The 230686-nt window shown below is 44.3% G+C and carries 185 protein-coding genes, 9 tRNA genes, 9 rRNA genes and 1 pseudogene (2 of these 204 only partly in view); 117 read left to right on the top strand and 87 right to left on the bottom strand.

All coding sequences use genetic code 11. From position 1 onward, the window contains the following. On the bottom strand, positions 1-728 hold the beginning of the coding sequence (gene thrS / locus AB8P72_RS13025) for a threonine--tRNA ligase (protein ID WP_191692435.1). 1207 nt of this gene lie to the left of the window's left edge; only the first 728 of its 1935 coding nucleotides appear in the window; its start codon is at positions 726-728; its stop codon lies off the left edge, out of view. Positions 729-1777: 1049 nt separating this feature from the next. Between thrS and AB8P72_RS13020 the strand changes: the two genes are divergently transcribed. The 12 genes from AB8P72_RS13020 to nrdD all read left to right on the top strand — a co-directional run bounded on the left by AB8P72_RS13020 (position 1778) and on the right by nrdD (position 15863). Then, positions 1778-3316 (top strand): 16S ribosomal RNA (locus tag AB8P72_RS13020). A gap of 76 nt (positions 3317-3392) precedes the next feature. Continuing rightward, positions 3393-3469 (top strand) — tRNA-Ile (locus tag AB8P72_RS13015). A 9-nt stretch (positions 3470-3478) separates the two neighbouring features. After that, positions 3479-3554 (top strand) — tRNA-Ala (locus AB8P72_RS13010). A 355-nt stretch (positions 3555-3909) separates the two neighbouring features. Then, positions 3910-6771, top strand: a 23S ribosomal RNA gene (locus tag AB8P72_RS13005). A gap of 119 nt (positions 6772-6890) precedes the next feature. Further along, positions 6891-7005: ribosomal RNA gene (rrf, locus tag AB8P72_RS13000) — 5S ribosomal RNA — on the top strand. 939 nt (positions 7006-7944) lie between these two features. Continuing rightward, a 16S ribosomal RNA gene (locus AB8P72_RS12995) occupies positions 7945-9483 on the top strand. 76 nt (positions 9484-9559) lie between these two features. Next, positions 9560-9636, top strand: a tRNA-Ile gene (locus tag AB8P72_RS12990). 9 nt (positions 9637-9645) lie between these two features. Next, positions 9646-9721 (top strand) — tRNA-Ala (locus AB8P72_RS12985). A 355-nt stretch (positions 9722-10076) separates the two neighbouring features. Continuing rightward, positions 10077-12938, top strand: a 23S ribosomal RNA gene (locus tag AB8P72_RS12980). 119 nt (positions 12939-13057) lie between these two features. Next, positions 13058-13172: ribosomal RNA gene (gene rrf / locus AB8P72_RS12975) — 5S ribosomal RNA — on the top strand. Together the 16S, 23S and 5S rRNA genes with 4 tRNA genes alongside form the textbook arrangement of a ribosomal RNA operon. Before the next feature lie 446 nt (positions 13173-13618). Beyond that, a complete protein-coding gene (gene nrdG / locus AB8P72_RS12970) occupies positions 13619-14077 on the top strand; it encodes an anaerobic ribonucleoside-triphosphate reductase activating protein (RefSeq protein WP_288726159.1) in 459 nt (152 codons plus the stop codon). Continuing rightward, positions 14070-15863 carry an anaerobic ribonucleoside-triphosphate reductase gene (nrdD, locus tag AB8P72_RS12965; protein WP_369957855.1) on the top strand — a complete coding sequence of 598 codons (1794 nt, stop codon included), beginning with the start codon at positions 14070-14072 and terminating at the stop codon, positions 15861-15863. Before nrdG ends, nrdD begins: the two co-directional genes overlap by 8 nt. Positions 15864-16055: 192 nt before the next feature. On the opposite strand, the gene AB8P72_RS12960 is transcribed toward nrdD, so the two are convergent. Further along, positions 16056-16949, bottom strand: coding sequence for a pirin family protein (locus tag AB8P72_RS12960; RefSeq protein ID WP_201591857.1), 894 nt, complete (start codon positions 16947-16949; stop codon positions 16056-16058). Positions 16950-17093: 144 nt separating this feature from the next. Next, positions 17094-17354: a DUF1289 domain-containing protein gene (locus tag AB8P72_RS12955; RefSeq protein ID WP_369957854.1), complete on the bottom strand. Its 261-nt coding sequence runs from the start codon at positions 17352-17354 to the stop codon at positions 17094-17096. Between the two features lie 197 nt (positions 17355-17551). Here AB8P72_RS12955 and AB8P72_RS12950 point away from each other — a divergent pair, with 197 nt between their 5' ends. The 3 genes from AB8P72_RS12950 (at position 17552) to AB8P72_RS12940 (ending at position 21062) form a co-directional block, all read left to right on the top strand. Next, on the top strand, positions 17552-18217 hold the full coding sequence (locus AB8P72_RS12950) for a YqiA/YcfP family alpha/beta fold hydrolase (RefSeq protein ID WP_369957853.1): 666 nt from the start codon (positions 17552-17554) through the stop codon (positions 18215-18217). Positions 18218-18327: 110 nt separating this feature from the next. Further along, positions 18328-20211 carry a DNA topoisomerase IV subunit B gene (gene parE, locus AB8P72_RS12945; RefSeq protein WP_369957852.1) on the top strand — a complete coding sequence of 628 codons (1884 nt, stop codon included), beginning with the start codon at positions 18328-18330 and terminating at the stop codon, positions 20209-20211. Between the two features lie 155 nt (positions 20212-20366). Then, positions 20367-21062 carry a lysophospholipid acyltransferase family protein gene (locus AB8P72_RS12940; protein WP_193030906.1) on the top strand — a complete coding sequence of 232 codons (696 nt, stop codon included), beginning with the start codon at positions 20367-20369 and terminating at the stop codon, positions 21060-21062. A gap of 121 nt (positions 21063-21183) precedes the next feature. Here the strand turns inward: AB8P72_RS12940 and AB8P72_RS12935 are convergent, their stop codons facing one another. Next, complete coding sequence (locus AB8P72_RS12935; RefSeq protein WP_191692316.1) at positions 21184-21966, bottom strand: SDR family NAD(P)-dependent oxidoreductase; 783 nt, start codon at positions 21964-21966, stop codon at positions 21184-21186. 243 nt (positions 21967-22209) lie between these two features. Here AB8P72_RS12935 and AB8P72_RS12930 point away from each other — a divergent pair, with 243 nt between their 5' ends. Next, complete coding sequence (locus AB8P72_RS12930; protein ID WP_193030904.1) at positions 22210-23505, top strand: hypothetical protein; 1296 nt, start codon at positions 22210-22212, stop codon at positions 23503-23505. Between the two features lie 257 nt (positions 23506-23762). Here AB8P72_RS12930 and AB8P72_RS12925 read toward each other — a convergent pair whose 3' ends face one another. Beyond that, the gene (locus tag AB8P72_RS12925; RefSeq protein WP_144298018.1) at positions 23763-25514 is read right to left on the bottom strand and encodes a mechanosensitive ion channel; all 1752 of its coding nucleotides are present in this window, start codon (positions 25512-25514) and stop codon (positions 23763-23765) included. A 416-nt stretch (positions 25515-25930) separates the two neighbouring features. On the opposite strand from AB8P72_RS12925, the gene AB8P72_RS12920 reads away from it, so the two are divergent. Continuing rightward, positions 25931-26662, top strand: coding sequence for an FKBP-type peptidyl-prolyl cis-trans isomerase (locus AB8P72_RS12920; protein ID WP_193030902.1), 732 nt, complete (start codon positions 25931-25933; stop codon positions 26660-26662). 140 nt (positions 26663-26802) lie between these two features. On the opposite strand, the gene argA is transcribed toward AB8P72_RS12920, so the two are convergent. After that, positions 26803-28125 carry an amino-acid N-acetyltransferase gene (gene argA / locus AB8P72_RS12915; RefSeq protein WP_193030900.1) on the bottom strand — a complete coding sequence of 441 codons (1323 nt, stop codon included), beginning with the start codon at positions 28123-28125 and terminating at the stop codon, positions 26803-26805. 329 nt (positions 28126-28454) lie between these two features. On the opposite strand from argA, the gene AB8P72_RS12910 reads away from it, so the two are divergent. Continuing rightward, a complete protein-coding gene (locus AB8P72_RS12910; RefSeq protein WP_193030898.1) occupies positions 28455-29042 on the top strand; it encodes a hypothetical protein in 588 nt (195 codons plus the stop codon). A gap of 143 nt (positions 29043-29185) precedes the next feature. Here AB8P72_RS12910 and AB8P72_RS12905 read toward each other — a convergent pair whose 3' ends face one another. Next, entirely contained in the window at positions 29186-30229 is a 1044-nt protein-coding gene (locus AB8P72_RS12905; protein WP_369957851.1) for a patatin-like phospholipase family protein, read from the bottom strand. 218 nt (positions 30230-30447) lie between these two features. Here AB8P72_RS12905 and recG point away from each other — a divergent pair, with 218 nt between their 5' ends. From recG to AB8P72_RS12855, 10 genes are all read left to right on the top strand, one after another. Next, complete coding sequence (gene recG / locus AB8P72_RS12900) at positions 30448-32763, top strand: ATP-dependent DNA helicase RecG (protein ID WP_068406118.1); 2316 nt, start codon at positions 30448-30450, stop codon at positions 32761-32763. 451 nt (positions 32764-33214) lie between these two features. After that, positions 33215-34309 carry an OmpW family protein gene (locus AB8P72_RS12895; RefSeq protein ID WP_068406115.1) on the top strand — a complete coding sequence of 365 codons (1095 nt, stop codon included), beginning with the start codon at positions 33215-33217 and terminating at the stop codon, positions 34307-34309. Positions 34310-34670: 361 nt separating this feature from the next. After that, a complete protein-coding gene (locus AB8P72_RS12890; RefSeq protein ID WP_068406112.1) occupies positions 34671-35978 on the top strand; it encodes an efflux RND transporter periplasmic adaptor subunit in 1308 nt (435 codons plus the stop codon). Further along, the gene (locus AB8P72_RS12885) at positions 35975-39073 is read left to right on the top strand and encodes an efflux RND transporter permease subunit (RefSeq protein WP_068406109.1); all 3099 of its coding nucleotides are present in this window, start codon (positions 35975-35977) and stop codon (positions 39071-39073) included. The genes AB8P72_RS12890 and AB8P72_RS12885 overlap by 4 nt, the downstream gene beginning before the upstream one ends. Before the next feature lie 517 nt (positions 39074-39590). Beyond that, positions 39591-40613, top strand: a complete 1023-nt coding sequence (locus AB8P72_RS12880; protein ID WP_369957850.1) for a DUF1852 domain-containing protein — start codon at positions 39591-39593, stop codon at positions 40611-40613. A gap of 98 nt (positions 40614-40711) precedes the next feature. Next, complete coding sequence (locus AB8P72_RS12875; RefSeq protein ID WP_193030221.1) at positions 40712-41758, top strand: methionine synthase; 1047 nt, start codon at positions 40712-40714, stop codon at positions 41756-41758. Between the two features lie 104 nt (positions 41759-41862). After that, entirely contained in the window at positions 41863-42354 is a 492-nt protein-coding gene (locus AB8P72_RS12870; RefSeq protein WP_068406101.1) for a flavin reductase, read from the top strand. Positions 42355-42415: 61 nt separating this feature from the next. Then, positions 42416-43258, top strand: a complete 843-nt coding sequence (locus tag AB8P72_RS12865; RefSeq protein WP_193030223.1) for a sulfite exporter TauE/SafE family protein — start codon at positions 42416-42418, stop codon at positions 43256-43258. A 94-nt stretch (positions 43259-43352) separates the two neighbouring features. Further along, positions 43353-43835, top strand: coding sequence for a hypothetical protein (locus AB8P72_RS12860; protein ID WP_193030225.1), 483 nt, complete (start codon positions 43353-43355; stop codon positions 43833-43835). Positions 43836-43962: 127 nt separating this feature from the next. Next, positions 43963-45177, top strand: a complete 1215-nt coding sequence (locus tag AB8P72_RS12855) for an IS256 family transposase (protein WP_369957849.1) — start codon at positions 43963-43965, stop codon at positions 45175-45177. A 145-nt stretch (positions 45178-45322) separates the two neighbouring features. Here AB8P72_RS12855 and glmS read toward each other — a convergent pair whose 3' ends face one another. The 7 genes from glmS to hisF all read right to left on the bottom strand — a co-directional run bounded on the left by glmS (position 45323) and on the right by hisF (position 53358). Beyond that, positions 45323-47167: a glutamine--fructose-6-phosphate transaminase (isomerizing) gene (gene glmS, locus AB8P72_RS12850; RefSeq protein ID WP_068407978.1), complete on the bottom strand. Its 1845-nt coding sequence runs from the start codon at positions 47165-47167 to the stop codon at positions 45323-45325. A 165-nt stretch (positions 47168-47332) separates the two neighbouring features. Beyond that, positions 47333-48709 carry a bifunctional UDP-N-acetylglucosamine diphosphorylase/glucosamine-1-phosphate N-acetyltransferase GlmU gene (gene glmU / locus AB8P72_RS12845; RefSeq protein ID WP_068407979.1) on the bottom strand — a complete coding sequence of 459 codons (1377 nt, stop codon included), beginning with the start codon at positions 48707-48709 and terminating at the stop codon, positions 47333-47335. Between the two features lie 253 nt (positions 48710-48962). Next, on the bottom strand, positions 48963-49553 hold the full coding sequence (locus AB8P72_RS12840; RefSeq protein WP_068407981.1) for a phosphatidylglycerophosphatase A: 591 nt from the start codon (positions 49551-49553) through the stop codon (positions 48963-48965). A 3-nt stretch (positions 49554-49556) separates the two neighbouring features. Beyond that, a complete protein-coding gene (gene thiL / locus AB8P72_RS12835; protein WP_068407983.1) occupies positions 49557-50597 on the bottom strand; it encodes a thiamine-phosphate kinase in 1041 nt (346 codons plus the stop codon). A gap of 2 nt (positions 50598-50599) precedes the next feature. After that, complete coding sequence (gene nusB / locus AB8P72_RS12830; RefSeq protein WP_369957848.1) at positions 50600-51619, bottom strand: transcription antitermination factor NusB; 1020 nt, start codon at positions 51617-51619, stop codon at positions 50600-50602. Between the two features lie 279 nt (positions 51620-51898). Beyond that, a complete protein-coding gene (gene ribE / locus AB8P72_RS12825; RefSeq protein ID WP_369957847.1) occupies positions 51899-52429 on the bottom strand; it encodes a 6,7-dimethyl-8-ribityllumazine synthase in 531 nt (176 codons plus the stop codon). A gap of 146 nt (positions 52430-52575) precedes the next feature. Then, positions 52576-53358 carry an imidazole glycerol phosphate synthase subunit HisF gene (gene hisF, locus AB8P72_RS12820; protein ID WP_068407994.1) on the bottom strand — a complete coding sequence of 261 codons (783 nt, stop codon included), beginning with the start codon at positions 53356-53358 and terminating at the stop codon, positions 52576-52578. 187 nt (positions 53359-53545) lie between these two features. On the opposite strand from hisF, the gene AB8P72_RS12815 reads away from it, so the two are divergent. From AB8P72_RS12815 to AB8P72_RS12805, 3 genes are read left to right on the top strand one after another with little or no spacing between them, the layout of a single operon-like run. Further along, on the top strand, positions 53546-54733 hold the full coding sequence (locus AB8P72_RS12815) for a homoserine kinase (protein WP_068407996.1): 1188 nt from the start codon (positions 53546-53548) through the stop codon (positions 54731-54733). 49 nt (positions 54734-54782) lie between these two features. After that, positions 54783-55091, top strand: coding sequence for a hypothetical protein (locus tag AB8P72_RS12810; RefSeq protein WP_369957846.1), 309 nt, complete (start codon positions 54783-54785; stop codon positions 55089-55091). After that, positions 55092-56000 carry a class II glutamine amidotransferase gene (locus AB8P72_RS12805; RefSeq protein WP_068407998.1) on the top strand — a complete coding sequence of 303 codons (909 nt, stop codon included), beginning with the start codon at positions 55092-55094 and terminating at the stop codon, positions 55998-56000. A gap of 34 nt (positions 56001-56034) precedes the next feature. Here AB8P72_RS12805 and AB8P72_RS12800 read toward each other — a convergent pair whose 3' ends face one another. Then, entirely contained in the window at positions 56035-56598 is a 564-nt protein-coding gene (locus AB8P72_RS12800) for a YchJ family protein (RefSeq protein WP_068407999.1), read from the bottom strand. A gap of 43 nt (positions 56599-56641) precedes the next feature. Then, positions 56642-57358, bottom strand: a complete 717-nt coding sequence (locus tag AB8P72_RS12795) for a metal-dependent hydrolase (RefSeq protein WP_068408001.1) — start codon at positions 57356-57358, stop codon at positions 56642-56644. A gap of 114 nt (positions 57359-57472) precedes the next feature. Here AB8P72_RS12795 and AB8P72_RS12790 point away from each other — a divergent pair, with 114 nt between their 5' ends. Beyond that, the gene (locus AB8P72_RS12790; protein WP_369957845.1) at positions 57473-58486 is read left to right on the top strand and encodes a DUF3025 domain-containing protein; all 1014 of its coding nucleotides are present in this window, start codon (positions 57473-57475) and stop codon (positions 58484-58486) included. Positions 58487-58914: 428 nt separating this feature from the next. Continuing rightward, entirely contained in the window at positions 58915-61701 is a 2787-nt protein-coding gene (gene acnA, locus AB8P72_RS12785) for an aconitate hydratase AcnA (protein WP_068408004.1), read from the top strand. An 88-nt stretch (positions 61702-61789) separates the two neighbouring features. On the opposite strand, the gene AB8P72_RS12780 is transcribed toward acnA, so the two are convergent. The 5 genes from AB8P72_RS12780 to gltX form a co-directional block, all read right to left on the bottom strand. After that, entirely contained in the window at positions 61790-62443 is a 654-nt protein-coding gene (locus AB8P72_RS12780; protein WP_305935829.1) for a LysE family translocator, read from the bottom strand. Positions 62444-62691: 248 nt separating this feature from the next. Continuing rightward, complete coding sequence (locus AB8P72_RS12775; RefSeq protein ID WP_068404312.1) at positions 62692-63732, bottom strand: hypothetical protein; 1041 nt, start codon at positions 63730-63732, stop codon at positions 62692-62694. Between the two features lie 449 nt (positions 63733-64181). Further along, positions 64182-64257 (bottom strand) — tRNA-Glu (locus AB8P72_RS12770). A 164-nt stretch (positions 64258-64421) separates the two neighbouring features. Beyond that, positions 64422-64497: transfer RNA gene (locus AB8P72_RS12765), tRNA-Ala, on the bottom strand. 229 nt (positions 64498-64726) lie between these two features. Then, positions 64727-66262: a glutamate--tRNA ligase gene (gene gltX, locus AB8P72_RS12760; protein WP_068404310.1), complete on the bottom strand. Its 1536-nt coding sequence runs from the start codon at positions 66260-66262 to the stop codon at positions 64727-64729. Between the two features lie 426 nt (positions 66263-66688). On the opposite strand from gltX, the gene rsmH reads away from it, so the two are divergent. The 7 genes from rsmH (at position 66689) to AB8P72_RS12725 (ending at position 76142) form a co-directional block, all read left to right on the top strand. Further along, positions 66689-67702 (top strand): 16S rRNA (cytosine(1402)-N(4))-methyltransferase RsmH, encoded by a 1014-nt coding sequence (rsmH, locus tag AB8P72_RS12755; protein WP_227514924.1) that lies wholly within the window; start codon positions 66689-66691, stop codon positions 67700-67702. A 247-nt stretch (positions 67703-67949) separates the two neighbouring features. Further along, the gene (locus AB8P72_RS12750) at positions 67950-68420 is read left to right on the top strand and encodes a cell division protein FtsL (protein ID WP_068404308.1); all 471 of its coding nucleotides are present in this window, start codon (positions 67950-67952) and stop codon (positions 68418-68420) included. Then, positions 68417-70522, top strand: coding sequence for a penicillin-binding protein 2 (locus AB8P72_RS12745; protein ID WP_198328238.1), 2106 nt, complete (start codon positions 68417-68419; stop codon positions 70520-70522). Before AB8P72_RS12750 ends, AB8P72_RS12745 begins: the two co-directional genes overlap by 4 nt. A gap of 119 nt (positions 70523-70641) precedes the next feature. Beyond that, complete coding sequence (locus AB8P72_RS12740) at positions 70642-72351, top strand: UDP-N-acetylmuramoyl-L-alanyl-D-glutamate--2,6-diaminopimelate ligase (RefSeq protein WP_068404305.1); 1710 nt, start codon at positions 70642-70644, stop codon at positions 72349-72351. A 107-nt stretch (positions 72352-72458) separates the two neighbouring features. After that, positions 72459-73907, top strand: coding sequence for a UDP-N-acetylmuramoyl-tripeptide--D-alanyl-D-alanine ligase (murF, locus tag AB8P72_RS12735; RefSeq protein WP_068404303.1), 1449 nt, complete (start codon positions 72459-72461; stop codon positions 73905-73907). A 3-nt stretch (positions 73908-73910) separates the two neighbouring features. Then, positions 73911-75029, top strand: a complete 1119-nt coding sequence (gene mraY / locus AB8P72_RS12730; protein WP_068404301.1) for a phospho-N-acetylmuramoyl-pentapeptide-transferase — start codon at positions 73911-73913, stop codon at positions 75027-75029. 168 nt (positions 75030-75197) lie between these two features. Beyond that, positions 75198-76142 carry a putative RNA methyltransferase gene (locus AB8P72_RS12725; protein ID WP_369957843.1) on the top strand — a complete coding sequence of 315 codons (945 nt, stop codon included), beginning with the start codon at positions 75198-75200 and terminating at the stop codon, positions 76140-76142. A gap of 25 nt (positions 76143-76167) precedes the next feature. Here the strand turns inward: AB8P72_RS12725 and cls are convergent, their stop codons facing one another. Continuing rightward, a complete protein-coding gene (gene cls / locus AB8P72_RS12720) occupies positions 76168-77619 on the bottom strand; it encodes a cardiolipin synthase (RefSeq protein ID WP_369957842.1) in 1452 nt (483 codons plus the stop codon). A 102-nt stretch (positions 77620-77721) separates the two neighbouring features. Beyond that, the gene (locus AB8P72_RS12715) at positions 77722-78516 is read right to left on the bottom strand and encodes a YdcF family protein (protein WP_369957841.1); all 795 of its coding nucleotides are present in this window, start codon (positions 78514-78516) and stop codon (positions 77722-77724) included. A 164-nt stretch (positions 78517-78680) separates the two neighbouring features. Between AB8P72_RS12715 and arsC the strand changes: the two genes are divergently transcribed. From arsC to AB8P72_RS12690, 5 genes are all read left to right on the top strand, one after another. After that, a complete protein-coding gene (gene arsC, locus AB8P72_RS12710) occupies positions 78681-79088 on the top strand; it encodes an arsenate reductase (glutaredoxin) (protein WP_286796657.1) in 408 nt (135 codons plus the stop codon). Further along, complete coding sequence (arsH, locus tag AB8P72_RS12705) at positions 79075-79887, top strand: arsenical resistance protein ArsH (RefSeq protein WP_369957840.1); 813 nt, start codon at positions 79075-79077, stop codon at positions 79885-79887. Before arsC ends, arsH begins: the two co-directional genes overlap by 14 nt. 66 nt (positions 79888-79953) lie before the next feature. Next, on the top strand, positions 79954-81264 hold the full coding sequence (locus AB8P72_RS12700; RefSeq protein ID WP_144297481.1) for an arsenic transporter: 1311 nt from the start codon (positions 79954-79956) through the stop codon (positions 81262-81264). A gap of 848 nt (positions 81265-82112) precedes the next feature. Next, positions 82113-82526, top strand: a complete 414-nt coding sequence (locus AB8P72_RS12695) for a PaaI family thioesterase (RefSeq protein ID WP_369957839.1) — start codon at positions 82113-82115, stop codon at positions 82524-82526. Between the two features lie 294 nt (positions 82527-82820). Then, on the top strand, positions 82821-83675 hold the full coding sequence (locus AB8P72_RS12690; RefSeq protein WP_369957838.1) for a patatin family protein: 855 nt from the start codon (positions 82821-82823) through the stop codon (positions 83673-83675). A gap of 150 nt (positions 83676-83825) precedes the next feature. On the opposite strand, the gene AB8P72_RS12685 is transcribed toward AB8P72_RS12690, so the two are convergent. After that, positions 83826-85613: a potassium/proton antiporter gene (locus AB8P72_RS12685; protein ID WP_369957837.1), complete on the bottom strand. Its 1788-nt coding sequence runs from the start codon at positions 85611-85613 to the stop codon at positions 83826-83828. Between the two features lie 695 nt (positions 85614-86308). After that, positions 86309-86782, bottom strand: coding sequence for a helix-turn-helix domain-containing protein (locus AB8P72_RS12680; protein ID WP_201591971.1), 474 nt, complete (start codon positions 86780-86782; stop codon positions 86309-86311). Positions 86783-86884: 102 nt separating this feature from the next. On the opposite strand from AB8P72_RS12680, the gene AB8P72_RS12675 reads away from it, so the two are divergent. The 6 genes and pseudogenes from AB8P72_RS12675 to AB8P72_RS12650 all read left to right on the top strand — a co-directional run bounded on the left by AB8P72_RS12675 (position 86885) and on the right by AB8P72_RS12650 (position 90772). Continuing rightward, positions 86885-87613, top strand: coding sequence for an SDR family oxidoreductase (locus AB8P72_RS12675; RefSeq protein ID WP_369957836.1), 729 nt, complete (start codon positions 86885-86887; stop codon positions 87611-87613). Positions 87614-87649: 36 nt separating this feature from the next. After that, complete coding sequence (locus tag AB8P72_RS12670; protein WP_369957835.1) at positions 87650-88243, top strand: 2-hydroxychromene-2-carboxylate isomerase; 594 nt, start codon at positions 87650-87652, stop codon at positions 88241-88243. Between the two features lie 193 nt (positions 88244-88436). Continuing rightward, positions 88437-88799: a hypothetical protein gene (locus AB8P72_RS12665; protein ID WP_201591977.1), complete on the top strand. Its 363-nt coding sequence runs from the start codon at positions 88437-88439 to the stop codon at positions 88797-88799. A gap of 134 nt (positions 88800-88933) precedes the next feature. Then, positions 88934-89371 (top strand): MgtC/SapB family protein, encoded by a 438-nt coding sequence (locus AB8P72_RS12660; RefSeq protein ID WP_201591980.1) that lies wholly within the window; start codon positions 88934-88936, stop codon positions 89369-89371. 255 nt (positions 89372-89626) lie between these two features. Then, a pseudogene (locus AB8P72_RS12655) lies at positions 89627-89887 on the top strand (helix-turn-helix domain-containing protein); the annotation flags it as partial. Between the two features lie 315 nt (positions 89888-90202). Next, positions 90203-90772, top strand: coding sequence for a PepSY domain-containing protein (locus tag AB8P72_RS12650; RefSeq protein ID WP_369957834.1), 570 nt, complete (start codon positions 90203-90205; stop codon positions 90770-90772). 376 nt (positions 90773-91148) lie between these two features. Here the strand turns inward: AB8P72_RS12650 and AB8P72_RS12645 are convergent, their stop codons facing one another. The 5 genes from AB8P72_RS12645 to AB8P72_RS12625 form a co-directional block, all read right to left on the bottom strand. Beyond that, a complete protein-coding gene (locus AB8P72_RS12645) occupies positions 91149-91475 on the bottom strand; it encodes a cytochrome b (protein WP_369957833.1) in 327 nt (108 codons plus the stop codon). Between the two features lie 229 nt (positions 91476-91704). Then, entirely contained in the window at positions 91705-91977 is a 273-nt protein-coding gene (locus tag AB8P72_RS12640) for a DUF2218 domain-containing protein (RefSeq protein WP_227671249.1), read from the bottom strand. A 49-nt stretch (positions 91978-92026) separates the two neighbouring features. Continuing rightward, on the bottom strand, positions 92027-92830 hold the full coding sequence (locus AB8P72_RS12635; RefSeq protein ID WP_369957832.1) for an SDR family NAD(P)-dependent oxidoreductase: 804 nt from the start codon (positions 92828-92830) through the stop codon (positions 92027-92029). A gap of 97 nt (positions 92831-92927) precedes the next feature. Further along, the gene (locus AB8P72_RS12630; protein WP_201591985.1) at positions 92928-93746 is read right to left on the bottom strand and encodes a class III extradiol ring-cleavage dioxygenase; all 819 of its coding nucleotides are present in this window, start codon (positions 93744-93746) and stop codon (positions 92928-92930) included. A 21-nt stretch (positions 93747-93767) separates the two neighbouring features. Further along, positions 93768-94715 (bottom strand): glutathione S-transferase family protein, encoded by a 948-nt coding sequence (locus tag AB8P72_RS12625; protein WP_045452401.1) that lies wholly within the window; start codon positions 94713-94715, stop codon positions 93768-93770. 162 nt (positions 94716-94877) lie between these two features. Between AB8P72_RS12625 and AB8P72_RS12620 the strand changes: the two genes are divergently transcribed. Then, a complete protein-coding gene (locus tag AB8P72_RS12620; protein WP_288726060.1) occupies positions 94878-95825 on the top strand; it encodes a LysR family transcriptional regulator in 948 nt (315 codons plus the stop codon). Between the two features lie 259 nt (positions 95826-96084). After that, entirely contained in the window at positions 96085-96513 is a 429-nt protein-coding gene (locus AB8P72_RS12615) for a hypothetical protein (RefSeq protein WP_201591989.1), read from the top strand. A 79-nt stretch (positions 96514-96592) separates the two neighbouring features. Here AB8P72_RS12615 and AB8P72_RS12610 read toward each other — a convergent pair whose 3' ends face one another. The 7 genes from AB8P72_RS12610 to AB8P72_RS12580 all read right to left on the bottom strand — a co-directional run bounded on the left by AB8P72_RS12610 (position 96593) and on the right by AB8P72_RS12580 (position 101755). After that, positions 96593-96853, bottom strand: coding sequence for an AlpA family transcriptional regulator (locus tag AB8P72_RS12610; RefSeq protein ID WP_201599710.1), 261 nt, complete (start codon positions 96851-96853; stop codon positions 96593-96595). A gap of 168 nt (positions 96854-97021) precedes the next feature. Continuing rightward, positions 97022-97933 carry a hydrolase or metal-binding protein gene (locus AB8P72_RS12605; protein ID WP_369957831.1) on the bottom strand — a complete coding sequence of 304 codons (912 nt, stop codon included), beginning with the start codon at positions 97931-97933 and terminating at the stop codon, positions 97022-97024. 123 nt (positions 97934-98056) lie between these two features. After that, positions 98057-99202 (bottom strand): YqaJ viral recombinase family protein, encoded by a 1146-nt coding sequence (locus AB8P72_RS12600; protein ID WP_369957830.1) that lies wholly within the window; start codon positions 99200-99202, stop codon positions 98057-98059. A 103-nt stretch (positions 99203-99305) separates the two neighbouring features. Continuing rightward, positions 99306-100301, bottom strand: a complete 996-nt coding sequence (locus AB8P72_RS12595) for a DUF932 domain-containing protein (protein WP_369957829.1) — start codon at positions 100299-100301, stop codon at positions 99306-99308. Between the two features lie 95 nt (positions 100302-100396). Beyond that, on the bottom strand, positions 100397-100684 hold the full coding sequence (locus tag AB8P72_RS12590; RefSeq protein WP_369957828.1) for a hypothetical protein: 288 nt from the start codon (positions 100682-100684) through the stop codon (positions 100397-100399). A gap of 181 nt (positions 100685-100865) precedes the next feature. Beyond that, positions 100866-101357, bottom strand: coding sequence for a hypothetical protein (locus tag AB8P72_RS12585; protein WP_369958299.1), 492 nt, complete (start codon positions 101355-101357; stop codon positions 100866-100868). A gap of 53 nt (positions 101358-101410) precedes the next feature. Then, the gene (locus tag AB8P72_RS12580; protein ID WP_369957827.1) at positions 101411-101755 is read right to left on the bottom strand and encodes a hypothetical protein; all 345 of its coding nucleotides are present in this window, start codon (positions 101753-101755) and stop codon (positions 101411-101413) included. A 413-nt stretch (positions 101756-102168) separates the two neighbouring features. Here AB8P72_RS12580 and AB8P72_RS12575 point away from each other — a divergent pair, with 413 nt between their 5' ends. After that, positions 102169-103650: a hypothetical protein gene (locus tag AB8P72_RS12575; protein ID WP_369957826.1), complete on the top strand. Its 1482-nt coding sequence runs from the start codon at positions 102169-102171 to the stop codon at positions 103648-103650. A 36-nt stretch (positions 103651-103686) separates the two neighbouring features. Here the strand turns inward: AB8P72_RS12575 and AB8P72_RS12570 are convergent, their stop codons facing one another. Together AB8P72_RS12570 and AB8P72_RS12565 are read right to left on the bottom strand one after the other, a co-directional pair. Further along, complete coding sequence (locus AB8P72_RS12570; RefSeq protein ID WP_369957825.1) at positions 103687-105048, bottom strand: tyrosine-type recombinase/integrase; 1362 nt, start codon at positions 105046-105048, stop codon at positions 103687-103689. A gap of 283 nt (positions 105049-105331) precedes the next feature. After that, positions 105332-105422 (bottom strand) — tRNA-Ser (locus AB8P72_RS12565). 146 nt (positions 105423-105568) lie between these two features. Between AB8P72_RS12565 and AB8P72_RS12560 the strand changes: the two genes are divergently transcribed. The 3 genes from AB8P72_RS12560 to AB8P72_RS12550 all read left to right on the top strand — a co-directional run bounded on the left by AB8P72_RS12560 (position 105569) and on the right by AB8P72_RS12550 (position 107467). Further along, positions 105569-106462 (top strand): DNA/RNA non-specific endonuclease, encoded by an 894-nt coding sequence (locus AB8P72_RS12560; protein ID WP_369957824.1) that lies wholly within the window; start codon positions 105569-105571, stop codon positions 106460-106462. A 74-nt stretch (positions 106463-106536) separates the two neighbouring features. Then, entirely contained in the window at positions 106537-106800 is a 264-nt protein-coding gene (locus AB8P72_RS12555; RefSeq protein WP_369957823.1) for a hypothetical protein, read from the top strand. A gap of 283 nt (positions 106801-107083) precedes the next feature. Then, complete coding sequence (locus tag AB8P72_RS12550; protein ID WP_068404286.1) at positions 107084-107467, top strand: DUF2147 domain-containing protein; 384 nt, start codon at positions 107084-107086, stop codon at positions 107465-107467. 200 nt (positions 107468-107667) lie between these two features. Here the strand turns inward: AB8P72_RS12550 and AB8P72_RS12545 are convergent, their stop codons facing one another. The 4 genes from AB8P72_RS12545 to AB8P72_RS12530 form a co-directional block, all read right to left on the bottom strand. After that, on the bottom strand, positions 107668-108930 hold the full coding sequence (locus AB8P72_RS12545) for an ammonium transporter (RefSeq protein WP_369957822.1): 1263 nt from the start codon (positions 108928-108930) through the stop codon (positions 107668-107670). A gap of 93 nt (positions 108931-109023) precedes the next feature. Further along, positions 109024-109362 (bottom strand): P-II family nitrogen regulator, encoded by a 339-nt coding sequence (locus AB8P72_RS12540; RefSeq protein ID WP_011514651.1) that lies wholly within the window; start codon positions 109360-109362, stop codon positions 109024-109026. Positions 109363-109811: 449 nt separating this feature from the next. Beyond that, complete coding sequence (locus AB8P72_RS12535) at positions 109812-110666, bottom strand: universal stress protein (protein WP_191690682.1); 855 nt, start codon at positions 110664-110666, stop codon at positions 109812-109814. A 147-nt stretch (positions 110667-110813) separates the two neighbouring features. Beyond that, positions 110814-112313, bottom strand: a complete 1500-nt coding sequence (locus AB8P72_RS12530) for a SulP family inorganic anion transporter (protein ID WP_369957821.1) — start codon at positions 112311-112313, stop codon at positions 110814-110816. A gap of 674 nt (positions 112314-112987) precedes the next feature. Here AB8P72_RS12530 and murD point away from each other — a divergent pair. Together murD and AB8P72_RS12520 are read left to right on the top strand one after the other, a co-directional pair. Beyond that, entirely contained in the window at positions 112988-114406 is a 1419-nt protein-coding gene (gene murD, locus AB8P72_RS12525; RefSeq protein ID WP_369957820.1) for a UDP-N-acetylmuramoyl-L-alanine--D-glutamate ligase, read from the top strand. Positions 114407-114836: 430 nt separating this feature from the next. Continuing rightward, the gene (locus tag AB8P72_RS12520) at positions 114837-115961 is read left to right on the top strand and encodes an FtsW/RodA/SpoVE family cell cycle protein (RefSeq protein WP_068404278.1); all 1125 of its coding nucleotides are present in this window, start codon (positions 114837-114839) and stop codon (positions 115959-115961) included. Positions 115962-116062: 101 nt separating this feature from the next. Here AB8P72_RS12520 and gluQRS read toward each other — a convergent pair whose 3' ends face one another. From gluQRS to AB8P72_RS12490, 6 genes are all read right to left on the bottom strand, one after another. Continuing rightward, on the bottom strand, positions 116063-117022 hold the full coding sequence (gene gluQRS / locus AB8P72_RS12515; RefSeq protein ID WP_201541545.1) for a tRNA glutamyl-Q(34) synthetase GluQRS: 960 nt from the start codon (positions 117020-117022) through the stop codon (positions 116063-116065). Between the two features lie 227 nt (positions 117023-117249). Beyond that, a complete protein-coding gene (dksA, locus tag AB8P72_RS12510) occupies positions 117250-117693 on the bottom strand; it encodes an RNA polymerase-binding protein DksA (protein WP_068404274.1) in 444 nt (147 codons plus the stop codon). 512 nt (positions 117694-118205) lie between these two features. Next, positions 118206-119045, bottom strand: coding sequence for a metallophosphoesterase (locus AB8P72_RS12505; RefSeq protein ID WP_193030957.1), 840 nt, complete (start codon positions 119043-119045; stop codon positions 118206-118208). Positions 119046-119329: 284 nt separating this feature from the next. Beyond that, positions 119330-120175: a metal ABC transporter permease gene (locus AB8P72_RS12500; protein ID WP_068404270.1), complete on the bottom strand. Its 846-nt coding sequence runs from the start codon at positions 120173-120175 to the stop codon at positions 119330-119332. A 66-nt stretch (positions 120176-120241) separates the two neighbouring features. Then, complete coding sequence (locus AB8P72_RS12495) at positions 120242-120979, bottom strand: metal ABC transporter ATP-binding protein (protein WP_369958298.1); 738 nt, start codon at positions 120977-120979, stop codon at positions 120242-120244. 163 nt (positions 120980-121142) lie between these two features. After that, complete coding sequence (locus tag AB8P72_RS12490) at positions 121143-121691, bottom strand: transcriptional repressor (protein ID WP_306495334.1); 549 nt, start codon at positions 121689-121691, stop codon at positions 121143-121145. Positions 121692-121914: 223 nt separating this feature from the next. Between AB8P72_RS12490 and AB8P72_RS12485 the strand changes: the two genes are divergently transcribed. The 13 genes from AB8P72_RS12485 (at position 121915) to AB8P72_RS12425 (ending at position 135215) form a co-directional block, all read left to right on the top strand. Continuing rightward, entirely contained in the window at positions 121915-122799 is an 885-nt protein-coding gene (locus AB8P72_RS12485) for a metal ABC transporter substrate-binding protein (RefSeq protein ID WP_201541042.1), read from the top strand. A 325-nt stretch (positions 122800-123124) separates the two neighbouring features. Then, positions 123125-123532, top strand: coding sequence for an ATP synthase subunit I (locus AB8P72_RS12480; protein WP_068404263.1), 408 nt, complete (start codon positions 123125-123127; stop codon positions 123530-123532). A gap of 731 nt (positions 123533-124263) precedes the next feature. Continuing rightward, positions 124264-125130 (top strand): F0F1 ATP synthase subunit A, encoded by an 867-nt coding sequence (atpB, locus tag AB8P72_RS12475; RefSeq protein ID WP_068404261.1) that lies wholly within the window; start codon positions 124264-124266, stop codon positions 125128-125130. Between the two features lie 33 nt (positions 125131-125163). Continuing rightward, positions 125164-125412, top strand: coding sequence for a F0F1 ATP synthase subunit C (atpE, locus tag AB8P72_RS12470; protein ID WP_025651437.1), 249 nt, complete (start codon positions 125164-125166; stop codon positions 125410-125412). Positions 125413-125529: 117 nt separating this feature from the next. Then, on the top strand, positions 125530-126000 hold the full coding sequence (locus tag AB8P72_RS12465) for a F0F1 ATP synthase subunit B (protein WP_025651436.1): 471 nt from the start codon (positions 125530-125532) through the stop codon (positions 125998-126000). Positions 126001-126013: 13 nt separating this feature from the next. Then, positions 126014-126637, top strand: a complete 624-nt coding sequence (locus tag AB8P72_RS12460) for a F0F1 ATP synthase subunit delta (RefSeq protein WP_201582810.1) — start codon at positions 126014-126016, stop codon at positions 126635-126637. 91 nt (positions 126638-126728) lie between these two features. After that, complete coding sequence (gene atpA / locus AB8P72_RS12455; RefSeq protein WP_068404258.1) at positions 126729-128273, top strand: F0F1 ATP synthase subunit alpha; 1545 nt, start codon at positions 126729-126731, stop codon at positions 128271-128273. Between the two features lie 246 nt (positions 128274-128519). Continuing rightward, on the top strand, positions 128520-129401 hold the full coding sequence (gene atpG / locus AB8P72_RS12450) for a F0F1 ATP synthase subunit gamma (protein WP_068404256.1): 882 nt from the start codon (positions 128520-128522) through the stop codon (positions 129399-129401). 50 nt (positions 129402-129451) lie between these two features. Beyond that, positions 129452-130885 (top strand): F0F1 ATP synthase subunit beta, encoded by a 1434-nt coding sequence (gene atpD, locus AB8P72_RS12445; RefSeq protein ID WP_068404254.1) that lies wholly within the window; start codon positions 129452-129454, stop codon positions 130883-130885. Between the two features lie 115 nt (positions 130886-131000). Continuing rightward, the gene (locus tag AB8P72_RS12440) at positions 131001-131417 is read left to right on the top strand and encodes a F0F1 ATP synthase subunit epsilon (protein ID WP_068404252.1); all 417 of its coding nucleotides are present in this window, start codon (positions 131001-131003) and stop codon (positions 131415-131417) included. Between the two features lie 768 nt (positions 131418-132185). Beyond that, positions 132186-132902: a response regulator gene (locus tag AB8P72_RS12435; protein WP_021812806.1), complete on the top strand. Its 717-nt coding sequence runs from the start codon at positions 132186-132188 to the stop codon at positions 132900-132902. 366 nt (positions 132903-133268) lie between these two features. Beyond that, entirely contained in the window at positions 133269-134954 is a 1686-nt protein-coding gene (locus AB8P72_RS12430; protein WP_068404250.1) for an ATP-binding protein, read from the top strand. An 81-nt stretch (positions 134955-135035) separates the two neighbouring features. Continuing rightward, positions 135036-135215 (top strand): hypothetical protein, encoded by a 180-nt coding sequence (locus tag AB8P72_RS12425; RefSeq protein ID WP_068404248.1) that lies wholly within the window; start codon positions 135036-135038, stop codon positions 135213-135215. An 85-nt stretch (positions 135216-135300) separates the two neighbouring features. Here AB8P72_RS12425 and AB8P72_RS12420 read toward each other — a convergent pair whose 3' ends face one another. Further along, the gene (locus AB8P72_RS12420) at positions 135301-136773 is read right to left on the bottom strand and encodes an ATP-binding protein (RefSeq protein WP_068404246.1); all 1473 of its coding nucleotides are present in this window, start codon (positions 136771-136773) and stop codon (positions 135301-135303) included. A 427-nt stretch (positions 136774-137200) separates the two neighbouring features. Here AB8P72_RS12420 and rpsP point away from each other — a divergent pair, with 427 nt between their 5' ends. From rpsP to rplS, 4 genes are all read left to right on the top strand, one after another. Beyond that, entirely contained in the window at positions 137201-137470 is a 270-nt protein-coding gene (gene rpsP / locus AB8P72_RS12415) for a 30S ribosomal protein S16 (RefSeq protein ID WP_068403757.1), read from the top strand. Between the two features lie 212 nt (positions 137471-137682). After that, positions 137683-138216 carry a ribosome maturation factor RimM gene (rimM, locus tag AB8P72_RS12410; RefSeq protein ID WP_068403756.1) on the top strand — a complete coding sequence of 178 codons (534 nt, stop codon included), beginning with the start codon at positions 137683-137685 and terminating at the stop codon, positions 138214-138216. 62 nt (positions 138217-138278) lie between these two features. Next, on the top strand, positions 138279-139043 hold the full coding sequence (gene trmD, locus AB8P72_RS12405; RefSeq protein WP_068403754.1) for a tRNA (guanosine(37)-N1)-methyltransferase TrmD: 765 nt from the start codon (positions 138279-138281) through the stop codon (positions 139041-139043). A 205-nt stretch (positions 139044-139248) separates the two neighbouring features. Then, complete coding sequence (gene rplS / locus AB8P72_RS12400; protein ID WP_068403752.1) at positions 139249-139671, top strand: 50S ribosomal protein L19; 423 nt, start codon at positions 139249-139251, stop codon at positions 139669-139671. 248 nt (positions 139672-139919) lie between these two features. Here rplS and AB8P72_RS12395 read toward each other — a convergent pair whose 3' ends face one another. Beyond that, positions 139920-140477 carry a DUF4442 domain-containing protein gene (locus AB8P72_RS12395; protein WP_369957819.1) on the bottom strand — a complete coding sequence of 186 codons (558 nt, stop codon included), beginning with the start codon at positions 140475-140477 and terminating at the stop codon, positions 139920-139922. 425 nt (positions 140478-140902) lie between these two features. Here AB8P72_RS12395 and AB8P72_RS12390 point away from each other — a divergent pair, with 425 nt between their 5' ends. Both AB8P72_RS12390 and uvrC read left to right on the top strand, forming a co-directional pair. Next, entirely contained in the window at positions 140903-142426 is a 1524-nt protein-coding gene (locus AB8P72_RS12390) for a DUF3360 family protein (protein ID WP_193030975.1), read from the top strand. Between the two features lie 202 nt (positions 142427-142628). Then, a complete protein-coding gene (uvrC, locus tag AB8P72_RS12385) occupies positions 142629-144473 on the top strand; it encodes an excinuclease ABC subunit UvrC (RefSeq protein ID WP_369957818.1) in 1845 nt (614 codons plus the stop codon). A 109-nt stretch (positions 144474-144582) separates the two neighbouring features. On the opposite strand, the gene AB8P72_RS12380 is transcribed toward uvrC, so the two are convergent. The 3 genes from AB8P72_RS12380 to lgt all read right to left on the bottom strand — a co-directional run bounded on the left by AB8P72_RS12380 (position 144583) and on the right by lgt (position 147035). Then, positions 144583-145155 (bottom strand): dihydrofolate reductase, encoded by a 573-nt coding sequence (locus AB8P72_RS12380; RefSeq protein ID WP_369957817.1) that lies wholly within the window; start codon positions 145153-145155, stop codon positions 144583-144585. 43 nt (positions 145156-145198) lie between these two features. Then, positions 145199-146071 (bottom strand): thymidylate synthase, encoded by an 873-nt coding sequence (locus AB8P72_RS12375; RefSeq protein ID WP_193030980.1) that lies wholly within the window; start codon positions 146069-146071, stop codon positions 145199-145201. 79 nt (positions 146072-146150) lie between these two features. Then, positions 146151-147035, bottom strand: coding sequence for a prolipoprotein diacylglyceryl transferase (gene lgt, locus AB8P72_RS12370; protein ID WP_193030982.1), 885 nt, complete (start codon positions 147033-147035; stop codon positions 146151-146153). Between the two features lie 180 nt (positions 147036-147215). On the opposite strand from lgt, the gene AB8P72_RS12365 reads away from it, so the two are divergent. Next, complete coding sequence (locus AB8P72_RS12365) at positions 147216-148826, top strand: DUF4139 domain-containing protein (protein WP_238059921.1); 1611 nt, start codon at positions 147216-147218, stop codon at positions 148824-148826. Between the two features lie 35 nt (positions 148827-148861). Next, positions 148862-149680, top strand: a complete 819-nt coding sequence (locus tag AB8P72_RS12360) for an NRDE family protein (protein WP_369957816.1) — start codon at positions 148862-148864, stop codon at positions 149678-149680. A 63-nt stretch (positions 149681-149743) separates the two neighbouring features. On the opposite strand, the gene AB8P72_RS12355 is transcribed toward AB8P72_RS12360, so the two are convergent. After that, on the bottom strand, positions 149744-150265 hold the full coding sequence (locus AB8P72_RS12355) for an RNA pyrophosphohydrolase (RefSeq protein ID WP_068403735.1): 522 nt from the start codon (positions 150263-150265) through the stop codon (positions 149744-149746). 549 nt (positions 150266-150814) lie between these two features. Here AB8P72_RS12355 and AB8P72_RS12350 point away from each other — a divergent pair. Then, the gene (locus tag AB8P72_RS12350; protein WP_193030986.1) at positions 150815-151228 is read left to right on the top strand and encodes an OsmC family protein; all 414 of its coding nucleotides are present in this window, start codon (positions 150815-150817) and stop codon (positions 151226-151228) included. 14 nt (positions 151229-151242) lie between these two features. Continuing rightward, the gene (locus AB8P72_RS12345; RefSeq protein ID WP_193030988.1) at positions 151243-151668 is read left to right on the top strand and encodes an MAPEG family protein; all 426 of its coding nucleotides are present in this window, start codon (positions 151243-151245) and stop codon (positions 151666-151668) included. A 73-nt stretch (positions 151669-151741) separates the two neighbouring features. Here AB8P72_RS12345 and AB8P72_RS12340 read toward each other — a convergent pair whose 3' ends face one another. The 6 genes from AB8P72_RS12340 to hisIE all read right to left on the bottom strand — a co-directional run bounded on the left by AB8P72_RS12340 (position 151742) and on the right by hisIE (position 157445). Beyond that, positions 151742-152761, bottom strand: a complete 1020-nt coding sequence (locus AB8P72_RS12340; RefSeq protein ID WP_369957815.1) for a tRNA dihydrouridine synthase — start codon at positions 152759-152761, stop codon at positions 151742-151744. Between the two features lie 66 nt (positions 152762-152827). Further along, positions 152828-154327: a UvrD-helicase domain-containing protein gene (locus AB8P72_RS12335; RefSeq protein WP_191690735.1), complete on the bottom strand. Its 1500-nt coding sequence runs from the start codon at positions 154325-154327 to the stop codon at positions 152828-152830. Positions 154328-154551: 224 nt separating this feature from the next. After that, a complete protein-coding gene (tatC, locus tag AB8P72_RS12330) occupies positions 154552-155430 on the bottom strand; it encodes a twin-arginine translocase subunit TatC (RefSeq protein WP_193030992.1) in 879 nt (292 codons plus the stop codon). Next, positions 155430-156143 carry a Sec-independent protein translocase protein TatB gene (gene tatB, locus AB8P72_RS12325; RefSeq protein ID WP_193030994.1) on the bottom strand — a complete coding sequence of 238 codons (714 nt, stop codon included), beginning with the start codon at positions 156141-156143 and terminating at the stop codon, positions 155430-155432. Before tatB ends, tatC begins: the two co-directional genes overlap by 1 nt. A 25-nt stretch (positions 156144-156168) precedes the next feature. Continuing rightward, positions 156169-156408 carry a Sec-independent protein translocase subunit TatA gene (tatA, locus tag AB8P72_RS12320; protein WP_144297674.1) on the bottom strand — a complete coding sequence of 80 codons (240 nt, stop codon included), beginning with the start codon at positions 156406-156408 and terminating at the stop codon, positions 156169-156171. 188 nt (positions 156409-156596) lie between these two features. Next, a complete protein-coding gene (gene hisIE, locus AB8P72_RS12315) occupies positions 156597-157445 on the bottom strand; it encodes a bifunctional phosphoribosyl-AMP cyclohydrolase/phosphoribosyl-ATP diphosphatase HisIE (protein ID WP_369958297.1) in 849 nt (282 codons plus the stop codon). A gap of 357 nt (positions 157446-157802) precedes the next feature. Here hisIE and rpmI point away from each other — a divergent pair, with 357 nt between their 5' ends. The 5 genes from rpmI (at position 157803) to AB8P72_RS12290 (ending at position 162904) form a co-directional block, all read left to right on the top strand. Next, a complete protein-coding gene (rpmI, locus tag AB8P72_RS12310) occupies positions 157803-158000 on the top strand; it encodes a 50S ribosomal protein L35 (protein ID WP_011281253.1) in 198 nt (65 codons plus the stop codon). A gap of 131 nt (positions 158001-158131) precedes the next feature. Continuing rightward, a complete protein-coding gene (gene rplT, locus AB8P72_RS12305) occupies positions 158132-158488 on the top strand; it encodes a 50S ribosomal protein L20 (protein WP_058369591.1) in 357 nt (118 codons plus the stop codon). Positions 158489-158817: 329 nt separating this feature from the next. Next, entirely contained in the window at positions 158818-159873 is a 1056-nt protein-coding gene (pheS, locus tag AB8P72_RS12300; RefSeq protein WP_068403765.1) for a phenylalanine--tRNA ligase subunit alpha, read from the top strand. A 68-nt stretch (positions 159874-159941) separates the two neighbouring features. Then, on the top strand, positions 159942-162356 hold the full coding sequence (gene pheT / locus AB8P72_RS12295) for a phenylalanine--tRNA ligase subunit beta (protein ID WP_369957814.1): 2415 nt from the start codon (positions 159942-159944) through the stop codon (positions 162354-162356). Positions 162357-162604: 248 nt separating this feature from the next. Then, positions 162605-162904, top strand: coding sequence for an integration host factor subunit alpha (locus AB8P72_RS12290; protein WP_011281249.1), 300 nt, complete (start codon positions 162605-162607; stop codon positions 162902-162904). A gap of 187 nt (positions 162905-163091) precedes the next feature. On the opposite strand, the gene AB8P72_RS12285 is transcribed toward AB8P72_RS12290, so the two are convergent. After that, positions 163092-163448: a hypothetical protein gene (locus AB8P72_RS12285; RefSeq protein WP_198328953.1), complete on the bottom strand. Its 357-nt coding sequence runs from the start codon at positions 163446-163448 to the stop codon at positions 163092-163094. A gap of 495 nt (positions 163449-163943) precedes the next feature. Between AB8P72_RS12285 and AB8P72_RS12280 the strand changes: the two genes are divergently transcribed. Further along, complete coding sequence (locus tag AB8P72_RS12280; RefSeq protein WP_144297669.1) at positions 163944-164828, top strand: neutral zinc metallopeptidase; 885 nt, start codon at positions 163944-163946, stop codon at positions 164826-164828. A gap of 202 nt (positions 164829-165030) precedes the next feature. Here the strand turns inward: AB8P72_RS12280 and AB8P72_RS12275 are convergent, their stop codons facing one another. The 3 genes from AB8P72_RS12275 to trxA form a co-directional block, all read right to left on the bottom strand. Then, a complete protein-coding gene (locus AB8P72_RS12275; RefSeq protein WP_068403710.1) occupies positions 165031-165276 on the bottom strand; it encodes a hypothetical protein in 246 nt (81 codons plus the stop codon). 293 nt (positions 165277-165569) lie between these two features. Then, positions 165570-166838 (bottom strand): transcription termination factor Rho, encoded by a 1269-nt coding sequence (rho, locus tag AB8P72_RS12270; RefSeq protein WP_068403707.1) that lies wholly within the window; start codon positions 166836-166838, stop codon positions 165570-165572. Positions 166839-167411: 573 nt separating this feature from the next. Further along, positions 167412-167738 carry a thioredoxin gene (trxA, locus tag AB8P72_RS12265; RefSeq protein ID WP_068403703.1) on the bottom strand — a complete coding sequence of 109 codons (327 nt, stop codon included), beginning with the start codon at positions 167736-167738 and terminating at the stop codon, positions 167412-167414. 371 nt (positions 167739-168109) lie between these two features. Between trxA and AB8P72_RS12260 the strand changes: the two genes are divergently transcribed. Both AB8P72_RS12260 and AB8P72_RS12255 read left to right on the top strand, forming a co-directional pair. Continuing rightward, on the top strand, positions 168110-168823 hold the full coding sequence (locus AB8P72_RS12260) for an RluA family pseudouridine synthase (protein WP_198328954.1): 714 nt from the start codon (positions 168110-168112) through the stop codon (positions 168821-168823). A 207-nt stretch (positions 168824-169030) separates the two neighbouring features. Beyond that, entirely contained in the window at positions 169031-170533 is a 1503-nt protein-coding gene (locus tag AB8P72_RS12255; RefSeq protein ID WP_369958296.1) for a flavin-containing monooxygenase, read from the top strand. A gap of 20 nt (positions 170534-170553) precedes the next feature. Here AB8P72_RS12255 and AB8P72_RS12250 read toward each other — a convergent pair whose 3' ends face one another. The 4 genes from AB8P72_RS12250 to AB8P72_RS12235 all read right to left on the bottom strand — a co-directional run bounded on the left by AB8P72_RS12250 (position 170554) and on the right by AB8P72_RS12235 (position 175947). Further along, positions 170554-171489, bottom strand: a complete 936-nt coding sequence (locus AB8P72_RS12250) for a D-2-hydroxyacid dehydrogenase (RefSeq protein WP_369957813.1) — start codon at positions 171487-171489, stop codon at positions 170554-170556. A gap of 54 nt (positions 171490-171543) precedes the next feature. Further along, positions 171544-172245 (bottom strand): IS1 family transposase, encoded by a 702-nt coding sequence (locus AB8P72_RS12245; RefSeq protein WP_369957812.1) that lies wholly within the window; start codon positions 172243-172245, stop codon positions 171544-171546. A 330-nt stretch (positions 172246-172575) separates the two neighbouring features. Then, positions 172576-173538 (bottom strand): response regulator, encoded by a 963-nt coding sequence (locus AB8P72_RS12240; RefSeq protein WP_198329208.1) that lies wholly within the window; start codon positions 173536-173538, stop codon positions 172576-172578. Positions 173539-173634: 96 nt separating this feature from the next. Continuing rightward, the gene (locus AB8P72_RS12235) at positions 173635-175947 is read right to left on the bottom strand and encodes an ATP-binding protein (protein ID WP_369957811.1); all 2313 of its coding nucleotides are present in this window, start codon (positions 175945-175947) and stop codon (positions 173635-173637) included. Between the two features lie 503 nt (positions 175948-176450). Here AB8P72_RS12235 and AB8P72_RS12230 point away from each other — a divergent pair. The 3 genes from AB8P72_RS12230 to AB8P72_RS12220 all read left to right on the top strand — a co-directional run bounded on the left by AB8P72_RS12230 (position 176451) and on the right by AB8P72_RS12220 (position 182303). Continuing rightward, positions 176451-177665 (top strand): IS256 family transposase, encoded by a 1215-nt coding sequence (locus tag AB8P72_RS12230; protein WP_369957810.1) that lies wholly within the window; start codon positions 176451-176453, stop codon positions 177663-177665. Between the two features lie 399 nt (positions 177666-178064). Next, positions 178065-180953, top strand: coding sequence for an RNA polymerase-associated protein RapA (gene rapA, locus AB8P72_RS12225; RefSeq protein ID WP_198328996.1), 2889 nt, complete (start codon positions 178065-178067; stop codon positions 180951-180953). A gap of 447 nt (positions 180954-181400) precedes the next feature. After that, complete coding sequence (locus AB8P72_RS12220; protein WP_369957809.1) at positions 181401-182303, top strand: acyl-CoA thioesterase; 903 nt, start codon at positions 181401-181403, stop codon at positions 182301-182303. Positions 182304-182388: 85 nt separating this feature from the next. On the opposite strand, the gene mutY is transcribed toward AB8P72_RS12220, so the two are convergent. The 5 genes from mutY to AB8P72_RS12195 all read right to left on the bottom strand — a co-directional run bounded on the left by mutY (position 182389) and on the right by AB8P72_RS12195 (position 189578). Further along, on the bottom strand, positions 182389-183654 hold the full coding sequence (gene mutY, locus AB8P72_RS12215; protein WP_369957808.1) for an A/G-specific adenine glycosylase: 1266 nt from the start codon (positions 183652-183654) through the stop codon (positions 182389-182391). Between the two features lie 265 nt (positions 183655-183919). Then, on the bottom strand, positions 183920-184093 hold the full coding sequence (locus AB8P72_RS12210) for a CCGSCS motif protein (RefSeq protein WP_198328993.1): 174 nt from the start codon (positions 184091-184093) through the stop codon (positions 183920-183922). Positions 184094-184443: 350 nt separating this feature from the next. Further along, positions 184444-185400 (bottom strand): ribosome biogenesis GTPase YlqF, encoded by a 957-nt coding sequence (gene ylqF, locus AB8P72_RS12205; protein ID WP_369957807.1) that lies wholly within the window; start codon positions 185398-185400, stop codon positions 184444-184446. Positions 185401-185557: 157 nt separating this feature from the next. Continuing rightward, complete coding sequence (locus AB8P72_RS12200; RefSeq protein ID WP_369957806.1) at positions 185558-188518, bottom strand: DUF2339 domain-containing protein; 2961 nt, start codon at positions 188516-188518, stop codon at positions 185558-185560. A 319-nt stretch (positions 188519-188837) separates the two neighbouring features. Beyond that, on the bottom strand, positions 188838-189578 hold the full coding sequence (locus AB8P72_RS12195) for a dienelactone hydrolase family protein (RefSeq protein ID WP_198328990.1): 741 nt from the start codon (positions 189576-189578) through the stop codon (positions 188838-188840). 204 nt (positions 189579-189782) lie between these two features. Here AB8P72_RS12195 and AB8P72_RS12190 point away from each other — a divergent pair, with 204 nt between their 5' ends. Further along, a complete protein-coding gene (locus AB8P72_RS12190) occupies positions 189783-190403 on the top strand; it encodes a YcgN family cysteine cluster protein (protein WP_198328989.1) in 621 nt (206 codons plus the stop codon). A gap of 108 nt (positions 190404-190511) precedes the next feature. Here the strand turns inward: AB8P72_RS12190 and AB8P72_RS12185 are convergent, their stop codons facing one another. Further along, the gene (locus AB8P72_RS12185; RefSeq protein WP_198328988.1) at positions 190512-191804 is read right to left on the bottom strand and encodes a DUF4105 domain-containing protein; all 1293 of its coding nucleotides are present in this window, start codon (positions 191802-191804) and stop codon (positions 190512-190514) included. A gap of 341 nt (positions 191805-192145) precedes the next feature. Between AB8P72_RS12185 and AB8P72_RS12180 the strand changes: the two genes are divergently transcribed. From AB8P72_RS12180 to AB8P72_RS12160, 5 genes are all read left to right on the top strand, one after another. After that, on the top strand, positions 192146-193045 hold the full coding sequence (locus AB8P72_RS12180; protein ID WP_068403676.1) for an HlyC/CorC family transporter: 900 nt from the start codon (positions 192146-192148) through the stop codon (positions 193043-193045). A 281-nt stretch (positions 193046-193326) separates the two neighbouring features. Then, entirely contained in the window at positions 193327-194901 is a 1575-nt protein-coding gene (gene lnt, locus AB8P72_RS12175; protein WP_144297657.1) for an apolipoprotein N-acyltransferase, read from the top strand. Positions 194902-195035: 134 nt separating this feature from the next. Further along, complete coding sequence (locus tag AB8P72_RS12170; protein WP_068403673.1) at positions 195036-195491, top strand: hypothetical protein; 456 nt, start codon at positions 195036-195038, stop codon at positions 195489-195491. A 306-nt stretch (positions 195492-195797) separates the two neighbouring features. Beyond that, complete coding sequence (locus AB8P72_RS12165) at positions 195798-197363, top strand: peptide MFS transporter (protein ID WP_068403671.1); 1566 nt, start codon at positions 195798-195800, stop codon at positions 197361-197363. A gap of 434 nt (positions 197364-197797) precedes the next feature. After that, positions 197798-199615: an aminopeptidase P family protein gene (locus AB8P72_RS12160; protein WP_369957805.1), complete on the top strand. Its 1818-nt coding sequence runs from the start codon at positions 197798-197800 to the stop codon at positions 199613-199615. 115 nt (positions 199616-199730) lie between these two features. On the opposite strand, the gene AB8P72_RS12155 is transcribed toward AB8P72_RS12160, so the two are convergent. From AB8P72_RS12155 to AB8P72_RS12145, 3 genes are all read right to left on the bottom strand, one after another. After that, positions 199731-200597, bottom strand: coding sequence for a hypothetical protein (locus tag AB8P72_RS12155; RefSeq protein WP_369957804.1), 867 nt, complete (start codon positions 200595-200597; stop codon positions 199731-199733). A gap of 150 nt (positions 200598-200747) precedes the next feature. After that, positions 200748-202133 (bottom strand): beta-ketoacyl-ACP synthase II, encoded by a 1386-nt coding sequence (gene fabF, locus AB8P72_RS12150; protein WP_369957803.1) that lies wholly within the window; start codon positions 202131-202133, stop codon positions 200748-200750. A gap of 106 nt (positions 202134-202239) precedes the next feature. After that, on the bottom strand, positions 202240-203610 hold the full coding sequence (locus AB8P72_RS12145; RefSeq protein ID WP_198328985.1) for an anhydro-N-acetylmuramic acid kinase: 1371 nt from the start codon (positions 203608-203610) through the stop codon (positions 202240-202242). A gap of 119 nt (positions 203611-203729) precedes the next feature. Here AB8P72_RS12145 and tyrS point away from each other — a divergent pair, with 119 nt between their 5' ends. The 3 genes from tyrS (at position 203730) to AB8P72_RS12130 (ending at position 206168) form a co-directional block, all read left to right on the top strand. Further along, positions 203730-204941, top strand: a complete 1212-nt coding sequence (gene tyrS, locus AB8P72_RS12140; protein ID WP_068403761.1) for a tyrosine--tRNA ligase — start codon at positions 203730-203732, stop codon at positions 204939-204941. 136 nt (positions 204942-205077) lie between these two features. Further along, a complete protein-coding gene (locus tag AB8P72_RS12135; protein ID WP_068403663.1) occupies positions 205078-205308 on the top strand; it encodes a DUF1653 domain-containing protein in 231 nt (76 codons plus the stop codon). A gap of 203 nt (positions 205309-205511) precedes the next feature. After that, positions 205512-206168 carry a hypothetical protein gene (locus AB8P72_RS12130; RefSeq protein WP_068403661.1) on the top strand — a complete coding sequence of 219 codons (657 nt, stop codon included), beginning with the start codon at positions 205512-205514 and terminating at the stop codon, positions 206166-206168. A gap of 24 nt (positions 206169-206192) precedes the next feature. On the opposite strand, the gene AB8P72_RS12125 is transcribed toward AB8P72_RS12130, so the two are convergent. Next, complete coding sequence (locus AB8P72_RS12125) at positions 206193-206945, bottom strand: SDR family NAD(P)-dependent oxidoreductase (RefSeq protein ID WP_068403658.1); 753 nt, start codon at positions 206943-206945, stop codon at positions 206193-206195. Between the two features lie 76 nt (positions 206946-207021). Next, positions 207022-207669 (bottom strand): uracil phosphoribosyltransferase, encoded by a 648-nt coding sequence (gene upp / locus AB8P72_RS12120; protein WP_068403656.1) that lies wholly within the window; start codon positions 207667-207669, stop codon positions 207022-207024. A 270-nt stretch (positions 207670-207939) separates the two neighbouring features. On the opposite strand from upp, the gene AB8P72_RS12115 reads away from it, so the two are divergent. The 10 genes from AB8P72_RS12115 (at position 207940) to AB8P72_RS12070 (ending at position 217713) form a co-directional block, all read left to right on the top strand. Continuing rightward, a complete protein-coding gene (locus AB8P72_RS12115) occupies positions 207940-208638 on the top strand; it encodes a DNA glycosylase (RefSeq protein WP_068403759.1) in 699 nt (232 codons plus the stop codon). A gap of 809 nt (positions 208639-209447) precedes the next feature. Continuing rightward, positions 209448-210986, top strand: a 16S ribosomal RNA gene (locus AB8P72_RS12110). 76 nt (positions 210987-211062) lie between these two features. Next, positions 211063-211139 (top strand) — tRNA-Ile (locus tag AB8P72_RS12105). 9 nt (positions 211140-211148) lie between these two features. Beyond that, a tRNA-Ala gene (locus AB8P72_RS12100) sits at positions 211149-211224 on the top strand. Positions 211225-211579: 355 nt separating this feature from the next. After that, a 23S ribosomal RNA gene (locus tag AB8P72_RS12095) occupies positions 211580-214441 on the top strand. Positions 214442-214559: 118 nt separating this feature from the next. Beyond that, positions 214560-214674, top strand: a 5S ribosomal RNA gene (gene rrf / locus AB8P72_RS12090). 96 nt (positions 214675-214770) lie between these two features. Continuing rightward, complete coding sequence (locus AB8P72_RS12085; RefSeq protein ID WP_369957802.1) at positions 214771-215262, top strand: winged helix-turn-helix domain-containing protein; 492 nt, start codon at positions 214771-214773, stop codon at positions 215260-215262. A 29-nt stretch (positions 215263-215291) separates the two neighbouring features. Then, the gene (locus tag AB8P72_RS12080) at positions 215292-215813 is read left to right on the top strand and encodes an IS630 family transposase (RefSeq protein WP_369957700.1); all 522 of its coding nucleotides are present in this window, start codon (positions 215292-215294) and stop codon (positions 215811-215813) included. Positions 215814-216010: 197 nt separating this feature from the next. Then, complete coding sequence (locus tag AB8P72_RS12075) at positions 216011-217066, top strand: 5'-nucleotidase (protein WP_068406945.1); 1056 nt, start codon at positions 216011-216013, stop codon at positions 217064-217066. Positions 217067-217107: 41 nt separating this feature from the next. Continuing rightward, a complete protein-coding gene (locus tag AB8P72_RS12070; RefSeq protein WP_068406948.1) occupies positions 217108-217713 on the top strand; it encodes a rhomboid family intramembrane serine protease in 606 nt (201 codons plus the stop codon). Here AB8P72_RS12070 and AB8P72_RS12065 read toward each other — a convergent pair. The 3 genes from AB8P72_RS12065 to AB8P72_RS12055 form a co-directional block, all read right to left on the bottom strand. After that, positions 217710-218255, bottom strand: a complete 546-nt coding sequence (locus tag AB8P72_RS12065) for a hypothetical protein (RefSeq protein WP_068406951.1) — start codon at positions 218253-218255, stop codon at positions 217710-217712. The genes AB8P72_RS12070 and AB8P72_RS12065 overlap by 4 nt on opposite strands. A gap of 126 nt (positions 218256-218381) precedes the next feature. Continuing rightward, on the bottom strand, positions 218382-220250 hold the full coding sequence (locus AB8P72_RS12060) for a sodium:solute symporter family protein (protein WP_068406954.1): 1869 nt from the start codon (positions 220248-220250) through the stop codon (positions 218382-218384). A gap of 4 nt (positions 220251-220254) precedes the next feature. Beyond that, a complete protein-coding gene (locus AB8P72_RS12055) occupies positions 220255-220515 on the bottom strand; it encodes a DUF4212 domain-containing protein (protein ID WP_068406957.1) in 261 nt (86 codons plus the stop codon). A 794-nt stretch (positions 220516-221309) separates the two neighbouring features. Here AB8P72_RS12055 and AB8P72_RS12050 point away from each other — a divergent pair. Then, positions 221310-222806, top strand: a complete 1497-nt coding sequence (locus AB8P72_RS12050) for a sodium:alanine symporter family protein (protein ID WP_198329193.1) — start codon at positions 221310-221312, stop codon at positions 222804-222806. Between the two features lie 232 nt (positions 222807-223038). On the opposite strand, the gene AB8P72_RS12045 is transcribed toward AB8P72_RS12050, so the two are convergent. The 3 genes from AB8P72_RS12045 to AB8P72_RS12035 all read right to left on the bottom strand — a co-directional run bounded on the left by AB8P72_RS12045 (position 223039) and on the right by AB8P72_RS12035 (position 226117). Then, entirely contained in the window at positions 223039-223920 is an 882-nt protein-coding gene (locus AB8P72_RS12045) for an IS3 family transposase (RefSeq protein WP_369957801.1), read from the bottom strand. Continuing rightward, positions 223872-224387, bottom strand: a complete 516-nt coding sequence (locus AB8P72_RS12040) for a helix-turn-helix domain-containing protein (protein WP_198329227.1) — start codon at positions 224385-224387, stop codon at positions 223872-223874. The genes AB8P72_RS12045 and AB8P72_RS12040 overlap by 49 nt, the downstream gene beginning before the upstream one ends. Positions 224388-224479: 92 nt before the next feature. Then, a complete protein-coding gene (locus tag AB8P72_RS12035) occupies positions 224480-226117 on the bottom strand; it encodes an electron transfer flavoprotein-ubiquinone oxidoreductase (protein ID WP_198328639.1) in 1638 nt (545 codons plus the stop codon). A 677-nt stretch (positions 226118-226794) separates the two neighbouring features. Between AB8P72_RS12035 and AB8P72_RS12030 the strand changes: the two genes are divergently transcribed. From AB8P72_RS12030 to AB8P72_RS12015, 4 genes are all read left to right on the top strand, one after another. Further along, positions 226795-227529 carry a DUF1285 domain-containing protein gene (locus AB8P72_RS12030; RefSeq protein WP_369957800.1) on the top strand — a complete coding sequence of 245 codons (735 nt, stop codon included), beginning with the start codon at positions 226795-226797 and terminating at the stop codon, positions 227527-227529. 44 nt (positions 227530-227573) lie between these two features. Further along, positions 227574-228587 (top strand): glutamate racemase, encoded by a 1014-nt coding sequence (murI, locus tag AB8P72_RS12025; protein WP_198328542.1) that lies wholly within the window; start codon positions 227574-227576, stop codon positions 228585-228587. 227 nt (positions 228588-228814) lie between these two features. Next, complete coding sequence (locus AB8P72_RS12020) at positions 228815-229735, top strand: DUF4062 domain-containing protein (RefSeq protein ID WP_369957799.1); 921 nt, start codon at positions 228815-228817, stop codon at positions 229733-229735. Positions 229736-229920: 185 nt separating this feature from the next. Beyond that, entirely contained in the window at positions 229921-230217 is a 297-nt protein-coding gene (locus AB8P72_RS12015) for a hypothetical protein (RefSeq protein WP_198328552.1), read from the top strand. Between the two features lie 155 nt (positions 230218-230372). On the opposite strand, the gene AB8P72_RS12010 is transcribed toward AB8P72_RS12015, so the two are convergent. Then, on the bottom strand, positions 230373-230686 hold the final stretch of the coding sequence (locus tag AB8P72_RS12010) for a lytic murein transglycosylase (protein ID WP_068406970.1). The gene runs 1180 nt beyond the window's last position; 314 of the gene's 1494 nt are visible here — the last part of the coding sequence; its start codon lies off the right edge, out of view; it ends in the stop codon at positions 230373-230375.

Genomic DNA, 230686 nt, shown 5'->3' with positions numbered 1-230686 from the left:
TGATCACGTTTTTCCGCTTCTTCGATACGTTGGATATATGCTTTTAAATCTTTTTTATCTGCCCACGCCGTACCATAAATACGTTGCAGCTGCTCGTTTTTGGCATCACCGCGCCAATAAGCGCCTGACATTTTGGTCAGTTTAAACACTTTTAAGAAGCGCGTATTTGGCACGTGTGGACCACGGCACATATCGACATATTCTTGATGATGATACAGACCAAAGGCTTCTTCGCCAGGCATGTCATTGATCAATTTCAGCTTATAATCTTCGCCGCGCTCTTCAAAAATCTTGATGACTTCATCGCGAGGGGTCATTTTTTTGATGACATCATAATCTTGCTTAATCAGCTCCATCATGCGTTTTTCAATTTTTTCCATGTGCTCAGGGGTAAATGGCGTCTCACTATAGATGTCATAATAAAAGCCATCTTCGATAACAGGACCGATGACCATTTTTACGTCAGGATAAAGCTGTTTTACCGCATGACCTAACAAGTGGGCACATGAGTGGCGAATGATATCGACGCCATCAGCGTCTTTTGGCGTCACGATTTCAACTTTTGCATCGGCAACGATAGGGTCGTGTGCATCTACTAAGTGACCATCAACGCGTCCCGCGACCGTCGCCTTCGCCAAGCCCGCTCCAATACTTTGCGCCACTTCCATGACCGTTGTATTGCCTTCAAAGTTTTTTACGCTACCATCGGGTAAAGTAATCGCTACCATAATCTATTCACCTTTTTGGGTCCGTTGGCAGTGATGATTGCAACCATCAATCATATAACCGTAAGACCACGTCAATTATATCTAACCGCTATAATATGTTGAAGAAATGGGCATTAACCACAAACACTGCGCTAAAATTTATCTTATATATTATGCTAATTAAGTAGCTATCTAATAACTGATCATCAAATCGCTATAATATAGAATAAGTTGCTTGTTAATAAGAGTAAGTAGAAGTGCCATGCAGTAATGTCATAAAAGCCGCTATTATAGCAAACGCTGTCTATTAACACTAGACAGCCGCGACGAAGTCAGCTTCCCTATATAGGTACGCTTAATGTCAATATCAATAGTGACGAATATATCTATAGATACATCTGCTATAACAAAAAAATCTAGGGTTTATAAATGTCCAATTGAGCTTACTAATAAGCTTCGTAGCAAATAATAATTAAACATTAAGGCATGTCTAGAGAATAATCCTCTTTGGTTTAATATCTGATTTTTACTAAGCTATTGAAAAATATGGTTTGTTTACCGTCTTCTAAAATAAATTAAGAAATCTATCGAAAATCGGTTGACACCCAGTTCAAACCGTCTATAATACGCACCTCATTAGGGAGAACCGGAACAACTTATATGTCAATTACATATAACAAACCTGGCTAACCCATTGAAACAAATTATAAAAAAGCTTGACAAACCAAATCATTATGATATGATAGTCGGCTCGCTAGATAGGATAAGTTCTTAGCTTAAACTGACTAGCAAAGAGAAAAACCCTATATATCAGTTACTGGACGACAGTAACTTGACACTATTTAAAAGCATAACTAAAGAACAACTTGTGTGGATTTTTGCTGATTCAGAATGCTAAAAAATAAAGTTGACTATCTTTTCTTTTCGGAAAGATTATTAACTATAAAAATTATCATTTAAGACAGCAAGAAAACTCAAAGTTAATTCATTATATGAAACATACGAGAGCGTAATTGCCAGATTAAATGAGCCAAGTTTCGGAGTCTCTTTAAAGGACTTCATGCAAGATTAAACTGAAGAGTTTGATCATGGCTCAGATTGAACGCTGGCGGCAGGCTTAACACATGCAAGTCGAGCGGTAACAGGAGAAGCTTGCTTCTCGCTGACGAGCGGCGGACGGGTGAGTAATACTTAGGAATCTACCTAGTAGTGGGGGATAGCTCGGGGAAACTCGAATTAATACCGCATACGACCTACGGGAGAAAGGGGGCAACTTGTTGCTCTCGCTATTAGATGAGCCTAAGTCGGATTAGCTAGATGGTGGGGTAAAGGCCTACCATGGCGACGATCTGTAGCTGGTCTGAGAGGATGATCAGCCACACCGGGACTGAGACACGGCCCGGACTCCTACGGGAGGCAGCAGTGGGGAATATTGGACAATGGGGGCAACCCTGATCCAGCCATGCCGCGTGTGTGAAGAAGGCCTTTTGGTTGTAAAGCACTTTAAGCAGTGAAGAAGACTCCATGGTTAATACCCATGGACGATGACATTAGCTGCAGAATAAGCACCGGCTAACTCTGTGCCAGCAGCCGCGGTAATACAGAGGGTGCAAGCGTTAATCGGAATTACTGGGCGTAAAGCGAGCGTAGGTGGCTTGATAAGTCAGATGTGAAAGCCCCGGGCTTAACCTGGGAACGGCATCTGATACTGTTAGGCTAGAGTAGGTGAGAGGAAGGTAGAATTCCAGGTGTAGCGGTGAAATGCGTAGAGATCTGGAGGAATACCGATGGCGAAGGCAGCCTTCTGGCATCATACTGACACTGAGGTTCGAAAGCGTGGGTAGCAAACAGGATTAGATACCCTGGTAGTCCACGCCGTAAACGATGTCTACTAGTCGTTGGGTCCCTTGAGGACTTAGTGACGCAGCTAACGCAATAAGTAGACCGCCTGGGGAGTACGGCCGCAAGGTTAAAACTCAAATGAATTGACGGGGGCCCGCACAAGCGGTGGAGCATGTGGTTTAATTCGATGCAACGCGAAGAACCTTACCTGGTCTTGACATATCTAGAATCCTGCAGAGATGCGGGAGTGCCTTCGGGAATTAGAATACAGGTGCTGCATGGCTGTCGTCAGCTCGTGTCGTGAGATGTTGGGTTAAGTCCCGCAACGAGCGCAACCCTTGTCCTTAGTTACCAGCGGTTTGGCCGGGAACTCTAAGGATACTGCCAGTGACAAACTGGAGGAAGGCGGGGACGACGTCAAGTCATCATGGCCCTTACGACCAGGGCTACACACGTGCTACAATGGTAGGTACAGAGGGCAGCTACACAGCGATGTGATGCGAATCTCAAAAAGCCTATCGTAGTCCAGATTGGAGTCTGCAACTCGACTCCATGAAGTAGGAATCGCTAGTAATCGCGGATCAGAATGCCGCGGTGAATACGTTCCCGGGCCTTGTACACACCGCCCGTCACACCATGGGAGTTGATTGCACCAGAAGTGGGTAGCCTAACCTTTTAGGATGGCGCTCACCACGGTGTGGTTGATGACTGGGGTGAAGTCGTAACAAGGTAGCCGTAGGGGAACCTGCGGCTGGATCACCTCCTTATAGACAGCATTCGGTCAGCAAGAATTCACAACAAGTTGTTCTTTAGTTTAAGCTTACGTTTATACAAGCGTAATTTGGGTCTGTAGCTCAGCTGGTTAGAGCACCGTGTTGATAACGCGGGGGTCAGTGGTTCAAGTCCACTTAGACCCACCATTTATATATGGGGCCATAGCTCAGTTGGTAGAGCGCCTGCCTTGCACGCAGGAGGTCAACGGTTCGACTCCGTTTGGCTCCACCACTATAAACGCAGTAAGCTTTGAATGCTAATAAATAAAATAGGTATCAAACAGAAACAAGTGATTCCAATATAGCAATATATTATCTGATTACTTCTTTCTGTTTTATACGGAAACTTACTACTCGACGAGAGAGTAAGAACTATTTAAAAACATAGATATGAGTCTGGGTTAGAGTGGCGTGTTCACGCGACACTCTAACCTTAAGAAATCCTCTTTTAACGACATTGTTTGTTATCCCAAAGAGGATTTCTTAAAAAAATAAAGAGAACTGAATCAAGCGTAAACATAGGTGATATCGTTATCATAATTAGATTGTATGACACTTTGAAGTCGAAAGACTACTTGGGGTTGTATGGTCAAGTAATGAAGCGCACATGGTGGATGCCTTGGCAGTCAGAGGCGATGAAAGACGTGACAGCCTGCGATAAGCTTCGGGGAGGCGGCAATATCCTGTGATCCGGAGATTTCTGAATGGGGAAACCCAGCTAGCATAAGCTAGCTATCTTATATTTATATAAGAGGCGAACGAGGGGAAGTGAAACATCTCAGTACCCTTAGGAATAGACATCAATTGAGATTCCCCTAGTAGCGGCGAGCGAACGGGGAGAAGCCGATTAATGCTAATGTAGAAGAACAGCGTGGGAAAGCTGACCGTAGTAGGTGATAGTCCTGTATTCGAAACATTAGCGTTAACATATTAAGTAGAGCGGGGCACGAGAAATCCTGTTTGAAGATGGGGGGACCATCCTCCAAGGCTAAATACTCCTGACTGACCGATAGTGAACCAGTACCGTGAGGGAAAGGCGAAAAGAACCCCTGTGAGGGGAGTGAAATAGAACCTGAAACCGTGTGCGTACAAGCAGTGGGAGCCTTAATTTATTAGGGTGACCGCGTACCTTTTGTATAATGGGTCAGCGACTTATATTCTGTAGCAAGGTTAACCGTTTAGGGGAGCCGTAGGGAAACCGAGTCTTAATAGGGCGATTAGTTGCAGGGTATAGACCCGAAACCGAGTGATCTATCCATGAGCAGGTTGAAAGTGCCGTAACAGGCACCGGAGGACCGAACCCACTGTCGTTGAAAAGCCAGGGGATGACTTGTGGATAGGGGTGAAAGGCTAATCAAACTCGGTGATAGCTGGTTCTCCCCGAAAGCTATTTAGGTAGCGCCTCGGACGAACACCATTGGGGGTAGAGCACTGTTTCGGCTAGGGGGTCATACCGACTTACCAAACCGATGCAAACTCCGAATACCGATGAGTGATATCCGGGAGACACACAGTGGGTGCTAACGTCCATTGTGGAGAGGGAAACAACCCAGACCGCCAGCTAAGGCCCCAAATTCCTAGTTAAGTGGGAAACGAGGTGGGAAGGCATAGACAGCTAGGAGGTTGGCTTAGAAGCAGCCATCCTTTAAAGAAAGCGTAATAGCTCACTAGTCGAGTCGGCCCGCGCGGAAGATGTAACGGGGCTCAAACTAGGAGCCGAAGCTGCGGATTTGAATTTGTTTTCAAGTGGTAGGGGAGCGTTGTGTAAGCCTGTGAAGGTGTGTTGTAAAGCATGCTGGAGGTATCACAAGAGCGAATGCTGACGTGAGTAACGATAATGCGAGTGAAAAGCTCGCACGCCGGAAGATCAAGGGTTCCAGTCCAACGTTAATCGGGGCTGGGTGAGTCGACCCCTAAGGCGAGGCCGAAAGGCGTAGTCGATGGGAAATCGGTTAATATTCCGATACTTGTTTATAATGCGATGGAGGGACGGAGTAGGTTATGTCAGCCTGGCGTTGGTTGTCCAGGTGAAAGGATGTAGGCTTACAGTTTAGGCAAATCCGGACTGTAATACGGCTGAGATCTGATAGCAAGCGGTACTTGTACCGTGAAGTGGCAAATACCATGCTTCCAGGAAAAGCTTCTAAGCAATAGTTATAAACGAATCGTACCCTAAACCGACACAGGTGATCAGGTAGAGAATACCAAGGCGCTTGAGAGAACTCTGCTGAAGGAACTAGGCAAAATGGTACCGTAACTTCGGGAGAAGGTACGCTGCCGATGGTGATAGGACTTGCTCCTTGAGCTGTTGGCAGTCGCAGATACCAGGCTGCTGCAACTGTTTATTAAAAACACAGCACTCTGCAAACACGAAAGTGGACGTATAGGGTGTGATGTCTGCCCGGTGCTGGAAGGTTAATTGATGGGGTTAGCGTAAGCGAAGCTCTTGATCGAAGCCCCAGTAAACGGCGGCCGTAACTATAACGGTCCTAAGGTAGCGAAATTCCTTGTCGGGTAAGTTCCGACCTGCACGAATGACATAATGATGGCAGCGCTGTCTCCAGCAGAGACTCAGTGAAATCGAAATCGCAGTGAAGATGCTGTGTACCCGCGGCTAGACGGAAAGACCCCGTGAACCTTTACTACAGCTTTACATTGAACTTTGACCTGACTTGTGCAGGATAGGTGGGAGGCTTTGAAGCCGAGACGCTAGTCTTGGTGGAGCCATCCTTGAAATACCACCCTGGTCATGTCGGGGTTCTAACTCAGGTATAACAATACCGAGGACAATGTATGGTGGGTAGTTTGACTGGGGCGGTCTCCTCCTAAAGAGTAACGGAGGAGTACGAAGGTGCGCTCAGAACGGTCGGAAATCGTTCATAGAGTATAAAGGCAAAAGCGCGCTTAACTGCGAGACCCACAAGTCGAGCAGGTACGAAAGTAGGTCTTAGTGATCCGGTGGTTCTGTATGGAAGGGCCATCGCTCAACGGATAAAAGGTACTCTGGGGATAACAGGCTGATACCGCCCAAGAGTTCATATCGACGGCGGTGTTTGGCACCTCGATGTCGGCTCATCTCATCCTAGGGCTGAAGCAGGTCCTAAGGGTATGGCTGTTCGCCATTTAAAGAGGTACGCGAGCTGGGTTTAGAACGTCGTGAGACAGTTCGGTCCCTATCTACCGTGGGCGTTGGAAATTTGAGAGGATCTGCTCCTAGTACGAGAGGACCAGAGTGGACGAACCACTGGTGTTCGGGTTGTCATGCCAATGGCATTGCCCGGTAGCTACGTTCGGATGGGATAACCGCTGAAAGCATCTAAGCGGGAAGCCCACCTCAAGATTAGATTTCCCTAAAGAGCCGTTCAAGACTAGGACGTTGATAGGCAGGGTGTGGAAGCACAGCGATGTGTGTAGCTAACCTGTACTAATTGCTCGTTTGGCTTGACCATACAACACCCAAGTGGTTTGTATCAAGTCTAATTATTTCGATATCACCTTAATCCTTGATTCAGTTGGATTAAGATGACACTAGTCATTTAAACACACAGACTCATATCTAACCCCCTTTGCTGACGACAATAGCATGATGGTACCACCTGATCCCTTCCCGAACTCAGAAGTGAAACATCATCGCGCCAATGGTAGTGTGGCTCCGGCCATGTGAGAGTAGGTCATCGTCAGCTCTCTATTCCGATTACCCCCTTACGTGAATGCGTAAGGGGGTTTTCTTTGTCTGCGGGGTTTATATAAAAAAATATCGCTTGCCTACTCTAATCAATGCTTACTTTTCCTCAATAGACGTTTTTTCCTTAATAATGGAAATCCTGTTAACTATTCTCATTTATGTTATCTGCTTGATAATTCTATATCCTAATAAAACGATATCCTTATGAGATTTTGCTATAGTAATAGTGCTTTCTTCAACTTATTTAAAATAATGATGTATTTCAATAAGTTGTAATATATATAAAATAAAAATGGATATTAGCTTGACCCCCTACTAAAAGCGCGTATAATGCCACCCAGTCGAAAGGGAAGGGCGTTTACAAAGAGCTTTGGCACTGAATAAACACCTATGAGCGAGAAAGAACACATCAAACCACTTTTACGTAGACTGATAGAAACTTTCAAACTAAATAAAAATAACTTCTTGACTAATTAAAATAAGCGTCTATAATACGCACCTCATTAGGGAGAACCGGAACAACTTATATGTCAATTACATATAACAAACCTGGCTAACCCATTGAAACAAATTATAAAAAAGCTTGACAAACCAAATCATTATGATATGATAGTCGGCTCGCTAGATAGGATAAGTTCTTAACTTAAACGAACTAGCAAAGAGAAATACCCTATATATCAGTTACTGGACGACAGTAACTTGACACTATTTAAAAGCATAACTAAAGAACAACTTGTGTGGATTTTTGCTGATTCAGAATGCTAAAAAATAAAGTTGGTTTTACTCTCTTTTCGGGAGTCATTCTAACTATAAAAATTATCATTTAAGACAGCAAGAAAACTCAAAGTTAATTCATTATATGAAACATACGAGAGCGTAATTGCCAGATTAAATGAGCCAAGTTTCGAAGTCTCTTTAAAGGACTTCATGCAAGATTAAACTGAAGAGTTTGATCATGGCTCAGATTGAACGCTGGCGGCAGGCTTAACACATGCAAGTCGAGCGGTAACAGGAGAAGCTTGCTTCTCGCTGACGAGCGGCGGACGGGTGAGTAATACTTAGGAATCTACCTAGTAGTGGGGGATAGCTCGGGGAAACTCGAATTAATACCGCATACGACCTACGGGAGAAAGGGGGCAACTTGTTGCTCTCGCTATTAGATGAGCCTAAGTCGGATTAGCTAGATGGTGGGGTAAAGGCCTACCATGGCGACGATCTGTAGCTGGTCTGAGAGGATGATCAGCCACACCGGGACTGAGACACGGCCCGGACTCCTACGGGAGGCAGCAGTGGGGAATATTGGACAATGGGGGCAACCCTGATCCAGCCATGCCGCGTGTGTGAAGAAGGCCTTTTGGTTGTAAAGCACTTTAAGCAGTGAAGAAGACTCTATGGTTAATACCCATAGACGATGACATTAGCTGCAGAATAAGCACCGGCTAACTCTGTGCCAGCAGCCGCGGTAATACAGAGGGTGCAAGCGTTAATCGGAATTACTGGGCGTAAAGCGAGCGTAGGTGGCTTGATAAGTCAGATGTGAAAGCCCCGGGCTTAACCTGGGAACGGCATCTGATACTGTTAGGCTAGAGTAGGTGAGAGGAAGGTAGAATTCCAGGTGTAGCGGTGAAATGCGTAGAGATCTGGAGGAATACCGATGGCGAAGGCAGCCTTCTGGCATCATACTGACACTGAGGTTCGAAAGCGTGGGTAGCAAACAGGATTAGATACCCTGGTAGTCCACGCCGTAAACGATGTCTACTAGTCGTTGGGTCCCTTGAGGACTTAGTGACGCAGCTAACGCAATAAGTAGACCGCCTGGGGAGTACGGCCGCAAGGTTAAAACTCAAATGAATTGACGGGGGCCCGCACAAGCGGTGGAGCATGTGGTTTAATTCGATGCAACGCGAAGAACCTTACCTGGTCTTGACATATCTAGAATCCTGCAGAGATGCGGGAGTGCCTTCGGGAATTAGAATACAGGTGCTGCATGGCTGTCGTCAGCTCGTGTCGTGAGATGTTGGGTTAAGTCCCGCAACGAGCGCAACCCTTGTCCTTAGTTACCAGCGGTTTGGCCGGGAACTCTAAGGATACTGCCAGTGACAAACTGGAGGAAGGCGGGGACGACGTCAAGTCATCATGGCCCTTACGACCAGGGCTACACACGTGCTACAATGGTAGGTACAGAGGGCAGCTACACAGCGATGTGATGCGAATCTCAAAAAGCCTATCGTAGTCCAGATTGGAGTCTGCAACTCGACTCCATGAAGTAGGAATCGCTAGTAATCGCGGATCAGAATGCCGCGGTGAATACGTTCCCGGGCCTTGTACACACCGCCCGTCACACCATGGGAGTTGATTGCACCAGAAGTGGGTAGCCTAACCTTTTAGGATGGCGCTCACCACGGTGTGGTTGATGACTGGGGTGAAGTCGTAACAAGGTAGCCGTAGGGGAACCTGCGGCTGGATCACCTCCTTATAGACAGCATTCGGTCAGCAAGAATTCACAACAAGTTGTTCTTTAGTTTAAGCTTACGTTTATACAAGCGTAATTTGGGTCTGTAGCTCAGCTGGTTAGAGCACCGTGTTGATAACGCGGGGGTCAGTGGTTCAAGTCCACTTAGACCCACCATTTATATATGGGGCCATAGCTCAGTTGGTAGAGCGCCTGCCTTGCACGCAGGAGGTCAACGGTTCGACTCCGTTTGGCTCCACCACTATAAACGCAGTAAGCTTTGAATGCTAATAAATAAAATAGGTATCAAACAGAAACAAGTGATTCCAATATAGCAATATATTATCTGATTACTTCTTTCTGTTTTATACGGAAACTTACTACTCGACGAGAGAGTAAGAACTATTTAAAAACATAGATATGAGTCTGGGTTAGAGTGGCGTGTTCACGCGACACTCTAACCTTAAGAAATCCTCTTTTAACGACATTGTTTGTTATCCCAAAGAGGATTTCTTAAAAAAATAAAGAGAACTGAATCAAGCGTAAACATAGGTGATATCGTTATCATAATTAGATTGTATGACACTTTGAAGTCGAAAGACTACTTGGGGTTGTATGGTCAAGTAATGAAGCGCACATGGTGGATGCCTTGGCAGTCAGAGGCGATGAAAGACGTGACAGCCTGCGATAAGCTTCGGGGAGGCGGCAATATCCTGTGATCCGGAGATTTCTGAATGGGGAAACCCAGCTAGCATAAGCTAGCTATCTTATATTTATATAAGAGGCGAACGAGGGGAAGTGAAACATCTCAGTACCCTTAGGAATAGACATCAATTGAGATTCCCCTAGTAGCGGCGAGCGAACGGGGAGAAGCCGATTAATGCTAATGTAGAAGAACAGCGTGGGAAAGCTGACCGTAGTAGGTGATAGTCCTGTATTCGAAACATTAGCGTTAACATATTAAGTAGAGCGGGGCACGAGAAATCCTGTTTGAAGATGGGGGGACCATCCTCCAAGGCTAAATACTCCTGACTGACCGATAGTGAACCAGTACCGTGAGGGAAAGGCGAAAAGAACCCCTGTGAGGGGAGTGAAATAGAACCTGAAACCGTGTGCGTACAAGCAGTGGGAGCCTTAATTTATTAGGGTGACCGCGTACCTTTTGTATAATGGGTCAGCGACTTATATTCTGTAGCAAGGTTAACCGTTTAGGGGAGCCGTAGGGAAACCGAGTCTTAATAGGGCGATTAGTTGCAGGGTATAGACCCGAAACCGAGTGATCTATCCATGAGCAGGTTGAAAGTGCCGTAACAGGCACCGGAGGACCGAACCCACTGTCGTTGAAAAGCCAGGGGATGACTTGTGGATAGGGGTGAAAGGCTAATCAAACTCGGTGATAGCTGGTTCTCCCCGAAAGCTATTTAGGTAGCGCCTCGGACGAACACCATTGGGGGTAGAGCACTGTTTCGGCTAGGGGGTCATACCGACTTACCAAACCGATGCAAACTCCGAATACCGATGAGTGATATCCGGGAGACACACAGTGGGTGCTAACGTCCATTGTGGAGAGGGAAACAACCCAGACCGCCAGCTAAGGCCCCAAATTCCTAGTTAAGTGGGAAACGAGGTGGGAAGGCATAGACAGCTAGGAGGTTGGCTTAGAAGCAGCCATCCTTTAAAGAAAGCGTAATAGCTCACTAGTCGAGTCGGCCCGCGCGGAAGATGTAACGGGGCTCAAACTAGGAGCCGAAGCTGCGGATTTGAATTTGTTTTCAAGTGGTAGGGGAGCGTTGTGTAAGCCTGTGAAGGTGTGTTGTAAAGCATGCTGGAGGTATCACAAGAGCGAATGCTGACGTGAGTAACGATAATGCGAGTGAAAAGCTCGCACGCCGGAAGATCAAGGGTTCCAGTCCAACGTTAATCGGGGCTGGGTGAGTCGACCCCTAAGGCGAGGCCGAAAGGCGTAGTCGATGGGAAATCGGTTAATATTCCGATACTTGTTTATAATGCGATGGAGGGACGGAGTAGGTTATGTCAGCCTGGCGTTGGTTGTCCAGGTGAAAGGATGTAGGCTTACAGTTTAGGCAAATCCGGACTGTAATACGGCTGAGATCTGATAGCAAGCGGTACTTGTACCGTGAAGTGGCAAATACCATGCTTCCAGGAAAAGCTTCTAAGCAATAGTTATAAACGAATCGTACCCTAAACCGACACAGGTGATCAGGTAGAGAATACCAAGGCGCTTGAGAGAACTCTGCTGAAGGAACTAGGCAAAATGGTACCGTAACTTCGGGAGAAGGTACGCTGCCGATGGTGATAGGACTTGCTCCTTGAGCTGTTGGCAGTCGCAGATACCAGGCTGCTGCAACTGTTTATTAAAAACACAGCACTCTGCAAACACGAAAGTGGACGTATAGGGTGTGATGTCTGCCCGGTGCTGGAAGGTTAATTGATGGGGTTAGCGTAAGCGAAGCTCTTGATCGAAGCCCCAGTAAACGGCGGCCGTAACTATAACGGTCCTAAGGTAGCGAAATTCCTTGTCGGGTAAGTTCCGACCTGCACGAATGACATAATGATGGCAGCGCTGTCTCCAGCAGAGACTCAGTGAAATCGAAATCGCAGTGAAGATGCTGTGTACCCGCGGCTAGACGGAAAGACCCCGTGAACCTTTACTACAGCTTTACATTGAACTTTGACCTGACTTGTGCAGGATAGGTGGGAGGCTTTGAAGCCGAGACGCTAGTCTTGGTGGAGCCATCCTTGAAATACCACCCTGGTCATGTCGGGGTTCTAACTCAGGTATAACAATACCGAGGACAATGTATGGTGGGTAGTTTGACTGGGGCGGTCTCCTCCTAAAGAGTAACGGAGGAGTACGAAGGTGCGCTCAGAACGGTCGGAAATCGTTCATAGAGTATAAAGGCAAAAGCGCGCTTAACTGCGAGACCCACAAGTCGAGCAGGTACGAAAGTAGGTCTTAGTGATCCGGTGGTTCTGTATGGAAGGGCCATCGCTCAACGGATAAAAGGTACTCTGGGGATAACAGGCTGATACCGCCCAAGAGTTCATATCGACGGCGGTGTTTGGCACCTCGATGTCGGCTCATCTCATCCTAGGGCTGAAGCAGGTCCTAAGGGTATGGCTGTTCGCCATTTAAAGAGGTACGCGAGCTGGGTTTAGAACGTCGTGAGACAGTTCGGTCCCTATCTACCGTGGGCGTTGGAAATTTGAGAGGATCTGCTCCTAGTACGAGAGGACCAGAGTGGACGAACCACTGGTGTTCGGGTTGTCATGCCAATGGCATTGCCCGGTAGCTACGTTCGGATGGGATAACCGCTGAAAGCATCTAAGCGGGAAGCCCACCTCAAGATTAGATTTCCCTAAAGAGCCGTTCAAGACTAGGACGTTGATAGGCAGGGTGTGGAAGCACAGCGATGTGTGTAGCTAACCTGTACTAATTGCTCGTTTGGCTTGACCATACAACACCCAAGTGGTTTGTATCAAGTCTAATTATTTCGATATCACCTTAATCCTTGATTCAGTTGGATTAAGATGACACTAGTCATTTAAACACACAGACTCATATCTAACCCCCTTTGCTGACGACAATAGCATGATGGTACCACCTGATCCCTTCCCGAACTCAGAAGTGAAACATCATCGCGCCAATGGTAGTGTGGCTCCGGCCATGTGAGAGTAGGTCATCGTCAGCTCTCTATTCCGATTACCCCCTTACGTGAATGCGTAAGGGGGTTTTCTTTGTCTGCGGGGTTTATATAAAAAAATATCGCTTGCCTACTCTAATCAATGCTTACTTTACTTATCTGAAGTTATTATCAATTTTTTCTAGCCCTTTCATATATCGTTATGAAAGGGCTTTTCTTTATTCAAGGAATATTCCTCAATAGCTTTGTCTTTCATTTCATGACTTCGAATTCTCTTAAATTTATCTTTAAAAATTATTTCTTTCTACATAATTCATCAGACTTTCTTAAAAAAACCTGTTAAATACTAGATTTTTAGTGTGTTTCTTATAGCTAAATGATTGATTTAGATGTGGTTACTGAGCAGTATTTAAATTAAATATCCCACATATTGTGTTATTTATAATGTCTATATACTATATATAGGTCTTCACGATTTGGTTTAAAGGGTAGTGATGTTGAATATTGTTGAATATGACATTGTTTTTCAAGAAGTACCAACAGAGGTTAGCTTAGCGTTGACCGTTGCTGGCTGCCCTTTAATGTGCCGAGGTTGTAGTCGTGCTGACACGTGGAAAAAAGAGAAAGGTACGCCTTTAACTGATGACTTTTTAGCGGGGTTATTGGAAAGCTATAAAGGTCTCATCAGCTGTGTGCTGTTTATGGGTGGTGAATGGCAACCGTCCGCCTTGTTGTCTGCGCTCAAGCAGGTTCGACACTCCGGATTGAAAACAGCACTGTACACAGGCTTGGATGCCATACCGTCCAGTTTGCAAGCAGAGCTAACTTATCTAAAAACAGGACCATGGATTATGGAGCTTGGAGGTTTAGACACTCCAACCACTAATCAAAGGTTTATCGATTGTACTAACGGTGAAGTATTAAATCATTTGTTTTGGAGGAATTATGAGTAAGTTGAATTCAGAGCAGTTGGGCGATAAATTATTTTTTATCAAAGATTATATGCAAGCCAATAATGCAGCAGATGGCTCCCATGTAGACGCCAATGCCAACGTGACGGTCAAGAATATCGCCACGTTAGAAAGCGAAATTATGAAAGATTACTTTATTCAGGTTAATCGCAGTCAAGTACAACATCAGATTCGCGCATGTTTTGATAGTGATTTGGCAGATGAGTATTTGCGCCAAATCGAAGCTCATGAAATTTATGTACATGACGAGACTAGCCTAAAACCTTACTGCGTCTCAGTATCATTATATCCATTTTTGCTGGATGGCCTAAAGAAATTGGGCGGCGAGGCAGGTCCGCCGCAGCACTTAGCGTCGTTTTGTGGCTCTTTCATTAACTTGATATTTGCCATTAGTTCGCAATTTGCGGGCGCAGTGGCGACGGTCGAGTTTCTTGCCTATTTCGATTACTTCGCTCGTAAAGACCATGGCAGTGATTATTTAACCACGCATAAATCATTGATTGAAAACTGTTTCCAGCAAGTGGTTTATTCCATTAACCAACCTGCTGCGGCGCGTGGTTATCAAAGCGCGTTTTGGAATATCTCTTTATACGACGAATATTATTTTGATGCCATGTTTGCCAACTTTGTCTTTCCTGATGGTGAAAGACCGTGCTGGGAAACGATTAAACAGCTACAGGCGTATTTTTTAACCTGGTTTAATGAAGAGCGTAAACGTGCAATCTTAACTTTCCCAGTCGTTACCTGCGCCATGCTAACCGAAAACGGTAAATGTAAAGATGAAGAATATGCCGATATGCTAGCGACCGAGTTGGCAGAAAAAAACAGCTTCTTTATTTATCAAAGCGACAATCCGGATTCTTTAGCCTCTTGTTGTCGTCTGCGCAATGAAATCACTGATCACAGTTTCTCTTATACTTTAGGCGCAGGTGGCGTGGCTACTGGCTCAATCAATGTTATTACCCTTAATCTGAATCGTATGATTCAAAATGGACAAGATTTGGCTGCAGAGGTACAAAAAATTCATAAGTATCAGGTCAGTTATCGTAAGCTGATGGAACGATATCAAGCATCTGGCATGTTGCCCGTTTACGATGCAGGGTTTATTCAACTAGATAAGCAGTTTTTGACGCTCGGTATCAATGGCATGGCAGAAGCTGCGGAGAGTCAAGGCATAGTAGTTGGTAATAATCAGCAATATCATACCTTCGTTAATAATATCCTAAAAACCATTTATGATGAAAATCGTAAAGCCAGTATCCAGTATGGTTTGAAATTTAATACTGAGTTTGTACCCGCAGAAAACTTAGGCGTTAAAAATGCCAAATGGGACAAACGAGACGGCTATGAGGTGCAGCGAGAGTGTTATAACTCTTATCTGTATCTGGTAGAGGATGAAACAACCAATACCTTGGATAAGTTTATGCTGCATGGACGTGAGCTTACGCAGTGGCTAGATGGCGGCTCGGCCTTACATTTGAATTTGGACGAAACTCTCGATAAGCAGCAGTATCGTAAATTATTAGATATTGCGGCAACCACAGGGTGTCAGTACTTTTGTATTAACGTGCGTATTACCATTTGCAATGCATGTCAGCATATTGATAAGCGCACCCTTTATCACTGTGAGGCTTGTGGCTCAAACGATGTTGATCATGCTACGCGTATCATTGGCTATTTAAAGCGGGTATCCGCTTTTAGTGAGGGTCGGCGCTTAGAACATCAGTTACGTCACTATCGCCGTGAACGCCAAGTTGATGTGGTTTAAGTTTGCCAATAAATCATTCTAGGTGATGAGAGCGGTTACTCCGTGCAACTAGATAGTTTAAGTTCGTGGTGAAAGCAGCAGATTTGCTTTTCTTATCATAAAAAAAGCCCGTATTAGCGAACTAATACGGGCTTTGACATTCAAGAGAGTATTTTAAATAATCAAGGCTAAAGCTTAGCTAATAGCTAAGCTTTAAGCGCCTTCACCAAATTTACCACTTTGAAAATCAGTAACCGCTTGCATGATTTCTTGCTGATTGTTCATCACAAAGGGGCCATATTGCACAATCGGTTCGCCTAGTGGGCGACCAGTGATTAAAATCACTTTGGTATCCTCACTACTATCGGCTGTAATGGTAACGCCATCAGTATCCGCGTTATTTTCAAGAATAGCCATGGTTTTAGTTGGTACCGTTTCGCCTGCAATCTCTATGGTACCGCGATAGACAAAAACAAAAGCATTATGGTCAGCCGGAATCGCCTGACTAAAACTCGTTCCTGCTGGTAGATGGATATCCAAATAACTCGGCTCAGTGATGTCGCGTGTGACCGCGCCTTCAATACCATGCGATTGACCCGCAATTACCGTGACGTCTACGCCATCTTCCGTGCTATATTTTGGCAAATCGTCACTTTGGAAATCTTTATACCAAGGGTCATTCATTTTATCTTTAGCAGGTAGGTTAAGCCAAAGCTGAAAACCTTCCATTGCGCCGTTTTCTTGTTCAGGCAATTCTGAATGAATCACACCGCTCGCCGCCGTCATCCATTGGACGCCGCCATTTTGTAATAGCCCTTCGTTACCGGCGCTGTCGCGGTGGCGCATACGACCAGTAATCATATAGGTAATGGTTTCAAAACCACGATGCGGATGATTGGGGAAACCGGCAACATAGTCGTCTGGATTATCGCTTTTAAAGTTGTCTAACATCAAATACGGGTCAAGACGCTCTTGTAGCTGCTGGGTCAGTACCCGTGTCAGCTTAACCCCAGCACCGTCTTGGGTATCGACTCCAGCGTAAAGGTATTCAATTTGGCGCGAATTTTTCACTGTGTCTTTTATATCAGACCTGACAGTATGATTCATTATATTATCCTTAAAAACCATTTGGTTTATCAATATTCATTTACTTGTATATAGTGATAATAAAATAAATTTCAATAGAATACTATGTAGTTTTTTTACATTACTACCTTTAAATATTAAGTATATATTAACCCTTTATTTTTGTTAAAATAATCTTCCTGTCTCTATTGTCTCATCAAAATTAAAGCCCAATTGTTCGCCTTTACGCTGTCGCAGCTGCTCGATACGTTGCCGACGCCCTGCTATAAGCCTTAGTACTTCGCGGCGCTGTTCGGTCGTCATCCCATGCCATAGCTGGCGCTCAGGGCGGCTACGCAGGCAGCCAAAGCAGTAGCCCTTTTTATTGCTTTGGCAAACACCAATGCATGGATTGGCAATCTCGAACAGTTCAAACTGCTGATTCATGGCGGCTCCATCGCTATTACGTTATTCCTTTAACTGGCCCGATTGCTTGTCTCGTCTTACCGTAAATACTATTATGGCGCAAATAGCGAATAATACTGTGCCATTTTATCGTTACTGTTTTTGTGGCGTCAGTGCTATGCTAAGTTTTGCACCGCCATATACAGCAATCATAACAAAACCAATCAGTGAGATTCTACGTGAATATTATTTATATCCATGGCTTAGACAGTGATGCCAACTCTACAAAAGGCAAATTATTGGAGGATTATTGCCAAAAGTATCATCCCGATATCAAGGTATTACGACCAGATTTGAACAAGACCCCTGAGCAAGTTTTTAAGCAAATACTCTCGTTAATTGAACGTTTAGACGGTCAAAATAAAACAGCACAAGATAAGCTAAATAAATCTTCTCATACCGTACTGGTCGGTAGCTCATTAGGCGGTTATTTTTCTACGGTGGTTAGCAATCATACCGGTTGCCCAGCGCTATTACTAAACCCCAGCATCCAGCCCCATATTACTTTGCAGCGGTTTGCCAAAGATTTTGCGCTAAAAAACAATGTTAAAGACGAGGATTTGGGTAAGCAGGTTATTCATGCGACAGCGGGCGGTTGGGATATTACTCAAACAGATTTGCAATGGTTTGCAGCGCACCAACTATCAACCGTTAATTATCCTAATAAAATTGCTGTCCTGATTAAGGAAGGAGATGAGCTGCTTAATCCTGAACTGTCTAAACAGTTTTATCAAACACAAGGCGCAAGCGTAACGATGCAAACGGGCGGCGATCATCGCTTTAGTGACTTCAATGAGCAATTACCTACGGTGATTGAGATGCTGCAGAGTCTCACACGGATTTAACTAAACGACATTATCTGACGTAAGCAAATGAGTATTGACCTTAAGGCCACTATTTTTCGTTATAATGGGTTAATAGAATTAATCGCACATGAATAATTAAGGATGCATTTGTGAGTCAATATAATGCGCAATCGTTAGAAGTTTTAGAAGGGCTGGAGCCTGTCCGCCGTCGCCCTGGAATGTACACCGACACCACGCGCCCCAATCATTTAGCTCAAGAAGTCATTGATAACTCAGTCGACGAAGCGTTGGCGGGTTATGCAAAAACCATCAAGGTGCAGCTGCATAGTGATGGCTCGCTATCGGTCGAAGATGATGGCCGCGGTATGCCAACCGATATCCATCCTGAATTTGGCCAATCAGGGATTGAGCTGATTTTGACCCGTCTACATGCGGGTGGTAAGTTTTCGACCTCCAATTATGAGGTATCGGGCGGTCTGCATGGTGTGGGTATCTCTGTCGTCAACGCTTTATCAACGCGAGTTGAAGTAACGGTTTGGCGCGATAGTACGCAGTTCGAGATGGCGTTTGAGAATGGCGCAGCGGTCACCTCTTTAACCGAAACGGTTAGCTCGAATAAACGTAAGCGTGGCACTAAAGTTAAGTTTTGGGCCGATGGTAGTTTTTTTGATACGCCAAAATTCAATGTTAAGCAGCTAAAACACAATCTAAAAGCCAAAGCGGTATTAGCCGCTGGTCTGACGATTGAGTTTGTCGATGATATCAATAATGAAAAAGTCGTTTGGCAATTTACCGACGGGGTGGTTGAGTATCTAAACGAGCAGCTAGATGGTTTAGAAACCTTACCGGAGGCGCCGTTTTATTATAACCATGAGGCCAAAGCTGGTGAGCGCGCTGCTATCACCTTTGCCTTGTCTTGGTTGCCGGATGGTGGCACACCGATTCAAGAAAGCTATGTCAATCTTATCCCAACCGCACAGGGCGGTACGCATGTTAATGGCTTACGTACTGGTATTTTAGAGGCCCTACGTGAGTTTTGCGATATCCATAATCTACTGTCTCGTAATGTTAAATTAACGGCCGAAGATGTCTGGGACGGCGTCAATTATATCTTGTCGCTCAAGTTTTCTGAACCGCAGTTTTCTGGTCAAACCAAAGAGCGGCTTTCTAGTCGTGAAGCGGCAGGCGCGGTACAAACACTAGCAAAAGATGCTTTTAGTTTGTGGCTCAATCAACATGCCGATATGGGCACACAGATTGCAGAATTGGCGATTAATAAAGCCGGTCGCCGCCTAAAATCAGCCAAAAAAGTGGCGCGTAAAAAAATCACTCAAGGTCCTGCATTGCCTGGTAAGTTGGCGGATTGTCGCGGTGATTTACGTGACGGCGCAGAGCTGTTTTTAGTCGAAGGGGACTCGGCAGGTGGTAGTGCCAAGCAAGCACGCGACCGTCACTATCAAGCGATATTGCCGCTGCGCGGTAAGATTTTAAATACGTGGGAAGTGTCGTCAGATACGGTATTATCAAGCCAAGAGATTCATGATATTGCCATCGCGATTGGTGTGGATCCAGCGTCGGATGATTTATCTGAGCTGCGCTATGACAAAATATGTATTTTGGCTGATGCTGACTCTGATGGTCTCCATATTGCCACGCTTATCTGTGCGTTGTTTGTTAAGCATTTCCCAGCGTTGGTTGATGCAGGTCATTTATTTGTCGCGATGCCGCCGCTGTACCGCGTCGATGTGGGTAAAGAAGTACATTATGCGTTAGACGAATCTGAGCTTGAGCACATATTGGCCAATGTACCGGGCAATAAAAAAGCCCAAATTACGCGCTTTAAAGGCTTGGGTGAAATGAGTGCCGAACAGCTACGCGAGACCACCATGAATCGCGATACCCGCCGTTTGGTACAGTTAGATATGGACGATATGATATTAACCAATAGTGTCATGGATATGTTGCTCGCCAAAAAACGTGCGTCTGATCGTAAGTCATGGCTTGAGCATAAAGGTAATTTAGCAGTTATCTGATATCAGCAGTGCGTGATGTATCGATATTACTTTTCACTCACTATATATAAGTAGATAAAAAACTAAGCTGGCAGGCGGTAAAAATCTATAAAATTCAATGTAGTAGCAGACGCTTAATGGTATTATAGAGGTATCTTTTACTATATGGTGCCGTCATGACATCAAAATTTTTTAAGCGTTCTAAAGCGGCTGCTTCTAAACCTACGCGCTCAAAAGTACTACCAAGTTTGAGCAAAAAGCAGCTGGGTGATTTAGTACCAAAACGTGGTAATAAGTTTGCGCCAAAGATTGGCTCGGCATTGTTAAAAGCAGTAGGTTGGCGTACCGTTGGCGAGATTCCAAATATCCCGCAGGCGGTGGTTTTGGCGCTGCCGCATACCTCCAACGTCGATGGTATTTATGCGATACCAAGCTTATTTGCTCTAGATTTAAAAATTAGCATCATGGGTAAGCATACGCTGTTTAAAGTGCCGGTGTTTGCACAGCTGTTAAAGTGGATTGGCGTCATTCCTATTGACCGTGGTAATAAAGGTTCGGTGCTGCAGGCGAGTATTGATAAATTTAAAACTGGCAAACCGCTATTTTTAGGCTTAGCGCCAGAAGGGACGCGCCAATATACCAAAGACTGGAAGACTGGCTTTTATTATTTGGCATTAGGTGCCGGCGTGCCGATTTTACCCGTAGCGATGGACTATAAAACCAAAGAAATACGCTTTATGTCGCCCGTCTATCCGACCGGTAATATCGACGTCGATTTGCCAAAAATATATGCGCAGTATCGCGGCGTTGTACCGCGATATCCTGAGCGATTATCGCAGCCACTACAGGATATCAATCATTTAGCTGAGTAACGCTTTTATGATTTTTAATAACGATTGCAATCAAAAAGCCTCTGATACTTGAGCTATCAGAGGCTTTTTAATGTTAAACATTTAAGTTTGCTATTAAGTGGTTCTGGTCGGTGATTGGCTACTAAAAATGCGGTTGTCCATTAGAGGCACTGACTCCGCCATCAACGGGCAAATTAACACCGGTAATCATAGCGGCGTCGTCACTGGCTAAAAAAGTAATGGTCGCGGCAATATCTTCTGGTTTCGCCATACGCTTAAGGGGGCAGCGGTCCAAAAACTTATCAGTTTTGCTGTCGTTGTCTTGAATAGCGGTGGTCATCTCGGTTGCTGTCACGCTTGGATTGACAGCGTTGACGCGCACGCCATCGGCGCCGTGGTCTAGCGCGAGCGTACGCGTTAGGTTGCTGATACCGGCTTTGGCCGCATTATAAGCCGCCATATTCCAGTCGCCACCGACGCCAGACAGCGACGAGACATTGATAATATTGCCTTTACTCGCAATCAAGTGCGGCATGGCAGCCTGACAGACATAAAAAGTGCCATTTAAATTGACATCAATCGCCAATTTCCAATCTTCAGAAGACAGCTCAGTGATTTTCCCTTGCATGGCTTTGCCGGCATTGTTTACCAAGACATCAATTTTGCCAAATTTATCGACGACTCTTTTCATCATTTCTTGTACTTGAGCCTCTACGCTGATATCACAGACGACGGTCAAAAAATTATCAGTATGAATCCAAGTGCGATCTTGTGGGAACGCTTTTGCTGTTTCCTCTAGGGTGGCAGCGGTGCGTCCGACTAACACCACATTGGCGCCTTCTTGAGCAAAACGAATGGCGGTTGCGCGGCCGATACCTGAACCTGCGCCTGTGACGATGACGGTTTTTTCTTTAAAGCGTTTCATGATGTTCAGTCCTTGTTATCATACGAGTGTTATTATATAAATGAAAATATTAAGCAAGCCAAATGCGATGGCAATTTATAGCCCAGTAAACGCGGTGCAAAGCTGCTAGCTTTTATGTCATCATAACAACTCACTGCGATGAATGCGACTAGGTATAATAGCGTTTATGTTGTTCAATTTATCGCTAAAAGTTATGACAAGGTATACATTGCTATATTTATTTAATAAGAAAAGGTTGCGGCTGTGTCCAATTTGACTACGGTGATATCTGATAAAGGCTATCTTGGCGATGAGTTAGCCTGTTACCTGCAATCTGAAGTATTAGAGATTGTATTGCCTGCTGTTCAAGCGCTTGTTACTAGCTATAACGGTCAATATAAGGTGCAAAAATATGACTATCAATTGCCCCTAGGTCAGTTGCAGCTATTAAATCTAAGCATTTATTTACCTGAGGATATAGGTGCAGGATATATTGAAAACGTACGTAAAACGGCTATTGAATCGATTTCGGCATGGCGCAACGGCTATTTAACTAGGTACAAAGATAAGATAGATGCGACGACCTATGTTGTGGTTTTTGATATTCAATTTAGAAACATTTATCAGAACACAAGTAAACGTGTAAAAAATAACCTTATTGGCAATGGGTTTATAGACGGTTTAAGTTCAGAAATACATGCAAGCGAACCGCCATTACAGGTGTTTGGCTGGCATGATTGGCAATTGATATTAAGGGCATTACATACGCCATGCGAGCTATGGCGATTTTTACAATATCGTTTAGGGCAGTGGCAACATACTGATAATAGCCGTATAGATAGTCTTAAGTCTGAAGAGGCGATGATTGCTGATTTCCTAAATGACCCTGCCGTATTTGCGCAAGCTATCGCTATAGACAACGCACTGATTAAATATAAGATGCAAGATAAGCCAAATTCCGCTTTGATAGCAATAGCGCTAGCGCAAAAAAGTCAGAGTACCACCAGCCAAATGTATCAGCAGCATATGGCGCAAGCGGCTGTGTTATGGTCGCAAATGATTGGCCAAATGTTAAAGCGGTATAGCGATAATGGGCAAAAAAAGAATAAGCAAGATTTCTCGGCAATAAATCTTGCTTATTGGCAGCAGCAAATACTCGATGAGTCTTTATTTTCACGGCATGAGCTGATTCGTACTTTGTATCGCCATCCCAAACAACAACAGCAATTACGAGAACAAGGCTATGTCGTCCATCAACATTCCTATGAGTCTTTAGGTCGGCACTATATGCTGATATTTTATGGGCAAGATGCTAAAGGGCAACATAGTAAACAAACCATTCAACCAAATCTTGCGAAAATCGCTTTGGATGTGGCCACGCGCTTACCGATAGCGGAGCTGCATCACGTGATTGTATTGGGTATAGATTTCATTGAGGAGGCAAATGACACCTTCATTGATATCGATTTATGGATACAACCAGTTGCTCCCATGAGCCAACGCGAGCGCCAGCTAACCAAGAAAATACAGCAGCTGCAACAGCAAAATCTAAACCGATAGTGGGAGCAGAACCAAACATAAAATGCGCTTTGTTCTAGCTATAGTCAAAATATCCTAAAAACGCTAAGGTATTGCTGATATCAATTTTTCTTGCTTGCTGTGCCTGCGCAGACAGAGACTACAAAAAATTGATATCAGCAGTGCGTGATGTATCGATATTACTTTTCACTCACCATACCTCGTTAGAAATATTTATAAACGCGTATAAAAAAAGACAGCCTAGGCTGTCTTTTTTGTACTTAAAATATAATCACTGCTTATTTATTATTGGTATCGTCATATAAACCGCTACCAGGCAGGATGTTATTGTTAGCAATATCATCATCAGTGATACTACCATCGTTAACGTTGTTATTTACGTTAGTATTGGCAGTATTGTTGATGTCAGAAGTATTGATAGTGTCCGTATTCACCCGTGTTGTATCAACGATATCGGTATGAATATCAGGAGTTGATGTAGTCGCAGGCTTAGCCGTTGGCGTATTCTCACGCACTGACGCGGCAACTTTATCTTGCGTCGATGAGTTAGGTGTTAGAGCAGATTTCGCTTTTGCTTCGTCACGTTCTCTGTCCATCTTATCTTGCATTTTACGGAGGAAGCGAGCAGCTGCTTCTTGACCGCCAAGACCAAATGATAGGGCAAATGCAACCGCAACCGCACCTAAGGTTAGACCGAATGCTAAGTTAACGATAGAATCAGCGATACCCATCGCTTTTAGACCCATTGCCAATACTAGGCCCATGATTAAGACACGTACAATGTTTGCTAAGAACTGTGAACCTTGTTCAGAGCGCTCAACGACACCAGCGATGATGTTGGCAAGCCAAAAACCAATGAACAGAATGATTGCGCCTAAAATAATATTGGCACCAAAAGCAATAAACATAGCGATGATGGCTGAGATAGGTTCGAAACCTAATAGATCAGCGGCAGCGATAGCAGCAAATAACATGGCAAAGAAGATAATCGCATAACTGACAAGATCAGAAATCTTCTTATCACCCATGGTTTCTTGCAGACCAACTTTCGCAGGTAATTGGTTGATTTGAGTATTTTCGATCAAACCTTTGATGATGTTAGCGACCATACGTACTACATAGAAGGTCACGATTAAAATCGCTGCTGCCATAAATATATTTGGCAACGCTTCCATGATTTTGTTCAGCATGTTAGTTGCAGGGCGCGCAATCACATCGATTTTTAGCGCATTTAAAGCAGCAATAATCGTTGGGATGATAACCACTAAAAACGCTAATGAACCTGCGATATTAGGCAAGCTGTTTTGTTCGCTTAGACCTGCTTTTGATGCAAGCTTCTGTACATCGAAAGTAGAAACTAAGTTGGTGACAATGCCGCGTACGACTTTGGCGATGATATAACCCACCACGAAGACCACACCAGCAATAAGAATATTAGGAATAAAGCTAAAGATTTTATCAACCATATTGGTCAATGGCGCAAATAAACCATCAAGCTCTAACTGACCAAGTACCATGGTCAATACAACCAAAAGGATGAACCAGTAAACCATATCAGCAATGGTGCTGCTCATTGGTTTTACGCCTGCCTTGGCACTTAAACGCTCATCCATTGAGGTTTTTGCTAATGCTGCGTTAATGGCAGTACGCGCAACGGTCGCAATGACCCAACCAATCACACCAACAGCAATCGCGGCGATAAGGTTTGGAATAAAGGTCAAGACTTGATTGACCATATTAGCGAATGGCGCTGAGATAGAATTTAGATTCAGCTGACTTAACGCGCCTGAAATCGCAATGATGAAAATAAACCAAAAGACGATTTTTGAGATAATGCCTTCTAAATCGTAGCTTTTACCGGTTGAAGAATTCATGCGTTGGTTAAGATTTACTTTTGACAACACACCACGTACAAGGGCAGCGATACCCAGTGCCACAAGCCAACCAATGATAAAAATTAAAATAGCGCCGATGATGGAACCAATAGGGCCACCCAGATAACCGTTGAACGATGTATACATTGGATTCATCCTGTCCTCCTTTAATGATCATGCATTCCTTATCGAATAATCACTGCTCTACAATATAAGCCTGATTATTGGTAACGAACCCATACCTAATTATTAATATTTTTAATTGATATTATTCAAGAAGTGTTTTTTATAAGACCCTAACTAACATTCTGTGCAGATTGTTAACAAAATCTACGTTCTGTTACTTCTTACCTTAACCAATTTAGCTTAGCTGATGTAATGAGGTATTTAAAGACAGAAAGCTTAACGGCTTACTATAGTTGTGTGATAAGTTGTTAATTTGGCGGCAGATATTAACACAGACTGTACATTTGACCGATAATTTCAAGGGAATCGTAGCTCCTAAAACTAAGATTTGCTATGATAGAACAATGTGACATCTCGCCACTATCCTTACAATTTGAGAGTATTCTATGAAAAAAATTACTACCTTAAGCATTAGTGCCCTTGCTAGTGCGATGTTATTAGTTACCGGCTGTAATGCTAGTAATGGCAATAAAGAAAGCGCCAGCAAAAGCGTTTCAGTGACTGAAAAAAGCCCAGCCAATGAAAAAGTGGGTTACAGCTTGGGTTATATGATGGCAGAAGGTAATAAAGAAGCGGTCGGCGATCTGAACCTTAATACCTTTGAAAAAGGCTTCCGCGACGGCTATGAAGGTAAAGATTCAGCATTGACGCAAGAGCAAATGCAAGAAGTGTTGATGACTTATCAAAAAGAACAAGAAGAAAAGTTCGTCAAAGAGATGGAAGGCAAAGCTGAAGATAACAAAACCAAAGGTGCGGCATTCTTAGCAGAAAATGGTAAAAAAGAAGGCGTGAAAACCACCGCTTCTGGTTTGCAATATAAAGTATTGACCGCTGGTACTGGCAAATCACCAAAAGCGACTGACGTGGTCGAAGTCAACTACGAAGGTAAATTGCTTGACGGTACGGTATTTGACAGCTCTTATGAGCGCGGTGAGCCGATTGAATTTCCATTAAACCAAGTCATCGCTGGCTGGACAGAAGGCCTACAGTTGATGAAAGAGGGTGGCAAATACGAATTTTATATTCCATCTGATATCGCTTATGGCGAAGCAGGTAATGCGGGTATCGAGCCTAACAGCACGCTTATCTTTACCGTTGAGCTATTAAAAGTAAAATAAGGCGTTATTAGTTTTTTTATCCCTTTAGTTTAAAGCGGTTAAAAACAATAAAAAAGCCCTCTTAGTGTATGAGGGCTTTTTGCTGTACGCTAATTCGGCCAGTCGATGATTAATCGCTAATTACTTATAGTGTTTTTAAATTAAAGTGTTTTTTGGAACACTTTAGAATTGCGACCGTTATTATATTTTTCACGGCGCGCCTCCGGTAGAGTAGTAGCAGCAACTTCCGCAAAACCTTGCTCGACAAACCAATGTGCAGTACGAGTGGTCAGGACGAACAACTTATGCAAACCATGGCTGCGCGCTTGTTGCTCCAAAAACGCCAGCAGGTCAGCACCGCGGTTGCCACTACGATATTCAGGATGCACCGCCACACAAGCGACTTCGGCTGAATCTGCATCCAGTGGATAAAGCGCGGCACAACCCAAAATCATACCATCACGCTCAATGACGCTATAGTGATCAATTTCTTGTTCTAAGCGCTCGCGTGAGCGGCTGACCAAGATACCTTGTTGTTCTAGCGGGGTTAGTAGTTCAAGCAGTCCAACCACATCGTCGATATCAGCACGGCGAATCTCTTCATACGGGTCATGGCTAATCAAGGTGCCAGAACCATCACGGGTAAACAGCTCTTCGAGTAACGCGCCATTTTTGGCATAAGAGATGATATGGGTGCGATGTACGCCTTGACGGCAGGCATTACTGGCACAGCTTAAGAAGTAATTAATCTCGCAATTCAGATCACGATCGCGTAAAAAGCGGTCGACTTCATTTGGAATCATCTCACGTAATAAACGGTCTTCATGATTGATGCCGGCTTCTTCGCCTAAGAATATCAGCTTATCAGCACCGAGCGCCACAGCCGCACTAAGCGCGACATCTTCTGCCAATAAATTGAAAACTTCACCAGTCGCTGAATAACCCATTGACCCCAAAATCACAATATGGTCGTGTAACAGGTTGTTTTTAATGGCTTCGACATCGATTGAGCGCACTTCACCGGTCATCTGATAATCAACGCCATCACGTATTCCATAAGGACGCGCGGTGACAAAGTTGCCCGAAACCGCGTCAATGCGCGAGCCATACATGGGTGAGTTTGCTAAGCCCATCGATAGTTGGGCTTCGATTTGCAAACGAATCGCACCAACCGCTTGTAAGATAGCGGGCATAGCAACGCGCGGGGTCACGCGAATATCTTTATGCAAGGGGGAGGTAATCTGGGCGTCTTTCAAGTTTTTTTCGATTTGCGGTCGCGCGCCGTGTACCAGTACCAGTTTGATACCTAGACTGTGCAATAAAGCAAAGTCGTGAATCAAGGTACTAAAATTGGGATGATTGACCGCCTCACCGCCAAACATAATCACGAAAGTCTTACCGCGATGGGTGTTAATGTAAGGGGCAGAGTTGCGGAACCAGTGTACGTATTCAGGATTAATTTGTGGCATGGCGCTAGTAGTCATAATGGGTGCAATAGTTGTTAGAATAAGAAAAAGAGCATGACAGCAAAAGCGTGTCGCTAATGAATTACCATAGCAAAAAACACCGTTATGAGCTATCTTTTATTTTAGCCACTGTCATGAATCTTGGTAGCAAATAGATGATATACACAACCTCAACACGGGATTAGTGTACCGCCAAACGCTTTTTGTTATGCTAAGCGCTATTGCTTTAGCACCAGCTTACGCAGATAATTGATAAAAATAACCATGTTGTTGACCGACGCTTTATCAACAAATTGTTTTACCGCTATACTGTTTTACCGATACATTAACTAGGGATAATGAATGTCATGAAGAAAAGTAACCATTTTGCAAATCCATTCAGTGCGTGGAGCGGCCACCGCTTATTTCATGTTGTCGCTGGTACGCTCGTTGGCGTGATGGCAGTGACGCAGGCTTCAGCAATGTTGCCAACGCCAGAGCAAGCCGTTGATAATTCAGTGGCAATCGAGTCAAATGCCAACCCAGCCAGCACTTCAACGGCGCAAGCGGTCAATAGCAAAATCACCGCCTCATTGATTAGTGTTGATGCAAATGGTCAAGAAGTGCTGGTGCCAGTCAATGCCAATACGCGCCTGCAGTCAGGAAATGTCTTAGAATATCAAGGCTACTTTACCAATACCAATGCTGATCGCGTACGTAAAATGACTGTCACTATGAGTATTCCTGAGCAAGTAGAGTTGCTACGTGCCGTTTCTCCTGACTTCCCTTATGGTAGTGCTGACGGCAACACCTTTGCCCGTATGCCATTACGCGGTAAGGTTGATAATCAATTGCAAGAAATCCCGTTAAAATACTATAAAGCGGTACGTTGGGATTTAGAAGGCGTTGGTTTGAATGATACCGTTGTGGTTAAATATCGTGCACGCGTTAAATAAGTTGGTTTTTTGATATTTATCTAATGCTTGCCGAATCGAAAAGCACCACAGTCTAAGGTCTAGGCTGTGGTGCTTTTTTTATAAACAACTTACTAACTCAGATTTGGTAAAATGGCTTTTACCAGCTGAATGTGCTTTTGAAATTAAAGCGTGGCATATTTACTTGGCAGCTTTTCTACAATACCTTTTTCTTTCAGGGCTTTGTCTTTTATAAGCTGTTTAATGGCGGCAATCTGCGGGGTAGTGGCTTGCATGCCAGCCGTCATTAGCGCGCGTCGTTGACTGGTATCTAGCGAGCTAATATGACCGATATCGGGGATAATGATAATATCAGCGCGCTCACGTTCACGGCGCATTGCTGTCGAACGCTTGGTGTTTGATTGACTGGAATCAGTGACAGATGCGGTGGCATTTGCGACAAAACTGCTCTCAAGAAAGCCCCAAAAACTGCTTAATGAATTGATAGACGGTATTTTATTATTAGCGGGACTATTAGCATTCGCCGCCGTCACATCAACGGCGATGATAATATCGGCCCCTAAATCACGGGCGGTGTCGACTGGTACTAAGCTGACCACGCCACCATCGACATATTTTTTACCAATCTTTTCAGGAATGCGCGGCGCGATAAAAATATTGGGTACGCTGCACGATGCTTGTACTGCAAGTCCAGCATCGCCGCTGCTAAAAACGGCCTTTTTTAGCGTGTGTTTTTCGGCAGCAACCGCGGCAAAAGATATTGGAAAATTTTCTATAGCGCGTCCGCCAACTTTTGCATTAATAAAATTTTTAAGCTTAATACCTTCGATAAAGCCTTGGTTTGATAAGGTGAAATCTGTCAATTCGCTATCAGAAGTATTTAACGCCAATTGTTCAAGCTGTTTGGCGTTATAACCACTGGCATATAAGCTGCCAATTAGACTGCCAATACTGGTACCGACCACTAGCGTTGGCGTGATACCGTTTTCTTCTAAGGCTTTAATCACGCCAATATGAGCAAAGCCCTTGGCACCGCCGCCGCCTAAGACTAAGGCGACCTTTGGCTGCTTGTTTAAAGGAGCGACGGTTTCAATAACTGGCGGCAAACTTTGGCAAGCACTAATAAACACGCCCAATATGCCAAGCATACTAAATCGCAGCAAGCGTGCTAAATGACGATAGCCATTATAATGAGTAGATAAAAACATACGCGAAAATCACCATAGAGCAATAAAGAGGTATACGATAAGCCATTCATCAGTCGCTTAGTGAGAAATCAGCTAGACGCCATATCGTTAAATAGCTTAGCATAGGTAAGTCGCTTGTCAGTTATAATCATCATGATTAAATATTTTATAGAGGTTGATGATTATAGCTTTTATAAGACCAAATATACGTTAAATCATAACCATCATTAGGATTATTGATGCCCACATCGGTTAGCCGCACTCCTACCTTGAACTCAGCAGACACTATAAGGCCTGAGATGCCCGTTTCCGCGCTTGATATGCCGGTGACGGCACTGGCGGGCGTGGGGCCAAAAGTGGCGGAGCAGTTGTCCCAGTTAGGTATCGAGCGCATTTTTGATTTGCTGTTGCATCTACCGCGTGATTATGAAGATCGTAGCCGATTGGTATCGATAGCTGATGTGGCGCATGGGCAAGCCGCTTTGATTACTGGGCGGGTGGTGCATGTCGATACCAAGCGCAGTGGTATGACCGTGATGGTCGATGATGATACTGGCACGATATCGCTGCGTTTTTTTAAGGTCTATCGTGGCCTTGCGCAAACGATGAGTCTCGGCACACAGCTACAATTATTTGGCGAAGTAAAGGTCAGTCGTTACGGTAAGCAGATACATCATCCTGAATATCAAGTGATCAGTAGCAATGAAGCCATCGTCAATACAGGGTTACAGCCGATTTATCCAAGTGTTAAAGGCTTGCATCAAAATAAGCTGCGCACGCTAATTAAGCTTGCGCTGCAAACGGTGCGCACCCAAGGTCTACCCATGACCTTGTTTACGCCTGCCGACTTTGCGGTGGTTGCTGATTTACCGTTAGCGCCTTTTGAGCCTGCTAAATTGGCAATGGCAGAAGATGATTTTCCAGACGATATATTCTCAACCCTTGCGCGCCGTGTGCCTGACAATTCAATAAGCAATATTGGCAACGCAACTGCAGTTAATGACATGGCTAATCAAAACGTTTATAACCTAACGATATTTGAAGCCTTAGTATTGCTGCATACGCCGCCAACTTATACCGATGCAGGACGACAATATCAGCTGCTTACGCAACTAAGCGCCCGCACTCATGCTGCCTGTCAGCGATTAATCATTGAAGAATTAACCGCGCATCAACTGAGCCTACTATATCGCCGTCAGCAATTGCATCAGCATAAAGCGCCTAAATGTACGATGAGTAGCCCGCTTGCCGATAAGCTATTTGCCGCATTGCCGTTTGATTTAACCAGCGCGCAGCAACGCGTCATGAAAGACATCACGGCTGATATGGCGACTTCTATTCCGATGCTCCGACTGGTACAAGGAGATGTTGGCGCAGGCAAAACTTTGGTCGCGGCGGGGGCGGCGGGCTATGCGCTCGATAGTGGCTGGCAGGTTGCGGTCATGGCACCAACAGAAATCTTAGCAGAACAGCATTTGGTCAATTTTAAAAACTGGTTTGAGCCGTTAGGGGTCGGCGTTGGCTGGCTTGCTGGCAAACAAACCGCCAAGCAGCGCCGTGAAGCGTTAGAAGCGGTGGCAGAAAATACGGTGCAAATAGTAGTTGGTACGCATGCCTTATTTCAAGAGCAGGTACAGTTTGCTAAACTAGGCTTAGTCATCATCGATGAACAGCACCGCTTTGGCGTTGAGCAGCGTATGGCCCTGACCAATAAGGGCGTGGCCAATAGCACCCCGCATCAGCTCATTATGACGGCAACCCCGATTCCGCGTACGCTGGCGATGAGCGTTTATGGTGATATGGATACATCTATCATTGATGAGCTGCCTCCGGGGCGTACGCCAATTACCACGGTGACGATTGACCGTAACCGCCGCGACGAAGTCATTGAGCGTATTGCGGTCAATTGTGAAGCGGGCAGACAGGCGTATTGGGTTTGCTCATTGGTAGAAGAATCAAGCGTGCTCGATGCGCAGGCAGCAGAAGCGACTTATGAGGACTTAAATGAGCGCTTAGATATTCGCATTGGCTTGGTACATGGCAAAATGAAGTCTGCTGACAAACAAGCCATCATGCAAGAGTTTAAAGCGGGTAACTTAGATTTATTGATTGCCACAACGGTCATCGAAGTGGGCGTTGATGTACCTAATGCGTCGTTAATGGTCATCGAAAACGCCGAACGTTTGGGTTTATCGCAACTACATCAGTTGCGCGGGCGGGTTGGGCGTGGTTCGACCAAAAGCTTCTGCGTACTGTTATATCAAAAGCCGTTATCAGAGACGGGTACGGAGCGCTTAAATGTGCTGCGTGACAGCACCGACGGTTTTGTGATTGCGCAAAAAGACTTGGAGCTACGCGGCCCCGGTGAGCTGTTAGGCAAACGTCAAACCGGTAACGTCGGTTATTATTTGGCCGACCTTATCCGCGATGAGCAACTATTTGCCATTGCGCAGCGCCTAGCGAAACATCTTATCTCTGACCCAACACGTAAAGCGGACGTCAGCCAACTTATCCATCGCTGGATGCCAGAAGCCAGTCGCTATACCAATGCTTAATAATTAACGCTTGCTTAGTAACTGAGCCAATTCTCTGTCATCAACTCTCCTAAAAAAGCCATTATTTTTTTAAAGATAATGGCTTTTTCTTATGGGTTTTATAAGCTATTTATTAGCGCAAATAAACACTCTATTTTTATTTTCATCAACTAATATTGACTCAGCTGTTCTCTAAACTTTCTTGATATGACGATTGAGGTATGGCAGTTTACGGCAGTGAAGCATAACTATGTGCTTTATCTATTTACTAGAATATTCTGCTGTAGATGTATTTTTTGGTGAAAATAAACCTCTAAAAACAGCACATTTCTAGTCGTTTTACCGATTCTAACAGGACGTTAGGATAGGAGTTTGATTGGCTTAATTTTGCCAGCTTTGTCTGATTTGCTTCGTCATTACTGTGCCATTCATGCTTTTAATTAACGGCCTGAATTTTTTACAAGGATGTATCATGAACAAGACGTTAACCCTCGCTTGCGCTATCGCCGCACCATTATTATTCAGCCAATCCGCTGTTGCCGAGTTTGATTATTTCAAAACCGATGGTAGTTTCAAACGCTTTTCTGTTTCGGCTGGTTGGTTGCACGCTTCTCCGCAAGGCAAAGCCAATCCAATGCAAACTACGACCGCTGCCAAAGATGGTACGGTTGCCGATAATGGCAGTGTAAAAGTAAAAACGGTGCGAGAGGTATTGGTGAAAGATCAAGACCGTTTCGGCTTCATAGATGGCACATTAAAGGGTTTAGGAGCGGAAACGGATTTGTCCGACGTTACAATATTAGGTGACGTTTCTGGTACGACCAAAATTAATGGCTTAGAGAGTTGGACCAGTGCTGGTACTGGACTTGAGGCCGATGATGTCGATACGTTTGGTCTGTTATTTAACTATTATATGAATGATCATTGGTCGATTGAGGTCAAAGCCGGTATACCGCCCAAAGTTGATATTTTAGGGCAAGGGCAAGTATATGCACCGCTCTCGGGCAAAGTCAGTCCTAGCGGTATTGCAGGCGGATTATTGGGCGATTTTGATATTTCCAAAAATATTCCCATTACTGATTTAACTCAAGGCGGCGGGGTATCTTCAAGCGCTCGCGCGTGGCTGCCAGCAGCTGGGGTGCAATATCAATTTGGCAAATCTGGGGTCAATAAATTTCGCCCCTATGTCGGCGCAGGGGTGATGTATGCTTATTTTAATGATATCGAGCTCAATGACGGTATTCGTAACGATTTAGAAATGGCTGGTCATCAAATCCAAAATATTAAGGATGGGAAAGCGGGCGCTGCATTAGAAAATGTAAAATCGACTCAGGGCATGAGCGTCGACGTTGAAGCAGACAGCGCCTTTGCACCTATCGTGACAATTGGCGCGACTTATGATTTTAATGACAAATGGTTTGGCGTTGGTTCTGTATCCTATGCAAAACTCGATAGTGATACGACCATCACCGTTCAAAACGATAGTGGTGAAGAGTTGATTCGAGCGAAAACCAACCTTGATATCGATCCGTATATTACCTATCTTGGCGTTGGCTATCGTTTTTAATAAACGAGTTAAGAAACATTAAGTTAGTAGCATCTTGATAAATATAGCGCACATTCTTAGGGATGTGCGTTGTGCTTTTTAAAAGTTAAAAAAGAAGTTTGATTTAGACAAATTTATCAAGCAGTCGTTTTACTTAGTTATCATTTTTATCCGCTTCGCTTTGCCAGTTTTACGCCCATCCTACTATTAATAGAAGCAGACTTACGAAGCTAAAACACGATATATAAAAATAAGATGATGACTTAATATATGCTATCCTCAATAAATTTATAGACTATTGTAATCATAAATAGCCCCTTTTTTAGCTATAATTTTCTAACTTTATACCCTTTCTAATTGCCTGTATTGACAGAGAGTTATCATGAGCGATGTTGAAGACAAACAGCGACCAGTTGAGTCTGAGCTACCACCTTACCGCCAAGCGGATGCACGTGCGCCCAAATCATCATCGAAATATCCTTGGTGGTTATTGCCAGTATTAGCCGTAGTCCTTGTGATTGGGGTTTTGGTCGGTAAGTATTGGGGCGGCGATAAAGATGCGAGTGTTGATTCACCAGCGGCTAACAAGGCACAAAGCGCAAACGCTGACCTAAAGGAGAGCAGCAATCAGCAGGCAGTGCTTTCGGTCGAAACGGTGATGCCAAGCCAAGACAGTATTGGTAATACCTTAAGCGCTGACGGCACCATCAGTGCCAAAGATGTCGCCAATGTCAGCCCTAAAGTAAATGGTGTGGCTATCGAGCAGGTGTTGGTTGAAGAAGGCGATCGCGTTAAAGCGGGGCAAGTCCTGGCGATATTTGATACCGATGCCATGCAGCAGCAAGTCTTGCAGGCGGAGGCCGATGTTGCCGAAGCCGAAGCAACGCTTGCCAATGCAACTGCCGATGCCGCTCGTGTCCTGCCATTGATTGAGATTGATGCCATCAGTAGGCAAGAAGCGGATCGCTATCGTACCTCAAAACTACAGGCAGAGGCGGCATTGCAAGCCTCTAAAGCCCGTCTTAGTACCCAGCGCTTGAGCGTGAAAAATGCCAATGTGGTCGCACCGGTAAGCGGTGTCATCAGTGAAAAAATGGCGGAAGTCGGTATGGTTGCTGGTGGTGAGCCTTTATTTACTATTATTAAAGGCGGTATTTTAGAGTGGCGTGCTGATATCGATCCTAAACTTCTTGGTGAAGTCAGTGTTGGCACGCCAGTGCGCGTCAGCTTGCCAGCCGGCGATTCGGTTATGGGTAAGGTTAATCGTATTGCGCCAACGGCTGATGATAATCGCCAAATCACCATTTATGCTAGCCTTGCTGCAAACTCAAAAGTACGCGCGGGCATGTACCAAACGGGCGAGTTTTTATTGGGTAGTACCAGCGCGCAAACGGTGCCCAATAGCGCTATCGTCAGCAATGACGGTTATGATTACGTGATGCTAGTGACCAATATTAAGAGCCAAGACGGTCAAAACATTGGCCGTATCAAGCAACAACGCGTGAGTTTGGGTGAGCGCTTTGGTGATAGTGTAGCGCTGGCAGAGCCACTACCAGCAGACAGCCGACTGGTAAAGCAGGGCGGTAGCTTTTTAAACGACGGCGACTTGGTACGTGTGGTTGATGGCCTAAATACCGCCAATGATACATCAGTCAGCCAAACTGGCACAGCCACGCAGGCGCGCTCATGAGTTTAAATGTCTCCGCTTACTCGATTAGAAATCCTTTAGTTGCCATCTTGCTGTTTGTGCTGCTGACCTTGGGCGGCATCTACGGTTTTATGCAAATGAAGGTGCAGCAATTCCCCGATATTGACCTGCCAGCGGTGGTGGTGACGGTGACCTTGCCGGGAGCCGCGCCATCGCAGCTCGAAAACGACATTGCCAAAAAGATAGAAAATAAGCTCACCAGTATTGAGGGCGTTAAGCATATTCGTACCACCCTACAAACGGGTGCCGCGACCATGGTCACCGAGTTTGTCCTAGAAAAAGACATACAAGAAGCGGTCGACGATGTACGTTCGGCGGTCGGTGAAGTACGTGGCGATTTGCCAGCTGCTGCCAATGACCCCATCATTACCAAAGTCTCAACGGCTGGGTTTCCCGTCGTCACTTACTCGGTTGCCTCTGACAATATGAATGTCGAGGATTTGTCTTGGTTCGTCGATGATACGGTCACCAAGCGTTTATCCGATATTCCAGGGGTCAGTACCGTTAGCCGCATCGGTGGTTTGCAACGTGAAATCACCGTTGCTGCCGACCCGATTGTGTTGAGCGGTTTGAAATATCCTATCGCTCAGCTATCAGAACAAATCACTGGTATTCAACAAGACAGCTCAGGCGGTGAAGCGGAAGTAGGTAAAACCACCCAGACTATTCGGGTACTTGGGGCGGTTGAACGTGCCAGTGATTTGAACAATTTACAAGTCGCGGTACCGACAGGTGGTACGCAAGCGCTTGGACGTATGGCACAAATCACCGATGGTGCTGCTGATCCAAGCTCGATTGCTAAGCTTGATGGGCAAACAGTGGTGGCATTTAATATCACCCGTTCGCGCGGTGCCAGTGAGGTTGAGGTGATGGAGCTGGTTGACGCCGAGCTTGCCAAGCTGTCAGCCGATGTCGGCAATATCGATATTGAAAAAGTCTACGATAGAGCCACGCCAATTGCCGAAGATTACAAAGCATCGTTACGCATGCTAATAGAAGGTGGTTTACTTGCAGTCGTCGTGGTGTTCTTATTTTTACGCAATATCCGCGCGACTTTTGTGGCAGCCGTGGCGTTGCCGTTGTCGGTTATTCCTACTTTTTTAGGTATGTACTTATTTGGCTTTAGCTTAAATATTATCTCCTTATTAGCACTGTCATTGGTCATTGGCGTCTTAGTCGATGATGCGATTGTAGAAGTTGAAAATATTATCCGCCATTTGCGCATGGGCAAGACGCCTTATGAAGCTGCGATGGAAGCAGCTGATGAGATTGGTTTAGCAGTCGTCGCGACCACATTTACTCTCATTGCGGTATTTTTACCGACAGCTTTTATGGGCGGTATTGTCGGGCAGTTTTTCCGGCAATTTGGTTGGACTGCCGCCTTATCGATATTTGCATCGTTAATGGTCGCGCGTCTTATCACTCCGATGATGGCCGCTTATATATTGCGCCCAGAAAAAAAGCATGTCGAAAAACAAAGCGCGCTCATGGATTGGTATTTAAAAGTGGTCTCTTGGACGCTGCATCATCGCTGGATTACCATGGGTGCGACATTACTCTTGTTTGTAGCATCACTTGCCTTGGTGAAATTACTACCAACGTCCTTTATTCCTGATAATGATATTGACCAAACGCGGGTTGAAATTGAGCTAACGCCAGATGTGGCGCTAGAAGATACCGAACGTGTGGCGGCGATGGCCAGTGAGCGTATATTGGCCATGCCTGAAGTGAGCCATATTTTCACCTCGGTAGGCGAAGCGCAAGCGGCAATGGAAGCCAGCTCTGGCGGCAAAGCTGAAAATATCGCAGGCTTAGATATCGTATTGGCCCCACGCGCAGAGCGTGGCTCTAAGCAAGAGATTGAACGGCAAATAAGCAGCATGCTCTCAGAAGTACCCGGCGCACGCTTTACCGTTGGTTTATCGAGTGGCGGTGAGACCGGTTATAATTTTTCTTTGACCAGTACCGACCCGCGTTTACTTGAGCAAACCGCGCAGCAAATAATGGCAGAGATTCGGGCGTTACCAAGTGCCGGCGCTGTCACCAGTGATCGTAGTCTACCGCGTCAAGAGCTAACGGTAACTCCAGACAGACTAGCGATGGCAGATAAAGGCGTGACCACGCAAGATATCGCCACCACCTTACGTGTGGCGACTGTTGGTGACTATGAGCAGCGGTTATCTAAGCTCAATCTCGATACACGCCAGATTCCTATCGTGGTGCGCCTGCCAGATGTTGCCAAACAAAACGTCAGTCAATTAGAAGGCTTATATGTCCCAAATGCATTGCCACCGGGACAAGGTGTACGGGTAGGTGAAGTTGCATCGTTAAACTTTGGTACCGGACCTGCGCAAATCAGCCGCCTTGATCGTGAGCGGGCGATTAGTATCACCGTGCAGCCTGCCAATGGCGAGCTTGGTGACTTGGTGCAAGCAGTAAAAGCCATACCCAGTATGCAGCAACTACCGACCTCTATTACTATTATCGATCAAGGACAAGCCGAAAACATGGCTGAGCTATTTAGCGGCTTTGTGATTGCGATGTCTGTCGGTGTGGTCTGTATCTTAGGTGTACTGATTTTATTATTTGGGCGGATATTGCAGCCATTTACCATTTTGATGGCTCTACCGTTGTCTATCGGTGGCGCTTTTGTCGGCTTGGTTATTACCAAGAGTAGTCTGTCGATGCCATCGATGATTGGTTTTATCATGCTGATGGGCATCGCCACCAAAAACTCTATCTTATTAGTCGATTATGCCTTGATTGCTCAGCGCCGAGGCTTGGCGCGTTTTGATGCCATTATCGATTCTTGTCGTAAGCGTGCGCGGCCAATTATTATGACCACCATTGCGATGGGCGCTGGCATGATGCCGCTGGTATTTGGCTGGGGCGATGCTGATCCTACTTTCCGTCGTCCGATGGCTGCCGCGGTATTGGGTGGTTTGGTGACCTCAACCTTATTAAGCCTCGTAGTCATTCCCGTGGTTTATACCTTGATGGATGACTTATCAGGATGGTTTGGCAAATGGTTGATACCGCATGGTAAAGAGAAGGAAAGCGTCGTTATTGAAAAATAATTCGTACTAGTAAAGCTGCTGGGTCAATCAAATAGGAATTGGTTGATCTAGGGTTTTGCACCCTGTTAATAATAAGGGTTAGGAGTATTATTGACCTTCCAAAATATTGCCTAAACTTAAGGCATAGCTCAAATTAAAGCCATGCTGACTACAACATATCTAAAAACCTAACCGCAAGCATGGCTGTTAATATAAAAATTAGAGCGCTCACGCATAATGCCTGCCAGAGAAATTTTTTATCATCCATAATTAACTACCTTAAATTCTTTTACGTGAATATAGCATGTTAATTATCTTCTAATGCAAAAAAATCACTCAAAATATCATTATTCATAAAATCTTCTGCCACGCTCCTAGTTATCAACTTCTATTCCATAATCCGATCTTACTAACATGAAATTATCTCATCTTAAATTTAAATACTATCATTTTTATTCATGTTTTGGTTGAGGTATGATTTATCTCATACACACATTGAGTTTTATCTCACACAATGAGAATAAGGTAGCGGATTATCATGAGTAAACAATTTACATATTCCATCTCGAGCATTCGTTTTGATGAAAACTATCATCCGGCAGATAGCACACGTCTGACCACGAACTTTGCCAATTTGGCGCGCGGTGAGCAGCGTGAAGAAAATCTACGTAAAACACTAAGAATGATCAATAATCGTTTTAACGCCTTGGCGCATTGGGACAACCCAGCCGCCGACCGTTACTCTGTTGAAGTTGATATTATTTCAGCAGATTTAGATATTGAAGGTAATGGCCATACCTTTCCAGTCATCGAAACGCTAAAAACCACGATTGTCGACCATAAAGAAAATACCCGTATCGACGGTATGATTGGTAACAGTTTCTCCTCTTATGTACGCGATTATGACTTTAGCGTCGTCCTATTAGAGCATTTCGATAAAAACCCTACATTGCCGCCGCCAGCAGATTTTGGTGACTTACATGGTAAGCTGTTTCAATACTTATTGAATTCAGAAGCTTATCAAGCCAACTTTACCAAACAGCCGGTCATTTGCCTGAGTGTATCAACCAGTAAAACCTATCATCGTACGATCAATCAGCATCCGGTGTTAGGGGTTGAATACCGACAAGACGAATATTCTTTAACTGACGATTATTTTCATAAAATGGGCTTAACGGTGCGCTACTTTATGCCGGCCGGTAGTGTCGCGCCTTTAGCGTTTTATTTTACTGGCGACTTGCTGAGTGATTACACCGATCTTGAGCTCATCAGTGCGATTGCCACTATGGAAACTTTTCAAAAGATTTATCGTCCTGAAATCTATAATGCCAACTCGGCGGCAGGACAGGTATATCAGCCCAGTTTGCAATATCAGGATTATTCACTGACGCAAATCGTCTATGACCGTGAAGAGCGTAGCCAAATGGCGGTGAAGCAAGGTAAGTTTACACAAGAGCAATTTATCAAGCCTTACCAAGCGATTCTTGAAGAATGGGCGACAAGCTTTGATGTTAATGAGCGCACGTCGGAAGCGTGTGCAGATAAAGAATACGCTGCCTAACTATTTTCAATCTAGATGCGTTCAACCTAGATGCGTTTAACCTAAATACGTTCAATCTAGCCGAAATTAGAATACTAATAAATAAGAAGATAAATCCTATGACACTATTATTACCAACCCAAAGATTATTACCGACATCAACCGCGGGCAGCTTGCCAAAACCGTCTTGGCTCGCTGAACCTGAAAAAATTTGGTCACCTTGGGCTTTAGAGGGCGAGCAATTGCTCGAAGCCAAACAAGATGCTCTACGGGTGTCGTTACAAGAGCAATTGCAGGCAGGGATTGATATCGTCAGTGATGGCGAGCAAACGCGTCAGCATTTTGTCACTACCTTTATCGAACATCTTGATGGTGTCGATTTCGAAAAGCGTGAAACGGTTAAAATCCGCAATCGCTATGAGGCCAGTGTGCCTTCTGTGGTTGGGGCGGTGAGCCGCCAAAAATCGGTGTTTGTCGACGATGCCAAGTTTCTACGCTCGCAAACCGATCAGCCTATCAAATGGGCGTTGCCCGGCCCGATGACGATGATTGATACTTTATATGATGGTCATTATAAAAGCCGTGAAAAATTGGCTTGGGAATTTGCTAAAATTCTCAATCAAGAAGCGAAAGATTTGGAAGCGGCTGGTGTCGATATTATCCAATTTGATGAACCAGCGTTTAATGTGTTCTTCGATGACGTCAACGATTGGGGTATTGCCACTTTAGAGCGCGCTATCGAAGGGTTAAAGTGTGAGACGGCGGTGCATATTTGCTACGGCTACGGCATCAAAGCCAATACCGATTGGAAAAAAACCTTAGGTACAGAGTGGCGTCAATATGAGCAAGCCTTTCCAAAATTACAGCAGTCAAATATTGATATTGTCTCGCTGGAGTGTCAAAACTCACATGTACCGATGGATTTGATTGAACTGATCCGCGGTAAAAAGGTAATGGTTGGCGCTATTGATGTGGCAACCAATAGCATTGAGACGCCGGAAGAGGTGGCAGATACGTTACGCAAAGCGCTGCAGTTTGTCGATGCAGATAAGCTCTATCCTTCGACCAATTGCGGCATGGCACCGTTATCGCGCCAAGTGGCACGTGGTAAATTAAATGCTTTGAGCGCGGGCGCAGCTATTGTACGTAAAGAGCTCAGCGTTTAGCATCTCTTAACAAAGCTTACCTTGTTTAAATCCATGAGTGACCTCAGTTATCAATATACTTAAAGATTAAAAATACTTAAAGATTAAAATTTAGGAGTTAAGTCATGATTGAAGCAACTGATTTTAGAGATGCCATGTCTCTATTACCGACAGCGGTCAATGTGATTACCACAAAAGGCGACTCTGGCTGTCATGGGTTTACCGCCTCTGCGGTCTGTAGCGTGACCGATACACCGCCAACCTTACTGGTCTGTATGAATCAGAGTTCGCGCTCACACGAACATTTTCTTGAAAATAAAACGCTAAGTGTCAATGTCTTAGGTACGCAGCATGAACCCATATCCAATGCCTTTGCCTCCAAACTATGCTCAGAAGAGCGTTTTTGTCACGGTGCTTGGACGACATTAACCACGGGCGCACCTGTTTTAGAGGACGCGCTGGTCAGTTTTGATTGTGAAATTGATGACATTCAACAAGTCGGCACACACAGTATTTTTATGTGCCGCGTGGTCGCCATCAAACAAGGTGTGAGCGATGAAAGTTTGGTGTATTTCAATCGCTCGTACCATCAAGTCGGTCAAACAGAAATCGTTTAATTTACCTTTAAAGCCCTTGTTATTTAACTAAAACCCTATCTAACCGAGAAGTAATTATCTTGTGGAAATACTCATTTTTTTAATAATAGGCGCGCTAGCAGGATTTGCTGCCGGGCTTTTTGGTGTAGGCGGTGGCACAATTATCGTGCCCTTATTGTTTGTCGTTTTTACCCAAATGGATTACAGTCCTGACAGCATTATGCATTTAGCATTAGGGACATCATTGGCGACCATTATAGTCACCTCTATTAGCTCGCTTATGGCACACAATAAAAAAGGCGCTGTGATGTGGCCGGTGTTTAAAAATTTGGCACCCGGATTGGCGCTAGGTTGTTTCTTAGGCGCAGGGATTGCAGGACAGATATCTGGGCTATATCTCCAGCTGATTGTTGGGGTGTTTTTGCTGTGGGTTGCTTATAAGATGTTTTTTGCTGGTAAAAAACCTGTTGCTAATCATTCTAGTGGCGCTAATGATGTCAGTAGCGTCAACTATGCCAATACAGCACTACCGTCAAAACCTAAGCAATTAGCAGCAGGCGGGGTTATCGGTATCGCTTCTGCTATCTTTGGTATTGGCGGCGGTAGCTTAACCGTGCCTTATCTCACGCGTTATAACGTGGTGATGCAAAAAGCGGTTGGGACCTCAGCGGCGTGCGGATTGCCGATTGCCATTGCCGGTGCGTTAGGTTTCATGTTTTTTGGCATGCAGCAGCAAGTCGATGTGCCCAATACCATCGGCTTTGTCCATATCTATGCCTTTTTAGGCATTAGTATTATGAGCTTTTTTACCGCAAAGTTGGGCGCAAAAGTCGCGCATATACTATCGCCAGAACTATTAAAGAAATGCTTTGCGATATTATTGACGGTGGTGGGGTTTTATTTCCTTTATAAAGGGCTGGTTTAAATATTCATGTTTGTATAATGGGGCGTATTCTCTTTAGAATGAGGATGCGCCCTAATCATATTATTTTGGCTAATTAGGTTCAATAAAGATAATTATGTTCAATAAACTTCAAGCATTGGTTGTACTTTCAGCCTTTCTAACAGTAATTGCCTGTTCGGATGACAAGTCTGATTTAGCTCATGATGAAAAGGTTACCACAGCTAGCAATCACGAACGTGATACGCAGGAGATGTATCGTAAGATCGATACGTTAAAAAGAGAGCTGCCAAGCGTAATTGATGAAGTTACTACGTTAGAAAAGATTGATTTTGATGGAAAAACGGTTACTTTCGGCTATCGGCTAAAGATATCTGATTATAATGCTTCTAAAAGAAAAGAGATTGAAACGGCAATGCGCGATGAACATACTAAGTTAGCCTGTGCAGAAGCAGAAGTTATGCAAGGGATAAATAAGGGATTTGATTATCAGTATAGTTATTACGATTTAGATGATAGTAAAGTGGCTAGTTTTGAGGTCACAAAAGACATTTGCGACAACCTAAATAAGGCTGACTCTGAAATTGAAATAGGGACATAATCAACTCTGGGTTACTTTGCTGCTGCATATAATATTTATACTGAGATATATCCAAATTATTGAAATTTTTTGGGAGTTTCCCAAACTCTGTGTAACTGCTTATAATCCACTAACAGGAGAATAAGCAATGACTACTCAATCTGACCTTAAAAAACTGGCCGAGCAAATGGCTGGTAGCATGAACAGCTTTGATGACATCAAAGACTTTCAAAAGCAGCTCATGCAATCTTTTATCGACACTGCCTTAGAAGCTGAGATGGAAGACCATCTTGGATACCCCAAGCATGAAAAAGCAGACAAGCCTAATAAGCGCAACGGTCATACTAAAAAGACCGTCCGTAGCGACACAGGCGACCTTGAGATCTCCACTCCAAGAGACCGCGGTGGCAGCTTTGAACCTACACTAGTGCGCAAGCATCAAACCCGTATTAGTGGCCTTGATGATAAAATCATATTCCTTTACGCCAAAGGTCAAACCACCACTGAGATTGTAGAGAGTATCAAAGAGCTTTACGACGTCGATATCTCAAGCTCTCTTGTCTCAAGAGTCACTAACAACATCATAGACGACATCACCGCTTGGCAGAACAGGCCGCTGAGCAGTGTTTATCCTATTGTCTATCTAGACTGCATTGTCGTCAAAGTACGTCAAGATAAGCAGATCATTAACAAAGCTATTTATCTGGCGCTAGGCGTGGGACTTGATGGTAGAAAAGAGCTGCTTGGTATGTGGCTATCAGAGAATGAAAGCGCTAAGTTCTGGCTAGGTGTTCTCACTGAATTACAAAACCGCGGGGTTCAAGATATCCTCATTGCCTGTGTCGATGGTTTAAAGGGCTTCCCTGATGCCATTAACACCGTTTATCCCAAAGCCAAGGTTCAGCTGTGTATCGTGCATATGGTGCGCTATTCGATGAAGTTCGTGCCGTGGACAGATAAGAAGGCAATAGCGGCTGATTTAAAGGCCATCTACGGCGCTGATACCCTTGAGATAGCAGAGGCCAATCTCGAGCACTTTGATGAGACTTGGGGCACAGAGTACCCGCATGTCATCAAGTCTTGGCGTAATAACTGGGAGGGCCTCACGGTGTTCTTTGGTTACCCTAAAGACATCAGAAAAGTCATATATACCACCAATGCTATTGAGTCGCTAAACAGCGTGATTCGTACGGCGGTGAATAAGCGTAAGGTATTTCCCTCTGATCAGGCAGCGTTTAAAGTGGTATATCTAGCAACACAGCAGGCATCCAAGAAGTGGTCGATGCCGATTCGTAACTGGACGTCTGCTCTTAATCGCTTTATGATTATGTTTGATGATCGTATCAGTAAGCATTTAATCTAAAGGGCAGTTACACAGAATTCGGGATGGGCTCAATTTTTTATGTCCATTATAAAAAAAAGCTTTGCTATCTATATGGTACTAGACAGCAAAGCATTTAGTGTTATACAATATTAAGATAAAAAGCTTTCAGAATCAAGCACTTATCCTACTCGACCGTGACTGATTTTGCGAGATTACGTGGCTGATCGACATCCGTACCACGCATCACTGCTACATGATAAGACAGCAGTTGCACAGGTACGCTATAAACGATAGGGGCAAGCGTCTCGCAAACCTCGGGGACATAAACCACGTGCATTCTATCTTCTGCGACCATCTTGCTTTCTTCACTAGCAAATACAAACAGCTCACCGTGACGCGCATGTACTTCTTGCATGTTGGCTTTTAGCTTATCAAACATACTGTCTTTTGGCGCGAGCACCACGATTGGCATGTCTTTATCGACCAACGCCAATGGACCGTGCTTTAGCTCACCTGCCGCATAGCCTTCTGCGTGAATATAAGAGATTTCTTTTAGTTTCAGCGCGCCTTCTAAGGCGATTGGAAACTGTAAGCCACGACCTAAGAATAAGCAGCTTTTCTTATACTCAAAATGCTCACTCATGACTTTGATAGGCGCATCGAGTTGTAAGCTGGCATGTAGTTGCCCGCGTAGCTCTTGTAATTTGCCTAACAAGGTGGTTAATTTTTCACCTGTCATACGCGCTTGTACAACACCCACTTTTAACACCAGTAACATCAACGCGGCAAGCTGAGTGGTAAAGGCTTTGGTCGAGGCAACGCCAATCTCAGGGCCGGCAAGCGTTGGTAAAAAGATATCGGTTTCACGCACCAAAGATGAGGTCGGTACATTACATAAAGCCAAGCTGACGAGACCTGCTGGCGTGTGCTTTTGAATATCACGAAGTGCCGATAAGGTATCCGCCGTTTCGCCCGATTGCGAGATGCAAATGACCAAGGTGTCATCGACGACCACTGGATTGCGGTAGCGGAACTCACTAGCAACCTCAACCGAACACGGCAAACGGGTTAGGCTTTCAAACCAATATTTCGCGACCAAACCTGAATGATAGCTGGTCCCACAAGCGATGACTTGAACGTTCTTGATACCTTTTAACTGTGCTTCATGACGCTGCAAAAAGTCATCGCGCAGCTTAGATGGCGCATCACTATCTAAAGCCATCTCAATCGTACGGGCAACTGCATCTGGCTGCTCATAGATTTCTTTAAGCATGTAATGCTTAAATTCACCTTTATCAGCATTATGCTGGGCGGCATCAATCTCATGTATCTGACGTTTTACTTTTACGCCATCGGCATAAACTTCAATACTATTACGGGTTAATTTGGCGATATCGCCTTCTTCTAGATACATAAAGCGATTGGTCACGGGCAAAAGCGCCAATTGATCAGAGGCAATAAAGTTCTCACCGATACCTACACCGATGACCAAAGGCGAACCTAGACGCACGGTAATCAGCTCGTCTGGGCAATCAATGTGCAAAATGCCAAGGGCAAACGCGCCATGTAATAAAGGAATAACGGCACGCACAGCTTCCAGTAAATCAGGCGTATTTTTGTAGATATCATTGATTAAATGGGCGACGACTTCGGTATCAGTTTGCGAGGTAAACTCGTAGCCTTTAGCAATCAGCTCTTCTTTTAGCTCAGCATAGTTCTCAACGATACCATTATGGACCACGGCAATTTTACCAGATACGTGCGGATGAGCGTTGCGCTGCGCAGGTTCGCCATGCGTGGCCCAGCGCGTATGTGCAATACCGATATGACCATCGAAAAATTCAGGATTGACGGCGACGGCATCGACCAGCGCTTGTACTTTGCCCACTTGGCGCTCACGATGCAGCTCGCCATCACGGATAACCGTCAGACCAGCAGAGTCATAACCACGGTATTCTAGGCGTTTAAGGCCTTCAAGTAAGATATTGGCAATATTCCGCTCAGCAACTGCTCCAACGATTCCGCACATAATTATTCCTTAAATTTTATGTTCTCATACCATGTGATTTTGAAAGATACTGATACATGGACAATCATTAATCTATAAATATAAATAAGCAGCACCACAAATCATTGTCGTACTGCTTTAGTGGTCTTACCATCATTTTTATCAAGTTAACTATCAGCGCCGCCTTTATTTTTTAGTCGGACGCTGAAAGTCATCTTTCTGGGTTTGGCGCGCACGTCCAAAGGCTAAGGCGTTATCATCGACGTTTTTGGTAATCACTGAGCCTGCCGCAACCGTAGCGGTATCACCAATAGTAACTGGCGCAACCAAGCTGGCGTTAGAGCCGATAAAGGCATTGTCTTCGATGATGGTTTGCGATTTATTGACGCCGTCGTAATTACAGGTAATCACGCCCGCACCGATATTGACATTTGTTCCAACCGTCGCATCACCCACATAACTTAAATGATTGACCTTGCTACCTTGGCCGATAATCGATTTTTTAATCTCGACAAAATTGCCTACTTTACTGTTATTAGACAAAACAGTATCAGGGCGCAAGTGGGCGAAAGGTCCAATATCGACGCCGTTTCCAATTTGAGCACTGTCAATGACGCAGTACGGCTTTAGGTGACAGGCATTGCCAATGTGCGCATTTTTAATCACACAGCCAGCTTCGATATAAACGTTATCGCCTAAGACGCAATCACCTTCAAAGACCACGCCCACATCGACGAATACATCTTGTCCTGCGCTCAAGCTGCCACGAATATCGACGCGAGTAGGGTCTGCAAACTGCACGCCAGCTTCTTGTAAGTCTGCAACCAACTTACCTTGCCATGTACGCTCTAAGCTGGCAAGCTGCTGGCGGTTATTGACGCCTTCAATCTCAAAGCCATGCTCAGGCTCAATCGCGACAATATTAATCCCTTCAGCGACGGCCATTTTAACGATATCGGTGAGATAATATTCTTTTTGCGCATTGTCGTTAGTCAGCTTCGGCAGATATTTATGCAATAACGCATTATCAACGCAGTAAATACCGCTATTAATCTCTTGGATTTTTTGTTCATCGGCGCTGGCATCTTTTTGCTCAACGATGGCTTCAATATTGCCGTCTTTATCACGTTTGATACGGCCGAGACCAAAGGGATTTTCTACCGTCAAGGTCAACATTGACATACCGTCAGTATTGGCAGATTTTAAAGCTGTTAACGTCTGGCAGCTGACCAATGGCACATCGCCATAGAGAATCAGACTTTGGCCTTCTTTTGGTAATTCGGACAGGGTGACTTTTACTGCATGGCCCGTTCCTAACTGTTCAGTCTGGGCAACCCACGTAATCGGCAAATGCGCATATTGCTCATTAATATCTGCTTGCACTTGCTCGCCGCCAAAACCATGGACGATGATGGTGTCATCAACGGTCAATTGATGACAAGTATCAAGCACATGACCGAGTAACGACTTGCCAGCCAGTGTCTGTAGCACTTTTGGCTTGGCTGATTGCATACGCGTGCCTTTACCAGCCGCGAGGATAATTACTGAAAGAGGAGCTGTCATAGTATTCCTAAAAAAGAGCCTACAAATGTAACAAAATATACTTCTGAATTATAACGCAAATTACGATTTAACCAAAACGCTATGTCGTGACATCTTTGTAAACTGATTATGACATTAGCTGTCTATAGATATAAATTAAACAGCAGGCGTTCAGAAAATCTAACCGCTAAATAGGTGAGCGATATAAAAGGCGATAAAGCAGAAGTATTTATGGTAAAAACGTTTATTTGAGGCTTAAAGGATAAGCTTAAGATTAAAAGGTAAAAGAGAAGATAAAGGTATAAATAATTACCCAAACGGCTGCTGCCATCACTCCCGCAATAATATCATCGAGCATAATACCGAGGCCGCCTGCGACTTTTTTATCTGCCCAACCAATCGGCGGCGGCTTAATAATGTCAAAAAAGCGGAATAATATAAAGGCGATAATAATCGCTACGATAGTAGGTATTTGGATGATATTTTGCCAAAAGCTGCCGTTAGCGATACCCATATAAGACAGCGGCAGTAGGGTAAGCCACATACCAGCCCACTCATCCCAAACAATATGCGGATTATCGTGACCGCCCATCAGCTCTGAGGTACGACCGCATATCGCATTACCAAGGAAACAAGCTAAAATAGTAATCATCAAAAACGGCACAAAACCTAAGCTAAGCAGCGGTATAGCGACTATTAATCCACCAACTGTACCCCAAGTACCGGGTGCACGGCGCGGCAGACCGCTGCCTAGACCGATACCAAGCCAATAAACCAAACGATCAAGCGCACTGGCATTGGCGGGTAGAGGCGGGCAATCATTGGCTTGTCGGATATCAGGCTTAGATAGGTTGTGATCAATCATGGGTTAACCTGCAAAATGTTGGTAACCCGTCAGATTGGGCCAAGTAGGAAATGGGGCGGGATGCGTCGCTGTGACTGGCTGTCCTTGATAAAAAATCTCTGGTTGTACATTTTTAGCACCATCTGTCTTATTTACGGCTATGACTTCACCGATACAGGTGACATGCGTGTCGCTATTATTATTAATCGGTGGCTCGATATGGGCAGGCAAGGTAAAAGCCAGCTCATAATCATCGCCGCCCGCCAACTGACATAATAAGCGCTCAGATAGACCAACGCTTGATAATGCTTTACTGGTAGGCAGCTGCTCAAGGTGAATGCGCATACCAATGATACTTTGCTCACAGATATGGCTAAGGTCTTGATACAGACCATCAGAGATATCTATCATCGAAGTTGCGCCAATTGTCGCCACTGCTGCCCCTAAGGCAATACGTGGCGTTGGCATATGCAGCCGATGGGCAAGCTCAATACCGATAGCATTATTAGGATGCTGTAGCGCATAAGCAGCATCGCCAAGCGACCCCGAAACATAGATTTTATCGCCGACTTGCGCGCCCGAGCGGTAAACAGCTGGCGTAGCCGCATCAAGCAATCCTTGCGCGCTGACACTGAGCACTAAGTTATCACTGCGCGTGGTATCACCACCAATAAGCGTGACACCAAATAGCTGGCAGGCGTGAAATAAACCTTTAGCAAATTCAGTCAGCCATTGCTCATTCGCCAAACGCTCAGGTAAGGCCAATGCCAATAGAATACTATGCGGCGTTGCGCCCATCGCGGCAATGTCGGAAACGTTAACCGCGACCGCTTTATAGCCGATTTGAAAGGCTAACTGGTTTACGTCATTCCAATCAGCACTAAAGTGCCGCCCTTGAACGAGGGTATCAATACAGCTAACCAAGCGCGCACCTACAGGCAAGCTCATTACTGCCGCATCATCGCCAATGCCTTTTTCGACATTGCGTGCTTCGGCAGTGCTGGACGATGACGGTGCAGCTTGCATTTGCGAAAATATACGCTCAATCAGCTCAAACTCGTTCATGGCTAGTCTTTATTGTTTTCATTAGGAGTAACAAGGTTTGAATCATGTAAGCCTACGTCAGCTGCGTCACTATTCTCATCATAGCTAACATCATTGGTAGATGTGTTTTCTTCTACAGCGCTTTCTTCTGCAGATTTGTCATTAACAATATTATTTGGCGCTTCATTTTTTGCGGCGTCATTTTTCTTATTGATCTTATAGTCCATAATATTCGCTAGCGCTTTACTCGCGCTATTACGTTTAACACTGGCATTATTGGCACTGATACGTGGTTTGTTTGAAGCAGTTGCAGTTGACGTACTATCGATATCAGATTCAGCAGTGCTTTCACTAGCTTCTTCAACAGCTGCAGATTGAACTTCAGCCTGCTTAGCATTTGCTTGAGTCGCCGCTTTTTGTGAGGTGCGCAGATTGGCTTTGCTATCGGCATCGACTTCAAGCGCGCGCAATTCAATCGCCATTTTATCAAGGACAGCATTAATTAATTTATGGGCGTCAGTAGCGCCAAAGTGATTGTTTAGCTTCATCGCTTCATCAAGCACGACTTTGTAGGGAATCTCTAAGCGGTTTTGTAGCTCATACGCCCCAATCAATAAAATAGCATGTTCAACAGTGTCCAATTTATCAATGTCACGATCAAGATGCCGACTGATTAGCGCATCGAGAGCGTCAATCTGCTCTGGAATATCGCGCATCATTTCATGATAGTAGCCAATATGAACGGTATGCATGGCGTTGCTCGCGCGCGTACGGGCAGCGATATCATGCGGCGCATTGTCCTTCCAGCCAAGCTTACCATCTTTATCAAAACGGCGGTCGGTGACCAACCACTCATATAGGCCTTGCATTGCAAAGCGTCGAGCCTTACGCACAGCGGTGTGGCTAGTCTTATAAGTCGTTTCACTCATATCAAAGGTTTGCTCACCCGCACTACTGCTCGCGATACGAGTAGCTTCAGCTTGTGCATCATTGGCTTGGGCGGTTTGTGCAGTGTTAATGGCGCGCTTGAGTTGGTCAGTCATAGGGGGTCAATACCTAAATTTTAAATAACTATCATTTTAAACATCTATCTTGGCGCAAATAACAGGCTTGGCAAAGACAGCAAGTTGTAAGAAATAGTATAAAAGTTGTTAAATAGTAGACGACTGGCAGGCTGTGACAGTCGGATATTAAAACGGTGTTTTATAGAACTGTTTATAGTGCTTTTTACTATCATATTGGCACTGCGGTCTATATCAAAGGTGATATAAGCCGCAGTGCCATTTAAATGACAAATAACCGTTTATAAAATGAAGACTTAATTACGCGTCATCACTATTATCATAGTCATCAGCAATATCTAGCTGTGATAGAACCGCTAGCATCTCAAGCACCACCATCCCCGCTTCTGAGCCTTTGTTACCGGCTTTGGTACCAGAGCGCTCAATCGCTTGCTCGATGCTGTCAGTGGTTAATACACCATTAGCAACAGGGATATTATAATCAATTGCAACGCTGCTTAAACCTTTGGCAGATTCGCTAGCGACAAAATCAAAATGCGGCGTACTACCACGGATAATCGCGCCTAATGCAATGATGGCATCAAAGCGATCAGATTCAGCGGCGCGCTGAGCAACGAGTGGCAACTCAAACGCACCCGGTACGCGAATCACGGTAATGTTGCTACCCAATACGCCATGACGCAGTAGGGCATCGATTGCACCATCTACCAATGACTCAACGACAAAACCGTTAAAACGACCGACGACGATACCAATGCGCGCATCTTCGTTTTGATGTAAATTGCCATCGATATGGGTAATATCATTGCGCTGCTGTTGTAAATTTGACATAAGAAAATCCTTTGAGTAAGTAGCGTTTAAAACAAAATTTTTATGTAAAATCTCGATTGTTTTCAATAGTTAACTGACAAAAATAAATAAGTAGCGCTATGATACCATTTTTTGCACAGGCATTGATATTTTAGCAATCTTAAAGATTAAAGACGCATCTGTATGCCTTGTGCGGCCATATAAGCTTTGGCCTCTTGCACGGTATATTCGCCAAAGTGAAAAATACTGGCCGCAAGTACGGCATCGACGCCGCCTTCTATTACGCCTTCGGCCAAATGTTGCAAGTTACCAACGCCGCCTGAAGCAATAACCGGCACATTTACGCGGCTGGTAATTTGCTGCATTAAGACCAAATCATAGCCTTTTTTGGTACCATCACCATCCATTGAGGTCACCAATAATTCGCCAGCGCCGAGAGCAGCCATTTTACTTGCCCAAGCCACGGCATCAATACCGGTTGGTTTACGCCCGCCGTGAGTAAAGATTTCCCAACGCGGCATGATGATGCCATCAACCATTATATCTGCAACGCGTTTGGCATCGATAGCCACGACGATACATTGATTACCAAATTTCTGTGCCGCCTCCCCAACGAACTCAGGGGTAAATACCGCTGCTGAATTAATCGCTACTTTATCCGCGCCTGCATTGAGCAAATTACGAATATCAGCGATTTTACGCACACCGCCACCAACTGTGAGCGGTACAAACACGGTTTCAGCCATACGCTCAACGGTATGATAAGTGGTATCGCGATCATCATTGGTCGCGGTAATGTCTAAAAAAGTAATCTCATCAGCACCTTGCTCGTTATAGCGCTTAGCGACTTCGACAGGGTCGCCGGCGTCTTTAATATCGACAAATTGCACGCCTTTGACCACACGGCCATTATCCACATCCAAACAAGGGATGATACGCTTTGCTAACATAGGGTCTTTCACCTTATAATCAATTTATCCGTAAGCGCTAGTCTAGCAAAATCGCCGCCATATCAGGCAGCTTTTCGCAAGATTATTATGCTTTTAACCAAAGTTTGCTCATGCGCGGTACAATCACTGTCATTACCGTCGATATTTATCCTATTTACCTTCTTTTAATTGCCATAAGTGAGATGTCATGTCCGTCTATACCCAGTTAACCGATGACCAGTTTGCCGCTTTTTGCCAGCGTTTTGGCGTCTCATTTGCGCGTGCCATTCCGATTACCCAAGGTATCAAAAACTCTAACTGGTTTATTCAGACGACTGACGATGTAGATGGCGCGCACTCTTATGTATTTACCTTATTTGAAGAGCGTCCACCAGAAGACATCGAAAAAATGGCGGTTATCCTCAATCAATTGGATGGTAAATTGCCAGTAGCGGCGCCGTTAGCATTGCTTGATTTAGGCGCTGATAGCGCAGAAAAACGCTATGTCATACGCTATGATAATAAAGCAATTACCCTCGTACCTTGTTTGGCTGGCGCGCATCCACAGCAAACCACGCAAGCGATGTGTTATGAGATTGGCGCCGCTTTAGCCATGCTGCATGAGACCTTACAAGCACTGCAACCTGCGGAAGAATATGGCGTGCCTTTATACCCATGGGCGGAAGTACGCGACCGTGAAATGCAGTTTATGCCCGGTGACGAAGCCAAGCTCATGAGCGATATTTGGCGCGCTTACTCAGATTTGCCGCTTGCGACGTTGCCAAAAGGCTTATGTCATTTAGACATGTTCGCTGATAATACCTTATGGGACTTATCGTTAAATAATAGCCAAAAAGGCGCAGCGCGTTTAACGGGATTGCTAGACTTTACCGAAGTCAGCGTTGAGCATTATGTGATGGATATTGCCATTACCATTAATGATTTTTGTACGACGTGGGGCGATGCCGAGCAAGGCGAAACCGTCAATTTTGACCGCAGTAAAATGGCGGCTTTTTTGCAAGGCTATGAGTCGAAACGTGCGCTTGGCGAAGATGAAAAACGCGCTTTACCAGTGATGCTCGCCAAGGCGGCGGTGATTTTTTGGCTATTACGTTTAAACGTTATCCACTATAACCGTACCGAAGGTCGGACTGGTGATAACATCATGGTCAAAAATCCTGACCTGATGAAACGCTTGGCGGCTTATCATTGGTCACATGTTGAAAAAGAACAAAATACGGTCTTTGTATTGTTAGATAATGAATCGGCGATGCAAAAAAGCACTCAGATAATCGGTATTTTTAGCAATATCACCCAAGCTGAGCAAGCACGTGATAAATTAAGTAATAGCAGTGATTTTGCAATCAAAGAATATACGCTCGACCAATTGGCATAGATTGTTATTTTTCGACCATTCCTGTATCAAAACCATAAAGGCAAATCCCATGACCGATCAAGTTGATAACTGGCACAAACTGGCGCGCTACGATACCAATATGCAAGGCGAGCTGCATGCCAATCTGCTGCGTAACAATGGCATTACGGTGTCACTGCAACCGCTGAGTGCCATGCCCGGTATGAATTCTGGCATAGTGCTGTGGATACAAGATACGGATTTGGCGCATGCGCAGCGTATTTTGGCGAATATTGACACCGATGGGGCCACGCCTTATGAGATGTTTGATGAAGTAACAGAAGCTACTCTAAACCCTCCTTTAAATTCTGCAAAAGACAACAACGGCGGTGAAGTATAAATGTGTCAACTCTTAGGAATGAACTGTAATACCCCAACCGATATTGGCTTTAGCTTTGCAGGATTTCGTCGTCGCGGCGGCATGACCGACAGTCATGAAGATGGCTTTGGTATTGCGTTTTTTGAGCGCAGTGAATGTGCCAATAATGATAAAACAGCCAATGCTTCGACTGGTTTGCGACTGTTTCATGACAATCGCCCAAGCCATTTATCACCTGTTGCCGACTTGGTGAATAATTATCCGATTAAAGCGATGAATGTCATTGCCCATATCCGTAAAGCAACTCAAGGGCAGAACTGCTTAGCCAATACCCATCCTTTCGTCCGCGAAGTGTGGGGCGAGCAGTGGGTTTTTGCCCATAACGGGCAGATGAATAGCGAATTTATCAAACGCTGTCAGCGCCTGCAAGACAATGGCAATGCCTCACATTGTCAGCCAGTTGGTAACACCGATTCTGAAATGGCGTTTTGCTATTTGGTCAATCGCCTAAAAAGCAGCTTTAAAACCCGCCCAGATGATCAAACGCTGTTTAATTTTTTAACCACCCAATGTCGCTACCTTTCTGCCAACGGTTTGTTTAATTGCCTAATCTCAAACGGTCGGTGGCAGCTGGCTTATGCTGGTAGCTTATTGTTTTATCTCACGCGCAAAGCACCGTTTGGCGAAGCAAAATTAGCAGATGATGATTTGGCCATTAACTTTGGTGATGTGACTACCGACAGCGACAAAGTGACGATATTGGTCACCGTGCCATTGACTGAAAATGAAAAATGGCAACAGTTGGCGGTCAATGAGTGCTTAATATTCCAAGAAGGTGATGTTATTTATAAAGACAGTCCAAGTCAGCGTAAGTTTTTAACCATTGAAGAAGGAATTGCGGTAGCACGCGCGGTTGGAGCGAGTGTTTAGGAGTGGCAAGTATTTAACGTTGATTAAATATCAGTTAGATATAAGCGCCACAACAGCGCTTAAATTTTTCACCTGAGCCACAAATACACGGCTGTTTTTGCGTGACAGTCATAGAAACAGTCGGGTCGAGGAAATACCAACGCGCATCGTTGTTCGCTTTGTCTGTTACTTTTACAAAGGCAGATAATTCATGATGCGCCTGTATGCCGTCATCTTTATTATCAGAGATATTAAAGTAAGCCTTAAACTCAACTTGCGCATGGCGTTTACCTAGCTTTGGCGTATGCGTAATGATTTCTAATCCTGCCCAATCTGTCTCTTTTGCCCAAGACTCAATCGCCTGAATATCTAGTAAATTTTGCTGCGCAGGCAAAGTGGTTTTGACGATATATTCTGGTTTAACTAAGACAAAGGCGCTATAACGCGACCGCATTAGACGCTCAGCAGAGTCTGGCTTTGCACCGTCAATTTTATCAGCTTCGTTATTTAAAAGCCCGTCATGATAAGGCTGGCAGCAATCTTGATAAAGTAGCGGTACGCCAATAGCATTTGAGGCTGGGTTAATTTGGCAAGGGCAGATTGGTAGGGAAATTGACATTATTTACTCGTGTATTATTCATTTTTTAACGGTTCTATAAATTTTAATTGAGCCAGTTTTTTATCAATTCTGGCCATAGTCCCAGTTTAAGCTTTGCCCAAGGTTCGGGGTCACGCAGCTGCTGCCAAAACTCAGCAAATGGCGGCGCAAAATAGACCAAGAGCGCAAGGATGACGTACAGGAGCAGATACCACCATTTATCTTTATGCTGATAAAACTTCATCGCTGTACCCGATGAGCGCTTCATTTTCATATTGGACAAATTCACACTATATAGCTCATCCAATGCCAAATGTACCATGGCGCCGCCGAATAAAAACAAGCCATAAAACCAACTGACAGTTAGCGGTAAGGCTAAAATATCGTAGCTGACGTAGGTCATTCCAAGCCCTAGTATGGCCATGTAGGGCACCGAATGAATGACGCCGCGGTGTACGGTCATATTGGTAAAAATTGAAAATACCACATAACGCATAAAGCCGTAGCCCGCTAACCATAAAGCTATCAGCGCCAGTAAACTCAGCTCACTGCGCCAATGCATGACCAGACCAAAGGCAAAAATAAACGAGGTAATATTAAACCCAAGCTTAATCGGCGTCGAGTTATCAGAATCCAAATCAGGCAGCAGCCCACCGATAGTGCCGAGTGCCACGCACATCAAAAACCCTGAATCATCAATCAAGCCTGCTTTATAAACCGCAAGACTCATCGTACCACTTGCCATGAATGCAACATTTAAGTGGGTGTTAAAATTTGCCATAAAAACTCATCAATAAATAGCGCACGAAATCTGTATTTCGAGCGGCTTGTCTAGCTGTAAAAAAGCGCTCCATGATACCATAGCCACGCCAGTCGTCTAATAGAGATAATCAATATGACCGCCACTGATTTACCTGCCAAGCCTTATCGAAATACTGCTTTTGATGCATCTATTAATAACCCGTCTGCATACGCCAGCACGCTTGATGACAGCTTTGCTGCTATTGATTGGCAAGCGTCGTGGCTGTGTCACTTAAACCAGTTAGGCTATATAAGTAAAAGCATCAGCCAGCTAAGAGGCTTAAAAAATGACCCTGCTCAGACAGACAAACTCGAACATACGCCTGATATCATCGTCAAGGTTTTGAATACCGCATTACAGAAGCATGCTGACGCCTTACAACAGTCATTACCGCAAACCAAACCTGCGCTAAACAATCAAGCCCAAACCTTAAAATTCGTTTCACAAAATGAGCTGCCAGAAGGCGAAGCGTACGAGCGCTTTATCGGCACCACCGGTAATATCCCGACCCGTGATAATTTGCATGATTTATTTAACGGTAGTATTTGGCTCACCTTTCCAAAGACCAAAGCGCTGCTCAATTATTATCATATGCTTGAGATTAAGGAGCAAGGTATTGGCGCCAGTCGCGGCCGTGTCCGCGATACCATTACCGTTTTTGATGAAAATGGCGCGATATTGGTCACCGCTGAGTCTAGTATCGGTAAGGCATTGGTTGATTTTGATTGGCAGGAAAGTTTGGTTGCACCACGTGACAAATGGGACGAGCCAAAGCAACTTAATAAACAAGCTCAGGCAGCAGTTTATATTTTTGGTCATGCACTGTTAGAGAAGCTACTGCACCCACGCAAAGCATTATGCGCCCATAGTATCGTGATAAATGTCACGCAAGATTTTTTTACCTTGTCGCTATCTGAGCGTATCAATCATTTGGATCAAAAAGTGGCCGATTATATGGACGCGTTATTATCAGAGCCAGATGTGTCCCCGCGCAAACTGTCGCCATTGCCCATTTTGGGCGTGCCACACTATTGGGCAGAAAATGTCCAGCCGAGCTTTTATGAGGACAGCCAAGTCTTTCGGAGCGGTCGTCGTAGTCAAAGTTAAAAGATATGGGCACACCTTGTCCGGTAAACGTTGAATTTTAACTGCTAAAGCATTGTCGTGGTTACGATTGTGCCACGATTCAACACCATCTAGTCGTTAACAAAGTGCTGCTTATTTGTTATGGTAAAAGGACGTTACAGTTAAACGCTAAACAGATGCATATATCTTTTGTTAACGGCGATTTCGTTCACCTCACCGTTATCAATAAATATTTATTCAAATAAAAGCACCGTTAACTATTGTACTTAGCACTTGTTAAAAACGAGCGTTTATTAAAAAATAGTTGTCGCCATTCGATTTAAGCACATTCATTTAAATTAAGAAGAAATAAGCCACCAGTTATCAGCATAAATTGCCATGCATTCACAGTCGTATTAATGGCATAAGGATTTATGCTTAGGATCTATAACAACGATAAGGAAGCTACCATGAGTGATATTTTTAATGTAAAAGATACGATTGACGTCGCTGGCAAGGAGCACGTTTATTATAGCTTGCCAAAGCTGACTGACACTTACGAGAACATCAGCAAACTGCCATTTTGCATGAAAATCGTCTTAGAAAACCTACTGCGTAATGAAGACGACGGGCAATCTGTCGGCAAAAACCACATCGAAGCCGTTGCCAATTGGGACGCTGGGGCAGAAGCGTCAAAAGAAATCGCCTTTATGCCAGCGCGTGTCGTCCTGCAAGATTTTACCGGTGTACCATCAGTGGTGGATTTGGCAGCGATGCGTGATGCGGTGGTTGAGCTTGGCGGTCGTGCTGAGCAGATTAACCCCTTTATCCCAAGTGAATTGGTCGTTGACCACTCTGTACAGGTCGACGCTTATGGCCGCGAAGATGCACTAGACTTAAACGAGAAAATTGAATTTAAGCGTAATAACGAGCGTTATGAGTTTTTACATTGGGGCAAAAACGCCTTTAAAAACTTTGTCGTTGTGCCACCAGCAACCGGTATTGTGCATCAGGTTAACTTAGAATATTTAGCGCGTGTAGTAATGGCTGCTGAAGTAGACGGAGAGCTGACCGCGTATCCAGATACGGTATTTGGTACAGACAGTCACACTACCATGATTAATGGTATTGGCGTACTTGGTTGGGGTGTTGGTGGTATCGAAGCGGAAGCGGCGATGCTTGGTCAGCCATCCTCAATGCTCATTCCACAAGTGGTCGGTTTTGAGCTCAAAGGCAAATTGACCGAAGGCGTGACCGCAACGGATTTGGTACTACGCGTCGTTGAGATGTTACGCGCTCACGGTGTGGTAGGTAAATTCGTCGAATTTTACGGCGAAGGCTTACACAGTATGCCACTCGCTGACCGTGCAACCATTGCCAACATGTCACCAGAATACGGCGCAACCTGTGGTATTTTCCCGATTGACCAAATGGCTATTGATTATCTGCGTCTGTCAGGTCGTGAAGAAAGTCAGATTGAGCTGGTTGAAAAATATGCCAAAGCGCAAGGCTTATGGCATGATGCCGATACGCCGGCTGCGACATATTCAAGTAAGCTTGAGCTGGACTTATCATCGGTGAAACCAGCCCTTGCCGGTCCGAACTTGCCGCAGCAGCGTATCAATTTGTCTGATATGCATGAGAAGTTTGGCGAAACGCTAGAGAAAATGACCAAAGACCGTAAGTCAGAAATTGATGGTAAAGTGCGCTTTGACCAAGAAGGTGCGCAGCAAGAGCAAGCCGATAGACTGTATGCCAAGCCTAATGTCTTCTCTGACGTTAATATCGATGATAAGAGCCACAAACTGCGTGATGGTTCGGTGGTTATCGCCGCGATTACCTCTTGTACCAACACCTCAAACCCTGCGGTGATGATTGGCGCTGGTTTGGTGGCGAAAAAAGCCGCTGCCAAAGGTTTAAAAGCCAAGCCTTGGGTAAAAACCTCATTGGCACCAGGCTCAAAAGTTGTTACCGATTATCTTGAAAAAACCAAACTGATGGATGAGCTAGAGAAAACAGGCTTCTATTTGGTTGGTTATGGTTGTACGACATGTATCGGTAACTCAGGGCCACTCTTAGAGTCGATTGAACAAGGTATCAAAGAAAACGATTTGGTTGCCGCTGCGGTGTTATCGGGTAACCGTAACTTTGAAGGGCGTATTCACTCGCACGTCAAGGCCAGTTACTTGGCGTCGCCACCGCTGGTGGTTGCTTATGCGCTGGCAGGGACGGTCGATATTGACTTGACCACCCATCCGCTAGGACAAGACCAAGACGGTAACGATGTCTACCTAAAGGATATTTGGCCAACGTCCGATGAAATTAATGAACTAATTGCCAATAATATCGACGCCGATATGTTCCGTAAAAACTACGGCGAAGTGTTTGACGGTAGTGCTGCATGGAACGCCATTAGCTCAGCCGATAGTCAGCTGTATCCATGGAGCGAGAAGTCTACTTATATCAAAAACCCACCGTTCTTTGATGGCATGACCATGGAGCCAGAAGGCATTCCTGATATCGAAGGCGCGCGTATCTTGGGTCTATTTGGCGATTCAATCACCACTGACCATATCTCGCCAGCTGGTAATATCGATGCTAATTCTCCTGCGGGTAAGTACTTGCAAGAGCGCGGTGTGATGCCAGCCGACTTTAATAGTTATGGCTCACGCCGTGGTAACGATGCGGTCATGACCCGCGGTACTTTTGCCAATATCCGTATCAAAAACCAGATGATGGGCGGTAAAGAAGGCGGCTATACTTACTACTTTAAAGGCGACAACGCCACGCTTCAAGACGGCGAAGAAATGGCCATCTATGACGCGGCGATGAAGTATAAAGAAGATCAGCGCCCACTTGTGGTACTTGGCGGTGCAGAGTATGGCTCTGGTTCTAGCCGTGACTGGGCCGCGAAGGGTACGATTTTGCTCGGCGTAAAAGCGGTATTGACCAGCTCGTTTGAGCGTATTCACCGCTCAAACCTAGTCGGTATGGGCGTGTTGCCATTAACCTTTAAAGATGATGAAAACGCCGATACTTATCACCTAGACGGTTCTGAAGTACTAAGTATCACAGGCCTTGATAATGGCGAAAGTAAAACCGCAACAGTGACGGCGACCCGTGCTGATGGTTCAACTGAAACCTTTGAGGTAAACGTCATGCTACAGACGCCAAAAGAGCGCGAATACGTGCGTCATGGCGGCGTATTGCACTATGTACTACGTCAATTGGCAGCTGAGAGTAAAAACGCAGCGTAATATTTAATTAAAGTGAGAATAAGAAAAGCCCAGTCGTGATAACTGGGCTTTTTTATGCGCAATGCTTTTTAATTCGTTATTTTTACCTTTAACCCTTCTCAGTGAACAGTTTAATCCCCAAGCCAATAAACACCACACCACTAATTTTATTTAAAATAGATTCGATAGTTGGATTCTCTCGCAGCTTTTCACTGAATTTTGACGCCAGTAATGCCAAACATAAACACCATATAAAACCAGTGACGGCAAAGGTCAATCCTAAAATGATGAACGACACCATGCTATTGGCATAATTAGGATTGATAAATTGCGGGAAGAACGCCAAAAAGAATAATGCGACTTTTGGATTAAAGGTATTGGTAAGCACGCCCTGTTTATAGATTTGTCCATAATCTAAAAAACTAGTACGAGTAGGATGATCATGGCTGGATAAATTATCGGCCATTAAAGCATCTGGTTTCGTTAGCAGCATCTTTAGGCCTAAATAGCATAGGTAGCTGGCACCAATATATTTAACGACCATAAATGCAGTAGGGGAGTTGGCCAATAAGACGGATAAGCCCAGCGCCGCCAATAACGTATGCACTAAAATCCCTGAGATAATACCGAGCACGGAATAAAAACCCGCCGTTTGCCCCTGTGAAATACTGCGGGTAACGATATACATGCTATCGCTGCCAGGGATCAGGTTTAACAAGATGGCTGCCATGACAAACCCTAGGTAATTCTCAATACCGAACATCGCCAACGAGCCTTTTAGATAATAGGAGAGGCTCTTAGTATAGGCTTGTGCGCGGCGAAATGTCTAGTTTTTCAAGTTCTATTCTTTCAGACTTAAAGTGCTATTAATAAAAAATGGTATCAATAAAACGTGTTGCCAATAAAAAACGCTAGGCGAAAAAAAGCCCAATCACGATATAGTGTGACTGGGCTTTTTGACAAAGTTTAATAAGTATATTGTTCCTTACTTATTTTAGTTCATTTGGCCTTTTAGCGAACGTTATCACCAAGAGTAACGATAGGCTTGTCTAAACGATGGTTGGCTGCTGCACTTCTTGCGCCCATAATAGCAGCGATAAAAGTTAAGATAGTGCTGATTAACCAAAATAGACCACTATATAAAGCTGCTTTACGAGCAACCTCTTCCGCTTGTTGTAATTTTTGTTCAGCGGCTGCTTTTGCTTCAGCGATATTTTGCTCAGTTTTTATTTTATATTCGTTAAATGACTGCTGAACCTCGGTACGAACTTCGATAGCTTGCGCTTCTGTTAGACCTTCTTGTTGCAAACGGGTGATGAGCTCAGGACCTTTTAAGGTCTGCTCGATTGCTGCCATACGCTGTTTTGCATAGTCATCAATATTGCGCCACGTGTCGATATCGGTAAAGTCCATATTGGCTACTTGTGTCTTAGTACCATTGACCAAATCTTTAACCACACGACTGGTTGCTGCGACTTGCTGTTCGCTTAAGTTTTGCGTATTTTTTGCTACCATTGCTTGGATATCTTCTTCACTGATATCTCCTGAAACGCGCTGATAAATCTCCTGCGCTTTTTGCTGTACGCCGTCGTTTTGTGCGGCTTGACCAGCAGCGGCTGCACCGACGGTCGCTGTTGTGGCAGCCGTTTTAGCGACCGTACCAACGGTAGAACCTACCGCATTACCAGCTGTGGTTAAAATCCCAGTTGCGCTACTTAATGTAAAAAAAGTAGTAAACAGTACAATCAAAGCGGCGGTTAGCATACCCGTTAAGGTAGCATCTCTTGGATCTACATCGGTACCATCACCAAATAATGCTTCTGGCGCTGAGAATTTAATTGCAAAGTGACCTGCTACAAAAGCACTGATCAAAGCGGTAATAACCGCATATATACCGCCCGCGATACTGGTACCTTTTAAATCAAACGGTAAAAATGAGCTTAGCACTAAAGCCAAGGCAACCATTGCCATCACGATAATCAATCCCATGACCAAACCGGCAAGTACACCGCGCCAGGAGGGGCGTCTTTGAGGAGTATAAGTAGTTAACATAACCATTCCTTTTTTAAAATTTCCTAATTTTGTATGGGTATTTATAGTTTTCACTCTATGCTTAGAGCAGTTGTACACGTACTTAAATTCACAACCATTGATTGATATTTATCGTTTATTGTTTTTTGCCATCAATTAAAGGTTGTGAACATAATATAAGCATAAGGAATAGAAAGACTTATTAATAATACTGTTAAGTAGAAAAGCATGAGGAATGTGTATTAGAATGTTAAAATAAGTGACAAAATCAACGAAATGTAAGTGTAAGTAAGAAAGAATTAAGCAATTAATATTTGTCTCGTAATGATTTTTTAAAATAGGCGACAAAAAATACAGACAAAAAAAGCCCAGTCACCATATGATGACTGGGCTTTTTTATTGTGCGCTTATTAGTCTAATCTAATACTTAAAGGTACTAAGCAAAAGTGCTAATAAGTGACGCCGAATAGTGGCGTCCCCAGGGGGATTCGAACCCCCGTTACCGCCGTGAAAGGGCGGTGTCCTAGGCCTCTAGACGATGGGGACGCATAGAGTGTCATAACCACTATTTTACAATAGCATTACAACGGTACTTCACAATATCAGAGTGCTTATCTATTAATAGAGCAAGCCTTGCCTAGGTGCTGATATCGTCCTACTAGCGAGTATTTATTCAGGTTTCAGTAAACTGAACGTTGCGATAAATAGTATGGTGGAGCTAAACGGAGTCGAACCGTTGACCCCTTGCATGCCATGCAAGTGCTCTACCAACTGAGCTATAGCCCCTCGCTAAGAGTGTGCGTATTTTAGGTAAGACCAGCAGTCTTGTCAACCGCTATTTTAAAAATAATGCATAAATTTGCAAAAAAAGTTAGTAAAAGTATTTAAATGGCTAATTATGGGCATTTAAGTACGGAGATTAATATAAAAAAAGGGTCAGTATTAGCCTGACCCTTTTTTATTAATTATCCATTCTACTCTTAATTAACCAGTACAAGGTTATTTAGCAGCCAAACTATTCAGCCGCCAAGAAGTCTGGCAACTCTGCCGCTTGTTTCTCAAGTTTTTTCAGTTTCTTTTTGCCAAGGCCACCCAGTACATCAACCGCATGGCGTAAACGGGTCAGGGTCATATCAGCGCCGATAATCGCCATAGAGTTCATGACTGGCGTCGATGAGGTGCTACCAGCGATAGCGATAAAGAACGGCGCCATAAAGTCACGCATTTTAATATCAAGATGAGCAGCAAGGCCTTTTAGCGTGGCATAAATATTTTCTTCCGTCCACGTCGGCAAGGTTTCTAGCTGCCAAAGCGCCAGTTGTAGCATCTCGGTAATTTGTTCAGGCGTCAGCGACTTATGGGTAAAGCTTTCAGCGGTGATAGCAGGCAGGTTTTGAAAATAAAAGCCGCCCCAGTTAACCGCATCAGACAGCAGTTCAATACGTGGTTGAATTGCGGCGGCAATCGCGGTTAGTTTATCGCTGTCACTTGCCCAGTCGAGGATTTTGTTTTTAAGCTCTTCAGGGCTAAGCGCACGTAGCCATTCCGCATTTAGCCAGTTGAGTTTTTCGATATCGAAAATAGGACCGCCAAGCGACACACGCTGAATATCAAAGCTGGCAATCATCTCATCCAAGGTGAACTTTTCCGCTTCGTCAGGCATTGAGTAGCCCATACGGCCAAGGTAGTTGAGCAGCGCTTCTGGTAACACGCCGGCATCACGATAGTAGGTAATAGAGGTTGGGTTTTTACGTTTTGACAGCTTTGATTTATCAGGGTTACGCAATAATGGCATATGACAAAGAACGGGCATCTCCCAACCAAAATACTCATAAAGCAGCTGATGCTTCGGTGCAGAGTTGAGCCATTCTTCACCGCGCATAACATGACTGATTTCCATCAAATGGTCGTCGACGACGTTGGCCAAATGATAGGTTGGCATACCGTCAGTTTTTAGCAGCACTTGCATATCGACTTGCGTCCATGGAATCTCAACCGTACCGCGTAGCATGTCATGTATTTGGCAGACGCCTTCGGTTGGCACGCGCATACGAATAACGTGCGGTTTGCATTCAGCGACTAATTGCGCGGTTTTCTCTGGTGCTAAATGTGCGCAGCGACCGTCATAGCGCGGCGTTTCGCCATTGGCCATTTGCTCAGCGCGCATGGTATCAAGCTCTTCAGGGGTACAAAAACAGCGAAACGCATGATCGCTTGCTATCAGCTGCTCGGCATGTTTTTTATAAATATCACTACGCTCGCTTTGACGATACGGTGCGTGCGGACCGCCGATATCTGGACCTTCTGCCCAGTCAAGACCGACCCAACGCAGCGCATCCAAAATCATTTGTTCAGATTGCTCGGTTGAGCGCGTTTGATCGGTATCTTCAATACGTAAAATAAACTCGCCGCCGTGGGCTTTGGCAAAGGCTAAATTAAATAGGGCGATATAAGCGGTGCCGACATGCGGAAAACCAGTCGGTGAGGGCGCAATACGCGTACGAATAGGACGCTTGCTATCAAGGTTGGCTTGGGATGATGTTTGGGTCATAAAAATCTCAGAATATGCTAGTGAATGAATAAAATGGTGAGAAAAGTTAAAGCTCAAGGCGAATAAGGAGATTGTATAAAAAATACGGGTGAAACAGTCGCCGTCACAGTAGAAAAATAGCGTAAAATATAGCCCTAGTATAACAGAGAGCTGAGATATTTTTAACGAAAAGCCTCTCTAGCGCTTGACTCGCCGTATATCCTTGCGATAATAATGCTAGGTGAGTCATAACTTGTTTATTTTCATCTTATTTTTTACTATTACTGGCCAAAAAGGTCATCATCTACTGAGTCGTTTGTGTCCATATCGAATCCAAAGTCAAAAAACACGTTAAATTCTAAAGAAACCCCTTCTTCAGTCATTGATAGTTCTGAGTCAGAAGTCAATTCGTCTATTGTTGAAAACGATTCTGCTCAAGAGCCCGTCATAGAGCAAGCAGGTGCTGATGAATTAAATTTTGTTCATGACGCCGTGCTACTACAAGAAACGGTGGCGGCGGTATTGGGTGTCAAATCGCTGCCCAAACAAACAGATGACAGCCGTCAGAATAGCTTACAAAAAAGTGGCATTTATGTGGATGCAACTTTTGGGCGCGGCGGGCATAGCCGCCTGCTATTAAGCCAGCTTGCCGATGATGCAACCTTGATTGTGTTTGATAAAGACCCAACAGCCATTAGCGTTGCGCAAGAATTAGCAAAGTCTGATAGCCGCGTCAAAGTGGTGCATGATAGCTTTGCAACCTTGACCGATAGCCTAGCGGCAATGGGTATCACAAAAGTGGACGGCTTAATGGCGGATTTGGGTATTTCCTCGCCGCAGATTGATGACGGTAGCCGTGGTTTTAGTTTTATGCGCGATGGTGCGGTCGATATGCGCATGGACACCAGTCGCGGACAGTCGGTTGCCGAGTGGCTCGAGATGGTCGATGATGAAACCTTGGCCAATGTGCTTTATGAGTTTGGCGAAGAGCGTCATAGCCGCCGTATTGCTCGTGCGATTAAGCAGATGGACAGTTATGAGTCGACGCTTGCGCTGGCAGAAGTGATCAAAGCAGCGCATCCAAATTGGCAGCGCGGTAAGCACCCAGCGACTCAAAGCTTTCAGGCCATGCGCATTTTTATCAATAATGAGCTTGGTGATGTCGACGACTTTTTAGCACAAAGTATTCCGATTTTAAAGTCGGGCGGACAGCTGGCGGTGATTAGTTTTCACTCGTTGGAAGATCGCCGTATCAAGCAATTTTTGCAGCGCCATAGCAAAGGTCAGTATCCAGAAGATGAAAACTTGCCGATGCCGCCCAAGCGTCCGCGTTATTTTAGTAAACCAAAACGTGTTGGCCCCAGTCAGGCTGAGATAAGCAATAATCCGCGCGCGCGTAGTGCGTGGCTGCGCATGGCGACTCGTAGCGATACGGATTATAAAGCAGATGATAATTCTTAAGCTAAGTCTTAAAACTTGCTATTCAGTTATGTGGGTAAAATATGACTGAATGTTTTAATGATTACGCGGCTGTTAAAAAGCTGTAAACATTCTCTGCTAGGCTCAGCAGTTACTTTTTGCTTGGTTATGTGTTTATTGATTTTATTGGTAGTTATTTTTATTGATGGTGCTGATGGCTCATGAGGGTGTGTTCACTCGCAAATCTTAGCGCTTTTTTTATTTTGAAGTTCACTTTTTTGAGATCGTCATGGCAATATCTGACAAACCTGTAAACCGCCGCGCCGCAATGCCTCCTAATACTGATGTTGGCGAATTATTCGTGCGCCGATTTAACGTAGTCAGTATATACGTGGTCATATTAGTGTTACTGGCGGCGGCTATTATCTGGAGCGGCATCAAGACGGCAGAGGGCGTGCAGCAATATCATCAGGATTATAAAACCTTGCAAGACATGAAAAAACAAGAGCGTAAGCTACAAGTTGAGCACCAACGTCTATTGATTGAACAGCAAACCTTTAGTGCGACCCCGCAAATTGCCAGTCGCGCCGTTGCTGAATTGGGTATGTTTTCGCCAACCCTTAAAGATAAGCTGATTATTCAGCCGGGTGCGGCAGTTGCCGTCGCGCCAGTGCTCGAGGACGATGGCACAGATGCTGCCGCTGCCAATGAAACAGATTTTTTTGAGGCAGATGCTAACGCTGCGGAGGCAGGACGATGACTGATAAAAAGCCCACTGCCAAAAACGATAAAGCGGCCAAAAATAACAGCAAAAAATCCGCCAGCGGCAAAGTCACTAAGCCGCTACGCCGTGCCAGTGTTGCCAAATCTGGACAAACAAGCGGCAAAGCTGACAATAAAGCGGCCGATAACCGCAAAGCTAAGCTATTTAGCCGCCTAAAAAAGAACGAAGAGCAGGGCGCTTATACCAGTGTAAAAACCCAAAAAAGCAAAAGAGCCTTTTTGGGTAAAGCCTCTGGGGCATCGTCGCGCGGCGGTGTTGAGCTAGACAAAAACCGCTTTCGCACGATTTGGGCAATATCGTTAGTCATTTTAGGCTTATTAATTGGCCGTGCTTATTATTTACAAGTCGCCAATGCGCAGTTTTATCAAGATAAAGGCAATGAGCTGATTACCAGCGTGCGTACGCAAAAATCCTATCGCGGCATGATTACCGATCGTAATGATTTGCCTTTAGCCGTCAGTGCGCCGCTTGCGACCGTGTCGTTTAGCCCGCACGATTATGCGCGCGAATATTATGAGCTGAAACGTATTATATTGACCAATCCTGAAAGTCCGCAGCTTGTCGCGCGTATGCAAAAGCGTTTAGATAATATGGATTTAACCACGCTTGCAGCAGCGGCCAATATCTCAGTTACTGAGCTGAAAAAAGTCACAGCTATCGATGACAGTATTGACGTCACCGATGAAGAAGCGGTGAAGGCGGCGTTGCCATCGGGCGCAGGTTCACATTATCTGCCACTCCTTAATAAAGTCACGCCTGAGATTGCCCAAAGCGTCAGCTCGCTCGATTTCCCGGGTGTCTATGAGAAAAACTTCTTTCAGCGCTATTATCCGCAGCCGCAACCAAACTCGCAGCTATTAGGTTTTATGGGGCAGAACGCCAATGATCCTGAAGGCGGTTATGAAGGCCGTGCTGGTATTGAGCGTCAGTATGAAACGGCGCTGGCGGGTGAAGACGGTAAGGTGCTGGTATTAAAAGACGCCAAGCAAAACAGCTTAAAAGAAATCAAGCAAGTCGAGCCAGAAGTACCGGGTAAAGATGTCGCCTTAACGATTGATTCGCGCTTACAGTACTTGCTTTATAAAGAGCTTGAAAAAGCCGGTCGCCTGCAAAAAGCGCGCTGGTCGACCGGTATGATTGTTGATGTGCAAACGGGCGAAGTGCTAGCGCTATCGACGTGGCCATCCTTTAACTCTAATAATCTGAACGAGATGACGGGTGAAAACCAGCGTAACCGTGCGTTGCTCGACGTCTTTGAGCCGGGTTCGGTCATGAAGCCATTTACCGTGGCAGCCGCATTGGATTCCGGTAAATACACGACGACCTCATTGATTGATACCAATCCAGGCTCTATTCGTGTGCGTGGTTATACCATTCGTGACCACAATAACTTGGGACGCATTACGCTTGCGACATTGCTACAAAAATCTAGTAACGTCGCCTCAACCAAGATTGCGTTATCCTTGCCGCCTGATGCCATTACCAATATGCAAAGACAGTTTGGCTTCGGGGCAAAAACTCCGCTGCAATTCCCCGGTGAGGGCAGTGGACTTGTGGTCACGCCAAAAGAAAAAGAAACGTCAAGACGAGCAACGGTCAGTTATGGTTATGGTCTACAAGTGACCTTAGCGCAGGTCGCACAAGCGTATTCGGCGCTTGCCGCTGGCGGGGTGATGCATCCATTAACCTTAATTAAAGACGACAAAAAACAGCCCAGCAAACGTATCATGGCGCACGAACAAGCTATGTCTATCGTACAGATGCTAGAAAGTGTCACCGAGCCGGGCGGTACCGCCAAAGCCGCGGCTATTGATGGCTATCGTGTGGCGGGTAAAACAGGTACCTCACGCCGTATCAACCCAAAAGGCGGCTACTATAGCGACCAGTACCGTAACGTTTTTGCCGGTATGGCGCCCGCGTCCAATCCTAAGCTGGTCGGGGTGATGCTTATCGAAGACCCACGCGGTCAGATTTATGCTGGCTTAACGGTAGCGCCTGTCTTTCATAACGTCATGAAAGAGGCGCTGCGTTTATATAATGTGCCGTTAGATAAGCCATTAAAAACCGAAGAGCCGTAGCTAAAAAGTAAGTTCCATGGTTAAGTTTTATGACTAATTTTCATGACTAATTTCCATGACTAAGCTCCATGTTTCAGCTGTTAACTATTTGATGCGTTTTAACCGTTTAGGATTTGCCAATGTCTCTGTCTACCTCGCCAAAAAGCAACGCCGCAGTCACCTTACAACAGCTGATTGAAACCAGTAGCAACGATAGAGATAGGCAAAGCCATAGCTTAACGCAAGCATTAACAACGCTGGTAAGCGCATCTAGCAGTCAACTACCGAAAGCAAAAACTTCGATTGCTCATATTCCCTTTGAGCAATTCTGCTTAGACAGCCGTCAGTTAGCAGCAAACGATGTCTTTATATTATTAAAAAGTCAGACACCAAATTGCCAAAAAAGTCGCGACTACTTATATCAAGCCGCTGAGCAGGCGGCGTTTATCCTGTCGGAAATTGATCCAATCGCTTTGCTGTCTACCGCTAATGTGCCGCCACACGCCAATATTTCCTTCACAAACGATAGTGATCGCTCTAAAGCGCAGCAGCAATTAGCAGCACTGCCTTGTCCAGTAGTATACGTACCCCATATTCGTGATTTTTTAGGTGACTTGATTCAAGCGCGCTTACAGCATCAGCAGCCTGTGACCTTACCGACGGTCGTTGCGGTGACTGGTACCAATGGCAAAACCACCATCAGCCAATTGGTGGCGCAGTTGACGCAGCTGACGGGTATGAGTAGCGCGGTGATGGGAACAGCAGGTAATGGTAGACTCGGCGCGTTGGTGCAAGCCAGCCATACCACCGGCGATGCCTTAGCGGTGCAGCAGTTTTTATATCAAATGGGTTTGGAGAAGGCGCAATTATTGGCCTTAGAAGCAAGCTCGCACGGTCTCGATCAGCAGCGTTTACAAGGTATGCCAGTGTCGGTGGCGATTTATACCAATTTGAGCCGTGACCACCTCGATTATCATGCTGATATGGCAGAGTATGCGGCGGCAAAAGCCAAGCTGTTTGATAAAGCGCGTTTCCCCGAGTTAACCCACGCCATTATCAATATCGATGACGAGCATGCCCAGATTATGCTTGATACGGCGCATGCCAGTGGTTTGACCGTTTGGAGCTATAGTTTAGACCCAGCAAAATCTGCAACCTTTGTTGCCGCTGATATCAAGCCAAGCTTGCAAGGAGTTGAGATTGCGCTGTGTACGGATTTTAAAAATAAAGAAACCAAGAGCATTAATATCATTAGCCCATTACTCGGGCATTTTAACGTTGCCAATTTACTGGCTGCTATCGCCACTGTTATGGCTTTAGGAATTAACCTTGAGCGTATTGCTGATGTTATCCCGCAACTGCAAGGGGCGGTAGGGCGCATGCAGCGTGTGCCCTCCAATGATGGCTGTTTTATCGTCGATTATGCCCATACGCCCGATGCATTAAGCCAAGTACTTGCCAGTCTAAAAACCCATTGTAAAGGTCAGCTGTGGGCAGTATTTGGTTGCGGCGGTGATCGTGATGGCGGCAAACGTCCATTAATGGCGCAGGCTGGATTGGCGGGCGCCGATAAAGTGGTATTGACGGCGGACAATCCGCGTACCGAAGACCCAAATTTAATCTTGCAAGATATGCAAGCGGGCATGACCAACGAGCAGTATCAGCGTACCCATATCGAGCCTGCGCGCAAAACCGCCATCGAATATGCGGTCAAGCAAGCAGCGCCTGCTGATATCGTTGTTATCGCGGGCAAAGGTCATGAAACCTATCAAGAGATTAACCACGTGCGTTATGATTTTGACGACAGCGTTATTTTGCGACATGCCCTTAAGCAAGCCGGACGCTTATAGTATTTATAGCGAAGTAATAGCGCCTGCCATTCATTTTTTGTACGTTTTAAAAAACGTACGCTGAAAAATATCAAAGATAAGTAGTCATCATATATAAGGTAATCATTATGACAGCCGACAACGATAACAGCATTCAGTCGCAAGGGCTGTATGTTTGGCAAGCAGACAATCTGCTTGCGGCAACCAAAGTAGTGGGTGGCCATTGGCAATTTGGGGCAGTACCTATAGAGCCAAACAATAACGCAAACAAACCCATTAGCAGTACACGTATCGCTACCGATACGCGTACTATAAAAACCGGTGATATCTTTTTAGCCTTGACGGGTGATAATTTTGACGGACATGATTATCTGGATATTGCTATAGAAAAAGGTGCGGTTGCGGCTATCGTTTCACGTCCGATTGCTGCTGATATTGCGCAATTGGTTGTCAATGATACGCGTTTGGCGCTCGGTCAATTGGCGGCCTATCGACGGCAGCAGCACAAAGATTTGACCGTCATTGCCATTACGGGCTCGAGCGGCAAAACCACCTGTAAAGAGATGCTCGGTAGTATCTTTGGACGCTTGGCGCCAACGCTGATTACCCGTGGCAACCTAAATAATGATTTGGGCGTGCCAATGATGCTACTCGAATTATCCGATCATCATCGCTATGCTATTTTGGAGCTGGGCGCCAACCATATCGGTGAAATTGCTTATACCACTGAGATTGTGCAGCCTGATGTTGCGTGTATCTTAAATATTGGTACCGCACATTTGGGAGAATTTGGCAGCCGCGAAGGCATTTGCCAAACCAAAGCTGAAATTTACCATACCTTACATGATAACCAATTTGCCATAGTTCCTGATAAAGATGATTTTACCAATCAATTACGCCGTATCGCTGAAAAGCATACCCCAAACGTTATAGGCTTTGGCAATACCGATGTCAGTGCCAGTCATTTAGATGTTGAGCCTGAGCGCAGTGAGTTTAAGCTGCATATTGGTAGCCAAGTCCATGATATTAATTTGCCTTTAGCAGGCGAGCATAATGTCAATAATGCGTTGGCGGCTGCTGCTTGTGCCCATGCGCTAAATATCGATATTAGCGATATCGTCGTCGGGCTTGAAAACGCCCGTCCTGCAAAAGGGCGTTTGAATAGTCAGCTCCTTGGTATGCATCGCTTGATTGATGATACGTATAACGCCAATCCGCATTCGGTGCGCGCAGCTGCTAAAGTGCTGGCGGCGCAAACGGGTACGCAGGTGATGGTACTTGGCGATATCGGCGAGCTAGGAGAGGCGGCGATCAGTGAGCACCAAAGCTTAGGTCGTACCATTGCGACCACTGGCATCAATGTGCTGCTGTGCGTTGGTCAATATGCGCCATATACGGTGGCGGGCGCGCAAGAGATTTCTGCTATCAATGCCCATGCCTTTGCTGATAAAGACAGCTTACTGTCCTATTTGCAGTCTTATTTACAGGCACAGCAGGCGCAGCCTTGTACGGTGCTGTTTAAAGGCTCACGTTCCATGCAGATGGAAACCCTTATCAATGCGCTAGTCGAGGAGTAGGCGGTGTTAGTTTGGTTGTTTGGCTGGCTTGGTCAGTATTATACGCCGTTTTCTGCGGTTTCTTCGTTGACGCTACGGGCGTTGTTGGCGGTTATTACTGCGCTGGCGTTCAGTATGGTGTTTGGCAGTCGCGTCATCAATCGCCTGCGTGCATTGAAATACGGTCAGGCGATTCGTAACGATGGTCCGCAGTCGCATTTGGTCAAAACCGGTACGCCAACCATGGGTGGGGTGCTAATTTTGAGCGCAATTGGCGTATCGACGTTACTGTGGGCGCGATTAAACAATCCGTATGTGTGGATTTTGCTCATCGTGATGATTATCTTTGGCGCGGTTGGCTGGGCGGATGATTGGCTTAAAATCAAATATAAAGATCCCAAAGGTCTGATCGCGCGTAAAAAATACTTTTGGCTGTCGATGGGCGCGTTATTCGTCGGGGTTTCTTTATATTACATTGCTACCTTGCAGCCAGATATAGCGACCACGCGTGAGATGCAGGACTTGCTGTTACCGATTTTCAAAGATTGGATGATTCCTTTTTCGGCCGTCCCGTTTGGGATTGGCTTTATTATCTTTACCTATTTTGTGATTAATGGTGCCTCAAACGCCGTTAACTTAACCGATGGCTTAGATGGTTTGGCGATTTTGCCCGTGGTCTTGGTGGCGGCAGGTTTAGGCGCCATGGCTTATGTCTCAGGCGACGTACGCTTTGCTGATTATTTACATGTGCCTTATATTGCTTATAACTCAGAAGTGATTATTGTTTGCGGCGCGATGATTGGCGCAGGGTTAGGTTTTTTATGGTTTAACGCTCATCCAGCGCAAGTATTTATGGGTGATGTTGGGGCGCTGGCATTGGGCGCGATGCTCGGTACGATTGCGGTTATGACCCGTCAAGAGATTGCCTTTGCCATTATGGGCGGTTTATTTGTCGCCGAAGCCTTGTCGGTGATGCTACAAGTTGGCTCGTATAAGCTGCGTAAAAAACGCGTCTTTCGCATGGCGCCACTGCATCATCACTTTGAAGAGATTGGTTGGAAAGAAACCCAAGTGGTGGCACGATTTTGGATTATTGCCATTATCCTTGTGATTCTTGGCTTAATGACCTTAAAACTGCGTTAAGTTGTCAAACAGGTTTAAATCAAAAAATTTTCAAATCAAAAGCCATCTTAAAAGTTAAGATGGCTTTTTTAGGTCTTATGCGAACTTCTTTTTGTTGCGGCATTTATCCCTTACTTAGCCGGAACTTTGTTAAAATGGCAGCCATATTGCGCTAACGTTGAGATACTTGTGAGCTTATTTATTTGTCCCCTTTGTCAATCACCTCTGCATCCAGCTGCTGATACGTGGCGCTGTGATGGCAGCTTGAATCCTAAGCAAACCGCTCATCCATTTGATGTGGCGCGTCAGGGTTATGTCAATCTATTACCGGTGCAACAAAAAAAATCCAAAGCACCGGGCGACAGTCAGCAATCTATTGAGGCGCGCAAACGGTTTTTAAATGCCGGACACTATCAGCCACTAAATGACCTAATTTGCCAAAAGATGACAGCGTTATTGATGGCAAAAAAAGCCAGTATTAAGCAAAAAAATAAACCCATTAATTGGCTGGATATTGGCTGCGGAGAGGGCTATTACACGCAGGCAATGGCGCAAACAGGTATGGATATGCTTATCGCTGCCGATATCAGTAAACCTGCTGTTGTAGAGCTGGCGAGAACCAGTAAGGCTTTAGGTCGTCTTTGGTATCAAGGGGCTGAGGAGGCTAAGGAAGATGGGACTTATGCAGCAGCTACTTACCCGCTGGTGACTAGCGCGGCGCATTTGCCGCTACGCGCGCATAGTATCGATGGTATTAGCAGTATCTTTAGTCCCATTTTGCCAGAAGCATTTAATGAAGTGTTAAGCGACGAGGGCTATTTGATCATTGCCAAGCCCGATATCGGGCATTTGGCAACGATGCGTGAGGCGTTATTTGATGACGTCCGTGAGCATGATTCTGATAAGTTTTTGGACGAATTAGCGCCTTATTTTCAGTTGTTAGAGACCCATCATGTCAGTAGTAAGCTCAGTTTAGCGGCAGAGGCATTGGCAGATTTAATGACCATGACCCCTTATGCCTATCGGGCCCGTAGCGAAAAAAGGCAGCGGCTACTAGCAGAGGGGGCAGTACAACCTTTTGCAACAGAAGCTAAGTTTGTTGTCTATGTTTTGCAAAAGAAGCTGGCTCATTAATGAGCTTAATTTGCTAAAGGTCGACTTATAAAATCGGTCCCATGGTGGCGACGATATTATTCCAAATCCGATACGGTAACGGCCAGTTGTTAACCTCTTCAAGCGTTACTTCATCAGAATCAGCGATATACTGATATTGGCGCTCCATAATATCGGCGGTCAGTTTGTTATCACTAAAGACGATATTGTTTTCATAATTCAAATGAAAACTGCGTAAATCCAAATTGGTTGAGCCAATCAAGCTGATTTCACCATCGACAGTCAGGGTTTTGGCGTGTAGCAGCCCCGGCTTATACTCGTAGATTTTTACGCCAGCCTCAAGCAATTCCCAATAATAACTGTGACTGGTGGCGGCAACGATAAATGAGTCGTTTTTCTTTGGAAAAACCATCGTCACTTCAACCCCGCGATAGGCGGTCGCACATAGGATACTCACCAGCGAATAATCAGGCACGAAATAAGGCGTAGAAATGATGAGTGTGTGCTGGGCTTGGCTAATTAAGGCACCCAAAAACTGCGGCGTGTTGCCTTGACGCTGGGTCGGGCCATCAGAAAAAACTTGCGCAGCAAAATCATTGGGCGGCAGATTTGGCTGCAAATCGGTGCTGTACGGAAAGCTGTCGAGCGGCGTATTAGGGTTTTCAGTCAGCCAATCACTGGCAAATAACATCTGAGTTTGCGCAACGATGGGCCCTTCGATACGCAGCATAATATCGACCCAAGGGGCGTATTTGGGCTTTATGCGAAACTCAGGGTCGGCGCAGTTACGGCTACCAAAATAGCCAATTTTGCCGTCAATCACGGTAATTTTACGGTGATTACGCAAGTCAATACGGCTAAAGAGCAGAACCTTTATGATATTGGTTAATGGTAGCGCCACACTGAGCTGCACACCCGCGTCCTTCATCTCTTGCCATAGCTTTGAGCCGACCATCTTGCGCGAGCCCATGCCATCGACCATCGCTCGGCAGGTGACGCCGCGCTTTGCTGCCCGAATTAGGGCTTCGGCGGTAGCCGTACCCATGCCATCGACCAGCCAAATATAATACAGCACATGGATATGGTCGGTTGCCGCATCAAAGTCGTCAATCATACGTTTGCGCGTCTCATTGGCATCTGTCATTAGCTCAGCGCGATTGCCAACTGTCGTCTGAAAGCCGGTGGCTTTTGCTGAATAAGCAAAGGCTGCGCGGTACTCAGGCTTAACGGCATGTAATAACGCCACATCGCTACCAAGTACCTCTGGGCGATGTTGATGCAATTTATCAATAATTTTCTGACGTTCGCGTGTGAAGTTGCGCCCTAAATGCACCTCACCGAACATCCAATAAACTAGGACGCCAAAATAAGGCAAGAGAAATAAAATCACCAACCAAGCCAAACGCGCCGGCGCCGTTAAGTCATGACGCGCAAGAACACGCAACGATATCAGCACCAATAAGATAAAGTGAATGGTTAATAAAATATCGACGAGCATAGCGAAATCCGTTGTTATTATATTTATGAAGGTTATGGTTGCTCTTAGTTATATTGCAGGACTAAATTATTGGCCGAGTTGCCTTATTGATGGCTTTTATCATTAATATTCACCAAACAGCCAACCACTGACAAAGGCAAAATACTCACGAAACCACGCATTGTAGCGAATCGATAGCGGCGTTGGGCTGGCGAGCAAAATAGGTCGCTGGTAGCCTTGATGCTTGGCAATGGCAGCCGCGCGAATGGTATGAAAATCACTGGTCACAATGGCAATAGGCGCCGTGATAGGCACTTCTTTTGCCGCCAAGATGACTTGGCTATAAATTAAGTTTTCGGCGGTACTAGTGCTATTACCTTCTTGCAAAATGTGCTCAAGAGCAATGCCATGCTTCTCATGTAAATAGCGCGCCATAATACTGGCTTCGCTATGCGTCTGCCCCATACCAATGCCGCCACTGGTCAGCGCCAATGCCTCGGATTGTGTTTTAATCAGCGGGGCCGCCGTATCTAAACGCTGAGCAAGCGTCGGTGTTGGCTTACCGTCAATAGTACCTGACCCTAATACAATAATCGCCGCGACCTCTGATACAGGCTGCGAGCTCCTTTTAATTTGCTGCTGCAATGAGAAAACAAATAAGCCAAAACTTATCAGCCAGATGAAAAACAGCAGCCATAGCGTGTACCAAAGACGATTGCGAAATGGGTTTTGCCTAGTAAATTTGCGGATGGCATGCCAAAATATCCCATGGGCGACAAATGCGCTGCCCAATAAAAACGGCACGACAGTACCAAAGTTAATTTTGCCAACCGTCATTAACACGGCACAATCAACCATGATAACGGTACCGATAACGACCAATCCAACTCGCGCTATAATGAGTAATTTTTTTGCCATAGTTTTAAATTTATTATGTTTAGGTAAAGCTGCTGTAGTTTAGGGTTTATTCAATCAAGTGCTTATTTGTCTATTTAATTATACGTTGTTTTAATTGCATGGCGGTTTGGTCATATCAAGACATACTAAATCTCGTCCCTTTCACCTTAAAAGAGGAAAACCTTATGACGCCAATGATTTTTCATAATCCAAAATGTGGCACTTCTCGTAATACCCTTGCCATTATGCAGGCCTCAGGTGAGACGCCAGATGTGGTGGAATACCTAAAAACACCGCCATCTCGTGAGTACTTGGTTGAGCTGTTGGCATTGATGCAGAGTACCCCGCGCGAGCTTTTACGCAGTAAAGAGAGTATTTATACCGAGCTTGGTTTAGACAATCCAGCATTGACGGATGCGCAACTGATTGATGCCATGATAGCGCACCCTATTTTAATCAATCGTCCTATTGTTGTTACCGATAAAGGCGCGGTGCTGTGCCGACCGGCAGAGCGAGTGTTTGAATTACTGGAAAATCCGGTCAGTAGTTTCACAAAAGAGAATGGGGAAGTGGTAAAGCATGTTACAGAATAAAGAAACAGAAGTCTTAATAGTAGACGGTCTTAATAATAAAAGTGATAGCAATACTGGCACTACTAATTTACCCGCTGCTGATTTACTGAAAAACGATTTACCCAATGTTGATTTTGATCAAATACAAGCCATTGATATTGAGTCTTTGGTCGGTAAAGATGACCCACGCCATGCGCCAAGAATATTGGTGTTATATGGCTCCCTGCGAGCGCGCTCATTTTCTAGATTGGCCGCTGAGGAAGCAAGCCGTCTATTGCGTTGGTATGGCTGTGAGGTGCGAATGTTTAATCCATCAGGTTTGCCACTTCCAGATGACGCAGATAGCGACCACCCAAAGGTGCAGGAGTTACGCGAGCTGGCACAGTGGTCAGAGGGCATGCTGTGGGTCAGTCCAGAACGCCATGGTAGTATCACCAGTATTATGAAGGCGCAAATTGACTGGATTCCGTTGGCGCTCGGCGGCGTACGTCCGACCCAAGGTAAAACTCTCGCTATCATGCAAGTCAGTGGCGGCAGCCAAAGCTTTAATACCGTCAATCAATTACGTATTCTTGGGCGCTGGATGCGCATGATTACCATCCCTAATCAATCTTCTATCCCTAAAGCATTTTTGGAATTTGACGATAATGACCGCATGAAAATGTCTCCACTTTATCTACGTGTGGTTGACATTTGCGAAGAGTTGGTCAAATTTACCTGGCTTACCCGAGGTCGTTCGGTGTATCTGACCGATCGCTATTCAGAACGGGTTGAAAGCGCTGCGGAAGTCTCACAACGCGTCAATCAAAAATCGCTCTAACGTTGTTATTTTATTATTGCCTTTATTAATATTTCATTGCTTCAATTGGCTCATTAAGGTTACTTCATGCTCGCATTCGCTATTTTTATCGTAACTTTGGTCTTGGTCATCTGGCAGCCGAAAGGGCTTGGCATTGGTTGGAGTGCGATGGGCGGCGCTTTGGTTGCCTTAGTATTTGGTGTGGTGCACTGGTCTGACGTTGGTATCGTTTGGGATATCGTTTGGGACGCCACTTTTACTTTTGTGGCATTGATTATCATCTCCCTTATTTTAGATGAAGCGGGATTTTTTGGCTGGGCGGCATTACACGTCGCTCGGCTGGGCAATGGGCGGGGGCGTTTGCTATTTCCGATGATTGTGCTGCTAGGAGCGTTTATCTCCGCCTTCTTTGCCAATGATGGGGCGGCCTTACTGCTGACGCCAATTGTGATTGCTATTCTACTGCGCCTTGATTTTCCCCCCAAATCTGCTTTAGCTTTTATTATTGCCACTGGTTTTATTGCTGATACCGCAAGCTTGCCATTAGTGACTTCTAATTTGGTTAATATCGTCAGTGCCAATTATTTTGATATTGGTTTTGGTCGCTATGCGGCGGTGATGGTACCGGTAAATATCGTCTCTGTTCTAGCGACGCTATCGGTATTGTGGCTTGCTTATGCGCGGTACATTCCGAGGCACTACTCAACGGCAAATCTTAGCGCACCTCAATCGGCTATCAAAGATCCTCTGGTATTTCGGGCGGCTTTTCCACTATTAGCATCATTATTAGTGGCGTATTTCGCGACTGAATCGCTCGGGCTAGTTATCTCTGTAGTAACAGGTGCAGCGGCGCTTCTCCTAATGGCCATAGCTGGACGCTGGTGGCAAGGCGGGCGTGATGCTAAGTTTTCTATCGTCAATATTCTTAAAAAAGCACCGTGGCAAATTGTATTGTTTTCAATCGGTATGTATTTGGTGGTTTATGGTTTGGGCAATGCAGGGCTTACCGCCTATGGCGCACGAATACTTAATTGGCTAGGTCAACAAGGCGCGCTCGTTGCGACGGTCGGCACAGGGTTCTTGTCCGCCATCGTAGCGTCTGTGATGAATAATATGCCGTCGACGCTGATAGGCGCGCTGGCGATTGATAGTGCCCAAGTGCCCGCTGCTACACGAGAGTTGATGATTTATGCCAATGTCATCGGCAATGACTTGGGACCAAAATTCACGCCTATTGGTAGTTTGGCGACGCTATTGTGGTTACACGTATTGGCTGAAAAGGATTATAAAATCAGCTGGGGGCAATATATGAAGGTCGGACTGCTGATAACGCCGCCGGTATTATTAGCCACGCTATTGGCGTTGGTATTTTGGCTGCCTAAATTGCCGAGTGTTTAGGGAGTTTGTGAAAGAGTAGAAAAAAATAGGAAAACTAGTATTTTATAAGATTGGCGGTGAAGGAGGAAGTCAAACGATTTAAATAAGCGTTTGATAAATATAGGTTTATTATTTTAATGCATAGTAATAGACCAACTATTAGACCAACACCTTTTAAGTATTGGATGCAAGGTGAATAATGGGATTTATTGTTTAGTAAAATGTAACTAAATATTTCTAAGCCATAATCTGGTTTCAAGTACATACTATCACTAGAAAACTGTTTCTAGTAAGTTAGGCTCATTTTTCACTCATATAGTTTAAACTATATAGTATTGTCATAGTCACGCCAAACAGCTTCAATGGTTTCTTGACTAAGATGTCTGCATGTTTGTCATTGTATACTCGTAAGATAATTTTTTCACTTTTTATCAATCTTATAAGGGTGAAGCATTCTGCTACCAGTGCAGTAACAATTTTTTTGCAGCGAGCTGTCAGCGAGTGCTCAATTATTAGAGTAGTATTGGGATAGACGCTGGTATAAATCATACTGCCAACTTTTATGTTAATCAGATAGAACGATGCCTTGCAAAGATGACTTTAGATATAGAAATAGATGATTGAAAAATCTGAGCGCAGGTAAGAATCAGAGGACGATTATTGTCGTGAGGTTTTGAGATAAATGGTCAGGATGGTAATGAAGCTTCTATTTGTCTTGGTTTTCAGTAATGCTATCCTACAAGTTAGAAAAGATTTTTAACTCATTTAAATAAAGGTCCACTCCCTACGTTCGACGATAGTAACAGACCACTAACCTTTGATGAGAAAGTCGGTTAGGTCATAAGAATAATTAGACTCTAGGAGTATGTATGTCTGCAACCAAAGAAGAAATAGCGGCCTTTTTAGCGTTAGAGTTTCCTCAAACCAAATGTATTGTTGAAGCAGTAGGTAATAGTGGTTCGACCTTATCGCATGATATCGGTATAGACGAGCTGCGTCCTGGTGGCACTGTCTCAGGTCCTGTATTGATGAGTATTGCTGATGTCGCACTCTATGTAGCTATACTTGGCAAGATTGGAATTGTACCCTTGACAGTGACGACGAGCCTTTCCATTAATTTTTTGCGTAAACCCTCAGCAGAAGCACGCATTATTGCTGAGTGTAGCTTGCTAAAAGTAGGTCGCACGCTTATCGTAGGCGAAGTTTCTTTATATTCAGAGGGCTCTAGTGACTTGGTCGCACATGTTGTTGGTACCTATTCCGTACCGCCTAAGCATGATTAAATGACTTATACATATACCCTGTTAAACATATCTTCTCAGTACCCATAATATTCATATTGTTATCGAGCATTTTTGGCGCTTACTAACTCAAGTAATGCCGAACTGGAAAGAGGTGAAGGCTAGGCTCGACGGGATGGCTGAGCTTTACTTGAATGAGTGGAATTTGGAGCTAGGTAGTTTAAGATGATTTTTTGGAAAAGTATCAGCCTCCGATATACCCGAGGCGCTTCACTTAATTACTCTATGTAATGGTTGAGTTAAAAAGGTGGTATTCACAAAAATTCGAGGTTTTCAATGCTTAAACAACATCGACAAGCACTAGTAGTTGAAGGTGGTGGAATGCGTGGCGCATTTACCAGTGGTGTTTTAGACGCATTTTTACAACAACAATTTAATCCTTTTGATCTTTGTGTGGGGGTGTCCTCAGGCTCAACGAACGTTGCTAACTATTTAGCTGCGCAACAAGGTCGCACCCTGCAGATTTACTTAGATCATTCACTTCGACCTGAATTTATCCATTATGGTCGTTTCCTTAAAGGTGGGGACTTACTGGATCTAAAGTGGATGTGGGACGTGGTGGAACAAGAGCATCCACTAAATCAGGCACAATTATTTGCCAGTCATGTTGAGTTTTACATGGTGCTAACACATGCTATTTCAGGTGAAGCTAACTATATTAAAGCCTGTAAAGACAATGTTTTGGATGGATTAAGAGCATCAAGTTCTATTCCAGTGCTAACTCGACAAGCGGTCGAGATATTTGGCGAACCTTATTTCGATGGTGGTGTAGCTGATGCTTTGCCTGTGCATTGGGCCGCTCAACAAGATCGTGTTGCTAAGCTAATGGTAATACGTACTCGCCCTCAAAATTACTATAAAGCAGGTCGCAAAGGCGATCAGCTGTTGGCTAAATATTTTTCTAAGCAACGATATGGTTTTGCCCAAAGCTTATTGACACGAACCCAACGTTATAATGATGCGGTGCAATTTTTACATTCTGCATCACCACAGAAGTTTTTAGAAGTTTGCCCACCCGACTTGAAAAATATGGCGAGTCGATTATCTAAAGATAAAGCTAAAATCCGTTATAGCTATGATGTAGGACTAGAAACTGGGTACAAAGCGATTGAAGATTGGCATAAACTTTAATGATAATTCCGTTAATAAATCAGAACGCTTAAATCTAGACATTAACTGTTAAATAATGCAGCTTAATTCTATTGGATAAGTATCTTATGGTTGAGATATTTGCCGTTCAGCCACTAGCTCATGTTATGTCTAACAGCGATATAGACTATGCTACTGCTGCTTGGGCTCTTGTTGTTTTAAGCCAATCGCTCTAAGTCTTCCATTATCATCAACATCCTTGATAACCAGTAACCACTCCTCATTAATCACCACCGTATCACCCGATACGGGTGCCATCTTTAAGCTTGCTTTGACATACTGAGCGACCGTTTGTTCCCACATATTTTTTGAGCTGCCTTCATTTTTAGTGTTCAAGCCATCGTCCAGAGACTCGAATTTCATCTTATCGCTGAAGAATGGCACATCCCCAAGCTTGACATTCGGCGATAGTAACCAATCGCCATAAAAATCATCGATGGCTCTACGGTCTAAGGTCGTGTCATTAAAAACATCCGCAATCTGACCGGCATGATTGCCGCTCATGGCATACCAAACGCTGTCGCCAAATTTAAGCTTGGTGTCTTCATTAATCGCTAAAATTTGCTGACCGCGCACCAAGGCAAAAACACGGATTTCCTCAGGGCTGATGCGCGTAGAGATGTCCCTTGGATGACGACCAATTGCAAAGGCGCCTGACTTTACTTCAAATTCATATAGCGTAATACTTGCTCTATCTGACACCCAAACCTCATGCTCTTCTTTTGGGTCTTTATTGTTTGGAATACGCACTTTAAACAGATTGGACATAAACGGTATGGTTGTTCCTTGTAATACTAATGATAAAACTACCACACCAAAAGCAATATCAAATAGCATAAAGGCATTATCTACCCCTGCAATCACTGGCAACATGGCAAGGGTAATGGGTACCGCACCGCGTAAGCCAACCCAAGAGATAAAACCGATCTCTTTGTTTTTAAACTTAAAAGGTAAAACACTGGTATAGACTGCAATAGGACGAGCCACTAAAATCATAAAGGCAGCAATGGCCACTGAATAAGGCCAAACTTCAAGAACGTTCGATGGTGTGACCAATAAACCCAATACGACGAATAACACCGCTTGCGACAACCACGCAAAGCTGTCCATCACGCGCATGACATGCTCAGTTGAGCGTACCTTATGGTTGCCAATCAAAATACCAGCGATAAAGACGGCTAAAAAGCCACTTCCGCCTAGTAAGTTGGTGGCGGCAAACACTGCTAAGCCAGCCGATAATATCAAGATGGCATACATGCCTTCTGCCAAGTGTATTTTGGGTAATAACCGAGAGAGGAAGTACCCGAAGAACAAGCCCATTCCTAGACCAAAGCTAAGCTGCTGTAATAGCAGCCCTAAAAAGCCTAGCGCTGTCTGCCCAGCGGGGTCGACATTTAAAGCAATTAATCCAGTTACTAACAGAATTGCTAAAGGGTCGTTGGCGCCCGACTCTAATTCAAGCGTGGCTTGGACACGATCATTTAATTTAACACCGCCATTACGCAGCAGTGAAAACACCGCTGCCGCATCAGTAGAACCAACGATTGCCGCTAGCAATAGCCCAAAGCGCCAATCGACATCAAGCAGCCACGTGACGAATACACCCAGTATCATTACGGTCGCAAGTACGCCCCACGTCGCAAGCGTAATTGCGGGTTTTAGTCCAACTCGAAACGATTTAAAAGAAGTACGCAGTCCACCGTCTAGCAAAATACAAGCCAATGCCGCCTGCCCGACAAAATTGGCTATTGCATATTGAGAAAACTCAATACCCAAGATACCTTCTTCACCAGCGAGCATGCCGACAACTAAAAATAATAGCAAAAGAGGTACACCCAAACGTGCTGATAAAGTGCTCGCCATAATACTGGCAAAAATTAACACTGCTCCTACGAGATACACGATATTTAAGGTATCCATCTTTTATTAAGCCCTATTTTATAAGTTATGATGAGTTGGGAGTTGGGTTGTTGCGATAGCGGTAGTTTAGTTTTGCTGGGGACAGCGCATAGTGTTCTAATACCAAAGCTTATAATACTAAGCTGATTTAATTAGAACGGAAACATTATTTATCCCTTGCTTTCAAGCAGTTAGTTATGGTTTTAAAGCATTCCTTAAGAATAACATCTAGAATCAAATCTAGAGTACTTATTTTTGAGTAGATCTCTTAAAAAGGCCATTAAGAATGAACTGTCCTGAGATGGTCGGAAACTTAACATTCTAAGTCAGGCAGCTAAGCCTGATAGATTTTTATTGAATAACCTGCCTATTCAAATGAGCCACCCCGATATTGATATTGAGCTATGCTGAAAAGACCGTAGAGATGAACTTGGTAGACTAAGCATCATAACAGGCGTTTATCATGCATAAAAAAATCAGGGCCTACAGAAACTAATTTAAAGCTCAAGCAGTTAAACAGATATAGTGAGTGAAAAGTAATATCGATACATCACACACTGCTGATATCAATTTTTCTTGCTTGCTGTGCCTGCGCAGACAGAGGCTACAAAAAATTGATATCAGCAATACCGTAGCGTTTTTAGGATATTTTGACTATAGTAGTAAATAACGGCAATTTCTCAGCAACTGTAAAGCCGCTTGGCAGAACCCTCTCTTCATATACCAAACTCGTCCTCACCTATCCAATCAGGTCCTATTTCAATCTTAATATCCCGTGCATTTATTGGTTCATGGCATTCTGAACATACCGTTACGGGATGCATTATTTGGCCGCACTTATTGTGTCTATGTAGCAACGGCGCACCACGTTCATCAGCCATGTGTTTGTCTCCCCAGCTAACCAGTGCCAAAACGATTGGATGCAAATCTAAACCACGCTCTGTCAACCGGTATTCCTCACGCAGTGGTTGCTGTTGATACGGTGTTTTTGTCAGAACGTCATACTCAACCAGCTTACGAAGCCGGTTAGACAAGACATGACGTGTGATGCCTAAGCGTTGCTCAAATATATCAAAACGTCTGACACCTAAAAAACAGTCACGTAAAATCATTAGCGTCCAACGATCACCAATGACTGCCAAAGTGCGAGCTACTGAGCAAGGCTGTTTATCAAGTTCATCCCAGCGCATATGTTACCTCCTACATGTATGAGTAATAGATTAGCTTGACAGACTCTGAAAAGAAAGCTATGTTTTTGTTGGTTCTAAAAAGGAACCTATAAGGAAATAGACATGAATAGAGCACCCGTAGCAGTTGTAATTGGAGCAGGCGATGCCACCGGCAGCGCTGTTGCGAAACGTTTTGCAAGAGAGGGTTTTACCTTATGCGTGACCAGAAGGAGTGTCGACAAACTTAGCTCGTTAGTCAGTGCTATTGAAGCCGCTGGTGGAATAGCAAAGCCATTTGGTTGTGATGCGCGTGTAGAGCAAGAGATGGTTGAGCTGTTTACCCATATTGAACAAGACATTGGACCGATTGAAGTTGTGGTATTTAACATTGGTGCGAACGTCCATTTTTCCATTGTAGACACCACAGAAAGAGTCTACCGAAAAGTATGGGAAATGGCAGCGCTATCTGGATTTCTCACAGGTAGAGAAGCAGCAAAAGTAATGATCCCCCGTGGAAAGGGAACGATTATTTTCACTGGCGCGACGGCTTCTTTACGAGGTGGTAAAGGCTTTTCTGCTTTTGCTGGCGCTAAATTTGCTTTACGTGCTTTGGCGCAAAGCATGGCTCGAGAGTTAGGGCCAAAGGGTATACATGTGGCGCACCCTATCATTGATGGTGCCATTGATACCGCCTTTATTCGTGACAACTTTCCTGAGCGCTATGCGCTTAAAGATCAAGACGGGATCTTAAATCCAGATCATATCGCTGAGCAGTATTGGCAATTGCATTGTCAACCAAGAGACAGCTGGACACATGAGCTTGATCTACGCCCATGGCTAGAGACCTTTTAGAAACTTTCTAATATATTTTGTCAGGAGTACTTTGAAATGAGTAAAAAAGTAGAGTTTTTCTTTGATGTAGGCAGCCCAGCCAGTTATTTGGCATGGACACAATTAGAGAGTATGGCACAGCGCACCAACGCTAAAATCATTTGGCGGCCTATGCTGCTTGGTGCTGTCTTTCAAGCCACTGGTAATGCGTCACCAGCTGCGGTTCCTGCTAAAGGTGCTTATATGCCCAAAGACCTTAAGCGTTTTTCAAATATTTATGAGGTGCCGTTTAACTTCAATCCATTTTTCCCGTTGAATACGATGCATTTGATGAGAGGTGCGACCGCTTACTTGGAAGAACCTGAGTTCCAGCCTTATTTAGCAGCCATTTTCAACGCTCTATGGTCTGAAAAGCTAAACATGGAGTCACCCAAGGTTGTGGCTGAAGTTTTGACTAAGGCAGGCATTGATGCAACTGATTTTATGGCTCGTATTAGTGAGACTGAGGTCAAGGAGCGTTTGAAAGATACCACTGAAGAAGCTGTGGCACGAGGTGTTTTTGGTGCGCCTAGTTTCTTCGTGAACGGTGAGATGTTTTTTGGTCAAGATCGCTTAAGTTTCGTTGAGACTGCTTTAAAAGAGTGGTCTTAACTAGCAGCGGTATAGCATGAGTTGAGAGCGTTTAGACTGTGCTCTTTCCTAATGATGACAGAGACCAATAAGAATATTAGTTATAATTGTAAATTGATTGAATAAACACTTTTGTGGTGTACTGTATGGGTTAATGAACTATGATTGTATATTGGTAAATATCTTCATCTGTTACTAATAAACGGGTCATATCATGAAAAAAGAGACGCTGACAGGATTGTCTATTATTACATTTGCAGCATTTTATATTTGGATTCAAAGCGACAGTAACTCATTTTATGAAGAAAAAGACACTGAACTCGAACAAGCTCGCAAAACATCAAAGATTGCACTGCTAACGAAGTGTCAAGAAACGACAAAACCTATGCTTAAAAACCTTAAGTCTATGGAGATTAACCGCAAAAATACAGACTACAGACTATTAAATAACGGTAATTTCAAAGTTACAACGCATTACTACGCTAAAGATAGCGTGGATGCTACTCCTCTGGTTGTGGTCGATTGCCTATTCGATAAAGATGGTAATTTACTAGAGACCATCCCAGATTCTGTGTAACTGTCATTTAGCTTATAGCAATACTTACACACTTTTCAGGAAAGTCTCATACGTGGCAATAAACCATCTTCTACACATTAAGAATAACGATTATTCTTGTTTATTTAACATCATTTTAAAGAGCGTAATAAGCCATGTTTGAATTCGATTTAAGCTTAAAACTAATGGTGTATCACCTTACTCAATTAGGCATTGCTTTTATACTTTCGCTGCCGATTGCGCTTAATCGTGAGATGAAAGATAAGGGTGCAGGGCTCAGAACCTTTCCACTAGTAAGTATTGCATCCTGTGCTTTCATGCTAGTTGCTGTAGATATCTATCATGGCTCACAGCCTGAAGCGAGAATCATGTACGCGATTATTACGGGCATGGGCTTTATCGGTGGTGGTGCTATTTTTAAAGGAAATGATAGTGTAAAGGGGACGGCGACGGCTGCAAGTTTATGGAATACTGCTGCTATTGGCATCTCCGTTGCTTATGGTCGTTATGAGATAGCGATCATATTATCGGTTGTCAATTTCTTAATACTGCAATTCTCAGAGCCATTCAAGGTAAAGGATAAGCTGGATTAGTTATTCTTCTTGGTTGCAATCGGTATACCTAAAAGAATATGTTCAGCAAAGTCTAAGGATGTGGTGAACCGCCCGGAGTTTATCGGAGGCCGATTTACTTGAGTTAGGCAGCGATGCCTGACAGGATCAAACTATAATAATACCGCTTTCAAATTCAAAAGGTGACACATAACCAATTGTGCTATGCAGTCATGTTTTATTGAACCTGAGAAGCGCTAAAAATCGATTAACTATCGATTTAGCTTTGCAAGACGAGGGATGATTTTAAGAGTAATTAACGATATGTTGATCGACTTATTGGCGCCGATGGCAAAGCTTGATAACGATAAGCGTAGGGAGCGTATTAAGCAGGGATTGGCCAATAGTGGCTATAAGCCCACTGGTAAGAAAGCCAATATAGCAAAACACAACCGTATTAGAGAATTGGCCAGTCAAACCAATATGACAAAAGAGGAAATTGCTAAGGCAGTGGGTGCTGGGGTGGCTACCGTTTATCGGGCGTTAAAGCAGGGATGAGAGCGGAGGTGTTTTAAATATTAGTCTATTATGATGATTACTCTATTTTGGAAGACACTGCCCTTCGTGACCACTTATTCTTATTCAAAATGAACCCTTAGATCTTTAGGCGAGTAGTACCAATGGTTTGAGTGAATAGTGAGCTTTTGGTCATTATTTCTATTTATTATAACGTCTGTTACACCAGTTACGTTTTTAAGCATAAATCACTTAGACATAGTGATTAACTGTATGTCATTATTCATTTTGAAATCAATCTCTTATTCTAATTAATAAACAGTCTGCAGAAAAACTGACGCATTTTAGGGTTTCATTATGAAAAAACTATCAACATTGAAGAAATCTCTTGTAATAGCACTGAGTGTCGCAAGCTTTAGCATGGCCTCTGTTTCAGCCAGTCAAGCAGCCACTGCTATGAATGAGGTAACGGCAGCGTCACAGAGTAAGATCAGTCTAGAGCAGGCGCTGGCCCTTGCTAATAAAGCGGTAAAAGGCGATATCATCAGTGCAGACTTTGATCAAGAAGATCGTAACGCAAATAGCCATTACGATATCAACATCGTTACCAACAATAATGAACAAGAAGTCAGCGTGAATGCCAATACAGGCAAGGTCACGAAAGGGGACACAGAGCGTTTAGACAAAGAAGACTTGGCAGAATATAAGGCCATGAAACAAGCAAAAGTGAGTCTGTCTCAAGCCATAAAAAAAGCAAACCAAACGCTGAAAGGGAAAGTGCTTGAAGTAGAATTCGATATGGATTTTGGCAAGCCTGTCTACAAAGTTGAAATTGGTAAAGGCAATCAGATTCATAAAGTTGTTGTCGACAGCATGACTGGTAAGATTACGCGCAGTCAGGTAAGCGACGTTGATCGTGATGATTAATTACTGATACCTTGTATTGCATATAGCCTCAAATATTAAAAAGCCCCAAGCTACTTTCTCAAGTGGCTTGGGGCTTTTTAATAGCCAGTCTAAATAAACAATTATTGGTATTTAGTGTGGGTTCATATTTGTGGATTGCTGGCTGTTTTTTGTTTGTGTGGTAAGAAATAGTTTTACTCGTTTACGAGTCACTTATCACATTAATGATGATAATTACTGGCTAGGGCATGCCTCAATGACACCAGTATAAACCGCCTTCTTCTTTACCATAACGTTTCTTATAAGAACTAAAGTGTATAAATCTAATCCAACTTAAACAAAGGCTGAGATGCCCTATGCTACTCAATAGAGTTATTTTGTAGTAATTTTAAAGGCACTACAGCATCCGCTTTAAGGTGTTATCCTTTTTAATGTAATGATGATACAAAGCCATAGCAGTGTGGCCAATGATTAGTGCTGTCAGCATCCAAGCCAGTGGTGCATGCAGTTGACCCAGCGTTGCCGCCCAAGCAACCTTTTCACCTTCGGCAAAGATATTAAAGCCGAATGCGGTTAGGCCATAGCCTCCACCAATCATTATCATGATTCCAGCTAGCGGCAGTAGTAACATACACGCGTAAAGCAAACCATGACCAGCGATAACCAGCTTGGCAGTGATTGGCTCGTGTACTGGACGTTGATGGCGTTGCGAAGCGACCCACATCAGTCTCAGGACAACTAATACGAGCAATAGAACACCAATAGAAACATGCCAAGGCACTAACGTCTGACCGATCCAATGCTCGCCGTCGCTGATACGGTCAGTGAACTTAAGTAACTACCAGAAGATTAATACTGTCATACTCCAGTGAAAAAATTTGCTAATGCGACCATAGCGCTCTTTCGAATCAATATTCATAACCTTTTTCTCTTGTATTGGCTGTGATGCTCAATTAAGCCCATTCGATAACAAGCGTCTCTTTGCCAGCCATACGTAGCAAATGATCACTGACAACTTGCTGTAATTTTGGCAACTGCTCGGCATCACTTTTGAGTGTTACTATCAGTAAGTCGGTACAATACATCTGACAGACACCCATGGGCAGCTCAATCTCACCTTTATCTGAGCTTAGGGTAACGGGCAGCTTATGTGCCCAGTGCTTGCACAGTCGATTCATTATTTGCTGCGGATTTTGTGTTTGTATCGTTGCGCTAGATGTTAGCATAATTAAATACCCTTATTATTAATGATAGAAACTTACCGTCTAAAACTCGTTAAGCAATACTTTCTACAATACCACCTTCAACCCGTAGTGCTGAACCCGTGGTTGCGCTCGCTTGTGTTGAGGCAATATAGACACTCATGTTGGCAATTTCTTCAGGGGTTGCAAAACGCTTGATTAGCGTTGATGGACGGTTCTCATCTAAGAATACGCCTTCCATCTCCTCCGCTGAGACGCCGCGCTCATCCGCCAGTTCTTGCATCATGGCTTTTGCGCCCTCGGTTCGAGTCGGTCCTGGCAAAATACTATTCACTGTCACACCGCTGCCCGCTAACACTTTGGCAAGACCACGTGATACGCCTTGAATAGCTGCTTTGGTCACGCCGTAGTGCACCATTTCAGCTGGGATATTCAATGCCGATTCACTAGAGATAAACTGAATACGACCCCAACCTTTTTCCTTCATTGCTTTTGCATAATGCCGCGACAGACGGACACCGCTCATGACATTAATTTGGAACATCTCCTCCCAAGCATTGTCATCAATATCAAAGAAAGGGGTGGTGCCATAAATCCCTAGATTGTTCACTAAAATATCTACTTCTGGCAAGGTGTTGATAATTGTCTGACAGCCACCAGCCGTCCCCGCATCAGCAACAATGCCTTTTATATTATCGGCATCATTAACACCATCAGCTTGTTGAAGCTGTTTGATCGCCTCATCAACGCCAGCTTGATCGCGACCAACGATAGTGACTTGTGCGCCAGCTTTGGCAAGACCTGTTGCAATAGCGAGGCCAATACCCGCAGTTGAACCTGTGACGAGTGCTGTTTTTCCATTAAGGCCGATGTTCATAATATTTCTCCGTTTATAAATAATTTTTGTCTATGTATGTTTGCTGCTTTGTGAGTATCAGTTTATAAAGAATTAAATGAATATCAGATTAATAGATTTATCCAAACTGAAAGGCTGAAATCTGAGTTTTCATGACTTGCTGAGAATATATTTTCTTACCACTATCTGTTCCTGCTGCGCCTACGGCAACCATTAAAGGTAGCAAATGCTCCTCCGCACCTAATAGATGAGAATCCAATGCATGAGGTGCCTCTGTCCAATTAGCAAGCGCTGCAAAGCGCTCATCTGCATTAGCTGCAACTGCTGTCGTTAGCCACTCGTCAAATATTACTGACGGTGCGGTAAAACTTGAATCACCATAGCCGCGCATATTATGAAAGCTCATACCACTGCCTACGATCAACACGCCTTCATCACGTAGTGAGGCAAGCGCTTGGCCCACTTTTAGATGTACTTTTGGGTCTAAATCATGACGCAGAGATAGCTGTACTACTGGAATATCGGCGTCAGGGAACATCAGTTTCAGTGGAATAAACACCCCATGATCAAAACCTCTGGAACTGTCCTGCTTATTGCTGAAACCAGCATCGATGAGCAAATGACCAATCCGCTCAGCCAGTACTGGCGCACCAGCTGCTGGATAAGTCAGCTGATACGTATGCTCAGGGAAGCCAGAGTAATCATAAATCAGCTCAGGCTGCTTGCTGGCAGTAATACTAAACTCCCGCGTTTGCCAATGTGCACTGACTATTAAAATAGCTTTGGGACGCTCTGGCAAACCATTTGAGCTATTGGTTAAAAAGTCAGCCATCTGATCCCAAGTGTCTGCTGGTTGCCAATCCATAAAAAAACAAGGCCCAGCACCATGAGGTATAAACAATACAGGTTGCTTGACTGTGGTTGATTCATTATTCATGAACTTTACTCCTTTATCTTGCTAAATATGTTCAGGCCCTGTGGGCACGATTCCATTGGGATTTAACGCTTTGATAGAGTAATAGCCTGCTTTGATGTGCTTGATACTCACCGTCTCTGAAATGCCATCAAGCGCTAAGATTCGTAGCATATAAGCATGTAGAGAACTCATATCTTTGATCAAGTTACGGTTGCATTTAAATAGACCGTGATAAGCGGCATCAAAACGTACTAAAGTCACAAACAGTCGAATATCTGTTTCCGTCAGCTGCTCACCAAATAGATAATGACGACCATCACTCAGGCGCGCCTCAAGCATATCTAAGGTGTCAAATACTTGCTGATAAGCTTCTTCATAAGCCCCTTGTGTCGTCGCAAATCCTGCTTTGTATACGCCGTTGTTTAAATTCTCATAGATAACTAAGTTTAGGGCTTCGATATCATCAGCAAGCTCTTTTGGAAACAAGTCAACGTAATTTGGCACGAGTTCTGTAAAAGCGGTATTTAGCATACGTAAGATATCAGCAGACTCATTATTAACGATAGTATTGGTTTTTTTGTCCCAAAGCACAGGTACAGTCGCGCGTCCGGTAAATTGAGGGTCTGCTTTGGTATAAAGTTGATGAGCAAATTGGGCATGATTAATAGGATCACTGTCAGCACCGTCAAAGCCACCAAACTGCCAGCCTTGATTGCCAAGCTGCGGATTGACCACGGTAATATCGATTATATCTTGCAGACCTTTTAACTGACGTGCCATCAAGGTACGTGAGGCCCAAGGGCAAATCAGCGCTACGTATAGATGATAGCGGTCTTTTTCTGCTTTAAAGCCCCCAGTACCCGTTGGTCCTGCTTGTCCATCAGCAGTAATCCAATGACGGAACGATGAGGTTTGACGAATAAAACGCCCTTGCTCGTCTTCTGCTTGTACCGGTTGCCAGTCTTCAGTCCAATTGCCATTGATTAACATAATACTTACTCCTAGTCAGATGATTGCTTTTAAAAAGCATGACCCTACTTTACCATCAACATAAAAAAAGAGTAAGATAGGTGATATTGATTAATTAACAACATATCGTTGATAATGGCTTTATTGTTCAATTTCGATAGTTAAAGAAAAACAGGGCAAAATATGGATAGAATCGATGCGATGCGTGCCTTTGTAGCGGTGGTGACCGAAGGCAGCTTTACTAATGCGGCAAATACTCTGCAACTGTCACCTCAATTGGTGAGCAAATATGTCTCTAAGTTGGAGGAGCAGCTAAATAATCGTCTGCTGAATCGTACCACCCGTAAAGTAAGCCTCACCGAAGCTGGTAGTCATTACTTTGGTCATGCGCAGCAGATTTTATTGAGTATGGATGATATGGAGTCGCAACTAAGTGGTTTGCAGCAAAACCCTAAAGGTGTGTTGCGCATAAGTGCGCCAGTATCTTTTGCTTTAAAACATATGGCTAAATTAGTCACTGACTTTCAGATCCGTTATCCATTGGTCACAGTCGATCTACAATTGACTGATCGTAAAGTCGATATTGTTGAAGAAGGGTTTGATATTGCACTGCGTATAGGTCAACTGAAAAGCTCATCACTTATTGCGAAGGAAGTGGCACCTATTCGTGTGGTTCTGTGTGCGTCGCCTGAATATTTGAAAAAGCATGACACACTCGATAAGCCTGAAGATTTAGAGAAACATCGCTATTTACATTATAGCTATATGAACATGGACGCGAAGGAAGAGGTCTACCAATTATTAAAGGCGAAGATTCTCAAGCAAGGTAGTGAGTTTCTTAGTAATAACGGTGATGTGTTGGTAGAAGGAGCTATTGAAGGTGCAGGATTGGTATTACAGCCGACATTTATTGTCAGTGAAGCAGTTAGCAGTGGCAAGCTGGTGATAGTATTGCCTGAACTTGAACCTAAACGCTTAGGTTTATATGCCGTCTACGCCCATAGAAAGCTACTACCGCACAAAGTCAGGTGTTTTATCGATTTTATGGAAGACTATTATGGAGCGCCGCCTTATTGGGATGAGTCTATAGCCAAAAGCCAGTTGCTCAGTAATATAGTGAGTGAAAAGTAATATCGATACATCACACACTGCTGATATCAATTTTTCTTGCTTGCTGTGCCTGCGCAGACAGAGGCTACAAAAAATTGATATCAGCAATACCGTAGCGTTTTTAGGATATTTTGACTATACGTGAGGCACTGGATAACTAGCTTCTCCTAAGATAGATGCGGCTTGCTATTTTTTATGCTACTACACTTTACGGCGGTTGAGATATTGCTGTTAGTATCCGCTTGTAACTATTCCCTAAACTAACACAGCGATTATTTTATTGAGACGTTATGAATCCCCGTATTTTTTAAGCCCAGCGCAAGCACATATCACTTGGATTCTAAAGGGCGTTGATGGTATTGAAAAAGACTATGAGCATTTTTCGCCACCATTTTTGTTAGCCTTGGACGAAGTTTATAACAAAATCCGTAACATCAATTATCGCTACATGGCGTCAGGTTCGCTGTTTCCTGAAGAGGTGCAGCAGTATGATCCTTATAGTATTCGTGAAGCATTAAGCAATGCCATGGGTCATCAAGACTATCGTCTGGGTAGACTAGCTGACTTTGATAAGATGCTGACTAATAAATTACCGCAAGTACTAAATGATAAACAGCGTAAAAACAAGGTGCGTAATCTATTACAGAAAATGTGCCGTGATACCCTAGTGGCTTCTAAAGATCAAACTTGGTATCTTGCAGATAGCTAGAAGTGGCTAAACGTAGCTAGATGCGGTTAAGGACAGCAAAAAAATAAGCCGCGTAGTGCGGCTTATTTTCTATCCTTGATCAGTGAATCCGATCAGCCATCTTACTCTCAATCCAAGCAGCCACTTCGCTTTCTACCCATGCTACACGTCCCTTTGATAGCTTTACTTGAACAGGGAATGTTGGGTCGTAACGATCAGATTTTTTATTGACCATCTCATAAATCGTAGTACTGCTAAGCGCCGTATAATGCATTACCTGCTTGAGCGGTATCATGCGAGGTATCTGTAAAGTGCTAGCTGTTGATACGTTTTGTTGTGTGTTCGCATTTAATAATTGCATGATTATCTCCTTTGTAAATTAATGAGAATCTTTCTTCTCATACAGTTACGGAGTCCCATATTTTTTTACGGCATCCCATGTAGTCCAGTGACTGGCCTTGTATGAAACAATAAAAGAAGGAGCTGAATGATCAGCTCCTTTTTATGTCGCATCTCTAGCCCGATGGTTTTAGCTCACTACTGTCACGCTTTTTCGTAAGCCTTGCTCGATGCTGCTCACGTTATGAGTCGCTAACCCATTCTGATAGTTCCCCTGCTGACTACTGCTAATATCATCTGTCTCTACTGGATAAAACTCTTCAGCCACGTCTAACAATCCATCACTATCAATCTCAAAGCACGAATTGCTATAACCACCCTTAGCCGCTTCCTCCAATGCGGCTTGATCAAAGCCATGTTCACTAAGCTCACGATCAATCGCTCCAGCATGTTGTACCGCATCTTTAAGCGTCACCCCATCACGCAATGTCAGATCCACAAAGTAAATCGGTGTGCGATAACTTTGGGTGGTGCTTTTGCCTCGTAAGGTGAGTTGTAGTGGCAAGCATGACAGCTTGTTGCCTGACACGGCGGCAAAGTAGCTTAGGCGTGCGGCAAGCGTTCGAATACTATTAAAGCCAGTCGTGCGAAAGATAAACGTGCCCAGCTCATCGTCTTCAGACAGATTCACGTAGAGTCTGCCATATGGCTTACAGGCTCCGCCTTGCACCAATGGACAACGATCAGGGGATGGACATGGCAATTGCTCAACACCCTTGTTTGTGCGGCGCTGACATTGCTCACCGTCACCTACGCATAATGGCCGTCCAGTTTGTCTATCGAACAGTGTGTATTCTGCTCTTAGGTTTAGTTCAGGATCGTTAAACAGCATGCGTACGGGAATCTGTCTCAGCTTACCGTCATTATTCGCACGTAACTTTTCATCGAGTGGATGATTGATCCAGCCGTCTTTATTTTGAACTTGGCTAGTAATCGTGAATTGATCGTCTTTAGCAGGTAAACGCTTACCATCCTTTTGAATGACACGTCCAATGCTGATACGACCTAAAACAGGCGGGGTTATGGTGAGACCTTTAATCATGGTGATATTCCTTATGTGTTTTAGTTAGCCATAAAAAAGCCCACCTATGACGGGTGGGCTGTTATGCGCTTATGTGAGTGAGTGGCGTAATTTCTTGATTATGATTGATGACTGAGTACTGGCTTAGTTATCGTTAAGAATGACAAAGCGACGACTGCCCGGGCGGGTTTTGCTAAATTGCTCAAGCAATTCAGGATGCGCTTTGGTTAGTGATTTGCTATCAAGACTGGTGCTGTCTTTCGAGCGCTTCCATGAAATAGCACCTTTCTCAAATACAGCGACCTCATTGTCGGCAATTAGCGTTTGCAGCTGGTGCTTTACCTGATCATGACGCTGCTCTAACTCTTGCATATAGTCACGATAACTCAGCAGTTGCTCAAATAATTTGTTGGCGCCATCGTCATCTCGCAGATCAACCTTGCTTGATGGTTTAGGGTTTGGATACAGCTGTTTTAATGCCCGAGCTGCCGATTCAGAATGGTCAGGGGTTGGTGGTGTGTCGGTTGCTACGTATTGCCAGAACAGGCGCTCCTGCTCGATGATGGATTCAATCAATCGCTCATCACGCTCAACCTTATAAATTTTCGCCTCATGACCGCAAAGCAGCACACAGATATGCGCTGCAGTTTTGCCAGTGACCGCTAATTGGTGCTGTACTTGGCAAGTGACATATAACGGTACGCCATGCTTCCAAAGCTTGGCACCATGTTCCCCTGCGGTTTTACACTCTAAAATCTGTATCTTATCTGACCCCACCACCGAGTAATCTAAATTAGCCAGCATAAAGTGCTTGTCAGGATCAGGATGCTGCAAGATGGCATTGACACGCCTGACCTTATTGCCAGTGTGTTCTTGATAGTATTTCGCCACCATCGGCTCTAGCGTATTGCCCCAGTAAAGAGGTGAGTAGCCATCTAAGCTCTCATTGATATTTGAGCTCATGCGTCCCGTCTTAATCATCCATAGCTCAAGCATAGATAGGTACGGATGGATACCACAAGCGGCGGCAGCATCAGAGCTGCCAATACCTTGCTTGCGAAATTGTAGCCAGTCTTCACGACTTAACGATTTGGTGTTAATCAAACGCTTAGCTGTGGTTGATGTATTTGCTTGATTAGGTCTACCAACCGCTTCATTTTGCTTTAGCGTGAGCTCTGCTGGTTTGCCCTTGGTTTCAGGCTTAGCAGTTCGCGATGCTTTACCCTTAACGGTGGCACGCTTAAGTCTTGGCTGAGTCGTATTTGTATTGTTTAATGCGATCATATTCATAATGAACTCCTTCGTTAGATTTATTATTGGTTAAATAAACGGCATAAAAAAACCACGCGCAAAGGCGTGGTTGATTCATTAATTAAATACAGTAGCTATGCGACTAGGCAATTAAGCGCAGCGCTTCATCAAGGCTTTTATCTTTAAGCTTTGCTCCTGCACCAAACCAAGCTGAATCAAGACGATGATCTTGCGACATGGCACGGCGTTCATGATCCACAAACTCTGTCATCGCTGACAGCAGGCCATAAGCCGTGTCTTTAGCAGAGTCTAGATCAGCACCGCGACCTTGACCGTTAAACATGTTCATCACCTGATTCATCGCACGGGCATTCGGCACCGCTTCTTTCTCCTTCTTAGCGGTATTAAATAAAATAAGGCCATCGTCTTTGACATCGTTAAACACACGGTTTAAGTAATTGGCGGCTTCTGCTTGCGTCACTCGTCTATTGGTAAGCTGCTTCATCTCATAGTTAAAGTCGTCCCACTGGCTGACAGACACGCCTAGTTGTTGTTTTACCTTGTCGGCATCAAAGGTAGTGCTATGCGGTACTTTGACCACGCCGCCACTACCATCAGCCAGACTGATTGCTAAAGTGTTATTACACACCACACGGATATTGGTGAACTGCGCTGTGGTCGCAAGCGTCCCATCACAAGCGGTTGCAAGGAGCAGATAGCCATGACTGACATCACCGCCTCGTAGAGTTGCCGATTGTCCAGTACGAGCCAATGCCCAGAACTTACGGCCCCCTTTTAACACCCCTGCGGTTTCCAATTCAAAGTCTGCTTGTTCAGTGAGATCACGATAGAATTCTAGAATCTCACTTGGTTGTACTTCTTGATAGCGCTGACTGACCACTGATAATGGCTCTAGGTTATCTGAGCGATACAGCACCTTATTGCTGTCAAACGGCATGATGAGGTTTTGACCTTTATCATTGGTTGCCATGTAGCTGACATCGGATGACTCAATACGCCAATCCATACCTGCCTCACGTGCCCAGACTTCAATAGGCTGCTTGGGAGATAGCTCGTTGCCAAGACCGTGCCATGGGGTTTCGCCAACGTACGCCATTGATTCGAGTAAATGTGCCATAAGAATATTTCCTTTTATTGTTGAATAAAATAAGTGGTTTGATTGATTTCATGCTTAGCTACATGAGTCATTTAAGGTTTTAATAAATGAGCTTTTCAGACGTTAAAGGTATGCTGACAGGTACGGCATAAATAACGTGGCAGGATAGCCGCTCTGAGTAATGGCGGTTGCATCAGTCTTTGTTGTGCCAGATTAATAACGGTAGCAAGGGCGCTGCCTGCGACCATGCCAATCATAGGATTGATCTTGTAGTACTTGCAGACGCTCACACCAAGACCGACAAATAGCTTTGGTGAACACAGATGCTCTGTTATTCCTTGCGTACTGGTCTCTATGTTTTCGATAACGTGTGATGAATGACAGCTTGGACAAATAGGTTTCATAGTATCTCCTTGATAATGGCGCATAAAAAAGGCCTGCTATAAAGCAGACCTTGATTAGACGTTTTGGGGTAGATTGATGAGGCAACGATGACATCGATACTCATCACATAGGGATGCTATATATCTGTAATTATTTTGCTATGAGAGATTCCCACGCGTTTTAGCTGTATTAACCATTAACCTAGCTAGAAGGCATGCTTTGCCCAAAGGCATTCATATTAGGCACAAACACTTTAAGACGTTGATAACTACCATCACGCTTATCAGGACGGGTTAAATACAAGGCAGCTTCAACCGCATTCTCAACTTCTTGCATGTTGTTACGATGGATCATCCCGATACCAAGTTTGCCGCGGCGTGCAAGATCGTCCTTATACTCTTTAGTATTTAAGATAAAGCAATAGCCAACGCCTTCAGTAATCTTTCGCCATTTTTGCCCAACTTGATCAGCCAAATAACTGTCCTTGTAATGTTTTGAGCCATCAAAGATCAATAGCAAATGACAATGAAAACCACCATTATCTTCACCCTGTTCTAATGACAAAGCGTAATGCAATAAATGCGTAAAACAAGTATCGCCATTATGAATGGCATCTCTTAATTTTTTCATATGAAAGTCAAAATCACGGATGGTAATGTGATTACTGATCTCTTGTATGTATTTTAAATCCACTCTCACAAACAATAATCTTGAATGATTTGAGATTAGGTTTCTGATATTAGGCTCTAAGCTTTTGCTGTTTTGATTACTTTGATAACGCCACGCACTGTAGTCTTTTTTATCGCCTTCTCATAACCTGACAGTAAATTAATAAACTGCACTGTTTTTTCATCATCCCAAAAGACGTTATAAGGATAATCGTTACCAATAATTATATTGGTGCTTTCTATAAATGCCTGGAGTGGTTTTGAGTATCTGTCTTCAGGATTAAGGCTAATCATGAACGAGTAATAGAACTCGTTCAATTGACTTTTGACTTGCTGAAAATTAATCGTACCAAATAATACATCTCTAACCAGTCTGTCGACGTTAGAGATGAGTTGTGAGTGATTAACGGTTGAATAGATCATGGCTTGCTTTCCTATGAATATAAAGTTGAATGGGTGCTACATATATTCATAGGGTTGTGTATTTTTTTATTCCTAAGTGCGGATAGCATCCGCCTTGGTTAAGTATTACTTAATATAACTTATATTATCTTACCGTCCTTTTAGTGGTATCTGGAAAGCACCTTTATATTAACTGTGCTTGATTAAATGAAAATCGCAATACAGCAAATCCCTACATTTCAGGGAAGAGGATGAGGATGGAGTTAGCTGATCGTCATTGACGTTAATTTATAAGGATTTTATAGTTCAATCCTATATACTACATGTAGTATTCTATATTTATACCGACGTTTTAATGACGAAAAAATGATGATTTTATGATGCATGAATCAATAGGTAATAATTCAATTTTAATTATTATATAAGGATGTATAATGAAAAACGGATCTGTTAATGGTATAGAGCTATCGAAGAAAAATGAAAAATATATTGAACAAAAGGTTAAAGCTTTGAGTGTGTATAACACTTACTGGTGTTTATTAAATCTATACTCTAGGGGGCAACTACGTACAGAAGAAGTACGGAAAAATGATTCACTATGTAGGGATCTGCTATCAAAGATACTAAAAAGGCGGTATTCCACTAGCCGTAAAGATATAGATGCAATCTTTGAAACAAGTGCTATAAACAATATATCTTTCGCTTATGTAAAGTGGTTCTATGAAAATGACAGAGCTGCATTGTGGTTAATTATGGTTTTAAAGGGATTAGATCTTATAAGCGATCCTATTCTTACTGAAGCTGATATTTCAGTTATTATTCATAATATTATTTTCAATAAAAACATCTTTATTAGAAAGGGCCTCGTTTACGAAGGTGATAGTGATGATGAGGAATGGATAATTACATCAAAAAAGCTATCTTTAACTCATTTAAAACAAGTTTATATTCATAATAAGGTTAGCGAGAAAAATATTAAATGGCTGACTAATCGTGATAATAGTCACAGCTCTAAAATAAACTACGTGTATAAATATATGCAAAATATATATGATATTGATAACTTGTTAATGAATAAAGAACAGAGAAAGAATAGTAATAAATCGAACAAGTATTGCTCAAAAAATATTAATAAGAATGGATATAGACAGGCTTTAATTTATGGCGATAGAATTTTGTTTCCAGAAACAGATACAGATTCTCGGCTTCATCATATATTGGCCTCATTAGATTACTGGACATGTAATGATTTTATGATCGATGAATACAGGGCCGCTAATAGGGCTTTATTCATAAAAAATATGTATGATGCTTGGAATGCGCAACAAAAGCGTGATCGCGATAAAATTAAGAAGCAATATGGTATAGATCTCACCAATGACAACAAGAAAAACCTAAAGCATCTTGCTAAGGCTTGTGGTAAGACACAGAGTGAAGTGTTGAATGACTTAGTTGAATTCGCGCATAGTCAGATACGAAATCAAGAAATTAAGCTAGCCCCATCTTTCCCTAATCAATATAAGGCTTTCGATAAGATAACTCTAGAGAAGCCCTCCAGCTTGCCAAGCGAACATACTGAGAGAGAGGTCATTTCTGAAGACACTTTTCTAACTAAAGATAAGCAAGAGTTAAGTAGCGATTATGATGCAGTTCCAGTTGATCAATCGAGATACGATAATAGTTCTTTTCTCAATAACATACCTCAAGCGCAGTCTTCTAGCTTGCCAAGTGAACGTAGTGATAAAGTTATTTCTAAAGTTAATGAAGAGGCAACAACGTTTGCTACGTCCAAACAAAAAGTCAAATCGATAGAGACATTCCCACCTAAAGGAAACTATGGAAAACAACCTGGAGATTTTGAAAAGGCAGCTGAACAAAATGCTAGATTCATAGAGAATAGAGGGAAAAGTCATTAATCTTTCTGGCGAATCTCATTATTTTATTAGGCGCTCTTAACTATTCTCAATATAACCTTGCAGCTCATCAGCTGTGATACCTTGCTCTAATAGCGCTTTGATCAGATCTTGTTTATCAGCGTTTTGTAATGTGTTTGGTTGCTTACTTGCCAGTGACTGCTCAATCTGCTGACGAGCTGTTTGAAAGTCTACTACCTTACCTTTGTCTCGGAGCAGGTCTAAAAAGTCCGCCCAGACCTGCATGATCTTACGCCGTTCTTCTAAGTGCTGCGCGTGGTTATAAACAGCGCGAATGCTGCTTTTTTTATCATGCGCCATCTGCTTTTCGATCGCATCGCCCATATAGCCAAGCTCGTTTAGGTTGGTAGAGGCGATGTGACGAAAGCCGTGACCTGTCTGTTTGCCTGCGTAACCCAAGATATCGAGCGCATTATTGATAAACTCTTCACTATACGGCTGATGCATACCCGTGTTGTAAAACACATATTCATATTTCCCTGTGATTGCTTTCATCTCTTCTAATACTGCCAGCATTTGATCTGATAGAGGTACGACATGCTTACGCGCAATTTTAAGGTTATCAATATCAACACGCCATAAGCGATTGGCAAAATCGATATGACTCCACTTCATCATACGCAGCTCGATGGTACGACAGAATGAATATGCTAAGAATTTCATACCTAATCGGGTTTGGTCGTGACCATGATAGCCTTCGATAGCTTGGAGTAGGGCAGGCAGCTCATTGATATCTACATGCTTCATGTGCTGACTTTTGGCTTTAGGATAGAGTGCTTTTAGATCATCGATTGGGTTTTGGACGATGATGCGTTCGCGTTTGGCACGTCTTAAAACATTAGCAACCAGATCAATAGTGCGTCTAGTCACCTCACGTGGCGGCTCACCTTTTGTGTTCACACGCGTTTCGATCTCATCTGCCATCGATCGACAATCCTCAAAGCTTACATCTTTTAGTGCAATGCCTTCGAAATGAGGCAATACGTCTTTATGCATCCGGTTATAGTCTTGCTGATAGGTACGCGGCTTAACGTTGCGCTTGCGCTCAGCGAGCCAGCCTAAGGCGTAGTCATTAAATTTCTGCGCGTGGATGTTAGCAAGCTTGTCTTGACGCTTTTTATTTTTTGGGTCGATACCATCAGCGAGCAGCGCTTTAATCTCAGTATTGGCTTGTCTAGCCTCAGACAGCGACATGATGGGGTAAGTACCAAGTGTGAGCCGTGTCTGCTTACCATCAAAGCGATAGGCGCTTATCCATGTCTTTGTACCTGTGCTGCGTACCAAAAGCTGTAGCCCTTGCTGATCACTATATTTATCAGGCCGCGCAGGGGTGCATTTTTCACTGGGTTTGAGCTTGCGTATCTTACTATCGCTTAACATGTTGGTCTATTCCCTATGGCTACAAGCTGTATGAATCAAGAGATACAACAAAAACGTTGGTCTAAAGCTGAATCATAAAGCTTAAATGTTGGTCTTTTTGAGGTCTAATGAAATCATAGACCAACAGATAGACCAACACAAGCCACAGGATAGGTGGGTCACATTGGGTCGAATTGGGAAAATAGCAGGCATAAAAAAAACGCTAGACGCGTTATTTATAAGGGGTTTGATTGGTATATGGGTAGAATTGGGGCGAGGTGGGAAAACTGGGGTTTTATAAGGTTGGCGGTGAAGGAGGGATTCGAACCCTCGATACGCTATGAACGTATACACACTTTCCAGGCGTGCGGTTTCAGCCACTCACCCACTTCACCGTTTTTTGCAAGACCAAGATTTTTGGCTGCCTAAGTATAGCGGATAGCATTTAAAATGTCACGGCCTGCGCAGCATCTTTCTTTATTACTAACGGCCTGCTAGGATAGCGCATACGTAATGGCAGGCATAGATGGTTGGAAGTGGCATGATAAGTTTTTTTAAAGATAAAGCACGGGTCAAAAATACAACCATAATGACCGTATTCACGGTCTCAATAGGAATATCGGCTGCACACGCGGAAGATTTAAGTCAATGTAGCCAGTCTTTTTATGGTGGCGTCTATCCTGAATTCACCAATCCTAAGCTTAGTAATAATACCCAAGCGCTATGTATGGACGGTTTTGCCGTTATGTACTCGGGCGTCTCACGTACCCCGCTGTGGTCAGCAGAATATCTCGACCGTAAGCGCTTGCAACAAGCCAAACAGATTGATCGTGAAGACAGCTTTCATGAAGAAAGCCGCCTGCCAAAATCCATGCGCGCCAAACTGTCCGATTACTCAGGCTCAGGTTATGATCGAGGGCATTTAGCGCCTAATGGCAATATGGCCAATCGCAGTCAGCAATACGATAGCTTTAGCCTTGCCAACATCGCGCCGCAATCGCCGCGCAATAACCGCTATATTTGGCGTAATATCGAGTCAGCCACGCGCTATTTGACCCAGCAATACGGTGAAGTTTATACCATTACTGGGGTGGCGTTTACAAATAAAAAGACCAAACAACTGGCGGATCGTGTGCTGGTGCCCAGTCATTTTTTTAAAGCGGTCTATATTCCAGCGAGCAACCAAGCAGGCGTGTATTATGCGCCCAATGATGAATCAGAGCGTATAGAAGTGATTAGTCTGGATCAATTAACCGCCAAGATTGGCATCGACGTGTTGCCCGTATTAGATGCTCAAACCAAATCGCGCGCGTTTGCTCTGCCGTTAAAAGCAGGTGACAGCTCAGATTTACCCGAAGACTCACCACAAGAGCCTACTTGGATGTTATTTGTGCTGGCTATTATCGATTGGCTCATGGCACAATTAAAAGCATAAGGCGTCTAAATATCACCATATTCTCACAGTATTGCAAATTCACGTAAATTGCTATTAAGGTAGAGGAAGCCCAAATGATTGAACCCTTTATGAATAATCATGAAAGTATGCAAATTGGCGATTTAGTCATCGAAAACCAAGAAGATAAAATCATCATTTATGGCGACATTAATCTAGTCTTTGACGAAGCTGGATACAAGCAAGCACAGCAACTACACGAGCTAACAAGCAAAATTATGCTGGCATTTGAAAACCGCAATCAATATAGTAGTTTTGATGATAAGTCAAAACAAAAAGATGACCAATCGGGTAAAATTATAGACAATCCGTTTCTATAACTGTTTGATATGCTTTTGATTTTAGAGAAATAATAAACTATAAAAAAATTACTAGGCAAAATCTAAAAATTGCTTATAATGGGTCAAGACATCGCTTATGTCGATCGAGATTTCTCTGTCAAACCAATCATTAGTAGCATTTAATAGCATATTAATGAAGGTTACTTGCTTAAAATGAGCGTAGGATCGAAGGGTTTGCAATAAAAGAATGTTGATAAAAGGATAAGCGAGGACATTAGAAACGCAACGTTTCTAGTAATCATTAAATGAAGGGAGTCAATTTATGAAATTATTCACAAAAACCACTTTAGCAGTTGCTGGTATCAGTATGGCAAGCATGGCATTTGCCGCTGACCCATTACATAACACCACTTGGCAGACTTATGATGAAGGTAAGCCAAAAGGTTTGGTTAAAATTACTGAATCTAATGGTGTCCTAACTGGTACCTTGGTTGATACCAACTCAGCTAAAGGTAAGAAACACATTGGTACAACTATCATCAAAGGCCTAAAGGCTGACGGCGGTGGTAAATATAGTGGCGGTACAATCACCGACCCTGAAAAAGGTAAAGACTATCGTATGACCGCCAATCTAAGCGGCAGTACTTTAAAACTAAAAGGATATATCGGTCCATTCTCACGCAGCCAAACGTGGAAAAAGAAATAAGCCAATATAACCTTACTCTATAAAGTTCAGCTATTAGACTGGGCATTATAAAAAGGCACACTGTTAAAGACTATAGTGTTAAAGAATAAATAATCCCGCAAGACTGAAAGGTTTTGCGGGATTTTTGATGGGATAGGTTTTTATTAAAAGGGTTTTATCGATGATTAGCAAATCAACAATAAAACCCTCTTAAATACTTTTTACCTTATAAACTCTGGATAGGCTTCCATACCACATTCTGCAATATCTGCGCCTTGATATTCCTCTTCTTCAGAGATACGCAGACCCATTACGACTTTAATAATGCTCCAAACAAGCAAGCTACTGATAAACACCCAAGTAAAGATGGTTGCTGCGCCAGCAATTTGACCGAGCAAAGTAGCATTTTGGTTGGTCAATGGCACTAGCATCAGACCGAACAAGCCGCACACCCCATGTACAGAGATAGCACCGACTGGGTCATCGATTTTTATTTTATCTAATGTAAGAATTGATATGACCACAATAACGCCGGCTGTCATGCCAAATAACGTTGCTTGCAGCGCCGACGGGGTGGACGGTTCGGCAGTGATAGCGACCAGACCCGCTAATGCACCGTTTAATAGCATGGTCAAATCTGCTTTACCAAAGATGATACGCGCGATAATAAGCGCGCCAATCGCCCCGCCCGCAGCGGCAGCGTTGGTATTTAAAAACACCATGGCAACCGCATTGGCACTGGTGATATCGCCAAGTTTGAGCACGGAGCCGCCGTTAAAACCAAGCCAACCCATCCACAAGATAAGCGTACCAAGCGCCGCTAAAGGTAAATTGGCGCCGGGAATTGCCCGTATCTCACCATTAGGGCCATATTTACCTTTACGCGCCCCTAAAAGCAGAACGCCCGATAGTGCCGCCGCTGCTCCTGCCATATGCACGATACCTGAACCGGCAAAATCAGAAAATCCCAAATCGCCAAGGCTAAATAAGCCAAATACGGCTTTACCGCCCCACGTCCAGCTGCCTTCTAATGGATAGATAAATCCGGTCATAACGACGGCAAACAGCAAAAAAGACCATAGCTTCATGCGCTCAGCCACTGTGCCTGAAACGATAGACATGCAGGTAGCGACGAACACAACTTGAAAGAAGAAGTCGGAAGCCGCCGAGTATACCGCATCGCCATTAAAACCATTTTTAGCTGAAGTCGCCAAAGCATCGACCACCAGGGTTTCAGTGCCTGCGATACCGCTTAAAAACAGATTGCCATCATACATAATGGCATAACCGCAGATCATATATAGGGTACAGGCGGTAGCAAAAAGGGCGATATTTTTGGTGAGGATTTCGACGGTGTTTTTTGAGCGTACTAGTCCAGCTTCTAACATGGTGAAGCCAGCGGCCATCCACATGACTAGCGCGCCACAGATTAAAAAATAAAACGTATCTAGCGCGTACTGGAGCTCAAAGATTTGATTTTGCATATTAATTCCCCCTTGAATAGATGCAATACAGTGATCGAGATGACCTATAAATCTGTGTTTATAAGTGGTCTAGCGCTTAATTATTCTTAACTATTAAATAGCGTCAGGACCTGTCTCACCCGTACGAATACGAATGACTTGTTCAAGATTGGTCACAAAGATCTTGCCGTCACCGATTTTGCCGGTACTGGCAATGCGCGTAATGGCTTCGATAGCAGGCTCGACCATCTCATCCATCACTGCTACCTCAACTTTCACCTTAGGTAAAAAGTCCACCACGTATTCAGCGCCGCGATAGAGCTCGGTATGACCTTTTTGACGACCAAAACCCTTAACCTCGGTGACGGTGACACCCTTTACACCGATGTCAGAAAGCGCTTCGCGCACATCATCGAGCTTAAATGGTTTTAAGATCGCAGTGATTAGCTTCATAAAAAAATCCTTATATAGATGATGTCGCAGGTTAATAGAGACCGTTTGCTGGCTCGTATTATTGTCAGGCTCATGGTAAATAGTTCAAGAATTGTGCCAAACCTACTCAAGGGGGTTGGTAGGGTTGCGCGCATTTGCTTAAAAATAACCATGATAATGACAAAAACTCTTGCCTATATCGCAACAATAACTATGCTTTTAGGGATATAAGTTGGAGCTATCAACCTTTAACGTTGGGAGAATAAACACTTTATTATAACCAACTTTTTAAGCCCTTGGGGAGGCTATCACTTTATTTCATGTGACGATTTGATAAGAGGTTTGATAAGAAAAATGGGAAGAGATAGGAGAAAAGTAAGCGCGTAAGCATTGTAAAAACGTCGATTATTAAAAACGCCATTATGAATAATGGCGTTTAAAATTAAAAGTTTATACATAAAAAGAAGGTTTTAAGCTTTGGGGAAGAGTAAATACGGGGTCTTGGTACTGCCAAGTAGTTTTTTGGTTTCACTACCTTTTAGCAGCTCAAGCAGACGCGGTTGCCCAAAGGCGCCGGTCATCAGCAGCCCAATATCATTTTTGCTTTGATAGTAATTTAAGGCAGCGGTCACATCACGGCAGTCGAGCAAGGCTTTTTTACACTTGATACCCGCTTGTTTAAGGCGCGCATAGGCTTCCCGCAGTGCATCGCAGTTTTCTGAGTTTTCTTTAGCAACCATGACAATATGTACGGTCAACGCACGAATAAGCGGCGTTTTACACAGCCAATTGAGCAGCTTATGCGAAGTTGGACTGTTATCAAAAGCAAATAACGCCGTCGTTGGGGGCAAAAATGGTGCATGCGTCACCAAAATGGGGCAGTGGCTCAAACGTATCAGCTGACTCAAGGTTGATTTGCAAGTCACATGATGACCGATGACCATTAATTGTGCTTTGTCATCGACGTAATCAATACTGTCACTCAGACTTTCATGCCGATGTAAGGTATAAGTTTTAAGCTTGTGACTTTGTTGCTCACAATAAGTGCTGGCCTGATGCAGCAGCAGTTTACCTTGGGCTTTTAGCTCGCTATTGCTCAAATGCTCTTGTGCGGTGAATTGGTCTAGCAAGACATTTTCATCGTCAATATTGAGACAACCAGAATAATCAACGGCAGCTTTTTGTTGCAAACTTGGTACAGAGTGCAGCAGACCAATGGGTGCTTGCAGACGAATAGAGGCCCACATACTAGCATCCAATACCGCTTGCACATGATTGGGACAGTCCAAGCAAGCAATCACACTATCTGGCTTCAAATTACTCATAAGGGCACCACATATCTCAATAATAAAATCAGGCTCACGGTTTAAAGGAGTGCCTTTAAGCCGCGAGCCTGATTTTATATACCAATATAATTGCTGAACAATAAAGACACTATTGCGCTCAGCTTGATAACAGCAATACCGTTTTGTTTAATCTAACAGTCCAATATCTCGGCGATCGTGAATCGAAAAGCGATCGATAAGGGTACGGCTGGCGCTGTTGAGTCCAACCACTTTGACATCAATACCTTCGCGCTGCAAACGCATGACCAGTTTGTCCAAGGTATCGACGGCACTCACGTCCCAAAAATGGGCGTGGCTAACATCAATTTGTACGCTGTCCAACGCTTCTTTGGTATCAAAGCTTTGCAGAAACTGCGTCGTTGACGCAAAGAAAACCTGTCCTTGCACATAGTAATAACGAGTGTTGCTACTGTCGTCATACTCACTAAAGACCGTTAAGAATTGCCCGATCTTATTGGCAAACGCCAACGCTGAGAGCAGCACGCCAACGCCGACGCCGTACGCGAGGTTATGGGTAAACACAGTGGTTATCACGGTCGCCAGCATCACGATATTAAAGGACAGCGGGTGGGTTTTAAATTCTCGAATAGATTGCCAATTAAAGGTACCGATAGAAACCATAATCATCACCGCTACCAAGGCTGCCATCGGAATTTGGCTGACCCACTCACTTAAAAATACCACCAAGATGAGTAGCACCACGCCAGCAATAAGCGTTGATAAACGCGTACGGCCGCCAGATTTGACGTTAATCATTGATTGTCCAATCATCGCGCAGCCTGCCATACCACCAAAGAAGCCTGATACGACGTTGGCCATACCCTGACCACGGCATTCGCGGTTTTTATCACTGGGCGTATCGGTCAATTCATCGACGATGGTCGCGGTCATCATAGATTCTAATAAACCTACGATGGCAAGCGCGATAGAATAAGGCGCGATAATGAGCAAGGTTTCAAAGTTCAGCGGAATGTCAGGTAATAAAAACACCGGTAAAGAATCGGGCAAATCGCCCATGCTACCGACGTTACGAATATCAAGATTCATATACATGGCAACCGCAGTCAAACCAACGATACAAATCAGCGGTGACGGAATCAAGCGTCCGATTTTAGGAAGCAGCGGAAATAAGTAAATAATCGCAAGGCCTGCCGCCGTCATGATATAGACCGTCATGCCGACGCGCTCAGTCATTGGGTTCAGCTCAGGCAGCTGGGCGGCAAAGATTAAAATCGCCAGCGCATTGACAAAACCGATGACCACCGAGCGCGACACAAAGCGCATCAAGTTACCAAGTTTTAAAATACCCATGATGATTTGAATGACGCCGCAAAGTAACGTAGCGGCAAGCAAGTACTGCAGCCCGTGCTCGGCGACCAAATCAACCATTACCAGTGCCATTGCGCCAGTCGCCGCCGAAATCATACCCGGACGTCCACCGACAAAACTAATGACCACGGCGATGCAAAATGAAGCATATAAACCGACTTTTGGGTCGACACCAGCGATAATAGAAAAGGCAATCGCTTCTGGAATCAAGGCTAGTGCGACCACTAAACCTGATAACGTATCACCGCGAATATTGGAAAACCACTCTTCACGCAAACTGCCAAAAAAAGATGTCATAAGTAAACTGTATAGGGTTAGAGGCAAAAAAAACAACCATTTATGATCGAGCAATAAAGCGTTACCCTAAAATGATTGTATCGAGACTAACGGTTATCGACCTTTATAGCGGTATCGCACAAACCGTTACCCTTAATCAGTAGGATAACAGCTCTTAAAAACATGAATAAGTGTTTGCCGTGAAATACGGCGGAAGAAGATACGTCTCTTGTCAGACAAAACGCCAAAATATAGGGCAGCGGTTGCTTATCATATCCACCTCAGCATAAAAAACATAACTGTAGGACGATGACAATGGCGCGATAAAGGTGACAACATGCTAAACTAAAATGCTAAATTGAAGATTTGGTTAAAGAGCGCTTACTATCGTAGCGCTTCTTATTAAGGCGGCTATTATAGCATTAGCGGCGCAATATAAAAACAGGCGCATAATAACACAAAGCCTCAAAAAACCAGTACCGAAATTGCGGCAATGGCTTTATGATGCTCATCAGCCAAAGTGGCTTATTGACACAGGTTCAGACAGATTTAGGCAGACTTGCTCAAACTGGCTTAGAATGCTTGTAGCCCTGACGTTTAGCGTAAAGCTCACTATAAAAGCGATTATCAATACTATTAACAAAGCCAAGATACTTGATACAATTTTGTTCGTCCAATAGATAAAGGGAATAGATATGACCACTAACACCGCAACAGAAGCCTTACTCCATAAGGGCAGTGGTTTACAAGTCGTGGTCGGTTTAGGGCAGTCGGGGCTGTCGGTTGCGCAGTATTTGACCAAGCAAGGTTACCAAGTCGCTGTCACCGACAATCAAGTCAGTCCCACTTTAGCAGACCAATTGCCTGCTGCTGTTGAGATTCGCCAGTTTGGCGCGATAGACGCCGATTTATTGCAACAAGCCGCTCGCATTATCATCAGCCCAGGTATCTCCTTAAAAACCCCAGCGGTTGCTGCGGCGAAAGAGGCGAATATTGCCGTTGTCAGTGACATTCAGCTATTTTGTGAAGCGTGCCGCGTACCGATTGTTGCGATTACAGGCTCTAACGCTAAAAGTACCGTCACCACCTTGGTTGGACAAATGGCCGCCGATGCCGGAGTCAATGTTGGCGTAGGCGGCAATATTGGCGTGCCAGCACTGACGTTACTGTCTAATACCGAGATGGAATTGGCTGTTATCGAGCTATCAAGTTTCCAGTTAGAAACGGTGACCAATTTAGGCGCACAAGTGGCAACGGTACTTAACATGTCTCCTGACCACCTAGACCGCCATGGCGATATGCTCGGCTACCATCAAGCCAAGCATCGCATTTTTCAAGGCGCCAAGTCTGTAGTGATAAATCGCGAAGATGCCTTGACGCGGCCGCTAGTGGCGGATAATTTGCCACGCTTAAGCACGGGCATTCACGCCCCTGACAAAGGTCAATATGGACTGATTACCGACTCAGAAGGGCAGACGTATTTGGCCCGCGGGACCGAGCGTTTGCTGTCGGCAGACAAACTGCGTATCAAAGGTCGGCATAATTTACTCAATGCGCAAGCAGCTTTGGCTTTGGGTGAGCTTGCAGGCTTACCGCTTGATAGTATGCTCGCCACCTTGCAGAATTTTACAGGACTTGAGCATCGCTGCGAATATGTGGCTACGGTCGATGGCATTGATTATTTTAATGATTCTAAGGGTACTAATATTGGCTCAACCATGGCGGCAGTCGAGGGCTTAGGAGCGGTATATGCGCCTAAAGATGGTAAGCTACTATTAATTTTAGGTGGGCAGGGTAAAGGTCAGCAATTTGGCGAATTAACGCCATTTATCAATCAATACGTCAGCCAAGTGTTGTTTATTGGCGAAGATAGCCAGCAGATTGAGCAACATTTACGCGCCGCTGGTATCAACGACGATGATGTCTATATGCATCAATGTCAAACGCTAGAAGGCGCTTTTGCGACGATACAGCAAGTCACAAAAAGCAGTTTATCGCAGGTACAAGCGGTGCTCTTATCACCAGCTTGTGCCAGTTTCGATCAGTTTAGTGGTTTTGCGGAACGCGGCAAGTACTTTAGTCAGCTGGTCAACCAGTTAGACAAGGCTTCATAAAGCATCTTGACGCTTTATCATACGTTTTGACTTAAAGTAGTATCAGCGTTAGGTTTTAAGTAGTTTTACTGATGTTATAAAAATGGAAAGCGTTTTTTGATAAATGATTGTTTTGCTTATAAATTGCTGCTACTGTCAACTAGGTAATAAAGCGGACGACAAGCGATTTGCAAACCATCGTTGCTATTCATGTTGCTAACCACTGTACCATTAATACTGACAAGCTAAACGATTAACAATCGGGGTTTGTCGCCGCTTTGCTGTCTGCTATTATCTATTGGATAAAATCAACTTCATTTTTTTAAACGGTGGCGTTTTATAACGCCGTGTTTTCTCGTTTGCTAGTGTATACAAAATTATGGCGCTCTCTTCTTTTTTTCGATCAAACTCTCAATCGCCGCGAGCTACTGGCTCAGATGGCGTTCTCTCCATGCCCTCAGCGCGCGCCATTTTATTAGCAAGCGTTGGCTGTATGTTGGTGCTCAGCTTATTGATGGTGGCTTCTGCTTCTATCCCGTTTGCCCTTAGTCGCGGCATGAGCGAGCTGCATTTCTTTTATAATCAGCTTTTATACATGGCGATTGGGCTGGTTATCGCTGGTATTTCTTATAAAGCGGTAACGCTAAAAAGGCTTTATAAAACCGAAACCCAGTTTATGCTCTTGGCCATCACGGGGTTATTGTTATTTGCCACTTTATTTAGTACGCCTATTAATGGCTCAAAACGTTGGCTCACGCTCGGTGGTTTTAATTTTCAGGTCGCAGAGCTTGCCAAATTGGTGATGATTATCTTTGTCTCAGACTTTGTTGTACGGCGCTCATTTGAGGTACGTAACGGTTGGGATGGGTTTTTACGCATAGCCATCGTGGTTGGATTAATCACCGTTCTGTTGCTCGCGCAGCCAGATTTTGGCTCGTTTGTGGTTATTATTGGGACGGTCTTTGCCATCTTTTATATTGCCGGCGCGCCTTATAAGCAGTTTATCGCGCTCGGCGCTGTGGCCGTTGGCGGTGCTGTATTAATGGTGGCGACCGTACAATACCGACTGGTACGGGTGATGTCGTTTTTGGACCCTTTTGACGATGTACAAGACACTGATTATCAGCTAGCACGTAGCTTAATTGCCTTTGGTCGCGGACAGTTTACTGGCGTCGGCTACGGCGAAAGCGTGCAAAAACTGTCGCATTTACCAGAGGCGCATACGGATTTTCTACTAGCTATTACCGGTGAAGAATTGGGCTTTGTTGGAGTCACGATGATTCTCATCTTTGAGGCGCTGATTATCGGAAGTGCGATGCGCATCAGTTATAATGCCCTAAAACGTCGGCAAATGCGCATGAGCTATACCGCTTTTGGTATCGCGGTGGTGTTTATTGCGCAGACGATTATTAATGCGGCAATGAATATGGGCGCGATTCCAACCAAAGGGTTGACCATGCCATTTTTCAGTTATGGCGGCTCATCGATGCTGATTAGCTTGGTGATGGTCGCGGTACTGCTAAAGATTTATAAAGAAAGCCCTGAGATTGAAAAGAGCCAATGCCGTTATTACTAAGTCATTTAATGATTAGAGTGTTTACGGCATTCTAATTATTCACTATAAAAAAACGTCGCTCATAGCGGCGTTTTTTCTGTTGAGGGTTTAGAACTCTGTTATTAAATATCAGGCATATTTAAAGACTGCATGTTTTTTAGCGGTGAGTTATCCCATTGTGCAATTGCTTGCTTTAGCATGTTTGTCGGCGTGTCTCTATCAACGGTAGGCTGCTGTAATAGCTGCAAAGCATGGGCAATTAGATGACTTGGGTCACGGGTATCAATTGGCTGGGCAAGGTTTTGTTTAGAGAGCTTTTGACCGTCAGGACTGCATATCAATGGCAAATGATACCAATGATCGATGGCTGGCAAATGCGCTGCATGCATAATGCTAATTTGCGCGGTGGTCATCGGTAAAATGTCCAAGCCACGCATAATATGCGTCACACCTTGCAAGCCATCATCGAGGCTAGCAGCCAAAATATAGTTGATCATGACGTCTTGGCGACGCACCACCATATCTCCCAAGCTTTGCTGCGGATTGCTCCATTGCACACCTTGAATACCATCTTTAAAGCCGATACGGTAATCTGGTAGCTGTATACGCAGTTTGTTTTTTTCTTTATCAAGATTGGCATTTAGACAACAGCGCGGATAGCGTTGCCTGTTCAGCAGTTTTTCCTGTGCCTGCTCTGCGTCTATGCTTTCTCCCATCGCTTTTTGCTGCCAATAACGCTCAAGGCTTTTACGCGAGCATTGACAGCCGTAAGTCAGCGGATATAAGCTTGAAGATAAATAATCATTATAAATATCAAGGCGCTCAGATTGGTAGATGACATCGCCATCCCAGTGCAGCCCAAGCACTTCTAAATCAATCAAAATCTGCTCGGTAAACTGTCGATCACAGCGCTCGGTATCGGTGTCTTCGATACGCAGTAGCCATTTGCCACCAAGAGATTTAATATGACAAAAGCTGGCAAGCGCGGTGGTTAAGGAACCAAGATGCAGCTCACCGGTTGGTGACGGCGCAAAACGGCCAATAGGTTGGGGCAGAGTAAGATTAATAGGCGTGTTTGCCATAGAGGTAGCAGATGTTTTCAAAATAGACACTTAGCTAAAGTAGAAATAGATAGAATAAGTAAATCGATGCCAAAAAGATATTTGCTAAATATGCGTATTTTGTTGGTGCCGTGTCAACCACTAAAAGCTATTTAATAAAAAATAACGCCGTAAAACGCAACGAGCGACCAATGAATGGTCGCTCGTATTTGTATTTACATGATTAATGACTGTTAAATTGGCTGGATTTAAGCGCCTTGGTTTTGACGCTCTTTAATCTCAGACAAAGTTTTACAGTCAATGCACTGGGTCGCGGTTGGACGCGCTTCAAGACGACGCAGGCCAATCTCGACGCCACAAGTTTCACAAAATCCATAATCCTCGTTTTCAATTTCAGCGATAGATTTATCAATTTTGCGAATCAGCTTACGTTCGCGGTCGCGCGTACGCAAGGTTAGGGCAAACTCTTCTTCTTGAGTGGCGCGGTCATTGATATCAGGCATGGCACTGGACTCATCTTGGATATAAGTCTTGGTACGATCTGCTTCGCCAATCAATTGATGCTTCCAATCTAATAAAATGGCTTTAAAGTGCGCCAATTGCTCATCCGACATGTATTCTTCGTTTTCGGCAGGCGCATAGGGGGTGAACTTTACATCACTTGGATTTGGGTTTGGGGTCAGGGTGCTCATATGGGTATCCTACTTTTTCAAATTAATTCAATAAAACGACCTATCGACAGACAAGACGTTATCAATTTACCAAACGCTATAAATGGCTTCTTTTATATGCGTTTTACCACTTAGTGACACAAGTAACACAGCTGATCTAAACATACGGTTATTTCGATATCCTGCTAGCGATTTATCGATTATCAATGGTCAGGTATATTGTTATCAATCTTTTTATTTAAATGCTAGCCATTAAATAAAGCTACAAATCACTGACTGTGGAAACTTAGCTTGTGGTCAATTTAGCCGTCCTAGCTATTATAATCTTGTCTAAATGTAGACCGTTCTCATTTTTTACCTTATTTATGATATAACTTATTTATCATTTTTAGCTTTACGGTTAGGTTGCTAGTATTAGCAATCACGCTGTGGCTGTCTATAACCAGTAATTTTAGCTAGCCCTATAACATACACACTCTGGCGGTATTATACTAGCTAAATACTAGCCAAATTTTTGCCAATAAAACTGGTTGTCAAGTATCTAGTCTTTCAACCCAGCTTGCAACCTCTCCATTGTTGGCTAATTGCAACCAGCGATAGCCGGGAAGGGCGCTTTTATCATAAGCGAAATCATCTTCAAAAGGCTTAAACTGATAGCAGGTAGAGGGCGTACTGTAGACGGTAACTCCTTGCCGATGGCGGACTTGCTCTTGGTGGGTATGCCCGCTAATAATGACTTTAAGATGCTCAAATGTTGCCAGCCGTTGCCAAAAAATATCGGCGTTTTCCACCATATGCTGATCAATCCAGTCTGAATCGACCGCTATCACATGATGGTGCAGCGCAATAAGCGCAGGCTTCGCGCATGTCTCTAGCTGCTCACAGAGCCAATCAATGTCGCTTAGCGTCACTTCACCTTCTACCTTGCCTGTCACCGAAGAGTCTATTAACAACAACTGCCAATGGTCGGTTTCGATAACATGACGGTTCAATAAGCGTCTGTCCGCGGGTCTGGCAATCAGTTCACGCTGAAAAAATGGCAACTCACTGTTGTTTTCATCGGTAACGTCATGGTTACCGGCGATACAAGCAAAAGGAATACCCGTTGCTTGCAATACGTCAAAAATATGATCGTAAATCTCTGCTTGTACTTTATTGACCAAATCGCCTGTCACGAGAATCAAATCGCAGCGCCGCTCTGCGCTCAACGCTTGCTTGATAATCGCCTCAAAATTGTATTGGCAAACCGCTACTTCACTACTGGTTTCGTCAGCCGCCGCAGGCACGTGGGAGGATAAGTGCAAATCGGTAATTTGCAAAACATTGACTTGTCCGTCGGGCGTGCTGACTGCGCTGGCGGGGTAGCTAAGCATGGGGGTTAGTCCCTTATCAAGCAAAACGATAATAAATTAAAATATGATGAAACGAAAACATTCGTTAAAAAAACATCTTAGATTGGTACACCAAGAATTTATTAAACCAAATATTCACCAACTATCGCATTGATAGTATTCAGGAAAGTTTATAACATAATGGGCATTAAAGCTCTAGCAATATTGATGAAATAAAGTTCGACAAAGGCCAAGCAAATATCAAAATCACGACCTAAATGTAATGGCTGAGACGTTTAGAAATCTGATGCTATATGTGAATAACGCTAACGGCGTGGGGACCAGAATTTTGCCAAGATGGATTCGGATCCTGATTTTTTGCTTATTAGCTTTGAGATAATGAGCGCCACAAAAAATAAAATAGCCAGTACCAAAACGATAGCAAGCCCCGTTTGGATATCTAGCCAAATGCTGCCCCAAACGCCAAGCGTGACGCCAAGCTGGGCAATGATTAAAGAGATAACAACCATTTGTTTTGGTGATGCCGACCATAAACGTGCTGTTAATGCTGGCAACACCAATAGGCCGCTGATTAATAAACTCCCAACCGCTTGCAAGGCAATAGCACAAAACCCTGCCAATACGCCCATAAAAAACAAGCGCTGGCGTGTTGGATTGATCCCTTGAATGCGTGCCAAAGCTTCGTGGGTGGCAAGCTTGATTTGTGCAGGCCATATATAAATCAGTAATCCTAAGCCCACCAAAACACTTACTGCAATCAACGGCAAATCTGCCCAGTCAAGCTCGAGCAAATTGCCAAATAAAAAACCTAAAACATTGGCTTGCTGATCGGTAAGCTGCGTCAAGGTTAATAAACCTAAACACAGCAGCGATACCGCAACCACGGCCAGCACTGCATCGACTGGCAGACGCTCATCATCGATGAATACCAAGCCCAGTACGACTAAAATACTGACGATGCCAATACCGATGCCCATCGGTAATTGCCACAAAACTGCCAACGCCACACCAAGTAACGTGCCATGTGCCAAGGCATCGGCAAAAAATGCCATGCGCCGCCATAAGACTAGGCAGCCTAAAGGCGCAGAAAGTAGCGCTAAAATACTACCAGCAATCCAAGCAGGAGCTATGATGGCTAACCAAGCGGTCATAATAGATATCCGTAACGTTTTTATAAAAGGAACAAGGCAATTTGCCTAAAAAGCTTGGTTTTTTAATTATATCTCGCTTGGGGCATGGTGCTCACAAGCGTGCGGCTGATGCACATAAGGCTGCTCATAATGATGGCCAAAAAGCTTCTGAAACTCCGAACTAATCGCAAGCTCGCTTGGTTGCCCTTCGCAGCAAATGTGCTTATTCAGACAAATGACTCGACGACTGCCTTTCATCACCCAATGCAAATCGTGTGAAACCACCAGCATGGCACAGCGCAAAAATGCTGGCAGCTCATCGATAAACTGATAGAGCCAAACCTCGGTATCAGGGTCTAGTCCTTGCATCGGCTCATCTAAAATTAATAAATTGGGCTTGTCTAATAAGGCACGCGCCAATAATACTCGCTGGGTTTCACCGCCTGACAAATGCAGCATTTGCCGAGACAATAAATGCGTCAACGATAAATTATCAAAGATAAATTGCCGCTGCTCAGCGCTTAGGCGTTTTTTATCGGCTTGTGCCAATAAATCGCAAACGCGTAACGGTAAAATAGGCGGCACGGCAAAGCGCTGCGGCACATAGCTAAGTTGCAAGTTTTGGTGCGACGTTATCTGCCCACTCGTCGGTTCGATTAAACCTAAAATTAGTTTAACTAAGGTGGATTTGCCCGCGCCATTAGGACCTATCAGACTGACCGTTTCATTAACAGCAATATCAATATCGATATGCGAGAGGATACGTTGCTGCCCGATATGGTAACTGATATCACTTAAGCTCAGCAGTTTAGCCGCGTTAGGCATGGTTTTATCGCTTATATTCATAGCAGAGGGCTTGGTTGGTAAAATTGCTAGGCTCATAGGGCAGTACTGATGTATTAATGATAATTAAGAAATGACAGAATAATAATTTAGCATGAAAGCGTAAACCTAAAATTCAGGTCAAAAATATAAGCAAACCGTTATTTTACTGACACGCTTGGCAACGACCGCTCAATTCAATGACGCTACGCTCGACCATAAAGCCAACGTCTTGCTCTGCAAAGCTCATTATTTCTTGTACCGGCAAACTGCTGCATTCTTGTACCCGCTGACACTGGGCACAGATTAAAAACGCTGCTGTATGTTGGGCGCGTGGATGACAACAAGGCACATAAGCATTAATCGAGGTTAGCTGATGAATCAAACCTTCGCTCAATAAAAACTCCAAGCTGCGATAAACCGTCGGCGGCGCGACATTTTTTGGCGTTTGATTATTTGCTTGATGGCTCGAGCTATCACTTTCTGCTTCAGGCTCGGTAAGGCGCATCTGCTGCAATTGGGTGATTAAATCATAAGCGCCCACTGGTTTATTGGCTTCTAGCACCAGCTGGTAGATTTGTTGACGCAGCGGCGTAAAGCGCGCGCCGCTTGAGCGACATTGCTCTTTGGCTGCTAGTAAACGCTCATTGACATCGGACGCTGTAAAATCTTGCACATCATGGATATGAGCGCAAACAGATGAATGAGTAGACATGCAGCAAACTCCTAAAGATGACCTAGCGGTGTGATGGACAGTATTTTTAATTAATGGATATTTTATAATGGTTTTTTATATTGTTATAGTATAACATACTAAAACGCAAAACAGAGAAGTCCTTTGCATTTATTCACAGGTCTGCTGTTTTATACCAGAATAAGGTTGCAAAATATTTATAACTACCTTTGCCAATTATCCTTGAACCTTAAAAGCCGCCATTATGATTCCATTATTTAAAAACTTTATGCATTTAACTCTGCGCTTACAGCGATTTTTCATAACTAGCGTGCTTATATTTGCCTCGTTCATGATGAGCGCGCAAGCGGCAACGGTGAGCGTCAGTAACTATCCGCTGTTTTTATTAAGCCAAGCGGTGACGGAAGGCGCGCCATCAGCCAAGCAATTATTGCAAGCAGGGGAGGTCGGACATCACGGCAGTATCAGTCCCGGCGATATCAAGGCGATTCAAAACAGTAAGTTTGTGGTTTGGTTTGGCGAGCCGCTAGAAAACAACCTCGCCACCACGCTCAATAGCGCGCCCAATGCGATTGCGTTATTTAAATTCGACGCCTTTAATCGTCATCCGCTGCGCGATGTTAAAGGCAAAGCCATTGCTGGCACGCTCGATCCGCATATTTGGCTCGATCCTGAAAACGCTAAAGCCATTACGCGAGCGCTTGCTGTCATTCACAGTCATGCCAATCCGCAATATAAAAAGCTCTATCATGCTAATGCGCAAAAATTTGCCCAGCGCATGAATAAAGCCGTGGCGGCAGCTCATGCAAACCACGCGCAAAAACCTTTGCCGTATTGGGCATATCATGATGCTTATCAATATATGGAAGACAGCGCCAAGTTTCAGTTAATTGGCAGCTTAAGTACCGATCATCATTTAGCGCCAAAAGCCAGTCAATTACGCTGGTTAAATGAGCAGCGCCCAGCAAAACAAATGTGCTTGGTCAGCCCAAATCAGCCTGCTAAAGGTTTGCTGGCGAAATTACAACCGGTTAAAAGTAGCGTGCAAGCGGAAGATATGAGCAACAGTAAAGATTTTATTAGTGGTTGGCAGACAATGGCGCAGCAAATCCGTCAGTGTATTTCCTAAATAAGGGTCAAAAGTAGCGGTCAAGTTCTAATGGCAAGCTGAGCTTTTGAGCTATTTGAAATGACGTAAGTTAAATTAACGGTAGAATAGGTGAATTTAGAGGTGATTAGCGCTACTTTATTGACTCTGTAGAGAGATTTTCAGCGCTAAATAACTAAATGCTTGATAAAAGGCATATTTCACTTGCTTAAAATCTGCTTGCTCCCTATAATAAGTGGCGTTTTATTTTGGTTAAAAGATAACGTCTGTAGAGTGAGCCATTCACGGATAATATTGTCGCAACGGTGTGGCATTGTCCCCACGTTATAGAGCTATAGAAATATCAATGACCAAACCTGCCAAACGCACCCAAAGAGATAAGATTGCTATTTATCTAAAACGCCAAGCATGGATTTTATTTATCCTGATTGTGCTCGGTTGGATAGTAGATGTTACTTGGTTGGGTAATAACGGCAATACGCTTGTTATTGCAAAGAGCAACGCTATTGGGGCGCTACTCAGTTTTGCCACCCAAGCGGTCTTTGCTGGATTTATCTTTTGGTATACCGGATATCGCGCGCGCAGACACATTGTCAGCCAGCTATATCGTGGTCAAATGGTCAAATGGCTACTGACCGTATGTGGTTTTGCACTAATTTTTATTACCATACAACCTCTATCAGCGCCTGCGCTATTCGTCGGTTTTATGGTAATGCAGATTAGTCACAGTTGGATGTTGTGGCAGATACGCTAGATTTAGAACCTATTATAATTTTAATAGCTCAATAATACAGCACGTACATTTGTCATCCTGCGGTCCAGCTTCTCTAAGATTACTGTTATAAAGTCATCAACCAATGATTAAGTGACTGAAAACTGTTTTTACAATAAAAGTATGAATAAAGACGCTTAACTAGATCTAAGCGTAAAAATCGCGATAAGTAACCCTCTCTCTAAGTAGAGTGTTCAAATACAATTAAATTATCGGCTTTGATGGATAGACGCAAAGCCATAGTAGCGAACGTTAACAGCGGTTAACGTATTCATACCGTAAATAAAAAAGTCATAATTGACTTTACACGATTACAACGCTGCATTAATATAGACAGCTAACTGTCTTGCTGCTGAGCACCGTATTGGGTGTGAGGAAAGTAAAGCGAGACAAGTAAACACATACTTAAAAATTTGCGTAGATATGCAAGGGCCATTAATGAATAATCGTGCGCCCTTTTTTGATAGCTAAAATTTATCCATGACTATCAAATTGAGCCGCCGCAATAAAAAAATTGGTTATTCCGCTTAATTATTTAAGAATAACAGAGTAGTTATAGAGCTATGGGTTGGATGTTATTGGTTACATGAGGGCTGTAAGTGTTTTTCTGGATTTGCTTAATGCAGATTAAATAAAACCGCCAACGCCTCATCAGATGACAACCATATTTTTTGGTAGTTGATTAAATCGTTGATTAATAAGAAGCTTACATTATGGCATCCGAGCAAACATCATCAGAATATATCTCTCACCACTTAACGAATTGGACGTACGGCTATCTGCCGGGCGAAGGTTGGAAAGTTGCCCATACTGCTGAAGAAGCAGGATTAATGGGTTTTAAAGCTATCCATCTTGACTCCATGTTATGGTCAATCGGTCTGGGTATTTTATTTTGTGCCATCTTTTGGATGGTTGCCAAAAAAGTTACTTCAGGCGTTCCCGGCAAAACTCAAGCAGCGGTTGAGATGATCGTTGAGTTTGTTGATAACAACGTTCGCGATTCTTATAGTGGTACGTCAAAATTGATTGCGCCGCTAGCGTTGACCATTTTTGTATGGATTTTCTTGATGAACTTGATGGATTTATTGCCTATCGACTTCATTCCAAGTCTAGCAGGTCAAGTTGGCGCTGCGATGGGTCATGATCCACATCACGTGTTCTTCAAGATTGTACCAACGACTGACCCTAATATCACCCTAGGCATGTCATTTTCTGTCTTTGCGCTGATTATTTACTACAGTATTAAAGAAAAAGGGTTGGGTGGTTTTATTGGTGAGTTAACACTGCATCCGTTTAGCGCCAAAAACCCAATCATGCAAATCATTTTAATCCCCATCAACTTTATCTTAGAGTTTGTTACTTTGATTGCCAAACCCATTTCACTAGGTTTGCGTCTGTTCGGTAACATGTATGCTGGGGAGCTAATCTTCGTATTGATTGCCCTGATGCCGTTTTGGATTCAATGGGCGTTATCGGTGCCGTGGGCGATTTTCCACATCTTAATTATTACCCTTCAAGCGTTCGTATTTATGATGTTGACGATAGTTTATATGTCGCTTGCATCATCAACTGAACATTAATTATACATTCAATAGGTAAATGAGGATACATCAATGGATCCAGTATTAGGTGGTTACACAGTTATCGCAGTAGCACTGCTTATCGGTCTTGGCGCACTTGGCACAGGCATTGGTTTTGCTATTCTAGGCGGCAAGTTCTTAGAAGGTGTTGCACGTCAACCAGAACTTGGTTCACAACTGCAAACTCGTATGTTCATCGTGGCAGGTCTACTTGATGCCGTACCGATGATTGGTGTTGGTATTGCTATGCTATTGTTGTTCGCTAACCCTCTAGCAGGTTAATCAGAAAGCTCAGTTGTAAATGTTTGGTGGTCAAAGTTTGTATATTAAACATAGCCAAAGTTTGGCTATCAAATATGATCAATGAAACTGATTTTTCATTAACAAAGAGGTGATCACGTGAATATCAATTCTACCCTCATCGGTCAAGCCATTGCTTTTGCAATATTTGTGATTTTTTGCATGAAATTCGTGTGGCCACCACTTATCGGTGCCATTAATGAGCGTCAGCGTAAAATTGCTGAAGGCTTAAACGCCGCAGAAAAAGCAAAAGCAGATTTAGCGACCGCGGAGCAAAATGTACAGCAGGAGCTTGATGTTGCAAAAACTAAAGCTGCTGCGCTAATTGAGCAAGCGAACAAGAGCGCCAATCAGCTTGTTGAAGATGCAAAATTGCAAGCCCAAGCGGAAGGCGAACGCATTCGTCAACAAGCGCAAGCCTCTATCGACCAAGAAATCAATCAAGCGCGCGAATCATTGCGTGCCCAAGTTGCTGAACTGGCTGTACTTGGTGCTGAAAAGATTTTGCAAGACAAAGTCGATGTGCAAAAACATGCCAGTATGTTAGACCAACTGGCGGCGAAGCTGTAATTGTGAGGATATCATGGCTGACTTATCAACCTTAGCACGACCGTACGCTAAAGCCGCGTTTGACTATGCCAATGAAAACGGGGTAGTAAATGAGTGGGAAAACTTCTTATTTATTGCCGCTACCGTTGTCAATGACAAGTCGTTCAGTACTTGGCTAGACAATCCAGCTGTTTCTGCTGAGCATAAGTCAGCTGCTTTGGTCGATCTTTATGATACGCAAGTAGCTAGCGCGAATGATTCTGCTTTTAAGCAGTTATTAGGTGAGACCCAAGGGGCTCGTCATGACCAAAACGCCAGCTATCCTAAAGTATCAGTAGCACTTAGTAACTTCGTTAAACAGTTATCAGAACAAGAGCGTCTGGCGCTGCTTCCTGAAGTTTATGAGCATTATCGCCGTCACAAGGCAATAAGCTTAAAGCAGCTTGACGCTTATGTGACCTCTGCTTATCCATTAACTGATGCTCAGCGTCAGACGCTGCAAACGCGTCTTGCTGACTCGCTCAATGCGAGCGTGGTGATTCACGAGTCGGTTGATCCAAGTCTATTGGCGGGCGCTATGATTAAAGTCGGTGACAAAGTTATCGATGATTCGATGCGTGGCAAGTTACAACAGTTAAAAACACAGCTAACGGCCTAATGCCAATCATCCGTGCAGCTTACTAAAGCTTGCGTGATATAAGAGCATTTAAGTCAGTGGCGGGTTATCATAAATTAAAGGAAACAAGGCAATGCAACAATTGAATCCAGCGGAAATCAGTAATCTGATTAAGCAGCGTATTCAAGACCTTGATGCGGGTGCAACTGCAAAGAATGAAGGCACGATTGTCAAAGTATCTGACGGTATCGTGCAGATTCATGGTCTTGAAGATGCCATGTACGGCGAAATGATTGAGTTTGAAGGTGAAATCTACGGAATGGCGCTTAACTTAGAGCGTGATTCTGTTGGTGCAGTAGTATTAGGCGACTTCCTAAAACTACAAGAAGGTCAAAAAGCCTATTGTACTGGTCGCATTTTGGAGGTACCCGTAGGTCCTGAGTTGCTAGGCCGTGTTGTTGATGCGTTAGGTAACCCTATTGATGGCAAAGGTCCTATCGATGCCAAGATGACTGATAAAGTCGAAAAAATCGCCCCAGGCGTAATCGACCGTCAATCAGTTGATCAACCAGTCATGACTGGTTATAAAGCCGTTGATACCATGATTCCAATCGGTCGTGGTCAGCGTGAGCTTATCATTGGTGACCGTCAGACGGGTAAAACCGCGATGGCTATCGATGCGATCATTGCGCAAAAAGCATCTGGTATTAAATGTGTATACGTCGCAATCGGTCAAAAACGTTCTACCATTGCTAACGTGGTACGTAAGCTTGAGCAAACTGGTGCCCTTGAATATACCACTGTGGTGGTCGCTTCAGCGTCAGAACCAGCAGCACTTCAATATATCGCACCGTACTCAGGTTGTACGATGGGCGAATACTTCCGTGACCGCGGCGAAGATGCACTGATTGTTTTTGATGATTTATCAAAACAAGCCGTTGCTTATCGTCAGATTTCACTATTGCTACGTCGTCCGCCAGGTCGTGAAGCCTATCCTGGTGACGTATTCTACTTACACTCACGTTTACTTGAGCGTGCATCACGCGTAAACGCGGCATACGTAGAAAAATTCACCAACGGTGAAGTGGTTGGTAAAACCGGTTCTTTGACCGCGCTACCTATCATTGAAACTCAAGCTGGTGACGTCTCTGCATTCGTACCAACCAACGTGATTTCAATCACTGATGGTCAGATTTTCTTAGAGTCTAGCTTATTTAACTCAGGTATCCGTCCAGCAGTCAACGCTGGTATCTCGGTATCGCGTGTTGGTGGTGCTGCTCAGACGAAGATTATCAAAAAGCTGTCTGGTGGTATCCGTACTGCATTAGCTCAGTATCGTGAATTGGCAGCATTTGCTCAGTTTGCATCAGACCTTGATGATGCGACTCGCGAACAGCTTGATCATGGTGAGCGCGTGACTGAATTGATGAAGCAAAAACAATATCAGCCAATGTCTATCTCTGAGCAAGCCGCCGTTATTTATGCGTCGAACGAAGGCTTCTTAGCAGACGTTCCTGTTGAAAAAATTGGTTCTTTTGAAGAAGCTTACTTACGCTATATGCATGATGAGCAGAGTGAATTGATGCGTGAGATTGATGACACTGCGAATTATAATGATGATATCGCAGGTCGTTTAAAGTCATCTTTAGAGACCTTTAAACAAAATCACAGTTATTAATTTAACGGGTTAAACCTGAAGTGGTTAGCGCTCTGCTTTAGAGCGCAAAAAGTGGCGTATTATCTGAAAAATTTTAAGTATAGAGATTTTCCTTTAAGATAATCGCGCCGCTATTTTAACCAATAAAGGTCTAAGATTGCGTCATGCCACAAGATGTAAAGACATTATTTCGATAAGTTCAGTGTTTTATATTAAATGATTGTTGCATACGCCCATGCTTTTTAACCCTCTTATATTGGAATCATTATGGCAAGCTTAAAAGAGATACGTGCCAAAGTCACCAGTATTAAAAGTACCCAGAAAATTACTCGCGCTATGCAAATGGTAGCCGCTAGTAAAATGCGCCGTGCCCAAGAGCGCATGGAAGTGGGTCGCCCGTATGCTGATAGTATGCGCCGGGTTATTTCGCATTTGGTGCATGCCTCATCAGATTACAAACACCCATATATGGTCTCGCGTCCCGTTGATAAAGTTGGCTATATCGTCATCACATCAGATCGCGGCCTAGCGGGTGGTTTGAATATTAACCTATTCAAAGCTTTATCTAAAAGCATTCAGCAGTATCAAGACCAGTCCGTACAAGCCGAGTTTGCCGTTATTGGTGCTAAAGGCGTGAGTTTCTTTAAAAACTTCGGTGGTAAAGTCACTTCAGCCGTTACTGACTATGGTGATAAACCGACGTTTGAGCAATTAAACGCGCCAGTGCAAGCGATGTTAGAAGACTATAGCAACGGTAAATTAGACCGTATTTATGTGGTCTATAACCAGTTTGTCAACGCCATGACTCAAAAACCGATTGTCAACCAATTGGTACCTTTACCAGAGGGTTCATTTGGTGATGAAGAAAGTGGTATACAAACAGAGCTGAGCTGGGATTATATCTACGAGCCTGACATTAAAACCTTGATTGATGAATTACTTGGTCGCTATATCGAGTCGATTGTCTATCAAGCGGTAATGGAAAACATTGCCTCTGAGCAGTCTTCACGTATGGTTGCGATGAAAGCGGCAACAGATAATGCTGGTGACCTAATTAACGATTTACAGTTGGTTTATAATAAGCTGCGTCAAGCGGCGATTACCCGAGAAATCTCGGAAATCGTTGGCGGTGCTGCTGCTGTTTCATAATTGAAACCCTTTATAAAACCCACTATATACAGAAGTTCAAGGAGAACGCAATGAGTAGCGGTCGTATTGTACAGATTATTGGCGCGGTTCTTGACGTTGAGTTTGACCGTAACGAAGTTCCTCAAATTTTTGATGCCTTGCAAGTAGACGGCACTGAAACCACCCTAGAAGTACAGCAACAGCTAGGTGATGGTATCGTACGTACTATTGCGATGGGTTCAACCGAAGGTTTAAAACGTAACCTACCAGTGACCAACACAGGCGCACCTATTTCTGTACCAGTCGGTATGGGTACCTTAGGTCGCATCATGGATGTTCTTGGTCGTCCTATCGATGAAGAAGGTCCGGTCGCAGCAGATGAGCGCTGGTCTATTCACCGTGAAGCCCCAAGCTATGCAGAACAGTCAAACAGTACTGAGCTGCTAGAGACTGGTATTAAAGTTATCGATTTGCTTTGCCCGTTTGCGAAAGGTGGTAAAGTTGGTCTGTTTGGTGGTGCTGGTGTTGGTAAAACCGTCAACATGATGGAGTTGATCAACAACATCGCCCTTAAACACGAAGGTCTATCCGTGTTTGCTGGTGTCGGTGAGCGTACCCGTGAAGGTAACGACTTCTATCACGAAATGCAAGAGGCTGGTGTTGTCAACGTTGAAGACTTTAGCAAATCTAAAGTTGCGATGGTATATGGTCAGATGAATGAGCCACCAGGTAACCGTTTACGTGTTGCACTGTCTGGTTTGACCATGGCTGAGTACTTCCGTGATACCAAAGATCCTGCCACTGGCAAAGGTCGTGACGTATTATTGTTCGTTGATAACATCTATCGTTATACGCTAGCGGGTACTGAAGTATCGGCACTGCTAGGCCGTATGCCATCAGCGGTTGGTTATCAGCCAACGCTAGCTGAAGAGATGGGTATGCTGCAAGAGCGTATTACTTCAACGCAATCAGGTTCAATTACTTCGGTACAAGCGGTATATGTACCTGCGGATGACTTGACCGATCCATCACCAGCAACGACGTTTGCTCACTTGGATGCGACAGTGGTACTAAGCCGTGATATCGCTTCACAAGGTATCTATCCTGCGGTTGATCCACTAGATTCAACCTCACGTCAGCTTGACCCATTGGTTATCGGTGAAGAGCATTACAACGTTGCGCGTGGTGTTCAAGAAGTGTTACAGCGTTATAAAGAGCTAAAAGACATCATCGCCATTCTAGGTATGGATGAGTTGTCAGAAGAAGATAAACTGGTCGTTTATCGCGCTCGTAAGATTCAGCGCTTCTTGTCACAGCCATTCCACGTAGCGGAAGTCTTTACTGGTGCTCCTGGTAAATATGTGCCATTACGCGATACCATTGCTAGCTTTAAAGCAATCATCGCTGGTGAGTACGATGATCTACCAGAGCAAGCTTTCTATATGGCAGGCGGCATCGACGAAGTTGTTGCTAAAGCAGAAAAAATGAAGTCTTCTGCAGCGTAAGTGGTATTGGTATGGGCTAACGAGTAGGTATAATATAACCTTTATATCTACTCCTCAGTAACGCATCGCAGTTTTTACTGTTTTTTGATCGCGCTTTGATGGTAAGGAATTAAGTATGGCAACATTACAATGTCGCGTCGTAAGTGCTCGTGAAGAGTTGTATTCAGGCGAAATTAGCATGTTAATAGCTAGTGGTACCGAAGGCGAAATTGGTATATTGCCAGGTCACACCCCGCTTATTACTTTGCTAAAACCCGGTCCGATGCGCGTACAAACACCTAACGGTGGAGAAGAAGTCATTTATGTATCTGGCGGTGTGTTAGAAGTACAACCAAAAATGGTCACCGTACTTGCTGATACCGCGATGCGTGCACACAATCTTGATGAGAGTAAAATCGTTGAAGCACGTAAGAAAGCTGAGCAAATGCTGGTCAACCAATCTGATACCGTACAAACCAATGCGGCATTAGCGTCATTGGCAGAATCAGTCGCCCAGCTGCAGACTATTCGTAAATATAAAAACCGCGCCTAGCACATTGTTACGCTTTAGTTTTTGTTATAAACATAAAAACAGTCCATTAGGGACTGTTTTTTTATGCCTGTTCTTCTAATAGTTAGCTTTTTAGTAGTTAGCGCTTAATATTTGCCATAGCTCAGACATTTACTATAGTGAGTGAAAAGTAATATCGATACAGCACGCACTGCTGATATCAGTTTTTCTTGCTTACTGTGCTTGCCGCAGACAGAGGCTACAAAAAATTGATATCAGCAATACCGTAGCGTTTTTAGGATATTTTGCCTATATTTGAAATATCTCCTAGGTTATGCAATATTTATCAAAAACTAAACTGATTTTCATAAAATGATGGAAAAGTGACTAGCGGCAACGCAGATATATGGTTATATTAGAGCGTAGCAACCACGTTTTTTCTTTTAAAAGTTTATTAGCTTTTTTAACGATATTTAACGACATTTATTATTTCGGCTTTTAAAGCGTTGGTTCGATATAAGACCAGTAGAATGATTGAATAAAATTTATCCTATGCCTTTTAAAGTTAATAAGAGGTATAATTTTTGGACGCAAACTAACGTTTTATAGGACGTAGTTTATAGGTTTTGTTACCAACTATAAGCTATAGTATAGGAAGCTGTGTGTTTAATAGTATACTGTGCTACCAAGTTTGTAACCGTGTTACGGTCACTGCCTGTATTGGCTTACAAATTGATTGAGTTACGGTGCTATTAATTTACCGCTCTTATTTTCACCGCTTTTAAATAAGATGTATTAGAGGATATAACAATGACAACGAATGAAGAAGACAACACCCCCCGAATCTTGATTGTTGAGGATGACGAGCGCTTAGCTATGTTGACCCAAGATTACTTGGTTAAAAATGGTTTAGAAGTGGCAATTGAAACCGATGGTAATCGCGCCATTCGCCGTATTGTCAATGAACAACCAGATTTGGTCGTACTTGATGTCATGCTTCCTGGTAGCGATGGCTTGACGGTATGCCGTGAAGTACGTCCCCACTATCAGAATCCTATTTTGATGCTGACCGCGCGCACAGAAGACATGGATCAGGTTTTGGGTCTTGAAATGGGCGCTGATGACTATGTCGCTAAGCCTGCGCAGCCACGTGTATTGCTTGCCCGTATCCGTGCTTTATTACGCCGCTCAGAAAATGCGCCATCAGAAGATGTGCCGCAGCGTCTTGAGTTTGGTGAGTTGGTTATCGATAACGGTGGTCGCTCAGTGAATTTGGGTGATGAATTGGTTGATTTCACCAGTGCCGAATATGATTTATTATGGTTACTTGCGTCTAATGCTGGTCGTATCTTGTCACGTGAAGATATCTTTGAGCGTCTACGGGGTATCGAATATGACGGTCAAGATCGCTCAATCGACGTACGTATCTCGCGTATCCGTCCAAAAATTGGTGATGATCCAGAAAATCCTAAACGTATCAAAACCGTGCGCAGTAAAGGCTATTTGTTCGTTAAAGAAGGCAATTAACAGCGTATTGTTAATGCAATTCTCTTTACTAAAATACTTTTTAATAAAAAACCAGCGTAAAGCTGGTTTTTTATGGTCTAAACTTTAATTTTTAAACTTAAATGCTGCGTTATGTGGTTTAATTGAGCGATAATTATGGATGCTAGATTAATAGTATAGTGAGTGAAAAGTAATATCGATACATCATGTACTGCTAATATCAATTTTTCTTGCTTGCTGTGCCTGCGCAGACAGAGGCTACAAAAAATTGATATCCGCAACACTGTAGCGTTTTTAGGATATTTTGATTATATGAGATAAATTGCGCTGCAAGAATTTCTCTTCTTCCTTTATCAATAATTTTTTATTAGGTTGGTCACGGCACGTATGTCATTAGTTTCTTCTCTTAAACACAGTATCTTTGTTCGTATTTATGCTGGACTGCTCATTGTCTGTTTGTGTGTGGCATTATTTGCGCAATTGTTGATGGATACGATCAATAAAGAACGCGTCCAATCTTACCGCGAAAATATGGCTACGGGCGCTTTTCATATCGTTGCTGAAGGCATTGCCCATCAAGAAAGCGAATCGCAGCGTGAGTATTGGCTGTCGGATGCTAGTAGCTTATTTGGCGCAGAATTTAACATTGTGCCTATTAACGAGGTCGATTTTAATGCCAGTGAGCTGCGCCGTTTTGAAAAAGGCAATACCGTCGTTCGCTATGTTGCCCAGCCTATTTACGCCGATGTTTATTATCGCTTGCCAGACAACGAGAGTGTTTTAACCGCACGTATCTCGCAAGTGACCGAGCAGCAAGTACGCGCTATCGCGGTATTTTTGCTCGATGATTTGTCTTATTACGCGACTTTATCCGATAAGCGTGCGCGTTTGGCAGAACTAGAAGAAAAATTCTCTTTTCCATTAGAATTTAGAGCGATCAATACCCTTAATTTAGACCCCGATCAAATGGCACGCTTACGCCGCGATGAGGTCGTCATCTTATTACAAGATACCAATACCAGTAAAAGTAATTCGTCGATTAAAGTGGTCGTGCCGTCTGAAATCAATGATATGGCGATTTTAATCGGGCCGGTACCTTTGTTTAACTGGTTCCCGCTCAATCTGATTGTCAGTATGATTTTGATCAGTATGTTCCTGATCAGCTTAGGCGTGTATGCGCTTATTTTCCCGCTAGAGCGCAAGCTGCAACTGATTCAAGTGGGCGTTAACGAAGTCAGTAAAGGCAATCTTGATATCAAAGTGCAGGTTATCGGACAAGATGAAATTGCGCGTCTATCCGCGACCTTTAATGCGATGACGGCACATATTAAGCGTTTGATTGAATCGCAGCGCGAGCTGACGCGGGCAGTATCGCACGAACTGCGAACGCCGGTTGCACGTATTCGTTTCGCTGTCGATATGCTGGCAGATACCGATGATGAAGATTCGCGCTTTATGCAGCGTGATTATATTGATGAAGATATCGAAGCGTTAAATGGTTTGATTGATGAGATTTTAACGTACGCCAAACTTGAAGAAGGCTCACCAAAACTGGATTTAGAACCGGTCAATCTGCGCGAGTTGCTTGAGCAAATTGAGCGTGAAACCAATGCTTTAGGCAAACCGATTAAGATAGTAACCAATCTGCCAAATGCGAAAGTGACAGCGGTTGCGGATAGACGTTACCTGCACCGGGTGATTCAGAACTTAGCCGGAAATGCTTTACGTTATGCCGAAACCACGATTATCATTAGTGCGGGAGTGAAAAAAGGCAATGCTTTTGTCAGCGTAGAAGATGATGGGCACGGTATTCCTGAAGCCGACCGTGAAAAAGTCTTTATACCATTTTCACGCTTGGACGATAGTCGTACACGTGCCTCAGGTGGTTATGGTTTGGGCTTGTCTATCGTATCGCGTATCGCTTTTTGGTTTAATGGCAATATGAAAGTAGACGAGAGCCGTGAGCTTGGCGGCGCACGCTTTGTCATGACTTGGCCGATTAAACCATTGACCCAAGTCCTTGCTGCCGATGAGTTGACGCAAGAAAAAAGTGAACGCGATTTCGATGCTTAATCTTTTATAATGACCGATAAATTGATATTGATAATTTATTAAAATGATTGAAATGAGCTTAATAGTAAAGGAGGGCAAAGGATGCCGTATTTATTTGGTGGTTTAGTGGTATTGAACGCAGCAGCGCTTGGGTATTATTTATTTTTGCAGCAGCCAACCAGCACTGAGACGCTAAAGGCTGCGCAGCAAGAAATAACCCAGCCTTTAACCTTTAGCAATAGTGCCGAGTACATTCCTCCAGTTATTGGTACTAAAAAGTAGGGCTATTAAAGTGGCCAATAACGATCAGTTATTAGCCACACTCTGATGTTGTCTGTTATTTCTATTTATTTAACGTTCATTTATTTTATTGGTCGTCTATATTGGTAGTAGCATTAAATGGTTTATCATTATCAGCAGCCAATGGCGGCTCTCCGGCAACTTTAGAAATAAGTGGGATACGAACACAGACTTGTAGACCGCCATCTGGATGATTGATGGCCTCGACCGTCCCATGATGCAAACGCGCGATACGATCGACAATTGCTAAACCAAGTCCGCTACCCTGAGTAGTACGCGCTGACTCCCCGCGCTCAAACGGTTGCATGATACGCTCTAATTGGTCTTCTGCGACGCCCGCACCGCAGTCGCGCACGCATATCAATAACTGCTCTTTTGCTTCTTTATTGACCTCATTTTCAGTCACTACATCGCTGTCTTCTACTACCGTTTTTTCTATGAATGTCGGCACCACGGTAGCGGATAAATAAATGGGCGGTTTGCCGTAACGTTTGGCGTTATTGACCAAGTTAATCACCAAGCGTTTGATAGACATTGGCCGCACGGGCACCATTTTTTGACATTCGGATTGATAAATAAACTCTAGCGGCGCAAATTGCACCATAATTTCATTAAATATGGTGTCCAAATTGGTCAGGCGCACTGGCTCATCGGAACCGTCTTTCATAAAGGAAATAAACTGCTCCAAAATCGCATCCATATCTTCGATATCGTAAATCAAACCTTCTCGAAAAAATTCATCAGGCAGCATCTCAGCGGTTAAACGCATACGGGTCAGCGGCGTGCGCAAGTCGTGCGAGATACCCGCCAGCATAATCGTCCGCTCTTTTTGTGCTTGATTGAGGGTAGTAAATAAGCGATTAAATGCCATATTGACTTGGCGGATCTCAGTGGGACCATTATGGGTCGGTAAAGTGGTAGCGTGGCCGAGGCGAATATAGTTGGTCGCCGCGCGCTGCAAATAGCGTAGTGGACGATTTAATTGCCGCGCTAATAAAATAATGGTCAGCAAGGTTAAAATTGGTAGGCCAACTAAAAACAATACTAATAAAGCGGGACTGTACTGCGAATAATACACCACCGGCTCGCGAATCCAAAAGCTGGTATCGCGACTGTCTTGCACCCACAGCTGCGGCGTTGGTTTAAACTTAAAATATACCTCTACTGGACGACCCAGTTGCGCGCCAATTTCGCGCTGCAATACATCGGTAAAGACGCCAACAAACGCCTTATCTTCTATCACCGGAAAATCGCTAGGATTATTGACCACCACCACATGCGAATGCTGATAAATCCATTGCCGGACGGCCGGCACATTTTTCCAGTCTTTATTGACGCTGTTCATCAAGCGTAATTCACTGGTCAGATAGCGCGCATGATTTTTAAGCTCTGGCAAATACAGACTGCGCCAAAAAAACGAAATCGACACCCCGACGCTAATAATGACGATAAAAGCGACCATCAAGGTGGTGAGCCAACTGTTAGAGTAGGAGCGTGCGAGCCAACCTTTGCGCTGTGGCTGTGATTTTGCGGTGGTCATATATATCCAAAAAATTAATCAAAATATGGGTAAGGTGATTTTCTTTAAAATGGCAGCTAAAGCAGGTAAGTAAGGTATTTTTATTGAATGTCTCTATAAATTAAATATCTAGATAAAAAGTAACTCGCTGTATGCGCGCTTACAAGCTTATGTTTTATGGATTTCTATCACTGCTATTGTTGGTAGCATAGCATAATCAAATAGTAAGACAGGTTGCTTTACGATAGTCAATTTGCAAGAAGACCCAGACCTGAAATAGCATTCTGCCGCTATAAATTAACAAGATATTTTGAATTGTATTTTACATGCTTTGCCATTTAAGCTATTGTTAATAAATAATTAAATAAGCACGGTTTATGTTTTCAATAAAATAAGACTGTGCTATAATTATGCCCTTTTTGGTATACCTGCGAAAGAGAGAATTCACATGGTTGTTATTCGTTTAGCACGGGGCGGTGCCAAGAAACGCCCATTTTATCAAGTAGTTGTTGCTGATCAACGCCGCGCGCGTGACGGTCGTTACATTGAAAACATTGGCTTTTTTAACCCGCTCGCTAAAGAGTCTGAAGAAGCAGTACGCCTAAACATGGAAGCGTACGATGCGTGGATCGCTAAAGGTGCACAACCTTCAGATCGCGTTGCTTCATTAGCAAAAGCTTATAACAAGTCTGCCGCTCAAACTGAAGCAACTGCTTAAGTTTGTACCGTCACTGAGGCGCTGATAGCTGGTCTATGGCAGTCTCAACAGACTTTAGAAAACATAGCGTAACTGGTTTGACCAGGGTGCGCCATTAACTGTTTATTACTTTTGATTGCGCTTAGCGCTGTTGATTGAGCTGTATTTACCCTTGTTCTTTAGTCATTGCTTTATCTATCATTGTTGTTTTAGTCATCGTTAGGTTAGCCGTTATGTCATCTGTTCCAAACGCTAGTGCACTTATGAAAATCGGCCAGCTAAAAAAGCCTTATGGCATTAAAGGCTGGCTGTGGGTATTTAGTGACACGGATGATCGCACGGCAATCTTTGACATGCAGCCTTGGTGGATGAAAACTGCTACTGGCATGAAGCCTTTAACTGTAAAGGCGTGGCGCGAGCAAGGGACGGGCATTGTCGCTCAATTTGAACAAGTCCCTGATCGTAACGTTGCAGAGACCATGAATGGCGTGACCATTTGGGTTGAGCAAAACGTTTTGCCAGAAACCGGTGAAGACGAATATTATTGGTCAGATTTGGTTGGCCTGCGCGTGATAAACGAGCAGGACGAAAACTTAGGCGATATTACTGAAATGTTTGAAACCGGAGCCCATGACATCATGCGTGTCGCGGCAACGTCAGACAGTTTAGATGCCGAGGAGCGCCTGATACCTTGGCATAAGCAAACGGTGATTGAGGTCGATTTGGCTGAGAAAACCGTGCTTGTGGCATGGCAAAGTGATTATTAATCGTAATTTCTTTTGATTGATAAAAACGTCATTCACGCAGTGTTTATGCAAGTAGAGATCTGATGTATTTTGCCGTGATTAGTATTTTCCCTGAAATGTTTGCCACGATTCGTGAGTTTGGAATCACGGGACGGGCAGTCACTCAGGAGCAAGTCACGATTGAATGCATCAATCCACGTGATTATACCACGGATAATTATCGCCGTATTGATGAGCGCCCGTATGGTGGCGGCCCTGGCATGGTGATGATGGCTGAGCCATTATCCCAAGCGATTGAGGATGCCCGCCTGCGTGCCCGTCAGCACGGTTGCCGTGTCGACAGTGCGCACTGTCCGGTGATTTATATGTCACCACAAGGACAGACGCTGAGCGAGAGTAGGGTGGTCAGCATGACTGAGTATGACGGCATGATTTTATTATGTGGTCGTTACGAAGGTATTGATGAGCGCTTACTGACGCAGTATGTCGATATGGAAATATCACTTGGTGATTATGTGTTGACCGGTGGCGAGCTACCAGCAATGGTGCTCATGGATAGTGTGATACGTCGTCTGCCTGATATTATGGGTGATGATAAATCCGCTGAGCAAGACTCGTTTGTCGATGGTTTGCTTGATTGTCCGCACTATACCAAGCCGCATGAATTTGCTGGGTTGGCGGTCCCTGAAGTTCTACTTTCAGGTCATCATAGCAATATCGCTAAGTGGCGCTTTAGCCAACAGGTCGAACGTACGCAAGCGCGGCGTCCAGATTTATGGCAAGCGTTTACGCCAACGGTCGAGCAAGCAAAGTGGCTCAAAGCATTGGCAAAAGCAGATAAAAAATAGCGTTAATAGCGGTTAAAAACATAAACAGTTAAGCAATAATATTTTGAGCAACAATAAAACGTGTCATAGCATCATGGCCGTTGGTCATAACCCATTTACGTTGTAGTTATTATTAATCCAAGATATTAATAATAGCTATGATTCATTATTACAAACAGGTGATATGCGTCAAGCCTCTATTATCTAATGTGAGGAGATAACTCTCATGAGCAACAAGCATCCATTGGTTCAGGTCATCGAAAATGCGCAATTGATTGAGCGCCCAAGCTTTGCACCCGGCGATACCGTTGTGGTTCAAGTAAAAGTACGTGAAGGTGAGCGTGAGCGTTTACAGGCTTTTGAAGGCGTTGTAATTGCTAAGCGTAACCGCGGTCTAAACTCAGCGTTTACCGTACGTAAAATCTCAAGCGGTGTTGGTGTAGAACGTGCATTCCAATTGCATTCACCAATCATTGATAGCATCGAAGTGAAACGCCGTGGCGCAGTTCGCCGTGCGAAACTATACTACTTACGTGAGCGTTCTGGTAAATCAGCCCGTATCCGCGAAAAACTTGGTGCTCGTCCAGCTGCAAACAAAAAAACTGACGCTGGCGTACCTAAAGCAGTTGATACTGCTCCTGGTATTTAAGAACCAGTTTGCTTTGCTGCGCTTAGTCGTCTGATTGGACGCTTGATGCTTGGCAAGGCGAAAGTAGATACAAGCCCTTATTCATAGGTTTATTTATAAATAAGCGGGCCATACCAAAAAAGACAAAACCCCAATCTGTGCTTATGCCAGATTGGGGTTTTTGTTTCTGCCGCTTTTATTTAGGCTTTAATTGCTGCTTTCATGCTGTTTTCATTAAAGATTTGCGTGACATGTTGGCTTTCAATGTTTTAGGTCTCAGTATTGTCTACGCGGCTGGTTTGGTCTTTAGACTTACTGTACTTACGCAGTCGAATATAAAGAGTCTTAGTAACAGTAGCGACGACTTTTTGTTGCTCATCGACGATATCGACGCTGTATTCACGAAAGACGGGCTCGCCATCCTTTGCCAACTCTTGAATAGCGATTACTTCAGCACTGCTAACCTTGATCCTTGCGGTGACTTTGCTCTTACCCGGCGCGATAAATTCAATATGTGAGCTTTTATCCCATACTACGTAGCTGCTGCCCAATTGGTGCATAAGCATCAGCATATAAAACGGATCTACCATCGAGTATAAGCTGCCCCCAAACTGGGTGCCGACGATGTTTTTGTTTAAATTATTTAAGCCCATGCTGACCACGCATAAACCTTGATCTAAATTCATGTGTTCAATCTTGATACCAGCGCCGATGTAGGGCGCATAAGTGTTGATACGCAGTTTAAGCAAGTAGGGCGTCAGTAATGGCATGATATTTTTTTTCGCGTTACGTTTAAGCGTTTCAAGTCTTTTAGGCAGTAAATTCATCAATATTTCCTATTCCCTTTTTAGATATTGCTAGTCTGATGGTATGAGTTATTTTTATTGTATTAAGTTAAGTATGACTGCAAGGATTGTTGCTTATAAGGTAAGTTTTCAAGCAATGAGTCATAAAAAGATATTTATCATAGTGAAAAACCATGAAGCTCGCCAGTTTTAAAGCGTAACGAAACGGCAAATGCGACGATAAAGCCATTATCTTGTTTGCATTCATTACCATTTTCTAAGTGTGAACGATTGAGTCATAAAAAATATTTTTCATAACGATGCGGGTAGTATCTTTTAATGGCGAAAGTCTCGCATTATCTTTAACGATGTCTTACAATAGCGGGATTTTGTTTTGGGCGGTTTAATATTTACTCGATATTAGGATAATAACGCCGCTCAAACCTCAGTTGACATAAGGAAATGTGATGAGTGGTACACAGCTTCCCACCTCAGGGCGCAACCCGCAGCAACCAATCTCTTCTGATAATGACGATTTGCAAAGCAGCTATGTAGAGTTACATAAGCCCAGCGCTAGCTTTAAAAATCGTAATGCCTACCTCAATCATGAACTGCAAATCATGCAACCAAAACGTTGGCGTGCTAATTTGCCGTTCCGCGATTATCGTTTTGAGTATGAAGATACGATTCCGGCAATGGCAGCGACCATCGGTAAAGTGGTGATGGTGGGCGCCATTGCTGCAACCTTTGCTGGTCCGCTTGGTTTGGGCGATGCCTTTGTGCTAGAAAACGTGCGTTATGAATTGCTTATCGTGGCGTTTTTTGTGATTTTATTCTCAGGCTTCCTGCTACCGACTGCTAACCTTGCTGGTACGCACGGCCCACTGATTCCACTGATTCCTATCGTCGTTGCCGCGGGTGGTCATCCGATGGCCTTTGGTCTACTAATCGGTGCTTTTGGTTTGCTACTTGCCATTAGTAAAGGCGGCAGTCTGCTAGCGAACTTGACCAGTAAAGGCGTGTGCGGCGGCCTACTGCTATATTTAGGCTTTATCGGCACCACCTCCCAAGTCAAAAACCTATTTGCTTGGGCGGAAGGGATTGGTATGTCGCATATCGCCTTTGTGGTGATTCTACTGACGATTATCTTATACGCGCTGTTAGAGAATTACCAAAAACGCTGGCTGGCGGTGCCACTCAGCTGCTTGTTAGGCGGCGGAGTTGCCTTTGCGATGGGCGCGCCATTTGCCTTTAAAACCGCACCCGGCCTACCAAATATGAATCCAATGTATTGGTGGGGCGAAAACACCGGCTGGATGTTAGGCTTGCCGACTGTCGAAAGCTTTATCGTGGTGTTGCCATTTGCGGTGTTGGCAGTCGCTATGTGGTCACCAGACTTTTTAGGTCATCAAGTCTTTCAAAAAATAAGCTATCCAAAACGTACTGAGCGTGTGCTGATGGATATCGATGACACCATGACCAGCGCCTCTATTCGTCAGGTGGCAGGCTCTGTGCTTGGTGGTGCTAACTTCGCTTCTTCATGGGGCACCTATATTGTACCAGCGGCAATTGCGAAGCGTCCTATTCCAGCCGGTGCGGTATTAACGGGATTATTCTGTATTATTGCTGGTGTTTGGGGTTACCCCATGGATTTAGCCATTTGGGAGCCGGTAATGTGTGTGGCGTTGATTGTTGGCGTCTTTATCCCGCTACTTGAAGCGGGTATGGAGATGACCCGCGAAGGTAAAACCACGCAGTCTGCGGCGATTGTCGTCTTTGCTTCTGCCTTGGTCAATCCAGCCTTTGGTTGGTCGATTACTTTGGTGCTGGATAACTTAGGCTTGATTGGTTCAAAAGAGCGCAGTGCTAGCTTAACAAAAATGAGTCGCTGGATTATTCCTGTGGTGACCTTTGTCATTTTAACCACAGTGATGGCTATCGTCGGCATGTTGCCCGGTATCCCAGCGCTTTTGCCAAACTTCCGTCACTAGATTTTTAACGTTTTCCATAAAAAGCCAGCTTCGATGCTGGCTTTTTTTATGACTTTGGTTAAGCCAGTTTTTGGCTTGCAAAATGCCTGCTGTTGCCCCATACATATGATATTAATTACGTTTTTACAATGTGCTGTTTTTACTCTGTACTTCTTTTACTCTGTACTAATGCTAAAGCCCTAATTTAAGAGTTAAAAATTCTATGGTCAATGTCTCCGCATCGAGTCCCGTCGACGATAAAAAAGCCCGCCTTAAGCATTTAATTCAGCGCCTGCCAAATCTACCCGGGGTATATAAAATGCTGGGTAAAAACGGCGATATTCTTTATGTTGGCAAAGCCAAATCGCTTAAAAGTCGCGTCAATAGCTACTTTGCTAAGACCATTGACCATCCAAAAACTCGAGCCTTAGTCGCACGAATTCATAATATCGAAACCATTATTACCCGTAGTGAGACCGAAGCGCTATTACTTGAGCAAAACCTGATTAAAGAGCATCGTCCGCCTTATAACGTGCTACTGCGTGATGATAAGTCTTACCTTTATGTGTTTATCTCTGCGGATAAGCCCTATCCAAGATTGGCTTATGGTCGCGGTAAAGGCAATCACCAAAAAGGTCGCTTTTTTGGGCCGTTTCCATCGGCTCATGCGGCGAAAGAGACGCTGGTGCTCATGCAAAAAATGTTTCAAATGCGTCAATGTACCAATACCTTTTTTAAGCAGCGTAAACGCCCGTGCCTTGAATACCAGATTAAGCGTTGCCGTGCGCCCTGCGTTGGTTTGGTGTCGCAAGAAGAATACGCCGAGGACGTTAATAATACCATTCGTTTTTTAAAAGGCGACTCGAGTGATATTCATCAGACGTTAATTAAAAAGATGGAGAGCGCAGCGGAAGCCTTAGACTTTGAAAAGGCGGTCTTTTATCGTGATCAGCTCTCTATGCTGCGCGAAGTCCAAGCGAAGCAAGCCGTCTATACCGTAGAAGGTGAGGCGGATGTGATTGCGATTGCCAGTCAGGCGGGCATGACCTGTGTCAATGTGCTGACTGTGCGCGGCGGGCGTGTGCTTGGCGGTAAAAACTATTTTCCCGATATCGATAGCAGTGAGCCACTTGCCGATAATTTATCGGCATTTATTACTTCGTTTTATTTTCAAGTAACCGATGATTTGCCAGCTGAGATTATACTCAGCCATGAGCTGCCGGATCAAACAGCTGTTAGTGAAGCATTGATAACCCACTTTGGCAGTAAGACGGTCATTAAAACCAACGTTCGCGAGCACCGCGCTGAATGGTTAGATTTGGCCAAACTCAATGCCAATAATGCCCTAAAAACCAAGCTCGGCGATTATCTAGAATTGCATGCCCGCTTTGGGGCACTGAAAGACGTTTTAGCTGATGTCACCGATAGAACCATTGACCGTATCGAGTGTTTTGATATCTCGCATACCATGGGCGAGGCGACCATCGGTAGCTGCGTGGTCTTTGACCAAGGTGGTTCGCGTCGCCGTGATTATCGTCAGTATGCGATTCATGATATCCAAGGTGGTGATGACTATGCGGCGATGAAGCAAGTGCTGACGCGGCGTTATAAGAAGCAGCCATTGCCGGATTTATTGCTGATTGATGGTGGTAAAGGTCAGCTTGGTATTGCTAAAGAAGTACTCACAGAGTTGGATATTCTTAATGATACGTTGCTCATTAGTGTGGCAAAAGGTGAAGGGCGTAAAGCAGGCTTGGAAGTATTGCACTTTATCGATCACGAGCCGCTTGACTTGCCGATGGATAGCAAAGCGCTGCATTTGTTGATGCATATTCGCGATGAAGCGCATCGGTTTGCCATTACCGCGCACCGTAAAAAGCGCGATAAACGCCGTTCCTCATCGGTGCTAGAAGTAATTCCAGGGCTTGGCGAAAAGCGTCGCCGTGACCTGCTTAATCACTTTGGCGGTATGCAGCAATTGCTTGGTGCATCGCAGCAGGAGCTGGCTGGCGTGCAGGGGATTGGTCCGGTATTAGCGAAAACGATTTATAAAGTGCTGCATGAGTAGTTTAAGCCGTATGGGCTAAATTTAAGTTTGTGCTCATAAAGCCCAACAATAAAAAAGTTGTCTTAGAATTATCTAGGACAGCTTTTTTTATTTTAATAAACTACAATTATTATTCGGCATTTTCTCTTTTATAAGTCACAAACCTAAAATCTAAGCCACTTTTTTCATCGTGTTTTTGCTCAGATTCTGCTACGACTACAAACTCGTTTGGCAGCTCAGGGTAAAAGGCATCGCCATCTTTAATATCAGTATCGACATGTGTCAGCTCGACGCGGTCGGTATACATCATCGCCTCACTAAAGACCCGCTCGCCGCCAATCACCCAAATGGTATCAAGGTGCGCACCATGAGCAAGGCTGGCAGCTTGTGTCAGCGCATCGTCTAAATTGTGCATCACATAAGCCTTTTCACTACCGACTAAGTTATTTTGCTCGGCGTAGTCTAGTTGGGTCGTGATAATAAAGCTGATGCGTTTTGGTAGCGGCTTGCTGCCCATCGACTCAAAAGTCTTACGACCCATAATGACGATACCTTGTATCGCGCCGTCACTTTGTTTGGTCGACATATTTTTGAAATGCTGCAAGTCAGCTGAGATATGCCACGGCAGCTCATTCCCTTTGCCGATACAGCGATTGCGACTGAGGGCCGCGATTTGGGCAACTTCGGTATTGGCATAGCTCATAACCTATCCTTTTTATGGTCTTTTAAAAGTAAAGCGATTAAATTTAGACGGCAACTTTGGCTTTAATAGCTGGATGCGACTCATAACCCTCAACGCTGATATCGTCAAAGGTAAAGGCAAAAATATCCTTGATGTCAGGGTTTAGGGTTAAGGTTGGCAGCTCATACAGCGAGCGCGTCAGTTGTAATTCAACTTGCTCGCGATGGTTTTGGTAAATATGACAATCGCCGCCCGTCCAAACAAATTCGCCGACTTCTAAGCCGCATACTTGCGCCACCATATGAGTCAGTAAGGCATAGCTGGCGATATTAAACGGCACACCGAGGAATAAATCCGCTGAGCGCTGATAAAGCTGGCAGGACAGTTTATTGTCTGCGACAAAGAACTGAAATAAGGTATGGCAAGGCGGCAGGGCAACTTGATCGGCTTCCTTTGGATTCCAACCAGAGACGATTAAGCGGCGCGAGTTGGGATTGGTCTTTATTTGTTCAATCACGTCAGTGATTTGATCGACGCCATCGTTCTCATAACTGCCGTCTTTCCGCTTGGTGGCGCCATAATTGCGCCATTGATGACCATAAATGGGACCCAAGTCGCCAGCAGGACGGTTAAAGCGCGCGGTTTGGTCAGCGGTCGCCCATTCGTTCCAGATACGCACGTTATTTTCTTGCAGATAATCAACGTGGGTACTGCCACTTAAAAACCAAAAGAGCTCATAAACGATCGATTTAAAATGGACTTTTTTGGTGGTTAATAAGGGAAATCCATCGGCTAAGTCAAAACGTAGCTGCGCACCAAAGTGGCTTAGCGTACCAGTGCCAGTACGATCGCCTTTTTCAGTGCCATTCGTCATGACATATTTTAGCAAGTCTAAATAGGCTTGCTCATTTTTACTGTTATGATAATTACTGGTCATAAAACTACTCTTTTGCCTGATTCAAATATAGCATTCAATATTTAAACGTGTTTTTAATATCTTACTTGGTAATTAATGCTTAATAAGCCGCCTGTTTACCCCAATCATAGATGCCACGCCTATAAGCATAAACCAGCATGATGAGACCAATAATAATCATTGGCGCGCTTAATATTTGGCCTTTGGTCATCCAGCCGAGTAAAATAAAGCCTTGGTCGGCATCGGGCTGACGGAAAAACTCGATAATAAAGCGGCTAAGCCCGTAACCTAATAAAAAGATAGCCGAGACTGCCATACGGGGACGCGGTTTTGAGGAATACCACCATAAAAAGATAAATAGCAGCAGACCTTCTGCAAGCGCTTCGTAGAGCTGCGATGGATGACGCGGCAATAAATACTGGCCATTGACCTCAAGCATTAACGATTGTAATTTAGGGTTGGTTTGTAATTGCTGCGCATCAAATGCTGCGGCTTGCGGAAAGTAAGTCAGCCAATTATAGCCACCGTCTGAAACGCGTCCCCATAGCTCGCCGTTGATGTAGTTGCCGATACGCCCAAACAGCAGACCCGTTGGTACACAAGGAATAATAAAATCGAGCACCTGAAAAGAGGTCTTTTTATATTTACGGGCAAAATATAACATGCCTAATAAGACGCCAATCATACCGCCGTGAAACGACATGCCGCCTTCCCATACCCTAAACAGATACGCAGGATTTTGTAGCAATTCACCAAATTGATAAAACAATACATAGCCGATACGGCCGCCCAAAATGACACCAAGGGCACCAAAAAAGACCAAATCAGACACCATATCGGTAGTCCAGCCATCGCGTTTGCTACTGCGATACCATGCAAGGCCATAAGCGGCGGCAAAGGCTAATAAGTACATTAAACCATACCAGTGCACTTCTACTGGCCCCAAGGACAGCGCTACGGGGTCGAACTGAGGATGAATCATCATAAAGGCATCATATTATTGATAATGGAGTGTGGCCCATAATAGCAAAATTCATCCCTTGCGAATACTATGATAAGTTTATCGATAAATAAATGGATAAGGGAATGGCACATGGAATCAATAGCAAATCGGAGCAAAAACCGATAAGATGAAAAAAAGTGCTTCAATTTCTAAGGAATCCTTATGCAGTTGCCTTTACCAACATTATCCTTGCTCGGCATCATGGCTTCAAGTTTGACGCTATGGATTCCTATTAATGCCCAAGCAGCGCTGAGTAATATTGAAAATATTACTATTTATCAAGGCTTAGCCAGCGTCACGCGTACCTTGCCAATCAATGGCAGTGGCGAGCAAACGCTGGTCTTTTCTTGTTTATCGCCGAACATTGACGCTGATAGCATTAGCGTACAAGCACTAGGTAATGTTAATGTCGGTGAAGTCAGTATCGAAACCTTGAGCGCTGAGCAAGCGGCGCAATGTCAATATGGCCAATATCAAGGCGACGCCAAAGTACAAGTCCAGAAAAACACTCTTGCCGATATCAGCGCTGAATTAGAAGCAGCACGCTTAACCAAAGCCTATCTGCAAAATTTGACCAAAGTGACGCAAATTAATACGGCTGGCACATTGGCCAATAACGCCCGTGATTTAGAGACACAAGCGGCCAATATTAATAAAAAGATTGTCGAGCTACAGCAGCGCGAGGCACAAGCGAAAGATGCGCTCAATCAGCTGCTGGCGGGTAGTACGACCTCAAAACAGAATAGCGTGACCCAAGTTAGTGTTCGCACCGCCAGTCGCACGCCAAGTACGGTTAAACTGCATTATCAAGTGCGCGGCGCCAGTTGGGAGCCGACCTATCAAGCGCGCTTAAATACCGACAGTAAGCAGCTGAATATTACCGCTTCTGCCATCATCGCTCAACAAACTGGCGAGAATTGGAACAACGTGCCTGTTATTTTAAGTAGCGTAAATCCCAATCAAACGACTACCAGTCAGCTGCCACGCGTTGAGCGCTTGTCATTATATGAAGAGCAGCAACAAGCCAAATTGTCTCGTTATGCAGCGCCGATGATGGAGATGGAAGCGTCTCCTGTGCTCGTCGTAGATAGTGATAGCTATAGCGGTACTGGAAATATGCCGCCGCTACCGAGCTTTGCGGTAAGCAGCCAAAACAAAAACGGCATCACCGAATATCGCTTGCCGCAGCGGGTCAGTATTCCTAGTGATGGTCGGCGCGTACGTACGGTCATCGATGAGCAGTCTGGCACTAGCAAACTTTGGCTACGCAGCACACCAAGTGCCGAGACCGCCGCTTATTGGTATGCATCCGCGCCATTCTTGACGCCTACTTGGGCAGATGGCTCACTGCAGCTATATCGCGATAATAACTATGTCGGACAGTCGCGCTATAATTATCAAACCCTAAAAGAGCAGGGTATTGGCTTCGGTATTGATCCAAGTTTGCTGGTCAAGCAGCTGACCGACGAGAATAAACAAGGTGATAGAGGCGTATTTAACCGTCAGCAAACTAAAACCATTACTCAGGCCTATCAATTTACCAATCAGCACAATCGCAGCGTGCGCTTGCAGGTGTTAAGTGCTGAGCCGGTGAGCAGCGACGATAGTATTAAAGTCATGGCGGCGCATACCCCAGCGATTAGCCAAAAAGACTGGAATGATAATAAAGGGATGGTCGCTTGGGAGTTTGATTTGCCAAGTAAGCAATCACAAGTGCTGCAATCAACATATCAAATCAGCTACCCTGCTGATAAAAAGCTGAATACCAACTAAGCGCTAATAATTTAATATTTATATCAAGGAAAACTATGTGTATCGTCGCCATTGCTTGGCAGTTATTTGATGAGTTGCCGTTGGTTTTACTGTCCAACCGTGATGAGTTTTTACAGCGTCCAACAGATCCGCTGCATCAATGGGAGGATAAGCCTATTTATGCAGGGCGCGATAAGCAAAGTGGCGGCACATGGCTTGGCATACAGCAACAGCAACAGGGCGATTTTTACGAGCAAAACGGACGTTGGGCGGCGGTATTAAATTTTCGTGATGGCGTACAAGCAAGTAATGACGAACGCTCACGTGGCGAATTGGTCACCGATTTTTTGACCAGCACTTTAAACCCATTGGAATTTGCTCGGCAAATCAGTTTGCAAGATTACGCAGGTTTTAACCTTGTTATTGGCGATACGGCGCAAGCGGTCATTGTCAATAATCGTGGTCATGCACCGACGCCGTTATATACAGGATTGTACGTAATATCCAATGGTCAGCCAGAAGAAGCGTGGTTTAAAACCGAACGCCTACGCGGTCGGTTACGCCAAGAGGTGTTGCCATTGATTAGCGAGAACAGCGCCCTTGACTACTGGCAAGCAGCGGCGTTTGCCGTGATGTCGGATAACACGCCAGCGCCAGAAAATAAATTACCCGAAACAGGTGTCGCTAAGCAGATTGAGCGCGCACTGTCCTCTATTTATATTGAGTCTGCTGATTTGAGTAGTATGAATAAAACAGCCATGCCAAGCTATGGAACGCGGACGCAAAGTATTTTAACCTTACGTAAAGAAGATAGGACAGACAAAAAAATCAAAGCAGCGCTTATTAGCCGTGAATGCCAGCATAGGCAAATTTAATATAAAAAAATTCCCCTATGAATAATAGCTATCAATAGGGGAATTTGTTTTCTGTTTGAATACTTATTCCACCAACAAATGGTTGTTTTGTTCTGGAATAATCAGTTCTTGTTTAAGCGGTAGTTCGCGCACCAATTCTTGCAAGGCGCGACGATATACCCCGCGTTTAAAATGAATCACTTGTCCGAGTGGATACCAGTAGCTGACCCATTGCCAATGGTCAAATTCTGGTTTACCCTCATCAAAGCGGATATGTTGAGTATTCGGCTCATCTAAGCGCAGCAAAAACCACTTTTGTTTTTGCCCAATACACAAAGGATACTGCCCATGACGCACATAGCGTTTTGGCAAACGATAACGCAACCAATCTTGCGTGACCGCCAGTAGATCCACATGACGCGGATGTAAACCGACCTCTTCCCAGAGCTCGCGATACATCGCATCCATCGGCGTCTCCCCGCGGTCGATGCCGCCTTGAGGGAACTGCCAAGCGTTGTGACCAATACGTTTTGCCCACAGAACTTGCCCTTGTGTATTTGCCAAGATGATGCCGACATTGGCGCGAAAGCCGTCTGCATCTATCATGACTAAACCCTTTTAAATTATTTAAAAATAGCTTATTTCGACAAGGTACAACGACAGCAATCATAGTTATTATAGGGTGATGACCATCAGTACTATGACAAAATAAGATTCATTACCGTTATTAAACCAAGAAACAACCAAAATGTGTAACAGTATTTTGCTATAAAATGTTTCACAAGATTAATACTTTAAAATCAATCAGTTATAAGCACACTTTTGTTAGTAAATTCCGCGGATTTTTTTAATAATGATAAGTCGCGGTAACGATAGGTGTATAAATACTTAAATATCGAATATTATTGTTAAAGCATAAATAAGGTAGCGGTTTATAAAAGGTAAGCAAGAAAAGGCAAACAAGGAAAGGGCGTCATAAATCTGGTTTTTGCTTATGCTACACTAACAAAAGACAGTGTTTTTAAAAATAGATTGTATTTCAAAAAATAAGAAACCGTTACTATTCAAATGAAAATTCATGTCAAATTAAAAAGCATATGAATTAAGAAGCATGCGCATTCAAAATCGTAGTAATTAAAACAAGGAATATCTAAGATGTCAGAGTCAAAAGCAAGCGTCACGTGGCAAGAAAATAAAGCCTTTATGGGCGTATCGCCATCAGGACATAACGTCCAAATCGATGCTGATAAAGAAAAGGGCGCCAGTCCTATGGAGCTAATTTTATTAGGACTTGGTGGCTGTGCCAGCTACGATGTGGTGGCAATTTTACAAAAGTCGCGCCAACAAGTGACCGACGTACGTTGTGAGCTGACCGCTCAGCGGGCTGAGACTATTCCAGCAGTTTATACTGACATTCATATGCATTTCATCGTGACCGGACAAGAAGTCAAAGAAAGCCAAGTAGGAAAAGCCATCAAACTGTCGGCCGAAAAATATTGCTCAGCCAGCCGGATGCTGGTGCAGGGCGGCGTCAATGTGACTCACGATTTTGAAGTGATTGCAGGATAGGGGCAAGTATACTGATGAGTCTATTCTTTGGGTTGATTCCCGATAGTGCAGCAGCGGCTATTTGGGCGATGGTGGTGGCAAGTCTGCTGCCACTGGCGATGGCGCTGACAGCAAAAGCGCTTGGCGGTTTTAATTTGGCTGACAATGCCCATCCGCGTGATTTCTTACAAGGGACGACGGGAGCTGCCGCGCGGGCCAATGCTGCCCAGCAAAACAGCTATGAGACCTTGCCTATATTTTTGGCGGCAGTATTGGTAGCAATGCTGTTTTTTGTGCCGCAATTAATTATTAATACCATCGCTTGGCTTTATGTGCTGATTCGTATTGGTTTTTGCGTGGCTTATATTGCCAATTTAGCGACCTTTCGTTCTATTCTTTGGGTGCTTTCGATGGCTTGCTCATTGATGTTGTTTTATTTAGCGATACGGGTCAGTTTTTAGCTTATTGCTGCTGTAAGTCTTTGATATTTTTATTTTTAACACCTTTACAATATCGATTATAAAGCGCTGATTATTAGCATGTGCTATTTTGCAGCGCCCAGATAATCACCGCTTTATTTTTTTCTCTTTTAATACGTTCCCACAAGGTTTGCGCCTCAGCGTAACCCTTGGTTAGCATACCAAGCCACTGCTTATAACGCCCGACCAACACCACATCATTTTTCGCCGTACCCTCTAAAAATTTAATCTGATGGGTAATTAAATCTTGCCATGCTAAGGCTGTCAGCGTTTTTGTGTCGTTATTATCGGCATCAATCTTGGCAATCAAATCAGGACGGGTGACAGCGCCGCGACCAAGCATCAGATGCTGGGTTCCTGACTGCGTCATACAGTTTTGTGCGTGCTCACTATTCCAAATCTCACCATTGGCAATCACTGGTATCGCAAGCGTATTAAAATTTTGGATTTTGTCCCAATAAGCGGGCGGCTTATAGCCTTGGGTTTTGGTACGCGCATGAATGGTTAGCCAATCGGCGCCGCTCGCAGCAATCGCTGCTTTGATATCGTCCATGCGACTGGTATCGGTATAACCCAAGCGAATCTTTGCGGATACGGGAAGATGAGCGGGTACGGCTCGGCGTACGGCGCTGATAATCTCATACATCACGTCAGGCTCATCAAGTAGCACTGAGCCACCACGATGGCTGTTAACCGTTTTAGCCGGACAACCAAAGTTGATATCAATCGCTGGCGCACCAAGCTCGGCAGCATAAGCGGCATTTTCTGCCATCAATTGCGCGTCACTACCGAGCAGCTGAATATGAATCGGTGTACCAGATATGGTTTTGGCATCATGATGCAACTCTGGCACGTATTTATAAAATACATGTGCTGGCAAGACAGTTTGGGTGACGCGAATAAATTCACTGACCGACCAATCATAAGGGCGACCCAAGTCTGACGCAATTTGGGTTAGGATTTGGCGCATCAAAGGATCAGTTAAGCCTTCCATGGGCGCAAGCAGGCGAACAGGATTGGCAAATAATTGCTGTATGGTGTTTTGGCGTGTTTGAAGTTGTTGATTATGATTCATGATCGGAGAGTCAATGTTATAAAAAGAGGTCGGCAAAGGCGATGAGGTGAGAGATAGACGGGCAGATTAAGTATTACCAAAAATGACCTTTTTCCCTGTCTGCAGTCCTGATACCAAGTCTTTAATATTATGAATATCTAAATTGCTTTGCGCGCGCGTACACGCAACGTAGAGCAGACGCAGTTCTTCTGGGCTAATCTTGACCGCATTGGTGGTCACGTCATAATAAAAATCATCATCAAGCTGCACTTTGCCCCACTCAAGCCCTTTGGCTTTATGCGCGGTTGAGATGACATAATCAGCATTTTCGATACGGGTTAGGCTGTTAACTGCCTGCGTCAACACATTGGTACCATGGTCATCGACCAACTTCACCAAGGTTTTAAGGTCGCTGCCTTCATTGGTTTCAGAGTATTCTTGGACGTCACCCCAATTATAAAAATACGCCAGTTCGGGCACGCCATACGCCGATTTGCCATTTTTTAAGTTTTCGGCTGCCTGACAAAATTTAAGCATACGATCGGTATCGGCTTGCAGAGCAACTCTATGACCAAGTTTTAAACCTGTTAGCAATTGCGACATCGCCGCCGCATTGGTACGGCAAAGAATGGCATCTTTTTTACTATGCACCATACCTTTTTCAGTAGACGATTGCTTATTAGGATTGCCTTTTAATGGTACGTCTTCTTGTAACGCTTTAAGCAAGGTATTAGCAATCTCAGCAATTGGTTCGCCAAAACGAAACGATTGGGTCAATAAGGTTTGCGGCAACGGCAGTTTTTTCATCGCATTGACCGCGCCGCGCCACTCATAAATCTGCTGATGGGCGTCGCCGACATAAATCACCTGCCGTGGCTGCTGGGTCAAAATCCCCATCATCAACGGATCGGCATCTTGCGCTTCATCAAACAAGATAAAGTCCGCAGGAATGCTCGGCTTCGATAAGGCCCACAATTTAAGATAAATATCATGGCCGATACCAGCCGGATGGCGCGCATCAATCGACTGTAACCAGCGCTGTTCAACAGCAGGGTAGAGCATTTCGCGCAACTGCTCGCTATCTGACTCAGCAAGCCAGCTTGGAAATTCAAGATGCCTTGGGGCAGGATAGCTGGCGTGGGTACTACAAAAATTGCTCACCGCATCACTGACAAACCGCGACAAGCGCGCTGGCGTGAGGGTAATATATTTATTCACCCCATCCATTTGCCGACGTACTTGTACCGGTTGTAAGCCTAAATCATCACCCAAACGCTTGGGTGAAAATCTTGGTAACGACAATTTAGCGGTAATATCACGTGGTACGTGACGGTAGGCTAATGAGTGAAACGTGCGACAATCGACGTGACCGGGAAATTTTTGCCGCGCATCGTTGGCAATGGCTTTGTTAAAGGCTAAATACAAGCCGCGACCGCGCAGACGCTCACCGATTAATTTGAGCGTCGTGGTTTTCCCTGCACCCGCATAAGCGACCACTTTAAATGACTTGTGATCCATTGCCATGTTTAGCGCGTTCAGCTGCTCATCAGTGGGATCGCTCATATAAGCTGGCATCGATGCGGACATAATAAAGCTACCTAAAAAACTAGAATGGAGTCAAGATTAGCGGCGGTAAAAAAAGCCACTGCATAAACAATGGCTGACGGCTGATAATAACGGTGATATTGAGACACTCATTAACACTGAGGGTAGTACTGAGCGACTTAAATAAGAAAGCTATTTAAATAAGAAAGTTATATTAACAGATTAGCGTGTTGGCTGCTTTTTGAATAAGTGCCTGATAAGTAAAGTTATTCTTTCTTCAACTCTATATCGTCTGTCAAAGTCAGTTTGCGTTCTTCTTTGATTAAAACTTTCGCTAAAAACAATCCCAGCTCAAACAATAACCACATCGGAATGGCGAGCATCAACATTGATACGCCATCAGGCGGTGTAACGACCGCTGCAACGGCAAAACAGCCGACGATAATATAGCGGCGTTTATCTTCTAGACTCTGAATGGAGACGACACCCGCCAATATCAATAGTAAAGTCACCACTGGAATCTCGAAGGTAAGCCCAAACACCATAAACAGCTTGAGCGCAAAGCTTAAATAACTGTCGATATCTGTCATCGGTAAGACGTTTTGCGGCGCAAACATGATAAAGAACTTAAGCACGCCTTTTAACACAATAAAATAAGCAAACGCTACGCCCGCATAAAATAAAAATATCGAAGACATTAATACGGGAATAGCGACTTTTTTCTCTTTTTTATATAAGCCGGGCGCAACAAACGACCAAATTTGATACAAGATATAGGGCATTGCCAGAAATGCCGCCACAAAGATACTCAGACGTATCGGCGCCATAAAGTTAGAGGTGATATCGGTCGCAATCATCGTTGATTTGGCGGGTAACTGGGCGACCAGTGGGTCAGATAAAAAATCATAGAGCTCGCGTGAAAATCCGACCAACGCCAAAAATATCACCAGTACCGCGACGCATATCTTAATCAGATGCCGGCGCAATTCAATCAAATGCTCAGTAATCGGCATATCAGCCATTGAGCTTAAGATATCACCAGAGTCATCATGCGCAGCGGCATCTGTGGCCGCATCTGTAATAGCATCGATGTCTGTAGCCGTTAATTTTTCTTGACGGCTTTTTTTACGCTTAAATAAATCCACTAATCATTCTCCTGCTGCTTGGCAGAAGCCTGCTGAATTGATGATTTGTTAATCGATGGTTTATTTAAATGGTTATTTAATAACGTATCGGCTTTATAATTGGGCAGGTAGGGCGGCTGCGGCAGACGCCTTGCTTTATCATAAGCGCCAAGACGAAACCACATGTTTTCCCAGGGTTTGGTGCTGATATTTTGAATGTTGCTTTGCGTTGTTTGTGTAGTGATGTGTTGAGTGTCGCTATCATCATTACCTTGACTCTCTGAAAGTTCAGACTCTGTTAACTTTTTATCTAACCCATCATTGTCATAGGTATAGTCAAATTCTTTTGGCGTTGCTAATGAATGATCGTCTTTTTCATGGTCGATTTTATTGCTATCACTATCCACTTTAGCAGTATTAACTCGATGCGCAGCTTTAAGATGCTGGTTTTGCGAGGATTCAAATTCTTGCAGACTGCCGCGCATCTCTGCCATCTCACGGCGCATTTCAGCTTCAGTTTCACGAATTTTAGCCAGCTCTTTTTGCATTTGCTGCCGTGTCTCTGCTAAGTCAAGTTCCGCTTCGATTTCAGACTGCAAAGTAGACACCGTACGACGAATTTTGGCATACCATTGCCCAGCCGTACGCGCCGCTTGGGGCAGTTTTTCTGGCCCCAAAACGATTAAGGCGATGACGCCAAAAAGCAGTAATTCTGAAAATCCGATATCAAACATAATGTCTCAATGCCACTGTTAAATGCTATACATTATGCTTATCATCAACCTTAGTGGTTGTTCGCTCTTCAGGGTGCGCGTTGCCGTCATGATCAAGCACAACTTGCTTTTTGGCATGTTCAGTATTTTCATCTTTAACGGCGTCTTTAAAACCTTTGACCGCGCCGCCCAAATCTTTACCGGCATTTCTTAGCTTGGAGGTGCCAAATACGACCACCACCACCACCAATAAAATCAGCCAATGCGTAATGGAAAAACTACCCATGATGCTATCCTTCTGTCTTGGTTTTCAGTCTTTATAGGAATACGTTGAGTGTATAGAATATTGCTGTCGTACACAAAAGCTATCGACAGCTTATGAGAAGTAACACGTCACACTATTATAACCTGCCGTTATGACAAAAAGGTGAAAGCAACAATAATCAAACAGGGTAATGGCTAAGCTTAAAAACGCTAGCGCGCTGCTTTTTCATCAATACCTGACAGACCAAAACGTCGGCCTAGCTCATTTAATACCGCTTCTGATTCTATATCAAACCATGCCAAGCCCACTAAAGTATGGAACCAAACATCAGCAACTTCATAAATCAGCTCGTGACGCGCTTCGTCATACTGGGCTTTGTCGCTATTTTCATCGCAATTGGCTAAGTCTTTGGCCGCGATGATGCTCTCGGTACTTTCTTCGCCTACTTTTTCTAATATTTTATTGAGACCCTTGGCATATAGACTTGCCACATAAGAGCTGTCAGCGTCCGCTTGTTTGCGCTCGGCCAATACCTTATCAAGCTCCTGCAAAATAGAATGAGTGGTAGCAAGGCTGTTATTTTGATGGGTGTGCGAATGGTCTATATCTTCCGCCGCCGCTTCATTAATTTTAGGCGTGGCTTTTGCAGCGGCGTTTGTCTGATAAATTTCTGCTGGGTCTTTTAATACTTTATCGACGGTTTGCCATTCAGGTGTTTGCCCAGACAAATCTAAACGCTGATAAAAACAAGACTCGCGGCCAGTATGACAAGCGATACCGCCCGCTTGCGTGACGCTCAGTACAATCACATCAGCGTCGCAATCTAGACGAATATCATGCACGCTCTGGGTATGCCCAGACGATTCGCCTTTATGCCATAACTTGCCACGCGAGCGCGAAAAATACACCGCTGTCTGCGTTTCGGCAGTCAATTGCAGGGATTCGGCGTTCATCCACGCCATCATCAAAATACGTCCGGATACATAGTCTTGAGCAATCGCAGGAATCAAACCAGCAGTATTAAAATTTACGGCAGCAAGCCAAGCAGGTAAAGTCATCATCTATCAGTCGTCTTATAAGAAGTAATGAGAAAGGGGTAAACGGTATTAAAGAAAGTAGTAAAAATAGCGCTCAATCTCTACTTAAACACAGCTATCGCTGACATTCAATATGTTAATGCAGGAAATAAAGCGCAATTATAACAGCAGCACGTTTTGCGCGTAGTGTATTTAATAGCAACTAACGCACCCTATAAAGTAGCGATTAAAACTTTCCTTGGCAAAACAGCGTACTATCTGCTAAAATAGCGCCTCCCACCTCGAGGCAAATAGCCGTTTAGTGCTTGTTTTTAAAGCGACTATTCGTTTTTACTATTTGACGACCAGGTTCTATCAAAGACAAAGAGGCAAATCATCATGAAAGTTAAGATGAAAACCAGAAGCGGCGCCGCTAAACGCTTCAAAAAAACAGCGAACGGCTTTAAGCGTAAACAAGCATTCAAAAGCCATATCTTGACCAAGAAATCAGCTAAGCGTATTCGCCAGTTGCGCGGTCTAAAGATGGTGGACAAGTCTGACGAAGCAGCAGTTCGTCGTATGTGCCCATACATCTAATAGCCTATCGTCATTTAGCTTTAATCAATTAAAGATATTTGACTTTGCAATTTGATAACGATGTCTATTAGTTAATTATTTGATGACATCGTGATTCGTTTAATAATGATTAAAAAATCTTGGAGTAATTTATGGCCCGTGTAAAACGTGGTGTACAGGCAAATCGCCGTCACAAAAAAATCTTAAAGCGCGCAAAAGGCTACTACGGCGCTCGTTCACGTGTTTATCGCGTAGCGGTACAAGCAGTGACCAAAGCTGGTCAGTATGCATATCGTGACCGTCGCAACAAAAAACGTACTTTCCGTCGTCTTTGGATTGCACGTATCAATGCTGGTGCACGCTTAAACGGCTTAAGCTATAGCCGCCTTATCAACGGCTTGAAAAAAGCAAACATTGCTATCGATCGTCGCGTACTTGCTGACATCGCTATGCATGATGCAGCGACTTTCACCGCCTTAGTTGAAAAAGCAAAAGCGGAATTAGCCTAAATATTAACTATCCTTTAAGTATTCCGCTTTTTTGAGTGTTTGCTTAAATGGATAGCACTAATATTGATTAATAGTACGATATTAATAAAAGCTACCGCTGGTCGGTGGCTTTTTTTATATTAAATTATTTTACAGCCAGTTTTACACCGCAAAAATGTAAAACGTTTTTAGTGAAGTTGCACCTTTCATTGTCTAAATATTCAAGCCATTTATATCACACGCCTTTGGTTGAAAATGAGTGGGTAAATGGTTTGCAATATTTGGTCAAATCCCTACAATTATAAATCACTATTATTAATAGTCCGTTTAAATCAGGAAGAATGCGTCTTATGACTACCCCTGCTGCTACCACCGATTTGTCGGCGCTACCGACCTTGTCCACCGAGCTCAGCGAGTTAAACGAAGCCCAGTTAAATGAGTTTGCCAGTGCTGCTGAAGCGTTAGTTCTACAAGTAACCGATGTGCGCGCCCTGCAAGATTTACGTGTGCAACTGACCGGTAAAAAGAGTCCATTAACCGGCTGGTCAAAGCAGATGGGTAAGCTTGGCAGCGATGACAAAAAAACTTACGGCGGCTGGTTACATCAAGTGCGTAGCCGCATTCAAGATGCGTTGACCGCGCAGCAGCAAGAGCTAGAAGTGGCGGCATTAAACGCCAAGCTTGCCAGCGAGAGCATTGATATCACCTTGCCTGCGCGCGGTGGTCAAAAAGGCCATTTGCATCCCGTGACCATGATTACCCAGCGTATGCAGCAGTATTTTATCCAAGCGGGTTTTAATGTCGCCACTGGCCCTGAAGTTGAGAGCGATTACTATAATTTTGAAGCGCTAAATATCCCATCGCATCATCCAGCACGGGCGATGCACGATACCTTCTATTTTGATGCGCATTATTTACTGCGTACCCATACCAGCCCCGTGCAAATTCGCACCATGGAAAAGAATGAGCCGCCGATTCGTATTATTTGCCCAGGCCGCGTCTATCGTAATGACTCAGATCAAACCCATTCGCCGATGTTCCATCAGCTAGAAGGCTTGATGGTTACTGAGTCGAGCACCTTTGCCGAGCTAAAAGGCTTGATTAGTGAATTCTTAGAAGCATTTTTTGCCAAAGAGCTGACCGTGCGTTTCCGTCCCTCATTCTTCCCATTTACCGAGCCTTCTGCTGAAGTCGATATTCTCGATGATAATGGTAAATGGCTTGAAGTCATGGGCTGCGGCATGGTACACCCACAGGTGCTGACCAATTGCGGTATTGATAGCGAAAAATACACCGGCTTTGCTTTTGGCATGGGTATCGAGCGCTTTGCCATGCTGTATTACGGTATCGATGATTTGCGCCTGTTTTTCCAAAACGACGTACGCTTCTTAAAACAGTTTGGCTAGATGGTCGTTATTAATACGTCACCCTTTATTCTAAAATCTTTATTATAAAATTCTGATCCGAGATATTTATGAAAATTAGCGAACAGTGGCTACGTCAATGGGTAAACCCCAACAATAGCAGTGAGCAATTGGCCGAACAGCTTACAATGGCAGGGCTTGAGATTGACGATCGCTTTGCGGTTGCTCGTGCTTTTAGCGGCGTGGTAGTAGGTGAGGTAATCAGCGTCGAGCAGCATCCCGATGCCGATAAACTGCGCGTCACGCAGGTCAATATTGGTGCCGCTGAGCCGTTACAAATCGTTTGCGGCGCGCCCAATGTGACGGTTGGTATGAAAGCGCCGGTTGCGACCGTTGGTGCCGTTTTACCATCTAACGACGCAGAAGGCTTTACAATTAAAAATGGCAACCTACGCGGTGTCGACTCTAACGGTATGCTTTGCGGTGCTTCTGAAATTGATTTAACCGATAGCATCGATGGTCTGCTTGAATTGCCAGCTGATGCACCTATTGGCATGGATATCCGTGAGTATTTAGGTTTAGACAATCAAATACTGGATATCTCTATCACCCCAAACCGTGGAGATTGCTTCAGCGTACGCGGTATCGCGCGCGAGATATCAGTCATTAACGATTTGCCGATGCAGCAGCCTTCAATTCCTGCCAACGTGCCAACTGACGCTAACGGTACTGAAAATGCTACGCCCGCAGTAACGGTAAGTGCGGTTGAAGCGTGCCCACGCTATTTACTCCAATCAATCAGCAACATTGATCGTAGTATCGATACGCCAAAATGGATGCAAGATGCGCTCGTACAGTCAGGACTGCGCTCGCATAACTTTTTGGTTGACGTGACCAACTATGTATTGATGGAACTCGGTCAACCGCTACATGCGTTTGATGCCGATACCATTGTTGGTGATATCGTAGTACGTTTGGCACAGCCTACTGAAACCATTACTTTATTAAATGAGCAAACCATTACTCTAACGGGTGATGAGTTGGTCATTGCCGATGATAAAAGTGCATTGGCACTTGCCGGAATTATGGGCGGTCAGCGTAGTAGCGTTACTGATAGCACCACCAATATTGTCCTAGAAAGTGCCTTTTTTAACCCATTAGCTATCGCTGCACGCGCACGCCGTTTTGGTTTGCATACCGATGCCTCACAACGTTTTGAGCGTGGTGTCGATTTTGAATTGCCAGCGTTAGCACTAGCGCGTGCTGTTGATTTGATTACCAGTGTCACGGGCTCGCAAGCTGGGCAAATAGTAAAAGTAGAAAATAGCGAATACTTGCCAGCACGTACGCCGATTACGTTGCCAATTACTAAAGTCCATGAGGTCATCGGTATTGAGATTGAGCCAGCAGTGATGGTGCGTATTTTGACTCAATTAGGCTTTGAGGTAGAGCAGCAAGCAGATAAGCTGATTTGTACGCCGCCATCGTATCGCTTTGATATGAGCATTAAGGAAGACTTGATTGAAGAGATTGCCCGTATTTACGGTTATGACAATATTCCAAGCGTCTTGCCGCATTTGCAAGTCAGCATGGATTATGACGACACCGCGGACTTGACGCATGAGATGAAGCTGGCCTTGGTCAATAATGGCTATATGGAAGCCATTAGCTTTAGCTTTAGTGATGCAAAAATAGAAGCCTTGCTTGATGATAAAGCATTGGGAGAAGTGTTAGCTCTTGCCAATCCTATCTCTAGCGACTTAGCGGTGATGCGCCGTACTTTGCTATCAAGCTTATTGCCTTGTGTGCAATATAACCTCAATCGTCAGCAGCCGCGCGTGCGTTTCTTTGAAACGGGTTTAAGCTTTGTCGGTCAAAGTATTAGCGAGCTGGTACAAACGCCAAGTATTGCGTTAGTCGCAGTTGGCGATGTTTGGGATGAGCAAGCGTATCAAAACCGTGCACTAGATTTTTATGATCTTAAGCATGATATTGAGCAGTTATTACCGGCGCAAATCGACAGTGCGCGTATCCGCTACGAGCGTAGTGCGCTTGCCTTCTTGCATCCGGGTCAAAGTGCCAAGCTTTATATCGATGAGGTATACGTCGGTTGGTTGGGTCAACTCCATCCTAATACCGCTAAACAGCTAGACTTGCCAGCGACGTGGGTCGCGCAATTGTCACTGGCGCCATTATTAACCTTGGTACGTGAACAGCACGCTATCATCACGCCAAGCAAGTTCCCACACGTACGCCGCGATATCGCTATCTTAGTCGATAGTGACATCAGCTTACAGACCTTGCAGGCGACGATTCGTGCTGCAGCTGGTGAATTGCTGACAGATTTATGGTTATTTGATGTGTATCAAGGCGACAAAGTACCGACCGGTCAGCGCTCTTTAGCGTTTGCTTTAATATGGCAAGATAAAGCACAGACCTTATCTGATGACGCAGTAAAAACGGCGACAGATAAAGTCGTGCAGGCGCTAACTGAACAGCACGCTGCTCAGTTGCGTGATAGCTAAAACCAAGATATAACCATCTAAAACGCTCTATAGCCTCTGCATAAATGAGGCTATGGCGTTTTGCTATTTATAAAAATGTTTATCTTAGATAAATTTTCATTCATAAAAAAGTTAAGTGGTTATTAATAAAGGATTTTCATGCAGACTTTATGAAAAAGAGGACAAAAAACCTTTATAATAACTAACATTAATTCTCATACCGCTAAACCATGATATTCGACATCACGACATAGCATAGGAGTCGTACTGTGAGCACCTTAACCAAATCTGACATGATTGAGCATTTGATGAGTCATCTTAACCTGACACGCCAAGAAGGCCGCTGTTTGGTGGAGAATTTTTTTGACGAGTTGTCAGAGAGTTTGATTGATGGCAAAGAGGTCAAGCTGTCAGGCTTTGGCAACTTTGAGCTTAAAGATAAAAATAGCCGTCCTGGGCGCAACCCAAAGACAGGGGAGCCCGTTGCCGTGTCAGCACGCCGCGTCGTCACCTTTAAAACTGGACAGAAATTTCGCCAGCAAGTGGATGAGCGTTTATTTGACCAATAATAATCTTTGTAGTAAGTAAAAATGATGGTTATCACAGTCTATTGAATATATTACTGTGATAACCATCATTTTTTTATGGGGCGCTTTTATATCAAACTACTTTTTATAAAACATGAATAGTAGACATAAAAAAAGAGAGCATAGGCTCTCTTTTTTACTGCAGTACTTTTATCATGAAAAATAAAAATTACTGAGCTGGTTCTTCAACAACAACTTCATCAGCAGCGTCAACAGCTGGAGTTTCGCTAGCTACGTCAACGCTAGTAGTAGTACCATCTACAGGTACTTCAGCATCAACTTCGTCAGTAGCAGTAGTAGCTTGTGCATCAGCGATGTCAGCTTCAGCATCAGCTACAGCAGCTTCAGCTTCTGCAGGTACCGCTTCGCCTTCAGCAGCAGCTTCGTTTAGCTCTTCAGAAGCGTCTTGCACTTCTTCTTGCGCGTCAGATAAATCTTCAGCAGCGTTTTCTTTGTTGCTATCACAGGCAGTAAGGCCCATAGTTGCAGTCATGATACCAGCTAGAGCAAGTAATTTAAGTTTCATAGGGTTTCTCCGGGAAAATGAAATGATCAGTAGCAGCAAAAAAGGTTGAATCTCCGAGATGTCCCAGAATTCAACTAGTATTAATTACAGCTACTCAGCTTTCACGCATTCTATATGATTTCTTTCTGCATGGAAAGAGGTTGTACAATTAAGTAACAATAAAATTGTAAATCAACTTTTAACTTGCTCATTTAATATACTTTTTAATACAACATGCCAAATTAATCGACGTATAATCAATGACATCAGGACGTTTTAGCGCTTTTTTGGTAAAAGAATTCTCTTTAGGATTCTAAGAGTGTTTTGAGATTATTGATAGGCTATTTATCAATAAAATTGATATTAAAATAAAGCAAAAATATAGAAGCGATTAAGCTCGAAAGCTAGAATATAAAATCAACGGAATGAGTTATGTATCTTATAACATTAATAATCAAATAATAGGGTTTACTACGATAGTGATAGGCATGCTATTGGATTTTTAGGAGAAACATTATGAAGTGGCAAGACAGACGTGGCAGCTCGAATGTGCGCACCACCAGTGGCGGCGGCAAAATGATTGGTGGCGGTATCGGCGGTATTATCATTGCTGGTATTTTATGGCTGGTGTTTGGAGTCAATCCGATGACCGCCTTGCAAACGGGGCAAGTGATTACGGGTGGCGGCAATACTTCTACCCAGCCTGCTACTAGCGACGACCGTGATACTCGCTTTGTAAAAGTTGTATTGGCGGATACGGAAGAAGTTTGGCATCAGATATTTAACGAGGCGGGGAGTACTTATAAAGAGCCATCATTGATTTTATTTAATGGACAGGTCAGCTCAGCTTGCGGCAGTGCCAGCGCCGCCACAGGGCCTTTTTATTGCCCAGGCGATCAGACGGTGTATTTGGATACGTCGTTCTTTGTAGAAATGCGTCAAAGTTTAGGCATTACTGGCGATGAACAAGGCTCAGGGGATAGCGAAAATCAAGGTAAAGCGGGAGATTTTGCGCAAGCCTATGTCATCTCTCATGAGGTCGGTCACCACGTGCAGACTTTGCTTGGTATTACTCAGCAAGTCAATGAAGCCAGTCGTCAAGTAACACGCGCGCAGGCTAACAAGTTATCCGTCATGCAAGAGTTACAAGCCGATTGTTTTGCAGGCGTCTGGGCGCAGCGCAATCAGGAGCGCGTACAGTTCTTAGAAGCGGGCGATATTGATGAAGCTATCAATGCAGCCAGTCAAATCGGTGATGACCGTTTAGCGCGTGCCGGCGGCGGCGCTGTGGTACCCGATAACTTCACTCATGGCACCAGTCAACAGCGAGTGCAGTGGTTTACCCGTGGTTTAGAGAGCGGTAATGTGCAAGCATGCGATACTTTTAGCGGCGCGCTATAGAGTTTAGTGGTACGTTATAAAGTTCGTGTTGCGTTATAGGAGTATTTAGGTTTTGCTTACCCTATAAACGTAAAAAAGCCTGCAAATCCATTGCAGGCTTTTTTCTTGCTAACTTTTTAATAGTCAGCTATCTTTTTAAAAGACTCATATAATCCATCATCTTAATTAAGATAATGATTTAAACATAGCTAACGAATAGTGATTAACGAGTTTGGTCAAGGATATAAGCACCTGCGCCGCCGATTGCTGCGCCGCCGATTGCACCGCGAGCGATGTCTTTACTATTGCCGCCACTTTTAAGAAGTGCGCCAGCCGCTGCACCAGCAGTTGCGCCTTTAGCAGTGTTGCTCAAGCCGCTGTTATAACCATAACCATTGTTAGCACAACCGCCCATCATCAAAGCTGAGCTTGCAATCGCAGTTAGTGCAAAAGTTTTAGCAAATTTCATGGTATCACCTATTAAGTTGTCAAATTTGAAATCCAATATACAGGATGTATCTAAATATGTCTGTACTACTTTTAATAATAGCTTGTTTGTCTCTATCAAGCCGTAGTAGAAACGCTAAGCTTTGCAAATATACGGTAAATTATGTTACTTCGCTGTATCATTGGTAGGGGTTTTGCTTATAGTTATTGTATTTATAATGATAGTCCGCTAACTGTTTTTTGCAATTGCGTAATTGCAAAACCAAAAAGACCACATAAAGTGGCCTTTTTTAATCTAGCAATCTAGCTAACGATCTAATTTTGTGATTTACGTTTCATTTGCTCAAAGAATTCATCGTTGGTTTTGGCTTCTTTTAAACGATCAAGCAAAAACTCAGTCGCTTGGACACCATCCATCGGTTGTAACAGTTTACGCAATATCCAAACTTTACGTAGTTTATCTTCATCAAGTAGGCGCTCTTCGCGGCGGGTGCCAGATTTTTTGATATTAATCGCAGGGAAGACGCGTTTTTCGGCCAAGTCACGCTCAAGGGTGATTTCTTGGTTACCCGTGCCTTTAAACTCTTCAAAGATAACACTGTCCATTTTACTACCGGTATCAATCAAGGCACTGGCAATAATGGTTAAGCTGCCGCCTTCTTCGACGTTACGCGCCGCGCCGAAAAAGCGTTTTGGACGTTCTAACGCGTTGGCATCCAAACCACCGGTCAATACTTTACCCGATGATGGGATGACGGTGTTGTAAGCACGGGCAAGACGGGTGATAGAATCAAGTAAAATGACCACGTCTTGCTTATGTTCGACCAGACGTTTGGCTTTTTCGATGACCATTTCGGCGACTTGAACATGACGCTGCGGGGGCTCATCAAAGGTTGAGGCAACGACTTCGCCGCGCACGGTGCGCTCCATTTCGGTTACTTCTTCTGGACGCTCATCAATGAGCAAGACGATAAGGTAGCATTCAGGATTATTACGGGTGATAGACTGAGCAATAGATTGCAAGAGCATGGTTTTACCGGCTTTTGGCGGTGCAACGATAATCGAGCGCTGTCCTTTACCAATCGGGGCAATCAGGTCGATGATACGACCAGTCAAATCTTCAGTGGTGCCATTACCAAGCTCTAGCTTTAATTGCTCAGTTGGAAATAATGGCGTTAAGTTCTCAAAAATCAGCTTATGACGCGAGCGATCTGGGGTATCAAAGTTGATTTCGCCAACCTTTAGTAGCGCAAAATAACGCTCAGAATCCTTTGGCGGACGAATGGTGCCCGCGATACTGTCGCCTGTCTTGAGACTAAAACGGCGAATTTGGCTCGGACTGACATAAATGTCGTCAGGACCTGCTAAATAAGAGCCCTCTGATGAGCGTAAAAAGCCAAAACCATCAGGAAGTACCTCAAGCACGCCGTCGCCGTAGATGGCTTCGCCGTTACGGGCATGGGTTTTTAAGATAGCAAAGATAATGTCTTGTTTACGGCTACGCGCCATATTATCAAGGCCCATTTCTTTGGCGATGGCCAATAGCTCAGCGATTGATTTTTTCTTTAGTTCAGTAAGATTCATAGATAGGTCATTAGCAGTTGATCAGATGAGAGATGCCATTAGCAGCACAAATCACGACAAGGATTAAACAAAGGGTGTAGGGCGATAGAGGGTATATACACAGGGCTTGGGGTTTATGTAGGATTTGTTTTACATGCCAGCTTATAAGCGCCTTGCAAGACAGTCAGGTACGTTTATAAAAAGTGAAGATAAAGAAGTCTACATAAGAGTCTGCGTCAAAAACTCAATATCAGTAATTGTGTTTAGTCATTGCGTTCAGTAGTGGTGTTTTATAATGACGATTGTGTTTTTGTTGATAAACACGAGGAGAATAGCGACAAGACACTTAGGAAAATGATTAGTTTTCTCTTGTCAGCAGACTATACGGCGTTCAAGACAGCCTTGTCAATAATTTTTGCCAAAAAAGCTATAATATCCAGCTTTTTGCTCAGAAAAGCAGCAAAAAAGCCATTAGCTCAAAAAGATAATGGCTTTTTCAATACGAACTTTATAAACAGCATAGCGCATTCTTTAGAAACGCTATTTTTAACAAACGCCTTTTAGCGATTATTAATTGGCATTTATTAACCGTATTTATAGATGTTTATCTAATACTTTAGCAAGTTCAGCTTTTGGCTGTAAGCCCATGACTGAGTCGACTTTTTCGCCATCTTTAAAAACAAATAGTGTCGGGATGTTGCGGATACCAAAACGGCTCGCTGCTTGCGGGTTGTTATCGACGTCGACTTTAACGATTTTAACTTTACCTTGGTACTCGCTCGCCAAATCTTCTAAAATAGGCGCGATGGCTTTACAGGGACCACACCAAGTTGCCCAAAAGTCTACTAGGACTGGCATATCAGATTGTAGGACGTCTTGGTCGAAGTTTGCATCAGTGGTATTAACAATAAGGTCTGACATAATTTATCTCTCTTGTTTTATTATTTCTATCACCAGTCATCATACAATACGGCTGTCATATTCGAGCGATGAGTGGTTAAAGAATGGTTGGGAGGTGGTGAAAATCTGCCATTATATTAACATGTTTGCTCAAAGTTGGCAGATGCAGGCGGGTTAAATTGTTTAACAATTACTATTAGCACAATAAATCGACACATAATGACACAGGTTATGTTTTATCTGTCACCCTAATCTCTTGCGGGTATTATTCTACATCTAGCATGTTTACCGTGTAGCGCCGTTAATATTTCTAAACCCTAATATCATTTATTGCCTTATTAGAATAATCTATTTTTAAACCACCAACCTTTTGATATAAGTAGCCCATTTTTATGCCTTTTACCGATGAAGCAATAGATGCCTTAAACGCTCAAGAAAATGCCTATCCTCTTGCGTTTTTTCAAAAATTTGCCCAAGACATTACCGTCTATGAAGACGATGACATTTGGGTTGTTGATAAGCCCGCCGGACTGTTAAGCGTCGATGGTAAAAGCCTTAAGGTGAGTTTGTTGGCACGACTTGAGCGCGCCAATCCGGCGGTAAAATTGATTCATCGTCTAGATATGGATACTTCAGGGCTACTAATTTTTGCCAAAAATGCCGCCGCGCAAAGCCATATTAGTAAGCAATTCATCGACCGGCTGCCACAAAAAAGCTATCAAGCGCGCGTCTTTGGGGAGTGGCAGCATGTCGGTGCCAAAGGCGAGATATCAGTGCCAGTGCGCTATGAGCCCACGACCAAACCGCGGCATATCGTTGACCATAATTGGTCAAAGCATGCGTTGACACTGTATGAAGTATTGGCGCATGAAGAATGCAACGGTCAGGCCGTCACGCGCGTGCTGTTAAAGCCTGTGACCGGACGCAGTCATCAGCTGCGCGTGCATATGGTGCACGTCGGTCATGTGATGATTGGCGACCCAATTTATGCCGAAGGTGACGCCTTAACGATTGCGCCGAGGCTGAATTTACATGCCCAGCAATTGCGCCTAAAACATCCGACCCTTGGTGCGTGGATGGATTGGGAAAGTCCATGCCCTTTTTAGCCATTCCTCTTTAACAAACTTTTTTAATCAGCCCATTTTAAATAGCTTTTTTTAAATCAATCATGCAAAAACAAGGATCGTATTATGCTTGATATCAATACCGCTAAACAGACGCTTAAACAGCGCTTTAAACCTAAATCATCGTCATCAAAGACGCCCGTCGATTGTGAAGTACTTATCATCGGCGCTGGTATTGCCGGTATCGGTATGGCATGTCGATTGCAGCAGCAAAAGCATAAAGCGCTGTTTGGGCAAAAAAGCTCGAGTCGCTTAAAACAGCGAGCAACAAGAAAGCGGCAAAAAACTAGCCAGCGCTTTATGGTATTAGAAAAACGCGCGGATTTGGGCGGTACGTGGGATTTGTTTACTTATCCTGGTATTCGTTCCGACTCTGATGCTTTGACCTTTGGCTATAGCTTTCGTCCGTGGTTGGACCATCGAGTATTGGCAAAAGGCGGTGATATTAAAAACTATATTGCTGATACGGCGCGCGATTTTGGTATCACTGAACATATCCGCTATCAGCATGAGGTGCAGCAACTGTCTTGGTCAAGCCATAACCAACAGTGGACGGCAACGGTAAAAAACCATGTAAGCGGCGAGGTATTTGCCTTAACGGCAAAGTTTGTCGTCGGTGCTACAGGCTACTATGATTATGAGCAAGGTTATCGTCCTATTTTTGAAAACGAAGCAGATTTCCAAGGTGAAATCATTCATCCGCAGCATTGGCAAAATGTGAATTATGACGATAAAAAAGTCGTCATAATCGGCAGTGGGGCGACAGCGATGACGCTATTGCCTGCCATGGTCGATGAAGCGGGCGAGCAATGCGCGCAGCACGTTACTATGCTACAACGCTCGCCAACCTATGTGGCAAGTGTGCCGGGCGATGATTATGCGCTTGATTGGCTGGCAGGTAAATTTTCGCCGTTATCAAAAACGCAAGCTTATAAGCTACTGCGCGCGCGTAATGTGTTGATGCAACAAGGGACGTATCGAGCGGCGGTGTTTGCGCCCAAGGTGATAAAAGCCTTATTAAAACGTGGCGTGAAAACCGAGTTAAAGGGCAGCGGAGTTGATATTGCGCATTTTATGCCTACTTATAATCCGTGGGATGAGCGGCTTTGTGCGGTGCCAGACAGCGATTTGTTTAAGGCATTACATGGCAAGCGCGCTGCCGTCGTGACTGATCAAATCAGCCACTTTACCAAAACTGGCATCATGCTTGACTCTGGCAAACACCTTGACGCTGATATTGTTGTGACCGCAACGGGGCTAAAGCTGCAAATGCTTGGCGGCGCGAAACTATATATCGATGGACAGGCAATTGATATTGGCAAACGCATGACGTATAAGGCGGTGATGATTGAAGGCGTGCCAAATATGGTGGCGCTATTTGGTTATACCAATGCGTCGTGGACGCTGAAAATCGATTTGGCTTGTCAGTATGTGCTGCGCTTGCTCAACCATATGCATAAGCACGGTTATCAGGTGGCAGTGCCACACGCAAAAACTGCGCATAGCGAGGCGCATACGCAGCCAGATACGGTCATGGGCGCGCTATCGGCAGGCTACGTGCAGCGCGCGCAACACGAATTACCGAAACAAGGCGATGTTTATCCTTGGCGGGTGACCAATAATTATCTGAGTGACCGCGTGATGCTTAAATACCGTAAAGTAAAAGACGATTGGTTACGCTTTAGTCGTTAAGTGTTATTAGTGGTTGTCTTTTAATGCTTATCGATAAATTCTGAGACTTGTTTGCTTAAGATTTGCCACAAGGTTTCTTGCGCACTTTTGCTGCCCCAGGCGTTATGCGGACTAAATATCACCCGCGGATGCTTAGCAAGGGTTAATAAAGGGTCGTCTTTGACAATCGGCTCTTGCTCAAATACATCGGTGGCATAACCAATAATTTGCTCGTTGTTAATGGCATCGGTCAGCGCTTGGCTATCGACAATACCGCCGCGGGCGACATTGACAATCAGTGGCTGTTTAGCCATTTTTGCTAAGGTGTCTTTATTAATTAAGTGCTGGGTTTGCTCGTTTAATGGACAATGTAAGCTCAGTACATCAGACTGCGCCAGTACCTCATCGAACGCCGTATAATCCTCATTACGCGGCGCACGCCCTTGATGCTCCGTCCACAATACTGTCATGCCAAAAGCGCGGGCGATGTCGGTGACGCGTTTACCGATAGTGCCAACACCAATAATACCAAGCGTCTTATCTTCCAAATCTATCAGCGGAATATCGAGCAAGCAGAAATTACCGTTATCTTGCCACGTACCGTCCGCAACTTTTTCATGATAATGGATGCCTGCGCGCATGGCCGTTAGCATCAGCATAAAGGTATGCTCGGGCACGCTTTTGACCGCGTAACCAGCGACGTTATATAGCGCAACATTGTGCTTAGCACAGGTATCTTGATCGACGTTGTTCATACCTGTGGCGGTCAGTTGGATAAGCTTAAGCTTAGGCAGATTGGCAATGACGTCAGCGCTGATTTGGACTTTATTGGTAAAGATAATATCGGCATTTTGACAGCGCTCAATAATCAGCTCTTGAGGTGTATCGTCGTAAGTAATGTAGTCAGTCACGCCAGCAGGTGCTGGTAAGTCGACATTGTCAGAAAAAGTACCCTTGTCTAAAAAAACCGCTTGCATGATGTTTCCTTATCTCATTGTTATTTTGGTGGTGTTCTAAAAAGTATGCTGGCATCAGACATAGCCATAATTGACATAGAAGAATACCAAATCAAACACCTTAAAGTGGTTATCAAACTTCTTTGAGAAGCAACAGGTCTTTCGAACGGCTCGTCGCAATCGGTGTCTAAGGCGACAGTTATTACCTTCTATGCCTACCGTATGCTGCTTGCCGATTTGTTTCTTGTCAGGCTTGAATGCGGTTGTAAAGCTATCCCAGTTATCCATGCTAATAGAACCATAGCTGACTTTCAGTTGTTTAAGACGGGCTCTTAGCTTCTTAGCTGTTTTCAGGTCACGTTTGCCCCAAACATAAGCAACAATCTCATTGGTAGCGCGGTCATAAGCATAAATAAGCCAAACTTTACGCTTTTTGCGATACACGTAAGTCCAAAACTCATCAATCTCTAAGCGTTCATAATAGCGCTTTTTAGGTGTAATCTTATAGACCGATGAGCCTATGGTGCTAAGCACTTTACCAATACTAATAGAGGCTATAACGGCTATGTCTCTGACGCCGCAACCTCTAACCGTCATTAGCCGTATGATGTCTTCTATTTTAGAGTGACAGCCATGATAAGTTAAGGCATGGTCGCCAATGAATTGACGTTTGCAGTCCTTACACTGGTAGTTCTGCTTGCCATAGCTTTTTTTGCCGTGTATCGAAAAACTGGAGCTGTGACAGTCGGGGCATATGATATCTATTTGTGTCTTCATAACCTCAAATATATCATCTTGCTTTGGCTGTCACCTTCCTTTCATCTCCTCAGCATACTTTCTGACACACCACCGATATTTTAAATAGATGACGTTTTAAATGGTCTTGCATTTTAAATAGGCTGATAGAGTTATTGGCTTAATGTAGCACGTTGCCGCACTTAGTCAAAAAATGCGTCAAAAACCCCATCGAAAAGCGTGCAGTAAAAAACCTCTACTTCAATTGAAATAGAGGTTTTATTTTATGGGACAGTTATTTTTGTGCTTATATCGTTCCTAAGCTTATAAAGAAAAACGCTTATAAAGAAAAACGCTTATAAAGAAAAACGCTTATAAAGAAAAACGCTTGCGCAATTTGCCAATCAGACTACGTACGCGACTGCTTAAATCAATACGTACATCGTTTTCAGGGTCGTGCTCGACTTCATAACGTTTGACCAACTCAGGGCTGGCTTTGAGTTTTGCATGATGCTGAAAAGCACGGTTGACGCTAATCTCAAGCAGGCTAGCACGCATGGGCTTAGGTAAGCAGCGATAAACCTGACCTTTATTAATCAAATCAATGAGCAAACCTGCATCCTGAAATTCTGTCTGTACCAAGACCACTAAGTGCGGCGCATCTTGCTTTAAGGTAAAGATAATCGGCGCGATGTTTTCGCCACTGACATTGATGTCGGTAATACACACGCCGATATCTTCATTGGCTAAATAATCGTAAGCTTCTTCCAAGCCTTCAGCGTGCAGGACTCTATAGCTGTGCGAGAATTGCTTGCTTATTTGTTCAATCAGCTCGTCGGTTTCATCGATGACCAACAGTGTCTGCTTTTTACCCGAGCTATCAAATTGCTCCGCGTCCTCATCTGGAGTATAAGTCAACGCGATTTCGGTGGCGCGACCGACGACCGCAAGTAGCTCCTCAGATTTACAAGGTTTGGTCAAATAACGATAAATCTCACCATCGTTAATAGAGCCAATAATAGCGTTCAAATCAGCGTAACCGGTCAATAAAATCCGCATGGTAGATGGCGACACTTCTTTGACTTCACGCAAGATATCGACACCCACGCGCTCGGGCATACGTTGGTCGCTGACCGCCACGTGTACATGGTTATTTTTGATATAGTCGATATATTCAGTCGGGTCAGTGGTGATAAACACGTCATGTGTTTTACGAAACAGCAGTTTCATCGAACGTAAAATACGTTGTTCATCGTCGATAAACGCCAACTTCGGTTTTGGTCCAGACCCTAGCTCAGCACCAGAGGTTTCCATTTCATGGTCAAATTCATTCATGATGATATCCTTATGATGAATAATAATACGATAGCTTTATACAATCATTTAAATAGCAATTGAGCTCACAACAAAACGAACAACAGAACCTAGCGCTTACGCTGCTAGGCTTTGTTCAGTTAAATCATTATCAATCGGTAGCGTTAAGGTAAAGGTGGTACCAACGCCTTCGGTTGAGACCGCTTTAATGTCGCCATTATGCTGCTCCATAATCTGCTGACTAATCGCCATCCCAAGACCTGTACCTTCGCCCGCGCCTTTGGTGGTAAAGAACGGTTCAAAGATTTGGTTAAGCACCTCGGCGCTCATGCCTTTACCATTGTCGCTGACATCGATATAGACATTGCGCTCATCAGAACGCGTGCGCACTTCGATTTTGCCATCCGGTTTTTCGCCCATGGCTTGCGCGGCGTTATTAAGCAAGTTCACCAAGACTTGGTTAATCTGTGACGGCGAGCATTTAATCTCAGGGGTCGGCGCAAAATCAGTGACAATTTCTTGATGTCTGATAGAGTTGCCAGCGATTTTCAATGACGCTTCGATACATTCGCGCACATCGATGGTTTTCACTTTTGACTCATCAAGACGGGCAAAGTTACGTAAGTTTAGTACCATCTCGGTGATTTGCTCGACGCCAAAGAGAGAGTCTTTAATTAGCTCTTTAAGCTCAGTGGACAAATCATCTTCTTGGATTTCATCCGACGCACGGACGATATCAGCCAATAGTTTGTCAATTTTGCCATCAGTAGCGGCGTCAGTTTTAACGGCTTTTAACCCTTGTACCAACTCAATCAACTCTTCGTATTGCTCAGTCAACTGACCGATAATCTCAAGGTTGTTTTGCACATAAGACAGTGGTGTATTGACCTCATGAGCAACACCTGCGACCATTTGACCTAACGTTGCCATTTTTTCTGAACGAATCAATTGCAGCTGAGAGTTTTTCAGCTCTTTTAGCGTCTCTTGTAGCTCAGCGGTACGCTCTTCAACTTTAATCTCTAGCTGCTGGTTGATATTGGCAAGCTTACCTTCGTTAGATTGGATACGGTCTAGGAGGTCATTAATAGAGCCGTTTACCAGCCCAATCTCGTTGCGACCTTCGGCGAATTTAACCTCGCTTAGCTTATTGTATTGCTTATCGTTAATCAGGTTTTCCGCTTGCGAGATTTTATCGGTGGTTTCTTTTAATGGTTTAAACGCTAAATAAGTGAGCATAAAGTAAATCAAACCCGCGGTGATAAGTAGCGCGAGGGCAATCCAGTTAATCAGATTCTTACTTAGATTGTCAGCGATGGCGTTAATTTCAGCATCAGGCTGGACGACGATAAGTTTCCAATAAGTCTCAGGAATCTCAAATACGTACGCTTGGCTGCCGTTATAGTAGCTGTCTTTTTCCAACTCAAAGCTCTGCAATAAGCGGCTGTCCATCGCGTTTTGCTTATTTTCACCGTTATTTAGATAAGCGGCGTAGTTGACGAGATAATAGCCTTTTGACGTACCGGTTTCGGCTTTATCAAGCGTGGTCAATACCTGCTGAACTTGCGGCGATACGCTAGCGGCAACGCGCTCGATGGTTTCGTTACGCTGCGTCTCCAAGAAGTTTAGTACCGGATTCCAAGCAGGGTCAGCGTTGATTACTTGCTTGATATCAAGCGGTGTACCGGTTTTTTCGTCGATATAGTTTAAGCGCTCAGGATTAGAGGAGGCGATAACTTTGTCACTGTTATCGAGCAGTAAAATATAACCTGATCCCGAGCTTTCGCTGAGTTTAACGATGTTTTCTTGTAGCTGATTGAGGGTAAAGTTGACGGTACTGGCACCCCAGAACTGGTTGTCACGCTCGATGGCGACACCGCAACTCATTGCCAGCTCGCCTTTGGTTTGGCTGGCGCGTACATGGTTCCATATACAGCTTTCAGGTTTGAGCAATTTCAAAACGCTAAACCAGTCTTCTTGATAATAAGGATTGGCAGGATTTGGGTCGCTGAGTACCGCTTGATAATCGCCGTTTTGACGCACCATCAAAAATGGATGGGTGGCGGTATTGGCGCCCAGTGCGCCTTTTTCCGGCCAAATGCCGCCACTACCTAATAAGTTATAATCGCGCTTATCAAAAGCATTGGCGGTACTGGCTTGCAAAATTGCTTCTTGTGGCGGCAAAGTTTGCGCGCTTTGCTGCAATAACAGGGCACTACGCATCACGCGATTGATATCGGCTGAGATACTATTGACCGCGGTATTACCACGCTCAGCGACCAGTTTTGCGGATTCAAGGCGAATTTTTTCATAACCTTCTTTATCAACAACATAAACAACAACCGCTAGTACGACCGCAAACGCAATAAATAGAATGGTCGTCACCTGGGTACTGACTTGGTTAAAAAAGCCAACTTTTTTGGAGGCACTCATGAGGGGATTGTCCTTGGATAAACGTAACCACAAAGCAGACTGTTGATACAGACTACCGATGCTATTTGCTGCAAGCAATCGATGATGTGGTGATACGTAAGCCTTACGAAAATGGGATTTGAGTATTAGGGCAAAATTTTTAATATTTTCAATCAGTTAAATATCTATACATATAACTAATATTAAATAATCCACAGATAATTCATAACTTAAACGACTATAAAAAACACTATTTGGCTTACTTAACGGTCTCAGAGAGGACGGTATTAAGTAGGGGACTGACAAATTTTTGTGTTTTAAGACTTATTAGCTAAGGTTTTTTTAATTAGCTTCTCTGTATAATTCGGGAAACTTAAAAAGTGATAATGATTAACATAGATTCAATAACAATAAGAAATGTTAAATTGCATATATTAACAATATAGAAACAATTTTATGATAACAATGGGGAGTTTCCCAAACTCTGTGTAACTGCTTATAATCCACTAACAGGAGAATAAGCAATGACTACTCAATCTGACCTTAAAAAACTGGCCGAGCAAATGGCTGGTAGCATGAACAGCTTTGATGACATCAAAGACTTTCAAAAGCAGCTCATGCAATCTTTTATCGACACTGCCTTAGAAGCTGAGATGGAAGACCATCTTGGATACCCCAGGCATGAAAAAGCAGACAAGCCTAATAAGCGCAACGGGCACACTAAAAAGACCGTCCGTAGCGACACAGGCGATTTTGAGATATCCACCCCAAGAGACCGCGGTGGCAGCTTTGAGCCTGTACTCGTCAGTAAGCATCAAACCCGTATCTCAGGTCTCGATGATAAAATCATATTCCTTTACGCCAAGGGTCAAACCACCACCGAGATTGTAGAGAGCATTAAAGAGCTCTATGACGTCGACATTTCAAGCTCTCTTGTCTCAAGAGTCACCGATAACATATTAGAGGACATCACCGCTTGGCAGAACCGGCCGTTAAGCAGTGTTTATCCTATTGTCTATTTAGACTGCATTGTCGTTAAAGTACGTCAAGACAAGCAGATCATCAACAAGGCGATCTATCTGGCGCTAGGCGTGGGACTTGACGGCAAAAAAGAGCTGCTTGGTATGTGGCTCTCAGAGAATGAAGGCGCTAAGTTCTGGCTAGGGGTTCTCACTGAACTGCAAAACCGCGGGGTGCAAGATATCCTCATTGCCTGTGTCGACGGCTTAAAGGGCTTCCCTGATGCCATTAACACCGTTTATCCCAACGCTCAGGTTCAGCTGTGTATCGTACACATGCTGCGTTACTCAATGAAGTTTGTACCTTGGACAGATAAGAAGGCAATAGCGGCTGATTTAAAAGCCATCTACGGCGCTGATACGCTTGAGATGGCAGAGGCCAATCTTGAGTCATTCGATCAGGTGTGGGACGATAAGTATCCGCATGTCATCAAGTCTTGGCGTAATAACTGGGAGGGCTTAACGGTGTTCTTTGAGTATCCGAAAGATATCAGAAAAGCCATCTATACCACCAATGCTATTGAGTCATTAAACAGCGTGATTCGGACAGCGGTGAATAAGCGTAAGGTGTTCCCATCTGATCAGGCAGCATTCAAAGTGGTGTACTTAGCCACCCAGCAGGCGTCGTCAAGGTGGTCGATGCCAATCCGTAACTGGACGTCTGCTCTGAATCGTTTTATGATTATGTTTGATGACCGTATCAGTAAGCATTTAATCTAAATGGCAGTTACACAGAATTCGGGATGGTCTCTAACAATGTTTAGCGCCTACTAGCGAACGTTTTTCTTTACTTGTGAGTCGTTATATATTGATTTCTAAAAAGTTACTTAAGCTCAGTATTGCAATAATCTTGCCAAACAATTGCAATAATCTTGCCAAAAACTGCTCTTGAAAAGTCAACTTAACGCACTCATCTAGGCGCTAACGTTATATAATGGTCTGTTTTATCCATCGACCTAGCTGACAAGTTGGGCGTTGCTGATAGCTTCAATGACCAGCAACTTATTAATGAGTTTGAGCTATTAATTGACTAAATCCTTGTGTGATTGTTTGTGTGATTGCGGCCTGATTCATTAACTATCTATTTTCTTATCATCTGAGTACAAAAGACATCGCCTTATGACTATCTCTATCGCTTCATTGCACAGCACCGAATTTGCCGTTGGTCAACGTTATTTATCTGATACGGAGTCTGAGCTTGGCTTGGGTGTGGTCATCGACGTCGATGATCGCTGTGTGCATATCCTATTTCCGCAAAGTGAAGAGACGCGCGTCTACGCCAAAAATTCTGCGCCGTTATCGCGCGTGGTGTTCAAAGAAGGCGATAGCATTTCTGACCAAGCCGGTAATACCTTTACGGTGACAGCTGTCGAAGAAGTGATGGGCGTGCTCAAATACAGTGTTGATGAGCATGAAAAAGGCATTATGGAAACCCGTTTGGCGGCCAATATTACCTTGGCTAAGCCGCTTGAGCGTTTGCTGGCTGGTCGTATTGAGCGTGGCGATTGGTATGAGCTGCGCCAAGATATTCTGCGTATGCAATCAGCGCTAGCGGGTCACCCGCTCAAAGGTTTGATGGGCGCGCGCGTCGATATTATTGAGCATCAGCTGTATATCGCCCATGAAGTTGGCAAACGTATAGCACCGCGTGTCTTGCTTGCTGACGAAGTTGGCTTGGGTAAAACCATTGAAGCGGGTTTGATTATTCATCAGCAGCTACTGACTGGCAAAGCTGAGCGCGTCCTAATTCTTGTCCCAGACAGTTTGCAGTATCAATGGATGATTGAGCTGCGTCGCCGTTTTAACCTAAACTTTGCCTTGTTTGATTTGGTACGTACCGCTGCGATTAAGGAGCACGACCCTGAGCAAAACGTCTTTACGACCGAGCAATGTATCATTGCTGGTATGGACTTATTGCTCGATCATCCTGATTTGTATGACCAAGCGATGGAAGCGGGCTTTGATTTATTGGTCGTCGATGAAGCGCATCACCTGCATTGGGATGAAGCGCAAGGCGGCAATGATAAATATGACCTCATTGCTGACTTTGCCGAAGAAACACCGGGCGTCATGTTGTTGACTGCAACGCCAGAGCAGCTTGGCGCCCAAAGTCACTTTGCCCGTCTGCGTTTGCTTGACCCTGATCGCTTTGATGACCTTGATGAATTTATCGATAGCCAAGAAGCTTTTGCCGAAACTGCCGCCGTTGCCAGTGTCTTAATCGAAGATAAACCGTTAAGCAACGGTCAAATCACGGCATTAAGTCATTTGCTTTCTATTAGTATCGATGAATTGGCAAACATTAATGACGACGAAAAACTGCGTACTTATGCGCTCAATGAACTCCTTGACCGTCATGGTACGGGACGTATTTTATTCCGTAATACCCGTGAAAGCGTCAAAGGCTTCTACGGGCGTAGCAGCCAGCCGTATCCATTGCCGCTACCTGCAGCATGGGTCGATAGCTATCAAACCAAGGGTAAATTGCGCGAACAACTTTGGGGCGAAGAAAATCAACCCGATGGTGGTTGGCTAGAAGATGACCCGCGGGTGCCGTGGTTGATTGATATCTTAAAAGGTGAGCTTAAGCATAAAAAAGTGCTGCTGATTGCGCGGAGTGGTGCGACGGTCGAAAGTTTAGAAGCCGTCTTACGTCTGCATGCTGGTATTAAAACCGCCATCTTTACCGAGCAGATGACCTTACTTGAGCGTGACCAAGCGGCGGCGTTTTTTGCTGACTCAGAGGGCGCACAGATATTACTCTGCTCAGAGATTGGTTCGGAAGGTCGTAACTTCCAGTTTGCAAGCCAGCTGATATTGTGGGACCTGCCTGCCAATCCAGATACGTTAGAGCAGCGTATCGGTCGCCTAGACCGTATCGGGCAGACACAGCAAATTATGCTGCACGTACCGTATGTACAAGGGACGGCGCAAGAGCGACTGTACCGCTGGTATAACGACGCGCTCAATATGTTTAATCAGATTTCTCCAACGGCGCAAAGCGTACAAGAGCAATATATCCAAGAGCTAAAGCCGATGCTTGAAGGCGCGGATACCGACGCTAACCGCACCACTTTGCAGGAGATTATCGAAGAAGCACAGCAAACGCGCTTGGGACTAGAAGCACAGCTACAAGCCGGTCGCGATCGCTTGCTTGAGTACAACTCATGCCGTCCGCGCGTTGCTGGGCGTATTGCCGATGCCATGCATGATTTTGATAAACACAATCTATTGCCGCAATTTATCGAGCGCTTTTTTGCTTCCGCCAATATCGACCACAATATCCAGCGTGATGGCTCATGGGTGATTGCGCCGATTGATAGCACGGAAATTAGCGATTATATCGACGGTCTGCCGCTCGGTGATGAGGATGGTATGACGCTGACCTTTGAGCGCAAGCAAGCGCTGCAGCGTGAAGATATCGAATTTATCACCCATGAGCATCCATTGATGCGCGCGATTTATGAGCTAGCAAGTACCAGCACTTTTGGGAATACCACCGTTGCGATGCTAAAGAGTGTCGCCGTTCCACAAGGTATGGTGATGCTAGAAGTGAATTTTCGCGTTGAAGCGATTGCGCCAAGATTGCTTAATCTGCCTGCAACCCTGCCGACGCAAAATATTCGTGTGTTTATCAGTGAGCAGGGCAGTGATTTATCCGCGCGTATTAGCAGCGATATGATTATGCCGCATATTGAGCGCTTGGATAAAAACCGCGCCCGCCAAGTGATTAAGGTACGTGGCGATGTGATTGAGCAGCGTTATTATGAAGCCGAAGATATTGCCCGTCAACAGCTAGAAGACATTGGTGAACAAGCAAGCGCGCGCTTTAGCCAACAGTGGTCACGTGAAATCAAACGCCTAAAGCATTTGCAAACCATCAATCCTAACGTGCGCCCAGAAGAGATTGAGCGTCTAGAGCAGCTAAAAGCCCAAGGTGAGCAAGCACTAGGCAATTTATCGCTGGTTCCAGACTCTATTCGCGTGTTGGTCGCTGTAAAGCCATAATATAAAGTTAAATAAAAAGCGAGGTGTCTCATCATCTCGTTTTTTATTTATGTTTGTGAGCTTAGATGCTGCTTGTTTAGATAGCTACTTGTTTAGATAATTACTTGCTCATTATTGTTAAGCTAATAAAGCGTTAAACCGACTCGTAAGGCGGCGACTGCCTAGTCAAAATCTTTAATATTCGCTAAGATGATTGGCTTTTCGCTTTATAATGAGTGATTGCTAATCATTTTACTAGCTATTTATTTGGCGTTCTCAGCGTTATGTGGGTGTTTATCGCAAACTATAATAGTCGTGCCATAACAGTTTTAAAATGAACCTACTATACATATTATTTTAAATTAAAACGCCGCATTGGCTTAAGCCTATCGTATTGATACGCTTGACCCTTGAGTGCTTATATCTCAATGCTTGGCGTGATTGATCAAAATAAGGAAACCTATCGTCATGTCTGATTATCCGCAACTGATCGATGAGCTGCTCGCTACCGTCGCGCTTATCGAAGTCAGCCCTGATGTTTTTGAAGGTAAAAGCCACGATTATGTGGGCAGTCGTATTTTTGGCGGGCAAGTGCTGGCGCAAGCAATTATGGCCGCATCGCATACGCTCGATAAAGACAAACCTTGTCATTCGTTGCATGGTTATTTTTTGCGCGGTGGCGATATCAATCAGCCGGTGATTTACCAAGTACGCCGCCTGCGTGATGGTCGCAGTCTGTCAGCGCGTGAAGTCACGGCAATTCAGTATAAAGAAGTGCGCGGTAAAGCGCCTGTCGAGCAAGTGATATTTTCGATGATTGCTTCGTTTTCACCGATGGAAGAGGGTTTGGAATATCAAGAAGATATGCCCGTGTATCCGCCGCCAGAAGACTTGCTTGATGAGCAAGATTTAAAAGAGCAGTATGTTGGAAAGGTTCCTGATGCCCTAAAAGCGCGCTTTATGCGTCATCGTCATGTCGAGATTAAACCGATTAAGCCGCGTGATCCGATTCATCCAGAACCGATGAAACCCAAGCAAGCAAACTGGCTGCGTATCCGTGAGCTTGGCAAGCAGCCTGTGGCCATTCAGCAAGCACTATTGGCGTTTTCGTCTGATTTTTACTTGGTCGGTACGGGGCTGATGTCACATGGGGTCAGCTTTATGACCAGTGGCTTGCAAGCGGCGAGTATTGATCACTCGATGCATTTTCATCGTGATTTTAATTTAAATAATTGGCTGCTATATGACATGTGGAGCGACACCACATCTAATGCCAAAGGCTTAAATCACGGTCAGTTTTGGCAAGATGGTCGATTGGTAGCGACGGTACAACAAGAAGGCTTGATGCGCTTGCGGGTGCCCAAATCTTAAGTTTTTTGTAGGTTATAAATGAAAAAAGCGACTCAGAATATATTTTGAGTTGCTTTTTTTACAAAGGTTACTTGGTTGCCCTAACTTATTGTTCCAAAATCTTAACCATCGCGCGCGGTAATCCAAGCGTTGCCTGCGCATCTTTAGCATTTGACCAATTTATATTAATTTCTGCTACTTGCAAGGCTTTGGTCAAATCAGCCGTTTGCTCATTCGTTAAAGTCAGTGACTGCGGCGTTAAATACCAATGGAAATGCGTTAGTGAGTGTTTGATAGGCGCGTCATCAAGCAAGGTTTTATTAATGGGCGCGGCTGCTATATTAAGCTTATCTAACCATTCATTGATAATTTGCTCAGCGGTAGTAAATTCTGCTTCATAGACTTTTTCATTGCTAGCAACTTTTAATCGTTTATCATCGCTGGCTTCTGAATTTTTAGCAGTTGTTTTGCCACTTACTTTACCGTCAATTTTCTCAACAAATTGCAAAGGCAAACTCCACAATCCACCCCAAATACCATTGTCAGGACGCTGTAGCCACAGTATTTTGCCGTCCGTATCTTTAATCAATAGCGCATTGCTAAACTTGCTTGGCTTGGGCTGTTTTTTGGCTTTGACTGGATAATCGGTCTCGCGACCCTGCGCATGGGCAATACAATCCTCTTGCAGTGGGCACAACAGACAAGCAGGCTTGCTACGCGTGCATAAGGTTGCACCCATATCCATCATGGCTTGTGCAAATAATCCTGAATTTTCCCTAGGCGTTAAACGCTCTGCCAACGCCCACAGCGCTTTGGTCGTAGCAGACTTAGTAATATCACCATCGATAGCCGCCCAGCGGGTGAGGACGCGCTTGACATTACCATCACAGATAACGCCATAACGATGTAGCCCCATTGCCATAATCGCGCCAGCGGTCGACGGTCCAACGCCAGAAATCGCCTCCCAACCTGCTAGCGTCTGCGGAAAGTCGCCCGTCTCATCAATCACTGCAACCAATTGCTTTGCGCCTTTATGCAAATTACGCGCCCGCGCATAATAGCCAAGTCCTGCCCAATGCTCCGCCACCATATCCCATTCTGCTGCGGCTAAATCTTGCACCGTGGGAAAGGATTCCATAAAACGGGCAAAGTAGGGCAGCACCGTGGTCACTTGTGTTTGCTGGAGCATGACTTCTGATAGCCAAACAATATAAGGGTTGGGCGTGTCAGTTTGGTGCTGTTGCCAAGGTAAATCGTGGCGACCGTTTTCAGCGAACCAATCAAGTAGGCGGGGGGCGAGGGAGTTAAGGGAAGTAATAGAGTGGCTAAAGATAGTGTTAGGAGAATTAGAATTGGCGTTTAGTTGGGTCATAGGCTCTATTATTTAATTTTTTAAGGTAAGTAATTATATCTTATATGAGTATATTCAATGGTTTAGCTTTTTATGGTTTATCGTGAGTATTTTAGACCGTTGTTCTGTCGTAGCTTAATACTTTTAGCTTTTGCCACAGGTAGATATTATTGAAGATCGGGAAAAATATACTCCGCTAGAAATAAAATAGGTTGCGAAAGTATAAAATTTCTCGCAACCTATTTCTCATAAGAGTGCCATTAGTGAATTTAACTAAAAGGTTTGGTTAAGAACAACCTCCGCAACAAACACCCTCTTCGCCGTGCTTTACTTTTTTCTCGGTTTCTGGTGCGTTTTCTGCCGCCGCTTGTGCTTGCGAATCCTCATTCTGGACTGACTCTACTTCGGCTGCTTGCTTCTCTTTATTACTGTTAAAGATATTTTTAAATAATTGAGCCATTAGCTTATACCTCACATTGAATTAAGAACACACTAAATAATATTTGCTAATCAATGGTGAACTTATCACATCGTAGAAGGCAATTATTTATAAGCATAAATTGCCCTTATCAGCGTAAAACGTCATATTATTTAAATGAGTATAGACCCAAAGTAACAGTGCTACAACATAATAATAAGAACTCAGGAGAAAATAATATTTGTTTTAAAATCAATGGTTAACCAAGTTTATCTAAATAAAAAATGGCAGTAGAGACCGTGGTGAACTTGATACGTTTAATCGACAGGAAAACGGTTATGTAGATTTAAACGCGCTACTGGTTTAAATTTTACTGACGTGCTGTGTCTTGTCTACTTCCGATTCTTCCGTGTTTTTAGACGACGCAAACGTTTTTCTTCTTCTTTAGCGATTCTTTTCTCTTCGGCAGCGATGCGTTGTTCGGCGACGACCAATTCTTCAGCTTCCGTCATTGCAGGCGTCTCGAGCGTAATATCGCCAAGCTTGCCACTACGCAGCTCGTTAATCAGAATCTCAGACATGCGGTAAGTATCGACTTGATTGCCCGCGCGCACACAGCCGCGATTGCGTCCCGCCACTTCAAAAAACTCCCAATCAGTCTTGGGTAGCTCTTCGATTTTATAGCGCCTTTTTAGTAGTTCAGGATAGGCTTGCATTAAGTACTCAGCGGTATAACTGGCCACATCAGCGAAGTCAAAAGCGGTATCACGAATACCGCCGGTCGCCGCCAAGCGGTAGCCAGAGTTTTCGTTTTCAACCTTTGGCCATAGCATGCCAGGAGTGTCATAGAGCATGATGTCATCGTCAAGCTTAATCAGCTGCTGCGACTTAGTGACGGCAGGCTCGTCGCCGGTTCTTGCCACGGCGCGTCCTGCCAAGGTATTAATCAAGGTTGATTTACCAACGTTTGGAATACCCATAATCATGGCTTTGATTTGGCGACCGGTGCCGACTTTATTGGGCACCATTTTTTTACATAGCGCAATGATACGTTTGACGTCATCAGCTTTATTATTGTCGCAAGCGATGGCTTTAACACCATCTTGTTGCTCAAGATATTCCATCCACGCTTTGGTCAATTCAGGATCAGCAAGGTCGGCTTTATTTAAAATTTTGATGACCGGTTTTTCGCCACGTAATGCCGCGACCATTGGGTTTTCGCTACTATAAGGAATACGCGCGTCAATTACTTCGATGATGACGTCCATCTGCGGCATGATTTCTTTGATTTCGTTACGGGCCTTGTTCATATGCCCAGGGAACCACTGAATACTTGCTCTCTTATCCATCTGCTTTACTAACCTTTTATAAAAAATGCTCAAAGTAAGACCATCGTCATTTACTTTTTAATGGCGTCCAGTTTACTACATAAGCCAAGTAATGACGCTAAAAAGTAATGATGCTAAAAATGCTCACGTTAACATTTCATTTAACGCACAGAGCAGACTATCCTGCAGACTCGTCTACTAAATCCTCACGCGCTGGTGGTAATGGTGCTAAATAACCAATGACTAAGATTAAGCTACCCGTACCAAGGAAGGAAGTCACTCGCCAAATCGCCTCGGTCTGTGATAAATCGACGATGACCAGTTTTAACACCACAACGCCCAGCAGTCCAATACCCATAAACCATAGTGTTCGCTGTCCATAGCGGCTGGCGATGATAGTGGCGACCAAAGCAATGAGCGTCCATAAAATGGTCAATCCTGTCTGTACCTGCTCGCTATTCCAAGCGCCTCCGGCAACTCCATATAAACCGCCAGTCCATAACGGCGTACCGATAAACGCGTGCAGCGTCCTGACCAGCATACTAGAACCTATCCATAGGCCAATCAGCGCTAAGACAATGAATAGCATATCGTTTTTAGGAATGGCGCTTAATAGTTTTTTCGAGTGCATACCGAATGGCTGACGGAGCAAATAAACACCCAAGCCGTAAAACACCACCAACCATAACGTCACATCATATAAGTTAAATAAAGGAAAGTAGGGCAGTTCCCAGATAATACCATCGTAAGTGAAGTTGGTAAAAATAGCCCAACCTAGTGCGATAGGTACAAAGAGTTTGGCACTGTCTAATAATGCCTGATGCCAATCAAACCAATAAGGCGCAAATGCTGAGGTCGCTGCTCCTGTTTGCGAGTGTGATTGCTTATCATTGTACTGAACCATAGCATGACGCTGTGTCCACCATAATCCAGCTAGCATAAAGGCAACCGGAACTAAAATAGTCATGACGCCTTTTGAATCGGGCAAGCCATAATGCATAGCTTCTGCCAACAGGATAATGCCAGCACCAAGCCAGCTCGCGCTATCAAAACTTTTTAACTCCAATTCTTTATGCCATGTTCTTAACCACAATTTTCCAACGACCAACCAGCCTATGAGTAGCATGATAAATATCGGCCAATGAAAGGTGGTCCATTGATAATCAAACTCGTATTTTTGCGGTAGTTGAAACAGTAGCGCGGCATAAAATAGCAGCAATAACCCATGGCTAAACTGCCTAATCTCGCGCCACGAATGATAGTGATTGATTGCCTGATAAATAGCTAGGCTGGTTAAGGTGGCCAATCCTAGCAGCGCCGTCGTTGCTAATCGCCAACTGTCAAGCCATTGGTTAAAATCGATGATCAATACATACAGCAGCCAAACCATTGCAGTAAAGGTCAAAAATCGACCCAAATTTGGACTGCGCCACATCAAGTTAAACGCCATACTTTGGCTATTGATACTGGTAAGCCATTGCTTAGTAGCGAGCTCACCAATGCCCAAGGTTTTAGTATAGGCAGTCAGCGTATGATTGGCGTTAAGCTGGTTGTTGGCGTCATCAATAGGCGAGTTGCTGGCGCGTAAGATAAACATCGTAGCTAGATAGCTGAGCGCCGAAATCGTCAACGCCAACGTTGGATAATCTTTGATCGTAAAGACCACATTTATCATTAGCATCGCGATACTGAGCAGCTGCAATAACAACCCAAACAATACCGACCATGCACGTAGTGAGCGCCGTCCAAACCATACCAGTGCCAGCCCTTGTACCGACCAGCCAAAGGCAATCCATTCTGCATCGAGTGCCAGCGGAATCACCAAGGCTAAAAAGCCAAATCCCAATGCCAGCATACCCTCGGTAATTAAGGCGTAGCGCTGACTACGCTGGACAAATACCCAGCCAATACCCAAATAAATTGCCGCGAAAATAGCACTGGTGAAGGTCAACCCATTAGGAATAGCTTCTAACAACGCCGCGAATAAACCAAAGGCCAGTATCGGCACGGAAAACAGCAAGCCGGTATCAATAGGGAATATATAGCTGTGGTTTCCTAAATAAAATTTATCTAAATGACTTGGATTCTCTGCACTATCAACGTTAGCTGTATGAGCAAAATTTGCTTCATTAAGTGTGTTATAAGCAATGATTTGCTGCGCGTAGCGAATGACGACAAACAAATATAGTAATACGTGCAGCGCCACTAGCAATACCAACGTCCAGCGCTGCGCCTCAATAACAGCGCTTAAATTTTCCGTCACACCCCAATAGTAAGCCAGTCCAAAGGTGACCATCACGCCGAGTAGATTGAGCATTTTCCAAGTACGGTAATGAGCGATGACAGCAATGGTGACGTTTAATAATAAATAATAGCTAAACAAGGACACTAAATTACCGATATCGCTACTGGTCAATATCGGTGCAAAAAACCCACCAGAAAGTGCCAACAATGCCAACGGTAAAGCGTTTTGGCGCACGGCGAGACCGATGGTGACAGCTGATAAAAGGCCAAGTCCAATAAAGCTCGGCACACTCGCCAGCACGTGATAGACGCTATAGGCAAAAAAGGTCGTCAAGTAAGCAATCGCTAAACCTGCCCCTTGCAGGGTGATGCCATAAGCAAAGCGATTTTTTGCTAATTTTAAACCAAGCGCAGCCAACGCCAATCCAATAATGCCAATGCTCACAAGCTTCAGGGCAATCGGAATTTCGATATAGTCGCTTAATAAGCGCAGCAATAACACCACCCCGACGAGCAACACCAAAACCCCAACGCGCACTACTAAGTTGCCGCCAAAAAACCAGTTTTGCATCGAGTGAATGAGTGAGGTAACGATAGGTAAGGAACGCTCGTCTGGCTCTATCGTTGTAACGGGGGTTCTCGATTTTGTCGATTCTGCTGGCTTTGGCTTTAAGCCGAGGTTTTCTTCTATGGGTTCGGCGCTAGCGTCAGCTGCTGTAACCGAATCTACTGCTGCTAACGGTATCGGTGGCGGCATTGGTGACCGCGAGGTTAAAGAGAGATCGGGCGTTGCTGCAAATTGACTTTCTTGATTGCTATTTATATCGGCGTGAGAAGATTTTGCTGTGATTAAGCCCTCTTTTTGCCGTTTAAGCTCAGCTTGTAGCGCTGTCATATCATGACGCAACTGTCTGATTTGTTGGCTTATCCTGGCGTATAGTATGAGCACCACGATCAATAAAGCCATAAAAGCCAGCCAGCCCAGCTGATTTATCAATAGATATAACATCCTCGTTACTCAATCCCACTTATAATAAAGAGATAATGACGTTATTTGCTCATAAGCACAAGATTGGTCATGGTAGTTATTGTGTATAACGACAAAAAACAGGGGTCGCTTTCTGAGAAAGTGACCCCTGTTTTTTGTCTTATGCTTTGTATTAACACTCGTTATAGTGAGCGTTTATACAACTTGATTGATGATATCTTTAAAATCATTCACCAAGATTGGTTTTCATAAATTCAAGCATGTTGTCCCAGCTTTGCTTAGCAGCCGTTTCGTTGTAGCCAAGGTCAACATCATTTTTGGCCGCGCGTTCATCGGCGTGCGGATTGGTAAAGCCATGTTTGGCACCGTCATAGACATCAATCGTGTAGTTAACATCGGCAGCATCTAGCTCTGTTTTTAGACCTTCGATTGCCTCCATCGACACCATCGAATCATCACGGCCGTGAGCGACCAATACTTTGGCTGTAAAGTTCTTGTCGGCTGGCTGTTTTGCTGATGGGTTGCCATGGAAAGTTGCGACGGCTTTTAATGGCATGCCTTCGCGTGCCATATCGAGCACCACTTTACCGCCAAAGCAATAACCAATCGCCGCTAAGTTATCGCGATTAACCGCCAGTTGATCACCAAAGTCATTGAGTATTAAGCGGCAACGTGCCATTAGCATGTCTTGATCAGCAAGTACTTGCTCCATCCACATATTGGCCATCGACGCGTCGCTGGTCAGCTTGCCTTCACCGTAAACGTCCATCGCCACCGCCGCATAGCCTGCTTTTGCCAAGCGCTCAACGACGGACTTTGGATGATCGACCACGCCCCACCATTCTGGCGCCACCAAAATACCTGCTACTGGATTGTCCTCTGAGGCAGATTCTGGCAGCGCCACATAGCTGATAAGCTCAACGTTATTTTCGGTAGTGCTGATCAATTCAAAAGTCTTAATTGACATATTATTGTCCTTTTTTTATGTTATGAAGGGGGTTTTATAAATGGCTGTTTTATAAATAACTACTTTATAAATGCTTGTTTTATAAGTATTAACTGTTCGTATTTTGCTTCATTCTTTTATTTACTTCTCCTACCTTAACGCCCAAGCATACCAAAAACAGCTATAATACTGTAACGCTCTTTATCAAAATGCTACGGCGACTTTATGACACTCAATTTGCTCAATCAATCTGAATCTCAATTAGCATCCGCTCTAGATTCCAAAACAACAACTGATTCAGATTCAGCGACGCAATCTGCTGTGCGCTTATTTCCTCACAGCCAAAACGATGCTAATGATCTATTGCGTCCGCAGTTTTGGTCACGTTTTGCGCTGTCAGAGCTAAACCATAGCGAATGGGAAGCGCTATGCGATGGTTGCGGTAGCTGCTGCCTAATTAAATACATCGATGATGAGAATATCAGCGATGACAATAATCATGAAGCAGAAATGGTTGAATATACCGATGTCACTTGTCAGCTGATGGATTGCACGACCGGTTATTGCAAGCATTACGCCACCCGCCAAGAGCACGTGCCAGACTGTATTCAGCTAACTATGGAGAATTTGCCGCAGATGATGTGGCTGCCGTCGCACTGTGCTTATAAGCGCTTGTATAAAGGACAAGATTTACCAAATTGGCATTTGTTATTGACGGGAGATGCGGTGGCAACTCAGCAGCAGATGCGCGCTGCCAATGTTGGCGTAGCAGGGCGCTGTATTTCTGAGATTGGCATAACAGATGAGGAGATGGAGGAGCGGGTGGTAAATTGGGTTCAGCCCTAACCTAAATTTTTTTATAAAGGGTTTAATCTATGTTTATGCTTAATGAACAATGGATTTAACGTCGCAATACCGCTTTGTAGAGTAGCTGCACCTCTTCGAAAACCTCAGCTATTCTTTAGAGTCCTGCGCGGCAGATTTGGCACTCGCTTCCGCATCGGCTTGTGAATCTGCCAGTGGCGGGATAGGAATATCTTGCCGAATTTGCTTGGAGAACTCGCGGCTATTGATAGCGCTGTTTCCTGCCAAATTATCAAAGCCGCGAACCTTTGGATTGATATGCGTGCGCTCGTACCACGTGTCCATTGACCAAGGCTGACCGTCTTTTTCAGGGTTGGCGTCGAGCATGCCAACGTCGTATAAGTAGTTTGGTAGCCAGCCCGATACCCAAATTCGGTAATCCCATGGCAGACGGTCGCCACTGACAATACGCGCCATATAAAAGATAATATTGGTACAGTTGCTCATCAACGTATTGTACCAAGTTGGTTTGGCATTCAATTCATCGGCGGCAGTTAAGTAAGACTCAAATAACGACTTGACCTCGTGCTGTTGTAGATTGCTGACCGGAAACAGATAAACTTGCTCACCGCGAGCATTACTACGGGTATAAATGATATCGCGCTCTTCAGCAGCAATCAGGCTCAGCTCAAAACGCCTAAAAAACCCTGCCAATGCCGAAAACGACTCGCCTTCTTCTTTACGAATCTCAAATGAGAAGGCGAGCGGTCTATCATCTTCAAAGCGGAAACTGACCAAAGTATGCGCAATCAGCGGCCCCATCCAATAGGAGTTGGTCACATCGACGCCAGAGAGTTTTGACATATCAATGGTGCGCGTGTCCCAGTGTTCAGCCGCCTCTTTATCAGTACGCCAATCAAAATTACGCACATTGGTGAGCGTGACTAAGTTAGGATTATTGGCGTCACGGCGATAGGTGACCCTTTCGCTGACTTCCGCCATCCAGTCGCGGTCTTGTTTGGGCTCGATAGAAAAGAACCAACCCAAACCGATAAACCAAACTGCGCCATATAAACCGATGAGCCATTTAACGGCCACTTTTTTATCCGGCGCTGTTAAATTATTTGATGGCTGATTACCTCGATTTTTTGGACTTTTTGACCAATGCCTTTTTGTTGCATAAGCTGCCTTAGCCAGCGCCGCTAAAATGCCGACTATCATAAGGGTCATAAGCCACGTAATTGGTGAGCGTATGCCAAACTGATACCAGATTGCCATTAACAGCCAAATAGTAGATAGGAGCAACGTAGTAACGATTAAAAGCTGCGCGAGGTAATAGCGCCAAGTCCGCTTTTGCTGGCGATCATAAGCTGCCCCATGCTCTAAGCGATTGCTGTTTGCGAGCGGCGAGAGCAGGCGAGAAAAAAAGGCACGTAGCGACATAGGTTTGACTTTGAGGAATGAAGGCTTTGACCATAGCAAAGTTTACAACACACTGACAATACAATTTGAGTGAATTTGTCGTTGAATGTCCGTAAGCCTTGCGATAAAGTGAAACTTATTAAGCTGGTCTATTTTTATCTATACTTATATAGTTGTCATTTATCGTTATGATAGGATTTTATAGATAATTTGTCCTTTATTTAAATATTTTGACCATTATCTAAATATAAAGTCGCTGTTTTATTTACTATTTTAATCCCCATTTAGATTTAAGATTTTAATTGCTATTTACTATTTTCTTTGATTACTGCTATTAACTAAAGAGGTTAAATCACATCATCATGTCCGAAGACGCTCCAAGCCCGAGTAGTTGGTCGATGCGCGGCTTAAAACGCTGGCTATCGACCGCCCCCGAAACCCGTGATGAACTGATACGTTTGGTGCAAGACTCGCGCCAGTTCTTAGAACCCGATACCGTGGATATGTTGGAAGGTGTCCTTGATTTGCCTGCCACCCAAGTTCGCGAAATCATGACCCCGCGCCCGCAAGTGGTTGGGCTGCACGAAAGCGCTAGCTTAGCTGAAGTGATGGATATCATTCTTGAGACCACACACTCGCGCTATCCGGTCTTTGATAGCCAAGACGATGATGCCGTTATCGGTATTTTATTGGCAAAAGATTTGATTCCCATCCTCGTACACATGGTGCGAGATCAAGAAGATAAAATTGACAGTCAACGTTTACGAGACTTGGTGCGTCAGCCGCTTTATATCAGCGAAACGGCACGCTCTGATACTTTGCTACGCTCATTACAGCGCACCCAAGTGCATATGGCGATTGTCGTCGATGAGTTTGGTAACTTCGCTGGTGTGGTAACGATGGAAGATTTGCTCGAAGAAATCGTTGGCGATATCGTCGATGAGCATGATGACTTCGATGAAGACAGTGATATCAATAATATCGTCGCCGATCCTGAAAGACCAAATACGTGGCGCGTGCAAGCATCGACAGTGATTGAAGACTGTAACGATGAGCTTGGCGCCCACTTTGATGATACCGATGTTGATACTATGGGCGGTTTGGTGATGCAAGCGCTCGGTCATGTTGGCGATTTAGAAGGTGAAAGCGTGGTGATAGACGATTGGCAAATTACCATTACCGATGTTGAAGGGCGCTTTATTCAAAATCTTGAGCTGTCTAAAATCAATGCTGACCAGCAAATATTAATAGGTAGCCATTAATTTATTGATGTTTATCACTTAAGCTTGGCACTTAAAGATCAGCTCGGCATTTAAATATAAAAAAACACGATTGCGGTCGTGTTTTTTTTGCTTTTAAAATGGGCATTTTGCAACGCAATGTTACCTATTGAGTGATTTAGACTGGTATCATGGGCAGGTTTAATTTTTGAGCGCTGTATTGAGCAGCTAACGATTGGCTACCAATTCCAGCGCTAACTGAATAAAACAAAGTTAATATGTAAGTTTTAAACGACTGAAAAATAAGGTTTTGGATAACTGCTATGCGTCTGTCTACTGTTGATTTGCAAAAACGTCTAAACCCCGATAAGCCCAAGGGCTTGCCGCTGGTGTTGACCATATTGATTGCGTGGCTGGCAGGCGCAGTGTTTATCTTTGCCCTCGCGCCGTATGGTTTTTGGCCGGTGGCGTTGGTGTCGCCCGCTATTTTGTATGCCTTACTGATGCCTGATATGACAGGCAAGCGTGCTTTTGTTATCGGTCAAGCTTATGGCACCGGGCTTTGGTGCGTCGGGGCGTTTTGGCTGTATACCTCAATCCATGTCTATGGCGATACGCCAGTGTGGCTCGCGCTAATTATGATTGCGCTGATGGGCCTTGGGATGGGCTTGTTTCATGGCTTTTTGGCGCTGATTTTTAATCGTGTCGTCGGTAAGCAGCCGTTATCCTTTGCCGCGCTTTGGGTATTGCAAGAGTGGATGAAAACTTGGCTATTTACCGGTTTTCCGTGGTTATTTGTCGGTTATGCCTTTACCGAGCAGTATTGGCTATCGTCATTAGCGCCCATTGCTGGTGTGTTTGCGGTGTCTTTTGTGGCAGTATTATTGGCGGCAAGTTTGGTTGAGCTATTGCGTCGCCGCGGCGGTTATATGATTCCTACTGCCGCACTACTTATTGTCAGCTGCGCGTTATGGTTGCTAAATCCGCAATGGACAAAACCAAAGGGCACGCCTGACTTATCGGTATCATTAATTCAAGGTAATATTCCACAAGATTTAAAATGGCTGACTGAATATCAGGTAGAAACGCTAAAAATTTATGCCACCCTGTCCAGTACCGAATGGGGCAGCGACATGATCTTGTGGCCAGAGTCTTCCATTCCCATGTTTCAAGATGAAGCGCTAGGTTTTATCAGTGAAGTGGTCAAAGTGGCCAAAGAAACCGATACCACGTGGGTCACTGGTATCCCTTATAAGGATACCGCGGCTTTTGATGCCAAGACCGATAAATACCCGCCGTTTTATAATAGTGTCATTGCTTTAGGTGCGGACGCTGAAGGGCTATATAAAAAACAGCGTTTGGTACCTTTTGGCGAATATATTCCTTTTGAGGGTATGCTAGATATCTTGCCAAACCTTGCTGGTAGCCAAGATATCATGAGCTATAGCCGCGGTAGTGATAATCAATCACCGCTGCGCGTGCGTGGTCATAACTTGGGCGCTGCGGTTTGCTATGAAGTTGCCTATCCTGACACCACGCGCAAAAACGCCATCAATACTGACTTTTTATTGACCATCTCTAACGATGCGTGGTTTGGTAGCTCGGCAGGTCCGCTCCAGCATTTGCAAATGGTCCAAATGCGCGCGCTTGAAAACGGCCGCTGGTTTATGCGCGCCACCAATACTGGCGTTACGGCTATCATTGACCATAAAGGTCATATCGTAAAGCGCGCACCGCAGTTTGAGCGCACCGTCTTACGCGGAAATGTGCAGGCACGCGTTGGTAATACGCCTTATATGCGCGCGGGTAATTATCCTATTTTAATCATTATTGCGCTTCTGCTATTATTAAGCTATCTTGGCAAGCGTGCGACCCCGCAGAGACGTTTGGTCAAATAAAAAATACCCATAGGCTTTGGTTGTAAGTTTTTTCGCTAATAAACCCTTTAAATCGTTAAGGGTTTTCACAAATCGATATAAATTGCGATATAATAGGCCAATATTTTAAATATTTTGTGCAAGGTGGATAAGGTATGTCAGAACATATTGTCGAAAACAATCCCAAGAAAGAGTTCCTATTTGCCTTAGGCGGTGTTGCCTTATTTTTAGGTATCGTCTTATTAATCGGCATTTCTGGCTATTTGCGTCCAGCAGGCGAGCATATCACTGCTGAGAGCACCGAAGCGGCTGCTGAAACAGAGGCAACTGCGGCAGAAGAAACTGCGCCCGCTGCAACCGCTGCCGAGCCAGCAACAACTGGTACGCCTGCAACCGCACCTACTGAAAATCCAGCAGATGCTACCGTAACCCCAGCTGCTGATACTGATGGTACGGTTGTTGCTGCTGAATCTGGCACCGCAACTGCTGAGGGTACTGTCAATCAAGCGGCAGTACCTGATGATGCTAACTTGACAGCAGAAGAAGCCGATGCGGATTTGGATGGTGGTGAGGGTGCAGAGTTAACGCATACTTGGAAAACTGAAGAGTAAGCTTGTGACCTAAGTATTTTGTTATAAAAACAAATACTTGTATAAATATAGTCAGATACCCGTAATTAAGTACAACTGTTGTGACGATACTTTATTCTAAGAGTGAAAATACTCTAGAAGCTAACATTAAAGACCTGTGCTTGGTTAACTGAGCACAGGTTTTTTTGTAGGTATTTGTGTAATTATTGAATAACTTTTTCTTTACTTGACCATAACCAAGTGAAACAATAATGCGCCTATGTGACCGCTTAGCAAAATAAACAGGAGTTTGGTCGTCATTACAGTGGTCTTTAAAGGAATAAAGTTATGAGCAGAGACTCAAAAGTAAATGTTAGTGAAGCTGAATTGGCAGCACTGGATAATGGGTTTATGGGGCACCCAAAGCCACTACGCCCGCTGTTTTTTACCGAAATGTGGGAACGCTTTTCTTATTATAGTATTCGTCCGTTATTAGTACTGTTTATGGTAGCCACCGTTGGCAGCGGCGGTTTTGGCTTTGATGAAGTCACCGCTTCTGCTATTTATGGTATTTTCGCCGGTTCATTATATTTGGCGGCAGTACCGGGCGGTTGGCTCGCTGATAACTGGCTTGGTCAAGAGCGTGCCTTATGGTGGGGCAGCGTGATTATCGCCCTCGGTCATTTATGTATTGCGCTCTCCGCCATATTTGGCATGACGCTATTTTTTGTTGGTTTGATATGTATTGTATTAGGGTCAGGGTTATTTAAAACCTGTATCTCCGTCATGGTAGGCGCTTTGTATAAAAAAGGCGATGTGCGCCGTGATGGTGGTTTTACCTTGTTTTATATGGGCATTAATATTGGCGCCCTTTTAGCAGCGCTCATCGTTGGGGTGTTTAAAGAAAAGGGCATGTGGCACGCAGGTTTCGGTGTTGGTGGTATCGGTATGCTGATATCATTACTGATCTACCGTTTTTCTGCGCAAAAAACCTTGACCCACTATGCCCAAGCCAAAAATATAAAACCTGAGTGGGAACACGCCAATGACCGCTATAAAAACATCGGTCGCTGGGTAATTGGTTTCTTGGTGTTATTGGCAGCGGTTGTGGTTTTGGTGGCAAGTGGTATGTTACCGTTCAATCCTGAAACGGTCGCTGAATATATGACTTATATCATTGCCGCGGTGGTGATAGGCTACTTTGCGGTTATGTTTGTCTCGCCGCGTCTTGATAAAACCGATAAGCTGCGCCTACTGACTTGCTTTATTTTAATCATTGGCTCAACGCTATTTTGGTCAAGCTTTGAGCAGCAGCCAACCTCGTTTAACCTATTTGCCGATCGCTATACTGACTTGAACGTCTTAGGGTTTGAGATACCGAGTATTTGGTTCCAATCTTTAAACCCGTTGTTTATTTTATTGCTGGCGCCCATTGTTAGTATTGTTTGGGTCAAGCTTGGCAAACGCGGTCTTGAACCTAATAGTATGACCAAGTTTGCGCTCGGGATGTTGATTACCGCGGCAGGCTTCTCGTTGATGATATTTGCCTCAAAAAGCATCTTGACCAGTGACGGCGGCTTAGCATCGCCATTATGGCTCGTGGGTAGTTTATTACTATTAACTTTAGGGGAGCTGGCGCTGAGTCCAGTAGGGTTATCCTCAATGACCAAGCTTGCTCCAAAAGGCATGCAAGGGCAAATGATGGGATTATTCTTTGCCTCTGTCGCCATGGGTAACTTGGTCGCTGCGTTCTTTGGTGGTCACGTTTCAGCCGACAAGATCGAAGGCTTACCAACACTATTTACCACCATGACCATCTTTTTGGTGGTGACCGCAGTGGTGTTATTAGTACTGGCAAAACCTATCAATAACATGCTGGTCAAAAGTGAGCAAGCCGATAAAGCGGCTCAGTAAATAAAGCGTTAAGAAGATGGTGAAGATTAATTAAGCCTATTTAGCTTATTTATAGTAGCAATCGTCCCTATAAACGCCAAAAGATAAGACGTGTTACCATAATCGGTAGCACGTTTTATTGTTTCAATCAGTGAGTTATTTCTCTATCGCCATTGAAAGCCTGCTATCTGCCCAAACATCTAGAGAGGCGCTGCTTTAATACTATTATTAAAATACTATTACTAAGCTGAAATTAATAATAGCTCGGCTAAACGCCTAAGCACTCTTACTCATTTATATAGCTATCATTCTAAAAATAGTAAACCCTTTATAGGCAAATATAACGCTGTATTTAACATTGATAAATTTATTTGCCTCAATAAGACGGCTACTCATAGTCGCCTCTCAAGCGTTTTTTTTAACTCTCATTTTTAAAAGTAATAAGGACACCTTTCATGAATAAACAACACATCCACGAGCGTATTGATAGCCTACGCCAAACGCTAGCGGCACAAGATTTAACGGCGATTATCGTGCCGTCAGCAGACCCGCATTTGTCTGAGTACTTGCCAGAATATTGGCAAGCGCGTCTATGGTTATCAGGCTTTACAGGTTCGGTTGGTACACTGGTCATTACCGCTGACTTTGCTGGCCTATGGACAGACAGTCGCTACTGGGTACACGCCGCGCATCAGCTAGAAGGCACGGGTATTACTTTGGAAAAACTGGCTCCTGGTCAGCCAAATCATATCGATTGGCTAGCGCAAAACTTAACCGAAGGCGATAGCGTGGCGGTGGATGGTAATGTATTGTCTATCGCTGAGCAAGACAGATTGCTTGATGCGTTTGATGCTAACGATATTACTTTAATCACTGAGCGCGATGTGTTGACAGACATATGGAACGACCGTCCAGCATTGCCATCAGCACAGCTCTACCAACACGATGCGCAGTTTATCGATCAGCCCGCCAGCTCAAAACTTGCTGCCGTGCGCGCAGGCATGAAGGAGGCAGGCGCAAGCCATCACTTGCTGTCAAGCTTAGATGATATTGCTTGGTTGACCAACTTACGCGGTGCAGACGTCGATTATAATCCGGTATTTTTAGCGCATATGCTCATTAGCGAAGATAAAGCGGCCTTGTTTGTTGATAATCATAAAGTCAGTAGCGAGATTGAAAAAGCGCTAAAAGACAGCGGTATCACGCTTGCAGATTATGATGCGGTGCAAGAGGCATTAGCTACCTTAACGCCAGAAGATATATTATTGTTAGACCCAAGCAAAGTGGCGGTCGGTACGTTATCAAAAATGGCCGACGATGTTGGCTTTATTGAGCAAATGGCGCCAAGTACGTTACTCAAATCAGTGAAGTCTGCGGCGGATATCGAGCATGTACGCGAAGCGATGCGTCAAGATGGCGCGGCGTTAAGTGAGTTTTTTGCGACATTTGAAAAACGCCTAGCAGACGGTGAGCGTTTGAGTGAGCTGGATGTCGATAGTATGCTCATCGAAGTTCGTAGTCAGCAGCCGCATTATGTGTCGCCAAGCTTTCCAACCATCGCAGGCTTTAACGAAAACGGCGCCTTGCCGCATTACCGTGCGACGCCAGAAAAATTCAGCTACCTTGATGTCGCTGAAGGCGAGGGCGGCTTATTGCTCATTGACTCAGGTGCGCAATATCAAAACGGTACCACCGATATCACCCGCGTGGTCGGGATTGGACAAGTAAGTTCTGAGCATAAACGCGACTTTACCACCGTGCTTAAAGCCCATATCGCCTTAGCAAAAGCGCATTTCCCTGATGGTATTGCGTCACCGCTCATCGATGCGATTTGCCGTGCACCCTTGTGGCAAGCACAGATGGACTATGGTCATGGTACCGGTCATGGCGTTGGTTATTTCTTAAACGTCCATGAAGGCCCGCAGGTCATTGCTTATAGTGCCAGCACGCCAAAAGAGCGCGCGATGAAAGAAGGGATGATATCTAGTAATGAGCCAGGTTTATACCGCGAGGGCAAATGGGGTATTCGTATCGAAAACTTGGTGGTCAATACGCCGGTTGCGAATCCGACTGAGACTGAGTTTGGACAATTCCTACACTTTGAAACCATCACTTACTGCCCCATTGATACCCGTTTGATTGAGCCTGCACTATTAACCCAATTCGAGATTGATTGGCTCAATGATTATCATAGCCAAGTCTATGCCGAGCTAAAAGATCGCGTTAAAGGTGCAGCACTTGAGTGGCTAACCGAGCGTACTAAAGCTATCTAAGGCAAAAACTTATATTCTTGAATTGAAGATATTAAAAAGCCCCGTCAATATCGATGGGGCTTTTTAATCTCTAGTTATACGAAGAAACTCCTAATTTAAATCAGGTTTTTTATAGCTAATGAATGTTTTTCTTGGCGATATTTTCATTACTTTTAATAGTAGTGGTGGTATCAGGTTCGGTTAAATGCTGTGCCAATTCGGCCCGTAACCAAGATTTTAAATTCTCAGAAATTTGCATCATTTGCTCGCTTAAATAGTCATCGACATGCATCTCAAGCTCGCGAATTAATTCTGGGTGACTCGCGCCAAGTTTAGTATCTTTTAAAGACAAAGGAATAGCGGCGTCTGAAACAGCTTTATCGATAACGGTTTTCATATTATGATCGTTTGCGCCATTTACCACATTGGCAGTTTCTTGAATGGATTTTTTATCAGTGTCAGTATCAGCAGTAGTTTTCGTAGCATCTGTTTTAGTAGCTTCCAGTTTTTCTACTGCGTCAGTGTCATTTTTACTAGTAATATTTTTACTACTATCATTGTCATCAACACTGGTAGCTCGTTTATGATCTAGCTGCTCATCGTGCTGTTGCTCTTGTTTCGCCGCTGCTGCCTCTAATGCTTCTTCTTTCTGCTTAGCGTCTGCTACTGCTTTTGCCTGTTTTTCTTTTTCTACACGTTCTTTTTCTACACGTTCTTCTTCTTCTAAACGCTCTTTTTCGGCAGCCGCTCGCTCTTGCGCTTGTTTTTCGGCAATGGCTTTGGCAATCGCTTGTTCAGCTTCATGATTTTCATAAAGATTATCAAGATGGGCGTCTAAGTCATGAGTGCTAAAAACAAAGGTTTCAAATGGCGTGTCGTGTTGTAAGAGGGTGGTGATATCGGTAAGTTCTTGGATGATAGAGGCGCGTACAGGGTCTGGCGCACACGTCCAGCGCTGATAAAACTGATGGGAAAATGAGTAGCTTGACATGGTATCTTCCATAAATGTTGCATAAAATTACCCCTTATCATACGCAAGTACGATAAGGGGCTGCAAGTGGTCAAACGTAGCAAATCTGACACCAAGGTTACAACGGCTAAAATAATAGTTTTTTAACATTTATTTAGCGTTTTTAACGTTGTTTTAGGCGTTTTAGCTTGATGGTTGCACCGGCCAACGAGCGAATATAAGCGACCCATTGGTGCCACCAAAACCAAAGCTATTGGAGACTGCATATTGCAGATTATCAACTTTACGTGATTGGTTGGCCACGTAATCGAGATTGCAGTTGTCTTCAACATTATCTAAGTTAATGGTCGGCGGTACCTGCTGATGTTGCAGGGCAAGCACAGTAAAGATAGCCTCGATACCACCAGCGGCACCCAATAAATGACCGGTCATCGATTTGGTCGAGCTGACCAAAATGCTGTCTTTAACGGGCGCAAAAACGGTTTCAATCGCAATGGATTCGGCAACATCACCAGCAGGCGTACTGGTACCGTGGGCATTGACGTAGCCAACCGCGGCAGGCTCAATACCGGCATCGTTTAGTGCGTTGCGCATGGCGCGAGCCGCACCGCTACCATCTTCTGGTGGTGCGGTAATGTGGCTGGCATCGTCACTCATCCCAAAGCCAACCAGCTCAGCAAGTATCGTTGCGCCGCGCGCTTTAGCATGGGCAAGGCTTTCAAGGACGACGACACCCGCGCCATCACCGAGTACAAAGCCATCACGCTCTTTATCAAACGGACGCGAGGCTTTGGTTGGCTCATCATTACGAGTTGAGAGGGCATGCATCGCCCCAAAACCTGACATTCCAAGCGGGCTCGAGCCTTTTTCACTACCACCTGCCAGCATCACATCGGCATCGCCATAGGCAATCAAGCGCGCAGCAAGTCCGATAGCGTGGGTCGCGGTGGTACAAGCAGTCGAGGTCGCCAGGTTTGGGCCTTGTAAAGTATGCTTAATAGCGACCAAACCTGCAGCCATATTAACGATAGAACCTGGAATGATAAAGGGCGAAACCTTCATAGCGCCTTTGTCACGTAGGGTATCACGGCTGTTTTCAATGGTTTGGATACCGCCAATGCCTGACCCTAATATTACGCCAAAGCGCTCTTGCTCGACATCTTGTACAGGTGTATCAGCTGCGCTAACTTCATCGATAAAACCCGCGTCTTTTAACGCCATAGCCGAAGCTGCAACGGCATAATGCATAAATTCATCATAGCGGCGCGCGTCTTTAGCATTCATATATTGCTTGGCGTCAAAATCCTTGACCACACCCGCAATTTGCGCCCGATAGTCGGTTGCATCAAAATGAGTAATGGGCGCGATACCGCTCTCGCCATTAAGTAGACGCGTCCACGAGCTTGCGACGTCTAATCCTAAAGGTGTCACCGCACCCATACCCGTCACCACCACACGCATCTCATCTGGGCGTTCATAATGGGGCGGCTTTTGACGCAGAGTTTGCTGGATAGTGGCAGCATTAGAGTCGGCGGCTTGCGCGTTTGGTGAACTGCTATATTGGCTCATGCGATATATCCTGTACGTGCGATCCTAAAAAGAAGGTATTTTAACCGTCATTATAAAACACATTAGTGCACGTATGTAAACTAAAATTTAAACAATTAGAGGCTTATTAAGCAAAACAAACTTGACCCAATACCACGCCTTTACTTGCGCCAGTGACCGCTGGCAAGTTACCAGTTTCTCCCATTAGGGTTTGCCGTGCCAACCATGCAAAGGCAACGGCTTCGACCCAAGCGGGGTTCAGCCCTAAGCTGGCCGTAGTTTCTACTTTGCAGTGAGGTAAATGCGCCTGCAAGCGAGTCATCAAGTAATCATTTAAGGCACCGCCACCGCAGACATAAACCGAGCTGTTTTCATTTGCCTTAATAAACATATTGATTTGCATACTGGCACTCATCGCCGTCAGCTCGGTCAATGTTGCCTGCACATCAGCTGACGAATAGCGAATATGGGCAGAGGCTTGGTCAAATTTTTGCAGCTCGCTTTGTAGCCACGCTAAGTTAAAGTCTTCACGCCCTGTGCTTTTCGGATAGGTTCGCGCAAAAAATGGATGCTCTATCAGTTGATTAAGTAACGGCTCAACGACTTGTCCTGACTGCGCCCATGCGCCACCAGCATCATAATCTTTATCCGTATGCAATGCCGTCCACGCATCGAGTAATAAATTGGCAGGGCCGGTATCATAACCAATCACCGAGCTATTATTAACAACAGCATCATTAGCATTAATAGAGCTGTCATTGGCTGGTAAGACGGTGATATTGGCAATACCGCCCAAGTTTAATAACACTCGCGTGCTATCAGGCATGGCAAATAATGCTTGATGAAAGGCAGGTACTAAGGGCGCGCCTTGACCACCGACGGCCATATCGCGGCGGCGAAAGTCGCTGACCACGCTAATACCAGTACGCTCGGCGATGATATTGGCATCGAGCAGTTGCAAACTAAATCCCATTTGCGGACGATGGCGCACCGTTTGACCATGGCAGCCAATCGCTAGCACCGACTCTACATCGGTATTGGACTGCTGCAATAGATTATTGACCACGTCGCTGGCAAATTCAGCATATTCCTTACTTGCCCAGCCAAACCAGTCTAATTCGCTGCTTGGTTCGCCCATTGTCGAGGTTAATTCTTGCACACCATTTGGCTGACAAAGTGCCAATAACACCTCACGCAGGCGTGGCGGAAAATCTTGGCTAATAGACGCTAATAGCCGTAGCGGTTGTTGGATGTTTTCTTCACCACCGAATTGACAAAGTACCGCATCCATACCATCCAAGCTGGTGCCAGACATCATGCCGATATATAAGCCATCATCGAAGTTTTCAAATACCGTTTGCTCAAGCGCATCGGTCAAGGTGGCATAATTCAAATCGTCATCTAAAGTTTTGTCCAAAGTGTTATTTAAATTATCGTCATAATTGATAGTTGAATCAGTATTATCATTAGTATCAGCAATCGATGCAGGGTTGGTCATGGCAATTTACCTTAAAAAACGCTAGTATATCTCTCAAATTCTAACATCTTTTACGGGCTACGAAATTCTAATTGGCCCAAACGCGTTACCCTTTAAATAAAGACAATAAAGAGAGCATCATGACCACCCAAACTTACACCCTAGAAGAACAACTTGCCCTGATTCAGCGCGGTACGCAAGAAATCCTATCGGAAGACGATTTGGTTAAAAAGTTAAAACTGAATCGCCCGCTGCGTATCAAGGCAGGCTTTGATCCCACCGCGCCTGACTTACATTTAGGTCATACCGTGCTGATTAATAAGCTGAAGCATTTTCAAGACTTGGGTCATGAGATTTATTTCCTAATCGGTGATTATACCGCCAAGATTGGTGATCCATCTGGCAAAAACAGCACACGCCCGCCGTTGACCGATGAGCAAATCAAAGTCAACGCGCAGACTTATGCGGAACAAGTCTTTAAGATTTTGGATAAAGAAAAAACCAAGATTGTCTTTAACTCTGAATGGTTTAAAGACATGTCAGCGGGCGATATGATTCAGCTTTCTAGCCAGTTGACCGTTTCACGCATGCTTGAGCGTGATGATTTCTCTAAACGCTATGCGGCGCAAACGCCAATTGCTATCCATGAGTTTTTATACCCATTGGTGCAAGGCTATGACTCTATCGCGCTAAAAGCCGACGTCGAGCTTGGCGGTACGGACCAAACCTTTAATATCTTAATGGGACGTACTTTGCAAGGTCGTTATGGGCAAGAGCCACAAGTTTGTATCACCGTGCCAATCTTAGAAGGGCTGGACGGCGTTAATAAAATGTCTAAGTCACTCGGCAACTACGTCGGTATTTACGATGCGCCGGGCACCATGTACCAAAAACTGCTGTCGATGCCAGATACCTTAATTCGTCGCTACTTTGAATTTTTAAGCTTTAAGCCGATGGAAGAAGTCGAAGCGTTAATGGCAGAGATGGAAAACGGTCGCAACCCACAAGAAATCAAACGTATTCTTGCTGAAGAATTGATTGAACGCTTCCATGATGCGGATGCTGCTGCTAATGCGCATAAATCAGCAGGTAACGTATTGGCTGATGGCGAATTGCCAGTCGATTTACCAGAAGTGACGTTAGAGTTAGAAGGGCAGGACGCATTATTTATCACGCAAATCCTAAACCAAGCAGAGCTTGCCAAAAATAGCTCATCGGCTAAAGATATGATTAAACGCGGCGCGGTAAAAGTAGATGGCGAAGTGGTCGATGCAGGCTTTAGTTTAACGTCTGGTCAGACAGTCGTTATCCAAGCAGGTAAAAAGGCTTATGCAAAAGTGACAGTTGCTTAAATTGACTAGTTTCAATAATTCAGGTAATCATTAAAGATAAGGTCGATATTGATTGTTGACCTTATTTATTTTGCGTTATGAATTTACTGCGACAGTATTTAGCTCGTGTACTTAAGATATAAATGAGGATTTAATCATGACAGAAAAAACGGTTTGCCAAGGCATTTACCGCCATTATAAAGGCAGTCTTTACCAAGTTTTGCATACCGCGCAGCATTCAGAAACCGAAGAAGCGCTAGTCGTTTACCGCTGCCTATACGGTGAGTATGGCGTGTGGGTACGACCATTAGCGATGTTTACTGAAACGGTTGAAGTTGATGGTAAAGAAATACCGAGATTTGAGCTGATTAAAGCCTTAGCTGATTAAGGCTTTAAAAATACTTAAAACTCATTGCTCAAATAAAAAGCGTCTTTTAAGGTCGCTTTTTTTATATGAGTAAGGCGATCAAATGAATCCAAGCACACAATCTGTGCTGCTATTCGATAGCAAATGACTGTAATAGGAAACGTATATAATAGATACTATATGTACTAAATAATAGTTTCACTGTTTAATAAGGATGTTAGCCGATGGGCAAGTTAACTTTAGCATTGCTTGATAGCAGCTTATATCCACAAAGCTGGCAGCAGCAAATATTTACCAATCCGCGCGCGCTATTGCTAGCCATGCTCATGACAGAAAATATGCCAGATGCCGAAGCATTTACAAAGCAATTATTAGCCAATGATGTTTATCAAGATTGGATAAATAGCAGCGTCTTTGGTCGCTATCTACACCGTAATTTTACGGCGTTTTATCGACAAACAGAAGACAGTTTTAATACCGATATGCCAGCGTTATTTCGCCGCGAGCTTATGCGCCACGCCCAGTGTTTACCAATAGAGCAAGTATTCTTTTTTGCAGGGGATTTAGCAAAAAGCGTGCGCCAGACAAAGGTGTTAATCACAACGCTCAATCCTGCCACCGCGATTATTGATGCTCAACAGTTAAGTGCAAAATCTACTATGAATAATCCGACCATGATTATCAATCAGATAGTAATTAAAGGTAAGCAAGTTTTAGGATTTCCGATACGTCATAATAAACGTACCAGCGAGCGCACGCGTAATGAGGTATTGATTTTGGATTTTCAGGAATTGCGCTTGGTCAATGAAGAGAATGTCATGGCCAAAAAAAGAAGCAACATAGATGCGACTATATTGCTTCGGTCTTATGAATTACGTTAATAAACCGAATGGTCGGCTAAACCTTTAAGAGTCTTGCTTAGCAATCGTTAGACCGTTGTAGGTTTGCGCAACCGGCATCACTTCTAAACGATTGACGTTAATATGGGCAGGCGATTCAATCAGCCATAACAAGATATCGCCAATATCGTCACCGGTCATGGTTTTAAAGCCATCATAAACTTGAGCGGCTTTCTCGTCATCGCCATGATAGCGCACGTTTGAAAATTCAGTGCCCGCCACATTACCCGGTTCAAGATTGGTCACGCGCACTTGCGTACCGAGTAAGTCCGCCCGCAGATTTAAGCTAAATTGTTTGACAAAGGCTTTGGTCGCACCATAGACGTTACCACCAAAATAAGGCCAACTGCCCGCAATTGAACCAACATTAATAATATAACCGCTATCGCGTGCGACCATGGCTGGCAAGACAGCATGAGTCAACGCCATCAAACCTTTAACATTGGTATCAATCATACGCATCCAATCATCAAGACTGGCGTTGTGCGCAGGCTCGGTGCCAAGTGCCAGTCCAGCGTTATTCACCAAGACATCGATTTGACTAAAGTCAGCCGGCAAGTCAGCAATGATTTGTGGAATAGACGCCGTGTCACTGACATCCATGACCACAGGTAAAAATGCTTCGCCCAACGTATTTGCCAAAGCGTTTAGCTTATCTAAGCGTCTGGCACAGCCAATCACGCGATGACCATTGGCAACCAAACGCTCAGCTAATGCTTTACCGAAACCGGCGCTTGCCCCTGTAATCAATACGTTCATCTTATATCCTTATCATTGATGTTGCGTGCTTCATAATTTTTATGACGATAGCTTGTTTTGGTTTAAAGGCGTTGTCTTACTTGTTAAATAACTGCTTACCAAAGATTTTATCGCCCGCATCGCCAAGACCGGGAATGATATAGCCATGCTCGTCTAAATGGCTGTCGAGTGCGGCAGTATAAATGGTCACATCAGGATGGGCTTCATTCACCAAACGCACGCCTTCAGGCGCGGCAACCAAGACCAATGCCTTGATATTAGTACAGCCATTTTTCTTTAGCATCTCGATGGTTGCAACCATTGAGCCGCCAGTCGCTAACATTGGGTCAATGATAAGGGCTGGGCGTTTGTCCATGTGGCTGACAAATTTTTCAAAAAACGGCACAGGCTGCAAGGTTTCTTCGTCGCGCTGTAAACCGACGACAGAGATTTTCGCCGTTGGGATTAAATCGAGCACGCCGTCGAGCATACCGATACCAGCACGCAAAATAGGGACAATAGTCACAGTTTTGCCCGAAATTTGCTCACCAGTGATTTCACCACACCAGCCTTGCATCGGGAAGCTTTCGATTTCAAAGTCACGGCTCGCTTCATACGCCATCAAGCGCGCAAGCTCTTTGGTTAGGGTGCGAAATTTATAGGTGCTACAGTCTTTTTCACGCATAAGGCTGAGTTTATGACGGACTAACGGGTGATCAATAACGGTGATTTTTAAGTCATTCATAAGGTCTCTCTTGATTTTTCGCTGATGCTTGCGCAGTTACTGCGGTTGCTATTAGTAATAAAGATACAAACACTTACTGCACTTCAACCCTATACCTAGACCATCAATAGTAAGCTTAATGCTTTAATAAAAAAGTAAGCCAAAGGCATTTATAACAAGGTTAGTTTTATTTAAGCAAACTATGTTCGACTATGATAACGCCCTAACAAATGAAGTAGTGTTTAGGCTTGCTATGATAACAAAAAAACTGCTTTTCTGATGAAGAATCTTATGACTACACAACCATCCCATACCCATGATAATACTGATAAATTGGATACCAACTCGTTATTGCCCGAAGCGCGCACCGCAGAAGTAGAAACCCATCCCTTTGGTCCAGTATTACCGCCCGATGCTACGGTGATGATGATGGGTACTTTTCCACCGACTGCTGATAAATGGGCAATGCGCTTTCACTATCCGAACTTTTATAATGATATGTGGCGTATCTATGGCAGCGTATTCTTTGATGACATTGATTATTTTAGAGTAGGCGATGAAAAGCGTTTTGACCCTGAGCGTATTCGTGCCTTTATGTTCGAGCGCGGCATTGCCTCTTGTCCTACCGTTACTCAAGCTATTCGGGAAACAGGTAATGCCTCGGACAAAAACCTCACCGTTGTCACCCCCGTTGATTTAGATATTATCTTGCCACAAGTGCCAAAGGTTGAAACCTTATTTACCACCGGCGGTAAAGCCACTGAGGTGCTGCTTAGTTTATTATCCGAGCCACCTGCCAAATCAAAATACCCTAAGACCAACCAAAGCATGGATTACCCTTATAAATGGCAAAATGATAATAATAAAAAATCCAATGTAAATAGTCTTACCTTATATAGGTTGCCTTCAACGTCACGCGCCTATCCTTTAGCGTTAGATAAAAAAGTCGCTGCTTATAAGGATTTCTTTAAAAAGATAGGTAAACTATAAAAGCGTTATGTATAAAAGAGGATTATATAGACAGCTTCCATATAGAAGAAATAAGCGATTTTAAGCAGAAAATGCAGTCTATGATAAAGGTAAAATTATTTTTAACCCTAACTGACTGATAAATAAACAGTATTAATGACAAGGTCAGATAATCGTTAAAATAGCGGATAAACCCCCTTGACCCCCTACTAAAAGCGCGTATAATGCCACCCAGTCGAAAGGGAAGGGCGTTTACAAAGAGCTTTGATACTGAATAAACACCCATTAGCGAGAAAGAACACATCAAACTACTTTTACGTAGGCTGATAAAGTTTTCAAACTAAATAAAAATAACTTCTTGACTAATTAAAATAAGCGTCTATAATACGCACCTCATTAGGGAGAACCGGAACAACTTATATGTCAATTACATATAACAAACCTGGCTAACCCATTGAAACAAATTATAAAAAAGCTTGACAAACCAAATCATTATGATATGATAGTCGGCTCGCTAGATAGGATAAGTTCTTAGCTTAAACTGACTAGCAAAGAGAAAAACCCTATATATCAGTTACTGGACGACAGTAGCTTGACACTATTTAAAAGCATAACTAAAGAACAACTTGTGTGGATTTTTGCTGATTCAGAATGCTAAAAAATAAAGTTGGTTTTACTCTCTTTTCGGGAGTCATTCTAACTATAAAAATTATCATTTAAGACAGCAAGAAAACTCAAAGTTAATTCATTATATGAAACATACGAGAGCGTAATTGCCAGATTAAATGAGCCAAGTTTCGGAGTCTCTTTAAAGGACTTCATGCAAGATTAAACTGAAGAGTTTGATCATGGCTCAGATTGAACGCTGGCGGCAGGCTTAACACATGCAAGTCGAGCGGTAACAGGAGAAGCTTGCTTCTCGCTGACGAGCGGCGGACGGGTGAGTAATACTTAGGAATCTACCTAGTAGTGGGGGATAGCTCGGGGAAACTCGAATTAATACCGCATACGACCTACGGGAGAAAGGGGGCAACTTGTTGCTCTCGCTATTAGATGAGCCTAAGTCGGATTAGCTAGATGGTGGGGTAAAGGCCTACCATGGCGACGATCTGTAGCTGGTCTGAGAGGATGATCAGCCACACCGGGACTGAGACACGGCCCGGACTCCTACGGGAGGCAGCAGTGGGGAATATTGGACAATGGGGGCAACCCTGATCCAGCCATGCCGCGTGTGTGAAGAAGGCCTTTTGGTTGTAAAGCACTTTAAGCAGTGAAGAAGACTCTATGGTTAATACCCATAGACGATGACATTAGCTGCAGAATAAGCACCGGCTAACTCTGTGCCAGCAGCCGCGGTAATACAGAGGGTGCAAGCGTTAATCGGAATTACTGGGCGTAAAGCGAGCGTAGGTGGCTTGATAAGTCAGATGTGAAAGCCCCGGGCTTAACCTGGGAACGGCATCTGATACTGTTAGGCTAGAGTAGGTGAGAGGAAGGTAGAATTCCAGGTGTAGCGGTGAAATGCGTAGAGATCTGGAGGAATACCGATGGCGAAGGCAGCCTTCTGGCATCATACTGACACTGAGGTTCGAAAGCGTGGGTAGCAAACAGGATTAGATACCCTGGTAGTCCACGCCGTAAACGATGTCTACTAGTCGTTGGGTCCCTTGAGGACTTAGTGACGCAGCTAACGCAATAAGTAGACCGCCTGGGGAGTACGGCCGCAAGGTTAAAACTCAAATGAATTGACGGGGGCCCGCACAAGCGGTGGAGCATGTGGTTTAATTCGATGCAACGCGAAGAACCTTACCTGGTCTTGACATATCTAGAATCCTGCAGAGATGCGGGAGTGCCTTCGGGAATTAGAATACAGGTGCTGCATGGCTGTCGTCAGCTCGTGTCGTGAGATGTTGGGTTAAGTCCCGCAACGAGCGCAACCCTTGTCCTTAGTTACCAGCGGTTTGGCCGGGAACTCTAAGGATACTGCCAGTGACAAACTGGAGGAAGGCGGGGACGACGTCAAGTCATCATGGCCCTTACGACCAGGGCTACACACGTGCTACAATGGTAGGTACAGAGGGCAGCTACACAGCGATGTGATGCGAATCTCAAAAAGCCTATCGTAGTCCAGATTGGAGTCTGCAACTCGACTCCATGAAGTAGGAATCGCTAGTAATCGCGGATCAGAATGCCGCGGTGAATACGTTCCCGGGCCTTGTACACACCGCCCGTCACACCATGGGAGTTGATTGCACCAGAAGTGGGTAGCCTAACCTTTTAGGATGGCGCTCACCACGGTGTGGTTGATGACTGGGGTGAAGTCGTAACAAGGTAGCCGTAGGGGAACCTGCGGCTGGATCACCTCCTTATAGACAGCATTCGGTCAGCAAGAATTCACAACAAGTTGTTCTTTAGTTTAAGCTTACGTTTATACAAGCGTAATTTGGGTCTGTAGCTCAGCTGGTTAGAGCACCGTGTTGATAACGCGGGGGTCAGTGGTTCAAGTCCACTTAGACCCACCATTTATATATGGGGCCATAGCTCAGTTGGTAGAGCGCCTGCCTTGCACGCAGGAGGTCAACGGTTCGACTCCGTTTGGCTCCACCACTATAAACGCAGTAAGCTTTGAATGCTAATAAATAAAATAGGTATCAAACAGAAACAAGTGATTCCAATATAGCAATATATTATCTGATTACTTCTTTCTGTTTTATACGGAAACTTACTACTCGACGAGAGAGTAAGAACTATTTAAAAACATAGATATGAGTCTGGGTTAGAGTGGCGTGTTCACGCGACACTCTAACCTTAAGAAATCCTCTTTTAACGACATTGTTTGTTATCCCAAAGAGGATTTCTTAAAAAAATAAAGAGAACTGAATCAAGCGTAAACATAGGTGATATCGTTATCATAATTAGATTGTATGACACTTTGAAGTCGAAAGACTACTTGGGGTTGTATGGTCAAGTAATGAAGCGCACATGGTGGATGCCTTGGCAGTCAGAGGCGATGAAAGACGTGACAGCCTGCGATAAGCTTCGGGGAGGCGGCAATATCCTGTGATCCGGAGATTTCTGAATGGGGAAACCCAGCTAGCATAAGCTAGCTATCTTATATTTATATAAGAGGCGAACGAGGGGAAGTGAAACATCTCAGTACCCTTAGGAATAGACATCAATTGAGATTCCCCTAGTAGCGGCGAGCGAACGGGGAGAAGCCGATTAATGCTAATGTAGAAGAACAGCGTGGGAAAGCTGACCGTAGTAGGTGATAGTCCTGTATTCGAAACATTAGCGTTAACATATTAAGTAGAGCGGGGCACGAGAAATCCTGTTTGAAGATGGGGGGACCATCCTCCAAGGCTAAATACTCCTGACTGACCGATAGTGAACCAGTACCGTGAGGGAAAGGCGAAAAGAACCCCTGTGAGGGGAGTGAAATAGAACCTGAAACCGTGTGCGTACAAGCAGTGGGAGCCTTAATTTATTAGGGTGACCGCGTACCTTTTGTATAATGGGTCAGCGACTTATATTCTGTAGCAAGGTTAACCGTTTAGGGGAGCCGTAGGGAAACCGAGTCTTAATAGGGCGATTAGTTGCAGGGTATAGACCCGAAACCGAGTGATCTATCCATGAGCAGGTTGAAAGTGCCGTAACAGGCACCGGAGGACCGAACCCACTGTCGTTGAAAAGCCAGGGGATGACTTGTGGATAGGGGTGAAAGGCTAATCAAACTCGGTGATAGCTGGTTCTCCCCGAAAGCTATTTAGGTAGCGCCTCGGACGAACACCATTGGGGGTAGAGCACTGTTTCGGCTAGGGGGTCATACCGACTTACCAAACCGATGCAAACTCCGAATACCGATGAGTGATATCCGGGAGACACACAGTGGGTGCTAACGTCCATTGTGGAGAGGGAAACAACCCAGACCGCCAGCTAAGGCCCCAAATTCCTAGTTAAGTGGGAAACGAGGTGGGAAGGCATAGACAGCTAGGAGGTTGGCTTAGAAGCAGCCATCCTTTAAAGAAAGCGTAATAGCTCACTAGTCGAGTCGGCCCGCGCGGAAGATGTAACGGGGCTCAAACTAGGAGCCGAAGCTGCGGATTTGAATTTGTTTTCAAGTGGTAGGGGAGCGTTGTGTAAGCCTGTGAAGGTGTGTTGTAAAGCATGCTGGAGGTATCACAAGAGCGAATGCTGACGTGAGTAACGATAATGCGAGTGAAAAGCTCGCACGCCGGAAGATCAAGGGTTCCAGTCCAACGTTAATCGGGGCTGGGTGAGTCGACCCCTAAGGCGAGGCCGAAAGGCGTAGTCGATGGGAAATCGGTTAATATTCCGATACTTGTTTATAATGCGATGGAGGGACGGAGTAGGTTATGTCAGCCTGGCGTTGGTTGTCCAGGTGAAAGGATGTAGGCTTACAGTTTAGGCAAATCCGGACTGTAATACGGCTGAGATCTGATAGCAAGCGGTACTTGTACCGTGAAGTGGCAAATACCATGCTTCCAGGAAAAGCTTCTAAGCAATAGTTATAAACGAATCGTACCCTAAACCGACACAGGTGATCAGGTAGAGAATACCAAGGCGCTTGAGAGAACTCTGCTGAAGGAACTAGGCAAAATGGTACCGTAACTTCGGGAGAAGGTACGCTGCCGATGGTGATAGGACTTGCTCCTTGAGCTGTTGGCAGTCGCAGATACCAGGCTGCTGCAACTGTTTATTAAAAACACAGCACTCTGCAAACACGAAAGTGGACGTATAGGGTGTGATGTCTGCCCGGTGCTGGAAGGTTAATTGATGGGGTTAGCGTAAGCGAAGCTCTTGATCGAAGCCCCAGTAAACGGCGGCCGTAACTATAACGGTCCTAAGGTAGCGAAATTCCTTGTCGGGTAAGTTCCGACCTGCACGAATGACATAATGATGGCAGCGCTGTCTCCAGCAGAGACTCAGTGAAATCGAAATCGCAGTGAAGATGCTGTGTACCCGCGGCTAGACGGAAAGACCCCGTGAACCTTTACTACAGCTTTACATTGAACTTTGACCTGACTTGTGCAGGATAGGTGGGAGGCTTTGAAGCCGAGACGCTAGTCTTGGTGGAGCCATCCTTGAAATACCACCCTGGTCATGTCGGGGTTCTAACTCAGGTATAACAATACCGAGGACAATGTATGGTGGGTAGTTTGACTGGGGCGGTCTCCTCCTAAAGAGTAACGGAGGAGTACGAAGGTGCGCTCAGAACGGTCGGAAATCGTTCATAGAGTATAAAGGCAAAAGCGCGCTTAACTGCGAGACCCACAAGTCGAGCAGGTACGAAAGTAGGTCTTAGTGATCCGGTGGTTCTGTATGGAAGGGCCATCGCTCAACGGATAAAAGGTACTCTGGGGATAACAGGCTGATACCGCCCAAGAGTTCATATCGACGGCGGTGTTTGGCACCTCGATGTCGGCTCATCTCATCCTAGGGCTGAAGCAGGTCCTAAGGGTATGGCTGTTCGCCATTTAAAGAGGTACGCGAGCTGGGTTTAGAACGTCGTGAGACAGTTCGGTCCCTATCTACCGTGGGCGTTGGAAATTTGAGAGGATCTGCTCCTAGTACGAGAGGACCAGAGTGGACGAACCACTGGTGTTCGGGTTGTCATGCCAATGGCATTGCCCGGTAGCTACGTTCGGATGGGATAACCGCTGAAAGCATCTAAGCGGGAAGCCCACCTCAAGATTAGATTTCCCTAAAGAGCCGTTCAAGACTAGGACGTTGATAGGCAGGGTGTGGAAGCACAGCGATGTGTGTAGCTAACCTGTACTAATTGCTCGTTTGGCTTGACCATACAACACCCAAGTGGTTTGTATCAAGTCTAATTATTTCGATATCACCTTAATCCTTGGTTCAGTTGGATTAAGATGACACTAGTCATTAAACACACAGACTCATATCTAACCCCCTTTGCTGACGACAATAGCATGATGGTACCACCTGATCCCTTCCCGAACTCAGAAGTGAAACATCATCGCGCCAATGGTAGTGTGGCTCCGGCCATGTGAGAGTAGGTCATCGTCAGCTCTCTATTCCTGAAAACCCCCTTAGCTTAATTGCTAAGGGGGTTTTCTTTTGGCTGCGGGGTTTATATAAAAAAATATCGCTTGCCTACTCTAATCAATGCTTATACCAAACCCAATACATAACCTAGAAGACCATGACTTTGGCAAACACTCAAAGACTGAGCGCAATCCCAGAGCCCGACTACGCCTGCTCATCTTATACCAATATAGTATAGGCAAAGCCACTAACGATATTGCTAAAGACCTCTGCATACATCCTGAAACTGCCAGACGGACATTGAAGCGATATTATGAACGAGGACTTGAGAGTCTCTACGATCGTCATCGTCGAGGTCGTCACAGCAAATTGGCAGAAGCAGACATAGCCGCTTTTAAAGCCATGATAGTCTCTGAACAAGAAAAGCGCGCTGGCGGTCGTCTAACAGGCAAAGACATTCAGCAATTGGCTAAAGAACACTACAACGCTCACTACACCGTTAACGGTATCTACGAGCTACTCAAGCGTATTGATATGAGTTGGATAAGTGCTCGTAGTCAGCATCCAAAAGCCGACATACAAGCTCAAGACGCTTTTAAAAAAACTTTATAGCACAGGTTAAGGCGTCACTGCCTACTGATGTGAGCTTAGATCAAGTGGACACCTGGTTTCAAGATGAAACTCGAATAGGACAACAAGGCTCATTGACCAGAGTTTGGCACTATCGCGGTGGGCGACCTCGACTGATCAAACAGCAACAGTTTCATTCCGCTTATCTGTTTGGTGCCTTTTGTCCAGCGACAAAGAAGGCTATCGGCTTAGTACTGCCTTCAGTGAATAAACATACTATGTTATTGCATATGCAAGAGATTAGTAAAGCCGTACCAAAAGGACGTCATGCGGTGGTGGTGATGGACGGCGCATTATGGCATCAACCAAGCTTGAATCAGGCTAATGTCACTACGCTTAAACTACCGCCTTATTCACCTGAGCTTAATCCCTCTGAGAGAGTATGGCAGTACCTTAAGCAAAATGAGCTATCTAATCGTTGTTATGACAGTTATGAGGCTATTGTCGATGCCACTTGCTTGGCTTGGAATAATTTGCTTAAACAGCCACAAAGAATTCGGTCGTTAACTGCTCGTGCTTGGGCACAACTTTAATTGTCGGGTTTGGTATAACTTTACTTATCTGAAGTTATAGTCAAGGAATTCTAGAATCGCTACAAGGCGACCGACCGCAGATAGTACATTGAATACATCCAGGGCGGGTAACACTGTAGCGGTTTAAAAGTGCTCTGACTATATAGTAAAATTCAATTTATTCATTTTCATTCTTAAAAAACATTAAGTAGAAAAATATGGCTGTAGATTTTACCAATACCTTAATTGTTGCGATATCAGCGACGGCTTTATTTGATTTATCAGAATCCGAAAATCATCTGGTAGCGTTATTGCAACAGCGACCTCACGAAGCGATTAAAGAATTCCGCGATTATATGGCTGAACGTGAAAACGATCCGCTCAGCATCGGTGCCGGTTATCCGCTTATCAAAGCGTTGCTAAATTTAAATAACTATTGCCATGATTGTGAAGGGCAGAGTTCAGGTATTGATACACCGCTGGTTGAAGTGGTGATTGTCTCAAAAAGTAGTCCGGATACGGGTATTCAAGTGCTCAACGCGATTCGTGAGCGTGGCTTAACCATTTCGCGCTCGGCATTTATCTCTGGAAGCCCTATTGCACCTTATATTAAAGATTTTAATGTGGATTTGTTTTTGACCACCAATCGTGATGATGCGCAGCAGGTAGCAGATGCCAATATTTGTGCTTGTGCGATATTGGATGCCACTCCGGTCAATACTTATGAGCTTGATACGCAGCAGCTACGTATTGCTTTTGATGGTGATGCGGTGTTATTTGATGATTCAGGTGAGCTGCTTTATAAGCAAAAAGGCTTGCGCGCTTTTCATGAGCGTGAAGCCAAGATGCGTGACTTGCCCATAGAAAAAGGCCCTTATGCCGAGCTGTTGATTAAGCTGTCAAAAATGCAGGAGCGTTTGCCTGCAAGATTGCATACGTCTCCTATGAAGATCGCTTTGGTTACGGCTCGAAATGCCCCTGCCGACTTGCGTGCTATTAAAACGCTACGTGATTGGGGTGTCGATCTCGATATGGCATTTTTTTTGGGCGGACTTGAAAAGACGGCTGTATTAAAAACCTTTGCGCCACATATCTTCTTTGATGATTCGGTCAAACATATTGATGCGGCGCGTGATTTTATGCCAACGGCGTTGGTTCCTTATCATTCGACCTCTTTGCTGCATGCCAAGAGTGTATTAACGGCAGAAAAAGACACCTCATCATTGTCATTTAAACCTGTAAAAAGCCCACGGTCTTCTGTGAGCGAGCAATAGGGTTTTAATAACATTCAAAGGTTTAAAAGATAAGGTTTGTTATGAAGTGGCAGCAATTATTTAGCTTAATAACACGCAGAATTAAGCAAGTTTTTGGCTTATATGCGTTTGTTCTTATACCGATGTGGGGCATGTTTTTTCTCAATGAAACGCTGCTTTTCGGGCTATGGAATATCTTTGGGATTGTGCCACGGGCGTTAGACTTAGGTAGTATGATTGGGGTGTTTGCGTCATGGACGATGCATGGCAACTTTTCTCACTTACTTGGTAATACGTTGACGTTATTACAAATTTTATTTTTGTTCGGACTATTTGAAAATAATGCTTATCGTACCGTAATTAAATTGATCGTGGCGTCAGGATTGGCGACTTGGATTATCGGTTCGCCGTTGTCGATTCATATCGGCGCGTCGGGGCTTTGTTTTGCGATGCTGGGTTATATGATAGGCGGAGCGTTATTTGCGCGGCGCTGGGGTTATCTGCTTGCTTGCATTGTCATGGGAACTGGTTACTGGTTGACCATCAAACAAGGTTTAATGCCACAGCAAGGTATCTCATTGGCGGCGCATTTTGGCGGACTATGCGCCGGCTTATTATTGGGGGCAAACTCGAAGCATGCTTATACCAGTATCAATATGCGTTATTAACTTTTATTGATACAAACGTTGATATATAACGGATCATTTTTTTCTAACGGCCGCCATTTAGTGGTTTGCTTCACATGCTCATCAATGCTCAGCTTACTATCCTTTTCTTGCAATACATAATCGGCGCGGGCAGGGGCAGCACAGTCAATAACTTGCGGTACTTGCTGCACACTTCGACGTCGCTCAAACAAATATAAATTCACCAAATAAACATCTGGATTATCGGCATTGGCGCGTGCGTGCCCACTGTCTGCGGCAATAAAACGAAAGGTTTGTGGCTTGATATATGACCAAGGACGAAACCAAGTGCTCTGTTCAACTTTTTTCACCACATGCACGCCTTCAGGTAGTTGCGCAGTTTGCTGCTCGAACCAGCTATATTCTTGGCTGATTTGAAAGCCAAAAATACCAATCGCCCCAAATAATGGAATCAGCCATCTTGGGGCTTTTTTCCCTGCCAGTTTGCTGAGATGAGTTATGATTAGTGCTATCCCAGCCATACCAAATCCAGCAGCTATGGTGGCGATAAACTCAAAAAGCATAAGATTTTTCCTTAACGCCATCAGCGCATTTAAAACCAATTCATAAAAAGATAAAAAAATCACTCACAAGCAGTTGCTGCTGGTGAGTGATTATCTTATAAAGAATAGCACATAATATCGTCTAGATCAGTGATCGATTGCGCCGCCAGCTCCGCGTGGAGAACGAACACTTTCAACCAATTCTTGGATATGTGCTGGTGGTGGCGTCGTTGCATAAGAAACAATAAATGCCACGATAAAGTTCAGTAATGCACCAACCGCACCAAATGATAGTGGCGAGATACCGAACAACCAATACTCTTCTGTATCAGGGAAGCTTGCTGTACCACTGATAAAGAACCAGCCTTTAAAGATAAAGATATAAACCAAGATACTAATCAAGCCCGTCAACATCCCAGCGATAGCGCCCAAGTTGTTAACACGTTTTGAGAAAATACCCATCATCAGCGCAGGGAACAGTGACGCACCTGCAATACCAAAGGCTAGTGCCACGACCTGTGCGGCAAATCCTGGCGGGTTAATACCAAGCCATGTTGCAACCACAATCGCAATTGCCATCGTGATACGGGCAACTTTTAGCTCGCCTGCATCAGTAATGTTTGGATTTAAGTTACGTTTAATCAAGTCATGACTGATCGCTGATGAGATGGCAAGTAGTAGACCCGCTGCCGTTGATAGCGCTGCTGCCAAGCCACCGGCGGCGATAAGACCAATAACCCAACCTGGTAGCTGTGCAATTTCCGGATTGGCCAATACCAAGATATCAGCGTTGACATCAAGCTCGTTACCTTCCCAGCCTCTATCGACAAAGATACCATCACGCTCTAAAGCATGTTCAGCTTTTGCTTCTTCAACCGCCGCCGTCGTTGCCGCAACATCACCGCCGTCAGTAGTGGCAGCCGCTGCTGCGAGCTCAGCTGCACCAAGTCCGCTATCGCTATAGAACTGGATACGACCATCGTTATTTAAATCGTTATATTTAATAAGACCCGTGTCTTCCCACGTTCTCATCCAGTCTGGGCGTTGATCGTACTCGATAGCAGGCTCTTCAACACCTTGTGGATAGATGGTATCGATTAGGTTTAGACGTGCCATTGCACCTACTGCAGGGGCAGTGAAGTATAGTAGCGAGATGAAAACCAATGTCCAACCAGCCGTCCAGCGCGCATCCGCAACTTTAGGAACGGTGAAAAAGCGAATGATAACGTGCGGTAGACCCGCTGTACCAATCATCAGTGATAAAGTGAATAACACCATGTTTAGCTTGTTTGGCACGTCAGCGGTATAAGCGGTAAAGCCTAAGTCGACGACGATTTGATCAAGCTTAGCTAAGATAGGAATACCGGCTTCCACATGGTTTGAGAACAAACCAAGACCCGGAATCGGATTGCCTGTTAATTCAAGTGAGATAAATACCGCAGGAATGGTATAAGCAATCATAAGAACGATATACTGCGCAACCTGCGTGTAGGTAATCCCTTTCATACCACCAAGTACGGCGTAGAAGAAAACAACAACCGCGGCAATAATCAAACCCGTGGTATTATCCACTTCTAAGAAGCGTGAGAATGCTACCCCAGCGCCGGTCATCTGACCGATAACGTAAGTGGTTGAGGCAATAATCAAACAAACCACGGCAATCATCGCTGCGGTCTTAGAATAAAAACGGTCGCCAATAAAATCTGGAACCGTGAACTTACCAAATTTACGTAGGTAAGGCGCAAGCAGCATGGCCAATAGAACGTAACCACCCGTCCAACCCATCAAATAAGTTGAGGCCGCATAGCCGCCAGTAGCAATAATACCTGCCATCGAGATAAATGACGCGGCACTCATCCAATCAGCAGCCGTTGCCATACCGTTTACTACAGGATGGACGCCGCCGCCAGCAACATAAAACTCACTGGTTGAACCTGCACGTGCCCACCATGCAATACCGAAGTATAAAGCGAAAGATAGACCTACAAAAATAATATTAATCGTAAATTGACTCATAGGGCTATTCCTCGTCTACACCATATTGTTTATCTAACTTATTCATACGCCACGCGTAGAAGAAAATTAAAATGATAAATACGCCAATGGAACCTTGCTGAGCGAACCAAAATCCTAGGTCAGTACCGCCTATTCGAATACCTGTTAATAATGGTCGAAATAAAATACCGAAACCGTATGAACAGAGGGCCCAAATAACGAGGCAACCTATAATGAGACGGATATTGGCACGCCAATAACCAGATGGATCGTTGTGGTTTTCCATAGGACAACTCCTTTTGTCTTGCCTAAAAACATAATATTTGATTTGAGCTTAATGAGTTATTCTTGTCTATCGCTTCAAGCGAAATTGTGTCTATAAAAAAACCATCCTATAGACGATTCATACAAAATGACTCAACAGCTTAGCTGAAAAAATGCGCACAAATGAAAAATAATAAAAACCAAATACTAAAACGTGAACCAGTCATAAAGCGATTTAGTAGTCATTTATTTAACATTAAGCTGACTTAATCAAATAAACGACATCATAAATGCTAGGGTTTTTAAGAGTGTCTTGCAGAAAAAAAAGGGGATTTATCGAGGAAAAACGATGAAGGTCAACAATCCGCTGTCTTTTTACGATCCCGTCTTCCTGACAAGAGTCTTAAAGTTGTTAATACGTTAGTCATTCATGCCAATAAATCAATATCAACCGAATGCTAATATCTATAAAATCTACTCTACCGTAGTTAAAAAACGTGGTCGGTAATAAAGTAGACTTCTATAAGTGTTTAGATATTTAATCTTACTAAGATCGTACGATAAATGTCTAACCAATGCTACTGATTTGTTACATTCTCCATTCTATAGGACTTCAATAGTAAGTGACATTTATTTCAGAAATAGTTTTTTTAACTTAATAACCAAATTTGATAGTAGTAGGTGTCTTAATCTCTATAGAATGCACACGGCATCTTATTAGTAGAGATTTTTAGCAGAATTATGAGCGGTATAATTAGTTAAATGTGTTTCTATATAAAAATAAGTAACATTTATAAACGTAAGTGAGGAGTAGGTATGAGTGACGGCATAGCAGGCTGGTTTAATAACATCGTGAATTACGGCGTTAGTATTATCTGGGGTAATAACGATTGGTTAATCGCCAGCAATCCTTGGTATGGATTGTTGATGTTTGTGTTGATTGGGGCTGGTCTATATTTTACCGTTGCTACGCGTTTTATTCAGTTTCGTCACTTTGGTCATATGTGGCAGTTATTACGGGTGTCAAACCAAGGGCGTAAAGATGGTGGTATTAGCTCGTTTGAAGCACTGATGACGTCTTTAGCGGCGCGCGTCGGTACCGGTAATCTGGCAGGGGTAGCGATCGCTATCTATCTTGGTGGACCGGGCGCAGTATTTTGGATGTGGATGACGGCGCTCGTCGGTATGTCGACCAGTTTTATCGAGTCAACCTTAGCCCAAGCTTATAAAGTGCCGCATAATGACAATGTTTACCGCGGTGGACCGGCTTACTATATCGAAAAAGGTTTGGGCAAGCGCTGGCTGGCGATATTTTTCTCGCTTTGCCTGCTGGTTGCGTTTGGTTTGGCGTTCAATGGCGTGCAGTCAAATACGATTGCGCAGGCGACCAATGAAGCGTTTGGTGTTCCAACGTGGATGACAGGGTTAATACTGGTCGCGCTCGTCGCCCCAGTGGTATTTGGCGGACTACGCTCGGTTGCGCGTATTGCAGGTAAAATCGTGCCAGTCATGGCGATTCTTTATATCTTGTTGGCGCTTTATATTATTATCACCAACTTTAGCGAATTCCCAGCAGCCGTTGCCTTGATTGTAAAATCAGCCTTTGGCTTTGAGCAAGCGGCGGGCGGTGTGATTGGTTATGGTATTGCGCAGGCGATGATTAACGGTATCAAACGCGGTTTGTTTTCGAACGAAGCGGGTATGGGTTCAGCGCCCAATGCCGCAGCGACGGCAAAAAGCCATCCTGACCATCCAGCGGTGCAAGGCTTTATGCAAATGCTCGGTGTCTTTATGGATACGCTGGTTATCTGTACGGCAACCGCGGCGATTATTATTCTCTCAGGGGTCGTCGATCCAAATGTCGAACAAGAAGGTATTCAATTAACCCAGTTAGCACTGTCGCAGTACGTGGGCGATATGGGTGTGATTTTCGTTGCGATTGCAATTTTCTTTTTCTCGTTTACCTCTATCATTGCCAACTACAGTTATGGCGAGTCCAATCTTGAATTTATCTCTGGTGAAAAAAATGCCAAAGTCATGATTATGATTTTCCGTTTTATGGTTTTAGGCATGGTATTTGTTGGCGCTATTGCTAGCTTACCTGCTATTTGGAACTTCGCTGACTTATCAATGGGTCTCATGGCGCTCGTCAACTTGATAGCAATTTTAATCTTGTCACCAGTGGCGCTTAGAATTTTGCGTGATTATGAAAGACAAATCAAAGAAGGCAAAACCGGCGAGCAAATCAAATTCGACCCCGATGACTTTGTAAAATTAAGAGATGAAGCCAATCGTGATGCGTGGACTGATTAGTATTTTTTAGTAAGCTAAAAAGTTATTCTATTAAATATAGTAGGTTCACTTTAAAAGCGATGCAGTGTGACTTAGATGAATTTTTCGTAGCTTCTGTGATAACAGCAAGCAAGGAAAATTTATCTCAGTCGCACGCTAGCTACTAGCGTATTGTCTTTATTTCGAATGGATCATACAAGCATAAAAAAACCGCCCTTATATGAACTGACCCCCGAAACTTGGACGGTTTAGTTTATATCAAGGACTGAGTTCTGTACTGTACAGGGCTCAGTCCTTTTAGTTTCAGCTGAATTCTCTCATGATTATAATACTGCATAAATCTGTGAATCTGTTTCTCTAAAGCCTCAATCGAGGTCGGCTTTTCAAGATAAATAGTCTCACATTTTAGCGTGCCAAAGAAGCCTTCCATCAATGCATTGTCTAAGCAGTTACCTTTTCGGCTCATGCTTTGCTTCATATTATTTTCTTTGAGCGTGGTTGCAAATTGCGTCATTTGATAATGCCACCCTTGATCTGAGTGCAGCGTTAGCTCCTCCTTACCCTTGCGCTTTGATGATATGTTTTCAACCGCGCGCTCAAGCATCTGTTTGACCAAGTCATATACGGGTCGTCTTGAGAGCGTATAACTGATGATTTCATTATTAAAGCAGTCTAGTATCGGTGACAGATACAACTTCTCATCTCCTATTTTAAACTCTGTAATGTCAGTAAACCACCTGCGATTGGGCGCTTTCGCTCTGAACCTGCGTTTGACTCTATTCTTAGCAATGACGCCACACTGACCTTTATAGGATCGATACTTTTGCTTTCTAATTCTTGCACTAAGCTTAAGCTGTCCCATAAGCCGTGCGATAAGTTTATGATTATAAATCAAACCTTCATTTTTAAGTGTCTGGGTGATTCTACGGTAGCCATATCGACCTTTATGGTGATGGTAGATATCACGGATACGCTTTTTAAGATCGGCATATTTATCTTTACTACTCAGACTAGCCCTATGATAGTAGAAACGACTCCTTGCAAGCTTTGCTATGGTGAGTAAATCAGATAACGCGTACTGCGGTCTCAATCCTTCGATGAGCCTTGCTTTTTGACTGCTTGTTCCTTCTCCCAAAGCCGTGCATCGAGCTTTTTTAGATAAGCATTCTCCGCTCGTAGATACTGCAGTTCACGTTTGAGCTCTGCTGGCGTCTTTTCATTATCGGGTTTGTCTGTGATAGGAGAAGTCATGGTGCTACTACCTTTATATTTGGATGTGAGTCCAGACATACCGTAGAGGCGATAGGCTTTATGCCAATGACTGATGAGCGCAGGTGAGCTGATGTGAAATTTAAGAGCAGTTTCAGATTGGCTTAATCCTTCTGCTAACATCATAGCGATCACTTTATACTTAAAGTCGCTACTGTATTTAGCTTTACCAGTTTTAGGTTTGATGGCGTTTATACCACCGCTTTGATATTGCTGAACCCACTTAAATACCATCTTGTCATCAAGTCCAAATTTCTCACCTGTAGCACCTCCGCTATGTCCTTGCTTGTAGTATGCTATGACTTTGATCTTAAAGTCTAGATCGTAACGCATAAAAATACCCCCAAAAGTTGTGTCCAACTTATGGGGGTCAGTTCAATATTAAGAGCGGTTTTTTATTAAGCCATAATTATATCAAACATGATTTACATGTTTGGATAGTTAGGACCGCCGCCGCCCTCTGGCGTTACCCAAGTAATGTTCTGTGACGGGTCTTTGATATCACAGGTTTTACAATGCACGCAGTTTTGGGCATTGATAACAAACTTAGCACCTTCGGCATCTTTCACCACTTCATAAACGCCAGCTGGGCAGTACAGACGCGCAGGCTCAGCATATAGCGGTAAGTTGATTGAAACAGGCACCGTAGGATCGGTAAGTTTCAAATGCGACGGTTGGTCTTCGGCATGGTTGGTGTTGGAGATAAAGACTGATGACAGCTTATCAAATATCAGCTTACCATCTGGCTTAGGATAGGTTGGCTGATAAGCATGCGCCGCGCGCTCTAGCTGATCATAATCTCTCTTATTATCATGAATGGTCAAAGGCATTTTACCGCCAAGCAAATTTTGCTCGATAAAGGTAAAGGCGCCTCCCATCCATTGACCCATACGGTGCATGGCTGGGGCAAAGTTACGCGCTTCGTAGTTGTCTTGATACAGCCAGGATTCTTTATACATGGTGCTATAGGCAACCACGTCGTCATACTCACGGCCTGCTTGTAACGCTTCAAAAATCGCTTCAGCCGCTAACATACCTGACTTCATCGAGGTGTGCGTACCTTTGATTTTGGCAGGGTTTAAGAATCCAGCATCATCACCGACCAACACGCCACCTGGGAAGGTGAATTTTGGTAAGGAGTTTAAGCCGCCTTTGGTCAACGCACGCGCGCCGTATGACAGGCGTTTGCCGCCTTCTAAGACGTTGCGAATGACTGGATGCAGTTTTAGGCGCTGCATCTCATCAAAAGGTGACATATAAGGGTTTGAGTACGATAAGTCGATCACCATACCGAAGCTGACTTGGTTGTTTTCATCGAAGTATAACCACCAACCGCCAGATGAGCCGGTATCCGTTAAAGGCCAACCTGAACCATGCATGACCACGCCTTGCTCGTGCTTCTCTGGGCTGACTTCCCATAGCTCTTTTAGGCCGATACCATAATGCTGAGGGTCTGAGTCTTTATCAAGCGCAAAACGGCTGATGAGGCGCTTGCCCAAATGTCCACGGCAACCTTCGGCAAAGATGGTATATTTACCTAGCAGCTCGTAACCTGGCTCAAAGCTTGGCTTGGCTTCACCATTGGCAGCTACGCCCATGTCGCCGGTCAACACTCCTCTTACCGAACCGTCATCGTTATATAAGATGTCGTCGGCTGCAAAGCCTGGGAACATCATGACTTCAAGCTCTTCTGCTTGCTCAGCCAACCAGCGAACGACGTTGCCCAATGAGACAATGTAGTTGCCTTCATTGTGCATGCTAGCAGGTACGATAGAATCAGGTAGTTTGGTTGCTTTGGTCGCAGAACCGAGCATATAAACGCGGTCTTCAATGGCAGGCACGTTTAGCGGTGCGCCTTTTTCTTTCCAATCTGGTATCAGCTCGTCTAAAGCGCGCGGCTCAATGACTGCACCAGATAAGGTATGGGCACCAAACTCTGAGCCTTTTTCGACCACACAAACCATAAACTCATCATTACCCGCTGCAATAGCAAGCTGACGCAGACGAATGGCTGCTGATAAACCTGCAGGGCCGCCGCCGACGATAATGACATCAAATTCCATTGATTCACGTTCGATTTCAGGCTCAGCAGCTTCTGGCTCTACGGCTGGCTCGGGCGTTGCTTCTGTTGCAGTAGTGGCTTCTACTGGCTCAGCGGCAGCTTCTGTCGCCTCAGTTGCAGCGCTTTCTTCAGTAGTGGCGACTTCTTCTACGGCTACATCAGTATGTGCGATGTCGCTATTTACAGTGTCGTTACTGACAGTGTCATTATTAACAACGTCGTTGCTAACAGTGTCATTATCAACAACAGGCTTTTGATTGTCTTGCTCTTGCATACCTACTCCTAAACTTTTAGTGGCTTATCTCAGGGCATCATTAGCTTAACAATTGAATAATAAAGCTTGCGGCGCTAACGTTACTCAGACATATGGCTGCCCGATAAGAACTGTCTTTGCGGCATCAATTGACGACGTTAAGCGTACAAAGATTGACGTAAAATCTAGCACCCATAACGTAAAATGTGTTGTTAATTCAACACCCACTGAACCATTGCAAATAAATAATCGTTACTCATTATAAAAGAAAAGTCCTACAAACACGATACGCATTTCTGGGTATCAATGTTAAGGTAAGATGGAAATAATGGGGGTACAATGACGATAGGCTTTCATCATACCCGAAACAAAAATTTATAGTAATAATAGATGCGACAAACTTTGATTACTACATAAAGGATTTTATGATGAATGACGATAATAAAAACGACAATTCTAATGATAAAGATAGCCTCAAAGTCACGAATGACAAGGTATCTGCGCCAAATGGTATGGATGCTTTGAGTCAGTATTTTAAGTCAGCGCCAAGTATACGCGAAGGGCGCGCCATACCGCCGCTTGAGAACTGGCATCCTGAGCAAGTAACGGATATGGATTTAACCATCAAAGCCAACGGTGAGTGGTGGCACGAAGGCGAGCACATGACCCGTCAGTCACTGGTTAATTTATTTGCTACTATTTTATGGAAAGAAGAAAATAATGGCGCGGTTGAGTATTTTTTAAAAACGCCGGTACAAAAACTGCGTATTCAAGTAGAAGATGCGCCGTTACTGATTAACGATGTTGGTATAATTGAAGAACAAGGTAAAAACTGGCTAGAATTTACGACCAGCACCGGTGATGTAGTGCGTTTAGATGATGAACATCCGATTAGTTTGCGTGCTTATACAATGAAAGACTCTGATGACAATAGCAATTCTAGCAAAAGTAAGAATAAAGAAGACAATAAAAGTACAGAAAGTCCTACGCAAATTCGTCCTTATATGACGGTACGAAACGGCTTAGAAGCATTGATTGGACGTAACGCTTTTTATCATTTAACAGAAATTGGTGAATTGACAGAGCGTGATGGTGAGACGATACTAACGCTGCAAAGTGGCGATAACGCTTATACATTATCAATGCCATTAGATTCATAATAGACTATATTTAATACTTATATAAGAACGGCGGTAAGAGAGCAATGAAGGTTGCCGTAAAAGCAGTGACTGATAATACAAGCCTTGATGGTGTTGATATTATTGATAGCCTTGAGACGCACAAAACGACATTTATTAATGATAGTTTTAAAACGCTTAAAGCAGATGATAGCGTGATAAATAACGCGCTTAAAAAGGAACGCAGCGCGCCAATCGGCTTGTTTGATTCGGGCGTCGGCGGCTTGTCGGTCTATCTACATCTGGCTCAGCAATTACCGCATGAGCGTTACGTTTATTATGCAGATACCTTGCATGTACCGTATGGCAATCGCGATAGTGAAGACATTAAAGCCTTGACGCTCGCCGCAGTAGAGTGGCTGTATCAGCAAGGCTGCAAGCTTATCGTCATCGCCTGTAATAGTGCCTCGGCGTATGCGTTAGAGACGGCCAGACGCTATTATCCGCAGCTGCTTATTGTCGGTCTGGTGCCCGCTTTAAAACCTGCGGTGTTGGCCAGTAAAACTCATCACGTGGCAGTATTGGCAACGAAAGCGACGTTAAACGGTGCACTACTCAATGACGTCATTAAGAATGTCGCCATTCCTCATGCTACCAGAGTCACCAAATACTTTGACCCAAACTTAGTCCCTTGGGTTGAGTCAGGTATGCCTAAAGACAGCAAAACGGCTCAGGATTTACGCCTGCAATTGCAGCAATTTTCGCAAGATGGCGTCGATCAGTTGGTATTAGGCTGTACCCATTATCCATTTTTTAAAGCGTTTTTACGCCAAGAAATTACTCAGCAGCAGTTACCGCTACATATTGTCGATTCGGGGCATGCAATCGCTGAGCGCGTTAAGCAGCTGTTGATAGCGGATCAGTTGTCGGCATTACCCGTTACGGTATCAGCTAATGAAGCGTTAAATGGCGTAGCGACCGCTATAGATATACCGCCGGCTTTGACTTTTTACGCGACTAGGTACGATGAGCAGCTCGGCGCTGTGGTGCGACGTTTATTGGGTAAACAGTCTCGTATACAGTATATTCTTTCGCCTTAAGCCCTTTTGTTTTAGTCTAATAGGGTTTTTTGCCTGTGCAATAGTGAGGTAGCTGTTATAATCCCGCAATATATTAGTGGAATTAGCAATAAATTAAACGCATTTGCGTAATATTCTGCTAGGCTAGTATTTGCCAAGCAGAATATTAGACAAGCTCTGATGCTATCGTTTTTGGGTATCGATTGAGATAACTTTCATTTATATGACTAATAAGCTTAGAGGTGATTGTGTCAAACCGTCGCTATCATATTCACGTCATATGCGCTGACAACGACCAACTGTTGGTTTTAGACAGTGTGGCGATGTTTTTCCAAGGCCGCGCATTTTTAACCTATGACGTTTCTAGCAAATTACCCAAAGCGGCGTTATATGGTCGCCAGTGTATCGATGCTTGCGATTATGCGCTGATGATTATCGGTGATAGCTATGGTACGGCGCAAAATACTGGTGTCAGTCAAATGCATTTAAGCTATCTTAATGCTAAAGCCAAGCTCAAACCTTTGTTAATATTGGTCAAAAGTCATCATAACGAGGTCAATATCAGTCGGCAGCTACAAGAATTCACCAACATGGTGACCAAAAAAGCCGATAAGATTTATTACTATGAAACAGAAAACGATATCGAGCAGCTCCTCATTCAAGCCTTCTATAGAATGGTCGCCAATCATGAAGTAGGGGACGGCTGGGTAAGGGTGAGCGACGAGCTAATGAAAGCCAATAAATCGGCACTGGCTGAAGAAACGGCAACGAGCTTTTCTACCAAGAAAACCAAACTTACCCAATCTCGCCCTGCTGTTACCAATCATTTAGCAGCCGATAGTGTCAGCAAACCATTGGTGCTGACAGACACTTTTGAGATTCAGTACAAAGCCCAAGCCTATGAAGGCGGTAATTTAACCGACGTTACCCGCCCTATGAGTTTATCGTGGCAAGAAGTGCTCATCGCCTTAATAAAAATACCCGCTACCTTTTCAAGCTATGGTTTACAGAGCGCCATTAATCGCTTAATCGCCGTCAAAGCTGAAACAGATATCAAAAATGACATGCCAAATGTTCACGCGGTAGCACGTTGTCAGATTTCTCAAGATGACTTAAACCAATTACAGCGGCAGTTGGTGGCGGCTAACTGGATTCAACTCACCACCTAACCGCTTAGCTAGGGCAAACGCTCTCTGCTCTATTTATAATTTCATTGAAAAAAATCCATTTATAAAGCCAGCGCTTACCCTTTGTAATACAAAGCATACGTCTCTGTAGTTGTGAAGCGGGGTAATACCCGTAATAATAAGCGTATAAATACATAATAATGCTTAATAATTAGGGAGAACCAACAATGAGTGATGCCAAAAAAGATTTAAATAGTGAACTAACCAGCTTAGAAGAAACCATGCTTGAAGCCGATCAGTTTCGTACCTTAGAAGAGCAAGTTGCTGACATGAAACGTCGCGGCATTGACCCAACCCAAGCCTATAAGGATTTGGATAGAAAGGAAGAAGATGCTGACTGGGGTGATGCGACGTGGAAGGAAAACGGCAAATGGAAACCAAAAACGCCTGCGGATTTAGATGACAAAGCCCGCGAAAATTGGGATGGCGACAATGGCAAACCAAATCCGCCACCTGTTATCTAGTAGATATTATTTAACAAAATAATAGAATAATGACCGTCTTTTTTCAGTTTATTGCATTCATTTTATAGAAAAGCCACGCAAATAAGCGTGGCTTTTTTATTAGTCGCTAATACATGCTTGTAGATACTAAATAATTCATTCCTTAGCTTAGCTAATTATGAGCCTTCATCAACGCGTACAAGCTTTATCGTACCATCAGGACTGGTAACCCGGCGATAACGCGTATTGCCCGATGAGGTTGATGGTCTAACGGTTGGCTGCACAGACGGCTGTACCGAGTAAGGATTAGAGTTTGAGCTGCCAGTTTGCTGTTGAATCAATTGCCCCATACGGTCTGCAGGCGCAGGGTTTAAAGGACGACTGTTTGCTGGTTGTCCGTACGGATTGCCATATTGGGAAGTGCTTGCAGCACTATTACCAACGATGGCGCGATAAAATTTTTGTCCGGCGCGTCCATCGGCTGGAAAGA

The sequence above is a fragment of the Psychrobacter sp. CLB018 genome (assembly GCF_041222815.1).
Lineage (GTDB): Bacteria > Pseudomonadota > Gammaproteobacteria > Pseudomonadales > Moraxellaceae > Psychrobacter > Psychrobacter faecalis.
The sequence above is the reverse complement of the archived record's forward strand: the minus strand, read 5'-3'. Positions and strand labels throughout refer to the sequence as shown.

Bases quoted from the DNA above. Each gene is read 5' to 3' on its own strand.
- nrdG (WP_288726159.1), top strand. From the start codon at position 13,619: ATGTTGAATATTGTTGAATATGACATTGTTTTTCAAGAAGTACCAACA.
- nrdD (WP_369957855.1), top strand. From the start codon at position 14,070: ATGAGTAAGTTGAATTCAGAGCAGTTGGGCGATAAATTATTTTTTATC.
- AB8P72_RS12960 (WP_201591857.1), bottom strand. From the start codon at position 16,949: ATGAATCATACTGTCAGGTCTGATATAAAAGACACAGTGAAAAATTCG.
- AB8P72_RS12955 (WP_369957854.1), bottom strand. From the start codon at position 17,354: ATGAATCAGCAGTTTGAACTGTTCGAGATTGCCAATCCATGCATTGGT.
- AB8P72_RS12940 (WP_193030906.1), top strand. From the start codon at position 20,367: ATGACATCAAAATTTTTTAAGCGTTCTAAAGCGGCTGCTTCTAAACCT.
- AB8P72_RS12935 (WP_191692316.1), bottom strand. From the start codon at position 21,966: ATGAAACGCTTTAAAGAAAAAACCGTCATCGTCACAGGCGCAGGTTCA.
- AB8P72_RS12925 (WP_144298018.1), bottom strand. From the start codon at position 25,514: ATGAATCCAATGTATACATCGTTCAACGGTTATCTGGGTGGCCCTATT.
- AB8P72_RS12920 (WP_193030902.1), top strand. From the start codon at position 25,931: ATGAAAAAAATTACTACCTTAAGCATTAGTGCCCTTGCTAGTGCGATG.
- argA (WP_193030900.1), bottom strand. From the start codon at position 28,125: ATGACTACTAGCGCCATGCCACAAATTAATCCTGAATACGTACACTGG.
- AB8P72_RS12910 (WP_193030898.1), top strand. From the start codon at position 28,455: ATGAAGAAAAGTAACCATTTTGCAAATCCATTCAGTGCGTGGAGCGGC.
- AB8P72_RS12905 (WP_369957851.1), bottom strand. From the start codon at position 30,229: ATGTTTTTATCTACTCATTATAATGGCTATCGTCATTTAGCACGCTTG.
- recG (WP_068406118.1), top strand. From the start codon at position 30,448: ATGCCCACATCGGTTAGCCGCACTCCTACCTTGAACTCAGCAGACACT.
- AB8P72_RS12895 (WP_068406115.1), top strand. From the start codon at position 33,215: ATGAACAAGACGTTAACCCTCGCTTGCGCTATCGCCGCACCATTATTA.
- AB8P72_RS12890 (WP_068406112.1), top strand. From the start codon at position 34,671: ATGAGCGATGTTGAAGACAAACAGCGACCAGTTGAGTCTGAGCTACCA.
- AB8P72_RS12885 (WP_068406109.1), top strand. From the start codon at position 35,975: ATGAGTTTAAATGTCTCCGCTTACTCGATTAGAAATCCTTTAGTTGCC.
- AB8P72_RS12880 (WP_369957850.1), top strand. From the start codon at position 39,591: ATGAGTAAACAATTTACATATTCCATCTCGAGCATTCGTTTTGATGAA.
- AB8P72_RS12875 (WP_193030221.1), top strand. From the start codon at position 40,712: ATGACACTATTATTACCAACCCAAAGATTATTACCGACATCAACCGCG.
- AB8P72_RS12870 (WP_068406101.1), top strand. From the start codon at position 41,863: ATGATTGAAGCAACTGATTTTAGAGATGCCATGTCTCTATTACCGACA.
- AB8P72_RS12860 (WP_193030225.1), top strand. From the start codon at position 43,353: ATGTTCAATAAACTTCAAGCATTGGTTGTACTTTCAGCCTTTCTAACA.
- AB8P72_RS12855 (WP_369957849.1), top strand. From the start codon at position 43,963: ATGACTACTCAATCTGACCTTAAAAAACTGGCCGAGCAAATGGCTGGT.
- glmS (WP_068407978.1), bottom strand. From the start codon at position 47,167: ATGTGCGGAATCGTTGGAGCAGTTGCTGAGCGGAATATTGCCAATATC.
- glmU (WP_068407979.1), bottom strand. From the start codon at position 48,709: ATGACAGCTCCTCTTTCAGTAATTATCCTCGCGGCTGGTAAAGGCACG.
- AB8P72_RS12840 (WP_068407981.1), bottom strand. From the start codon at position 49,553: ATGATTGATCACAACCTATCTAAGCCTGATATCCGACAAGCCAATGAT.
- thiL (WP_068407983.1), bottom strand. From the start codon at position 50,597: ATGAACGAGTTTGAGCTGATTGAGCGTATATTTTCGCAAATGCAAGCT.
- nusB (WP_369957848.1), bottom strand. From the start codon at position 51,619: ATGACTGACCAACTCAAGCGCGCCATTAACACTGCACAAACCGCCCAA.
- ribE (WP_369957847.1), bottom strand. From the start codon at position 52,429: ATGTCAAATTTACAACAGCAGCGCAATGATATTACCCATATCGATGGC.
- hisF (WP_068407994.1), bottom strand. From the start codon at position 53,358: ATGTTAGCAAAGCGTATCATCCCTTGTTTGGATGTGGATAATGGCCGT.
- AB8P72_RS12815 (WP_068407996.1), top strand. From the start codon at position 53,546: ATGTCCGTCTATACCCAGTTAACCGATGACCAGTTTGCCGCTTTTTGC.
- AB8P72_RS12810 (WP_369957846.1), top strand. From the start codon at position 54,783: ATGACCGATCAAGTTGATAACTGGCACAAACTGGCGCGCTACGATACC.
- AB8P72_RS12805 (WP_068407998.1), top strand. From the start codon at position 55,092: ATGTGTCAACTCTTAGGAATGAACTGTAATACCCCAACCGATATTGGC.
- AB8P72_RS12800 (WP_068407999.1), bottom strand. From the start codon at position 56,598: ATGTCAATTTCCCTACCAATCTGCCCTTGCCAAATTAACCCAGCCTCA.
- AB8P72_RS12795 (WP_068408001.1), bottom strand. From the start codon at position 57,358: ATGGCAAATTTTAACACCCACTTAAATGTTGCATTCATGGCAAGTGGT.
- AB8P72_RS12790 (WP_369957845.1), top strand. From the start codon at position 57,473: ATGACCGCCACTGATTTACCTGCCAAGCCTTATCGAAATACTGCTTTT.
- acnA (WP_068408004.1), top strand. From the start codon at position 58,915: ATGAGTGATATTTTTAATGTAAAAGATACGATTGACGTCGCTGGCAAG.
- AB8P72_RS12780 (WP_305935829.1), bottom strand. From the start codon at position 62,443: ATGTTCGGTATTGAGAATTACCTAGGGTTTGTCATGGCAGCCATCTTG.
- AB8P72_RS12775 (WP_068404312.1), bottom strand. From the start codon at position 63,732: ATGTTAACTACTTATACTCCTCAAAGACGCCCCTCCTGGCGCGGTGTA.
- gltX (WP_068404310.1), bottom strand. From the start codon at position 66,262: ATGACCCAAACATCATCCCAAGCCAACCTTGATAGCAAGCGTCCTATT.
- AB8P72_RS12750 (WP_068404308.1), top strand. From the start codon at position 67,950: ATGGCAATATCTGACAAACCTGTAAACCGCCGCGCCGCAATGCCTCCT.
- AB8P72_RS12745 (WP_198328238.1), top strand. From the start codon at position 68,417: ATGACTGATAAAAAGCCCACTGCCAAAAACGATAAAGCGGCCAAAAAT.
- AB8P72_RS12740 (WP_068404305.1), top strand. From the start codon at position 70,642: ATGTCTCTGTCTACCTCGCCAAAAAGCAACGCCGCAGTCACCTTACAA.
- murF (WP_068404303.1), top strand. From the start codon at position 72,459: ATGACAGCCGACAACGATAACAGCATTCAGTCGCAAGGGCTGTATGTT.
- cls (WP_369957842.1), bottom strand. From the start codon at position 77,619: ATGCTCGTCGATATTTTATTAACCATTCACTTTATCTTATTGGTGCTG.
- AB8P72_RS12715 (WP_369957841.1), bottom strand. From the start codon at position 78,516: ATGGCAAAAAAATTACTCATTATAGCGCGAGTTGGATTGGTCGTTATC.
- arsC (WP_286796657.1), top strand. From the start codon at position 78,681: ATGACGCCAATGATTTTTCATAATCCAAAATGTGGCACTTCTCGTAAT.
- arsH (WP_369957840.1), top strand. From the start codon at position 79,075: ATGTTACAGAATAAAGAAACAGAAGTCTTAATAGTAGACGGTCTTAAT.
- AB8P72_RS12700 (WP_144297481.1), top strand. From the start codon at position 79,954: ATGCTCGCATTCGCTATTTTTATCGTAACTTTGGTCTTGGTCATCTGG.
- AB8P72_RS12695 (WP_369957839.1), top strand. From the start codon at position 82,113: ATGTCTGCAACCAAAGAAGAAATAGCGGCCTTTTTAGCGTTAGAGTTT.
- AB8P72_RS12690 (WP_369957838.1), top strand. From the start codon at position 82,821: ATGCTTAAACAACATCGACAAGCACTAGTAGTTGAAGGTGGTGGAATG.
- AB8P72_RS12685 (WP_369957837.1), bottom strand. From the start codon at position 85,613: ATGGATACCTTAAATATCGTGTATCTCGTAGGAGCAGTGTTAATTTTT.
- AB8P72_RS12680 (WP_201591971.1), bottom strand. From the start codon at position 86,782: ATGCGCTGGGATGAACTTGATAAACAGCCTTGCTCAGTAGCTCGCACT.
- AB8P72_RS12675 (WP_369957836.1), top strand. From the start codon at position 86,885: ATGAATAGAGCACCCGTAGCAGTTGTAATTGGAGCAGGCGATGCCACC.
- AB8P72_RS12670 (WP_369957835.1), top strand. From the start codon at position 87,650: ATGAGTAAAAAAGTAGAGTTTTTCTTTGATGTAGGCAGCCCAGCCAGT.
- AB8P72_RS12665 (WP_201591977.1), top strand. From the start codon at position 88,437: ATGAAAAAAGAGACGCTGACAGGATTGTCTATTATTACATTTGCAGCA.
- AB8P72_RS12660 (WP_201591980.1), top strand. From the start codon at position 88,934: ATGTTTGAATTCGATTTAAGCTTAAAACTAATGGTGTATCACCTTACT.
- AB8P72_RS12650 (WP_369957834.1), top strand. From the start codon at position 90,203: ATGAAAAAACTATCAACATTGAAGAAATCTCTTGTAATAGCACTGAGT.
- AB8P72_RS12645 (WP_369957833.1), bottom strand. From the start codon at position 91,475: ATGTGGGTCGCTTCGCAACGCCATCAACGTCCAGTACACGAGCCAATC.
- AB8P72_RS12640 (WP_227671249.1), bottom strand. From the start codon at position 91,977: ATGCTAACATCTAGCGCAACGATACAAACACAAAATCCGCAGCAAATA.
- AB8P72_RS12635 (WP_369957832.1), bottom strand. From the start codon at position 92,830: ATGAACATCGGCCTTAATGGAAAAACAGCACTCGTCACAGGTTCAACT.
- AB8P72_RS12630 (WP_201591985.1), bottom strand. From the start codon at position 93,746: ATGAATAATGAATCAACCACAGTCAAGCAACCTGTATTGTTTATACCT.
- AB8P72_RS12625 (WP_045452401.1), bottom strand. From the start codon at position 94,715: ATGTTAATCAATGGCAATTGGACTGAAGACTGGCAACCGGTACAAGCA.
- AB8P72_RS12620 (WP_288726060.1), top strand. From the start codon at position 94,878: ATGGATAGAATCGATGCGATGCGTGCCTTTGTAGCGGTGGTGACCGAA.
- AB8P72_RS12610 (WP_201599710.1), bottom strand. From the start codon at position 96,853: ATGCAATTATTAAATGCGAACACACAACAAAACGTATCAACAGCTAGC.
- AB8P72_RS12605 (WP_369957831.1), bottom strand. From the start codon at position 97,933: ATGATTAAAGGTCTCACCATAACCCCGCCTGTTTTAGGTCGTATCAGC.
- AB8P72_RS12600 (WP_369957830.1), bottom strand. From the start codon at position 99,202: ATGAATATGATCGCATTAAACAATACAAATACGACTCAGCCAAGACTT.
- AB8P72_RS12595 (WP_369957829.1), bottom strand. From the start codon at position 100,301: ATGGCACATTTACTCGAATCAATGGCGTACGTTGGCGAAACCCCATGG.
- AB8P72_RS12590 (WP_369957828.1), bottom strand. From the start codon at position 100,684: ATGAAACCTATTTGTCCAAGCTGTCATTCATCACACGTTATCGAAAAC.
- AB8P72_RS12580 (WP_369957827.1), bottom strand. From the start codon at position 101,755: ATGATCTATTCAACCGTTAATCACTCACAACTCATCTCTAACGTCGAC.
- AB8P72_RS12575 (WP_369957826.1), top strand. From the start codon at position 102,169: ATGAAAAACGGATCTGTTAATGGTATAGAGCTATCGAAGAAAAATGAA.
- AB8P72_RS12570 (WP_369957825.1), bottom strand. From the start codon at position 105,048: ATGTTAAGCGATAGTAAGATACGCAAGCTCAAACCCAGTGAAAAATGC.
- AB8P72_RS12560 (WP_369957824.1), top strand. From the start codon at position 105,569: ATGATAAGTTTTTTTAAAGATAAAGCACGGGTCAAAAATACAACCATA.
- AB8P72_RS12555 (WP_369957823.1), top strand. From the start codon at position 106,537: ATGATTGAACCCTTTATGAATAATCATGAAAGTATGCAAATTGGCGAT.
- AB8P72_RS12550 (WP_068404286.1), top strand. From the start codon at position 107,084: ATGAAATTATTCACAAAAACCACTTTAGCAGTTGCTGGTATCAGTATG.
- AB8P72_RS12545 (WP_369957822.1), bottom strand. From the start codon at position 108,930: ATGCAAAATCAAATCTTTGAGCTCCAGTACGCGCTAGATACGTTTTAT.
- AB8P72_RS12540 (WP_011514651.1), bottom strand. From the start codon at position 109,362: ATGAAGCTAATCACTGCGATCTTAAAACCATTTAAGCTCGATGATGTG.
- AB8P72_RS12535 (WP_191690682.1), bottom strand. From the start codon at position 110,666: ATGAGTAATTTGAAGCCAGATAGTGTGATTGCTTGCTTGGACTGTCCC.
- AB8P72_RS12530 (WP_369957821.1), bottom strand. From the start codon at position 112,313: ATGACATCTTTTTTTGGCAGTTTGCGTGAAGAGTGGTTTTCCAATATT.
- murD (WP_369957820.1), top strand. From the start codon at position 112,988: ATGACCACTAACACCGCAACAGAAGCCTTACTCCATAAGGGCAGTGGT.
- AB8P72_RS12520 (WP_068404278.1), top strand. From the start codon at position 114,837: ATGCCCTCAGCGCGCGCCATTTTATTAGCAAGCGTTGGCTGTATGTTG.
- gluQRS (WP_201541545.1), bottom strand. From the start codon at position 117,022: ATGGCAAACACGCCTATTAATCTTACTCTGCCCCAACCTATTGGCCGT.
- dksA (WP_068404274.1), bottom strand. From the start codon at position 117,693: ATGAGCACCCTGACCCCAAACCCAAATCCAAGTGATGTAAAGTTCACC.
- AB8P72_RS12505 (WP_193030957.1), bottom strand. From the start codon at position 119,045: ATGCTTAGCTACCCCGCCAGCGCAGTCAGCACGCCCGACGGACAAGTC.
- AB8P72_RS12500 (WP_068404270.1), bottom strand. From the start codon at position 120,175: ATGACCGCTTGGTTAGCCATCATAGCTCCTGCTTGGATTGCTGGTAGT.
- AB8P72_RS12495 (WP_369958298.1), bottom strand. From the start codon at position 120,979: ATGCCTAACGCGGCTAAACTGCTGAGCTTAAGTGATATCAGTTACCAT.
- AB8P72_RS12490 (WP_306495334.1), bottom strand. From the start codon at position 121,691: ATGTCTACTCATTCATCTGTTTGCGCTCATATCCATGATGTGCAAGAT.
- AB8P72_RS12485 (WP_201541042.1), top strand. From the start codon at position 121,915: ATGATTCCATTATTTAAAAACTTTATGCATTTAACTCTGCGCTTACAG.
- AB8P72_RS12480 (WP_068404263.1), top strand. From the start codon at position 123,125: ATGACCAAACCTGCCAAACGCACCCAAAGAGATAAGATTGCTATTTAT.
- atpB (WP_068404261.1), top strand. From the start codon at position 124,264: ATGGCATCCGAGCAAACATCATCAGAATATATCTCTCACCACTTAACG.
- atpE (WP_025651437.1), top strand. From the start codon at position 125,164: ATGGATCCAGTATTAGGTGGTTACACAGTTATCGCAGTAGCACTGCTT.
- AB8P72_RS12460 (WP_201582810.1), top strand. From the start codon at position 126,014: ATGGCTGACTTATCAACCTTAGCACGACCGTACGCTAAAGCCGCGTTT.
- atpA (WP_068404258.1), top strand. From the start codon at position 126,729: ATGCAACAATTGAATCCAGCGGAAATCAGTAATCTGATTAAGCAGCGT.
- atpG (WP_068404256.1), top strand. From the start codon at position 128,520: ATGGCAAGCTTAAAAGAGATACGTGCCAAAGTCACCAGTATTAAAAGT.
- atpD (WP_068404254.1), top strand. From the start codon at position 129,452: ATGAGTAGCGGTCGTATTGTACAGATTATTGGCGCGGTTCTTGACGTT.
- AB8P72_RS12440 (WP_068404252.1), top strand. From the start codon at position 131,001: ATGGCAACATTACAATGTCGCGTCGTAAGTGCTCGTGAAGAGTTGTAT.
- AB8P72_RS12435 (WP_021812806.1), top strand. From the start codon at position 132,186: ATGACAACGAATGAAGAAGACAACACCCCCCGAATCTTGATTGTTGAG.
- AB8P72_RS12430 (WP_068404250.1), top strand. From the start codon at position 133,269: ATGTCATTAGTTTCTTCTCTTAAACACAGTATCTTTGTTCGTATTTAT.
- AB8P72_RS12425 (WP_068404248.1), top strand. From the start codon at position 135,036: ATGCCGTATTTATTTGGTGGTTTAGTGGTATTGAACGCAGCAGCGCTT.
- AB8P72_RS12420 (WP_068404246.1), bottom strand. From the start codon at position 136,773: ATGACCACCGCAAAATCACAGCCACAGCGCAAAGGTTGGCTCGCACGC.
- rpsP (WP_068403757.1), top strand. From the start codon at position 137,201: ATGGTTGTTATTCGTTTAGCACGGGGCGGTGCCAAGAAACGCCCATTT.
- rimM (WP_068403756.1), top strand. From the start codon at position 137,683: ATGTCATCTGTTCCAAACGCTAGTGCACTTATGAAAATCGGCCAGCTA.
- trmD (WP_068403754.1), top strand. From the start codon at position 138,279: ATGTATTTTGCCGTGATTAGTATTTTCCCTGAAATGTTTGCCACGATT.
- rplS (WP_068403752.1), top strand. From the start codon at position 139,249: ATGAGCAACAAGCATCCATTGGTTCAGGTCATCGAAAATGCGCAATTG.
- AB8P72_RS12395 (WP_369957819.1), bottom strand. From the start codon at position 140,477: ATGAATTTACTGCCTAAAAGACTTGAAACGCTTAAACGTAACGCGAAA.
- AB8P72_RS12390 (WP_193030975.1), top strand. From the start codon at position 140,903: ATGAGTGGTACACAGCTTCCCACCTCAGGGCGCAACCCGCAGCAACCA.
- uvrC (WP_369957818.1), top strand. From the start codon at position 142,629: ATGGTCAATGTCTCCGCATCGAGTCCCGTCGACGATAAAAAAGCCCGC.
- AB8P72_RS12380 (WP_369957817.1), bottom strand. From the start codon at position 145,155: ATGAGCTATGCCAATACCGAAGTTGCCCAAATCGCGGCCCTCAGTCGC.
- AB8P72_RS12375 (WP_193030980.1), bottom strand. From the start codon at position 146,071: ATGACCAGTAATTATCATAACAGTAAAAATGAGCAAGCCTATTTAGAC.
- lgt (WP_193030982.1), bottom strand. From the start codon at position 147,035: ATGATGATTCATCCTCAGTTCGACCCCGTAGCGCTGTCCTTGGGGCCA.
- AB8P72_RS12365 (WP_238059921.1), top strand. From the start codon at position 147,216: ATGCAGTTGCCTTTACCAACATTATCCTTGCTCGGCATCATGGCTTCA.
- AB8P72_RS12360 (WP_369957816.1), top strand. From the start codon at position 148,862: ATGTGTATCGTCGCCATTGCTTGGCAGTTATTTGATGAGTTGCCGTTG.
- AB8P72_RS12355 (WP_068403735.1), bottom strand. From the start codon at position 150,265: ATGATAGATGCAGACGGCTTTCGCGCCAATGTCGGCATCATCTTGGCA.
- AB8P72_RS12350 (WP_193030986.1), top strand. From the start codon at position 150,815: ATGTCAGAGTCAAAAGCAAGCGTCACGTGGCAAGAAAATAAAGCCTTT.
- AB8P72_RS12345 (WP_193030988.1), top strand. From the start codon at position 151,243: ATGAGTCTATTCTTTGGGTTGATTCCCGATAGTGCAGCAGCGGCTATT.
- AB8P72_RS12340 (WP_369957815.1), bottom strand. From the start codon at position 152,761: ATGAATCATAATCAACAACTTCAAACACGCCAAAACACCATACAGCAA.
- AB8P72_RS12335 (WP_191690735.1), bottom strand. From the start codon at position 154,327: ATGTCCGCATCGATGCCAGCTTATATGAGCGATCCCACTGATGAGCAG.
- tatB (WP_193030994.1), bottom strand. From the start codon at position 156,143: ATGTTTGATATCGGATTTTCAGAATTACTGCTTTTTGGCGTCATCGCC.
- tatA (WP_144297674.1), bottom strand. From the start codon at position 156,408: ATGGGTAGTTTTTCCATTACGCATTGGCTGATTTTATTGGTGGTGGTG.
- hisIE (WP_369958297.1), bottom strand. From the start codon at position 157,445: ATGACTTTACCTGCTTGGCTTGCTGCCGTAAATTTTAATACTGCTGGT.
- rpmI (WP_011281253.1), top strand. From the start codon at position 157,803: ATGAAAGTTAAGATGAAAACCAGAAGCGGCGCCGCTAAACGCTTCAAA.
- rplT (WP_058369591.1), top strand. From the start codon at position 158,132: ATGGCCCGTGTAAAACGTGGTGTACAGGCAAATCGCCGTCACAAAAAA.
- pheS (WP_068403765.1), top strand. From the start codon at position 158,818: ATGACTACCCCTGCTGCTACCACCGATTTGTCGGCGCTACCGACCTTG.
- pheT (WP_369957814.1), top strand. From the start codon at position 159,942: ATGAAAATTAGCGAACAGTGGCTACGTCAATGGGTAAACCCCAACAAT.
- AB8P72_RS12285 (WP_198328953.1), bottom strand. From the start codon at position 163,448: ATGAAACTTAAATTACTTGCTCTAGCTGGTATCATGACTGCAACTATG.
- AB8P72_RS12280 (WP_144297669.1), top strand. From the start codon at position 163,944: ATGAAGTGGCAAGACAGACGTGGCAGCTCGAATGTGCGCACCACCAGT.
- AB8P72_RS12275 (WP_068403710.1), bottom strand. From the start codon at position 165,276: ATGAAATTTGCTAAAACTTTTGCACTAACTGCGATTGCAAGCTCAGCT.
- rho (WP_068403707.1), bottom strand. From the start codon at position 166,838: ATGAATCTTACTGAACTAAAGAAAAAATCAATCGCTGAGCTATTGGCC.
- trxA (WP_068403703.1), bottom strand. From the start codon at position 167,738: ATGTCAGACCTTATTGTTAATACCACTGATGCAAACTTCGACCAAGAC.
- AB8P72_RS12260 (WP_198328954.1), top strand. From the start codon at position 168,110: ATGCCTTTTACCGATGAAGCAATAGATGCCTTAAACGCTCAAGAAAAT.
- AB8P72_RS12255 (WP_369958296.1), top strand. From the start codon at position 169,031: ATGGCATGTCGATTGCAGCAGCAAAAGCATAAAGCGCTGTTTGGGCAA.
- AB8P72_RS12250 (WP_369957813.1), bottom strand. From the start codon at position 171,489: ATGCAAGCGGTTTTTTTAGACAAGGGTACTTTTTCTGACAATGTCGAC.
- AB8P72_RS12245 (WP_369957812.1), bottom strand. From the start codon at position 172,245: ATGAAGACACAAATAGATATCATATGCCCCGACTGTCACAGCTCCAGT.
- AB8P72_RS12240 (WP_198329208.1), bottom strand. From the start codon at position 173,538: ATGAATGAATTTGACCATGAAATGGAAACCTCTGGTGCTGAGCTAGGG.
- AB8P72_RS12235 (WP_369957811.1), bottom strand. From the start codon at position 175,947: ATGAGTGCCTCCAAAAAAGTTGGCTTTTTTAACCAAGTCAGTACCCAG.
- AB8P72_RS12230 (WP_369957810.1), top strand. From the start codon at position 176,451: ATGACTACTCAATCTGACCTTAAAAAACTGGCCGAGCAAATGGCTGGT.
- rapA (WP_198328996.1), top strand. From the start codon at position 178,065: ATGACTATCTCTATCGCTTCATTGCACAGCACCGAATTTGCCGTTGGT.
- AB8P72_RS12220 (WP_369957809.1), top strand. From the start codon at position 181,401: ATGTCTGATTATCCGCAACTGATCGATGAGCTGCTCGCTACCGTCGCG.
- mutY (WP_369957808.1), bottom strand. From the start codon at position 183,654: ATGACCCAACTAAACGCCAATTCTAATTCTCCTAACACTATCTTTAGC.
- AB8P72_RS12210 (WP_198328993.1), bottom strand. From the start codon at position 184,093: ATGGCTCAATTATTTAAAAATATCTTTAACAGTAATAAAGAGAAGCAA.
- ylqF (WP_369957807.1), bottom strand. From the start codon at position 185,400: ATGGATAAGAGAGCAAGTATTCAGTGGTTCCCTGGGCATATGAACAAG.
- AB8P72_RS12200 (WP_369957806.1), bottom strand. From the start codon at position 188,518: ATGACAGCGCTACAAGCTGAGCTTAAACGGCAAAAAGAGGGCTTAATC.
- AB8P72_RS12195 (WP_198328990.1), bottom strand. From the start codon at position 189,578: ATGTCAATTAAGACTTTTGAATTGATCAGCACTACCGAAAATAACGTT.
- AB8P72_RS12190 (WP_198328989.1), top strand. From the start codon at position 189,783: ATGACACTCAATTTGCTCAATCAATCTGAATCTCAATTAGCATCCGCT.
- AB8P72_RS12185 (WP_198328988.1), bottom strand. From the start codon at position 191,804: ATGTCGCTACGTGCCTTTTTTTCTCGCCTGCTCTCGCCGCTCGCAAAC.
- AB8P72_RS12180 (WP_068403676.1), top strand. From the start codon at position 192,146: ATGTCCGAAGACGCTCCAAGCCCGAGTAGTTGGTCGATGCGCGGCTTA.
- lnt (WP_144297657.1), top strand. From the start codon at position 193,327: ATGCGTCTGTCTACTGTTGATTTGCAAAAACGTCTAAACCCCGATAAG.
- AB8P72_RS12170 (WP_068403673.1), top strand. From the start codon at position 195,036: ATGTCAGAACATATTGTCGAAAACAATCCCAAGAAAGAGTTCCTATTT.
- AB8P72_RS12165 (WP_068403671.1), top strand. From the start codon at position 195,798: ATGAGCAGAGACTCAAAAGTAAATGTTAGTGAAGCTGAATTGGCAGCA.
- AB8P72_RS12160 (WP_369957805.1), top strand. From the start codon at position 197,798: ATGAATAAACAACACATCCACGAGCGTATTGATAGCCTACGCCAAACG.
- AB8P72_RS12155 (WP_369957804.1), bottom strand. From the start codon at position 200,597: ATGGAAGATACCATGTCAAGCTACTCATTTTCCCATCAGTTTTATCAG.
- fabF (WP_369957803.1), bottom strand. From the start codon at position 202,133: ATGAGCCAATATAGCAGTTCACCAAACGCGCAAGCCGCCGACTCTAAT.
- AB8P72_RS12145 (WP_198328985.1), bottom strand. From the start codon at position 203,610: ATGACCAACCCTGCATCGATTGCTGATACTAATGATAATACTGATTCA.
- tyrS (WP_068403761.1), top strand. From the start codon at position 203,730: ATGACCACCCAAACTTACACCCTAGAAGAACAACTTGCCCTGATTCAG.
- AB8P72_RS12135 (WP_068403663.1), top strand. From the start codon at position 205,078: ATGACAGAAAAAACGGTTTGCCAAGGCATTTACCGCCATTATAAAGGC.
- AB8P72_RS12130 (WP_068403661.1), top strand. From the start codon at position 205,512: ATGGGCAAGTTAACTTTAGCATTGCTTGATAGCAGCTTATATCCACAA.
- AB8P72_RS12125 (WP_068403658.1), bottom strand. From the start codon at position 206,945: ATGAACGTATTGATTACAGGGGCAAGCGCCGGTTTCGGTAAAGCATTA.
- upp (WP_068403656.1), bottom strand. From the start codon at position 207,669: ATGAATGACTTAAAAATCACCGTTATTGATCACCCGTTAGTCCGTCAT.
- AB8P72_RS12115 (WP_068403759.1), top strand. From the start codon at position 207,940: ATGACTACACAACCATCCCATACCCATGATAATACTGATAAATTGGAT.
- AB8P72_RS12085 (WP_369957802.1), top strand. From the start codon at position 214,771: ATGCTTATACCAAACCCAATACATAACCTAGAAGACCATGACTTTGGC.
- AB8P72_RS12075 (WP_068406945.1), top strand. From the start codon at position 216,011: ATGGCTGTAGATTTTACCAATACCTTAATTGTTGCGATATCAGCGACG.
- AB8P72_RS12070 (WP_068406948.1), top strand. From the start codon at position 217,108: ATGAAGTGGCAGCAATTATTTAGCTTAATAACACGCAGAATTAAGCAA.
- AB8P72_RS12065 (WP_068406951.1), bottom strand. From the start codon at position 218,255: ATGCTTTTTGAGTTTATCGCCACCATAGCTGCTGGATTTGGTATGGCT.
- AB8P72_RS12060 (WP_068406954.1), bottom strand. From the start codon at position 220,250: ATGAGTCAATTTACGATTAATATTATTTTTGTAGGTCTATCTTTCGCT.
- AB8P72_RS12055 (WP_068406957.1), bottom strand. From the start codon at position 220,515: ATGGAAAACCACAACGATCCATCTGGTTATTGGCGTGCCAATATCCGT.
- AB8P72_RS12050 (WP_198329193.1), top strand. From the start codon at position 221,310: ATGAGTGACGGCATAGCAGGCTGGTTTAATAACATCGTGAATTACGGC.
- AB8P72_RS12040 (WP_198329227.1), bottom strand. From the start codon at position 224,387: ATGCGTTACGATCTAGACTTTAAGATCAAAGTCATAGCATACTACAAG.
- AB8P72_RS12035 (WP_198328639.1), bottom strand. From the start codon at position 226,117: ATGGAATTTGATGTCATTATCGTCGGCGGCGGCCCTGCAGGTTTATCA.
- AB8P72_RS12030 (WP_369957800.1), top strand. From the start codon at position 226,795: ATGATGAATGACGATAATAAAAACGACAATTCTAATGATAAAGATAGC.
- murI (WP_198328542.1), top strand. From the start codon at position 227,574: ATGAAGGTTGCCGTAAAAGCAGTGACTGATAATACAAGCCTTGATGGT.
- AB8P72_RS12015 (WP_198328552.1), top strand. From the start codon at position 229,921: ATGAGTGATGCCAAAAAAGATTTAAATAGTGAACTAACCAGCTTAGAA.